Below are 200,025 nucleotides of genomic sequence, written 5' to 3'. Positions count from 1 at the left end.
GCTGCGTGGTCGCGCTGGTGCCGGAAGCGCTGGTGCCTGCGGTGAAAGAGGCCGTTGCGGCACAGTACGAAGCTAAAACCGGCATTAAAGAAACCTTTTACGTGTGCAAACCTTCACAGGGAGCGGGACAGTGCTAAATGAATCTTCCGGGGCAGCGCCAGATGGACTGCCCTTCCGTCTGATTACCCTGCGCAACAGCGCAGGGATGGTGGTCACCGTCATGGACTGGGGCGCAACGTTGCTGTCGGCACGGGTCCCGCTTTCCGATGGTTCAGTGCGTGAAGCGCTGCTCGGTTGTGCCACCCCCGAACACTATATCCACCAGAACGCCTTTCTGGGCGCCTCGGTGGGGCGCTACGCGAACCGTATCGCCAAAAGCCAGTTTATCCTCGACGGGGAAACTTATACGCTCGTGCCAAGCCAGGGTGAAAACCAGTTGCACGGCGGCCCGGAAGGGTTTGATAAGCGCCGCTGGCGGATTGAGCGACAAAATGACAGTGAAGCGCTGCTTTCATTAACCTCGCCTGATGGCGACCAGGGTTTTCCTGGCAAAGTCAACGCCAGCGTACTTTATCGCCTTGGCGAAGATAACCGCCTCGCTATCGAGTATCGCGCGACCACGGATAAGCCTTGCCCGGTGAATCTGACCAACCACGCCTACTTCAACCTTAACGGCGATCAGAGCGACGTGCGCAGCCACAGGCTGCAATTGCTGGCGGATGCTTATCTACCGGTCGACAGCATGGGCATCCCGGTGGGCGATCTGAAAAACGTGGCGCAGACCAGCTTTGATTTCCGCCAGCCGAAAACGCTGGCACAGGATTTCTTAAGCGATGACGATCAGCGCGTGGTAAAAGGTTACGATCATGCGTTTTTGCTGCAGGCCAAAGGCGATGCCAGCCTGCCTGCCGCACACGTCTGGTCGGCGGACAATAAGCTGCAAATGTCTGTTTATACCTCAGCCCCGGCGCTACAGTTTTACTCCGGGAATTTCCTTGAAGGGACACCCGCACGCGGCAATACGGCCTACAGTGCGTGGCAGGGTCTGGCGCTGGAAAGCGAGTTTTTACCCGACAGCCCGAACCGCCCGGACTACCCTCACGATAGCTGCATTCTGCAACCCGGTGATGAATATGTCAGCCTGACGGAATATCACTTTATTCCCGCCTGATAACCAACCCTCCACGCGGAGGGTTTTTTTTGCCCATTTCGCTGAAATATCGGCCAATCATCGACAAAATGGTAACCACTAATTCACAAGCACCTTACACTGGGCCACTATTTTCGCTATGGTTAAGGGTAATCGTTGCTGCTGGTCATTACAGGGCAATATAATGAGAATTGTTATCATTCAATCAGGCTTATGAAGGAGTAAGTGTATGGCTGTTACTAAACTGGTTCTGGTTCGTCACGGCGAAAGCCAGTGGAACAATGAAAACCGCTTCACCGGTTGGTACGACGTTGATCTGTCCGAGAAAGGCGTTAGCGAAGCCAAAGCAGCAGGTAAACTGCTAAAGGATGAAGGCTTCAGCTTCGACTTTGCGTATACCTCTGTGCTGAAACGTGCCATCCACACCCTGTGGAATGTGCTGGACGAACTGGATCAGGCCTGGCTGCCGGTAGAGAAATCCTGGAAACTGAATGAGCGTCACTACGGTGCGCTGCAGGGTCTGAACAAAGCAGAAACCGCTGAGAAATACGGTGACGAGCAGGTTAAACAGTGGCGTCGCGGCTTTGCTGTTACGCCACCGGAGCTGACGAAAGATGATGAGCGTTTCCCGGGCCACGATCCGCGTTATGCAAAACTGACCGAGAAAGAGCTGCCGACTACCGAGAGCCTGGCGCTGACTATCGAACGCGTTGTGCCGTACTGGAACGAAACCATTCTGCCGCGCCTGAAAAGCGGTGAGCGCGTCATCATCGCCGCACACGGCAACTCCCTGCGCGCGCTGGTGAAATACCTGGATAACATGGGTGAAGACGAAATCCTCGAACTGAATATCCCGACTGGTGTGCCGCTGGTGTACGAGTTCGACGAAAACTTCAAGCCTATCAAACACTACTACCTGGGGAACGCCGACGAGATCGCTGCAAAAGCGGCTGCCGTTGCCAACCAGGGTAAAGCGAAGTAATTTTCGCAAAGCATAAAAAAAGCGTGGAGCAATCCACGCTTTTTTTCTTTGTGGCACCAATACACAACATCATTTGAGGCTGTACCGGGGCGGCAAAGAAAGAAATCCCCGAGAGCATAGATAACTCTGTGACCGGGGGTTCTGAGTGCAGCCAACAATGCAGCCAACAAAGAGACAGGCCAAAAGATGAAATGTAGTTACTGGCGACGCGCTTTTACTGCTGCCGCTAGTTGACGGAGGACCGTGTCGGTATCTTCCCAGCCAATGCAGGCATCGGTCACGCTCTTGCCATAGACCAGCGGCTCGCCACTTTCGAGGCTCTGATTGCCTTCCACCAGGTGGCTTTCAATCATCACGCCGATAATTGCTTTCTCGCCGCCAGCAATCTGCTGACAGACATCTGCCCCCACTTCCATCTGCTTTTTGAACTGCTTACTGGAGTTCGCATGGCTGAAATCAATCATCACCTGTGCAGGCAGACCGGCTTTTTCCAGCCCCACTTTCACTTCTGCTACATGTTTTGCACTGTAGTTCGGCTCTTTACCACCGCGCAGAATGATATGGCAGTCGCCATTCCCGCTGGTGTTAACAATCGCGGAGTGACCCCATTTGGTCACGGAGAGGAAGCAGTGTGGCGCTCCCGCCGCATTGATCGCGTCAATGGCGACTTTGATGGTGCCGTCAGTGCCGTTTTTGAATCCGACCGGGCAAGAAAGGCCAGAGGCCAGCTCACGGTGAACCTGGGATTCAGTGGTACGCGCGCCAATAGCGCCCCAGCTCATCAGGTCGGCAACGTACTGCGGGGTGATCATGTCAAGGAATTCACCGGCAGCCGGTAATCCGCTGTCATTGATATCCAGCAATAACTTACGCGCAATACGCAGGCCATCGTTGATTTGGAAGCTGTTATCCATGTGCGGATCGTTGATGAGCCCTTTCCAGCCGACTGTGGTGCGCGGTTTTTCAAAGTAAACGCGCATCACGATCTCCAGCTCACCCTGGAGCTCTTCACGCAGCGTCAGCAGACGCGCTGCGTACTCCTTGGCCGCAGCCGGATCGTGAATAGAGCACGGGCCAATCACCACCAGCAGGCGATCGTCATTGCCTTTCAAAATTTTGTGAATCGCTTTGCGGGCATGAGAGACCGTTTTGGCCGCAGTTTCGGTAGCAGGAAACTTCTCAAGAAGCGCGACAGGAGGTAATAACTCGTTGATCTCTTTAATGCGTAAATCGTCGTTCTGATAATTCATGATCGTTCCAGCGTTGCCATACTTATTTTAATGAATGCAATCTCTCCAATCTAACTTGTCAGTCAGGTAGTGTAAACGCGAATTTACAGTTCGGGCAGAAAATTCCTGGAATTCCCCTAAAAACCGTCAGAAAGTAGCGAATAGCGATAACGACGCTACACTTTTTAAGTGTTAATACTTAGTTTGATTTATTTTTCAAGATTATATTCTGCCTTATTCGACAGTATATAACATGTTTCACTACTGAGCGTGATAGTTCGTTCGCGCATGTCAGGCCGATGATTCGTATCGGTAAACAATGACCAGAACAGGAGCATCATGATGAAAATGAATAAATTAGCGACACTTTTCTTGACGACAACTCTGACCCTGGCAAGCGGTGCGGCATTCGCTGCGGATTCTACCTCTCAAAACAATAATGGTCAGGCAAACGCCGCCGCCAGCGCGGGACAGACAGCGCCGGATGCGAAAGAGAACCTTGCGCCAAATACCTCAACAAATGGTTCTGATTCTTCAGGCATGAAACTGAACACGGAGAAACACACCAACTCTCATGTCGGTACTAAGCACATGACAAAAGATGAGATCCATAAAAACTCTCAGTGTAAAGACGGTAAGTGTCCGGATATCAATAAGAAAGTTCAGACCGGTAACGGTATTAACAATGACACAGATACCAAAACCGACGGCACAACGCAGTAAAAGTAGTCTGCGGCCAAAATGGGGAGAGCTTCGGCTCTCCTCAATTTTTTCTGCTGATTAGCAAAAGATCTGCAATGATGTAAGACGCTGCTAACGCCAATTACACGGGACGGCTCATTATGGCGCATTCACACTCTCACTCTCATATCCTTGCTGACGCCAATGCGCGGCGATTACTTCTGGCCTTTAGCGTCACAGCATTGTTCATGTTGGTCGAGGTGGTGGGGGGACTGGTTTCAGGCTCACTGGCGTTACTGGCCGATGCCGGGCATATGCTGACGGATGCTGCTGCACTCTTTTTTGCCCTGCTGGCAGTGCATTTTGCCCACCGCCCCTCAGGACCCCAACGCACTTTTGGCTGGCTTCGTCTGACCACGCTGGCTGCCTTTGTTAATGCCATTGCGCTTGTATTGATTACTTTTTTTATCGTCTGGGAAGCCATTCAGCGCTTTTACCATCCTCAACCCGTGGCAGGTATGACAATGATGGTGATTGCCGTCATGGGATTGCTGGCGAATATCCTGGCATTCTGGCTGCTGCATCGTGGTAATGAAGAACGGAATTTGAATGTCCGGGCGGCAGCCCTGCATGTTCTTGGCGATCTGCTGGGCTCCGTGGGCGCCATTGCCGCTGCGCTGATCATTATGTTTACCGGCTGGACACCCGCCGACCCGATACTTTCCATACTGGTCTCGGTGCTGGTATTACGCAGCGCGTGGGCACTCTTGCGTGAAAGCGTCAATGAATTGCTGGAGGGAGCGCCCACTTCACTGGATATCAACGCCCTGAAACGGCATCTGCGGCGGGCCATTAGCGAAGTGCGCGATGTACATCATGTGCATGTCTGGCTGGTGGGAGAAAAAGCGCTGATGACGTTACATGTCCAGGTTATTCCACCACACGATCACGACGGACTACTGCGGCAAATTGAACATTTTCTGGTGCATCACTATCAGATTGAGCATGTCACCATTCAGATGGAGTACCAGCCCTGTAGCGGGCCTGACTGCCATCTCAGCGAGACGCAGCCAGACCACAGCCATTCACACCATCATTAGTTCGAGAACGCGTGAGAGCCGCGCTCACGGGCGCTATTTATCCACATCCGGCTACCGTTGAGTGCGATAAAGGTCAGAATCATATATTCCAGCGACATGGCCCAGACGCCTTGCAGGGCAAAAATCACCACGCTGATGACATTGATAATGACCCACAACAGCCAGTTCTCAACATATTTCCGCGTCATCAAAACCATGGCGACGATGGAAAGTACCATCATGCAGGAATCCCAGAACGGGAAGGCGTCTGGCTGCAGTTCGGGCATCGCCACATTCAGCCCCACCGTCTGCATCATCGAGACCGCCACGCGCGTGAGCACCGCAAAGACCGGATCGATAAAGAAGGTCATAAAACCGATAGCAAGCGCGCAGACGACCAGCCAGGCTAAAGCCTTGGGTAAAGGCAACCAGCGGATTTGCAGAACTGCCTCGTTGGCGGTTGTTTGCCGCGACCAGGCGTACCAGCCGTAGATATTGGCGGCAAAGAAAAACAGTTGGAGCAACAGGCTGGCGTAGAGCTGGATCTGGAAGAAGATAATGGCAAACAGCGTTACGTTGATTAAGCCAAATGCGTAATTACTGATTTTTTCCAGGCTGGCGAGCCAGATGCATAACAGTCCCGCCACCGTCCCTACTGCTTCAATCCATGAAAGATCGTAGCCTCCGGCGCCGATCGGGATATGTACCAAGATATTCTGTGTGCTAAAAAAATCCATCTTTTCCCCAGAGCGTATTCCTACGCATTTTTCCTCATTAAGAACGTAGTGTAGCCGCAAAATCCAACATACGGTTCAGTGGCAACAAAGCGCCTTCACGCAGCGCGGCGTCGACATGGATCTCGTGCGCCGCGCCGCCGTTCTCCAACCCTTCGGCAATGGCCTTCAGACCATTCATTGCCATCCACGGGCAGTGAGCACAGCTACGGCAGGTTGCTCCCTCCCCGGCGGTCGGCGCCTCAAGTAACTCTTTCTCTGGCACCGCCTGCTGCATTTTATAAAAGATACCGCGGTCAGTGGCGACAATCAGTTGCTTATGTGGAAGTGTTTTTGCGGCATTGATCAACTGGCTGGTGGAACCGACCGCGTCGGCCAGTTTGACCACAGAGTCCGGAGATTCCGGGTGCACCAGGATGGCGGCATCCGGATAAAGCGCCTTCATGCGAATCAGCGCCTGTGTTTTAAATTCGTCATGTACGATGCAGGCCCCTTGCCAGCACAGTACATCCGCACCCGTTTGTTTCTGTACGTAGCTGCCGAGATGGCGGTCAGGCGCCCAGATGATTTTCTCACCGAGGCTATCCAGATGTTCAATCAACTCAACGGCAATACTGGATGTCACAACCCAGTCAGCACGCGCTTTCACTGCCGCTGAGGTGTTGGCGTACACCACAACGGTCCGGTCCGGATGCGCATCGCAAAAAGCGCTAAACTCCTCAATCGGACAGCCCAAATCCAGCGAACACTCGGCGTTGAGTGTCGGCATAAGGATGGTTTTTTCGGGACTGAGGATTTTGGCGGTTTCACCCATAAAGCGCACGCCCGCGACCAGCAGCGTTGAGGCCGGATGTTTGGCTCCAAAGCGCGCCATCTCAAGTGAGTCAGAAATACAGCCACCCGTCTCTTCCGCCAGTTGCTGAATTTCCGGGTCCGTGTAGTAGTGCGCAACCATCACGGCATCACGCTCTTTTAACAGGCGTTTGATTTTTTCCCGATAAAATTCTTTTTCATCACGGCTCAGCGGGAAAGGCTTAGGGGGAAAAGGATAGATTGCGGCTTGCGGATCGAACATTACGCTCATCATGCTTACTCGTTTTACTGGCTTAACAAAATGCCTTTCTTTTACGACAGCGCGGCAAAGGTAAGGCGAATGTGTTTTATATACTAAACAAGATAGCGGATTAAGGGGTAAAAGTCACAAGAAATGAACGGATGGGTGATGGAGTGCAAGGGAAAGCGATGAATGGGCGCATTGCAGATAGCAAAAAAGCGCCGCCAGCGCCATTTTTACATTGGTGGGTCGTGCAGGATGACTCGGCTTCGCCTCGCCCTCCGGGTCGTCGCCGCAGGCGGATCCGTTGTCTCACTGCGTGAGACCCGAACCTGCTGCAGGTTCGAATCTTTTATATCGCAGATAGCAAAAAAGCGCCTTTAAGGCGCTTTTTTACATTGGTGGGTCGTGCAGGATGACTCGCTTCGCTCGCCCTTCGGGCCGTCGTCGTAAACGACTCCGTTATCCTGCACATCCTGATAACAGGATGCCACATAAAATTTGGTGGGTCGTGCAGGATTCGAACCTGCGACCAATTGATTAAAAGTCAACTGCTCTACCAACTGAGCTAACGACCCCTTGCGGGATTTTACTGCTTTAATCATTCAGAGTGGTGGGTCGTACAGGATGACTCAGCTTCGTCTCGCCCTACGGGCCGTTGCTGACGCAACGTTATCCTTCACGTTCTCTACCAGTGACCACCTTGGAATTGGTGGGTCGTGCAGGATTCGAACCTGCGACCAATTGATTAAAAGTCAACTGCTCTACCAACTGAGCTAACGACCCATACGGGTGTCATCTGAAAGATTATTACTCGGAACCACATAAAGCTGTGGATCGTGCAGGATGACTCGGCTTTGCATCGCCATTCGGCCGTTGCTAACGCAACGAGATCCTTCACGTTTAACACTGGAGTAAAGCGTTAAATTGGTGGGTCGTGCAGGATTCGAACCTGCGACCAATTGATTAAAAGTCAACTGCTCTACCAACTGAGCTAACGACCCGAGTGGTGGGTGATGACGGGATCGAACCGCCGACCCCCTCCTTGTAAGGGAGGTGCTCTCCCAGCTGAGCTAATCACCCGATACTACGCTGGATACTGACTTAGTGGTGGGTCGTGCAGGATGACTCGGCTTTGCCTCGCCCTACTGGCCGTTGCTGACGCAACGTTATCCTTCACGTTTAACTACCGCTTTCCACCAGAAAGATTGGTGGGTCGTGCAGGATTCGAACCTGCGACCAATTGATTAAAAGTCAACTGCTCTACCAACTGAGCTAACGACCCACTTTTGCGTTGCTTTTGGTTTGTTTGATATCCCGTGGCAACGGCGGCATATATTACTGATTTAAGAACGCAGCGCAACAAGAATTTCGAGGAAGATCACCTGACTGCTTATGATTCACGCGACAAGACCAGAAAAAAAGCGATTTCTGGTCATGTGCTATTCATCACATAGAACCGAGACGTTTCTGTGCCTGTTTTGCACCTTCAGTACCCGGATACTTCGCGACCACCTGCTGGTAAACGGCTTTCGCCTTCGCCGTGTCACCTTTGTCTTGCATGATCACGCCGACTTTAAACATCGCATCTGGCGCTTTCGGTGATTTTGGGTAATTTTTCACCACGGAGGCAAAATAGAACGCCGCATCATCCTTTTTACCCTTGTTGTAATTCAACTGCCCAAGCCAATAGTTGGCATTCGGAACATAGGTTGAATCAGGGTATTTTTTAACAAAGTTCTGGAATGCGGCAATCGCGTCATCCTGGCGAGATTTATCCTGTACCAGGGCAATCGCTGCATTGTAATCGGTATTGGCATCACCGCTTTGTACCGGTGCGCCAGAGGTTGCCGCTTCGTCAGGCGCTGCCTGTGCCGCTGCCCCACCCTGATCGCCCGAAGCCTGCTGCGTTTGACCTGCCGCACCGCCGTTACTCAGACTACCGATCTGCTGCTGAATTTGCTGCTGACGTTCAACAACCTGATTAAGCTGGTACTGACTTTCCTGAATTTGGCCACGCAGGGTGTCAATATCCGCCTGGTTATCAGCGAGTTGTTGCTGGAGTTGAGTTAAAAGCTGGCTGTGAGCATTAGAAATACGCTCGAGTTGAGTGACACGGTCTTCGACCGAGCCTGAGCCGACACTACTGATTGGCGCTTGAGCATTAGCGGCCCAGGGGGCCGCTATGCCAACCAGTAACGACAGACTCAATAAATGATGTCTGAGGTTACTGCTCATGCAATTCTCTTAGTAAACCAGTACGGCACGACGGTTTTTAGCGTAAGCCGCTTCGTCATGACCCAGTACTGCAGGTTTTTCTTTACCGTAAGAAACGATGGAGATCTGGTCAGCGGTAACACCTTTACCCTGCAGGTACATTTTAACGGCGTTAGCACGACGTTCGCCCAGGGAGATGTTGTATTCCGGAGTACCACGTTCGTCCGCGTGACCTTCTACGGTGACTTTGTAAGACGGGTTGCTACGCAGGAAGTTAGCGTGCGCGTCCAGCATCGCAGCGAAATCAGAACGGATGTCATACTTGTCCAGATCGAAGTAGACGATGTTGTTCTGCTGCAGCTGCTGCATCTGCAGACGAGCTTGCTCTTCAGAAGACATGTTACCGTTGCCGTTCATACCAGTGCCCGCACCCAGCATACCTTCGCCATTCTGGTCGTTGGTTGCTTTTTTAGAAGAACAGGCCGCGATTGCCATGATCGGCAGAACCAGCATCAGGCCTTTCAGCACTTTGTTCAGTTGCATTTCGTTAATTCCTTTAATTACCAATTATTATTTAGACAGATACGGCGACCAGGCAGGGGATTTCACCTGTCCATCAGACGCCGGAATACGCGCTTTGAAACGCCCATCTGTAGAAACCAGATTCAGCACGGATCCCATCCCCTGAGAAGAGCTGTAGATTACCATCGTGCCGTTAGGTGCCAGACTCGGCGATTCATCCAGGAACGTTGACGATAAAACCTGCACGCCACCCGCTACCAGATCCTGCTTGGCAATGTGCTGCTGACCGCCATCGGAGCTCACCATTACCATAAACTTACCGTCAGAACTTACGTCAGCATCCTGGTTTTGTGAACCCTGCCAGGTGATACGCTGCGCAGCGCCGCCGTTAACGTTAATTTTATAAACCTGTGGACGACCTGCCTGGTCGGAAGTAAACGCCAGATTCTGGCTATCCGGGAACCAGGTGGGTTCAGTGTTGTTGCTGCGACCGTCGGTGACCTGACGGATTTGACCAGACCCCAGATCCATCACATAGATGTTCAGGCTACCGGTTTTTGACAGCGCAAAGGCAATTTTAGAACCATCCGGAGAGAACGCCGGCGCACCGTTGTGACGCGGGAAAGACGCAACCTGACGAATCGCGGTGCTGGACAGATCCTGAATCACCAGCGCAGAACGACCACTTTCGAAGGTCACATACGCCAGTTTAGAGGCATCTGGCGACCACGCCGGAGACATCAGCGGCTGCGAAGAGCGGTGAACAACGGCAGTGTTGAAACCATCGTAGTCAGAGACGCGCAGTTCGTACGGGAACTGGCCGCCACTGCTCTGCACGACATACGCGATACGGGTGCGGAATGCACCTTTAATGCCGGTCAGTTTCTGGAACACATCGTCACTGGCAGTGTGCGCGCCATAGCGCAGCCACTGTTTGCTGACGTTGAAGGAGTTCTGTGCCAGTACGGTACCCGGCGCACCGCCGGTGTCGACCAACTGGTAAGCCACTTTATAGGTGCCATCCGGGTTCGGGCTGACCTGGCCCACAACGACGGCATCAATACCCAGCGCAGACCATGCTGCGGGCTGAACTTCCTGGGCCGTCGCCGGCTGCTGAGGCAGACGAGAACGATCCAGAGGATTGAATTTACCGCTGTTACGCAGATCCGACGCCACGATATTGCCGATATCCTCAGGCGCGCCGCCAGGGCCTGCCCACTGGAAGGGCACAACACCGATTGGGCGTGCCGAGTCCACCCCCTGGGTGATCTCGATACGTACTTCTGCGTGCAGCACCGCTGCCCACAGCATCAGAAAACCAAACGCTACACGTAATGCCTGCTTCATCTCATCTCCCTTATCCGGGCGGAAAACCCGCGATAATTTAGCAGAATGTTAACAAACTCAAATAGACAAAACTACTTCACACACTGGTACAACTTAGCTCGTATTTTCTCTTTTACATGAGAAAAACGTTACTAAGGTTTAAAGTCCAGTGGCGCATTTTTAAACACTTCGTAAACCGCCTGGCTTGGTGGCTTAGGAATTTTTGCCTGGCGTGCCGCTGCCAGTGCAGCCTGACAAAGCGCAGGATCCCCACCTTCAGACTGAATGTCTTTCAGCGTACCATCAGGGCCAAGTTTTATACGTAACGTACAAACCTTGCCAGTAAAGGACGGATCCATATAAAACTTGCTCTCAATGGCCGATTTGATCATACCCGCATAGTTGCTGATATCAGCCCCGGACGCACCATTATTTTTCGTGTTACCACTCCCGGCGGCGGCGGCATTAGCCCCTTTTGCACCACCACCTGTTTTCGGCGCATTCTTACCGGAACTCAGGTCGCCCAGCAGATCGTCAACGCCTGACGCGGCAGCCGCTTTCTCTGCAGCCGCTTTCTTGGCTGCAGCAGCTTTCTCGGCAGCGGCTTTCTTGTCGGCAGCAGCCTTCTCAGCAGCGGCTTTCTTATCTGCAGCGGCCTTCTCAGCAGCAGCGGCTTTTTCAGCGGCGGCTTTCTCTGCCGCTGCCTTCTCGGCAGCCGCGGCTTTTTCAGCGGCGGCCTTCTCTGCTGCGGCTTTTTTCGCAGCGTCCGCAGCCGCTTTCTTCTCAGCATCCTGCTGAGCTTTCTTCGCGGCTTCGGCTTCGGCTTTCTTCTGAGCATCGGCTGCAGCTTTGGCCGCTTCAGCTTCGGCTTTTTTCTTCGCATCAGCCGCCGCTTTAGCTGCATCGGCTTCTGCTTTTTTCTGTGCATCTGCCGCCGCTTTCTTCGCGGCTTCCGCGGCTTCTTTTGCCTGTGCATCCGCTTTCGCTTTTGCATCAGCAGCGGCTTTTGCTGCAGCTTCTTCCGCCTGTTTTTGCGCTTCCTGCGCTTTCTTCGCGGCGTCTTCTGCTTTTTTCTGTTCTGCGGCCTGCTCACGGGCAGCTTCTTGCGCCTGCAAACGTTCCTGCTCAAGCTGTTTTAAGCGCTCCTGCTCGGCAGCCTGTTTTTCACGCAGTTCTTCTGCCTGCTGCTGGGCCTGCTTGTCACGTTGCTCTTGCGCACGCTTTGCGCTGGCCTGTTGCTGCTGCTGACGGTTGTAATTCTGGACAACGGCACCGGGATCGACCATTACCGCATCAATAGAAGAACCGCCGCCGCCACCCGCAGAAGCATCAATATTTTCATCAAACGAACTCCAGATCAGCAGTGCAACCAGAATCACATGCAACACCGCCGAAATGATTATCGCTCGTTTAAGTTTGTCGTTTTGTTCGGTTGCCTTTGACACTCTCGGTTCCCAAAAACTGCCGCCTGTTAAGCCGGTGATCAGATAGGCTGCGTCATCAAGCCAACCGATTTAACACCCGCGCTGTGTAACAGGTTTAGCGCTTTAATGATTTCATCGTAAGGCACTTCTTTTGCGCCACCGATCAAGAAAACGGTTTTCGGATTTGATTGCAGGCGACGCTGCGCTTCTGCAATCACTTGCTCTGGCGGTAGCTGATCCATGCGATCTTTTTCCACCACCACGCTGTATTGTCCGACACCGGAAACCTCAATAATGACCGGAGGATCGTCATTGGTGCTGACGGTTTTCGACTCTGTCGCATCCGGCAGGTCAACCTCCACGCTCTGGGTGATGATCGGTGCGGTTGCCATAAAGATCAGCAACAGCACCAGCAGCACGTCCAGCAGCGGAACAATATTGATTTCGGATTTGAGGCCACGACTGTTACGGCTGCCCCGTCCACGCGTTCTGGCCATGGTTTACCCCTTGTTGCTCTCGGTGCTGGTAAACGCCTGACGATGCAGAATAGCCGTGAACTCTTCCATAAAGTTGTCGTAGTTCAGCTCCAGTTTGTTCACGCGCTGGTTCAGGCGGTTGTAGGCCATTACCGCCGGAATCGCTGCGAACAGGCCGATTGCGGTGGCGATCAACGCTTCGGCGATACCCGGCGCAACCATCTGTAAGGTTGCCTGCTTCACCGCACCCAGTGCGATAAAGGCGTGCATGATCCCCCACACCGTACCAAACAGACCAATATACGGGCTGATGGAGCCGACGGTACCGAGGAAAGGAATATGCGTTTCCAGGTTTTCCAGCTCGCGGTTCATCGAAATGCGCATCGCCCTGGATGCCCCTTCGACAATCGCTTCCGGCGCATGGCTGTTGGCACGGTGTAAACGCGCAAACTCTTTGAACCCGCTGTAGAAGATTTGTTCCGAACCCGTCAGGTTATCACGACGCCCCTGGCTTTCCTGGTACAGACGCGACAGTTCAATGCCCGACCAGAACTTGTCTTCAAAGGCTTCCGCTTCACGACCGGCTGCGTTGAGAATGCGCGTTCGCTGGATGATGATGGCCCAGGATGCGATTGAAAAACCAATCAAAATCAACATGATAAGTTTGACCAGAAGGCTAGCCTTCAGGAACAAATCAAGGATGTTCATGTCAGTCACTGCTTAAACTCCGCGACAATAGACTTGGGAAGCGCACGAGGCTTCATTAAGAGTGGATCAACACAGACAATCAGTACCTCAGCTTCGTTCAGAACTGTATTCTCTGCGTTGACGATCCGCTGCGTGAAGACCAGAGAGGTCCCGCGCATTGATGTAATTTCCGTTTGGACTTCGAGCATATCGTCGAGTCTGGCGGGCGCAAAATACTCCAGCGTGAGCTTGCGTACCACGAATGCGACGCGCTCGGCCAGCAAGACTTGCTGGCTAAAGTGATGGTGGCGCAGCATCTCAGTGCGTGCTCGTTCATAAAAAGCCACGTAGCTGGCGTGGTAAACCACACCACCGGCGTCGGTATCTTCGTAATAGACACGAACCGGCCATCGAAACAGCGTTGTATTCACTTTACATCCCGGTAATGCAATTAAATTGTGTCCTGTCATGGTTCGCGGATGGTGCTGATGAACAATGGCAGGACTCAACCTCAAGTTAGAGCTTTTAAACTTCGCTACTATACGCGCGGGGAAGATGGTTTGGAATGGGTAGAAGTAAACGGAGAGTAAAAATATATGGGCTTTTGCAAGCCCATATCATAAGCGGAGATTTCTTATTCAAAAGAAGAAGAAAATCAAACCTGCCAGCATTACCAGGTCTGCGATCAGCGGGCAAAAAATGCCTTGCCAGTGTATCGCGCGGGGACGGAATCCTACCCCATGAATCACACCAGCGCAGACGGCCCACATCAGCAGAAAGCCATGCCAGATTTCCAGGTCGCTGGTCTTTGCCGCGAAGCGCGAGGGATCCCAAAAGATACAGCCTGCCAGCACTAATGCCATAATTAAGGAAAGCGCCCTTAACGGGCGCTTATCCATTACCGCATAAAGTTTCGCGATAATCTCGTTCATCAATGCTCTTCTTGCTTACCGGCTTTCAGCGCTTCCACGTGTTCAAATGCCAGCGCCGTAATCACTCCAAAAGCACAGGCAAGAAGCGTTCCTAAAATCCATGCGAAATACCACATTATCAGCTCCTTACTTAGTACAGAGAGTGGGTGTTGCTTTCGATGTCTTCTTTCGTAATACGACCGAACATTTTCCAGTAACACCAGGCGGTGTAAATCAGGATGATCGGTACGAAGACCAGCGCCACAAAGGTCATCAGGTTCAGGGTCATCTGACTGGAGGTAGCATCCCACATGGTCAGACTGGCGTTCATCATAATGCTTGACGGCATGATGAACGGGAACATCGCGATACCCGCAGTCAGGATAATGCAGGCCAGCGTCAGTGAAGAGAACACGAACGCCAGTGCGCCTTTTTCCGCACGCGAAGTCAGCACCGTCAGCAGCGGCAACACCACACCAAGTGCAGGAATCGCCCACAATGACGGGATGTTATAGAAGTTTGCCAGCCAGGCACCGGCCTGACGCGCCACTTCTTTATTCAGCGGGTTGGAAGCAGCATGGTGATCCATGGCGGAAGTCACAACATAACCATCAATACCGTAGACCACCCACACCCCGGCCAGCACGAAGCAGATCGTAGTAACCAGTGCAGCAACCTGCGAAGTAGTACGTGCACGCAGATGCAGTTCACCCACCGTACGCATTTGCAGATAGGTTGCGCCCTGGGTGATGATCATCGCCACGCTTACCACACCGGCCAGCAGACCAAACGGGTTAAGCAACTGGAAGAAGTTCCCGGTGTAGGTCAGACGCAGATATTCATCGACGCTGAACGGTACGCCCTGCAGCAGGTTACCAAAGGCAACACCAATGACCAGCGGCGGCACAAAGCTACCGATGAAAATGCCCCAGTCCCACATGTTGCGCCAGCGGCTCTCTTCGATCTTAGAGCGATAGTCAAAACCTACCGGACGGAAGAACAGAGAAGCCAGCACCAGGATCATCGCCACATAGAAACCGGAGAACGCGGCGGCATAGACCATTGGCCAGGCTGCGAACAATGCACCACCCGCGGTGATCAGCCATACCTGGTTACCGTCCCAGTGTGGTGCGATGGAGTTAATCATCACACGGCGTTCGGTATCGCTACGACCCAGGAAACGGGTGAGCATGCCCACCCCCATGTCGAAGCCGTCGGTGACGGCGAAACCGATCAGCAGAATGCCAACCAGCAGCCACCAGATAAAACGTAATACTTCATAATCGATCATTTGACGACTCCTGTCTTAGCGTGCCGGCTGAGAAGCCACAGTGGACTGCTCGTAATGATAGCGGCCAGTTTTCAGGCTGCTTGGGCCCAGGCGTGCGAACTTGAACATCAAGAACATTTCAGCCACCAGGAACAGGGTATACAGACCGCAAATCAGGATCATCGAGAACAGCAGGTCGCCTGCGGTCAGGGTCGAGTTCGCCACGGCGGTCGGCAGCATTTCACCGATAGCCCACGGTTGACGACCGTACTCCGCCACAAACCAGCCGGATTCGATAGCAATCCACGGCAGCGGGATGCCATACAGCGCAGCACGCAGCAGCCATTTTTTCTCGCCGATGCGGTTACGGCAAACGGTCCAGAACGACACGGCGATGATGAACAGCATCAGCACGCCACACGCCACCATAATACGGAAGGCGAAGTACAGCGGCGCCACACGTGGAATGGAGTCCTGCGTTGCCTGTTTAATCTGCGCTTCGGTCGCATCCGCCACATTCGGCGTATAGCGTTTGAGCAGCAAGCCGTAACCCAGGTCTTTCTTCACGTTGTTGAACTCATCGCGTACGGACGGGTCTTTCGAACCGGAACGCAGTTGTTCAAGCAGATGATACGCTTTCATACCGTTACGGATACGCTCTTCATGCTGCACCATCAGGTCTTTCAGGCCGATAACCGGCGTGTCGACAGAACGGGTAGCGATGATGCCCAGCGCGTAAGGGATCTGGATGGACATATGGTTTTTCTGCGCATCCTGGTCCGGAATACCAAACAGGGTAAACGCTGCCGGTGCAGGTTGGGTTTCCCACTCTGCTTCGATGGCCGCCAGTTTGGTTTTCTGCACGTCACCCATTTCGTAACCAGATTCATCACCCAGTACGATAACGGACAGTACAGCAGCCATACCGAAGCTCGCTGCGATAGCAAAGGAGCGTTTCGCGAACGCGATGTCACGACCGCGCAGCAGATAGTAAGAGCTGATACCGAGGATGAAGATAGCACCACAGGTATAGCCAGAGGCCACGGTATGGACAAATTTCACCTGAGCAACCGGGTTGAGTACCAGTTCGGCGAAGCTGACCATTTCCATACGCATGGTTTCGAAGTTGAAATCTGCAGCAACCGGGTTTTGCATCCAGCCGTTTGCCACAAGGATCCACAACGCGGACAAGTTGGAGCCCAGCGCGACCAGCCAGGTCACTGCCATATGCTGTACTTTGCCCAGACGATCCCAACCGAAGAAAAACAGACCTACAAAAGTGGACTCGAGGAAGAAGGCCATCAAACCTTCAATGGCCAGTGGCGCACCGAAGATGTCCCCAACGTAGTGAGAATAGTAAGACCAGTTAGTCCCGAACTGGAACTCCATGGTCAAACCAGTGGCCACGCCCAGTGCAAAGTTGATACCAAACAACTTGCCCCAGAACTTGGTCATATCTTTATAAATCTGTTTGCCGGAGAGGACGTAGACCGTTTCCATAATGGCCAGCAAGAACGCCATACCGAGCGTCAGTGGCACAAAAAGGAAGTGGTACATCGCGGTCAAGGCAAACTGCAAACGTGACAGTTCGACTATATCTAACATCATGACTCCTTGCTCATCGCATGAAGACTCCGAGAGTAAACCTCGTCAGCGAAGGTTTACGCGCATGCCCCAATACAAAAGTTGTTGCACTTTTAAATCATCATCAGCAATAACGTTGATGCTGATTCAAAAAAGTTACAACTACGTTAATAAAAAACCCAAATTGATCTCTCGAATATATTACTCCGCAAACCCCTTACAATAAAAAGGTTTTTATTGTGTTTGTTTTACGTTTTTCGACAGTGATCAATTTATACTGAATTTAGCAGTTTTAAGCCAATTTGATCGGCGACAATTTAACTATTTTTGATGCCTTTTCCAAGCTTTTAAATATTGATTTAAATCAATTTCATCACTTTCTGTTAATTTTGTAGACACGACATCCTTTTAGTAAAAAAGGTGTTAACAATATGTATATCTTAACGCAGACAACCGTTATCAAACGGTCGCGAAAGAGAAATAATTACCCGCTTATTTAACGTTTAATCCTGGGTGTGCATTGCGGCTTGCAAAAAAGGTCCGATCGCTCAGGTAAAAAGAGGTGATGTTATTCCCCTCATTTATTTCACAATAATTTCACTTTCAGAAAAAAATATTTAACACCACACAGTTACTATTCAATAAAAAAGGCCGCGCAGTGTTACGCAGCCTTAAGTAAAAATCTAACAGGAACGGCTTATTAACATTCCTCAAGGTTATGATTGTTGGCTTTCCGCATTAATTTGTCCCAACAATTCCAGAAGCGCATCCACATCCTGCCGCTGTGTGCGCCAGGATGAAACACTAATACGTAGCGCTGGCCTTCCCTGCCAGCGGGTAGTGCCAAACCAGGTTTTACCCGAGGCTTGTGCCGCAGCCAGTACGGCCTCCGTTTGCGCGTCACTTCCGCAACGAAACAGTACCTGATTAATCACCACACGGTTCATCACCTCAAACCCAAGCTGTTTCAGCCCCTCGCTGATGACGCGAGCCAGCATGCAGTGTCTGTCGACCATCTCGCGTACTCCTTCACGCCCCAGCACGCGCAGCGCGGCCCAGACCGGGATTCCTCGTGGGCGACGAGAAAACTCCAGCGTCAGATTCTTCTGCGCATCGGCACTGGCGCTCATGTAGACCGCATCGCTGTTCATCGCCCCGGCCAGAACCTGAGGATCGCGACAAATGACCATCGCGCAATCATAAAGCGTGTTGAGCCACTTATGAGCATCGGTGGTCCAACTGTCAGCCAGTTCAATGCCCTGTGTCAGCGCCGCCTGTGATGACGCGCGAGCCCAGAGACCAAAGGCGCCGTCAACATGGACCCATGCCCCTGCCGCGTGGGCCAGTGGGATAATCTGCGCGAAAGGATCAAACTCACCTGTATTCACCTCCCCTGCCTGCAGGCAAAGTATGGTGCGGGCATCAAGCGGCGGCAGTTGCTGCACGTCAACACGCCCGAACGCGTCTACTGGCGCAATAATCAGTCGCGACATGCCGAACCCCAGAATACGCAGCGCCTTTTTCACCGTGATGTGAACCAGTTCGGAGACCACCACTTTGATTTCCGGCGCGCCGGGCAATCCGTCGTTGTCGATATCCCAGCCTTCACGTGCCAGCAGCTCACGGCGCGCTGCCGCCAGAGCGGCTAAGGTACATGCCGTTGCGCTGGTGCCAAAACCAACGGCGCTTTCACGCGGCAAGTCCAGCGCTTCCAGCACCCAGCGGCCCGCAACACGTTCCACCGTGTCGGCAACCGGTGAGTTCAGAAACGACGACGCGCACTGATCCCAGGCGACCATTAACCGCTCAGCCGCTGAGGCGGAAGGCAATGTCGCCCCCACCACGAAACCCAAATAACCCGGCCCGTTCGATGCTGTAGTCGCAGGTGAACCGATATCATCCAGCAGGGCCAGCGTCTGCTCAGCCGATTCCCCTGCCTGCGGTAGCGGTTCATCAAACGCGCTTAGCGCGGCGATAGCATCAGCATCAGGAAAAACGCGTCGCGTGCTGTTCCCCTCCAGATAACGTAAGCCGCGCGCATCAGCCTCAGCCAGCAGTTCCCGTTCGTTCATCTCATTACCCCTGTTGTCTTAATTCTCATCTGGCATCAGATGCCGCGTTAACGCCCATATCATCAGCGCCAGTAGACTTACCGCCGCCCCTAATAAACAGACCCCCTGCCAGCCATAGTGAGCAAATACCGCAGTGGTCGCGATAGCCCCTACCCCACTTCCCGTGGCGTAGAACAGCATATAGAGGGCAATCAGCCGCCCGTGTGCCGCTGACGTGCGCAAAATCATGCTCTGATTGGTAACATGCAGCGCCTGCCCACCCAAATCCAGCAGCACAATCCCTACCAATAACAGTGCCAGGGAATGCTCAAGCTGTGACAGGGGCCACCATGCCAGTAAGAGCAGCACCAGCGCATAAAAACTGGTGCGCTGCCCATGACCGCGGTCGGCATCGCGCCCGGCTCGGGTCGCGGCAAGGGCTCCCGCCACACCGGCAAGCGCAAACAGCCCAATCACTGTATGTGAAAAACCATAGGGAGGCGCACTTAGCGGGAGCACCATCGCACTCCAGAAAATCGTAAAGGCGGCAAACATTAACAACGCCAGCACGCCGCGAATTTGCAATACGCGATCGGTACAGAGTAATGTCAGCATCGAGAACAGCAGTTGTCTCGCACTGACGGATTCGGGATGCACACCAAAGCGCGGTAGTTGTCGCCAGAGCAGCGGCAGCAGTACCAGCATCATTAACGCAGAAGCGCCATATACTGCGCGCCATCCCGCCAGATCGTTCACCACACCGGCAAAGACACGTGCCAGCAGCAAACCGATAAAAACACCGCTCTGGGCCGCGCCGACCACCCGCCCACGCTCCTGAACATCGGCAGCACTGGCCGCACAGGCGATAAGCCCCTGCGTCATCGCCGTGCCGAGCAACCCCGTCGCCAGCATGCTCACCAGCAAAACCCAGGCAGATTGCGCCATCACAACGATACCAAGCGCAGCAATCAGCGCCAGCAGTTGCAACAACATCAGGCGCCGTCGCTCCACAATATCCCCCAACGGCACCAGCAGCAGTAATGCCAGCGCACAGCCCACCTGCGTGGCGGTGACCACACCGCCCACCGCAGCCTGACTGATGGCGAAGTCCCGTGCCAGCATGTCGAGCAGCGGTTGCGCGTAATAAACATTCGCCACACTCAGCCCACTGGCGATGGCAAACAGCAACACCAGGCTACGCGGCATCGCTGTCGGTTTCATGGTTTCACTGCATAGGGTTGCAGCAGGCATACTGCATATCTCTTCTTTCATCGCCCCACCTGGTTGCAAAAGAAAACTAGTTGAAGCGTAAATAAACCAGTTTTAAAATGCAACTTGAAAGTTTTTCACAAGGCCCGGCTATGACATCTGAACGCTCCCCCGCTTACCAGCCCTGCCCGGTCGCCCGGTCAGTCGATATCATCGGCGATCGCTGGGCGCTGCTTATCGTGCGCGACGCGTTCGACGGCGTGCGGCGTTTTGGCGATTTTCAGCGTGGCCTGGGGATGGCGCGCAATATTCTCACCGACCGTCTGCGTAAGTTGGTCGAGGCGGGTATTTTCGCCACCCAGCCTGCGTCTGACGGCACGGCGTATCAGGAGTATGTGCTGACGCAAAAAGGGCAATCACTCTTTCCGGTTATCGTCGCACTACGTCAGTGGGGCGAAGGCCATCTGTTTGCCCCGGGCGAACCGCATTCGTTGCTGGTGGATACACGCACCGGTGAGGCCATCCCTCCGATGGCCCCGGTCGCGCCTGACGGCCAAAGATTGACCGGTGAAAACACCCGCGTGCGTAAAATCGGCGCATAAAAAAGGCCGCTCTTTTCGGAGCGGCCAACCATGTCGAACATATTACAGCCCCTTTCAACGAGGGGCATTGAGTCTTATTTGATAATCGCTTTCAGCGCTTCGCCGATATCGGCCAGGCTGCGAACTGTTTTCACGCCAGCGGCTTCCAGAGCGGCGAATTTCTCATCCGCTGTCCCTTTACCCCCTGCGATGATTGCACCCGCGTGACCCATACGTTTGCCTTTCGGCGCGGTCACACCAGCGATATAACCGACAACCGGTTTGGTCACGTGATCTTTGATATAAGCCGCCGCTTCTTCTTCCGCGCTACCGCCGATTTCACCGATCATGACGATCGCTTCGGTCTGCGGATCTTCCTGGAACAGTTTCAGGATATCGATGAAGTTAGAGCCCGGGATCGGGTCACCGCCGATACCCACACAGGTGGACTGGCCGAAGCCGTAGTCGGTGGTCTGCTTAACCGCTTCATAGGTCAGCGTACCAGAACGGGAGACGATGCCCACTTTGCCTGGCTGGTGAATGTGGCCCGGCATGATGCCGATTTTGCATTCGCCTGGGGTGATAACGCCAGGGCAGTTCGGCCCAATCATGCGCACGCCCGCTTCGTCGAGTTTCACTTTCACAGTCAGCATATCCAGCGTCGGGATACCTTCGGTGATGGTGATAATCAGCTTAATGCCTCCGTCAATCGCTTCCAGAATGGAGTCTTTGCAAAACGGCGCCGGAACATAGATAACAGACGCGGTTGCGCCCGTTGCTTCTACCGCTTCACGCACGGTGTTAAACACCGGCAGGCCCAGATGGGTGGTGCCGCCTTTGCCTGGCGTAACGCCGCCGACCATTTGCGTACCGTAAGCAATCGCTTGTTCGGAGTGGAAAGTACCCTGGCTTCCGGTGAAACCCTGGCAGATAACTTTGGTGTTTTTATCAATTAAAACGGACATTATTTCCCCTCCACTGCGGCAACGACCTGCTGCGCTGCATCCGTCAGACTTTTCGCTGCAATAATATTCAGGCCGCTGTCAGCCAGACGCTTCGCGCCCAGCTCCGCGTTGTTACCTTCCAGACGAACGACAACCGGTACGTTAACACCCACTTCTTCTACCGCGCCGATGATGCCGTCGGCAATCAGGTCACAGCGAACGATACCGCCGAAGATGTTAACCAGAACGGCTTTCACGTTTTCGTCAGACAGAATGATTTTGAACGCTTCGGTTACGCGCTCTTTGGTCGCGCCACCGCCCACGTCGAGGAAGTTTGCCGGTTCGCCGCCGTGCAGCTTAACGATGTCCATCGTCCCCATCGCCAGGCCTGCACCGTTAACCATGCAACCAATATTGCCTTCCAGCGCAACGTAGTTCAGTTCCCAGTGTGCTGCCTGCGCTTCGCGCGGGTCTTCCTGAGACTGGTCACGCATTTCGCGCAGTTCGGATTGACGGAACAGTGCGTTGCCGTCAGCGCCCAGTTTGCCATCGAGGCAGATCAGGTCGCCCTGTTTAGTGATGACCAGCGGGTTAATTTCGATAAGCGCCAGGTCGCGCTCCAGGAAAATGGTCGCCAGGCCCATAAAGATTTTGGTGAACTGCTGAACCTGCTTGCCTTCCAGGCCCAGTTTGAACGCCAGCTCGCGCCCCTGGTACGGCATGGGGCCGGCCAGCGGGTCAAGGGCGATTTTGTGGATAAGGTGCGGGGTTTCTTCCGCCACTTTCTCGATTTCTACGCCGCCTTCGGTAGACGCCATGAACACAACGCGACGGGAGCTACGATCAACAACAGCGCCCAGATACAGCTCTTTGCCGATGTCAGTCGCTGCTTCAACCAGGATCTGGTTGACCGGCTGACCATTGGCGTCTGTTTGATAGGTCACCAGACGTTTGCCAAGCCAGTTTTCCGCGAACGCGCGAATATCTTCTTTGCTGTTAACAACTTTTACACCGCCCGCTTTACCACGGCCACCTGCGTGTACCTGGCACTTCACTACCCACGGACCCGCGCCGATTTTAGACGCAGCCTCTTCCGCTTCACGCGGTGTCGTGCACGCATAGCCTACAGGAGCAGGCAAACCGTAACGGGCAAAAAGCTGTTTTGCCTGATATTCATGTAAGTTCATGTGTTCTATCCATCCTTCATTAGACTTGTTACGCCGGACGGCGCTGCGCGCATCCGGCTTACAATGCAGGTGTTCGTTTTTGTAACCCGGCAGCATTACGCCGCCGGGCAAAGGACACTACACGTCCAGCAGCAAACGTGTCGGATCTTCCAGCAGCTCTTTAATCGCCACCAGGAAGCCAACGGATTCGCGGCCGTCAATCAGGCGGTGATCATAAGAGAGCGCCAGATACATCATGGGCAGAATTTCAACTTTGCCATCTACAGCCATCGGGCGGTCTTTAATGGCATGCATACCCAGAATGGCGCTCTGCGGTGGGTTGATGATTGGCGTAGACATCAGCGAACCAAACACACCGCCATTGGTAATGGTGAAGTTACCACCGGTCAGGTCTTCAACGGTCAGTTTGCCGTCACGCCCTTTCACCGCCAGATCTTTAATGCGTTTTTCGATGTCGGCCATGCCCAGGGTATCCACATCGCGCAGAACCGGGGTCACCAGGCCACGCGGCGTAGAGACCGCCATGCTGACATCGAAATAGTTGTGGTACACCACATCGTCACCATCGATAGAGGCGTTCACTTCCGGATAGCGTTTCAGCGCTTCCACCACGGCTTTCACGTAGAAGGACATAAAGCCCAGGCGGATGCCATGACGTTTTTCAAAGGCATCGCCGTACTGCTTACGCAGATCCATAATCGGCTTCATGTTCACTTCGTTAAAAGTCGTGAGCATGGCGGTGGAGTTCTTCGCTTCCAGCAGACGCTCTGCCACACGTTTACGCAGACGGGTCATCGGCACGCGTTTTTCAGAGCGGCCCGCCAGTTGCGGTGCAGCAGGTGCTGCAGCCGGCGCGGCAGGTTTACTTTCTTCTTTTTTCGCCGGTGCTTTCGCCAGATGTTTTTCAATATCTTCGCGAGTCAGACGGCCACCGACGCCGGTGCCTTTAATGGCGCTGGCTTCAAGATTATGCTCGGCCAGCAGGCGACGGATAGCCGGGCTGAGCGCGTCGTTGTTTTGCTCTTCGAGAGACGCCTGCTGGCGCTGAGCCGGGGTAGACTCTTTGGCGTCAGATTTTGCGCTGCTCTCTTTACCTGCGCTGTTACCTTCGCGCAGGCGGCCCAGAATCTGGCGTGACGTTACGGTAGTGCCTTCATCTTCCAGCACTGCGTCCAGAATGCCGTCTGCCGATGCCGGTACTTCCAGTACCACTTTGTCAGTTTCGATTTCTACCAACACTTCATCGCGTTGGACGGTATCGCCCGGTTTTTTGTGCCAGGTCGCAACGGTCGCGTCAGCAACGGACTCAGGCAGGTCGGGTACAAGAATATCTACGCTACTCATTATTTATCCTTTAATTAATCGACGTTCAGCGCGTCATTGACCAGAGCTTGTTGCTGTTTCTGGTGAACGGACAGATATCCTACCGCTGGCGAAGCGGAGGCCGGGCGACCTGCATATTGCAGGGCTGCCCCAAACGGAATCACTTCTCGCAGATGATGCTGGCTGCAGTACCATGCGCCCTGGTTGAGCGGCTCTTCCTGGCACCAGACAAAATCCTGTACATGCGCATACGGTTTCAGCGCTTCCTGCACCGACTGGTGCGGGAACGGATACAACTGCTCAATCCTGACAATGGCGACGTCTTTCTGATCGTTCTTACGACGCTGTTCAAGCAGGTCATAATAAACCTTACCAGAACACAGAACGACGCGCTTAACCCCTTTCGGATCAAGGGCGTCTATCTCACCGATCGCGGGCATAAAGGTGCCATTCGCCAGTTCATCGAGACTGGAGACCGCCAGCGGGTGGCGCAGCAGCGATTTCGGCGACATGACAACCAGCGGACGGCGCATACCGCGCAGCGCCTGACGACGCAGCATGTGGTAAACCTGTGCCGGGGTTGACGGTACACAGACCTGCATGTTTTGTTCAGCGCACAACTGCAGATAACGCTCCAGACGCGCGGAGGAGTGCTCCGGCCCCTGGCCTTCGTAACCGTGCGGCAGCAGCATCACCAGACCACACATACGGCCCCATTTCTGCTCACCGGAACTGATGAACTGGTCGATAACCACCTGAGCGCCGTTGGCAAAGTCACCGAACTGCGCTTCCCAGATGGTCAGGGTACGCGGCTCTGCGGTGGCGTAACCGTACTCAAACGCCAGAACCGCTTCCTCAGACAGAACGGAGTCCCAGACTTTGAACGGCCCCTGGCTATTGTGGACGTGATGCAGCGGCGTATAGGTTGAACCGTTGGCCTGGTTATGGATAACCGCGTGACGATGGAAAAACGTGCCGCGACCAGAATCTTCACCGGACAGACGGACGGAGATACCTTCGTCAACCAGAGTCGCATAGGCAAGGTTTTCCGCGCCGCCCCAGTCGAACAGTTTCTCGCCCGACGCCATCGCCTGACGGTCGTTGTAAATTTTTGCAACGCGGGCCTGCATTTCGATGGATTCCGGCACCGTACTGATGCGTTTGGCCAGTTCCTGCAGGCGCTTCATTTCGACCTTGTTCGGGTAGCTCTCATCCCATTCATGGTTGAGGTACGGCGACCAGGTAAAAGAGTGCATGTTCATCGGACGCCACTCTTTCACGACACACTCGCCGGCATCCAGTGCGTCACGGTAGAGATTCACCAGTTCGGTCGCGTCTTCCAGCGTCGCAACACCGTCATGCTCCAGCTTGTCAGCATAGATTTTGCGCGGGGTCGGATGTTTTTTGATTTTCTGGTACATCAGCGGCTGAGTTGCGCTCGGCTCGTCGGCTTCGTTATGGCCATGACGGCGATAGCAGACCAGGTCGATGAACACATCGCGTTTGAAGGTATTACGGAAGTCCAGCGCCACACGAGTAACGAAAGCGACGGCTTCCGGGTCATCCGCGTTAACGTGGAAAATCGGCGCCTGCACCATTTTACCGATATCGGTACAGTATGGCGTGGAGCGCGCATCAAGCGGGTTAGAGGTGGTGAAGCCCACCTGGTTGTTGATGACGATACGCACGGTACCGCCCACTTCATAACCGCGCGCTTTGGACATGTTCAGGGTTTCCTGAACCACGCCCTGACCTGTAACGGCAGCGTCACCGTGAATCGTGATTGGCAGAACTTTGTTGCTGCTCGGCTCATCCAGGCGGTCAAGACGTGCACGCACGGACCCCATTACTACCGGGCTGACGATTTCAAGGTGCGACGGGTTAAACGCCAGCGCCAGGTGCACAAGCCCACCTTCGGTTTCGATATCGGACGAGAAACCCATATGGTATTTCACGTCACCCGTACCGAGGTGCTCTTTATGTTTACCCGCAAATTCGTCAAACAGATCCTGCGGTTTTTTACCCAGCACGTTAATGAGCACGTTCAGACGACCGCGGTGCGCCATACCCAGCACCACTTCGCGCGTGCCGCTTTTACCGGCATGGCGAATCATCTCTTTGAGCATCGGCACCAGTGCATCGCCGCCTTCCAGCGAGAAGCGTTTCGCACCGGGGAATTTCGCGCCCAGATAACGCTCCATCCCTTCTGCCGCCGTCAGTTCACTGAGGAAACGTTTTTTCTCATCAGCGGTAAAGGAGGCTTTGCCAGCAACGGATTCAATACGCTGTTGGATCCAGCGTTTTTCTTCGGTGCTGGTAATGTGCATATATTCAGCACCGATGGAGCCGCAGTAGGTTTGTTTCAGAGCTGCGATCAAATCGCCAAGCTGCATCGTGTCTTTGCCGATGGCAAAAGAACCTACGTTGAACGTCTCCTGGAAGTCTGCCTCGGTCAGGTCATGGAATGACGGGTCGAGGTCTGCAACGCGCTCTTGTTGCCACAGTCCCAGCGGATCGAGATTGGCCTGCTGGTGACCGCGGAAACGATAGGCGTTAATGAGCTGCAGGACTTTTACCTGCTTCGCATTGGTGTCAGGGTCAGAAATGGAGGAAGAGTAACGTGAGGCATCCTTCGCCAGACGACGGAAATAATCACGTGTTTTGGAATGGAATTGATCCGGTTTCACTCCGGTGCCCGGTAACTCTTCAAACATGGAACGCCATGTCGCATCTACCGAGTCAGGATCGGTTAAGAAGTCTTCATAGAGCTGTTCTATCCAGCTCTGGTTCGAACCAGAGAGGTAAGAAGAGTCCAGCCAGGCTTTCAAAGCGCTGTTCTGCATCGTGATCCCTTAAGCATTGTTATGCTTACTTCGCCGTGGATAACTACAACGCGCGCGGCAGGGCGCACACGTCCCGGGGTTCACTTGCGAGCTCTTCTCTTTGTTGGCCCGCGAAGGAACCTTTAAAAACTGTCTGAATATTTTCCCTCACCCCTGCCCTCTCCCGGAGGGAGAGGGGGAAGAACGTGCGGCAGTTTTTAAAGGTCTCCTGCAATCTATTCCCTCTCCCCTTGGGGGAGAGGGTTAGGGTGAGGGGAAAAGCGCCCCTCTGACTTACGCGCTACGTTGCAACAACATCGACTTGATATGGCCGATGGCGCGCGTCGGGTTCAGTCCCTTCGGACAGACACTGACGCAGTTCATAATGCTATGGCAGCGGAATACGCTGAAAGCATCACTCAGCCCTTCCAGGCGGTTATCGGTCTCGGTATCACGACTGTCAATCAGGAAGCGATACGCGGCCAGCAGACCGGCTGGACCGATAAACTTATCCGGATTCCACCAGAACGACGGACAGGACGTGGAGCAGCATGCACAAAGGATACATTCGTACAGCCCATCGAGTTTTTCACGCTGTTCGGGCATCTGCAGATGCTCACGCGCAGGTGGATTTTGCCCATTATTCAATAAGTAAGGCTTAATCTTCTCATATTGGGCATAGAATTGCCCCATGTCCACAACCAAATCACGGATTACCGGCAGCCCCGGCAGTGGGCGAATCACAATCTTCTGCTTACCGTTGCCCAGCGCCGACAGCGGCGTAATACACGCCAGACCGTTTTTCCCGTTCATGTTGAGGCCGTCTGAACCGCATACCCCTTCGCGACAGGAGCGACGGAAAGAGAGACTCGGGTCTTTTTCTTTTAGCTGCATCAACGCATCGAGCAGCATCATGTCACGACCTTCTTCCCCTTCCAGGGTGTAATCCTGCATGCGCGGAGCGTCGTCAACATCCGGGTTATAGCGATAAATTGAAAACTCGAATTTCATATTCCTGTCTCCGCATTAGTAAGTACGAATCTTCGGCGGGAAAGCCGGACGCAGTTTCGGTTCCATGTTGACGCTACGGCGCGTCATGGATTCCGTCTCTGGCAGATACAGGGAATGGCACAGCCAGTTTTCATCATCACGCTCCGGGAAGTCGAAGCGGCTATGCGCGCCACGGCTCTCGGTACGGAAGTTGGCAGATACCGCCGTCGCGTACGCGGTTTCCATCAGGTTATCCAGCTCCAGGCACTCAACACGCTGGGTGTTAAATTCACTGGAGGTGTCATCCAGACGGGCATTTTTCAGGCGTTCACGAATGACTTTCAGTTGCTCAAGACCTTTCGCCATCGCGTCGCCTTCACGGAAGACCGAGAAGTTATGCTGCATACATTCCTGCAACGCTTTACGAATGGTCACCGGATCTTCACCTGAACGGTTATTGTTCCAACGGTTGAGACGCTCCAGCGAACCTTCAATGTCAGATTCACTCGCATCGCGCAGTACGCCCTGCTCAGCGATAGACTCTTGCAGATGCAGACCCGCCGCACGACCAAAGACCACAAGGTCAAGCAGAGAGTTGCCGCCCAGACGGTTGGCACCGTGCACCGATACGCAGGCAATTTCGCCCACTGCGAACAGGCCTGGGATCACCACATCTTCACCCTGCGCGTTCACCGTCAGCGCCTGACCGGTCACTTTGGTCGGGATCCCGCCCATCATATAGTGGCAGGTCGGGATCACCGGGATCGGCTCTTTTACAGGATCGACGTGCGCAAAAGTACGGGACAGCTCCAGAATGCCAGGCAAACGCGACTCCAGCACCTCTTTACCGAGGTGGTCGAGTTTCAGTTTGGCGTGTGGACCCCACGGACCGTCACAGCCACGACCTTCACGGATTTCGATCATGATGGAACGTGCCACCACATCACGACCCGCCAGGTCTTTTGCGTTCGGCGCATAGCGCTCCATGAAACGCTCACCATGTTTGTTTAAGAGATAGCCGCCTTCACCGCGGCAACCTTCGGTGACCAGCACCCCCGCCCCGGCGATACCGGTCGGGTGGAACTGCCACATTTCCATATCCTGCACCGGCACACCGGCACGCAGCGCCATCCCGACACCGTCGCCGGTATTGATGTGCGCGTTGGTAGTGGACTGGTAAATACGACCCGCGCCGCCCGTTGCCAGTACGGTCGCACGGGCTTTGAAGTAAACCACTTCGCCGGTTTCAATGCACAGCGCGGTACAACCGACGACTGCACCATCCTGGTTTTTCACCAGATCCAGCGCGTACCACTCGGAAAAAATAGTAGTGTGGTTTTTAAGGTTTTGCTGATAAAGCGTATGTAATAACGCGTGCCCGGTACGGTCAGCCGCCGCTGCGGTACGTGCAGCCTGCTCGCCACCGAAATTTTTCGACTGGCCGCCGAACGGACGCTGGTAGATGCGGCCGTCATCGAGACGCGAAAACGGCAGGCCCATATGTTCCAGTTCCAGAATGGCTTCCGGACCGGTTTTACACATATATTCAATGGCATCCTGGTCGCCGATGTAATCGGAACCTTTTACCGTATCGTACATGTGCCATTCCCAGTTATCTTCGTGGGTATTGCCCAGCGCTACCGTAATGCCGCCCTGAGCGGATACAGTGTGAGAACGGGTTGGAAAAACTTTAGAAAGCAGCGCACAGGTCTGGCCGCTTTGGGAAATTTGTAACGCCGCGCGCATACCTGCGCCGCCTGCGCCAATAACGACAGCATCAAATTCTCTGACTGGCAGTTTCATCACACACCCCACACCACAACGAATCCATAAATAACGTAAGCCGCGAGTGCAACGACAATAGCCAGTTGCAGAATCAGGCGCACAGCCAGCGGTTTAACGTAGTCGGTCAACACCTGCCACATGCCAATCCAGGCATGAATCAAAATGGAGAACAGTGCCAGCAGGGTGAAGACTTTCGTGAAGGCGGATGAGAAGAAGCCTGTCCAGACTTGCCAGGTAATATCGCCAGTGATAGCGAAAAAACCGACCATATAGATGATATAGAGCGTCAGGACGATTGCGGTAGCACGGACCAGAATGAAGTCATGTACGCCGTTGCGTCCTAATGCGGAGGCGTTGCTTACCATACGAGGACTCCTGCGAGAAGTGAAAGCACGACAGTAATTGCAAATGACACGTTGGCGGAACGTTTTCCTGCCTCAAAAGTTTCTTCCAGCCAGCCAAAATCCATCAGCATGTGGCGAATACCGCCAACCGCATGGTAAGCCAGTGCAGTCAGAATGCCCCACAAAATGAATTTAACAAAAAAACCACTCATAATAGCGGAGGCAGACTGGAAGCCTTCTTCGGATGACAGCGACAGGCCCAGTAACCACAGCAGGATACCGACCGCCACAAAGGTGATGACGCCGGAAACGCGGTGAAGAATGGACGCTATTGCCGTAACAGGAAACCGGATCGTTGCGAGATCCAGATTAACAGGTCTTTGTTTTTTCACATTTTTTATCATGAATAACGCCCACATGCTGTTCTTATAGTTTCCTTCCTCCGGTCTGCTTGCGGGTCAGACAGCGTCCTTTTCTATAACTGCGCGTAATGCAAAATTTCAGCTTCCAGATGCGAAACGACAGGTTACAACGCTGGGTGGCTCGGGATTGCAGGGTATTCCGGAGACCTGGCGGCAGTATAGGTCGTTCACAAAATCATTACAATTATCCTACATATAGTTTGTCGGGTTTTATGCTGAACAGTGATCATGGTCACGATAACAACATTATTTTAAAATTTAATCATCTGATTTGACAAAAGTTAAACATTCTTGTTACAAACTTCATCAGAAGAGAGATATAATTCGCAAAAGTTATGGGGTCTATCTTTCACCTGCAAATAAGTTATGCAACAGTGTGATGAAGTTGACCGAATTAATCAGGACAGTTATTAGTGATAGCAGGTTTGACAAAATCCGACTGCTAAGAACCTGATTTGTTGCTGTTTTGACTGTACTTTCAATGTGTACCTGCTAGCGCCCATCGCTCTGTACCCTGGTTTTTCCTCTCATCAGAGCAGCGAGCCAAATAATAATCTGGTAGCGTTAAAAGGCAGTTTGAATGCAAATCCGGTAACAGGTAGTCTTAAGCAATAAGGCGCTAAGGAGACCGTAAATGGCTGATAAAAAAGCAAACATCACCTATAATGGTGACGCTGCTATTGAACTGGATGTGCTAAAGGGCACGCTCGGTCAGGATGTTATTGATATCCGTAGTCTCGGTTCAAAAGGTGTATTCACTTTTGACCCAGGTTTCACCTCTACCGCATCATGCGAATCCAAAATCACCTTCATTGATGGCGACGAAGGTATCCTGTTGCATCGTGGTTTCCCGATAGACCAACTGGCCACCGATTCCAACTATCTCGAAGTCTGCTATATCCTGCTGTACGGCGAAAAACCGACGCAGGAGCAATACGATGAGTTCAAACTCACCGTCACTCGCCACACAATGATTCACGAGCAGATTACCCGTCTGTTCCATGGCTTCCGTCGTGACTCTCATCCGATGGCGGTTCTGTGCGGCGTGACTGGCGCGCTGGCGGCGTTCTACCATGACTCTCTGGATGTGAACAATCCGCGTCACCGTGAGATTGCAGCCTTCCGCCTGCTGTCCAAAATGCCGACTGTGGCAGCGATGTGTTACAAATATTCTATCGGTCAGCCTTTCGTTTATCCGCGTAACGACCTCTCCTACGCTGGTAACTTCCTGCATATGATGTTCGCCACTCCGTGCGAAAGCTATGAAGTGAACCCGGTGCTGGAACGTGCAATGGACCGCATCCTGATCCTGCACGCTGACCATGAGCAGAACGCCTCGACTTCCACCGTCCGTACCGCAGGCTCCTCGGGTGCGAACCCGTTTGCCTGTATCGCCGCGGGTATTGCTTCCCTGTGGGGGCCGGCGCACGGCGGCGCGAACGAAGCCGCGCTGAAAATGCTCGAAGAGATCAGCACCGTTAAACACATTCCGGAATTCCTGCGTCGCGCCAAAGATAAGAACGATTCGTTCCGTCTGATGGGCTTCGGTCACCGTGTCTACAAGAACTATGACCCGCGCGCGACCGTTATGCGTGAAACCTGCCATGAAGTATTGCGTGAGCTGGGTACCAAAGACGATCTGCTGGAAGTGGCAATGGAACTTGAGCATATCGCGCTCAACGACCCGTACTTCATCGAGCGTAAGCTGTACCCGAACGTGGACTTCTACTCCGGTATCATCCTTAAAGCGATGGGCATTCCGTCTTCCATGTTTACCGTTATCTTCGCGATGGCGCGTACCGTGGGCTGGATTGCACACTGGAACGAAATGCACGACGACGGCATTAAAATTGCCCGTCCGCGTCAGTTGTACACCGGTTATGAAAAACGCGATTTCAAAACCGATCTCGAAAAGCACTAAGCTGCTGATAGTAAAAAACCCGCTGCGGCGGGTTTTTTATTGGCTGCCGTCTGGCGGCAAAGAATTAACGCCAAAACCAGTGGCCCGGCTAAGCAGAATTACTTCTGACACCCCGGACACCCATAAAACGGACGCGAAGAGAGGGTCGATTTTTCGATTATCCCCCCGCAGCGCTCGCAGACCTGCCCGGCCCGGTGAAAAACGTTAAAGCGAAATAGCGCCCCGTGATGGTGGTTTTCATCCACCCTGCCGCGCGTCTGGTAGGAAAGGCGCGGAATGTCGAGAAGCGCCTGGGCCAGCGTGTCGAGCTGGGCCTCATTGAGATCAATCGCTTTATGCTGCGGCGCAAGGGCGGCATGCCACAGGATTTCCACGCGCAAGTAGTTCCCCAGTCCGGCGAGAAACGCCTGATCAAGCAGCAAACCGGAAAACTGGCGACGACAAAACCGGGGAGATAATAACCGCGATTTGACCTGTTCGACGGTCAGTGACATATCCAGCACATCCGGTCCTACGCGCTGTAAAAAAGGATGAACAGCCAGTTCGTCGGCGGTCAGTATCTCGATGTCAGAGGCGCTATAGAGCAAAATGGCTTTGTCTTTCGCCGCCAGCCGTACACGCAGCACGCGGTTGGTTTCTGTCACCTCTCCCACTTCAACCACCCGCCAGACGCCGTACAACTGGTTGTGGCTGTACATCGTCATGCCATTGGAAAAGTGGGTCAGCAACGCTTTACCCCGGGTTTCAATGCGTTCAACGCACTCGCCAACCAGTGTCGGCGCGAAAGAGTGAAGATGGGGAAAGGCAAACCAGACATCCGTGAGCGGTTTACCTTTGATGGCCGCTTCAAGACTGTCTGCTGCACGGCGAATTTCAGGACCTTCTGGCATTACAACATCCTTTTAATTTTCTGCGCTCACGACAATACCAGACCGATCGAATGCTTCACGCAGGCGACGGGCAAATGCCAGCGCATGTTCACCGTCGCCATGCAGGCAGACGGTTTGCGCACGCAGCGCAACATCACGCCCGTTGATGCTTTTAACATTACCGGATAAGACCATCCGCAGCGTTTGCGTCAGCGCGGCCTCGTCATCGGTAATCAGTGCCCCCGGCTGTGAACGTGGCACCAGCGTGCCATCGTCCTGATAACCGCGATCGGCAAACACTTCCTCGCGCGTGGTAAGTTGAAGGTGTTTTGCGGCGCGAATAAGCTCACTGCCCGCAAGACCGACCAGAATCAACGCCGGGTCACAGTCGCGCACCGCGCGGGCGATAGCTTCCGCCAGCATGGGATCGACGGCGGCCTGGTTATACAGCATGCCGTGCGGTTTGACATGAACCATGCGTCCCCCTTCGGCACGCACAATCGCCGCCAGCGCGCCGCACTGGTAAAGCGTCTGCGCGTAGACGGTCTGTGGGGGTAATTGCATCGCCGTGCGGCCAAAATTCTCCCGGTCAGGAAAGCTCGGGTGTGCCCCCACCGCCACGCCATTTTTCAACGCCTCCTGCACACATTCGCGCATGGTTTGCGCATCGCCCGCATGAAAGCCACAGGCGATATTGGCTGAGGAGACCAGTTTCAGGAGCGCGGCATCATTGGCGCACCCTTCCCCCAGATCGGCGTTTAAATCAATTTTCATTACGCAGCCGCCACGACAGTTGTTCCAGGTAACGTTGCTGATCCTGGCGCGCCGCCAGCGCCTCTTCCAGCGTACAGGGAACAAAATGGATAGGATGCCCAAGAGGGATCTGCGCCAGATGGTACATGTCGGCCTCGATAATGCAGGCGATCCGCGGGTAACCGCCCGTTGTCTGAGCATCATTCATTAACACGATGGGTTGCCCATTCGGCGGCACCTGTACCACGCCGGGTAAAAGCCCGTGCGACACCAGCTCGCGATCGGTGGCACGTATTAACTTATGGCCCTGCAAACGGTATCCCATACGGTTACTTTGCGGGTCGAGATGCCATGGCACGCGCCAGAAGGCCTCCTGCGAGTGCTGATCAAACTCCCGATACTCCGGCCCTGGCAGTGCGCGAATGCGGTTGCCCCAAAGCAACTGCTTCACCCCTTGTGGCCCCTTAAAGTTCTGCGTAACAGCCCGCAACGGGATTTCGTCGCCATCACGCAGTAAGCGGCCTTCCAGCCCACCTAGCCCGGTTTTTAAATCCGTACTGCAGGAGCCCAGGACTTCCGGCACGTTCAGTCCACCGGCAACGGCCAGATAACTGCGCATGCCGTGCTGCGGTCGTTTCAGTACCAGCTTTTGCCCAGCCTGGACCGGGTAGCGCCAGCCCGTCCAGACAGCTTTGCCGTCGAGTTTGGCTTCACAACCCGCGCCCGTCAGCGCAAACCACGTCGCTTCGTTAAACTGCACTTCACACTGACCGAGCGTTATCTCAAGGCCTGGGGCATCGCCCTCGTTACCGACCAGCGCGTTGGCGATGTGCAGCGCCGGGCCATCCAGCGCGCCACAATAGCTGACGCCGGATTGCCGCAGCCCCACACGTTTACCTGCCTGGATTGTGGTGTAGATACCCGCACGAAGAATTTTCAGCATATGCCCTCCTTACGCGGGATAAACCGCAGTGTGTCACCGGGGCGAAGCAATACAGGTTCTGAAAGCGACGGGTTAAACAGCGGCAGTTCGGTGCGGCCAATCAGGTTCCAGCCGCCCGGTGTTTCGAGCGGATAGATCCCCGTTTGCGCCCCGCCAATGGCAACAGATCCGACAGGCACGCGCACGCGAGGTTCGGCGCGACGCGGCGTGGCGAGGTTTTCGGGCAGACCGCCCAGATATGGGAAGCCCGGCTGGAATCCTAAAAACCACACCACATAATCAATGGAAGAGTGCAACTCAACGACCTGTTTCTGCGTCAGCCCGGTATGGCGCGCCACATCAGGCAGATCCGGCCCGGCTTCGCCGCCATAAATGACCGGGATATCGATTATGCGCGATTCAGGTTCCAGCGCTTCGCTCTCTTCCCACCAGCGCTGTAAACGCTCAATGGCATCCAGCGCCAGGGTTTGCGGATCGCGCAATACCACGGTGATGTTATTCATTCCAGGAATAGCTTCAACCACATCGGGCACATCCGCCAGACGCTGCGTTAAGCGCCAGATACGTTTTTGCGTCGCCAATGTGACGGGAGGCTCCAGCTCCAGCACCACCGCCGTTTCACCTAACAGATAACAACGTGCTCTCTGCACTGTCCCGCTCCTTATGCCGGATTCGGAATATCAATAAATGTCACGTCCAGATCGGTATTCTCCGTCAGCCATTCGCTCAGTGCACGAATACCGCCGCGCTCGGTGGCATGATGACCTGCTGCGTAAAAATGCAGGTTCTGCTCACGCGCCGAGTGAATGGTTTGCTCAGAGACTTCTCCGGTAATAAACGCGTCAACGCCAAAACGGGCAGCGTTATCGATAAAGCCTTGACCACCGCCGGTGCACCAGGCGACGCGCTTAATCAGCTCGGGCCCGGTATCACCGCTCCACAGTGGCCTGCGCCCAAGGCGCGCTTCAATCCAGGATGCCAGTTCCAGCCCCGGTACCGGCATTGCCAGTTCGCCCCACGGCAGCAGCGCATCACCGTCAACGGTGCCCATCACCGTGATCCCCAGCAGCGAGGCCAACTGGACGTTATTGCCCAGCTCCGGGTGCGCATCCAACGGCAGATGCCAGCCGTAGAGGTTGATATCATTCGCCAGCAGCGTTTTCAGGCGATTGCGCTTCATGCCACGAATGATCGCCGGTTCGTTTTTCCAGAAATAACCATGGTGCACAATCACCGCGTCGGCTTCCTGGCGTACCGCTTCATCAAGCAATGCCTGGCTTGCCGTTACACCGGTGATGATTTTTTTGACGGTTTCGCGTCCCTCAACCTGTAGGCCATTCGGACCGTAATCGCTGAACGCCGCACTGTTGAGTTTTTCGTTGATCAGTTTTTCCAGTTCGGTATTTTTCATCGTCACTCTCTTTACGGTTTACGGGCGGCTTCATAGGCCGCAAGCGTCGCAGCCCGTGCCTGTTTGTGTTCCACTATCGGGCGCGGATAATTCAGAGAAATGCCTCTTTTATCCGCCCATGTCCAGGGGTCGTGAATAGCCTTACCCGGCACAGCAGCAAGTTCAGGGATCCACCGCCGAATAAATTCGCCATCGCTATCAAACCGTTCCCCCTGAGTCGTAGGGTTAAAAATACGGAAATAGGGTGCGGCATCTGTCCCTGTCGACGCCGCCCACTGCCAGCCGCCGTTATTCGCAGCCAGGTCACCATCGACAAGTTGCGTCATAAAATAACGCTCGCCCAAACGCCAGTCGAGCAAGAGATCTTTGACCAGAAAGCTGGCAACGATCATCCGCAAGCGGTTATGCATCCAGCCAGTGCTCTTCAACTGGCGCATGGCCGCATCCACAATCGGATAACCCGTTCTCCCCTCCTCCCAGGCGCGAAGCTGCTCAGGATGGTCTTTCCATTGCACCTTTTCCGTCCAAGAAATGAAAGGACGATGCTTACATAAATCAGGATGATAAGTCATCAAATGGCGATAAAACTCCCGCCAGATCAGCTCGTTTAACCATACGGATCCAGCGCCGCCGTTCAAGGCATCGGGCTGCTCGGCCAGCAGACGATGCAAACATTGTCGCGGCGAAAGAACCCCTAACGCCAGGCAGGCAGAAAGGCGGCTGGTGCCTTCAATTGCAGGAAAATCCCGCTGTTGCTCGTAAGCGGCGGCGTGCTGCTGGCAAAAAGCGCGCAGGCGTTGAATTGCCGTTTTTTCATCCACCGCAAACAGGGTTGAATCAAATTCTTCTTGCGGATAATCGAACGTCAATGTCGCAAGCGGCCCGTCTAATGCGCCCCCCGTCCGTACATCTGGTGCGCCAACGCATGCGGGTAGCTCATCTTTCAGCCGCCGCAAAAAGGCGTTTTTATAGGGTGTAAAGACTTTGTACATTTCATGATTGCCGGTCACAACGCTGCCTGGCGCCAGCATTACGCTGTCATCAAATCCCTGGCAGGCGACATCGACAAGCGCCTTTTCCACCGCCGCGTCACGCTGGCGTTCGTTCACTTCGTACTGGTAGTTATAGAAAAGATGGCTGACCTTTTCTTCAGCGCACACCGCCGCCACAGTATCAACACTGGCGGCAAAATCGTCTACTTCCCGGTAAATTAACGGAATGCCTCTCTCCGCCAGTGCCTGCTGGAGCGCGTTGAGGTGAGTGGCGAGAAATGCAGCCTGCCGTGGGGCCATCGCATGTTTTTTCCACTGTCCCGGCGTGGCAATAAACAGGGCTTTGACACTGGCGTCGCGATGACTGCAGGCGGCAGCGAGGGCATAATTATCATGTACGCGCAAATCCGCGCGAAACCAGACCAGATGGGTGGTCATAACTCTCCAGGTAACAGATATCCGTCAGAAAATGTCGATAGTGTGTTAAAGGAAGGTTGCGAGTGCAAGCAGAGCTTACGCCTCAAAATAACAGCGAGGGTTAAGTGTAGCGGGTGAATGTAACGCGCCAGCAGGATGACGCACATAATCTGAAGAATGAACATGCATCGCCCTGCACAGGATTCACGACTTTTACCGATGGGTTGCGGCTCCTGTAAAGGTAAAAAAAAACCGCTACGTCAAAAACGTAGCGGTTTTTTTATTGCTGAGTGTAATCAATTGATCAATAAAAATCGCAGGTCACTTTTTCGGCCTGAGCCATCCAAACCGGTTTATCGCTGGTTTTAGCCCAGACGCGATGCAGATAGCTGTAAAAACGTGCGCGATCTTTCCAGAACATCATTACCGGCAATGCCAGTACACCAGCCAGCACGGCGAAAATGCGACGCATCAGGACGATATGAACTGGAAATGTTTTATATACGGTCATAATTCTCTCCCCTTTGTTGGCCGGTAACATTCACCGGAAAAATGTTCCCCCATGACAGAGATCCTTGACGGATCCTGTGGGGCGCATCTGAATCTGGTTAAAATAGTACCGTTTTGTTTGTAATTTTACTACTCATCCGACCACTTTTTTTTGCCATTTCTGGCGTTATTTACATTCACGCCGTAATTAAGTTACATAAAAGTTAAATTAATACTAACCATTAGTTAAAATATGGTTTTATTCATTTTTATATTTTTTTTACACCCGCCCGGCTGATTTTTGCGAAATCTTTGCACGCAAAATCCTACCCTCACTGCAATCCCTAAAACACCTGGAGGTGGATTGTGAGTGCAGGCGTCGTAACCGGCATCGTGCTGGTTTTCCTGTTGTTGGGCTATCTGGTCTATGCCCTGATTAACGCGGAGGCTTTCTGATGGCAGCCCAGGCGTTTTTACTGATTGCCAGCTTTTTACTGGTCCTGTTTATTCTTGCTCGCCCGCTCGGGACGTTACTGGCGAAGATGATCGTCGGCGCTTCCCTTCCTGGCGTATCCACTCTGGAAACCGGGCTATGGCGGATGATGGGGATTGATTCCCGCGAAATGGGCTGGTTCCAGTATCTGATGGCGATATTGTGGCTCAACATTTTCGGGCTGGTACTGTTGTTCGTCATGCTGATGTTGCAGGGCATCCTGCCTTTTAACCCGCAACAGTTCCCTGGCTTGTCATGGCATCTGGCGCTGAACACCGCCGTGAGCTTCGTGACCAACACCAACTGGCAATCCTATTCGGGTGAAACCACTCTGAGTTATTTCAGCCAGATGGTGGGGCTCACGGTACAAAACTTCCTCTCCGCCGCTACCGGTATTGCGGTCATTTTCGCCCTGATCCGCGCATTTTCTCGCCATAGCGTGACGACGCTCGGAAATGCCTGGGTCGATTTAACCCGCATTACCCTGTGGGTGCTGCTGCCACTGTCGTTGGTCCTTGCGCTGATCTTTATTCAACAAGGCGCTCTGCAAAACGTCCTGCCCTATCAGCCATTTACCTCCATTGAAGGGGCAAAACAGCTATTACCGATGGGGCCTGTTGCCTCGCAGGAAGCCATTAAAATGCTGGGAACCAACGGCGGCGGCTTCTTTAATGCCAACTCCTCGCACCCGTTTGAAAACCCTACGGCGTTAACCAACTTCCTGCAGATGCTGGCAATCTTTTTAATCCCGGCGGCGCTGTGCTTCGCCTTTGGTGATGCTGTCAGCGATCGCCGCCAGGGACACGCCATTTTGTGGGCGATGTCGATAATCTTCGTCATTTGCGTTGCCGTGGTCATGTGGGCCGAATGGCAGGGTAATCCGCACTTCCTGACATTAGGCGGTGACAGCGCCATCAATATGGAAGGGAAAGAGAGCCGCTTCGGCATTCTTGCCAGTAGCCTTTTTGCGGTCATCACCACATCCGCCTCCTGCGGTGCCGTTAACGCCATGCATGACTCCTTTACCGCGCTGGGCGGGATGGTTCCCATGTGGCTGATGCAAATCGGCGAGGTGGTATTTGGCGGCGTGGGCTCCGGCTTGTACGGCATGTTGTTGTTTGTATTGCTGGCGGTGTTTATTGCCGGGCTGATGATTGGCCGTACCCCGGAATACCTCGGCAAAAAGATCGATGTGCGCGAAATGAAAATGACCGCGCTGGCGATCCTCGTCACCCCTGCCCTTGTGTTGATTGGCACCGCGCTGGCAATGATGACCGAGGCGGGACGCAGCGGCATGCTCAACCCGGGTATCCACGGTTTTAGCGAAGTGCTGTATGCCGTCTCCTCTGCTGCGAATAACAACGGCAGTGCCTTTGCTGGCCTGAGCGCGAATACGCCGTTCTGGAACTGCCTGCTGGCGTTCTGCATGTTCATTGGTCGCTTCGGCATCATTGTGCCGGTCATGGCAATTGCCGGGTCACTGGTCAACAAGAAAATCCAGCCCGCCAGTACCGGGACGCTTCCGACGCACGGCGCGCTGTTTATCGGCCTGCTGATCGGTACCGTACTGCTGGTTGGTGCCCTGACCTTTATTCCTGCACTGGCCCTGGGTCCGGTGGCGGAATACCTCTCTTTACGCTGATTTGCGGAGTATTTGTCATGAGTCGCAAACAAATGGCCCTGCTCGAACCGACGCTGGTGCGTCAGGCGCTGATTGATTCCATTACCAAACTGAGCCCGCATATCCAGTGGCGCAATCCGGTTATGTTTATCGTCTGGATTGGCAGCGTGCTGACTACGCTGCTGGCGATTGCGATGGCGAGCGGGTATCTCGACGGCAGCGCCTGGTTTACCGGCGCGGTCAGTCTGTGGCTGTGGTTTACCGTACTGTTCGCCAACTTCGCAGAAGCGCTGGCGGAAGGTCGCAGTAAAGCGCAGGCCAACAGCCTGAAAGGAGTGAAGAAAACGGCCTTCGCCCGCAAATTACGCGCACCGCAGCATGATGCGCAAATCGACCACATTCCCGCCGCTGATTTGCGTAAAGGTGACGTGGTGCTGGTGGAAGCGGGCGATATTATTCCCTGCGACGGGGAAGTCATTGAGGGCGGCGCGTCGGTGGATGAAAGCGCCATTACCGGGGAGTCCGCGCCGGTTATCCGCGAGTCCGGCGGCGATTTCGCCTCGGTGACGGGCGGTACGCGCATTCTCTCCGACTGGCTGGTGATTCAGTGTAGCGTAAACCCCGGCGAAACCTTCCTTGACCGGATGATTGCCATGGTGGAAGGCGCCCAGCGCCGTAAGACGCCCAATGAGATCGCGCTGACCATTCTGCTGGTGGCACTGACCATTGTCTTCCTGCTGGCAACCGCCACCCTGTGGCCATTCTCGGTCTACGGCGGCACGCCGGTCAGCGTCACCGTTCTTGTGGCCCTGCTGGTCTGCCTGATCCCGACCACCATCGGCGGTTTGCTGTCGGCCATCGGCGTCGCCGGGATGAGCCGTATGCTCGGCGCCAATGTGATTGCCACCAGCGGGCGCGCCGTAGAAGCCGCAGGTGATGTCGACGTACTGCTGCTGGATAAAACCGGCACCATCACACTCGGTAACCGCCAGGCCTCCGAGTTCCTGCCTGCAAACGGTGTGGATGAAAAAACCCTGGCCGATGCTGCACAACTCTCTTCGCTGGCGGATGAAACGCCGGAAGGCCGCAGCATTGTGATACTGGCAAAGCAGCGCTTTAACCTGCGTGAACGAGATGTACAAAGTCTGCAGGCGACGTTTGTCCCCTTTACCGCGCAGACCCGTATGAGTGGCATTAACGTGCAAGGGCGCATGATCCGCAAAGGTTCAGTGGATGCCATTCGTCGTCACATTGAGGCTAACAACGGTCAGTTCCCGGCCGATGTCGAGCAGCGTGTGGAACAGGTGGCGCGTCTCGGTGCCACACCGCTGGTGGTGGCGGAAGGGGCTCGTGTCCTGGGGGTGATTTCACTCAAGGATATCGTCAAAGGCGGCATCAAAGAGCGTTTCGCCCAACTGCGGAAAATGGGCATCAAGACGGTCATGATCACCGGGGATAACCGTCTTACTGCCGCCGCTATCGCCGCCGAAGCCGGGGTGGATGATTTCCTGGCCGAAGCAACCCCGGAAGCAAAACTGGCGCTGATTCGCCAGTATCAGTCAGAAGGCCGTCTGGTGGCGATGACCGGGGATGGCACTAACGACGCCCCGGCACTGGCGCAGGCGGATGTTGCGGTTGCTATGAACTCCGGGACCCAGGCCGCGAAAGAGGCCGGCAACATGGTGGATCTGGACTCTAACCCCACCAAGCTGATTGAGGTGGTGCATATCGGCAAGCAGATGCTGATGACCCGTGGTTCGTTGACCACATTCAGCATCGCCAACGACGTGGCGAAATATTTTGCCATCATCCCCGCAGCCTTTGCCGCCACCTACCCGCAGCTCAATGCGCTGAATGTGATGCACCTTCACTCCCCGGCATCGGCCATTCTGAGTGCGGTTATTTTCAATGCCCTGATCATTGTCTTTTTGATCCCGCTGGCGTTGAAGGGGGTGAGCTACAAGCCGTTGACCGCCTCCGCCATGCTGCGCCGCAATCTGTGGGTTTATGGGTTGGGCGGACTGGTGGTGCCGTTTATCGGCATCAAGATTATTGACCTGTTGCTGACCCTGTTCAGCCTGGTGTAAGAGGGATAAAAAAATGGCTTTGATTCGTCCGGCATTTGTACTCTTAATTGTACTGACGTTGATTACCGGCGGGCTTTACCCGCTGGTTACTACGGCGCTGGGGCAGTGGTTATTTCAGACACAGGCCAACGGTTCGCTTATTCGTGAGGGAGACAATGGGGTTCGCGGCTCGCGCCTGATTGGGCAGAATTTCACCGCAGCGGGATATTTTCATGGCCGCCCTTCCGCCACCGCCGATGCGCCTTATAATCCGATGGCGTCCGGTGGGAGTAATCTGGCGGCCAGTAACCCGGAGCTGGATAAAGAAGTGGCTGCGCGCGTTGCCCAGTTGCGTCAGGAAAACCCACAGGCTGACGTCCGTGTGCCGGTGGAACTGATAACAACATCGGCCAGCGGTCTGGACAACAATCTGACGCCGCAGGCTGTGGAATGGCAAATCCCGCGTGTTGCCCAGGCACGCAATCTGCCCGCACAGACCGTTGCCCGGTTAGTAGAACAAAACACCACTCACCCGCTTTTCGATTTTATTGGCCAGCCGGTGGTGAATATCGTTGAACTGAATCTGGCGCTGGATGCGCTCAAGGATAAATAAGTCATGACAGACGAGCCTTTGCGCCCGGACCCCGACAGACTGCTGGAACATGCGGCGACGGATCATCGTGGCAAACTGAAAATCTTCTTCGGTGCCTGTGCTGGCGTAGGGAAGACGTTTGCCATGTTGCAGGAAGCACAGCGGCTACGGGCACAGGGGCTGGATATTCTGGTGGGCGTGGTGGAAACCCACGGGCGCAAGGAGACCGCCGCCCTGCTCAATGGGCTGGCGGTGCTGCCGCCAAGGCGTATTGCCCATCGCGCTCGCCTGATTCAGGAGTTTGACCTTGACGCCGCCCTTGCGCGGCGTCCGGCATTGATACTGATGGACGAGCTGGCGCACAGCAACGCGCCTGGCTCCCGTCACCCGAAACGCTGGCAGGATGTGGAAGAACTGCTGGAAGCGGGCATCGATGTGCTGACCACCGTGAATGTGCAACATCTGGAAAGTCTGAATGATGTGGTCAGTGGCGTCACCGGCGTACAGGTGCGCGAAACAGTACCCGACCCCTTCTTTGACGCTGCGGACGAAATTGTGCTGGTCGACCTTCCGCCAGACGATTTACGCCAGCGCCTGCACGAAGGCAAAGTCTATATTGGTGGTCAGGCCGAACGCGCTATCGAGCATTTCTTTCGCAAAGGCAACCTCATCGCCTTGCGTGAACTGGCCCTGCGCCGTACAGCCGACCGCGTTGACGACCAGATGCGCGCCTGGCGCGACCGTCTTGGGGATGAAAAAGTCTGGCATACGCGCGACGCGATCCTGCTTTGCGTCGGCCACGGTTCTGGTAACGAAAAACTTATCCGCACCGCTGCCCGTCTGGCAGCAAAACTGGGCAGTGTCTGGCACGCGGTGTATGTGGAAACCCCTGCCCTGCACCGTCTACCCGAGCAACAGCGTCGGGCGATCCTCGCCTCATTGCACCTCGCGCAGGAACTGGGCGCTGAAACCGCAACCCTCTCCGACCCGGCAGAAGATAAAGCCATTTTGCGCTACGCGCGTGAGCATAACCTCGGCAAAATCCTTATCGGCAGACGCAATAAACGACGCTGGTTTGGCGCTGAATCCTTTGCGGACCGGCTGGCGCGCCGCGCGCCGGATCTCGATCTGGTGATCATTGCGCCGGATGACGCCCCCGTCACGCTGCCATCCCGTCCCGGCGACAGCCGTCCATTTATGGAAAAATGGCGCGTCCAGTTAAAAGGCTGTCTGGTGGCCGTGGCTCTGTGCGCTGCCATTACACTGATTGCGATGCAGTGGCTGATAGCCTTTGATGCCGCTAACCTCGTGATGGTCTATCTGCTTGGCGTGGTGGTGGTCGCGCTGCTGTATGGCCGCTGGCCGTCAGCATTTGCCACAGTGATCAATGTCGTCAGCTTTGATCTCTTTTTTATTGCACCGCGCGGTACGCTGGCCGTTTCCGATGTGCAATATCTGCTGACGTTTGGCGTGATGCTGACGGTTGGCCTGGTGATCGGCAACCTCACCGCCGGTGTGCGCTATCAGGCGCGCGTCGCCCGCTACCGTGAACAGCGTACGCGCCATCTGTATGAGATGTCGAAGGCGCTGGCTACCGGGCGCAGTGAAGCCGATATCGCCACAACCAGCGAGGCGTTTATTCGCTCAACATTTGATGCCCGCAGCCAGGTCTTGCTGCCCGATCATTCGGGAAAACTGGTCGCCGTTACCCAGACACAGGGCATCAGCCCGTGGGATGATGCTATCGCTCGCTGGAGTTTTGATAAGGGGCAGCCAGCGGGTGCCGGTACCGACACCCTCCCCGGCGTGCCCTATCAGATTTTGCCATTAAAAAGCGCACAGAAAACACACGGTTTACTGATTGTGGAACCGGCAAACTTGCGCTTGCTGATGATCCCCGAACAGCAGCGCCTGCTGGAAACCTTTACCTTGCTGGTCGCCAGCGCGCTGGAGCGCCAGGCGCTCGCCACCAGCGAAGAGCAGGCACGCCTTGCCAGTGAACGGGAAAGCATACGCAACTCCTTGCTGGCGGCACTCTCTCACGATCTGCGCACGCCGCTTACCGTGCTGTTTGGCCAGGCTGAAATCCTGACCCTGGACCTTGCCAGCGAAGGGTCAAAACACGCGCCTCAGGCCAGCGAAATTCGTCAGCATGTGCTCAATACCACCCGGCTTGTGAATAATCTGCTGGATATGGCGCGCATTCAGTCCGGCGGTTTTAATCTTAAAAAAGAGTGGCTGACGCTGGAAGAAGTGGTGGGAAGCGCGCTGAAAACCCTCGAACCCGGTCTCGGCGAGCGCCATATTGCGCTGAACCTCCCCGACCCGCTGATGCTGGTACACGTCGATGGGCCGTTGTTTGAACGCGTACTGATTAATTTGCTGGAAAATGCCGTTAAATACGCCGGGCATAATGCGAATATCGGTATCGATGCCCGACATGATGATTCGCGGCTGACACTTGAAGTGTGGGATAACGGGCCGGGTATTCCCGCCGGGCAGGAAGAGGCGATTTTTGCTAAATTTGCACGCGGCAGCAAAGAGTCGGCAATTCCCGGCGTGGGCTTAGGGCTGGCCATCTGCGAGGCGATTGTCGAGGTGCATGGCGGGACGATTTCTGCCGCCAACCGCCCGGAAGGCGGCGCCAGTTTTTATGTTACACTGCCGCTGGAACCGCCACCGCAACTGGATGAATTAGCCGAGGATTTGTGATTAACGTTCTCATCGTTGAAGATGAACAGGCCATACGTCGTTTTCTGCGTGCTGCGCTGGAAGCCGAGGGGTTGCGCGCCTGGGAAGCCGAAACACTGCAACGCGGCCTTATCGAAGCCGCAACGCGCAAACCGGACCTTGTGATCCTCGATTTAGGCCTGCCGGACGGTGATGGCATTGATTTCATCCGCGATCTGCGTCAGTGGAGCCAGATTCCGGTTATCGTGCTATCCGCGCGAACCGAAGAGAGCGACAAGATTGCCGCGCTGGATGCCGGGGCTGACGATTATCTGAGTAAACCCTTTGGTATCGGGGAATTGCAGGCGCGCCTGCGCGTAGCGCTGCGCCGCAATGCGGGTATGCAACAAAACGATCCCCTGGTGAGCTTTTCAGATATTCAGGTTGATCTCGCCAACCGCCGTATTATGCGGGCGGGTGAAGAGCTGCATCTTACTCCTATCGAGTTTCGTCTGCTGGCCGTGTTACTCAATAACCACGGTAAGGTGTTGACCCAACGCCAGTTGTTAAGCCAGGTCTGGGGACCAAACGCCGTTGAGCATAGTCACTATTTACGCATCTATATGGGCCATCTTCGTCAGAAGCTGGAAGCCGATCCTGCACGTCCCCGCCATTTATTGACAGAAACCGGCATTGGCTATCGATTTATGCTGTAGAAAAGAATCAGGCCCTGAACAGGGCCTGATGAGGATTACGCGTTTTTCAGCACTTCACTGACAATTTCTACCGCTTCTTTCTCAATCAGCTTACGGTGTTCTTCACCGAGGAAGCTTTCGCAGTAAATTTTGTAGGCGTCTTCTGTACCTGACGGACGGGCAGCAAACCAGCCGTTGTCAGTCATCACTTTCAGACCACCGATAGACGCGCCGTTACCCGGTGCTGCCGTCAGACGTGCGGTGATGGGATCCCCCGCCAGCGTGCTGGCACTGACCATTTCCGGAGAGAGTTTGGACAATGCCGCTTTCTGTGCGGAGGTTGCGCTGGCACCCAGACGGTTGTAGCTCGGCGCGCCGAAACGTGCGGCCAGCTCATCGTAATGTTGCTGCGGGTTTTTACCCGTAACCGCGGTGATTTCCGCCGCCAGCAGGCACATGATGATACCGTCTTTATCGGTAGACCACGGCGTGCCGTCGAAACGCAGGAAGGAGGCCCCTGCGCTCTCTTCGCCGCCGAAGCCGAAACTGCCGTCAAACAGACCGTCAACAAACCATTTAAAGCCGACCGGCACTTCCACCAGCTTACGACCCAGGTCATTCACCACGCGGTCAATCATGGCAGAAGAGACCAGGGTTTTACCCACGGCGACATCTTTGCCCCACTGCGGACGATGCTGGAACAGGTAATTAATCGCGACCGCCAGGTAGTGGTTCGGATTCATCAGCCCGGCTGGCGTCACGATACCGTGACGGTCATAGTCAGGGTCGTTGGCAAAGGCCAGGTCGAACTTGTCACGCAGCGCCAGCAAACCGGCCATAGCACACTCAGAGGAGCAGTCCATGCGGATCACGCCGTCTTTATCGAGGTGCATAAAGCGGAAGGTTTGATCAACCTGATCGTTAACGATAGTCAGGTCAAGCTTGTAGAACGCCGCAATACGTTTCCAGTATTCGATACCGGAACCGCCCAGAGGATCAACGCCCAGTTTCAGGCCCGCTTTTTGGATAGCCGCCATATCGACGATATCGGCCAGCCCTTCGATAAACGGCTGCACCAGATCCTGCTCTTTCACGTGACCGGATGCCAGTGCGGCATCCAGCGTAATGCGTTTCACACCTTTCAGGCCATCAGCCAGCAGCGCGTTCGCGCGATCTTCAACCACTTTGGTCACGTTGGTATCAGCCGGGCCACCGTTTGGCGGATTGTATTTGATACCGCCATCTTCCGGTGGGTTATGTGACGGGGTAATGACGATACCGTCAGCCTGCGCGCCACCTTTTTTATTGTGCACCAGAATAGCGTTGGACACCGCAGGGGTCGGCGTGAAGCCATTGTTTTCCTGCACAATCACATCAACGCCGTTCGCCGCCAGCACTTCCAGTACAGAGATAAAGGCAGGTTCAGACAGAGCGTGCGTGTCTTTACCGACATAGCATGGACCGGTAATACCGTTTTTGGCGCGCTCTTCGGCGATAGCCTGAGCAATTGCCAGAATGTGTTGTTCGTTAAAACTGTGACGCCCCGCGCTGCCGCGGTGACCTGACGTACCAAATTTTACCGCGTGCTCAGCATTGCCGATTTCTGGTTTCAGCACATAGTACTGCGCAGTAAGCTGGGCGACGTTAATCAAATCGCTCTGTTGCGCAGGTTGCCCCGCACGTTCGTGGTTAGCCATTGCCTGGTCCTTTTTATGCAAGGATTAAATTGTGCCGCAAACCTTTTCAATCAATTCCGCCGGGAATTGCATTGATTGCATGATGTGCTCCACCATGCTGCATTTACGACCCGTATTCGTGTTAGTGATAACCCAGTACGGGGTATCAGGCACCTGTTTTGGCTTCGTCTGATTGCCGTTTTGCAACAGGGTATGTTCATCCGCCGCGAAGTATACGCGGGTGCGCCCATGCAGAGACTCAGTGGATTCTGCAAAAGCTTTTTTATCTAATGAGTAAAGTGTAGACAGCACCAGCATAAAGCGATTAACGGCCTTTTTCTGCTCTGCATACTCGTCAGAGAGCAGCAGTTCACGCACCGCGCGGACTTTATCTTTTGCCGTATTAGCCGGTTTCACTTCTTCAACCGTAACAGGTGCAGGGGTTTCTTTCGCGAGTTGAACAGCGGCAGCTGGCTGCGAAGCGGCGGAAAACTTCAACATGCGCCGTAAAATGTCGGATGCGCTCTCGCCAATGTGCTTTGTATGGCTGGCAATATAACTGTAGAGCTCATCATCAACTTCGATCGTTTTCATCTTAATCCAGTGCAGTGTCTATTCTGAATACAAGTTATTGAGATTATAAAGTCAAATCCCAACTGCGGATAGCGTCAAACCAGGATGGCGGCAAAGTCAGAGTGTGTCAAAACCTTGCAGCCGGACGGCAGAATGTTCAACATAATACCTTAATCCGAAAGAGCGAAAAAAAGAACTTTGCCATGAAATTGAATACCCGAGCGCAATCTGCACAACAATCGCACAACAATTCCCCCATCGTGCTGGTTCACGGTTTATTTGGTAGCCTGGACAACCTTGGCGTGCTTGCCCGCGACCTCGTCAATGACCATGATATTATTCAGGTTGATATGCGTAATCATGGCCTTTCCGAACGCTCACCGGAGATGAATTATCCGGCGATGGCACAGGACTTACTGGATACCCTTGATGCCCACGGTATTGAGCGCGCGACTTTCGTTGGTCACTCCATGGGGGGGAAAGCGGTGATGGCCTTTACCGCACTGGCGCCTGAACGCATCGACAAGCTCGTCGCTATCGATATTGCCCCGGTCAATTACCATGTACGCCGTCACGATGAGATCTTTGCCGCCATCAATGCGGTGACCGACGCCGGCGTCACGACGCGCCAGCAGGCCGCCGCCGTTATGCGTGAGCATATAAATGAAGAAGGGGTGATACAGTTTCTGCTTAAGTCGTTTGTCGATGGCAAGTGGCGCTTCAATGTGCCCGCGTTGTGGGATCAGTACCCCCATATAGTGGGCTGGGAAACTGTGCCAGCCTGGAACCACCCTGCTCTCTTTATCCCTGGCGGCAACTCGCCCTATGTTACCGAACAGTATCGTGACGAACTGCTGCAACAGTTCCCGCAGGCAGGCGCGCATGTCATTGCCGGTGCCGGGCACTGGGTACATGCAGAAAAGCCAGAAGCGGTTCTGCGCGCCATCCGCCGTTATCTCGCTGAAAAGACAAACTGATTAAAAACCCGGCGACCGGTTGCCTGAAAGCGCCCGGTCGTTGGCGTGTCCGCATCGCTGATGTATGATGGCGCGCTAATCAGCCCGGGCTATGACCCGATTGCTTGTACTTCCCGTAGTATTCTTAAATCATGGCTAAAGAACAAACGGACCGCACGACATTAGATCTGTTCGCGAATGAACGTCGCCCGGGACGTCCTAAAACCAATCCGCTCTCTCGCGACGAGCAATTGCGCATCAATAAGCGCAATCAGCTTAAACGCGACAAGGTTCGTGGGCTTAAACGCGTCGAATTAAAACTCAACGCCGAGGCTGTCGACGCGCTAAACGCGCTGGCGGATGCGCGGGAAATGAGCCGGAGCGAACTGATTGAAGAGATGTTACTGGCTCAGCTTAACGCGCTGAACGACCAGGAAATCCTCTGAATTATCGCAAAAATTCACTTTCATGTTGCACAGAGTGCAGTCTTGCGTGATTGCAGTTTCCGCGTGCTTCTCTGATCTGCTATGATTGCCCTTATCCGTGGGCCAATCGCCACCACCATATCATTAAGTTTCAAGAGGTTATTTTACTCATGGCAATCACAGGCATTTTTTTCGGCAGCGATACCGGTAATACCGAAAACATCGCAAAGATGATCCAGGCTCAACTTGGTAAAGATGTTGCCGATGTGCATGACATTGCTAAAAGCAGCAAAGAGGATCTGGAAGGTTACGACATCCTGCTGCTTGGCATTCCAACCTGGTATTATGGTGAAGCACAGTGTGACTGGGATGACTTTTTCCCGACGCTGGAAGATATCGATTTTAACGGCAAACTGGTCGCTCTGTTTGGCTGTGGCGATCAGGAAGACTATGCAGAGTACTTCTGTGACGCGCTGGGCACCATTCGCGACATCATTGAACCGCGTGGCGCCACTATTGTAGGCCACTGGCCGACCGAAGGTTACCATTTTGAAGCGTCAAAAGGTCTGGTAGACGACAACCATTTCGTTGGCCTTGCCATTGACGAAGACCGTCAGCCTGAACTGACCGCTGGCCGCGTCGACAAATGGGTAAAACAGATTTCCGAAGAACTTCATCTGAACGACATCCTCAATGCCTGATGATGTTTGGCGCAACCTGCTGGTTGCGCCGGATTAATAGATAAAAGCGATGGAAATAATTGCTACAATTTTTTAACTTTTTTCTCCAGCGCTGTACAATGGCCCCTGATTAAAACGGGTAGCCCAAAGGACTTTGTAGACGCTACCACGTTTTATAAGCTTACTTTACTTGAGGACTTGCAGTTTTCATTCAGGCATGGCAGTTCTATAATGAGACGCATTATCCCAGGTGCATTCCTTGTAGCTTCCCAACGGGAAGTGAATCGTTTAGCAACAGGACAGATTCCGCATGACTGACAACAATACCGCATTAAAGAAGGCCGGCCTGAAAGTCACGCTTCCTCGGTTAAAAATCCTGGAAGTGCTTCAGGAGCCGGAGAACCATCATGTCAGTGCGGAAGATCTATATAAGCGCCTGATCGACATGGGCGAAGAGATTGGGCTGGCCACGGTGTACCGTGTACTTAACCAGTTCGACGATGCCGGGATTGTGACCCGCCATAATTTTGAAGGCGGTAAATCCGTCTTTGAACTGACGCAGCAGCATCACCACGACCACTTAATTTGCCTGGATTGCGGCAAAGTGATCGAGTTCAGCGATGACTCTATTGAAGCGCGTCAGCGTGAAATCGCATCTAAGCATGGTATTCGTCTGACGAACCACAGTCTCTACCTGTATGGCCACTGCGCTGAAGGTGACTGCCGTACTGACGAAAACGCGCACGAAGCGGCTGATAAATAATTACCCGCATCGTTATAAAGCCAACCTCCGGGTTGGCTTTTTTATTTTCTGCTTTCACCACACGACAAAGCCCGCCGAAGCGGGCCTTTTCAGACGGTTAATTCACTGTGTTATGGTGGCGTATCTCCTGCCAGATCTGGTCACAGCGAGATTGTACCGCCTGCCCGTTTCCGGTATGCGTCGCTTCAAGGCACTGCTGATAATCCAGGGTGCGCACGCTCTCCTCCTGCGCAAATTGCTGGTGCGCTTTCTCTTTGCGCAGGACATCCAGCACACTTCTGCACGCCGCCGTTTTCTCCGGAGAACCTTCTGCCGTAGTAATACAGGCGCTATAAGCCTCTTTTAATCGCGCATCTTCCTTTGGTGCCTGCGGCTGTTGCACACAGGCGGCAAGCCCCAGCGTCATCAGGGCAAGCAATATAGGTTTCGTCATCATGGCATTCCCTCGCATTAGAAAATATTCAGGGGCGCAATGACGATAAACTTCACGTCACGTTCGTCCTGGAAGATGTTGTTATATCCACCGCCCCAACTCGGGATATTGGAATGGTTATCATATTGGGTGAAATGCAGCTTGAATAAGGTGCCTTTTGCCATCCCTTCCTGCACCGTATAAAGCAGGTCAAGGCTGTACGCCGACTCTTTAATGGAATTTCCCGCATCGTAATATTTATCGCCAGAGGAGACATTGGACGGTTTGGCATCCCAGCCATATACATACGATGCACCGACCGCCCAACCCGGCAGATTCCAGCCTTTCAGGTCATACATAGCGCCAGCAAAGACGGATTTCTCATTATGGGCGTTAAAGTCGGAGCGGTTATCCCACCAGATATCCAGGCGACCGTTGGAAGATCCATACCGCGGCGTCATACGTGAGTTGAAATAGCCCTGGCGGCCATCCGCTTTGACCCAGGTCCCTTCCAGGCGTAAATCCACCGGACCGACCGTATAGCCAAAAGTGAGCGCCTGTAGCCACGCGGTACCGTCATAAATATCATTAATGGTGTTGTTATCGGCCTTGTCGCGCGAGCCATAGAACTGATAACTGGTGGAAAGCGGGTTACCCGCGACGTCAAACTTATAGCTGGCTTTGGCAAAATATTGATCAACATAGCCCTGTGCCTGGCCAAACGCGGCTTCGAGGATCAGATCGTTTTTAAAGTCGTACGATGCGCCCAGAGAGTGGACATAATCAATTTTGCTCACGCCATCGTTCTGGTAGAAATTATCCGTTTCGTTATACCACGGCGCTTTGTATTCATTGGCCCACATGTATGAGAAGCTCAGCGCGCCGCGATCATCGAAATCCAGTTTTGCACCGGCTTCCGCCCCCTGATAGGTGCCCGGCATAAAGCTCCAGTTTGAGGCCAGCAGCGTTTGCCCCGTCGGCTGGATGTACCCTGCCCTCGCCCACACCGGGCCATATTTAAATTTCGCGGCGGCTTTATAGAGGCTTGCCCCGCTGCGATCGCCGGACCAGTCTTCGTCATACACCTTGTGGCTATTGGAAAATGCGATTTCATTCGGGTGCGCGCTTTCAGAGGATTCAGCCATCTCAATCGCCGCAAAGACCGCAACATCAATACCGAACATATCGGCAGCATAACCTGACTGGAAATCGAGATTGGTATTCCAGGTGGAGTGCGACAAGTTAGTTTTGTATTTATCGCCATCGGTGACATCTTTACGGTCGCGCTGGCGCTGCCAGTAGTAAATCCCGCCGGTGAGCGTGGCATCATCAACAAAACCAGTGGCGCTGGCGGAAGGGGTGAAAGTTAAACCAGGTAATGCGGTGGCGCAGGCAATAGCCAACGCTAACGCCTTACGTTTAGCGTTAAACGCGTTCATGAGTGTTCCTCTTTGACGAAAAAATAAAAAGTGCTGCGCAAAGGCAAACAGCAATAAATTAAAAAAATGAAATATTACTGACAGTTATAGAAAATGTTTCTATCTCTGTCGTTTGTAAGCATATTTTTCGCGACGCGAATTATCAAGCATTTGCAGGAAGGGAATACGGGGATTATGACGCACCACACAGATTTGTTCCTTATCGGCTGACAGCTTGCACAGCAAGGCTTTCAGAGCGACAGAGTCTGCGTTATCGATAAATAACTGAAAAGAGGATTGGATAAAATTAAAACAATATTTTAGAAAAAAAGAAGGTGTGCAGTAACTTATTTTCAGTCGAGAAATAAAAAACGCTGCACGAGGCAGCGTTTTTAGCATCCTGGCAAGACGGGATTACTCGCCGATTTTCGCCCAGGTATCGCGAAGACCCACAGTGCGATTGAAGACCAGTTTGTCCGCCGTAGCATGGCGGCTGTCGAGGCAGAAGTAACCTTCACGCTCAAACTGATACGCTTTCGCTACCTCAGCGGTCTTAAGGCTCGGCTCAGCAAAGCCCTGCTTAATGACCAGCGATTCCGGGTTCATGACTGTCAGGAAGTCTTCCGCTGCACCCGGATTTGGCACGCTGAACAGGCGGTCATACAGACGAATTTCAACCGGCAGTGCGTGTGCCGCGCTAACCCAGTGAATAACGCCCTTCACTTTACGGCCATCTGCCGGGTCTTTGCTCAGCGTATCGGCATCAAAGGTACAGAAAATCGTGGTGATATTACCTTCCGCGTCTTTCTCAACACGTTCCGCTTTAATCACATACGCGTTACGCAGGCGGACTTCTTTGCCCAGCACCAGTCGTTTGTACTGCTTGTTGGCTTCCTCACGGAAATCGGCACGATCGATCCAGATTTCACCGCTGAATGGGACATCACGGCTGCCCATTTCCGGTTTGTTTGGATGGTTAGGCATCGAAACCATTTCACTGGCGCCCTGCGGATAGTTCTCGATAACCAGCTTAACCGGATCGATAACAGCCATCGCGCGCGGTGCGTTTTCATTGAGATCTTCACGGATGCAGGACTCCAGTGACGCCATCTCAATGGTGTTATCCTGTTTGGTGATACCAATACGTTTACAGAACTCACGGATGGAGGCGGATGTGTAACCACGACGACGCAGACCAGAGATGGTCGGCATACGCGGGTCGTCCCAGCCTTCAACATGCTTGTCAGTCACCAGCAGGTTCAGCTTACGCTTGGACATGACGGTGTATTCCAGGTTCAGTCGGGAGAACTCGTACTGACGCGGGTGAACCGGAATGGTGATGTTGTCCAGCACCCAGTCATACAGACGACGGTTATCCTGGAACTCCAGCGTACACAGAGAGTGAGTGATCCCCTCCAGCGCATCACTGATGCAGTGGGTAAAGTCATACATCGGGTAGATGCACCACTTGTTGCCCGTCTGATGGTGTTCAGCAAATTTAATACGGTACAGCACCGGATCGCGCATCACGATGAACGGCGACGCCATATCAATCTTCGCACGCAGGCACGCCTTGCCTTCTTCGAAACCACCCGCGCGCATTTTTTCAAACAGAGCGAGGTTCTCTTCAACCGTACGATCGCGATACGGGCTATTTTTACCTGGCGCTGTCAGCGTGCCGCGATATTCACGGATTTCATCAGCGGACAGTTCATCAACATAGGCCAGACCTTTGCTGATTAACTCTACGGCATAGTTGTGCAGTTGATCGAAATAATCAGAGGAATAGCGCACATCGCCTGACCAGTGGAAACCTAACCACTGCACGTCATTCTTGATGGACTCAACGTACTCGATATCTTCTTTTACCGGGTTGGTGTCATCAAAACGCAGATTGCATTGCCCTTGATAATCTTGCGCGATACCAAAGTTCAGGCAGATGGATTTCGCATGACCGATATGCAGATAGCCATTCGGCTCAGGCGGAAAACGGGTGCAAATAGTAGAGTGCTTTCCAGTAGCCAGATCTTCATCAATGATCTGACGAATAAAGTTAGTCGGGCGGGCTTCAGCCTCACTCATCGTAGATTCCTCAAGGCGTAAACAACATATAACGGCACATGATCTTATAAGCCGCCCTCAGAGACAACCTTTAGTTACGGAAAATAGATACAAAACGGAATACTTTAATTCATGCAAAAAAAAGCGGCAGAGGAAGATCCCCTGCCGCTTATGGCTATTTCTGGTTCAGATTACATCATTAGCCCTTGATGTCGTACAGCGGCGTTTGCCCTGCCACAACGGAACCTTGTGCTTTGATAACCAGACCAGAGAAATCATCAATATTGCTACATACCACCGGGCTAATCATAGAACGGGCATTGGCGTTCAGATATTCCAGATCCATTTCCAGGATTGGCTGACCTGCCGTAACGGTTGCCCCCTCTTCGACCAGACGCGTGAAGCCCTGGCCACCCAGCGCAACGGTGTCGATGCCCATATGAACAACGATTTCCGCGCCTTTTTCAGTTTCCAGGCAGAACGCGTGGTTGGTATTGAAGATTTTCACGATGGTACCCGCTGCAGGTGCAACAACCGTTTTCTCTGTCGGTTTTACCGCTACGCCATCGCCAACGGCTTTGCTGGCAAACGCTTCATCCGGCACTTCATCCAGAGAAACGACCTGCCCGGTCACCGGAGAGACCAGTTCCGCAATCACCGCCGCGCTAACGTTCGGCACTGCCTGCGGTTTAGGCGCGCTGGCGGCTGCCGGAGCCGCTGCGCCTGCCGCCGGAACGTCGCCCGCCGTTTTCATCGCATTAGCAATTTTTTCGGCCGCAAAACCCACAATCACCTGTACGCCGGTTTTATTCAAACGAATAACCCCGCTCGCACCCAGACGTTTAGCCAGCGCTTCGTTGACCAGGGAAGAGTCTTTCACGCTCAGACGCAGACGTGTGATGCAGGCATCGATACCGGTCAGGTTCGCGGAACCCCCGACAGCGGCAATATACTGACGCGCCAGACCGGTCACATCCTGCTCGGAAGCCGTGCTGACATTCACATCCTGGCCATCTGCTTCGTCACCAGCAACCGCCAGTTCACGACCCGGGGTCAACAGGTTGAATTTGAGGATAGTGAAACGGAACACCACGTAGTAGATAACAAAGAACACCAGGCCTTGCAGAATCAGCATGTACCAGTGTACGGCCAGCGGGTTACGGGACGAGAGCACCATATCCACCAGACCGGCGCTAAAGCCGAAGCCGGCAATCCACTGCATAGTCGCGGCGATAAAGACAGAAACCCCGGTCAGCACAGCGTGAATGAAGTACAGCACCGGTGCCACGAACATGAAGGAGAATTCCAGCGGTTCAGTGATACCAGTAAAGAAGGCAGCAAAGGCGCCTGCCATCATAATACCAAGGACTTTGGCTTTATTTTCCGGACGCGCGCAGTGGTAAATCGCCAGCGCGGCACCTGGCAGACCAAACATCATGATCGGGAAGAAGCCCGCCTGGTAACGCCCCGTAACCCCAACAACCGCTTTGCCCGCTTCAATAGACTGCGCGGCGCCCAGGAAGTTAGGAATATCGTTAATACCGGCAACATCAAACCAGAATACGGAGTTCAGCGCATGGTGCAGCCCCACCGGAATCAACAGACGGTTGAAGAAGGCGTAGATGCCCGCACCGACAGAGCCCAGTTTCTGGATATGCTCACCGAAGCCAACCAGACCACTGAAGACTACCGGCCAGATAAACATCATGATGAACGCGACAGCGATCATGACAAAAGAAGTCAGGATCGGCACCAGACGACGGCCGCTAAAGAAGGAGAGCGCTTTCGGCAGCTCGACGCTGCTAAAGCGGTTATACAGTTCCGCGGCAATGATACCGACCATGATCCCAACGAACTGGTTTTTGATCTTGCCAAACGCGGCAGGAACTTGATCGGCTGGGATTTTCTGGATCATAGCGACAGCGGCTGGCGAGCACAGCGTCGTCAATACAAGGAAACCCACAAAGCCGGCCAGTGCAGCAGCACCGTCTTTGTCTTTGGACATACCATAAGCAACACCCACGGCGAATAGCACGCCCATGTTATCGATAATGGCAGAACCAGATTGAATGAAGAACGCCGCCAGCGCGTTAGATCCACCCCAGCCTACCGGGTCGATCCAGTAACCGACCCCCATCAGAATCGCTGCGGCAGGCAGCGTGGCGACCGGCACCATGAGCGCGCGGCCAACCTTTTGCAAGTAACCTAAAAGATTCACGTTATTCCCCCTTTGAACCCCACCGGAGCCCTTAGAAACAGTCTTTTTATTGTCTGACTAACCCTGAAAACACGGCCATTTTTCATTACATTGAGAGTGTGTTGAAAATTAATTCGTCTCGCAAATTAAAAGCACCTTTTTTGTGATTTTAATCACCAAATATCGTTATTTGACCTCCTCTTTGCTGGCTAACCAGCAAAACTTATTTTATCATTCAAAAAATCAAGACGGATTGCCCCCATAGGGAGCGAAACTGAGTTACGCTTTACACTGCACTGGAACGCAATCCGCTAACTTTAATCAACTTAGAGGTGAATAATGAGACTGATTCCTCTGGCAACAGCTGAACAAGTCGGTAAATGGGCGGCCCGCCATATCGTCAATCGCATCAATGCATTTAAACCTACAGCGGATCGTCCGTTCCTGCTTGGCCTGCCAACCGGTGGCACGCCTCTTACCGCCTACAAAGCATTAGTTGAAATGCACAAAGCGGGCCAGGTTAGTTTTAAACATGTTGTCACGTTCAATATGGACGAATATGTCGGCCTGCCGAAGGAGCACCCGGAAAGCTATCACAGCTTTATGCACCGTAACTTTTTCGATCACGTTGATATTCCGGCGGAAAATATTAACCTCCTGGATGGCAATGCGCCGGATATTGACGCAGAATGCCGCCAATACGAAGAAAAAATCCGTTCCTATGGCAAAATTCACCTGTTTATGGGCGGCGTTGGCAACGATGGTCACATCGCCTTCAACGAGCCCGCATCTTCGCTGGCTTCTCGTACCCGTATTAAAACGCTGACCCATGACACCCGCGTGGCCAATTCCCGTTTCTTCGACGGCGACGTTAATCAGGTGCCGAAATACGCACTGACCGTGGGCGTAGGTACGCTGCTGGATGCAGAAGAAGTGATGATTCTGGTGCTGGGAAGCCAGAAAGCGCAGGCTCTACAGGCGGCCGTAGAAGGTAACGTGAACCATATGTGGACCATTAGCTGCCTGCAACTGCACCCGAAAGCAGTGATGGTGTGTGACGAGCCGTCTACGATGGAACTGAAAGTTAAAACATTGAAATATTTCAATGAATTAGAAGCGGAAAATATTAAAGGTCTGTAATTGTGTCTCGTTCCGCAAACCCAGCGGGACGACACCCATTTGTTAACCGGGGGTCGTTATGTATGCTTTAACCCATTGCCGGATTTTCACCGGCCATGAAATTTTGGATGACCACGCGCTGATTGTCGCCGATGGCCTGATTGATCGTCTCTGCCCTTTGGCTGAGCTGCCGCCCACTATCGAGCAGCGTGATCTCAATGGCGCAACGCTGGCCCCCGGTTTTATTGATGTACAACTGAATGGTTGCGGTGGTGTGCAGTTCAACGACACCCCCGAAGCCGTCAGCATTGAAACGCTGGAAATCATGCAGCGCGCCAATGAAAAATCAGGCTGCACAAGTTTTCTGCCGACGCTTATCACCACCAGCGATGACCTGATGAAACAAGGCATTCAGGTGATGCGTGATTATCTGGCGAAACATGCACATCAGGCGCTTGGCTTGCACCTCGAAGGGCCGTGGCTCAATATCGTAAAAAAAGGCACCCATAACCCGAAATTTGTCCGCAAACCGGATGCCGAACTGGTGGATTATCTCTGCGCCAATGCTGACGTCATCACCAAAGTGACGCTGGCGCCGGAAATGGCCGGTACTGAGGTTATCAGCAAGCTGGCTGCGGCCGGTATTGTAGTGTCAGCAGGCCACTCGAACGCGACATTAAAAGAAGCAAAAGCGGGTTTCCGCGCAGGCATCACGTTTGCGACGCATCTATACAATGCGATGCCGTACATCACCGGACGTGAACCGGGTCTTGCGGGCGCGGTACTGGATGATGCCGATGTTTATTGCGGGATCATTGCAGATGGGCTGCATGTCGATTACGTTAATGTCCGTAATGCGAAACGCCTGAAAGGCGACAAACTCTGTTTAGTTACAGATGCAACGGCGCCTGCAGGGGCAGATATTGACCAGTTCATTTTTGCTGGTAAAACAATATACTACCGTAATGGACTGTGTGTGGATGAAAGCGGTACGCTGAGCGGCTCCTCCCTGACAATGATTGAAGGGGTTCGGAACCTGGTCGAGCATGTGGGTGTTGCGCTGGATGAAGTACTGCGCATGGCAACCTTGTACCCGGCTCGCGCGATAGGCGTCGACGGGCAGCTCGGCAGCATTGCCCCGGGTAAGGTTGCGAACCTGACCGCCTTCACGCACGATTATAAAATAATCAAGACTATCGTTAATGGTAACGAGGTCGTCATCGAGTAAATAAAAGGTATGACAGCAGGCGGACAAGCTCAGATTGGTAACGTTGATCTCGTTAAACAACTTAACAGTGCGGCGGTTTACCGCCTGATTGATCAACTTGGCCCTATTTCGCGTATTCAAATTGCCGAGCAGAGCCAGCTTGCGCCCGCCAGCGTGACAAAAATCACGCGTCAGCTTATTGAACGCGGCCTGATCAAAGAGGTTGATCAGCAGGCCTCCACCGGGGGCCGCCGCGCTATCTCTATCATTACCGAAACCCGTAATTTTCAGGCTATTGGTGTGCGTCTTGGACGGTCCGATACTACCCTCACCCTTTATGATCTGAGCAGCAAAGTGCTGGCGGAAGAGCATTATCCTCTGCCGGAGCGGACGCAGGAAACGCTGGAACACGCGTTGCTGAACACCATCAGCGCCTTTATCGAAAGCAATCAGCGTAAGATCCGCGAACTGATCGCCATCTCGGTCATTTTACCAGGCCTTGTCGACCCGGAAAGCGGCGTCATTCGCTATATGCCGCATATTCAGGTTGAGAACTGGGGGCTGGTGGACGCCCTGGAAAAACGTTTCAAATTAACCTGTTTCGTCGGTCACGATATCCGCAGTCTGGCCCTTGCAGAGCACTATTTTGGGGCAAGTCAGGACTGTGAGGATTCCATTCTGGTGCGTGTTCATCGCGGAACCGGGGCAGGAATCATCTCTAACGGGCGCATTTTTATCGGTCGCAACGGTAATGTAGGTGAAATTGGTCACATCCAGGTAGAACCCCTCGGCGAGCGATGTCATTGCGGTAACTTTGGCTGTCTGGAAACCATCGCCGCCAATGCCGCCATTGAACAACGCGTAAGGCATCTGCTGGAACAGGGCTACCAAAGCCGCGTAACGCTGGATGACTGCACGATAAAAAATATCTGTAAGGCCGCAAATAAAGGCGACGCGCTGGCGTGTGAAGTGATTGAGTACGTCGGTCGCCATCTGGGTAAAACCATCGCCATTGCCATTAACCTCTTCAATCCGCAAAAAGTGGTCATCGCCGGGGAGATTGTTGAAGCGGAGAAAGTGTTGCTGCCTGCTATTGAAGGTTGCATTAACACCCAGTCGCTCAAAGCATTCCGTAAAAATCTTCCGGTGGTGCGATCCACCCTTGACCATCGCTCGGCGATAGGCGCTTTTGCCCTGGTGAAACGCGCCATGCTCAACGGCATGCTGCTGCAACGCTTGCTGGAAAGCTGACAGGGTTTAGATATCCTCAATAACTCGAATTGCATAAAGGCGGCAAGCGCATAAGTGCTCAGGAACTTACTGAGATAAGTGACCGGGCCGCGCAAACGTCACCAACGCATAGGCAAGTTGAAGTATGACGGTTATAGTTATTGCTTCTCTTTTTTTACCGGGTAGTCCATGACCATTCAGAACGTAATCTGTGATATTGACGGCGTGTTGATGCACGATAATGTCGCCGTGCCGGGCGCAGCGGAGTTTATTCATCGAATCCTGGAAAAAGGGATGCCGCTGGTGCTGCTCACCAACTATCCTTCCCAGACGGGGCAGGATTTGGCTAACCGCTTTGCCTCTGCCGGTATAGATGCACCAGCCAGTGTCTTTTATACCTCTGCGATGGCGACGGCTGACTTCCTTAAACGTCAGGAAGGGAAAAAAGCTTACGTAGTCGGTGAAGGCGCATTGATTCACGAACTCTATAAAGCCGGGTTTACCATTACGGATATCAACCCGGATTTCGTTATCGTGGGCGAAACGCGTTCCTACAACTGGGAAATGATGCATAAGGCGGCCTTTTTCGTCGCCAACGGTGCGCGCTTTATTGCCACCAACCCGGACACCCACGGACGCGGTTACTACCCTGGCTGCGGCGCGCTGTGCGCCGGTATTGAAAAAATCTCCGGCCGCGAGCCTTTCTACGTCGGCAAGCCGAGTCCGTGGATTATCCGCGCCGCGCTCAATACTATGCAGGCGCATTCAGAGCAGACGGTGATTGTCGGCGACAATTTGCGTACCGACATTCTTGCGGGCTTCCAGGCGGGTCTGGAGACTATCCTGGTACTCTCTGGCGTATCAACGCTGGATGATATCGACAGCATGCCGTTCCGTCCTTCATGGATTTACCCTTCGGTTGCTGAAATCGACATTTTTTAAACGAAACCACGTCCCCGGACGTGGTTTTTCATTTTCCGCACCAATAAAAAACAGACCGTTTAATAAAATGCGCTGAAAATTGAGAATTCATCAATAGCTCAGCTCAATTCATGTTCTTTTTTCAGCATTCGGCAATCGCCATTGCGCTTTTTACTTTCCAGGCTGTAAAACGCTTGCGCGCGTCACACCTTTGCGGCATTTTCTTAAACAAGCAATAAGACAACGCGATGACGCGGCGTCTGCACTCACACAACACTGCATTGCCTTAAAGTAACGGAGAAGTCTATGTGTTCTATTTTTGGCGTACTGGATATTAAAACCGACGCGGTTGAGCTGCGTAAAAAAGCGCTCGAATTATCCCGCCTGATGCGCCACCGCGGCCCGGACTGGTCTGGCGTTTATGCCAGCGATAAAGCGATTCTTGCCCATGAGCGTCTGTCAATTGTTGACGTCAATGCAGGTGCCCAGCCGCTGTACAACGAGAAAAAAACACATGCGCTGGCCGTTAACGGCGAAATCTACAACCACCAGGCTCTGCGTGCGGAATATGGCGATCGCTACCAGTTCCAGACCGGTTCTGACTGTGAAGTTATCCTCGCGCTGTATCAGGAAAAAGGCCCAGAATTCCTCGACGATCTGCAAGGTATGTTCGCTTTCGCCCTGTATGACAGCGAAAAAGACGCTTATCTGATTGGTCGTGACCACATCGGCATTATCCCGCTGTATATGGGCCATGATGAGCACGGTAACTTTTATGTTGCTTCCGAAATGAAAGCGCTGGTCCCTGTGTGCCGTACCATCAAAGAGTTCCCGGCGGGTAGCTACCTGTGGAGCAAAGACGGTGAAATCCGTTCTTACTATCAGCGTGACTGGTTCGACTATGACGCAGTGAAAGATAACGTCACTGACAAAAACGAACTGCGTCAGGCGCTTGAAGAATCTGTGAAAAGTCACCTGATGTCAGATGTACCGTATGGCGTTCTGCTCTCGGGCGGTCTGGACTCTTCTGTCATTTCCGCTATTACCAAAAAATTCGCCGCACGCCGTGTGGAAGATCAGGAACGCTCTGAGGCCTGGTGGCCGCAGTTGCACTCCTTTGCTGTGGGCCTGAAAGGGGCTCCGGACCTGAAAGCTGCGCAGGAAGTGGCAAACCATCTGGGTACGGTTCACCACGAAATCCACTTTACCGTGCAGGAAGGTCTGGACGCGATTCGCGACGTGATTTATCACATCGAAACCTACGATGTGACCACCATTCGCGCCTCTACGCCGATGTATCTGATGTCCCGTAAAATCAAAGCGATGGGCATCAAGATGGTACTGTCTGGCGAAGGTTCTGACGAAGTGTTCGGCGGCTACCTCTATTTCCATAAAGCGCCGAATGCCAAAGAGTTGCATGAAGAGACCGTACGTAAGCTGCAGGCGCTGCATATGTTCGACTGCGCGCGTGCTAACAAAGCGATGTCCGCCTGGGGCGTAGAAGCGCGTGTGCCGTTCCTGGATAAGAAATTCCTCGATGTAGCGATGCGCATCAACCCGCAGGATAAAATGTGCGGCAACGGCAAAATGGAAAAACACGTCCTGCGCGAATGTTTCGAATCCTATCTGCCGGCGAGCGTTGCATGGCGTCAGAAAGAGCAGTTCTCTGACGGCGTAGGTTACAGTTGGATCGATACACTCAAAGAAGTAGCGGCACAGCAGGTTAGCGATCAGCAACTGGCGACAGCCAGCTACCGTTTCCCGTACAACACGCCGAGCTCGAAAGAAGCGTATCTGTACCGTGAAATCTTTGAAGAGCTGTTCCCGGTACCCAGCGCCGCTGAATGTGTTCCTGGCGGCCCGTCTGTGGCTTGCTCCTCTGCAAAAGCAATCGAGTGGGATGAATCATTCAAATCCATGAACGATCCATCAGGTCGTGCGGTTGGCGTACACCAGTCCGCTTACAAATAAGCGATTGTTATCGTCAAAGGCCCTGCGGGGCCTTTTTTTTATTTCTGCATATGTTTTGCTATACAAAAACGATAAATAACCAATAATTGCCGAATTATGCGTCACGCTGTTCGCAACCTAACCAAACAGTCACATTCCGGCAATTTTCGATGAAAAAGGTATTGACGCTGTCAGGCCCAATACGCATAATGCGCCCCGCAACGCCGATAAGGTAACGCGAAAAAAAGATGGCTACTTAGCTCAGCTGGTTAGAGCACAGCACTCATAATGCTGGGGTCACAGGTTCGATTCCCGTAGTAGCCACCATCTTTTTTTGCGGGAGTGGCGAAATTGGTAGACGCACCAGATTTAGGTTCTGGCGCCGCAAGGTGTGCGAGTTCAAGTCTCGCCTCCCGCACCATTCACCAATAAGCGTTGCACGGATGGGGTATCGCCAAGCGGTAAGGCACCGGTTTTTGATACCGGCATTCCCTGGTTCGAATCCAGGTACCCCAGCCATATTTTTGATGTTTGCGGTTCACCGCGACGGTATTGGGGTATCGCCAAGCGGTAAGGCACCGGTTTTTGATACCGGCATTCCCTGGTTCGAATCCAGGTACCCCAGCCAGTCGGTGACTGGTTTGCAGTAAAATTTGGCTACTTAGCTCAGCTGGTTAGAGCACAGCACTCATAATGCTGGGGTCACAGGTTCGATTCCCGTAGTAGCCACCATATTCAAAGGCTGATGTTCATAAAAACATTAACCTGAGTAAAAAATTGTTGGGGTATCGCCAAGCGGTAAGGCAGTGGATTCTGATTCCACCATTCCGAGGTTCGAATCCTCGTACCCCAGCCAATTTCAAAAAGTCGTTTGCTTTCGGGTAGACGCAAAGGTTGAAGTTTTATCGTTAACGCGTAAAATTTCACGCCTATTGGGGTATCGCCAAGCGGTAAGGCAGCGGATTCTGATTCCGCCATCCGAGGTTCGAATCCTTGTACCCCAGCCACATAAAAAAGCAAAAAGCTCGCTTCGGCGGGCTTTTTGCTTTTCTCCCCCACGGCTTTTATCAATTCTGAAAAATTGCCTGCGGCCTTCATTCATAGTCCAAAACAGATAAGCTATTGTCAAATAAAGACTTATCAAGGCGCAGTTCTATGAACTACCAACTTTGCTGGTATGCATTCCTCAAACCTCTGACATTTTTTACGGCACTGCTTATCTCCTCATCCGTCTTTGTGGGTGTGAGTGCCGGGGCAGTCTATCTTCTCCTTTTTGGCATAGGCTACCCGGTTGCGCTATGTATGAGGATACACATCCTGAGCGGCAACAACAGGCTTAGGCTAAGAGCGCGCGTTTCTGAGTGGATTGTTTATCTTCCTGGCATTCCGGTACAGGAGACACGCCACAACCTGGAAGAAATCGCCTTTAAGAGCCCTGAGGCTTTGCACCGATTCTATTTACGCTCACTGATCTGTAAGCTCATTCTGCATGCGCTGATTTTTTACGTTCTGTATCTCGACAGTGCCTACAACGATTACACCGGGGGGACATTGCTGGTCATCTTCCTGATATTCGCCATCCTGGTTAAAACCGCTTATTCCACGATAGCCTCTTTGGTTACCGTTTTTACCCGCCGGTATGAGGTGCGATTACAATCAGCAGACTCACCCTGGTATGAAGCCGCTTTTAAGGGCAAACCAGGGCTTAGTATTCTGATAACGGTCAAATGATAGCTTTACAGTCCTAACGCATATTTCAACGCCTGGCGTTTGAGTACCCCAGCCCGTTCCGCCGCCATCAAACCGATATTACGCAGCACGCGTACCGGGCCCAGATCGTTACTGAACCCGGCATGGAACAAGTCCATGCCACTTTGCATAATAAAATTATCCGCCATACGGCGTGTCTGATAGCGTTTGAGCACCGAAAGGCTTGCCCAGTCTTCACCGTGGCTGCGCGCCCTTGTCAGCACGTCTAAAAGGCAGTCTACATCGCGATAGCCGAGGTTTACCCCCTGCCCCGCCAGCGGATGGATGGTATGCGCTGCATCCCCCACCAGCGCGAGCCCTGGGCGTACATATTGCAGTGCGTGGCGGCGCGCGAGCGGGAACGCTCCAGCAGCGACGGGCATAACATGCCCCAGGCGGGATGGAAAATGTGCCGCGATCTCTTTCTGTAACTGCACCATATTTAACGATTGCAACTGCCGAATACGGGCAGGTGTGTCGTACCAGACCAGCGATGCCCAGTAGTCAAATAACGGCAGGAAAGCATGCGGACCGTTGGGGGTAAAGTGCTGCCAGGTACTCTCACCGGGCGCGCGCTCACACTCTACGGTGATCAGCATGCAGGATTGCTGATATTGCCAGGCGTGAATGCCAATACCGGCACACTGGCGCACCCGGGAGTTCCCCCCATCAGCACCAATCACCAGCTTCGCCGAAAGCGTTTCGCCATCTTCAAATGTCAGCTCGTGATACTCATCGTTCTGTCGCATCGTACTGAGCGCCGCAGGTACGCGCAGCGTTACCAGTGGATGGCGTTCCAGCGCTTCCCACAGCGCGCGCTGCAAGACATTGTTTTCGACCATATAGCCAAGCAACGGCAGTTTTAACTCACGCGCGTCGAAGACGACATGCGCGTTTTCCCACTCCCAGGTCTCCAGCCGCTCCCATGGGTGACAACGCATCGCCTGAACCGCATCCCAGACGCCCAGCGTCTGGAGCAGCGTTACGGAGGAGGCGCTAATCGCCGAAATACGCACATCCGGTTGTGCCGTCGCGTCAAAGGCAGGCGGCGCATGTTGTTCAATGACCGTGACACTAAAACCCTGCTGCGCTAAACCCAACGCCAGCGCCCCGCCGACCATTCCGCCGCCGACAACCGCGACCTCAGTAGATTGATTTATCATGGCCCATTATCCTTAAACGAGAATCTCCTAAGTTTACCGGATTTTTTACATCTTGAGTCTGACAAGCGTCATACTGGTCAGCACGCGACCAAAGCATTACAATACGCGCCCTGCATTGGGCCATTAAACAAAGCATGAGCAAGTCGATGACAAAAAAACTCCACATCAAAACCTGGGGCTGTCAGATGAACGAGTACGATTCATCGAAGATGGCCGATCTGCTGGATGCCACTCACGGGTATCAACTCACCGAAGTGGCCGAAGAAGCAGATGTGCTGCTGCTTAATACCTGCTCAATCCGCGAGAAGGCGCAAGAGAAAGTCTTCCACCAGTTGGGGCGCTGGAAATTATTAAAGGAAAAAAATCCAGACCTGATCATTGGTGTCGGCGGTTGCGTCGCATCTCAGGAAGGCGACCATATTCGCCAGCGTGCCCACTATGTTGACATTATTTTTGGACCGCAAACGCTGCACCGTCTGCCGGAAATGATCAACTCCGTGCGCGGCAATCGCAGCCCGGTGGTAGATATCAGCTTCCCGGAAATCGAAAAATTCGACCGCCTGCCGGAACCGAAAGCCGAAGGTCCGACCGCCTTTGTCTCCATCATGGAAGGCTGCAATAAGTACTGCACTTACTGTGTCGTGCCCTACACCCGTGGCGAAGAGGTGAGCCGTCCGTGTGACGATATCCTGTTTGAAATCGCGCAACTGGCGGCACAAGGCGTACGTGAAGTTAACCTGCTGGGCCAAAACGTCAACGCCTGGCGCGGTGAGAATTACGACGGAAGCACCGGTTCCTTCGCCGATCTGCTGCGTCTGGTGGCGGCGATTGACGGTATTGACCGTATTCGTTTTACCACCAGCCACCCGATCGAATTCACCGACGATATTATTGATGTCTACCGCGATACGCCGGAGCTGGTGAGTTTCCTGCATCTGCCGGTACAAAGTGGTTCTGACCGCGTACTGAACCTGATGGGCCGTACCCATACCGCGCTGGAATACAAAGCGATCATCCGCAAACTGCGTGCCGCACGTCCGGACATTCAGATCAGCTCTGACTTTATTGTTGGCTTCCCTGGCGAAACGACCCAGGACTTCGAGCAGACCATGAAGCTGATTGCCGATGTGAATTTCGATATGAGTTACAGCTTTATTTTCTCCGCCCGTCCGGGAACGCCTGCGGCCGATATGGTAGATGACGTACCGGAAGAGGATAAAAAGCAGCGCCTGTATATTCTGCAGGAACGTATCAACCAGCAGGCAATGGCCTGGAGCCGCCGGATGATCGGCACGACTCAGCGCATCCTGGTGGAAGGAACGTCCCGTAAGAGCATCATGGAGCTGTCAGGCCGTACCGAAAATAACCGCGTGGTGAACTTCGAAGGCAGACCGGAGATGATTGGGAAATTCGTTGACGTGGAAATCACCGACGTCTGGACAAATTCCCTGCGCGGTAAAGTGGTGCGTACCGAAGACGAAATGGGCCTGCGCATAGCGCAGTCGCCAGAATCGGTCATCGCCCGTACCCGTAAAGAGAATGATATCGGCGTTGGTCTCTACCAACCTTAATCTTCACGGTTCTGGCTGCTCAACGTTGCAGAAAGACAGCAGGCAAGTGCCCGGTCGCAGAGATGATGATGCGACCGGAGCGCGTGCAAAACCACGAATCTGCGGCTGAGTATGACTGAGCAGCCCTTGCATTTCCCCTTCCCGCCCTTATATCCATCGCAATGCTTGCGCCTTTATTCCATGGCGTGAATAATTCTCTATAAGGCTGACGGCCTCAGGCTGTGTTAGCCAGGCTCCATTCGGCACTATCTGAATAAGAGGAACAGTTTGAACATAGATACCCGTGAAATTACCCTGACACCCGCTGACAATGCTCGCCTGCTGAGCCTGTGCGGACCGTTTGATGACAATATCAAACAGTTGGAACGGCGACTGGGCATCGAGATTAACCGTCGCGATAATCACTTCAAACTCACCGGACGTACCCTTTGCGTGAACGCTGCTGCAGATATTTTGCTCAGCCTCTATGTCGATACGGCCCCCATGCGTGGGCAAACTCAGGATATCGAACCGGAACAGATCCATCTGGCTATCAAAGAAGCCCGCGTGCTTGAACAGAGCGCGGAGAGCGTGCCGGAGTATGGAAAAGCGGTCAATATCAAAACTAAACGCGGCGTGATTAAACCCCGTACGCCAAATCAGGCGCAGTACATCGCCAATATTCTTGATCATGACATCACTTTTGGCGTGGGGCCGGCGGGTACAGGTAAAACGTATCTGGCGGTTGCCGCGGCGGTGGATGCGCTGGAACGTCAGGACGTTCGCCGTATTCTGCTGACCCGTCCAGCCGTGGAAGCCGGGGAAAAACTGGGCTTCCTGCCGGGTGATTTAAGCCAGAAAGTGGACCCCTATCTGCGACCGCTCTACGACGCGCTGTTCGAGATGCTCGGCTTTGAGAAAGTTGAGAAGCTGATTGAGCGTAATGTCATTGAAGTTGCGCCGCTGGCCTATATGCGTGGTCGCACGCTGAATGACGCTTTTATCATTCTTGATGAAAGCCAGAACACCACCATCGAACAGATGAAGATGTTCCTGACCCGTATTGGCTTTAACTCCAAAGCGGTCATCACCGGTGACGTGACGCAGATTGACCTGCCACGCAATGTTAAATCCGGCTTGCGCCACGCCATTGAAGTACTGGCGGAAGTCGAAGAAATCAGTTTTAACTTTTTCCATAGCGAAGACGTTGTCCGTCATCCTGTTGTCGCACGCATCGTGAATGCTTACGAAGCCTGGGAAGAGGCGGATCAAAAACGCCGGGCGGAACAGGCAGCCGAGCGCAAACGCGAAGCCCAGGAGCAGGAGCAAAAATGAGTCAGGTGATCCTCGATTTACAGCTGGCATGTGAAGAGACCGGCGGTTTGCCGGAAGAAGCACAGTTTCAGCGCTGGCTGGACGCGGTCATTCCGCAATTCCAGGAAGAAGCGGAAGTCACCATCCGTCTGGTGGATGAGGCGGAAAGTCATGAGTTAAACCTGACTTACCGTGGGAAAGACAAGCCGACAAATGTGCTCTCTTTCCCGTTTGAAGCGCCGCCGGGCATCGAAATGCCGCTGCTGGGCGATCTGATCATTTGCCGCCAGGTGGTTGAGCAGGAAGCCAAAGAACAGGATAAACCACTTGATGCGCACTGGGCGCATATGGTGATTCACGGTAGCCTGCATCTGCTGGGCTACGACCATATTGAAGATGACGAAGCCGAAGAGATGGAAGGACTCGAAACAGAGATAATGCTTGCTCTGGGGTATGAGGATCCGTACATTTCCGAGAAGGAGTAGTCTGTGCGGCAACCCATTGCCGTGCTGACAGAAAATGCTGCCAGGCGCTGAGTTTGCGCGTCCTGGCGACAGAACCACTAACATGAGAACCCAAACGACGCCATGAGCGACGACAATTCACACAGTAGCGACATTAACAACAAGAAGGGATTCTTCTCCCTTTTACTCAGCCAACTTTTTCACGGCGAACCCAAAAACCGTGATGAGTTACTGGAGCTGATCCGTGATTCCGGGCAGAACGAGCTTATCGATCAGGATACGCGCGAAATGCTCGAAGGGGTAATGGACATCGCCGACCAGCGCGTTCGCGACATCATGATCCCCCGCTCGCAAATGATTACCCTGAAACGCAACCAAAGCCTTGATGAATGTCTCGACGTTATCATTGAGTCTGCACACTCGCGTTTTCCGGTGATCAGCGAAGATAAGGATCACATTGAAGGGATTTTGATGGCCAAAGACTTGCTGCCGTTTATGCGCAGCGATGCCGAAGCCTTCAGCATGGAAAAAGTGTTACGTCAGGCCGTGGTGGTGCCGGAAAGCAAACGGGTTGACCGGATGCTTAAAGAGTTTCGCTCCCAGCGTTACCACATGGCTATTGTGATTGACGAGTTCGGCGGCGTCTCGGGCCTTGTCACTATCGAAGATATTCTCGAACTTATCGTCGGCGAAATCGAAGACGAATATGACGACGAAGAAGATATCGATTTCCGCCAGCTCAGCCGCCATACCTGGACCGTGCGCGCCCTTGCGTCTATCGAAGATTTCAACGAAACCTTCGGCACCCACTTTAGCGATGACGAAGTCGATACTATTGGTGGTCTGGTTATGCAGGCCTTCGGGCATCTGCCTGCGCGTGGGGAATCCATTGATATTGATGGTTACCAATTTAAAGTCGCCATGGCGGACAGTCGACGTATTATTCAGGTTCATGTAAGAATGCCGGACGATTCCCCCGTTCCGAAATTGGATGAGTAATGTAAATGGCATTTGCCCCACTGTTTGAACGCCAGCGCGTACGTTTGCTGCTGGCGCTACTCTTCGGAGCCAGCGGAACGCTGGCTTTTTCTCCTTATGATATCTGGCCTGCCGCAATTGTTTCCCTGATGGGTTTGCAAGCGCTCACGCTTAACCGACGTCCGGCGCAAGCCGCCTGGGTAGGTTATTTCTGGGGACTCGGTCTGTTTGGCTCCGGTATTCACTGGGTTTATGTCAGCATCGCACAATTCGGTGGGATGCCCGGGCCGGTAAACGTATTTCTGGTCGTTCTGCTTGCCGCCTACCTTTCGCTCTATACCGGGCTGTTCGCAGGCGTGCTTTCCCGGTTGTGGCCCAAAACAACCTGGCTGCGCGTCGCGGTAGCAGCGCCGGTCATCTGGCAACTGAGTGAGTTTTTGCGCGGCTGGGTGCTGACGGGCTTTCCCTGGCTACAGTTTGGCTACAGCCAGATTGACGGGCCACTGAAAGGGCTGGCGCCGATATTAGGCGTTGATGCCATTACCTTCCTGTTGATGTCAGTAAGCGGTTTACTGGTCCTCGCGGCGGCGACACGCTGCTGGCGTCCTTTCATCGTGGCGCTGGTGCTCTTTGCTCTGCCCTTCCCGCTGCGCTATATCCAGTGGTATCAGTTGCTGCCGGAAAGAACGACGCAGGTATCGCTGGTACAAGGCAATATCCCGCAGGCGCTCAAGTGGGATGAAGGTCAGTTGCTGGATACGCTGAAAATCTACCTCAATGCCAGCCAGCCGGAATTGGGCAAATCACAGCTCATCATCTGGCCGGAATCTGCCATTTCTGATCTCGAAATCAACCAACAGCGCTTCCTGGGCATGATGGATGATTTGATGCGCAAGAATGACAGTTCGCTTATCACCGGAATTGTGGACGCGCGTCTTAATCAGCAGAACCGTTACGACACCTACAACACCGTCATCACTCTTGGAAAAGACAGCGCCTATAGCTACAGCTCTACCGACCGCTATAACAAAAATCACCTGGTACCTTTTGGTGAGTTTGTCCCGCTGGAATCTATCCTGCGCCCGTTGGCTCCGTTTTTTGATCTACCCATGTCATCATTCAGTCGCGGGCCATACATTCAGCCTCCGCTGTCTGCCCACGGTTATAAGCTGACGCCGGCCATCTGCTACGAAATTATCCTCGGTGAGCAGGTGCGAGATAATTTCCGCCCGGATACTGATTTCCTGCTGACCATCTCGAATGATGCCTGGTTTGGTAAATCGATCGGCCCGTGGCAACACTTCCAGATGGCGCGGATGCGCTCGCTGGAACTGGCGCGTCCGTTGCTGCGCAGCACGAATAACGGCATTACGGCAGTGATTGGGCCAACCGGTGAGATCCAGGCGATGCTCCCGCAGTTCACCCGGCAGGTCCTGACCACCAAAGTCGCTCCGACCTCCGGCCTGACCCCTTATGCCCGCATGGGTAACTGGCCTCTGTGGGTTCTGACCGCGCTCCTCGGTTTTGGCGCGCTGATCATGAGCCTGCGGCAACGCCGCAAGTAATTACCCCTTCCGCGCCCTCTTTCTGACCAGAGAGGGCGCTTTCACCCTCTTTTCCTCAAATGCCATTTCTGGCACATCAATTGCAAAATAAATCCATGTAACGGCGATTTTCCCCGATGTGCGGATAGCACGCACTATGACGGATCGCATACAGCACTAAAGTGGTGCAATGGGAGATTTTTGCCTTCAAACGGTGCGGTACACTTCGCAAAAACAAACAATACCGCAGCAAAATCTTTACATTAAGCCAAACTAAATGCTAACAAACGCATACAACACTGCACGCATTTGCAGCAGGATATAACAAACACAACACTCACAATGGGTATCAATGCGTCTCTGGCGCGACGATAAAGGAGTTGGATATGCAATTACGTAAACTGGCCACAGCAATGCTGGTTATGGGAATGTCTGCGGGTCTGGCGCATGCCGCCGATGAGGCGAAACCTGCCGACGCGGCAGCCGCCCCGGCTGAGGCGCAACAGCCTACGCTGGAAAAAATTGCCAAAAACGGCGTTATCGTGGTCGGACACCGTGAATCTTCCGTACCGTTCTCCTATTACGACAACGAGCAAAAAGTTGTGGGTTACTCTCAGGACTACTCCAACGCTATCGTTGAAGCTGTGAAGAAAAAGCTCAACAAGCCTGACCTGCAAGTTAAATTGATTCCAATCACCTCACAAAACCGTATTCCGCTGCTGCAAAACGGCACTTTTGATTTCGAATGCGGTTCGACCACCAACAATCTGGAACGTCAGAAGCAGGCCGCATTCTCTGACACTATTTTTGTGGTCGGTACTCGTCTTCTGGTCAAAAAAGGCGGCGACATTAAAGACTTCCCGGATCTGAAAGGCAAAGCGGTGGTTGTGACCTCCGGTACAACGTCTGAGATCCTGCTGCACAAGCTGAATGACGAACAGAAAATGGACATGCGCATTATCAGCGCCAAAGACCATGGCGACTCTTTCCGTACTCTGGAAAGCGGTCGTGCAGTGGCCTTTATGATGGATGACGCCCTGCTGGCGGGTGAACGTGCGAAAGCGAAGAAAGCGGATAACTGGGATATCGTGGGCAAACCGCAATCACAGGAAGCTTACGGCTGCATGCTGCGTAAAGGCGATACTGAGTTCAAAAAGCTGATGGATGACACCATCGCTAAGGCGCAGACCTCCGGTGAAGCGGAAAAATGGTTTGATAAATGGTTCAAAAACCCTATTCCGCCAAAAAACCTGAACCTCAATTTCGCACTCTCTGACGAGATGAAAGCACTGTTCAAAGAACCGAATGATAAGGCTCTGAACTAATTAACAAAAAGAATACACACATTTACTGATGCTGTATCCGGGCTGCGATTGAACGGATCCCCAAAGGCCCCCCAATATTATGGTCGGGGTAGGTCAAAGCAGCCCGTACAAAGCGGCATCGTGGATGAAGTGTAGTCAGGGGCGGGATAACCAGCCCTCTCGATTGTTGAAGTAGCACGGACAGACTATACGTTGAATGGTCGTTCCCCATTCGACGCGAACACAAGCTCTTCGCACAATCTTCGAGGGTAGCGCTGCTACCCTTTTTTTTCCGGAGTAGATTTATGTCCATAGACTGGAACTGGGGAATTTTCCTGCAACAAGCCCCGTTCGGCAACACAACCTATCTCGGCTGGCTGTGGAGCGGTTTTCAGGTCACGATCGCGCTGTCGATCACTGCCTGGATCATCGCGTTCCTGGTAGGCTCTCTGTTTGGTATTCTGCGAACCGTTCCCAATCGTATCCTGTCCGGTATCGGTACTTGCTACGTGGAGCTGTTCCGTAACGTCCCGCTGATCGTGCAATTCTTTACCTGGTATCTGGTGGTACCGGAACTGCTGCCGGAAAACATTGGCATGTGGTTCAAATCCGAACTGGATCCCAACATTCAGTTCTTTGTCTCTTCGATGGTCTGCCTTGGCTTGTTCACCGCGGCACGCGTCTGCGAGCAGGTCCGTGCGGCGATTCAGTCGTTACCACGCGGGCAGAAAAACGCGGGTCTCGCCATGGGGCTGACGCTGCCGCAAACGTACCGCTATGTCCTGCTGCCGAATGCCTATCGCGTCATCGTCCCACCGATGACCTCGGAGATGATGAACCTCGTAAAAAACTCGGCCATCGCATCCACTATCGGGCTGGTGGATATGGCAGCACAGGCCGGTAAACTGCTGGATTATTCCGCACACGCCTGGGAGTCTTTCACCGCGATTACCGTCGCGTATGTATTAATTAACGCCTTCATTATGTTGGTGATGAATCTGGTAGAACGCAAAATTCGCCTGCCGGGCAATATGGGGGGCAAATAATGTACGAATTTGACTGGAGTTCAATCATCCCGTCCATCCCTTATCTGCTGGCGGGACTGGTGATTACCTTAAAAATTACCGTGACGGCCATTATCGTTGGGATTGTCTGGGGGACGTTGCTGGCGGTAATGCGCCTGTCCAGCTTTGCCCCCATCGCCTGGTTTGCGAAGGCCTATGTGAATGTCTTCCGCTCCATTCCACTGGTTATGGTGCTGCTGTGGTTCTATCTGATTGTGCCGGGACTGCTGCAAAACGTGCTGGGCCTGTCGCCAAAATCGGATATCCGCCTGATATCAGCAATGGTGGCATTCTCAATGTTCGAGGCCGCCTACTATTCTGAGATCATCCGTGCCGGTATACAGAGTATCTCTCGCGGGCAGTCAAGTGCAGCGCTGGCGCTGGGCATGACCCACTGGCAGTCGATGAAATTGATCATTCTGCCGCAGGCATTCCGGGCGATGGTCCCACTGCTTCTGACCCAAGGGATTGTCCTGTTCCAGGATACCTCGCTGGTCTACGTATTAAGCCTCGCGGACTTCTTCCGTACCGCCTCCACCATTGGCGAACGCGACGGGACGCAAGTTGAAATGATCCTGTTCGCCGGTGCCGTCTATTTTGCTATTAGCTTGAGTGCATCGTTGTTGGTCAGCTATTTGAAGAAAAGGACAGTTTAATGATTACCCTGAAAAATGTTTCTAAATGGTATGGTCACTTTCAGGTGCTGACCGACTGCTCCACGGAAGTGAAAAAAGGCGAAGTGGTGGTCGTTTGCGGTCCATCCGGTTCAGGCAAATCGACCCTGATCAAAACGGTGAACGGCCTTGAGCCCGTGCAGAAAGGGGAAATTATCGTCAACGGCACCACCGTGAACGATAAAAAAACCAACCTGGCCAAACTACGTTCTCATGTCGGGATGGTGTTCCAGCATTTCGAACTGTTCCCGCATCTATCGATCATTGAGAACCTGACGCTGGCACAGGTCAAAGTGCTTAAACGCGATAAAACCGCTGCGCGCGAGAAAGGACTGAAACTGTTAGAGCGCGTTGGCTTGTCTGCCCATGCCAACAAATTTCCGGCGCAGCTTTCCGGTGGTCAGCAGCAGCGCGTGGCGATTGCCCGCGCGCTGTGTATGGATCCGGTCGCGATGCTGTTTGATGAACCGACATCAGCCCTTGACCCGGAAATGATCAACGAGGTGCTGGACGTTATGGTTGAACTGGCCAATGAGGGGATGACCATGATGGTGGTCACTCATGAAATGGGTTTTGCCCGCAAGGTGGCGCACCGGGTTATCTTTATGGATGAAGGGAAAATCGTTGAAGATTCAGCGAAAGAAGAGTTCTTCGCCAATCCGAAATCTGAACGCGCGAAAGACTTCCTCGCCAAAATCCTGCATTAATCGTTCCGACGCGCATTCACCAGAATGCGCGTCTCATCACGCTTTACTGTTTCACTTCTCGTCTGATTTACAGCAACGTTTTAACCTTGTCGCACAGTAATGCTAACAAGGAGTTGCTATGGTTCAGCCCATCATTCTTGATTGCGATCCTGGTCATGATGACGCAATCGCAATTGTTCTTGCTCTCGCCTCACCCGAACTCGACGTAAAAGCCATCACCTCCTCTGCGGGAAACCAGACACCGGAGAAGACTCTGCGTAATGTGCTGCGCATGCTCACCCTGCTCAATCGTAGCGATATCCCGGTGGCGGGTGGCGCCATTAAGCCCCTGATGCGTGAGCTTATTATCGCGGACAATGTGCATGGCGAAAGCGGTCTGGACGGCCCGGCCCTGCCGGAGCCCTCTTTTGCACCCCAGTCGTGTACCGCCGTAGAACTGATGGCGACCGTGCTACGTGACAGCCCTGTTCCGGTCACTATTGTCTCCACCGGCCCCCAAACCAACGTAGCCTTGCTGCTAAACAGTCATCCGGAGCTGTACAGCAAAATTAATCGTATTGTGATCATGGGTGGCGCGATGTCGCTTGGGAACTGGACCCCTGCGGCGGAATTTAATATCTATGTCGACCCGGAAGCCGCCGAAATTGTCTTCCAGTCGGGCATTCCAGTGGTGATGGCAGGTCTGGATGTGACACATCGGGCGCAAATCCATGCGGATGACATTGCGCGTTTTCGTGCCATCGGCAACCCTATTTCTACCATTGTGGCCGAACTGCTCGACTTTTTTATGGAGTACCACAAACAGGAAAAATGGGGATTTGTTGGCGCGCCATTGCATGACCCCTGTACTATCGCCTGGCTGCTGAAACCGGACCTCTTCACCACCGTAGAACGCTGGGTGGGGGTAGAAACGCAGGGCAAATATACCCAGGGGATGACGGTGGTGGATTACTACTTCCTGACAGGAAATAAACCGAATGCCACCGTGATGGTCGATGTCGACCGTGAAGGGTTTGTGGATTTACTGGCAGAACGTCTGACATTCTACAGTGCGGCCTGATGCGCTCCCCCCAACCCTCTCCGACCTGGAGAGGGTGCAAACATTAAAACGTTGTGCATTTACTTAGGGCTCAAAGGGCCTTCTCTGGAACTGGTCATGTCCGCATTTCGGACACAGCGGCAGCACATCCGGCGTATAAATAGCTAGATGGAAGTGACATTTCTCGCACACCAGGTTGCCAAGCCCCACGACTTCGCCGCTGTGGTAAACCCCGTGATGATTAAGGTCCTGAAAAACTTCGCGCCACTCCAGTTGCGTTTTATCGGTGATATCCGCCAGTTCCTGCCATAAGCTCTCTTTGATAACCCGCATAAACACGCTATCGGTGACATCGTCCTGGCTTTCCTCATAACTGCGAGCGAACTCTTCCAGATCGCGGCGCACCGCGCGCGTTAACTCTTCGATTTCAGTACGCGTTAGCTCCCCGGTCTGGCTTACTCGTTGACGCGCCTGGGCTACCAGCGCATCAACATCCCTTTCGCCATTGCGTAGCCGCTCGGTCAATGATGCAACCAGTTCGCGGTAATATTGAGCAACCTTGTTCATTGTTTTCCTCTCCCGGGCAGTTAACCTGTTCTAATAATAGACGTTATTTACCGTTGGCTTTGTCAATTACCCCACAGAGTGCGTAAATTCTCGTCGGGGGCTTTTCGCAGGCTAAATGTGCGAAAGGCTGTTGTGACGAAGTCGTTTGGGCTATGCTATGCGGATCTGAAAAACCACGTAAAACGCTACATTTGTAGCTGTATCGCAAATACAGGACCACTGGCTGCCATGCAAGAGCAATACCGCCCGGAAGAGATAGAATCCAAAGTCCAGCTTCACTGGGAAGAGAAGCGTACCTTCGAAGTAACAGAAGACGAGAGCAAAGAAAAATATTACTGCCTGTCGATGCTTCCCTATCCTTCTGGCCGACTACACATGGGCCACGTGCGTAACTACACCATCGGTGATGTGATTTCCCGTTACCAGCGCATGCTGGGCAAGAACGTGCTGCAGCCGATTGGCTGGGATGCGTTCGGTCTGCCAGCCGAAGGTGCGGCGGTGAAAAACAACACGGCCCCGGCACCGTGGACGTACGACAATATCGCGTACATGAAAAACCAGCTCAAAATGCTGGGCTTCGGCTATGACTGGAGCCGCGAGCTGGCCACCTGTACCCCGGAATACTATCGCTGGGAACAGAAGTTCTTCACTGAACTGTATAAAAAAGGCCTGGTGTATAAGAAAACGTCCGCAGTGAACTGGTGCCCGAATGACCAGACCGTGCTGGCGAACGAACAGGTTATCGACGGCTGCTGCTGGCGCTGCGACACCAAAGTTGAGCGTAAAGAGATCCCGCAGTGGTTTATCAAAATCACCGCCTATGCCGAAGAACTGCTCAACGACCTGGATCATATGGATCAGTGGCCTGACACGGTGAAAACCATGCAGCGCAACTGGATTGGTCGTTCCGAAGGCGTGGAAATCACCTTCAACGTTAACGGCTATGACAAAACGCTGACCGTTTACACAACCCGCCCGGACACCTTTATGGGTGCCACTTATCTGGCGGTGGCGGCTGGTCACCCGTTGGCGCAGAAAGCGGCGGCAACCAATGCTGAGCTGGCAGCCTTTATCGACGAATGCCGTACTACCAAAGTGGCCGAAGCAGATATGGCGACCATGGAGAAAAAAGGCGTCGATACCGGCTTTAAAGCCGTTCATCCATTAACCGGCGAAGAGATTCCGGTTTGGGCGGCAAACTTCGTGCTGATGGAGTACGGTACCGGTGCCGTGATGGCCGTTCCGGGTCATGACCAGCGCGACTATGAATTTGCCAGCAAATACAATCTGCCGATCAAAGCGGTCATTCTGGCAGCAGACGGTTCTGAACCCGATCTGTCAGAACAAGCGCTGACCGAAAAAGGCCCCCTCTTCAACTCCGGCGAATTTAGCGGCCTGAGCTTTGAAGAAGGTTTCAATGCTATTGCCGACAAACTGGCGGCCAAAGGCGTTGGCGAGCGCAAAATCAACTATCGTCTGCGCGACTGGGGCGTTTCCCGTCAGCGTTACTGGGGCGCACCGATTCCGATGGTGACGCTGGAAGACGGTACGGTGATCCCAACGCCAGAAGATCAGATCCCGGTGATTCTGCCGGAAGATGTGGTCATGGACGGCATCACCAGCCCGATCAAAGCCGATCCTGAGTGGGCGAAAACCACCGTCAACGGCCAGCCCGCGCTGCGTGAAACCGATACTTTCGACACCTTTATGGAGTCCTCCTGGTACTACGCGCGTTACACCTGCCCGCAGTACAAAGAAGGTATGCTGGATCCGAAAGCGGCTAACTACTGGCTGCCGGTTGATATCTACATTGGTGGTATCGAACACGCCATCATGCACCTGCTCTACTTCCGCTTCTTCCATAAGCTGATGCGCGACGCAGGCATGGTGAACTCTGACGAACCGGCAAAACAGTTGCTGTGTCAGGGCATGGTGCTGGCAGACGCGTTCTACTACGTTGGCGAAAACGGCGAGCGTAACTGGGTTTCGCCGAAAGAAGCCATCGTTGAGCGCGACGAGAAAGGCCGTATCGTGAAGGCGAAAGACGCCGCAGGCCATGAGCTGGTGTACACCGGCATGAGCAAAATGTCCAAGTCGAAAAACAACGGTATCGACCCGCAGGAAATGGTTGAGCGCTATGGCGCGGACACCGTGCGTCTGTTTATGATGTTCGCTTCGCCGGCTGACATGACGCTGGAATGGCAGGAGTCCGGCGTGGAAGGGGCAAACCGCTTCCTGAAACGCGTCTGGAAACTGGCTTATGAACATAAAGCGCTCGGCCCGGTTGTAGCACTGGATATCAGCGCACTGAACGAAGACCAGCAGGCGCTGCGCCGCGACGTTCACAAAACTATCGCTAAAGTCACGGATGATATTGGTCGTCGTCAGACCTTCAACACCGCGATTGCGGCGATTATGGAACTGATGAACAAACTGGCGAAAGCACCGACCGAAGGCGAGCAAGATCGTGCTCTGCTGCAGGAAGCGCTGCTGGCGGTTGTCCGTATGCTTAACCCGTTCACGCCACATGCGAGTTTTACCCTGTGGAAAGAACTGGGCGGCGAAGGCGATATCGACAACGCGCCGTGGCCGGTTGCAGACGACGCGGCGATGGTTGAAAACACCACGCTGGTTGTCGTGCAGGTTAACGGTAAAGTGCGCGGTAAAATCACCGTTGCCGTTGACGCGACCGAAGAACAGGTCCGTGAACGTGCAGGTCAGGAACCGCTGGTCGCAAAATATCTTGATGGCGTTACCTTGCGTAAAGTGATTTACGTACCGGGTAAACTGCTTAATCTGGTCGTTGGCTAAGCGCGGGAGGAAGCGTGCGATATCTGGCAACATGGTTGTTATCTCTGGCGGTGCTTCTCACCGCCGGATGCGGCTGGCACTTGCGTAATACGACGCAGGTGCCGGGCAATATGAACACAATAATCTTTGATTCAGCAGATCCGAACGGTCCTCTTAGCCGTGCTGTACGTAATCAGTTGCGGCTGAATGGCGTGGAACTGGTAGAGAAAGGCTCATTGCGTAAGGATGTGCCTTCCCTTCGCCTTGGGGCTGTCACTTTCACACGTGATACCGCGTCTATTTTCCAGGACGGAAGTACTGCTGAGTATCAGTTAGTGCTGACAGTTCAAGCCAGCGTGCTGATCCCGGGCCATGACATCTACCCGATACACACCAGGGTGTATCGTTCGTTCTTTGATAACCCGCAGACGGCGCTGGCGAAAGATGCCGAACAGGACATAATCATACAGGAAATGTACGACAAGGCGGCAGAACAGCTAATTCGCAAACTGTCTAGCGTACAAGCGGCAGATAACGAAAAAAACCCGCCGTCCGCGCGTCCTGCGGCAAAATCGGGTAGCTAATGCTTAAGTTGTATCCGGAACAACTCCGCGCGCAGCTCAATGAAGGGCTGCGCGCGGCGTATTTACTGCTCGGTAATGACCCTCTTTTATTGCAGGAAAGCCATGACGCCGTACGTCAGGCGGCCTTCGCACAAGACTTCACCGAACATCACGCTTTCACCATTGATGCCAGCACGGACTGGGATGCTATCTATGCGATCTGCCAGGCACTCAGCCTGTTTGCCAGCCGCCAGATACTGTCATTACAGTTGCCGGAAAATGGCCCTAACGCCGTGCTTAATGAACGCCTCGCCATGCTGGTGGGCCTGCTTCATGATGATCTGATATTGATTGTGCGTGGCAATAAGCTGACGAAGGCCCAGGAAAATGCCGCCTGGTATACTGCTCTGGCCAATCGCAGCGTTTCGGTCAGTTGTCAGACCCCGGAGCAGGCCAATCTACCCCGTTGGATTGCCGCACGTGCGAAGCAGAACAACCTGCAACTGGACGACGCCGCCAATCAGTTGCTTTGCTATTGCTACGAAGGGAATCTATTGGCCGCCGCGCAGGCGCTGGAAAGGCTGGCGCTGCTCTTCCCGGACGGTAAGCTGACGCTACCGCGCGTGGAACAGGCCGTTAACGATGCCGCTCACTTTACGCCATTTCACTGGGTAGACGCCCTGCTGGCAGGGAAAAGTAAACGTGCGCTTCATATACTGCATCAGCTTAAACTCGAAGCCAGCGAACCGGTTATCCTGCTGCGTACTATCCAGCGTGAGCTGACGTTACTGGTGACGCTAAAACGGCAGTCTGCCCATACGCCGCTGCGTTCGCTGTTTGATAAACACCGGGTCTGGCAAAATCGGCGCGGCCTCATCGGTGAAGCGCTACAACGTCTGAGCAATGAGCAACTGCGCCAGGCTGTTCATCTGCTTACGCGTATTGAATTGATTGTGAAACAGGATTTTGGTCAGTCGGTATGGGCAGAGCTGGAAGGGCTTTCTCTGCTACTCTGTCATAAGGCACTGGCAGACGTTTTTATTGATGGTTGATATGAATCAGTTGCAGGCACTTTTTGGCGGTACATTTGATCCTATTCACTACGGGCACCTGAAACCGGTCGAAGCACTGGCAAACCAGATTGGGCTGTCACGCGTCATTATCATGCCCAATAATGTCCCCCCCCATCGCCCACAGCCTGAGGCGACAAGCGTACAGCGTAAAGCAATGGTGGAACTGGCTATCAGCGACAAACCGCTTTTTGCCCTTGATGAGCGCGAACTGCGGCGAGAGAGCCCCTCGTACACGGCGCAAACCTTGCAGACGTGGCGAGAAGAACAAGGGCCGAAGCGCTCACTGGCCTTCATTATTGGTCAGGACTCGCTGTTAACGTTTCCGACATGGCATCACTATGAAACTATTCTGGACAACAGCCATTTGATTGTCTGCCGCCGCCCCGGTTACCCGTTAGCCATGGAGAATGAGGCCGATCAGCAGTGGCTGGAAGACCATCTGACACATAACGCGGATGATTTGCATACCCTGCCTGCCGGGAAAATCTATTTAGCGGAAACGCCATGGTTCAACATTTCCGCCACACTCATCCGCGAAAGGCTGGAAAGAGGCGAGAATTGCGATGACCTGCTTCCCGCCACGGTACTCAATTATATCAATCAGCACGGCCTCTATCGCTGAGGACGCTATCCAGCGCCTCAATCAGCCGATCGTTTTCTGACGGGCTGCGTACCGCAACACGGTAGTAACGCGCGTCGAGCCCCGGATAGTTGGCACAACTGCGAATCAAAATGTGCTGGCGGAGCAACGCCTGCTGTAGGTCAATGCCTGCATCACAGCGCAAGAAGAGATAATTCGCCACGCCCGGCCAGACGAATAACCCAGGCAAATTTTCCAGCGCCTGACGCAAGCGCGGTCGTTCCGTGTTGAGCCATTGCCACGTTTCTTTTTGATACTCGCTATCGTTTAAAACCACTTCTCCCGCCAGCGCCGCAAACGCGTTAATAGACCAGGGCATCTGCTGCTGGCGCATACGGGTGACAAGAAGTGTGTTACTGCTGAGCAAATACCCCAGACGTAGCCCCGGAATAGCGTAAAACTTGGTCAGGGAACGCAGCACCCAAATATGCGGATTGTCCGCCAGATGGGGGATAAATCCGTCGCGATCGCTAAGGAAATCCATAAAGGCTTCATCCAACACCAGTGTGATGCCGAGCTGCTTACAGCGTGCGGCAATATCATGCATCAGTGAAGCATCTGGCAACAGGCCGGTGGGATTGTTGGGAGTACAGAGGAACAGGCAGTCAACGCCACCGGTGAGTGCGTCAAGAATCGCCCCGGTAATTTGCCAGCCATCCTCTTCACGCAGCGCATAATCGACGATATCACACCCGGAAAGCTGCAAGGCGCGGCGATATTCGGCAAACCCCGGCGTGACGAGCATCACCCGGCGCGGCAGAAGGCCTTTCACCAACGTAAATATTGATTCAGTTTCACCGTTGCCCGCGAGGATCCAGTCGGCGGGAACCTGATGATATGCGGCAAGCGCCTGATGTAATTGCTGATACTCGGGATCCGGGTAGCGCTCAGCCACGGCAAAATTATTCAGTAAAGCGTGTTTCAATGACGCGGGCATACCTGCCGGGTTGATATTCGCACTGAAATCCAATAAATCCTCGGCTGAAACACCCACCATAGCAGCGGCCTCACGGATATTTCCGCCGTGTGCGCTGTGAAATAAAGCCATCTTCTGCTCCGGGCAAAAGCGTTATTTTAAACGAAAAGCCACCAGGAATAAGGGTGTAATGATAAACTTCGTGCAGAAAACCGCACGGGAGAAAACAATGCGACTCTGGTTGATTCGACATGGCGAAACCGAAGCAAATGTTGCAGGACTCTACAGTGGGCACTCACCTACCCCGCTAACCGCAAAGGGGATTTCACAGGCGCAAACGCTACATCACCTGCTTCGTGAAGTACCTTTTGACCGGGTGATCTGCAGCGAACTCGAACGTGCGCAACACACGGCACGGCTGGTCCTGAACGATCGCAATATCGTTCAACACTCAACGCCGTTGCTCAATGAGATGTTTTTTGGCGACTGGGAGATGCGCCACCACCGGGACCTTACCCGAGAAGATCCGCAGAGCTATGCCGCGTGGTGCGCCGACTGGCAGAACGCCATTCCTACCAACGGAGAGGGTTTTCAGGCGTTCTCCGCACGTGTACAAGATTTTATCAGCCAGCTCCCCAACTGGGGCCCGGCGGAAAATCTGCTGATCGTCAGCCATCAGGGCGTATTGAGTCTGCTCATCGCCAGTTTACTTAAGATGCCAGCGGCGTCGTTATGGCATTTTCGCGTAGACCAGGGCACCTGGAGCGCAATGGATATCCATGATGATTTTTCCATGTTACGCGTTCTCAACAGCCGCGCGGTGTGGCAAGCGGAGGATTAACGGCCGTTTTTTCACCCGGCACGCCTCTCCCGCGGGTCAGGTCATTGACACACACGGACAGGCTGCTATCCTCCGCACCGCTATCTGCGGCCTTATAGAAATTGTTTTACAAAAATGGCGATGCAATCTCACTCATGGGGTGGGATGATAGCCCACTTTTTAAAAGCCAGGGTCGGACATTTGTCCCGACAATGGTCGCAGTTCAGGTATAATGTCAGGCCATTTATTTACACCGTTTTCATGTACACCCCAGGGGGAACACTTGCAGGGTAAAGCACTCCAGGATTTTGTAATCGACAAAATTGATGACCTGAAAGGTCAGGACATCGTCGCACTCGACGTTCACGGCAAATCCAGTATCACCGACTGTATGATTATCTGCACCGGCACATCCACACGCCACGTCATGTCCATCGCGGATCATGTGGTTCAGGAATCTCGTGCTGCAGGTATGCTTCCTCTGGGAGTGGAAGGTGAAAATGTCGCTGACTGGATCGTCGTAGACCTGGGTGATGTCATCGTCCATGTGATGCAGGAAGAGAGTCGTCGCCTGTATGAGCTGGAAAAACTCTGGGGTTAATGCGTGAAGCTGCAACTGGTAGCCGTCGGCACAAAAATGCCGGACTGGGTACAAACCGGGTTTACTGAATATCTGCGTCGTTTCCCGAAAGATATGCCTTTTGAGCTGGTGGAAATCCCGGCGGGCAAGCGCGGCAAAAACGCAGATATCAAGCGTATTCTCGACAAAGAGGGTGAACTGATGCTTGCTGCGGCAGGTAAAAATCGGATCGTCACCCTCGATATCCCCGGTAAACCCTGGGATACGCCGCAACTGGCAAATGAACTGGAACGCTGGAAACAGGATGGACGTGACGTCAGCCTGCTTATCGGCGGGCCGGAAGGGTTATCCCCCGCCTGTAAAGCTGCGGCAGAACAAAGCTGGTCACTCTCTGCGCTGACGCTTCCTCACCCGCTGGTGCGTGTGCTGGTGGCGGAAAGCTTGTATCGCGCATGGAGCATCACGACCAACCATCCTTATCATCGTGAGTAATGACCACCAGGTAAACTAAGCAGCGGATGAAATTACAGAATTCTTTTCGCGACTATTCGGCTGAGTCTGCGCTGTTTGTGCGCCGGGCCCTTGTCGCTTTTGCAGGGATTTTGCTGCTCACCGGCGTGCTTATCGCCAACCTTTATAATCTGCAAATTGTCCGTCATGCTGACTACCAGACGCGTTCTAACGAGAACCGCATCAAACTGGTACCTATTCCGCCAAGCCGCGGCATTATCTACGATCGCAACGGCACGCCGCTGGCGCTGAACCGCACGATCTATCAGATTGAGATGATGCCGGAAAAGGTCGACAACGTTGAGCAAACACTCAATGCGTTGCGTGACGTGGTGGACCTGACCGATGAGGACATTGCTAACTTCAAAAAGGAGCGCTCCCGCTCCCATCGCTTTACCTCGATTCCGGTCAAAGCCAACCTCAACGAAGTTCAGGTGGCGCGCTTCGCGGTCAACCAATATCGCTTCCCTGGCGTGGAAGTAAAAGGCTATAAACGCCGTTACTATCCGTTCGGCTCAGCGCTGACGCACGTGATTGGCTACGTATCCAAAATAAACGATAAAGACGTCGAACGGCTGGATAAAGAAGGCAAGCTGGCGAACTACGCCGCCACGCATGACATAGGCAAGCTCGGCATCGAACGCTATTACGAAGATGTGCTGCACGGACAGACCGGTTACGAAGAGGTCGAAGTTAACAACCGCGGGCGCGTGATTCGCCAGTTAAAAGAAGTGCCACCGCAAGCCGGGCATGACATCTACCTGACGCTGGATTTAAAGCTGCAGCAATATATCGAAACCCTGTTGCAGGGTAGCCGTGCGGCGGTCGTGGTGACCGACCCGCGCAATGGTGCCATTCTCGCGCTGGTCTCTACACCGAGCTATGATCCGAACCTGTTTGTCGACGGCATCTCCAGCAAGGATTACACCGCACTGCTCAACGATCCGAACACACCGTTGGTGAACCGCGCCACGCAAGGGGTTTACCCGCCTGCATCGACGGTGAAACCCTATGTTGCCGTCTCTGCCCTGAGCGCCGGGGTGATTACTCGCAACACCACCCTTTTCGATCCGGGCTGGTGGCAACTGCCAGGCTCTGAAAAGCGCTATCGTGACTGGAAAAAGTGGGGGCATGGCCGCCTGAATGTCACCAAATCACTGGAAGAGTCAGCGGACACCTTTTTCTATCAGGTCGCCTACGACATGGGCATCGACCGCCTTGCCGAGTGGCTGACCAAGTTTGGTTACGGTCAGTATACCGGTATCGATCTGGCCGAAGAGCGCTCGGGTAATATGCCAACGCGCGAATGGAAGCTTAAACGCTTTAAGAAACCCTGGTACCAGGGGGACACGATCCCCGTCGGGATTGGCCAGGGTTACTGGACCGCAACGCCAGTACAAATGAACAAAGCAATGATGACGCTGATTAACGACGGTATTGTCAAAGTGCCGCACTTGTTAATGAGTACGACGGAAGACGGTAAACAGGTTCCATGGCAACAGCCGCCGCAAAAACAGGTTGGCGATGTGCACTCCGGCTTCTGGGAAATCGCCAAAGATGGGATGTACGGCGTGGCGAACCGCCCGAACGGTACCGGGCATAAATATTTTGCCGGTTCACCGTACAAAGTCGCGGCGAAATCCGGTACAGCCCAGGTCTTCGGGCTGAAAGCTAACGAAACCTATAACGCACATCGCATCGCCGAACGTCTGCGTGACCATAAGCTGATGACGGCGTTCGCGCCCTATGATAATCCCCAGGTTGCGGTTGCAATGATCCTGGAAAACGGCGGCGCCGGCCCTGCGGTCGGTACGATTATGCGCCAAATCCTTGACCATATAATGCTTGGCGACAACAACACTGAATTGCCGTCGGAAAACCCGGCATCAACAGCGGCAGAGGACCAATAATCATGACGGATAATCCGAACAAAAAATCGTTCTGGGATAAAATCCATATCGATCCCGCCTTCTTGCTGATTGTGCTGGCTCTGCTGTTCTATAGCGCGATGGTTATCTGGAGCGCCAGCGGGCAGGATATCGGCATGACGGAGCGTAAAGTCGGCCAGATAGCCATGGGCCTTATCGCGATGGTTGTACTGGCGCAGGTCCCACCACGCGTTTATGAAGGCTGGGCGCCCTATCTGTATGTTTTTTGCGTCATCCTGCTGGTCGCCGTTGATGCTTTCGGGGCGATCTCCAAAGGTGCTCAGCGCTGGCTTGATTTAGGCATTGTGCGTTTCCAGCCCTCGGAAATTGCGAAAATTGCCGTACCGCTCATGGTGGCGCGTTTTATTAACCGCGATGTCTGTCCGCCATCGTTGAAAAACACCGCGATTGCGCTGGTGCTGATATTTATGCCAACGCTGCTGGTGGCCGCCCAGCCCGACCTCGGTACCGCCATTCTTATCGCTATGTCCGGTCTTTTCGTGCTGTTTTTATCCGGCCTGAGCTGGCGCCTCATCTTAGTGGCCGTTCTGCTGATAGCGGCATTTATACCCATATTGTGGTTCTTCCTTATGCACGATTATCAACGCCAGCGCGTGATGATGTTGCTCGATCCGGAAACCGATCCGCTCGGCGCAGGCTATCATATTATTCAGTCGAAAATCGCCATCGGCTCCGGTGGGTTGCAGGGGAAAGGCTGGCTGCATGGTACGCAGTCACAGCTGGAGTTTTTACCTGAACGCCACACCGACTTTATCTTTGCCGTCCTTGCCGAAGAGTTGGGGCTGATTGGTATTTTGATCCTGCTCGGGCTTTATGTACTGCTGATCATGCGTGGCTTATGGATTGCCGCGCGCGCGCAAACCACCTTTGGCCGGGTCATGGCGGGCGGTTTGATGTTGATTTTATTCGTTTATGTATTCGTAAATATTGGTATGGTGAGTGGTATCTTGCCGGTGGTGGGCGTACCGTTGCCGCTGGTGAGTTACGGGGGCTCGGCCCTGATTGTACTGATGGCGGGGTTTGGTATCGTGATGTCGATTCATACCCACAGGAAGATGTTATCAAAAAGCGTATAAGGGGTGCGCAATGCGTAAGCAATGGCCAGGTGTCTGTATAGCAGCAGTATTGCTAGCGTCATGTTCAAGTGATGATGGTCAGCAAAAGACGATGGTCGCGCCGCCTACTCCGGTGTGCAGCGGTCCGGTCGTTGAAATCAGCGGCGCGGAGCCTCGTTTTGAGACGCCGAATCCTTCGGCAAACCAGGATTACGAGCGCGACGGCAAAAGCTACAAAATTGTGCAGAACCCTTCGCAGTTCAGCCAGGCTGGGTTCGCCGCTATCTACGATGCGGAGCCAGGCAGCAATTTAACCGCGACGGGAGAAGCGTTCGATCCGTTACAACTTACCGCCGCGCATCCGACGCTGCCCGTTCCGAGCTATGCCCGTATCACTAACCTGGCCAATGGCCGCATGGTGGTGGTACGCATCAACGATCGCGGCCCTTATGGTAATGATCGCGTGATCTCATTGTCACGTGCGGCAGCGGATCGCCTGAATACGTCGAACAATACCAAAGTGCGCATCGACCCGATCATTGTGGCGCAGGACGGTTCCATGTCCGGTCCGGGTACGGTTTGTACCACTATCGCGAAGCAGACCTATGCCCTGCCGGCACTACCGGATTTAAGCGGTAATGGCGCGTCACAACCGCAGCCTGCTCCTGATAATGTGCGTATGATCAGCAATTCAACGCTGAAAGGGGATGAAAACACAAAGCCAGTAAGTAGCGGCGGTTTCCTGGGTGCGCCGACGCCGCTGCATGCTGGCGTACTTGAGGGCAGCGAACCCGCAGCGCCCGCGGTGACGACGCAGACCACGCCCCCCGTTGCCGCTGCGCCAGTGGTAGCGGCACCGGTAACACGCACCGCCCCCGTGACGGCGCCGATCACCGCGCCAGGTTCAGTACAGGGCCACGTTGCGACATCAGCCGCGCCGGTCGCGGCCAGCGGAAGTTATATGGTGCAGGTTGGCGCAGTCAGCGATCAAACTCGCGCGCAGCAGTACCAGCAGCGCCTGGCCCAGCAATTTTCTGTGCCGGGGCGGGTGGTACAAAACGGTGCTGTGTGGCGTATTCAGCTTGGTCCATTTACCAATAAGTCGGACGCCAGTGCATTACAACAGCGTCTGCAAAATGAAGCGCAGTTACAGTCTTTCGTGACCAACGCGCAATAACAGATTTGGCATCTGACTTTGTCAACCAGTGTAAACAGCATTAACAAAGTCATGCGGAAAGTCGGATGCCTGTCAGAATAGCTTTTGCTATAGTAGGGCACTTTTTTTAACTCCATCACGGATGTCGTTGTTCAGACCATGAAGACCACTCTCTCCGTTCGTTTCGTACAGCGCCTGGCGCTCACCACGGCACTCACTGCCGCAACCCTCGGCGCAGCCCATGCCGATGATCTCAACATCAAGACCATGATTCCTGGCGCCCCACAGATTGATGCCGAATCCTGGATCCTCATCGATTACAACTCCGGCAAGGTGTTGACCGAACAGAACGCCGATTCACGCCGCGATCCGGCCAGCCTGACGAAAATGATGACCAGCTACGTCATCGGCCAGGCAATGAAAGCGGGTAAATTCAAAGACAGCGATCTGGTCACTATCGGCAATGACGCATGGGCGACCGGCAACCCGGTGTTCCGTGGCTCTTCTCTGATGTTCCTGAAACCGGGTATGCAAGTTCCGGTTTCCCAGCTCATCCGTGGTATCAACCTGCAGTCTGGTAACGACGCCTGTGTGGCGATGGCCGACTATGTTGCCGGTAGCCAGGACGCCTTTGTCGGTCTGATGAATAACTACGTTAAAGCGCTTGGCCTGCAGAACTCCCACTTCCAGACGGTTCATGGTCTGGATGCAGAGGGTCAATACAGCTCAGCGCGTGACATGGCTCTGATTGGCCAGGCATTGATTCGTGATGTGCCAAACGAATACTCCATCTACAAAGAGAAAGAGTTCACCTTTAACGGTATTCGCCAGACCAACCGTAACGGCCTGCTGTGGGATAACAGCCTGAATGTCGACGGTATTAAAACGGGTCACACAGACAAAGCGGGTTACAACCTGGTGGCTTCTGCAACCGAAGGCCAGATGCGTCTGATCTCCGCAGTCATGGGTGGCAGAACATTCAAAGGGCGTGAAGCCGAAAGTAAAAAACTGCTGACGTGGGGTTTCCGTTTCTTCGAAACCGTAAGCCCGCTGAAAGCAGGCAAAGAGTTCGCCTCTGAGCCAGCCTGGTTCGGTGATAACGATCGCGCTTCGTTGGGTGTTGATAAAGACGTATACCTGACAATCCCACGTGGTCGCATGAAAGACCTGAAAGCAAGTTATGTTTTAAGCACCAGCGAACTGCACGCACCGTTGCAGAAAAATCAGGTGGTTGGCACGATTAACTTCCAGTTGGACGGCAAAACCATCGAACAACGCCCTCTGGTCGTGCTGCAGGAAATTCAGGAAGGGAATTTCTTCGGCAAAATCATCGACTATATCAAGCTGATGTTCCACCACTGGTTCGGCTAAAAAACGAACACTTGAAAGTGTGATTTCCGTCCCCATATACTAAGCATCTCAATAAACTCCTGCCCTTTCGGCAGGAGTTATTATTTTTACGCCGGAGCTGACATGAAAACCAATCTCAAAGAACTGCTTGAATTCCCGACTCCCTTTACATACAAAGTGATGGGACTGGCGAAACCAGAGCTGGTTGATCTGGTGGTTGAAGTGGTACAGCGCCATGCGCCCGGTGATTACTCTCCGCAGGTAAAACCGAGCAGCAAAGGCAATTACCACTCGGTATCCATCACCATCACCGCCACGCATATTGAGCAAGTTGAGACACTGTACGAAGAACTGGGCAATATCGAAATTGTTCGTATGGTGCTGTAATGAAGCCAGGTGTTACCGGGCCGCTGGTCGGGTAACACCCTCTCTGTGATATACTCCCCTCACCTTTTCTTCTCCCGGAGATGCTGTTTTGTCTCAGGATACAATCCTAATCCGTAACCTTGGCCTGCAACCCTACGACCCTGTGTCGGAGGCAATGCATGAATTCACGGAAACCCGCACCGAGAGCACGCCTGACGAAATCTGGCTGGTTGAACACAACCCGGTATTCACCCAGGGCCAGGCAGGTAAAGCTGAGCATGTACTCTCGCCGGGTGATATTCCGGTAATACAAAGCGATCGCGGAGGTCAGGTCACTTATCATGGTCCCGGTCAGCAGGTCATGTACATATTAATAAACCTCAAGCGTCGCAAACTTGGCGTCCGCGAACTCGTCACCGTGATGGAACAAACTGTCATCGATACGCTGGCGGAATTGGGTATTGAGGCGCGTGCACGCGCCGATGCTCCGGGCGTTTATGTGCAGGATAAAAAGATCTGTTCGCTGGGGTTGCGCATCCGTAAAGGTTGCTCATTTCATGGCCTGGCGTTAAATATAGCGATGGATCTAACCCCTTTTTTACGCATCAATCCTTGTGGGTATGCGGGGATGGAAATGACACAGGTAAAACATTTCACGCCTGATGCCAATATGGACAAAATAAGACCTATGCTTATTAGCCATCTTTTAGCACAGCTAAACAATCCGCCGCATATATATACCGCTACTTAATATATGATGTATAGCGGCTTGCTTTTTAAGCAAGTCGTTATATATTTCCCCCAGTTATACTTTACAACCGCAGCGCTCTTCTCTATTTTCAAAATACCTGCCTGATCAGGTTAATTCGCAACGCGTGGCACATTTGCTGCTACGTCGAATTGCGCATAGCCGGATTAAATTTAAGCTTAATGTCCTGCATCATGCTGAAAACCATCCATAATGATGATATGTGAAGAAAAAATCGGCTTAAATTACACATCACCATAAATAATAAATTCAACTATCATTCATATTGTGAATGATTACGGAGCACAAGCGTGGATTATAATAACTTGCCGGAACAGAGAATAGCCGAGCGACCCGAAGATGATAAACCGCAAATCTTCCGAACGTTACGCAATATAGACCTCAATTTATTGACCATCTTTGAGGCAGTATATGTACACAAAGGGATTGTGAATGCCGCGCGAGTGCTTAACCTGACGCCGTCCGCAATTAGTCAATCCATTCAAAAATTACGAACAATATTTCCCGATCCGCTTTTTATTCGTAAAGGCCAGGGCGTGACGCCAACAGCCTATGCGTCGCATTTACATGAGTATATCAGCCAGGGTCTGGAGTCGATTCTCGGTGCGCTGGATCTCACCGGAAGTTATGATAAACAGCGAACCATTACCATAGGCACACCGCCTTCGCTGGGCGCGATTGTGATTCCCGTCATCTGGCAGGCGATTAAAGAGAGCGCACCACATCTGGTGATGCGTAACATCCCTATCCATGATGCCGAAAATCAGCTTAGTCAGTTCCAGACCGATCTCATCATCGATACCAATATCCCGTCGGCACGCACTCTCAGCCATCATGCGCTCTATACAGACAGGCTGATGCTGGTGTGTCGCGAAGGGCACCCCTGCCTGCGCTCGACGATCAACGAAGATGTCCTGCAACACTATGAACACACCTTATTGATGCTAGAGGGACAAAACCTGAGTGCGTTGCGTCAGCGTGTTCAGGATCTGTTCCCTGAACGTCACGTCAGCTTTAGCAGTTACAATATGTTCACTATCGCAGCACTGATTGGCAACAGTGATATGTTGGGGCTGATGCCGACTCGTCTGTTCAAGCTTTTTAGCGCGTGCTGGCCTCTGGTGGAAATTGATTTTCCGCCAGTCAGTAACGAAAGACTGGATGTTTCTCTGTATTACAACAAGTTAAGCCTTCGCGACCCCGTGCTGGAAAACGTTATCAACGTTATTCGCCGCGCATTCTGAAGTTCATATCAGCCTGGCAAAACGGCTAATTACCATTGGGCAAAGGGTACAAAACAACAACTATTTTACATTTTGCCCAGTTGCCAGGCTGCTTTCTGCCCTCTATCAGTGCTATACTGCACGTCATTAATTCAAAAATAGTTGATAAATACAACATTCCCTTGAATTGAAACACTTACTTCGTTATCCGCAACTGGAACACGCACGCTATGAGTAAACCCATTGTGATGGAACGCGGTGTTAAGTACCGCGATGCCGATAAAATGGCCCTTATCCCGGTTAAAAACGTGGCAACAGAGCGCGAAGCCCTGTTAAGAAAACCGGAATGGATGAAAATCAAACTTCCGGCTGACTCCTCCCGTATTCAGGGTATCAAGGCGGCCATGCGTAAGAACGGGCTGCACTCGGTTTGCGAAGAAGCGTCCTGCCCGAACCTGGCAGAGTGTTTCAATCACGGCACGGCAACCTTTATGATCCTCGGCGCTATCTGTACGCGTCGTTGTCCGTTCTGCGATGTGGCGCACGGCCGCCCTGTCGCGCCGGATGCCAATGAGCCGAAAAAACTGGCACAAACTATCTCTGATATGGCGTTGCGTTACGTCGTGATTACCTCCGTAGACCGTGACGATCTGCGCGATGGTGGTGCTCAGCATTTCGCTGACTGTATCAGTGCGATTCGCGACAAAAATCCCGCAATCAAGATTGAGACGCTGGTACCAGACTTCCGTGGTCGTATGGACCGCGCGCTGGATATTTTGACGGCTACCCCGCCGGATGTGTTTAACCACAACCTGGAGAACGTACCGCGCGTTTACCGCCAGGTCCGTCCGGGTGCAGACTATAACTGGTCGCTGAAACTGCTGGAACGCTTTAAAGAAGCGCATCCGGAGATCCCAACCAAGTCTGGTCTGATGGTGGGACTTGGCGAAACCAATGCGGAAATCGTCGAGGTTATGCGTGATCTGCGCCGTCACGGCGTCACCATGCTGACGCTGGGCCAGTATTTGCAGCCAAGCCGTCACCACCTGCCTGTACAGCGTTATGTCAGCCCGGAAGAGTTTGACGAAATGAAAGCGGAAGCGCTGGCGATGGGCTTCACCCATGCCGCATGCGGTCCATTCGTGCGTTCGTCCTACCACGCTGACCTGCAAGCTAAAGGTATTGAAGTCAAATAATGCGGTAATATCTGATTACACTTGCCATAAAAAAACCGGCCATTGCGCCGGTTTTTTTATGCTGCACGAACAGGCTTACTCTTTATGAGAAAGCTTTTCGGCTGGAACGTCGTCTTCCGCAGTTTTCTTCGCCGTGGTGTCATCGTCGTTCATGGCTTTTTTAAAGCCCTTGATCGCTGTGCCCAGATCACCGCCCAGCGTACGAAGTTTTTTGGTACCAAACAGCAGAATGACCAGTGCGGCCACGACCAGCAATTTGGTAATACTAATCTCACCCATAGATACCTTCTTTCATAAATCGGACTGCGTAAAGCACCATTATAACCTGATGTCATTAACGGTCATTCGACGCGCGCACACAATAGCAATCTGTAACGAGATGAATCAAGCGTTGTTTAAAAAAACATCACATCAGTTGCGGTGGAGCGAAACGGCGGTTGCGCAGTACCGGTAGTTTTTCCCGCGTCTGCGATAAGCGCTGCTGCGTAATCTCCGCCATGATGAGCTGCGGGGCTTCTCCCGCTGCGGCAATAACCACCCCCTGAGGGTCGACCACCTGACTCAGGCCAATATTCTTATTGCCACATTCCCCTGACGCAACGATATAACAGGTCGTGTCCAGTGCTCGTGCAGCCAGCAACGTCGCCCAGTGCCGCTCTTTGAGCGGGCCCCGAACCCAGGCAGCAGGAAGCGCCAGAATGTCTGCCCCCTGTAGCGCCAACGACAATGCCAGCTCGGGGAAGCGCAGATCATAGCAGGTCATTAACCCAACCTTCATCCCGTCTACGTCAATTAATGGTGCGATTTCATGCCCCGCATCCACGCGAGCCGACTCTTGCATGTTAAATGCATCGTACAGATGAAGTTTTCCGTAATGGGCAATGATGTGCCCTTCGCGCAACGCCACCAGCGTATTGACCGCCCTGCCTGGCGCAGAAGGCACATGGAGGGTCAGTATGGTTGTCAGCTTGTTGTGGCGGCTCTCTTCCAGCAACAGGCTTAAAAAGCCGCCATCCAGCGTCTGAGCCGATTTCACAGACATATGAGGGTCGTTGTCATCTCGCGCCAGTAACGCCTCAGGAAGTACCAATAGCGACGCCTGCTGGCGTGCCGCTTGCGACATCAATGTTACACACGTCCGGGCATTCGTTTGCCAGTCCGGGGTAACCACAAATTGCCCTGCTGCAACAATCATCGTTTTCTCCTGATTCTGTCGCCATAGCCAGCCTTGCGCTTCGGCGCTACACTCACCACTCTAACAAATCAAATAGCAGGATTTCCCCGTGTTACAACTTCTTTTAGCTGTATTTATTGGTGGTGGTACTGGCAGCGTGGCGCGTTGGGCGCTCAGCATGAAATTTAACCCCGCCCATCACGCTATTCCCCTTGGGACTCTGACCGCGAACTTAGCCGGCGCGTTTATTATTGGCATGGGGCTGGCCTGGTTTAACCGCATGACCCATATCGACCCGATGTGGAAGGTGTTACTGACCACCGGTTTTTGCGGCGGTCTGACGACCTTTTCAACATTTTCGGCCGAAGTGGTGTTTTTACTGCAGGAAGGACGCTTTAGCTGGGCTTTGCTCAACGTGGCCGTTAATCTGCTCGGATCATTTGCGATGACGGCGCTCGCGTTCTGGTTGTTTTCCAGCGTGAATGCAAATTAAGGGCAAAAAAAACCCGCCTTAGAGGCGGGTTTTGAAATTCTGTCTTATTGCTAACTTAGATAGCCATTACGTTAGCAGCAGAAGGACCTTTGGCACCGTTAGTGATTTCGAACTCTACACGCTGACCTTCAGCCAGAGTTTTGAAACCATTGCTCTGGATTGCAGAGAAGTGTACGAACACGTCTTTGCTGCCATCTTCCGGAGTAATGAAACCGAATCCTTTGGATTCATTAAACCACTTAACGTTACCTTTAATCTTAGACATCAATATTACCTTTACATGAAAAACGACACAAATGCTGTGTCGAGTTACAGTACAACAATTGTGAAGACTTTTGTCCAGTCGTTATTCATCAAAAAGTGATAAATGTCGCTAAGTTTTTTCAAAGCTACCGTTTATTTGGGATCCGCATCAATGGTTAAGAATTAACCGCCCCAAAAATGCTACGTCCCGGAAACGAGACGCGGCATTTTAACGCTGGATTAGCGACGACGATGAAGCAATTCATACACCGCCGGGATCACAAACATCGACAATAACGGCGCGGTGACCATGCCGCCGATCATGGGCGCGGCAATACGACTCATCACCTCTGAACCGCTTCCCCCGCCCCACATTATCGGCAACAGGCCTGCCATAATGGTGGCAACAGTCATGACTTTGGGCCGCACGCGCAGCACCGCCCCTTCATGAATGGCCAGCCTTAACATCACCTGGCCGCCATCCGGATCGCGTTGGCGATACTTCTCCAGCGCATGATTGAGGTACAGCACCATTATCACGCCGAACTCTGCCGCCACTCCCGCCAGCGCAATAAAGCCGACGGCGCCCGCCACGGACAAATTGTATCCCAATAGCCACAACAACCAGACGCCGCCAATCAGCGAGAACGGCAACGTTCCCATGATCAATAACGCGTCGGAAATGCGCTTAAAGGTGATAAACAGCAGGACAAAAATAATCATCAGCGTGACGGGTAAAACGACTTTCAATTTCGCCGTCGCCCGCTCCAGATACTCAAACTGACCGGACCAGGAGAGCGTAACCCCCTGCGGCAATTTCACCTGTTCAGCAACCCGTTGCTGCATATCGTCCACGGCTGATTTAAGGTCGCGACCACGCAAATCGACATAGATCCAGTTCGACAGGCGCGCATTCTCACTTTTCAGCATCGGTGGGCCCTCTTTCACCACAATATCCGCCAGTTCGCCCAGCGCGATCTGACTGCCGTTTTCAGTGATCACCGGCAGCGCACGAAGATCGTCGACGTTATCGCGGATTTCACGCGGATAGCGAATATTGATCGGGAAACGCTCACGCCCCTGCAAAACCTCGCCGACGTTTTCCCCGCCCACCAGAGTTGAGACCAGCGATTGCAACTCTTTGACCGAAACGCCGTAGCGTGCGGCCTGTTGGCGGTTGATATTGATATCCACATAGCGCCCGCCCGCCAGTCGTTCTGCCAGCGCCGACGTCACGCCAGGCACGGTTTTCACGACCTGCTCAATGTGCTGGGCCACTCGCTCGATATCGGCAATGTTATTACCGTTCACCTTTATTCCCACGGGGCTTTTGATCCCGGTCGCCAGCATATCCAGTCGGTTACGAATCGGCGGCACCCAGACATTGGCAATCCCCGGCAGGCTAACCGTTTTATCGAGCTCCTCGACCAGTTTTTCCGGCGTCATGCCTGGACGCCACTGTTCGCGAGGTTTAAAGCGAATGGTGCTCTCAATCATGGTTAAGGGTGCGGGGTCTGTTGCGCTCTCTGCCCTGCCCGCTTTACCGAAGACGCTTTCCACTTCCGGAACAGTTTTGATCAGTCGGTCCGTCTGCTGTAACAGTCTCGCCGCTTCCCGGGCCGAAATCCCCGGTAGTGTCGACGGCATATAGAGCAGGTCCCCCTCATTCAACGGTGGCATAAATTCGCTGCCCAGGCGACTGAGCGGCCAGAGCGTGGCAAGCAGTAACAACAAAGCAACACCAATGGTCGCTTTCGGCCAGTTCAGTACCCGGTCCAGCAGCGGCTCATAGAGACGAATAAGAAAACGGTTAATGGGGTTGGTTTTTTCATCCGGGATCTTTCCACGAATAAATAGTGCCATCAGCACCGGCACCAGAGTGATACCCAGGCCAGCCGCCACGGCCATTGACCAGGTTTTTGTAAACGCCAGCGGCGAGAACATTCGCCCTTCCTGCGCCTCCAGCGAAAACACCGGAATAAACGACAGGGTGATGATAAGCAGGCTGCAAAATAGCGCGGGACCAACTTCCACAGCAGACTGTTCCGACAAACGCCAGTAATCCGCCGCCACCAGTTTGCGTCCGGGGTTATCGTGCCGCCACTGCTCCATCACTTTGTGCATGTTTTCAATCATGACTATCGCGGCATCCACCATCGCGCCAATGGCGATGGCAATCCCGCCCAGTGACATGATATTGGCGTTAATGCCTTGATAATGCATAACAATAAACGCACCAAGAATGCCAAGCGGCAAGGATACAATCGCCACCAGCGCCGAGCGGAAATGAAACAGGAAGAGCGTACAAACCAGCGCCACCACAATAAACTCTTCAATAAGTTTATGGGTCAGGGTCTCTACCGCATGCTCAATCAGGGTAGAGCGATCATATACAGGAACGATTTCCACCCCTGCAGGCAGGGTCTTCTGCACCGCCTGTAGCTTTGCTTTTACCGCATGAATGGTTTCAAGCGCATTTTTGCCATAGCGCATCACAATGATGCCGCCCGCCACCTCCCCTTCACCGTTATACTCCGCAACCCCACGGCGCAGCTCCGGTCCAAGCCGCACGCTGGCCACATCTGAGAGCATAACCGGCACGCCCTCGCGGCTGGTAATGACGATATGGCGGAAGTCCTCCAGCGTCTGCAGATAACCGGTGGTGCGCACCATAAATTCGGCCTCGCCCATCTCCAGCAGCGCACCGCTACTCTCCTGGTTCGCCGACTGAACGGCGGTGATTAACTGCGCATGGGTGATATTCAACGCCCGCATACGAGCCGGATCCGGTACGATTTGGTACTGGCGAACCATCCCGCCGACGCTGGCCACCTCCGCCACGTTGGGTACGGTTTTCAGCTCAAATTTCAGCGTCCAGTCCTGCAATGCGCGCAGATCGGCAAGGTTATGTTTCCCTGTGCGATCAACCAGCGCGTACTCGTAGATCCACCCCACCCCGGTGGCATCCGGTCCCAGCGCCACGTTAACCCCGGCAGGCAGTGACGTCTGGATCTGGCTTAAATTCTCCAGCACCCGCGAACGCGCCCAGTACAGATCGGTATCATCATCAAACAGTACGTAAACGTAGGCGTCGCCAAACATCGAGTAACCGCGTACCGTTTTGGCACCCGGCACGGATAGCATTGCCGTTGTGAGCGGCCAGGTAACCTGGTTTTCGATGATCTGTGGTGCTTTGCCCGGATAGCTGGCACGAATAATCACCTGCACATCCGATAGATCCGGTAAGGCATCAAGCGGCGCACGCTGCACCGACCATATGCCCCACCCCGTCAATACCAGCGCGGCAAGCAGGATCAGCAGTCGGTTACGCAAAGAGGCGCGAATAATGGCGGCTATCATTTCATCGCCTCCGTCGCTGGCATCAGGTGGGTGATCACCGCGCCGTTTTCATCATCAAGGGTAAAACTGAACATCACGCGGTCGCCGGGTTTGAGGGTGGCAACCGGCGTTTTGAGTGTGAAATCCATCGTCATCGCCCCCCAATTCAGCGCTGGAATGGGTTGATGCGCCAGCGTGATGCTGCCCGCATCAATGGCTTTGATCACCCCGGTGGTTTCGTACTCTTGCGTCTGTTTCTGGTCGGGAACCGCACTCTGCGCCGTGTCTCCCGGTAAGGCGCTGCGTAAGCTGGCTTCGGAGTCAATCAGGAACTGCCCGGAAGTGACCACGCTGTCCCCCTCTTTAAGACCGGAGAGTACCTCCGTCCAGCCTTGCGATGTTCTGCCTGTCGTCACCTTCACCGCCTGGAAGTGCCCCTCGCCAGAGGCGAGCAAGACCCTGGTTGCCACCCCGGTTTCAATCAACGCCTCTTCCGGGATCGCCAGTACCGCAGGCTGCTGCGACGTTTCCGGCTGCGTCACCGTCAGGAACATGCCGGGTTTCAGTTTTTGCTGTGGGTTATCCAGCACGATGCGCGCTTTTAATGTGCGCGTGGTGGTTTCCAGTTGTGGCAGTAGCTCGCTCACCCGGCCATGAAATTGCTCGCCCGGCCAGCTTGAGGAGCGCGCGATGATCTCGCTGCCTGCACTCAGGGTTTGTGCCTGACTTTGCGGGTAATCCACCACCAGCCAGACGGGATCAAGGCTGGCAAGTTCAAATAGCGTTTGTGCCTGAGCAACCTGCGCCCCTTCCCGTGAATCCAGTTTCACGACATAACCCGCGCGATCGGCGCGCAGCGTCAGGCGAGTTTGCGGTTTGCCGCTGCGCTCTACCGCCAGAATTGTCGCTTCTGGCATAAACTGCAACGCCAGTCGGTCACGCGCCGCACGTGTCAACGCACCGTCACCTAGCTGACGTACTGCCAGATACTCCTGCTGCGCCGTCGTCCATTGCGGGATCCATAATTGCGCCAGCGGCTCGCCTTTTTTCACCCACTGCTGAGGCGCACGAACAAACAGTTTTTCTACTACGCCATTGGCGGGAGCAGAGATTGTCTGGATGCTGCGCTCATCGGTTGTCACCGTCGCAAAAGCAGAAAAAGCGGGAGCCAGTACGCGCTTCTCAACACTCGCCGTGGTCATCCCCAGGTTTTGCTGCTGACGCGCACTTACGCTGACACCATTGTCGGTTGGCCCTTCATCCGCATAACGCGGCACCAGCGGCATATCCATAAAAGGCGATTTCCCCGGTTTATCGAAGCGCTGCCCCGGCACCATGGGGTCGTACCAGTAGAGGACTTTTCGTTCCGCGTTAGCACTGGCGTGGTCGTGGGTGTCTGCTGTCGGCGCGACCTGTTGTCGGCCTGCGACATAGCCCGCCGCCGCCGCCACGCAGGCGGCAATCAGAATCGCTAAGACTGTTTTTTTCATTGCGCCAGCTCCTGAGGAATCAACCAATGGATGGCGGCCCATGTCCGTGCCATCTCTTTTTCTGCCTGATAAACCGCCAGTTCGCTGTCAAGAACCGTGCGGCGCGCATCCAGCAATTCCGGCAACTGTGTCTGCCCGGCGCGATACTGCGCCGCCATCAGCGAGGCGCGTTTGCGTACCAGCGGTAAGACGTCGTCGCGCTGGCGCATCCACAGCGCCTGGGCGGCGTTGTACTCAGCAATCAAGGTGCGAACCTGCGCCACATGTTCGCGTTCGGTCTGTGCCAGTTGATCGTTGGCCTGCATTGAGCGGGAGATATCCGCCGCATGGTCTTTGTCCTGACGCTGTGATTTGAAAAGGGGAAGGTCGACGGTAAACATCACCCCGGCCATGTCTTCATATCCTTCGGCGCGACGGCCATACCAGACTTCCACTTCCACATCCGGGATGGCGGCAACAGCGGACTCGGCAGAGCGGGCCTTCGCACTGTTAGCTTCGCTGGCGGCGGCAATCATTTCCGGATGCAGTGCGACGCCGTGTTCCAGTGTTTGCTCGTCGGCAGGCAGGCGTTCATAGCGAGGTAAGTCACCAGCGATAGTGGTAACGGGCTGTCCGGTTAGTTGGGTCAGGCGAGTCCGGGCCACCTGCACGTCACGTTCCGCAAGGGTGACTTTGTCGCGCATCGCACTCAGGCCAATCTGGAAAGCAAGCACGCTATCAGGTGCCGCGTTACCCGCACTGACGCTGGCTTTTTGCGCCCCCTGCTGTGCGGTCGTTTCCGCCAGCAATTTGCGCGCGGTTTGCAGGGCGCGTGTGGAGAGCGCGAGATCCAGCCACGCCTGCGCCGCATCGCGTTGCAAATTCGCACGCGCCACCGAGGATTTCGCGTTCACGCTTTGCGCCTGTGCCAGCAGCGTGTCCGCTTTGCGATCGCGTTTTTCGGCACTGACGTATTGCTGCATCACGCCGATGCGCTGCATGGTCATGCCTTCACGGGTAAAACGGCGTGCGTTACTGCCCTGTACAGGCAGGTTATCAATACCGAATTTCAGCTTCGGGTCGGGAAGTTGACGGGCCGAATCTGCCATTGCATCCAGCGCCCGCGCTTCATTGCGGTTAGCGGATAATTCGGCAGAGTAGCGTTCTGCAGCGGCGAGGGTCTGCGTGAGCGTCAGTGGCTCCGCCGAAGCGGCGGAGCACACCAGGCCCAGCAACACCCCGCCGAGCGCCAGGCTCAGGGAGTATCGTTTCATCCTGCCCCCGTTATTCTTGCGGCGTCAGAGAAACGATCTGGTAACCGTTCGCGTTCTGCACAAACGCGAAGTCAACCTTTTCGCCCACAGCCAACTGCGATGGCGCAGCTTCCGACAGATCAAACTGCATGGTCATCGGCGGCCAGTTGAGATCAGGGATGGCTTTATGAGCGATAGAAACGGACTGCGGCGTGATTTTTTTGATAACGCCCTGGGCGTGGTAAACATGCGCCTGCATGGCGGTGTGCTGCGCCATGTCGTGATTCATGTCGTGGTTCATGGCGTGCGCTTGCACGGCGGAAAAAGAGAGTACAGCCAGCACGCCTGTCAGCGCGCGAAAAATAGAAGAACGCATAGTAAAACTCCTGTTAATCGAAAATTAATTAAAATTCAACGAATTAACAGTTTTCTACTCGCGAAACCGGCAAAAACGGATGGTTGCCGGCGGCCCTGCTGCGGGAGGTGTGAGCGACCAGCCCTCACGGACGGTATCAACACAAAGGGGTTTGGCGATGACCAGTGTCATGCTGACAGGTAGCGCGACTGGCGTCTGATGACCGCTGTCTTTTTGCGCCACATCTGGTACGCAATGCTTGTCGCACAGAGGCGATTTCATTTGATGGGCAGGCGGCTGCATCGCATTATCGGTCATCATATGATCGTAATGCTGTGTCATTACCGTTTCGCCCTGCACATCCAGGTCGCAATCATGCGAGGCTATGGCCACCTGACTCTGGATCAATAGCCAGCCGAACGCGATCAACAGCATCGTCAGATGCCGCCTCATTACGCGTAAACGACTAATCCAGCCAGTGTGCATAATAACCTGTCAATCAATACGGGAACCGGGAGCGAGTATAGGCGCCGATATTTTTCTTTTTAAAGCTTTTTTTGATTAATTTACGTGGCTTATTCATTCGCAACCAAAGAAACTAATTTTATTAACTTTTTATTTTCTTTTTAGATCCCATTACGCCCATTGTTTTTTGACGACCTTCCGCAACGGTATTTTTGTCATTTTGCGGAAAATAAGCAAAAATGCGCGATAATATACGCAAAACGAATCTTCCTTGATTTTAATCATCTACTCATTAGCGGTTATTCGGCACATTGCGTTTCTTCCTTTTCCGGTAGTCATTTTTCATGTTCTTTACGCTGGGATCCAGAACATTATGTTAACGTTTATTGAACTTCTGATTGGCGTCGTGGTAATCGTGGGTGTCGCACGCTATATCATCAAAGGTTACTCTGCCACCGGCGTGCTGTTTGTCGGCGGGCTGGCGTTATTAATCGTCAGTGCGCTGATGGGGCATAAAGTCCTGCCGGGCAGTGCTACCAGCACGGGTTACACCGCAACAGACATCGTTGAATACATCAAAATCTTGCTGATGAGCCGCGGTGGCGACCTGGGCATGATGATTATGATGCTGTGTGGGTTTGCCGCCTATATGACCCATATCGGTGCCAACGATATGGTCGTGAAGCTCGCCTCCCGCCCACTGCGTTTTATTAACTCGCCCTATTTATTAATGATTGCCGCCTATTTCGTTGCTTGCCTGATGTCCCTGGCGGTCTCCTCGGCCACTGGCCTTGGCGTGTTATTAATGGCAACGCTTTTCCCCGTGATGGTGAACGTGGGGATAAGCCGCGGGGCTGCCGCTGCTATTTGTGCCTCTCCGGCCGCGATTATTTTATCTCCTACCTCCGGGGATGTCGTTTTAGCCGCGAAAGCCGCTGAAATGCCGCTCATCGACTTCGCGTTTAAAACGACGCTGCCGATCTCCATCGCTGCCATTATCTTTATGGCCATCGCCCACTATTTCTGGCAGCGCTATCTGGATAAAAAAGAGAACATCACCGCAGAGATGCTGGATGTGAAAGACATCACCACTACCGCCCCATCTTTTTATGCCATTCTGCCGTTTACGCCGATCATCGGCGTGCTGATTTTCGACGGTAAATGGGGTCCGGAACTGCATATCATCACAATTCTGGTGATCTGCATGCTGCTCGCCGCAGTGCTGGAGTTTTTCCGCGGTTTCAATACACAGAACGTCTTTTCCGGCCTGGAAGTAGCCTATCGCGGCATGGCAGATGCGTTTGCTGGCGTGGTAATGCTGTTAGTTGCCGCCGGTGTCTTCGCGCAGGGTCTCAGCACGATTGGCTTTATCCAGAGTCTTATCTCCATTGCCACCTCGTTTGGTTCCGCAAGTATCATTCTGATGCTGGTACTGGTCATTCTCACCATGCTGGCGGCGATGACGACGGGCTCTGGTAACGCGCCGTTCTACGCGTTTGTCGAGATGATCCCGAAACTGGCACATGAGTCAGGCATCAACCCGGCGTACCTTTCTATTCCGATGCTGCAGGCCTCTAACCTTGGCCGTACCATTTCACCGGTATCCGGCGTGGTGGTTGCTGTAGCAGGTATGGCCAATATCTCTCCGTTTGAAGTGGTTAAACGGACATCCGTACCGGTCATTGTGGGTCTGATTGTGGTGATCGTGGCAACAGAGATCCTGGTTCCCGGCGCTGCCGTGCACTAACGGTTTGTCCTGCCATAACGCAAAAAGCGCCCCTCCGGCGCTTTTTGTGCTTTAATAACCTACGGAAATTATTTAAACACAATCATCAGGATCAGAAATGTTCAGAAAGGGACTCGTCGCCAGTCTGGGTGTCGCCATGGCGATGCTGTCGCTCACCCCCGTCCACGCTGCCCCACTCGAGCCCAAACAGTACGGTGACTTTGACCGCTACGTGCTGGCACTTTCGTGGCAAACCGGCTTTTGCCAGAGTCAGCATGACCGCGGAGGGCGCGAGCCGGAGGAATGCCGACTGCAAAAAGAGCTACCGCAAAAAATCGATTTTCTGACCGTTCACGGCCTGTGGCCAGGCCTGCCGAAATCTATTGCCGCCCGCGGCGTGGATGAAAAGCGCTGGATGCGATATGGCTGCGCCACGCGACCTGTTCCCAATATGCCGGAGGCGAAAATCAGCCAGAAATGTTCTGCTGCCGAAACCGGGATGTCACTGGAGGTGGCGAATAAGCTCAACACGGTTATGCCCGGCGCAGGTGGCACATCTTGTCTCGAACGTTACGAATACGCCAAACACGGCGTTTGCTTCGGCTTCGACCCGGATGCTTTATTCGGGACGATGGTGCGTCTGAATCAGGAAGTGAAACGCAGTGCTTTGGGGCTTTTTCTGGCGAACAATTACGGTAAACACGTCAGCCGTAGCGATTTTGACGCCGCCGTTGCTAAGGCCTGGGGCGATAACAGTGTTAAAGCGGTAAAACTGACCTGTAACGGTAATCCGGCGTATCTTACCGAAATGCAAATCGCCATTGATGCGCGGGCGATCAACGAGCCACTTTCCGCGAAATCCCTGCTGGCGCAACCGCATCCGGGTAACTGCGGGAACGACTTTATTATCGACAGCGTCGGTTATTAATCTTCCCCTCTTTCCGCTTAAACACATAAACCCGGCAAATGTGAGCTAAGTCACTTCAAAGTTGCGTGCAGTCTCAGTATCATCCGAAGAGTTAAACCCTCGCTGCCAGACGGCGAGGGTTTTTCTTTGGATCAATCTGGCGGGATTTCGCCTCATGACATGGAGTAATAGATGTCCAGACCTGCAATTATCATCAATGAACTTGACGCTGAGCGCATTGACCGTCTGCTGGAGCAACCCGCTCATGCCAGTCTGCCGGTCGCGAAGGTGCTGAATGACGAACTGGATCGCGCGCAGATGTGCGCCCCCGAAGCGATGCCAGCCAACGTGGTTACCATGAACAGCACGGTAAAATTCCGTGAGCTTAAAAGTGGCGATATCCGCACACGTACCCTTGTATACCCGGCGCAAATGACCGATAGCGCGACGCAACTGTCCGTGATGGCTCCGGTCGGTGCGGCATTACTGGGCTTGCGCGTCGGCGATAGCATCCACTGGGAACTACCCGGCGGTGCGACGACCGATCTCGAAGTGCTGGAGTTAATCTACCAGCCGGAAGCCGCTGGCGAATATCTGCGCTAAGCACGCCATACGCTGTTAAGAGGATGCAGACCGCATCCTCTTTCCCTTCCCCCGCTCACCCGAATGTCGCATTTCGTTGTCCCGCTCAGGCTTCTATTGTGGTAAGAGGTTTTTGCCCTGGGTTCGCATATGAGCGAAACATGGATTATCGCCCTTATCTTTTTGATCGTGGCGGCGATTATCGTCGCGGCCGTGCTTTATCTCGAACGACACTGGTAACGCCCGGTTTACCGGAAAATCCTCATTTCTACGAAAACTCCAGCTCAAATAAATAATTGCCAGCGACGTAGCAGAATCATTCTGTGATTCCTGCTCAAATACCAGTGACATAATCTACAGGGAGACACGTTTATGTATCAGACAATCATTATGCCGGTAGATGTTTTCGAAATGGAGTTAAGCGACAAAGCCGTGCGCCACGCCGAGTTCCTTGCTCAGGACACGGGCGTCATTCATTTACTGCACGTTCTGCCTGCTTCTTCCAGCCTCAGCCTGCACCGATTCGCTGCCGATATTCGTCGTTTTGAAGAACACTTGCAGCATGAAGCGCAAACCCGGCTGACCACGATGACAAGCCACTTTTCAATCAGCCCCGAACGTATCCACACCCATGTCCGTCTGGGAAGCGTACGCGATGTGGTCAATGAAATGGCCGAAGAGTTACATGCGGACATGGTGGTGATTGGTTCACGCAACCCTTCTATCACTACGCATTTGCTGGGGTCGAACGCTTCGAGCGTAGTTCGCCATGCACATATTCCGGTGCTGGTAGTACGGTAAAAAAAAGAGGCTGCCTCAGGCAGCCTCTTGATTATTGCAGGTATTGTCCCTTCGTTCTTCGGGTTGCCTGCGCGTTAGCGTTATGCAACTCGAATGCGTTGGGATGTCTTACTTTCTTCTTATGCACGCTTAGTGCGGATCAGGTAGTCGAATGCGCTCAGAGAGGCTTTCGCACCTTCGCCAGTGGCGATAATAATTTGCTTGTACGGCACCGTGGTGCAGTCACCCGCCGCGAACACACCTTTGACGCTGGTTTCACATTTCGCATCAATGATAATTTCGCCCATACGGTTGCGCTCAATGGCACCTTCCAGCCAGGTAGTATTCGGCAGTAAACCAATCTGCACGAAGATACCGGCCAGCGCGATATGATGCACATCGCCGCTCACGCGATCGCGGTACTCCAGCCCCGTCAGTTTGCTGCCATCGCCTTTCACTTCGGTAGTTTGCGCATTCAAGATGATGTCGACATTACCGAGGCTACGCACTTTATCCTGCAGCACCTGGTCAGCTTTCATTTCGGGCGCAAACTCCAGCAGGGTGACATGTTCTACAATGCCCGCAAGATCGATAGCGGCTTCCACACCTGAGTTACCGCCGCCGATGACCGCAACACGTTTACCTTTAAACAGCGGGCCATCGCAGTGCGGGCAGTAGGTCACACCTTTAGTACGATACTGTTCTTCGCCCGGCACGTTCATGTTGCGCCATTTTGCCCCGGTCGCAATGATGATACTGCGTGCTTTCAGTACGGCACCGGATGCGGTTTCAATCTGATGCAAACCACCTTCCACGGCAGCCGGGGTCAGTTTGGTCGCACTTTGCGAATCAATCACATCAACGTCGTATTCCGACACGTGGGCTTTCAGTGCGCCCGCCAGTTTTTGACCTTCGGTCTTCGGCACGGAGATGTAGTTTTCGATGTCCACGGTGTCCAGCACCTGACCACCAAAACGCTCACCCATCAGCCCGGTACGGATACCCTTACGTGCGGAGTAAACTGCTGCCGCCGCACCAGACGGGCCGGAACCGACAATCAGCACATCATACGCGTCACGCTTGTTCAGCTCTTCTGCGGCACGTTTTTCCGCGCCGGTATCAATTTTGGCCACGATTTCAGCAAGCGTCATACGCCCCTGACCAAACTCTTTACCATTGACGAAGACAGCCGGAACGCCCATCACATTACGGTCAGTGATTTCATTCTGGTAGGTGCCGCCATCAATCGCCGTATGTTTAATGCGCGGGTTCAACACTGCCATCAGGTTAAGCGCCTGTACGACATCCGGGCAGTTATGGCAGGTCAGTGAGTAATAGGTTTCAAATTCAAAATCACCGTCGATATCGCGAATTTGTTCGAGTAGAGACTGCGCTTCTTTCGACGGGTGACCACCGGTCCACAACAGTGCCAGAACCAGTGAGGTAAATTCGTGACCCAGCGGCGAGCCTGCAAAGCGCGGCCCCTGGTTTGAACCTGGGTTGGTAATAAGGAACGACGGTTTGCGCACTGCCAGCGTGTTGTCTTCTTTGAAAGAAACTTTATCTGACAGTTCAGCAATTTCAGCCAACAGTTCCTTGATCTCTGCCGATCTGGCGCTGTCATCCAGCGTGGCAATCAGCTCAACAGGTTTAGTCAGTTTCTCAAGGTAAGCCTTGAGCTGCGTTTTCATGTTTGTGTCGAGCATTTTTAATCTCCTGGGCTTAAAACATCATCATGCAAGCTGCCTTATTACGACGGCTCCAATGCAACTTGAATCATGGTGCGCGGGATAAAAATCGGGTGCAGAACTGCACCCGATTTCAGACGTAATTTCCGAGTATTTCACGTCAGAGCAAGGCGGCTAGCCTGAGAGTTCCCGGGAGCTTACAGCAGTAAATGACCGGGGCGAGCAGGTGAAGCCAACGCCGCTATGGCGCGAAAGACGACGGAAATTTCAATTCACAAGGCTTTCGTGTTACAGAAAGGCGGCAAGCTTATGAATCCCCGGGAGCTTACAAAAGTAAGTGACCGGGGTGATTAAGCGCAGCCAACGCATCTGTAGCGCGAAAGACGCCGTGAATTTTAGATTTTACCAACCAGATCCAGGGACGGAGCCAGCGTCGCGTCGCCTTCTTTCCACTTAGCCGGGCATACTTCGCCTGGGTGGGAAGCAACATACTGTGCTGCTTTGATTTTACGCAGCAGGTCAGATGCGTCGCGGCCGATACCTTCAGCGGTAACTTCGATAGCCTGGATGATACCCTGCGGGTCAACGATGAAGGTACCACGGTCAGCCAGACCTTCGTCTTCACGCATGATTTCAAAGTTACGGGTCAGGGCGCCAGTCGGGTCGCCGATCATCGCATATTTGATTTTAGCGATGGTGTCAGAGCTGCTGTGCCATGCTTTGTGCGTGAAGTGGGTGTCGGTAGAAACAGAGTAAACGTCTACGCCCAGTTTCTGCAGTTCTTCATAATGGTCAGCAACGTCACCCAGTTCCGTCGGGCATACGAAAGTGAAGTCAGCCGGGTAGAAGAAGAAGACGCTCCAGCGGCCTTCGGTATCTTTCTCAGTAACTTCTACGAACTCACCGTTTTTGAACGCCTGGTTTTTAAAAGGTTTGATTTTGGTGTTAATTAAAGACATCTATACTTCCTCCGTGTTTTCGTTGAGGTGTAAGTTAACGATTTTTTTCCGATTCGGCTAATGCGTTTGCATTATCAAATCAATAAGCGTTAGCTAACAACCCGCACAAAACTGCTTAATGTACCGAACATGAACGTGCATAAGGTCGACGGGGATCCCATCGGTAAAAACAAAAAAGCCACCTCACGGGTGGCTTTAGACCTGAAATACCCGTGGGTGCTTCAGCGCCAGTCATACTGGCATCGTGTTGCGCGACAAGATAAAAGTTATCGCACAGACAGTGGGGATTACAACACTCTCGCTGTCACATAACAATGCACGGGCTCCAGATACTGCCTATGGTTGTAATAGGTTTTACCGTCGTTAAATTCATCTCATTGTTACTTAAGGTTTTTTATGCTTAAACGTCTACTCGCCCTTTCTCTTTTGCCTTTCTATGTTCAGGCAGAAGAGCTGCCTGCGCCCGTACAAGCCATTGAAAAACAAGGTATCACTATTATTAAATCCTTCGATGCGCCGGGTGGTATGAAAGGCTATCTGGGGAAATATCAGGATATGGGCGTCACCATTTATGTTACGCCAGACGGCAAACAGGCGATTTCTGGCTATATGTATGACGCCGCTGGCACCAATCTGAGTGAGAAAATGATTCAGGATGAGATCTACTCACCGGCAGGTCGGGCGCTTTGGCAGCAGATGGAAAAATCAACCTGGATCCTTGATGGCAAAAAGGACGCACCGCGTGTGATCTACGTTTTTGCCGATCCTTTCTGCCCGTACTGCAGCCGGTTCTGGCAACAGTCACGTCCCTGGGTTGAGGCCGGTAAAGTACAAATCCGCACATTATTGGTTGGGGTCATCAAACCCGAAAGTCCGGCGGCGGCGGCAGCCATTTTGGGCGATAGCGACCCGGCCAAAAAATGGCATGACTATGAGCAATCTCTCGGGAAAATGACGCTGGATTTACCCAAAACCATTCCCCCGACAATCATGAATGTACTAAAAAGTAATCAAACATTAATGGACGAATTGGGGGCAAATGCCACTCCGGCCATTTACTACATGAATAAAGACAATGTGCTGCAGCAGGAAGTTGGACTCCCTGATGAAGAAAAATTGAAGCTGATTTTTGGCGAGTAAGAGCAAAAAAACAAAATAATGGCAAAATGTGAGCCGGAGAAAAACATCAGCGAAAGTTATGATTATTTCTCCGGAACTCTTTTTTTGTTACCAATAATAAACACCTGTAGCAAAACAGCGAACAAATAAACAAAATCACAAACGTAATGAATATAAATACCCCAAAACATTTAAAATAATTATATCATTGAAATCTATAGAAAATTAAAGATTAACTCTTTGTTTAATTTCATTATCATTCCCAGCCTAAGTAGGTAATCGCCTGGGATTAATTGACGGTGAAAATTGACAAAAAAATTCTGGAACAGGATGTTCTGGACGCCAGCATGGAAAGAATTAAATGGACACTGGAAAACTTTCAGAGAGTATGCGTCTCTTTTTCGGGTGGAAAAGATTCCAGCATCATGCTCAATCTGACGGCGCAACTGGCACGTCAGCTAAAAAAGAAAATCAACATCTTATTTATCGACTGGGAGGCTCAGTTTAGCTATACCATCGAGTATGTTGAACGTATGCGCGCTGAATACAGCGATATTACAGAGCGCTTCTTCTGGATTGCCTTGCCACTGACTACACAAAATGGTTTATCGCAATTTTCCCCCACCTGGCAATGCTGGCAACCCGGCGTTGAATGGGTACGGCAACCTCCTGAACATGCGATAACGGATCCTGCCGAGCTGCCTTTTTATCAACACGGCATGACCTTTGAATCGTTTGTCAGTGAGTTTGCCGACTGGTTTGCCAATCATCGCCCGGCAGCCATGATGATTGGTATTCGCGCTGACGAATCTTACAACCGCTTTATGGCTATCGCGTCGGCACGCAAAATGCGTTTCGCCGATGATAAACCCTGGACTACCGCTGCCCCACGCGGGCATGCCTGGTACATTTACCCAATTTATGACTGGAAAATAGCCGATATCTGGACCTGGTTTGGTAAGACCCAAACGCCTTATAACCCATTATATGATTTGATGTATCAGGCAGGCGTGCCCACGCGCTATATGCGTATTTGTGAACCTTTCGGCCCTGAGCAACGCCAGGGACTGTGGCTCTATCACGTTATTGAACCTGAGCGCTGGGCACTCATGTGCGAGCGGGTCAGCGGCGTCAGCAGCGGCGGGATTTATGCCGGTCAGGACAACCTTTTCTATGGTCACCGAAAACTCACTAAACCTGCGCATTTGAGCTGGCGGGAATATGTCCTTTTCTTGCTCGACAGCATGCCGGAGCAATCTGCGGAGCATTATCGCAACAAAATTGCCGTCTATTTGCGTTGGTTTGAAAAACAGGGCCTGCCACTCATCCCCGATAGTCAGCCCGGGGATGTTGGCGCAAAAGATATACCTTCCTGGCGCCGCATCTGCAAAGTGCTGCTCAATAACGATTACTGGTGCAGGGCACTCTCTTTTAGCCCCACCAAAACAAGCAACTACAAGCGGTATCACGAACGAATCAAAAACAAACGTAAGGAGTGGGGAATTCTATGCAACAGCGATTAATCAGCGAAATTGAAGTATTTCTCGGCGCATTACCTGAGGAAGAACGGATTGAAGCTATCAATGATTTTCGTCGTACTCTCCACGCATTAAGCCCGTTTCGCGATCAGCCTGTCGATTGCGTTTTATGGGTGAAGAACGACCACATTTCCCCAAATGACTACAACCCTAACAATGTTGCACCGCCGGAGAAACGGTTGTTACTGAAATCGCTGGAGGCCGACGGTTTCACCCAACCCATCGTGGTGCAGGAAGACAAACCTCATCACTTCGAAATTGTCGATGGTTTTCACCGCCACGAACTGGGCAAAAGTCGGGCGGCGCTAAAAAGTAAACTTAAAGGCTATCTCCCGATTACTTGCCTGAACAGCGACAGAGCCAGCAAGTCCGATCGTATGGCGGCCACCATCCGGCATAACCGGGCACGTGGTCGCCATCAAATCAATGAGATGTCGGAAATTGTTCGTGAGCTCTCACGGATAGGCTGGACAGAAGAGCAGATTGGCCAGGAGCTGGGAATGGACAGCGATGAAGTGCTGCGCCTGAAACAGATTAACGGCCTGACAGAACTCTTTGCAGGCCGTCGATTCTCGCGCGCGTGGACGGTTAAATAGCGTCGGTTATAGCTTGCATAACCGTTCAGCGGCTGCCAGCAGCGTCGATTCCTGCTTTGCAAAACACAGGCGAATCAGCTTATGCGGGAAGGGGTCGGCGCAGAAAACCGACAGCGGAATAGCCGCCACCCCAACTTCTTTTGTCAGCCACTGGCAAAAATTCACATCATCAAGATCGGAAATGGCGCTGTAATCGGCAAGCAAAAAGTAAGTGCCTTCGCACGGCAGGATCTCCAGCCGACTGCTGCTGAGCGCATTGACCAGCACATCGCGACGAGCCTGATAAAACGCAGGCAACTGGCGATAATGTTCCGGCTCGCTTCGCAGCATATCCGCCAGTGCCAGTTGCGCAGGCGTATTGACCGAGAAGGTCAGGTATTGATGCACCTTACGCAGCTCGGCGCTAATGGCAGCCGGTGCCACACAGTACCCCACCTTCCAGCCGGTCATATGGAAGGTTTTACCAAACGAAGAAACGGCAATCGCCCGCTGACGCAGTTGCGGGTGCGCCAGCACGCTGGCATGGCCCGCTTCGGCAAAGCAAATATGTTCGTAGACTTCATCGCTCAGCACATAGATTTCTTTCTCGCCAATCGCCTGCCATAACGCCGCGAAATCCTCTTTACGCCACACCGTAGCGGACGGGTTATGCGGCGTATTAAGGATAACCAAACGGGTTTTATCGCTCAGCAGTGCAGCGAATGCCTGCCAGTCCACGCGAAAATGCGGCGGTTGCAGGGCAATACGTTTTAGCACACCACCAGACAACTCCACCGCCGGGGCGTAGCTGTCATAACTGGGATCAAAGCAGATGACTTCATCGCCTTTACGCACCAGCGCGGTGATCGCTGCATACAGGGCCTCGGTCGCCCCTGCCGTCACTGTGATATCGCTGCTCGCGTCCGGTTTGTAGCCATACAGTTCTTCGGTTTTATCTGCAATGGCCTCGCGCAACGCCTGCACCCCGGTCATTGGCGCGTACTGATTCGCCCCTTGTGCCACGTGGTAAGCCAGCCGCTCTTGCAAGTAGCGTGGACCATCAAAATCCGGGAATCCCTGGGACAGGTTGATGGCCTTATACTGCTGCGCCAGCGTACTCATTTGCGTGAAAATAGTGGTGCCTAAAGCGGGAAGTTTACTTTGGGGAATCAGTGCGTTATCGCTCATGGTTGCGTGCCTGCTTGTAATACTGATGTTGCTGCCACTATAACACGATGTTAGTATTTGGCAATCAAGACGCTTAGACGTCTAAACCATAAGATTATTCCTGCCGACGCGCAACCAGGAAGACTATGACAAACAACCTGCAACTCCATGAGCTCGTTAACGCCTGTCACTGGATAGGCCAGAAAGGCTGGTCCCCTGCCACCGGCGGCAATATGTCGGTGCGTGAAGATGCACAATGGTGCTGGCTGAGCGAATCCGGTAAAGACAAAGGCAGCCTGACGACAGCGGACTTCCTGCAAGTGTCGATCGCCGATAACCATGCGCCGTCGGGGCGTAAGCCGTCAGCGGAAACGGGCCTGCACACGCTGATTTACCGCCTGTTCCCGAATGCGAATGCGGTGCTACATGTCCATACGGTGAATGCCACCGTACTGTCACGCGTTGAGCGTGCCCCTGAATTGCTCATCAGCGGCTTCGAAATGCAAAAATCCCTGCGCGGGCAAACCACCCATCTTGATACCGTGCCGATTGCAATTTTCGATAACGCCCAGGATATTGATGCCCTCGCCCGCCATATTGAACATTACGCGCAAGAACGCCCCTTGAACTATGGCTTTTTGCTGCGTGGTCACGGTCTGACCTGCTGGGGGCGCGATGTGGCTGAAGCGCGTCGCCATCTGGAAGGGCTGGAATTTTTATTTGAATGCGAAATGCAGCGCCGTCTGCTGGAGAAATAATGATCCGCGCGATAGTTACCGACATAGAAGGTACCACCAGCGATATTCGCTTTGTGCACAACGTATTATTTCCCTATGCCCGCGAACGTCTGCCGGCTTTTCTGAACGCGCAGCAGTATATCGAGCCGGTAAAAACCATTCTCGATAACCTGCGTGAAGAGATAGCCCAGCCGGAGGCAACCACCGCCGATCTGCTTGATACGCTTGTGCAGTTTATGGATGAGGACCGTAAATCCACGCCACTGAAAGCGCTACAGGGCATTATCTGGCGTGATGGCTACGTCAATGGCGACTTCACCGGTCATCTTTACCCGGACGTGTTGCCCGCGCTGGAAAAATGGAAAGCCAAAGGTATTGATCTTTATGTTTATTCCTCTGGCTCAGTGGCAGCGCAAAAACTGTTATTTGGCTACAGCGACGAAGGTGATATTACTCATCTGTTCAGCGGCTACTTCGACACCCTGGTAGGGGCAAAGCGCGAGGTTCAGTCCTATCGCAATATCGCTGAACAACTTGGCGTGCCGCCGGGGCAGATCCTGTTCCTCTCTGATATCCATCAGGAGCTGGACGCCGCAGCGCAGGCCGGTTTACGAACCATACAACTGATTCGCGGCGACCATGACGCGGCGAGCCATCATCACCAGGTTCCCTCTTTCGACCATATTAAGCCGGAGCAGATCCCCTCATGAGCGCACTGACGATTTATTCTGACAAAGACGCCAGCAAGCCTGTCTGGCAAAGCACCGACGCCGCCGGGATTCAGCAAAAGCTGAACGCCAAAGGCGTCCGTTTTGAACGTTGGGAAGCCGACCGTGACCTGGGCGCAGATCCATCACCGGAGACGGTGATCGTCGCCTACCAGCACGCGATCGACAAACTCGTTGCTGAGAAGGGCTACCAGAGCTGGGATGTGATCAGCCTGCGTGCCGATAATCCGCAAAAAGAGGCGCTACGCGCAAAATTCCTCAACGAACACACCCACGGCGAAGACGAAGTACGTTTCTTCGTGGAAGGCGCCGGGCTGTTCTGCCTGCATATTGGTGACGAGGTGTACCAGGTATTGTGCGAGAAGAACGACCTGATCTCCGTGCCCGCCGGTACCCCGCACTGGTTTGATATGGGTTCCGAGCCGAACTTTACCGCCATTCGCATTTTCGACAACCCGGAAGGCTGGATCGCACAGTTCACCGGCGATGCGATTGCGGAAAACTATCCGCGGCTGGCGTGAGTTCCCGCCCCCTTGTTGTGGCCCTGCATTCACGCGGGGCTTTTTTTGGCCCCTACCCATTCCTGTAGCCTGTCTTTTCTCCTGCTAAACCCGGCCTATACTTGCTCTTTTTGCGAATGCGATTCACAGGGAAGGAAGAATGAAGAAAATCATATTGATGCTCCTGGCGATGGTGCTGAGCGGTTGCGCCACCACGGTGCCAATGCCGAAAGAGGACACTCTCGACTACCTGCGGGTGACGGAAAATAATATTACGGTCATGTCAGACAAGTACGGCTATGTCTTTAAACGTGATAAGACCCGTGATGTTTATAACGACTACAAAGCCTTTTATGACGAGTTCGGGGATAAAAGCCCCGGTGTGGCGGTCTACTTTGTGGTGAAAGATAAAGATGTCACGGCGGAATATCGCGCGATTGTCGATGCGACACAGTTAACATCCGCCCAGAAGGACAGGCTCAAATATCATTATAACGCGCATGTGATGGAGTCCGGGAAAACGATGGTCGCCGTGTTTAAAGCCAAAGGCACTTATGATGGAAGCCTGCATTACTCTACCGCTGACGCGACCAGACTGGATCCTCCTGTGACGGTGACGATCACCGACAAAACCGAACAGAATGTGAGTTATATGGCGCCGTTGATGATCCCCATTTTCCCGCTGGTGATGATGTACGGTTGCGCGAAGGGACCCTGTGTTTAAGGGATTGCCCGCAGCGATACCGGCCCCCGGATGGCGGCGTAACCGCCCTATCCGGGCCACCGCTCGCTGAATCGGGCTTGCTCGTAGCCCGGCTAAGCGCAGCGCCAGCCGGGAAACGCCAGGCGCATCATTTCCGCGCCAGGATCCTCGCTCTCGCCTGGGTAAAGAACACAGGCAACAGCACTTCAAGCATAAACAATACCAGGCTTATCTTTTGGTTATCCTCACCCGGACGCCAATTCCCGAGGATGGCCGAGAGCACAAAAAATACCACGCCCGCTGTCAGCATCGCCATGCCATACAGACGATTGGCCCGATACCACAGCTCGTCATCATTGCGCGTTCGCGCGGTTCTTATCCCATACCAGCGGTTCGGTTTCACCTTCTGCAAAAGCAGCGGAATGGCAATAGCCATTAATATCAGACTGGTGATACTCAGCCAGATAAAATTCATATCCATCAGCGACTCTCCCTTTAAACGCCTATATCCCCGAAAAAGGGATATTCACTGTCATGATGGATGGTAGAGGAAAATTAACGGACGAATAAGAGTAACGTCATATTTTGATTAACTTTAGAGGGAGATGTAACAGCTTGCTGCTGGTCATGCCACGGCCCAACACCGTAGGATTCCTCCCCTGACCTTACGGCCTCGAGAATGGATGCGTGAAATATCCCCTGTATTTATTATTACTGACCTTACCGGCACTGGCGGCACGTGCGGACGACGCCGTCAAACTTAACTGCCCGCCCCGTGGGGCCATCACCGTCTCCTTTTTTGATTACTATCTCATCACCATGAAATGGGGCGATCACTTCCAGGTCGCCTCGGGCAAATTGCAAAGCCACACCAAAGCCGGAGTGCCATTCTGGACCACCACCTTTGGCAATGGCGACGATCTGGCCTATTTTCCCAACTCCCATCAGTACTATCTGTTTTATGCGGGTTCGCGCGATCCTGTGCAATGTTCGGAACAGGAAAGCTACGTCTATCCGGTCATTACTCCGCCGCGTTATGAAAACAATATCGTCAGCAGCAAAAAAAGTGCGCCGCAGACGCCAAACAGTGAAATTGATAATTCTCAGGTGATTTTGCCGGGTTCCGGCGCACAGGGATAACCCCTCTCCGGACAGAGAGGGGCAGCTTGCTGATTAACGAAGTTGTTTTTGCGTATGCCACAGCGCGGCAACGCTCAGGAACACGGTAACCATCAGGTAGAAGCCCGGTGCGAAGTGGCTGCCGGTTGCGCTGATAAGCAGCGTACAGATAAATGGCGCAAACCCGCCGAATACCGTGACGGCGATGTTGTAACTGATGGACATCCCACTGGCCCGGGTCGATACCGGGAAAATATCCGCCATCACCGACGGAATGGTCGAGAAGTAGATGGATTTCAACAGCGCCATCCATCCCACCAGCAGTGAAAGCGACAGGGGCGTGACATTCAGGCTGGTCAGCCAGAATGCGGGCAGCAGCGTAAACGCCAGCAGGCCCAACGCGGTCCATAGCAGACGCTCACGCCCGACACGCTCCGCCAGCAGGCCACCTATCGGCGTCACCACGGTAAGAATCACCCCGGCCAGCAAGGTCGCGCTGTAGGCGGATGACGCGGGCAGGCCAAGACTTTTGGTCGCCCAGGTCGGCACATAATTGAGCATGTAGTTAATTGCCGTGGAGACCACCATCAGACCAATCGCCAGCGCCAACAGGCGTTTTTGCGAACCCAGCAGTTGCTTCACCGGATGACGCGGCTTCTCGATCTCAACATACGCTTCAGGCTCGTGCACATGGCGACGGATCCACAGTCCAACCGGGCCAATCAGCAGACCAAAGGCGAACGGCACGCGCCATCCCCAGTCCAGCAACTGCTCCGGCGTCAGCCAGTGAGCCAGCCCCAGACCAAATGCGGATGCCATCAGCGTACTGGCCCCCTGAGTGGCGAACTGCCAACTGGCGATAAAGGTCTTACGCTCCGGGAAGTGCTCCACCAGAAACGCCGTCGAACTACCAAACTCACCGCCTGCGGAGAAGCCCTGAATCAGGCGCGCCAGCAAAATCAGCAGCGGCGCGGCCACACCGAGGGTGGCATAACCGGGCATAAAGGTGATCATCGCCCCGCCCAGCATCATCAGGTTGATAGAGAGCAGCAGCGAGGCCTTACGACCGTGTTTATCGGCATAAGCGCCCAGCACCACCGCCCCCAGCGGGCGAATCAAAAAGGCGATACCAAAGCTACCGAAAGCGAGCAGCAGAGAGACCGTTGGATTAGTCGTCGGGAAAAAGACCTGAGCGATATAGCTGGCAAAGAAGCCGTACACTGCAATATCAAACCACTCCAGGGCATTACCAATACAGGTGGCAAAAAGCGTTTTCGCCAGGTTCGGGCGCACGCTGCCCTGCTCTGTCTCACGGGCGAGAGTTGTCATTTTGCACCTCCATTCTGATGCGCCTGATGGCTGGCAAGCAGTGCCGCTCCCCGCTCGCCCAAATCCCAGAACAGGCGGGTCATGATCGCCAGCCCCTCGCGGGCAATGGCAATCGGCAGGTGCTCGTCCGGCGCATGCTGGCCGCAGGCCGGGTACGAATGCGGCACCCACAGCGTTGGCAGGCCCAAAATACCAGCAAACACATCATTAGGCAGCGAGCCGCCGAGGTTCGGCAAAAGGGCCGGTTTCTTGCCGGTCGTCTCCGCCATCGCCCCAAGCGTCCAGTTCACCAGCGGATCGGTCGGATCAAAGCGCGTTGCAGGGGTGCCGCGCACTTCGCTGATGGCCACCATAGAAAAGCCGTGCGCGTCCAGATGCGCACGAACCGCCTGCTCCAGATGTTCCCAGTCGGTCCCCACCACAAAGCGCAACTGGCAGACTGCTGTCGCCTGCCCCGGGATCGCGTTCATGGGCTGTGCCGGATTCCCTGTCAGGAAAGAGAGCACTTCCAGGGTATTCCAGCCAAACAGTTTTTCTGCCGCCGACAATCCGGGCTCGCCCCAGTTCGGGTCGGTGATGGGATCGTTTTCGCCACGTGCCGGGGTGATATCCGCCAGAATGGCTTTCAGTTCCGGCGTTAAGGCGGGCGGTTTCAGCGCCGCAATCTGGATTTCGCCTTTACCATCCACCAGGCTCGCGATGGCGTTTGCCAGTTGCGTACCGGGGTTGCTCAGCAGCCCGCCCCAGTTGCCAGAGTGATAATCTTTGGCGCGCGCATTAATGGTCAGACGGAAGTTGGCGCAGCCACGTGAACCGAGGAATAGCGTCGGGCGCTCTGCACTCAGGCGCGGTCCATCAGAGGCGATAAACAGGTCTGCATTGATGCGTGCTTTAAGTTGTTCGCAGATGGCGGCCAGCCCTGGCGAACTCACCTCTTCACCCATTTCACACAGCCAGACGCAGTTAAACCCCAGCCGACCATTACGCGCGTGATAAACCTGCTCCAGTGCGGCGAGGTTAACCGAATGTTGACCTTTGTTGTCAGCCGTACCGCGTCCGTACCAGTTGCCATCACGCTCGACCAGCGTCCACGGCGAAAGCCCTTCGGCCCAGCGTGCATCGTCACCGAAGACCACATCGCCATGTCCGTAGCACATCACGGTGGGCAGCGTCGGGTCTTCTTCGCGGCTGGCGAGTAAAAATGGTCGGGCGGCATTGACCGGGTTAGCAATCACCTCGGTCGTAAAGCCCAATTCCTGAAAAGCGGGAATGAATACGTCGTTGTAATAGCGTGTGAGCGCGTCATCCCTGTCATTACGCTGGCTTTCGCTGGGGATTGCCACCCGGCTGGCAAGGATGCTTTTAAAATGGCCGCTGTCGAACCACGCCAGCGCCTGGTCGATGATCTGTTGTGTTGTCATGTTGTTTGCCCTGTCTGTCCCCGTCAAATGTCGAGCCGCAGTTGCGTGGCTGCAACGCGAATTTTTCAGGGTTCATTTGCTGCCGATGGCGCAATGAGATGTTGTTGTCTTTTTGTTCTAAACCAGAACAGAGCCTTGCCACAATAATAATAATTGTAATTTGGCGTTGCTTTTTTGATAAGGGTACACTGCACAATCTCAGGGCATCGCAGAGGATTCATCTATGTTGAGCAATGAACTACGCTACTTTTTTGCGGTGGCCACCACCGGCTCTCTCAGCACCGCCAGCGAGCAGCTTTACGTGGCGGGTTCCGCCATCAGCCGACAAATCCACAAGCTGGAGACCCGGCTGGGCGTCACGCTCTTTGAACGGCATTCGCGCGGTATGGTTTTAACCGATGCCGGGCAGATTCTGGCTAACCATGTGCGCAAAAACATGCGCGATATGGAATTTGCGATGGCCGAAATTCAGGGGCTGAAAGCGGTGCGCAAAGCCCTGGTACGTATTGCCTGTACCGAGGGCATGGCGTTTGACCTGTTGCCAGGAGTACTGGCGCGTTTTCGTCAGCAACACCCTGCGGTGAGTTTTGATTTGCAGGTCGGCACGGCGATGCAGGTGGCAGAGTGGGTCCGGCGCAATGATTGTGATGTCGCATTTCAGTTCAGCCTCGCGCCTGAACGGGACGTGGAAATTATTGCCGCCTGGCCCGCGCCGGTACTGTTGCTGTTGGCGGATGAGCATCCATTGGTGTCGCAGCCGGGTGTGGCGATGGAAGATTTGCACCACTATCCGCTGGTTCTCCCGGAGGCGGGCACCACGCTGCGCCAGCTTTTTGATCTCTCCTGTCGCATGGCGGGCACCTTTCTGGAACCGGCGTTCAGCAGCAATAATTTTGCCGCCCTGTACGGTTTTACCCGTCATACACCCGATGCCCTGACCGTGTGTAGCCATTTCAGCGTATTGTGGCGCGCAAAGCAGGATGGCATGACGCTTAAAACGATCAATAACTCGTCGCTAAGCCAGCGCACTTTGCAGATTCAGGTGCCGGGAAGCAAACACCGACCGACTGCGGTCAATGCTTTCCTCGAACTTACCGTCCTGGAGCTGGACAGAGAACATAAGCAGTGGATGGCGGAACTGACCCCGGCTTAAGCGGCGAGATGCTGCTTAATCGCATCGAGAAACAGGCCGAGCGCCGCATGCTGATGATCGCGGGATTGATATAACCCATAAATGCCCAGCGGCTGCGGCTCCAGTTGCGGCAGTACGCTGACCAGTTGTCCGCTCTGAAGCCCCATGCGCGCCTCAATTTCCGGCACCAGCGCCAGCCCTACATCCGCCATCGCCATATCGCACAGCAAAGACGATATCCCGGCGCTGAAATTACCATTAACCGCAACGGCAACAGTGCCCTTTTCCGGATCGCGAAACGTCCATGATTGTCCTGAAAAGCGGCTGTAATGCAGACAATTGTGCTGAGCGAGATCGTCAAGGGTTTCAGGCTGCCCGGCTCTCGCAAGGTAGCCCGGTGAGGCACACAATACCGAACGGCATTCCCCCAGCGCGCGGGCAATCACCCCAGGTTCCGGGGAATTGGTTATCCGTATCGCAAGGTCGATGCGCTCACCCACCAGGCTGACCGGCTGATTATTAATATCCACTTCAATGCGCAGCGCCGGGTAGCGCGCCAGAAACGCTGGGATCACCGGCCCCAGCAGGTGGGTCGCCGTAAAGTGGGCGCAGGCAATACGCAGCGTGCCCGAAGGCGTCAGGCGCGTGGCGTCACCTTCAATGTCTTGCGACAGAGAAGCCAGTTGCCGCGTTTTCTCAAGGATTTTCTCACCGGCGGGGGTTAACGTTAGCCGCCGCGTCGAGCGATGAATCAAGCGCGCCCCGGCCCATTTTTCCATTTCATCCAGATAGCGGCTGACCATCGGGCGTGAAATACCCAGCGAACGTGCCGCCGCGCTCAGGCTGCCCAGTTCGCAAATCCGGTTGTAGGTCATTGCCGCCATGATCCTGTCCATTGCCACTCCATTTGATCGTTTTACGAAACACAGCATGAATTGTTTCAGGAATAGTAGCAGAAGCTGCAATCCGTAGAATGGTGATCACTGACTCTCTGGAGAACTGCATGATGGGATTTCAACCCGGCCTTTACTGGATAATCGATCCGCTTTGCGGCTGGAGCTATGGCGCATTGCCCTTGCTCAACCGTGTGGCTCAGGATTTTACGCAACAGCATATTTTACCGGGGGGATTATTCATCGGCACCCGGCGCAGAAAGCTCGACGCCGGGTGGCTCTCGCATGTTCATGAACATGATGCGCGTATCGCTGCTTTAACCGGCATGACTTTCGGCAGCGATTACCGCACGCAGTTGCTGGCGAACAGCGAGATTGTGCTGGATTCCCTCCCCGCCAGCCGTGGGCTTCTGGCTGCACAACGCTTTGCGACTCCCGGTAGCGATATCCAGTTTCTGAATACTGTACAGCGCGCCTGGTACGAACAGGGGCAGGACATTACCCACGCCGATGTGGTCAATGAAGTACTGAGTCGATCCGTTGGGCCAGACATCATGCTGGGGCAAATTCCAGAAAATGAAGCGCTGGATGCCATTCAATATGGACGAATGCTGATGGCACAAACGGGAGGCCAGGGCTTCCCCACCGCAGTATTCATCAATAAAGACGGGCAGTACACGCTCTTACCTGTCTCGCGTTATTACGGGCAACCAGAGGCATTTTTCACACTGGTTAGTCCCCTTCTCTCTTCACTTAGCCATTAAGGAATGCCATGAACGCAAAATCCGCCACCCTGTTACTGTCGCTGGCCGCCGCACCGGTATTTGCCGCACCACTGCAACTGGATGTGTATAACCCGCAGGAAAAAGGCATTTTCCCGGTCTCTTCAACGCTGGTCTCCGGGCCGAAAGAAGCCGTGCTGTTTGATGCGCAGTTCAGCGTTAAAGATGGCGAGGAACTGGTGAAGCTCATCAAAGCGCGTGGCAAAACGCTAAAAGAGATTGTGATCACCTCTGGCGACCCGGATTTTTATTTTGGTCTCGAACCGCTGGTAAAAGCCTTCCCACAGGCAAAAGTGGTGGCGTCCAAAGCGGTGGTTGACCATATCAAGGCAACGAAAGAGGCCAAACTGGCCTTCTGGGGGCCGCAGATGAAAGATGGCGCGCCAACGACACTTATCGTTCCGCAGGCAACCACCACCACACGTTTTACCGTCGACGGGGAAACGCTGGAGCTGAAACACGCAGGTGATTATGCCGCCTATATCTGGATCCCGGCGAACAAGGCCATTTTAGGCGGCACCGGTATTGCGTCAGGAATTCATGTCTGGACGGCAGATACCCAGACCCCGGTCATTCGCCAGGGATGGATGAACGTATTACGCGAAATGCAGGCACTGAAACCCCGACAGGTTATTCCGGGTCACTACCTGGGTGAACGCCCGGCAGGCGATGGGGCGATTACTTTCACCCATGATTATTTGAAAACATTCGAACAGACACTGAACCATCAGAAGGGCTCAGCGGCCGTGATCGAGGCGATGAAAGCCGCGTATCCTGGGCTTGCGGATGAGAGCTCGCTGGAGTTGAGCGCAAAGGTGAACACCGGCGAGATGAAGTGGTAACGGCAAACATCCCGGCTGGCGCTGTGCTTAGCCGGGCTACGTTTTCAGACGGTAGCCCGAATCACGCGTTTACGCCGCCATTCGGGAGAAAACGGATGAGGGCCAAAGACCGCCTCAGCGGGCAAAAAACCCGCCACTCACCTGCTCAGGTGTGACCACGCCGCTGTCGAGCACCCAGCCGCTGATAAGTGCGGCGGGCGTGACGTCAAAAGCCGGGTTATAGACCTGCGCATTTTCCGGCGCCCACTGCACGGCGCCAAAGCTCCCGGCAACACCCGTCACTTCACTCGCAGCGCGCTGCTCGATAGGAATCGCCTCGCCGTTCGGGCAGTTCGGATCCAGCGTGGTTTGCGGTGCGGCAACATAAAACGGAATGCCGTGGAATTTCGCTAATACCGCCAGGGAGTAGGTGCCGATTTTGTTGGCGACATCGCCGTTAGCGGCAATCCTGTCTGCCCCCACCCAAATCGCGTCCACCTGCCCTTTGCCCATCAGGCTGGCGGCCATCGAGTCGGTAATTAACTGATAGGGCACCCCAAGTTCGCCTAACTCCCAGGCCGTCAAACGCCCGCCCTGCAACAACGGACGCGTCTCATCCACCCAGACATTCGCCACCTTGCCCTGCTGATGGGCCAGCGCAATAACACCCAGCGCCGTACCGACGCCAGCGGTCGCCAGCCCCCCGGTGTTGCAATGCGTTAACAAGCGGCTGCCCGGTTTCACAAGCTCGCTGCCCGCCTGCGCGATGCTGTCGCACAAGGCTTTATCTTCTGCAATCAAGCGCAGCGCCTCTGCCACCAGCGCCGGAACGAAATCTTCGTGTGCCAGCGCCTGTTTCATTCGGTCGAGATTGTTCATCAGGTTGACCGCCGTCGGGCGCGAGGCACGCAGGGTCTCCAGCGACTGGGCCAGCACGTCACGGTTCGCCCCCTTTTCCGCCAATAGCGCCAACAGCAGACTGGCGGAGAGGCCAATCAACGGCGCGCCGCGCACGCGTAACGCATGAATATGTTCCACCAGCAAAGCCACCGAATCCGCTGGCAGCCAGCGTTTTTCCTGCGGCAGCGCCTGCTGGTCAAGAATAAAGAGTTGGTTATCAACAACCCGCAGGCTGGTGGTCTGTAATGTCTGCATAGCGTTAAATCCCTGTTGCGTTGTTGTATCGTATTGTGTCAGGATGAAATCCAGATGTATAGACGTCTGAATGGCTTTATTAGCATAAGAACATGAGGAACTGGCAATGTCGCAATACCGTACCTTCAACGCCCAGGATGCTGTGGCGTATGCACAACAATTTGGTGGTCTGGACACGCCGTCCGAACTGGTTGAAGCGCAGGAGGTCGGCGACGGTAACCTGAACCTGGTATTTAAGATTTTTGATAGTCAGGGCGTAAGCCGCATTATCGTTAAACAGGCGCTGCCCTATGTGCGCTGCGTTGGGGAGTCCTGGCCGCTAACCCTTGATCGCGCACGTCTGGAAGCGCAAACGCTGGTCGAGCACTATAAACACGCCCCGCAGCACACGGTCAATATTCTGCATTACGACCCGGAGCTGGCGGTGATGGTTATGGAAGATCTCTCTGACCATCGCATCTGGCGCAGCGAGCTGATTAAAAACGTTTACTACCCGCAGGCCGCACGCCAGTTAGGTGAATATCTGGCGCAAACGCTGTTCCATACCAGCGATTTTTACCTGCATCCGCATGTGAAAAAAGCCCAGGTCGCGCAGTTTATTAACCCGGAAATGTGCGAGATCACCGAAGACCTGTTCTTTAACGATCCCTATCAGGTCCATGAACGTAATAACTACCCGGCAGCCCTGGAGGCCGACGTTGACGCCCTGCGTCAGGATACGCAGCTCAAGCTGGCGGTCGCCTCCCTCAAGCACAGCTTCTTCTCGCATGCCGAAGCGCTGTTGCACGGCGATATTCACAGCGGCTCCATTTTCGTTGCCGAAGGCAGCCTGAAAGCCATTGACGCCGAGTTCGGCTATTTTGGTCCAATCGGCTTTGATATCGGTACGGCAATCGGGAATTTGCTGCTTAACTACTGCGGCCTGCCGGGCCACCTGGGCATTCGGGATGCGGCAGCGGCGCGTGAGCAGCGTCTGAAAGATATTCAGGAACTCTGGTCAACATTCGCCGAGCGTTTCCAGGCGCTGGCACGCGAGAAAACGCAAGATGCCGCCCTGAGCGTACCGGGCTATGCGTCTGAGTTTCTCAAAAAAGTGTGGACGGATGCGGTCGGCTTCTGCGGTACCGAGCTGATTCGCCGCAGCGTGGGCCTCTCGCATGTTGCGGATATCGACACCATCGCCGATGAAGAGATGCGCCACGAATGCCTGCGCCATGCTATTGCGCTTGGTAAGGTGCTGATTGTGATCGCCCCGCGCATTGACAGCGTGGATGAACTGATTGCCCGGGTGCGTCAGTATAGTTGAGTGCGTGCTGGTGCCCTCACCCCGGCCCTCTCCCACGGGGAGAGGGATAAAAGCGGGTGCAGCTCGATCCCCTCTCCCACGGGGAGAGGGAGAAAAGCAGGTGCAGATCGATCCCCTCTCCCACAGGGAGAGGGAGAAAAGCAGGTGCAGATCGATCCCCTCTTCCACGGGGAGAGGGATAAAAGCGGGTGCAGATCGATCCCCTCTCCCTCAGGGAGAGGGTTAGGGTGAGGGTTGTGTCACCCCAGGTACTCAATCACCGACAAACCGCCGTTGTAATCCGTGCTGTAAATCACCCCCTGCGCATCCACAAACACATCACAGGACTGGATCACCTGCGGGCGGCCTGGACGCGTATCCATCATTTTCGCCGGTGCGGCAGGCACCAGCGCCCCGGTTTCCACCGGACGATAGGGATTGGAAATATCATAGGCACGCACACCGGCGTTCTGATAAGTGGCAAAAATCAGCGTCGAACTGATAAAGCTCCCCGGACGGTTTTCGTGCAGGTTATGCGGTCCGAAGTGCGCCCCTTTCGCCACATAGTCAATCTCATCCGGCTGCGGGAAAGTGGAGATACTGACCGGGTTTGACGGTTCGCGAATATCAAACAGCCAAATCAGCTTCTCACCGTCCTCCTGGTTATCCAGCACCGCTTCATCAAGCACCACAAGCAGATCACGATCCGGCAACGGCAGCGCGGTATGGGTGCCACCGCCAAACGGCGGACTCCAGTTGCGGTGACTAATGAGCGTCGGTTGAGTGCGGTCTTTCACATCCAGCAGCGTCAACCCACCGTCGCGCCAGCTCCCGTAGGCGGTATCGCCCGCGATAATCGCATGGTGCAGCGCATAGCGTTTCCCCGCCTCCCAGTCCGGCGTTTCGCCAGCCGCCTGGTTCATCCCCGGCAGCCACCAGCGCCCCGCCACTTCCGGCTTACGCGGATCGGCCAGATCGATAGTCAGGAAAATATAATCGGTAAAGCCATCAATCAGCGCAGAGACATAGGCCCAGCGTCCGCCTACATACCAAATGCGGTGAATACCGATGCCGCTGAGTGACAGAAAGCTGATTTCACGCGGTTTGTCCGGCGTGGAGATATCAAAAATGCGCAGCCCGGCGCTCCAGCCTTTGTCCTGTACGTCACTGACCGTCTCACCCACCGAGCGGGTGTAATAGACTTTTTCATCGGCAAAGCGGGCGTCAGCAAAGAGGTCGCGGGCGTTGATCACCAGCAGAAGATCGTCATGCGCCTGCAAGTGCACGTTCCAGGTACCGGGAGGGGCCGGAACATAACCTGCAGGTTTGGGATTTTTGGGGTCGCGCACATCGACAATAGAAAAGCCCTGCGAAACCATGTGGCCGATGTAGGCATAGCCGCGATGCACCATCAGTTGTACGCCGTCCGGGCGTCCACCCTGGTCGCTATGACCAATCAGCCGCATATTACGGCTGTATTCCGGGCGTGGGAGTTCAGTTGCCATTGTTGTTCCTTTTAAGCCGGGGCGCGGCCTGATGCCCTCACCCCAACCCTCTCCCACGGGAGAGGGAGAAAAGCAAACTGCCTTCCCCCTGAGGACAGGGAGAAGAGCAGGCCGCCCTCCCGGTGAGGGAGGGGGAAAGCATCCGTTACTTCGCTTTTGCTTCCAGGGTAGCGAACCACGGCGCGATAAAGTCTTCGGTCTGGCCCCAGCCTGGGATGATTTTCGCCAGTGATGCTACGTTCACCGCACCCGGCTGCGCCGCCAGCAGCGCCTGTGGAATGGCGGCGGCTTTAAAGTCGTAGGTCGCAGGGGTCTGTTCGCCGGCAATCTTGTTGGCAACCAGACGCACGTTGGTCGCGCCAATCAGCTTCGGATCCACCGCCACGCTCACTTTCCACGGGCTGTTGGACTCGCGCATCAGTTGCAGATCCTGGTTCGACACGTCGATACTGTAGAGCTTGATCTCGGTACGGCCGTTCTCTTTCAGCGCTTTATAGGCCCCCTGGCTAAAGGCATCCCAGGTACCCCAGATAGCATCAATCTGCCCTTTCGGGTATTTCGCCAGCACCGCGCCCACTTTGTTGGCGGTATCGCCCTGCACGTCGGAAGAGACCGCGCCAATAGATTCCAGCTCTTTAATACCCGGATACTCTTTCAGCAATTCAGCATAGGCGGCCTGACGGCGCTCCATTGGCGGGAAACCGGCGACCCACAGCTTGATGATGTTGGCTTTGCCGTTGAAGTCTTTAGCCAGCGCGCCAAAGGAGAGTTTGGTCAGAGAGGCATCGTCCTGCTGGGTGACGGTCACGCCAGGGATTTCACCGTTCACAGCGGTATCGAACACCGAGACTTTGATCCCGGCATCGACCGCTTTTTTAATCAGCGCAGTGGAGTACGGATCACGGCCCTGCGAGAGGATGATGCCATCATATTTCTGGGTGATGGCCTGGTTCACGAAGTCCTGGAACTTAGCGTCATCGCCGTTGCTCAGGAAGGTGCTGATTTTAAACCCGAGTTTTTTGCCTTCCTGCAACGCGCCGGACACAAACTGGGTGGTGTTGTCATCGGAACCGAGGTTACGGATCAGCGCAATGCGAATCGGGCCGCTATGGTTAGCAATGGCGTCCGGAACCGGGGCAGGCGTCGCCGCATAACCCGGCAGCGCGCTCAGTAATCCCAGCGTCAGTAAAGAGAGTGCTATCTTTTTCATCTGTTATCCCCTGAATAATTAACGACGCTGGAAGTAAGTCAACGCAAGGGCACCGGCCAGCACCAGCCCCTTAATAATGTCCATGGCGTAATACGGAACGGAGAGCATCACCAGTCCGTTAGAGAGCACGCCGAGAATCACTGCCCCCACCAGCGTGCCGAGCGCATTCGGCTTGCCGGAACCGGCCAGCGAAAAGCCAATCCACGCCGCCGCAACCGCATCCATCAGGTAGCCGCCACCGGCGTTCACCTGCGAAGAACCAATGCGCGAAGCCAGCAGAATACCGCCTAAGCCCGCCAGCAGTGAGGCAATCACATAGGCCGCCACTTTGTAACGGGTGGTGCGAATACCGGATAAACGCGCCGCTTCCGGGTTGCCGCCAATGGCATACATACGGCGCCCGTGGGTGGTCAGCGACAGGCCAAGCTGCGCCACAATGGTCACCGCCAGCATGATGATGACAATGGTCGGCACCTGGCCGAGCAAACCAAACGCCGCCGGGATCGCCCCTTCTGCCATGTCGCCACTCGGTAGCACCATGTTTTCGGTGATCGAACCGCCATAGCTGTAGGTCATCGCCACGCCCTGAATCACAAACAGGCTGCCGAGCGTCGCCAGCATGTCGGGAATACGCAGCACCACAATTAAAAACGCGTTAAACAGCCCCACCAGCGTACAGAGCGCCAGCGTCACCAGAATGGCTTCGGTGGTACCAAAGCCATGCCAGACGAAGAGTGAAATCACCAGCGCGTTTGCCAGTGAAGCGGTTGAACCGACGGACAGATCGAAACCACCGATAGTCAGCGAAATGGAGACCCCCACCCCAATTACCGTGACGATGGCGATGGAGCGTAAGATGTTGATGATGTTGAACGGGTCGAGGAAGTTATCCGATGCCAGACCGAAGATGACGACCAGCGCGACCACCGTCAGCAGCATGCCCCATTTATAAAGAAAATCGAAAAACTGCTGACGGGATGACACCGCAGCCTTAACTGAAAGGGCTTTGCTCACGCTGCCGTTCCTCCGGTGGAAAAATAAAGTAAAGTCTCTTCGCGGGCCTCCTCGCCCTTCACTTCTGCGACAATGCGCCCATCCCAGAGCACACAAATGCGGTCGCACAGGCCCACCAGTTCGGAAAACTCCCCGGAGGCATAAATCACGCCTTTTCCTTCCCGCGCCAGCCCGTCAATCAACTGGAACAGGTCGGTTTTGGCTTTCACATCGACCCCTTTGGTCGGCTCGTCAAAAATCACCACGTTGGCGTTGCCGCGCAGCCATTTGCCAATCGCCACTTTTTGCTGGTTACCGCCGGACAGGCGACGCAAGGTCTGCCCCGGCCCGGTAGTGCGCACGCCGACGCGGGCTATCACTTCTTGCGCCCAACGCCAGGACTTACGATGGCCGAACAGGCTCCAGCGGGAAAAAGAGTTGTCCGCGCTCACCGAAAGGTTCATGGCAATAGGCTCTTCAATGAAGATGCCCTCTTTGCGCCGCTCTTCCGGCACCAGCGCCATACCGCGTAATACGGAATCCGCCGGGTCGCGTGGTCGCCACGGCTGACTATTAAGCTCGCCACGCGTGACTTTACTTTTGCTCGCACCAAACAGCGCCTTGCACAGCTCGGTTTTACCCGCGCCAGCCAGCCCGGCAATGCCCAGAATCTCCCCTTTGCGCAGGCGCAAAGAGATGTCTTTTAGCAGTTTCTCGTCATGCAGGCCGTCAATACTCAAGAGCACTTCATCGCTGTGCGGCGGGCGCTTGGGCGGGTAGATATCACTCAGTTCATGACCGAGCATCTTCTCAACGATTTGCTCGCCGCTCAGTTCCGCCATCGGGCCAGACTCAATGAGCTTGCCGTCACGCAGCACGGTCAGGGTGTCGCAAATCGCTTTCAGTTCATGGATGCGGTGGGAGATAAACACCACGCCGATGCCCTGCTGTTGCAGACGTCGCACCACGGTGAACAGGCGCTCGCTCTCGTGTTGATCGAGAGGCGCGGTAGGTTCATCCAGAATCAAAAAGCGGCAATGATGAGACAACGCGCGCGCCAGCAGGATTTGCTGCTTCTCCGCCAGGGTGCAGGTATCGATAGAGCGACGCACATCCAGCGACACATCCAGTTGTGCCAGGGCATCCTGTGCGAATTTACGCACTTCGCCCCAGTGCCAGGCGTGCCCCGGTTCCGCCAGTCTGTCGAGCATGATGTTTTCAGCAATCGACAGGCCGGGGATGAGCGCCACGTCCACTTCCTGCTGCACCAGATGAATACCAAGCTGTTTCGCGTCACGCGGGGTTCGAATGGAGACCGGCTGGTTATTAATGGCGATCTCGCCCTCGTAGTGGTCATGCGTGCCACACAGCACCGCCATCAGGGTCGATTTTCCTGCACCGTTCGCGCCCGTGAGTGCATGAACGGAACCGCCGCGCAGGGTGAAATCAACATGCGACAATGCGCTGAACCCGCCAAACGCGAGGCTGATAGTGCGCATTTCGAGGTGGTTAGTGCTCATCCGACGCGAGTTCCTGATAAATAAGTTTATTTGACGAATTTTTCATAGGCCGCCTTGACTGGCAACGACAGAAAAGGCATAAGATAAAGCAAAATAATATTAGCCATCCGGATGTCCAGACATAACATCAGGTTAGCGATAGTACACAAGGACACAACAAATGAGCAACACCAATATTCGCGTCGTCACCGGCCCGGCTAACTATTTCTCACACGCGGGAAGTCTCGCGCATCTCCATGATTTTTATACGGCTGAGCAACTTTCCCGTGCGGTGTGGATTTACGGCGAGCGCGCCATTGAAGGGGCGCGTCCGTTCCTGCCGGAGGGCTTTAACGCACCGGGCGCGAAGCATCTGTTGTTCAAAGGCCATTGCAGCGAGCATGACGTGGCGGAGCTGGCGCAGTTGTCCGGTGACGATCGCGCGGTCGTGATAGGCGTAGGCGGCGGCGCCCTGCTGGATACAGCCAAAGCGGTGGCGCGTCGTTTAGGTTTGCCCGTGGTGGCAATTCCGACCATTGCGGCAACCTGTGCTGCCTGGACGCCGCTCTCCGTCTGGTACAACGACGCCGGTCAGGCGCTACAGTTCGAGATTTTCGATGACGCCAATTTCCTGGTGCTGGTCGAACCGCAGATCATCCTTAATGCCCCTGCGGAATATCTGCTGGCGGGGATCGGCGATACGCTCGCGAAATGGTATGAAGCGGTGGTGCTGGCGCCTGTGCCGGAAAAGCTGCCGCTGACGGTACGTCTGGGGATTAATAACGCGCTGGCGATTCGCGATGTGTTACTCGCCAGTAGCGAAGAAGCGCTGGCGGATCAGGCGCGTGGCGACGTGACGCAGGCGTTTCGTGACGTGGTGGATGCGATTATCGCCGGTGGCGGTATGGTGGGCGGACTCGGCGAGCGCTATACCCGTGTTGCCGCGGCGCACGCCGTTCACAACGGTCTGACAGTATTGCCGCAAACAGAGAAATTCCTGCACGGCACCAAAGTAGCCTACGGTATTCTGGTGCAAAGCGCCCTGCTCGGTCAGGATGATGTGCTGGCGCAGCTCGTGAACGCCTATAAGCGTTTTAACCTGCCCACCACGCTGGCGGCCCTGGAGGTGGACATCAACAATAATGACGAGCTGGAGCGGGTGATTGCCCATACCCTGCGCCCGGTCGAATCCATTCACTATCTGCCGGGCGAGCTCACTCCCGCCACGCTGCGCGCAGCGTTTGAAAAAGTCGAACATTTTACCCGCTGATTCAGGCGGGCCATAAGGCCATGGCGGAGCGGGCAATGCTCAGCAAGATTTCACGGCTCGCGCCATCGCGGGCCTGAATCGACATCCCCTGCTGAATACTGACATAGAGGCGCGTCAGCGCCTCGACATCCACCGAACCGGGCAAATCACCCTGTTTTTGCGCCTGCTCCAGCCGCGTTTTTAACAGGGAAAAACCCGCAGCACGCATGCGACGCACCAGGTCGCCCAGCCTGTCATTACCTTCGCTGCCTACCGCCGAGAGCGTGACCATACAACCGTGCGGCATATCGGTCTGCGTCAGCATGTCGGCAGAACGCTCCAGCCACAGCCACACCGCCTGACGCGGCGACGGTTCGCTGGTCATATGCCCCCAGATAGCCGGCGCAACGGACTGCTCGTAGTGCAGCAATACCTCTTCGTATAAATCCTCTTTACTGCCAAACGCCGCATACAGACTGGGAGATTTAATGCCCATCGCCTCATATAAATCGTTCATGGACGTGGCGGTATAGCCCTTCTGCCAGAAGATTTTCATCGCCTGGTTCAGCGCTTCTGTACGGTCAAACTCGCGTGGTCTTCCACGGCTCATGGTGGCCTCCAACATTTTGTGCTGATCGATATATTAATACCATTGACGGCCACAGGGAAGTGCGTTTACTGTAATTATGTATCGATCAACACATAATTAATTCAGGAGTCACCATGTCATCTTCACTTTCCGGTAAACGCGCGCTGGTTACAGGCGCAAGTCGTGGTTTAGGTAAAGCCATCGCCCTGTCATTAGCCCGCGCAGGGGCAGATGTGGCGATAACGTTTGAAAAGTCAGTCGAAAAAGCACAGGCCGTGGCCGATGACATTCGCGCGCTCGGGCGCAATGGGGTCGCCATTCAGGCCGACAGCGCAAGTCCGCAGGCCATTCGTGCAGCGGTCGCTCAGTCGGTTGAGAAACTGGGCGGGCTGGATATTCTGGTGAATAACGCGGGGATAGCGCGCGGTGGGCCGCTGGAAGCGATGTCCGATGAAGATATCGATGCGTTAATCAATGTGAATATTCGCGGCGTGGTCATTGCTACCCAGGCGGCGATTGCTCATCTGCCGGACGGCGGGCGCATTATCAACATCGGCAGTTGTCTCGCCAACCATGTCCCGCTGCAAGGAATTGCCGTTTACTCGATGACCAAATCCGCTCTCAACTCGTTAACCCGTGGGCTGGCGCGCGATCTTGGTCCGCGTGGCATTACCGTCAATCTGGTGCACCCTGGCCCCACTGACAGTGACATGAACCCGGCGGATGGCGAAGGCGCTGAAACCCAGCGTCAATTGATTGCGCTTGGACATTACGGTAAAGCAGAAGATATCGCCGATGCGGTGACTTTCCTGGCAAGCCCGGCGGCAAAACACATCACCGGAACCGGGATTGATGTGGATGGCGGCCTCAACGCCTGAGGATCAGGCCGACCTCTGCCACCCGGCAGAGGTAACGCAATATCAAAAGCGGCCCGTGAAGAACGGGCCGGCGTTTATGACAGTAAACAGGAACAGGGGGAGGGTTAACAGCACTTCGCCCCGCCTTTGCCCCCGTAACGAGCCTCTTGCCGCTCGCGGAAAAACTCTTCATAGGTCATCGGCGTCTGATCAGGATGAGTGATACGCATATGCTCAACGTAGTTGTCATAGTCCGGCACGCCGATCATCATTTTGGCGGCCTGGCCTAAGTATTTGCCTGCTTTAGAAAGGGTGTCGAACATATTTCATCTCTCGTTACCCCTCTCCCACAGGGAGAGGGAACGTTGACACCCTCTCCCTGTGGGAGAGGGCCGGGGTGAGGGCAAAGGTTAATGTGCGCTTTTTGCCTGAGTCACTATCTCATCAAGATTTTCCGGCATGGGCTCATACGGACGCTCTTGTGACGTCGGCTTGTCGATTTTCAGCGACGCCAGCGCCGTTTTCACCGAGTAGAACGCCAGCACCACAACCACCACCATAAAGAAAATGGTCAGCCCGGCATCCAGACGGTTGTTAAACACCAACTGGGAAAGCTGTGACTGGGTGTACTGTGCCGGAATAGTACCACTGTCGATCATCGCCTGGAACTTATTAGCAATCGCCAGGAAGCCGACTTTATTGTCCGGGCTGAACGCTTTCTGCCAGCCGGCGGTGAGGGTACAAATCAGCAGCCAGGCCGTGGGCAACAGGGCCACCCATGCGTAACGCTGACGTTTCATCTTGAACAGTACAACCGCGCAGAGCATCAACGCCATGCCCGCCAGCATCTGGTTAGCAATACCGAACAGCGGCCAAAGTGTGTTGATGCCGCCCAACGGATCGACCACCCCCTGATGGAGGAAGTAACCCCAGGCCAGTACGCAGAGCGCGGTTGCAATCAGGTTTGCCGGTAACGAGTCGGTGCGTTTCAGGTTCGGTGAAATCACCCCCAGCAAGTCCTGTAGCATAAAGCGTGCGGCACGGGTACCGGCATCCACCGCCGTCAGAATAAACAGCGCTTCAAACAGAATCGCGAAGTGATACCAGAACGACACATCCATCATGCCGCCCAGCGCGCCGTGCAGGATATAGGCCATCCCCACCGCCAGCGTTGGCGCACCGCCCGCACGGGAGATAATCGACTGCTCGCCCACCTCCGTGGCAATCTGTTTCAGCGTGTCCGGGGTAATGCTAAAGCCCCAGCCGCTGACCACCTGCGCGGCAGAGGCCACCACATCGGTCGTCCCGGCAGGTGCCAGTACCGCCATCGGGCTGTTCATCGCAAAGTAGACGCCCGGGTCGATGATACAGGCCGACACCAGCGCCATAATGGCCACGAACGACTCCATCAGCATACCGCCGTAACCGATAAAGCAGGCCTGCCCTTCGTTCGCCAACATTTTCGGCGTGGTGCCAGAGGAGATCAGCGCATGGAAGCCCGACACCGCACCGCACGCGATGGTGATAAACAGGAACGGGAACAGGTTGCCGGTCCAGACCGGGCCGGTGCCATCAACGAATTTCGTCAGTGCAGGCATGGTCAGGGTCGGGCGCATGATCAGAATGCCGATCGCCAGGCCGATGATAGTGCCAATTTTCAGGAAGGTAGAAAGGTAATCACGCGGTGCCAGCAGCAGCCAGACCGGCAGTACGGCGGCCACAAAGCCGTAGCCCACCAGCATCCAGGTCAACTGTACCCCGGTGAAATCAAAGAACGGGGCCCAGGTCGGGCTTTCCGCCACCCATCCGCCGGAGATAATCGCGAAAATCAGGAAAAACAGGCCAATGACGGAGACTTCACCAATGCGCCCAGGACGCAGGTAGCGGATGTAGATCCCCATGAAAATCGCCAGTGGAATGGTAAAGGCAACGGTGTAGGTCCCCCACGGACTGTGGGTCAGTGCTTTCACCACGATCATCGCCAGCACCGCCAGGATGATCACCATGATCATAAAGGTCGCCACCAGTGCGATAACCCCAGCCGTTGGCCCCATCTCCTCTTTGACCAACTCACCCAATGAACGTCCATCACGGCGGGTCGAGACGAACAGCACCATAAAGTCCTGTACCGCCCCGGCAAGCACCACCCCGGCGAGGATCCAGATCATCCCCGGCAGATAGCCCATCTGGGCTGCCAGCACCGGACCCACCAGCGGCCCTGCCCCGGCGATTGCCGCAAAGTGGTGACCAAACAACACTTTTTTATCCGTCGGGACATAATCGAGCCCGTCGTTGTATTTCACGGCGGGCGTTATGCGACCCGGATCGACGGCCAGCACGTTTTTGGCGATATATAAACCATAAAAACGGTAGGCAATCAGATAGATACAAACTGCGGCAACGACTATCCACAAGGCGTTGATCTGCTCACCGCGGTTAAGCGCGATGTAGCCAAGAGCAAACGCCCCGACAACGGAGAGCAATGCCCAAATAAGGTATTTCCCTGAGTTATTCATAGCGATTATCCGTTTGCGAAAGAGGAGAATGTTACATTTTGTTTCTAGAACACTTTGCGTGTTTTAACAACATTGAAACATTGGAATTTCGCTATCAATCCGGGCATTTATTTCAGTGTGCTACGGGGATCACTTATAGGACGTATTTGAATGAGTATGGGGGGAGAAGAATGAGAGGAGGAAGCGGGTTTGGATTTGGGAGAAGGGTGCGGCCTGTTCCCCTCACCCCGGCCCTCTCCCCAAAGGGGCGAGGGAGAAAACCTGCTCCAGTCCACTTCAGGTCATGATTAGGACAAGGGGCAATCTCGCTACCCGATCACCGCAGTGCTTAAACGGCAGGTACAGCAGCGCCGTCCCTGCTCGTCAAACACCACAATCTCCCAGCTTTGATTTTGACGGCCCAGATGCAACGGCTGGCAGACGGCACGTACTTTACCCTGCGACACCGCACGGTGATGGGTGGCATTAAGCTCCGTCCCCACCACACACTGACCATCGACAGTCATCATATAGCCGGCCATCGACCCCAGCGTTTCCGCCAGCGCGGCGGAAGCCCCACCGTGCAGCAAACCAAAAGGTTGATATGTGCGGGCATCCACCGGCATTTCGGCTTCCAGCACATCATCACCCACACGGGTATAGACAATCCCTAAATGGCCGACCAGCGTGCGGACACTTGTGGCATTGAGTTCATCAAGCGTTAAACGGCGCTTCCAGATCATTTATGCCCCCAGCGTCGAGCCGCCATCCACCACGATATCCTGTAGCGTGATGTGGCTGGCATAGTCAGACGCCAGAAACAGAATGGTACTGGCGACTTCTTCCGGGCGGGCAATCTTCCCCAGCGGGATACCCAGCTTGAACTGTTCGCCAAAGCCGGCGATACGCTTCTGTTCCGCATCGCTGCTGGTCCACAAAGTACGCTGCATATCGGTATCGGTAGAGCCAGGTGAGACCAGATTCGCCCGCACGCCGCTGGCGGCCAGCTCCAGCCCCACCGTCAGCGCCAGACTTTTCAGCGCCGCTTTCGACGCGCCGTAAGCGCTCATGCCGATTCGCGGTGTGTGCGCGGCATCGGAGGCCACGGTGACAATCGCACCGCCCCGCTGCTGGCGAAACTGCGCCATGGTCGCCTGAAACAGGTTAAACGCCCCGCCAACGTTGACGGCAAAAGTCTGCTGCCACGCATCCTGCGAAAGCGCATCCGTTGCCCCCATACGCAAAATGCCCGCCGCGTTGACCAGCACATCCAGCCGCGCATTCCGCGCCAACACACGAGAGCAGACCCGCGAGACCTGTTCTGCATCGGCAATGTCCAGTATCTCGGTGGTAAAAGGGTAGTGTTCACCGTCAAAAGCCTGGTCAAACCCCGTTACCTGCGCGCCCGCGTCAGTAAACGCCAGCGCCGTGGCGTAACCGATGCCTTTTCCGGCTCCGGTCACCCAGACGGTCTTCCCTGAAAAATCCATCAGTTGACCTCGCGAGAGAGCAGCGCCCACCAGGCATCGATGGTCGGGTTTTTCGCCAGCATCACAAAATCGATATCGCCATGCACTTTGCGCCAGCGCGCCGCCAGCGCCATCATGCGTACGGAATCCAGCCCGTAATCAATCAGATTTTCATCATCGTAAGGCTCGTCAGATTCATCCAGCAGCGGCAGGATCAATGCGCGCAGCGCCGCTTTGCTGGCGGGCACCGGAAGTAACGCCTCGGTCATCACCACACGCCCGGAGCGGCCCGCCACGTATTTCAGCGACATCATATGCTCTTCGCGGCTGAAATCCGCCAACGCATCGGCCACCATAAAGGGCTTGATATCGCGCATAAAGGCATCAGTGGCAGTCGTCATACAACCGATATGGGCGTATACGCCCGTTATGATGAGCTGATTACGCCCGGTCTCTTTCAGCATCTGCTCCAGCGGCGAACGGTGAAAGGCGCTGTAACGCCACTTCACCAGCACCGTATCGGCTTCGTCCGGGGCAAGCGCCGCCACAATCCGTTGCTGCTCTGGCGAGCGGGTCAACCCCGGCCCCCACATATCGTTGAGTAGCGCGCGATCGTCATCACTCTGCTCTTTTGGCTGAGCGGTGTAATAAACCGGGATATTGTGCTGCTTACAGAACTGGCGCAGCGCGGCGATATTAGCAACCACCTTTTCCATCATCGGGCAATTATCGCCCCAGAAATTGAGGAAATACTCCTGCATATCATGAATCAGCAAGGCGGCGCGGTCAGGTTCAAAGGCCCACTGCACTTTGTTATCCGGGATATCATTCGCGGTTGGCAGTGCGTAGCCGGTCAGTTTGGGAATGGCCATCTTTTCTCCTCGTTACGCCTGGGCGCGTTCTGCCAGCGTCTGGCGTAATTGTTTCTTATCCACTTTGCCTACCGGGGTCAGCGGCAGTGCCGCCAGGCATTCAACGCGGTCCGGTAGTTTGAAATCCGCCACACCCTGTTCACGCAGGAAACGACGGATCTCCACCGCCCGTACCGGATGTTTGACCACCAGATACGCGCAGCTTTTTTCCCCCAGCAGGCTGTCTTCCATGCTGACCAGCGCGGCGTGGATCACCGCCTCGTGGCGCAGCAGTAAATTTTCAATCTCTTCGGCGGCAATCTTCTCGCCCCCCCGGTTGATCTGATCTTTCTCGCGCCCCTGCACGGTGATGTAACCCGCGTCATCAATAGAAATCAGGTCGCCGGAGCAGTAGAAGCCATTGGCATCAAAGGCGCTGGCATTATGTTCCGGGCTATTGAAGTAGCCCCGAAAGGTATACGGCCCGCGCGTCATCAGGCGCCCCACTTCACCACGCGGCAGCGGATGACCGTTTTCATCGGCCACCCAGACTTCATCGTCCGGGCACATCGGGCGGCCCTGGGTGTTGAAAATGCGCTCCGGGGTGTCGTCCAGCGCGGTGTAATTCACCAACCCTTCCGCCATGCCGAAGACCTGCTGTAACTGGCAGCCCATCTCCTCGGGAATGCGTGCCGCCAGCGTGGCAGACAGACGCGCGCCCCCCACCTGTAGCAGCCTGAGCGAAGCCAGTTGCCCCTTGTCGGCCCCTTCGGCAATCGCCTGTAACCACAGGCTGACCGCAGGCGGTACCAGCGACGTAACGTTGACGCGGTGTTTTTCGATGAGCGGGAAGCAGAGCGTGGCGCTGGGATCATTCGCCAGCACTACGCAGCCGCCCGCCAACAGCACCCCCAGCGAGCCTGGGGAGCTCAGCGCATAGTTGTGGGCGGCGGGTAGTGCGTTGAGGTAACGGGTATCTGCTGTAATCCCGCAGATTTCGTTGCTACGGCGGATGCTGTAGTAATAGTCATTATGGGTACGAGGGATCAGCTTCGGCGTGCCGGTACTGCCGCCAGAAAGCTGGAAGAAGGCCACTTCATCGGCCGGCGTCGGCGTGGCGATAAAGGTATCTGCCGGGCACTCAATCGCCGCCGTCAGCGACTTCTCACCGCGGTCATTAAGAAATAGCGACACGCGCACCGACGCATGTTCGGCGGTGAAATCCTGCCAGAACTGATCGGTCGCAAAGAGCGCATGCGCACGGTCGGCAATCAGCAATGCCGGTTTGATCTGCACGGCATAGGCGTTAAGCTCCGTGCGTTGGTGGCTGAACAACGCATTCACCGGGGCAACGCCGATTTTGAGCAGCGCAAAGAAGGTAATGTAAAACTCAGCCACATTGCCAAGCTGTACCAACGCCGTTTCGCCGCGCTGAATACCCTGCGCCTGTAACGCGCTTGCCAGATTGTCAGAAGCCTGATGAAGCTGCCGGTAGCTAAAACTGCGCTCACCCTCGATTACGGCCACCGCGTCACTTTGCGCATGGCGGGTCAGTATGTCGGTCATCGGCACATCCAGCCAGTAACCTTTTTCACGGTAGCGCGTGGCGAATTCATCCGGCCAGGGGGTAAAAGGAATGGTCATCATCGCTCCTTAATGCAGGCCAAAAACGTTCAGCATGGTGGACAACTTGACGCCGGTTTCGCGCCACTCCGCCGCCGGTGAAGACGCAGGGACAATGCCCGCACCGGCAAATAACCGAACGCGGTTTTCGTGAATGCGCGCACAGCGGATAGTCACGACCCACTCGCCGTTACCTTCGGCGTCGCACCAGCCGACAATGCCGCCAAACAGTTCACGCTCAAAGGGTTCTAACCCGGCAATCAGCGTTTTCGCCACCTGATGCGGAAAACCGCTCAGTGCAGGCGTGGGATGTAACAAACAGGCGAGCGTCAGGGCGTTTTCACCCGGTAGCGCGGTTCCCTCAATCGGCGTCGCCAGATGCCATAGCGTCGGGGTGGTAACCAGTTGCGGGGAATCCGGCAGACTCAAGGCGCGGCTGCGCGGCGCCAGTAAGGCTTTCATCGCCTGAGTGACCAGTTCATGTTCATGACGGTCTTTTTCCGAGGCCAGCAGTCTGTTGCCCGCTTCGCGATCCAGCATGTCATCCGGCTGACGTCGCGCCGAGCCGGCCAGCGGCAGAGAGCTAAATTGATCACCCTCTTTACGCAGCAACAGTTCCGGGCTTGCGCCCAGTAACACATCTCCTTGCGCCAGCGGAACATGAAAGTTAAAGCTCGCCGGGTTTTGGGCTATCAGGCGCTCCAGCAGGATGCCGCTGTCGAGGTGCGCATCGGTGGCAATATCAATCAGCCGCGAGAGGACTATTTTGTCCACCTCCGGTGTGGCGGTCAGCGCGGCCCCACGGGCAACCATATCCATAAAGACATCCTGCGGCGGAATTTCCGTACGTCTGGTGACGTCAGGCATGTCGTGCCCGGAGAAATAGCGGGAGGAGCGCTGCTTAGACGGGCGCGAAAAGGTCTGCCAGGAAGCGGGAATAAACAGTTCAGACGGCTGGGTAGTATCGAAAGGGATGGCCCCCACAACCACCGGATTGGCAATGCCCCGCGTTTTAGCATCGGCAAAAGCCTGCGCCAGTTTCCGTTGAAACGCGCTGTCCGGGCTATCCCCTTCCACCGCCGGTTCACTGATACGGGCAAAACAACCCGATGTCATAAAACTGCGAAACGGCGACATAAAGAAGAACTGGTCCGACGCCAGGGTTTTCGCAGCCTGTTGTACATCCTCAGCCAATGACGTATCCATATCATCCTCCAAAAATGATAAATATATTACGAATGATTATCATTTGAATTTTGGTTCGGTAAGCTAAAGGTAATGACCCGACATGTCAACTGGTGCGCCCAACTCCCTTGCGACTAACGCTTGCATCCATCACGCGCAATGATGAAAATGAGAAGCATTAACTTCAACAAAAACAGGATGTGACTTCGTGAGACTCCCTTTCTTTTGCCGCAAGGCCCTTATCATGTTGGGTATTTTTGTTTTCGGACTTTCCGCAGCGACCGCCGCCGACTGGCCACGTCAGGTGACGGATAGCAAAGGCAGCCATACACTCGACCACAAACCTCTGCGTATTGTCTCCACCAGCGTGACGCTAACGGGTTCTCTGCTGGCTATCGATGCCCCGGTTGTCGCCAGCGGCGCTACAACACCGAACAACCGATTCGCCGACGATCAGGGCTTTTTACGCCAGTGGGGCGAAGTGGCGAAATCGCGTAACGTCGCGCGTATTTATATTGGCGAGCCGAATGCCGAAGCCGTTGCCGCCCAGATGCCGGATCTGATTCTGATCAGCGCCACCGGCGGTGACTCTGCGTTATCGCTTTACGATCAGCTCTCGACCATTGCGCCGACCCTGGTCATCAATTACGACGATAAAAGCTGGCAGGCCCTGCTTAGCCAACTGGGTGAAATCACCGGCCAGGAAAAACAGGCCGCTGCCCGTATTGCTGAGTTCGATAAGCAAATGGCCGATGTTAAAGCGCGCATAAAATTGCCGCCGCAGCCGGTTAATGCGCTGGTTTATACGCCGGCGGCGCACAGTGCGAATCTGTGGACCACGGAGTCCGCCCAGGGCAAGCTTCTGCAACAACTGGGTTTTGCGCTCGCACCGCTGCCGGAAGGATTGCAGACGTTGCAAAGCCAGGGTAAACGCCATGACATCGTGCAACTGGGCGGTGAAAATCTGGCGGCCGGTCTGAACGGCGAAGCGCTGTTCCTGTTCGCCAGCGATCAAAAAGATGCTGACGCGCTGAATGCCAACCCGCTGCTTGCCCATCTGAACGCGGTTCAGAACAAGCGTGTTTATGCGCTGGGGGCCGAAACGTTCCGTCTCGATTACTACAGTGCAACGCGGGTATTAGCGCGGCTGTCCGCGCTTTTTGGCTAATACACCCTCCCGGCTGGCGCTTCGCTTAGCCGGGCTACGTTCACGACAGAATCGTTTTCCAGCCGCGTAGCCCGGATCAGGCACCTGCGCCGCCATCCGGGGAAGCCAGCGGAATCTGGCGAAACCGACGCAATTCGCGCAACGTCAGCACCAGCATCACACCCACCATCGCCAGCACAAAACCACTGCTACTCGCCGAGGCCGCTGGCGTCATCACAACCCCAAGCCCGCCCAGGACTGCCGCGCCAATCGCATCGCCCGTGACGTTTTGCGCCGTCCACAGACCGTTGATACGCCCCAGCATCGCTTCCGGCGTTTGCGTTTGAATCAACGTGTACTGCAACAGTGAACTGATCGCACTCAGCCAGCCAAACAGGGCCAGAAACGCCGCGCCCAGCACCCAGTAAGGCATCAGGCTGAATAACCCAATAGCAACAAACGCCCCCACGCTACTGCCCAACATCAACAGGCCCGGACGCGGATGTTGCGCCAGCCGCCCACTGGTTAACGCGCCTGTCGCCGCGCCAAGCGGGATTGCCGCATACAGCACGCCAATTTGCGCCGCCGGGATGCGCCACTCAACGGCCAGTGCGGGATACAGCACGCGCACGGCGCTGGCCATGGTCAACAAGCCCCCCAGCAGCGCGATACCGCCAATCAGCGGGCTATTGAACAAAAAACGCACACCCGCCACCAGCGAAGACAGCGGGTGTTCACGCGGCTGTGGCGGAGGCGGCAACACAGGCAAATTCAGTAATGGCAACAGGGTGATAAAGGTCCCTGCCGCCGCCAGCCCGTAATTCCAGGCCACCCCGCCCGTTGCCAGCAACAGACCGCCGCACATCGGGGAAATCACCGAGCCCAGGCGCACCGTCAGCATGGTGATCGCCCCGGCCTGCATTAAATTCTCACGCCCGACCAGCGCCGGGGTTGCCGCCAGCAGCGCGGTCACGCCGAGGGATGCGAAAAAACCGTCCCATAAACCGAGCAAATAAATCGCCAGCAGGGACGGTTCCGGCAACTGCGTGTTAAGCCACAGGCCGATAAAACCCATGCCGCAGGTGCCTCGCGCCAGCAGAATCAATTTTTTGCGTTCATAACGGTCGGCCAGAACGCCGCCCGTCATCAATCCAACGAACATCGCGCCGCCGGTCAGGGTAACGGACAGGCCCACCTGCCAGCTTGAACCGGTCATCGCCTGAATCTGTACCGGGACGGCAACGCCCAGCAAACCCAGCGATAATATTGAGATGAAACGGGCAAGAAACACGGCACGAAAGGCCGGATGCGTCTTCAGAAGGCTTACATTCAGCAGCCGGGATTGTTGGTTCATTACAACGCCTTAAGGCAATCTTTTTTTATCCATTCCAGGGCGTGCATGGTAACATAAGCAAACAAGATCGATAACGATAATTACTATCATTATCAAGTCAGGAATGTTTTATGTCGCTTCCTCGTTCCTCGAGGCGTGCTCTCACGCTTTTCGGGCTATTGATACTGCTTATTGTGGCAATGGCGCTCAGTATGCTGGTCGGTGCTAAAACGGTACCCGCCAGCGTGATTGTTGATGCGCTGACAGGCACCTGCCAGAGCGCAGACTGCACCATTATTCGCGACGCACGCTTGCCTCGCACCCTGGCCGGATTACTCGCGGGCGGCGCACTGGGCCTGGCGGGCGCGCTGATGCAAACCCTCACCCGCAACCCGCTGGCCGACCCGGGCCTGCTGGGCGTAAATGCCGGGGCCAGTTTCGCAATTGTCCTGGGTGCGGCCTTGTTTGGCGCCGCCTCCCCCGTTGAACAACTGGCGCTGGCCTTTGGTGGCGCACTGGTAGCTTCGCTGATCGTGGCCTTTACTGGCAGCCAGGGCGGAGGGCAACTGAGCCCGGTACGTCTGACGCTGGCGGGTGTGGCGCTGGCCGCCGTGCTCGAAGGGCTTTCCAGCGGCATTTCGCTACTCAACGCAGATGTCTACGATCAATTGCGCTTCTGGCAGGCCGGATCACTGGATATTCGCACCCTGCAAACAGTGAAAATTGTGCTTCTGCCGGTGCTATTGGCTGCAAGTATTGCGCTCCTCTCCAGCCGGGCGCTGAACAGTCTCAATCTGGGCAGCGATACCGCGACTGCGCTCGGCAGCAAAGTGGCGCGCACGCAGCTTTCTGGTCTGCTGGCCATCACCGTACTTTGCGGTAGCGCGACCGCAGTAGTCGGCCCCATCGCCTTTATCGGGCTGATGATGCCGCACCTTTCGCGCTGGCTGGTGGGGGCCGATCACCGCTGGTCGCTGCCGGTGACCCTCATCGCCACCCCTGCCCTGTTGCTGTTTGCCGATATTATTGGCCGTCTGCTGGTGCCGGGTGAGCTGCGCGTGTCAATTGTTAGCGCTTTTATTGGCGCACCGGTTCTGATTATCCTGGTTCGCCGCACGCGCGGAGGTGGCCTGTGACCGCCCCGTCCCGTCGTCTGATCATCAGTTGTCTGCTGATGCTGCTGGCAAGCCTGGCCTTTGCCCTCTGGGGTCTGCGCAGCGGTGCGGTGATGCTCGATAGCAGCCAGGTCATTAATGCGCTCACCGGGAGTGCGCCGCGCGCCATGCAGCTTGTGGTCATCGAATGGCGGCTACCCCGCGTTCTGATGGCGCTGCTGATCGGTGCCGCGCTGGGCGTCAGCGGCGCTATCTTCCAGTCGCTGATGCGAAACCCGTTAGGCAGCCCGGATGTAATGGGCTTTAACACCGGGGCATGGAGTGGCGTGCTGGTGGCAATGGTGTTTTTTGGCCAGCATCTGACGGCGATTACGCTCGCCGCTATGGCGGGCGGCATTCTGACCTCGTTCATCGTCTGGTCGCTGGCGTGGCGCAACGGCATTGAAACCTTCCGCCTGATTATTGTCGGCATCGGCGTACGGGCGATGTTGATGGCTTTTAACACCTGGCTGATTTTACAGGCCTCGCTGGAAACCTCGCTTACTGCCGGGCTGTGGAATGCGGGGTCGCTTAATGGTTTGACCTGGGCCAAAACCTTCCCCTCTGCGCCGTTTATTCTGCTGATGTTTATCGGCGCAGCATTGCTTTCCCGCCGTATGCGGCTGCTGGAGATGGGGGATGACAGCGCCTGCGCCCTTGGCGTGAGCGTGGAGCGTTCGCGGCTGCTGCTGATGCTGGTGGCCGTTGTGCTGACCGCCTCGGCCACGGCACTTGCCGGGCCTATCTCATTTATCGCGCTCGTCGCGCCGCATATTGCCCGGCGCATCAGCGCCACCACACGCTGGGGCCTTGCACAGTCGGCCCTCTGCGGTGCCCTTCTGCTGCTTGCCGCGGACATTTGCGCACAACGGCTGTTTATCCCTTATCAGTTGCCGGTGGGCGTCGTCACCGTCAGCATTGGCGGTATCTACCTTATCGCCTTGTTAATTCAGGAGTCCCGCAAGAAATGATCGATACTCAGGCCCGTTTGCATGGCGAACAGTTAACCCTGGGCTACGGTAAGAAAGTTGTCGCCAGAGACCTGAGCGTTTCGATTCCCGATGGCCACTTCACGGCGATTATTGGGCCGAACGGCTGCGGGAAATCGACGCTGCTGCGCACCCTGAGCCGCCTGATGACGCCAGAGAAAGGCCATGTTTATCTGGACGGCGAGCAGATCCAGCGTTTTGCCAGCAAAGAGGTGGCGCGACGTGTCGGGCTGCTGGCGCAAAATGCCACTACGCCTGGTGACATCACCGTTCAGGAGCTGGTCGCCCGTGGCCGCTATCCGCACCAGCCGCTGTTTACCCGCTGGCGTCAGGAGGATGAGCAGGCAGTCGTCCGCGCCATGCGCGCCACCGGGGTGGACACGCTGGCGTTGCAGAGTGTGGACACGCTCTCCGGCGGACAGCGGCAGCGCGCGTGGATAGCAATGGTGCTGGCGCAAGAGACCTCGATCATGCTGCTTGATGAGCCGACCACCTGGCTTGATATCAGCTATCAGATTGATCTGCTGGAGTTGCTCAGTGAGTTAAACCGCGAGCAGGGATATACGCTGGCGGCGGTGCTGCATGATTTGAATCAGGCCTGTCGCTACGCTACCCATTTGATTGCCCTGCGAGACGGCAAGATTGTGGCGCAAGGCGCGCCGAAAGAGATTGTGACCGCAGAACTTATCGAAGCGGTGTACGGTTTGCGCTGTATGATTATTGACGATCCGATCGCCGGTACGCCGCTGGTGGTGCCGCTGGGACGACGTTCGCTCTGATGCTGTCCCGGATGCGGTACAACCGCCTTATCCGGGCGACCACCGGTTTTCTCCCTCTCCCCTGGAGCTGAGGAATCCCCACAAAAATGCGAGCACGAACAGTCCCCTCTCCTCTTTGGGGAGAGGGTTAGGGTGAGGGGGAAATGCGGCTCAGGAGGCGGGTTCCGTTCACCTTATGTTCATGGCGAAATGTCACCTTCGGACACGTGAACGGGTAAAGGGGAACACCGCGTTCCCCTTTACAATCCCCGCGGCCCCGCAAAGAAATCGGTGCTTCGCACTGCGTTCGCCTCCCGCCCCGCTGCCTGCGGTCGGTTTGACTCGAGTTACTCGCTGCACGCTCTGCGCCAGGGGGGCACAAAGATGTCGCTGTGGTTGTCATGCGGGAAGACGAGTCAGCCATGGCTAAAAAGGTTGAAGGCGTTCACAGTATCTACACCCGTACCCCGGTAAGCGACTGCGCCACCGGGGGCATTTTCCCCCTACCCCAACAGCTCCCGCACAACCGGGCCAATTGCTTCAAACGCCTGCGGGGAAATGATATCCACATGGGCGCAATCCTGACGATAAACCTCCAGTTCACTCACCCACGGCGACCAGGCCTTTTGCGGATCCATCCCCGGCGTCAGCGTGCGTTCGGCGACAAAGAGCGTCGCTTTACCGTCAAATTTCGCGCTGTGGGCCGTGGTCAACAGACGTACCGCATCGCCATAGTTACCTTCAATCGCGGCAAACAGTTCCGTCGAGGCCTGTCCTTTTTGCGCCGCCAGAAACGCCTGTCGCTCGCGCTCGATTTCCGCCAGCACGGCAGGATCCAGCCCGTTGGCCTCTTTCTCCGCCCAGTTCTGCGTCTCCGGCGGCCAGGTATCCAGCAGCCCTAAAAATGCGACCGTTTCCCCGCGCGCCCGCAGCCGGGCGGCAATCCCCTGCGCCAGGGTACCGCCCAGCGAATAACCAAACAGGTGATAAGGCCCATGTGGCTGCTGTGCAAGCAGTGTCGCAAGATGGTGTTCGCACACCTCATCCAGTGTGGCGGCCTGCTGCATCGGCCCATCAGGACGCGGAGACTGGATACCCATAATCGCCCAGCGCGGCGAGAGATAGCGCGCCAGCACGCTGAACTGCCAGGCAAAACCAGAAGCCGGATGGAAACAGAACAGCACCGGCCCGTCGCCATCACGCAAGGGCAGAAGGGTTTGCAGACCAAGCTGGCTATCGGCCTGTGTTTGCGTCAGCAAGACCGCCAGTTTCTCGACCGTTGAGGCTACCATAACCTGCCCCGGCGTCACCGGGCGCGCAAACGTCTGGCTCAGTTGTGCAGCCAGGCGCATCGCCAGCAAAGAGTGACCGCCGAGGGCAAAGAAATCGGCCTGCGCGTGCTGAACCTCGCAGCCGAGCAGCGCGGAAAAAGCCTGTGCAATCTGCACTTCCACGCCCGGATTCAGCGCCCGACCGACCTGCTCACGCGCGGGCTCAGGCAGAGGCAGCGCTTTTCTGTCGAGCTTGCCATTGGCGCTCAGCGGAAGCTCGCTGAGTTGCAGCAGCACCACCGGCACCATATGCGGCGGTAGCTGCGTACTCAGTTGCTCGCGCAGCGCGGTGAGATCCAGCGGCAGACCGCTCTCTGAGACCACATAGCCCACCAACTGGCGCGCATCACCATTGCCTGCCGCCGCCTGATTGAGCACGCAGGCATGGGCGACGCCCTGCGCGACATCTGTCAGTGTCTGTAACGCCTTGTCTATTTCACCAGGCTCAATACGCTGGCCGCGAATTTTTAGCTGATCGTCGCTGCGGCCCAGATATTCCACCGCGCCATTCTCCAGCCATTGCGCCACATCACCAGTGCGATACATACGCTCGCCGGGCACAAAGGGGTCAGCGATAAAGCGGCTGGCGGTAAGATCCGGTCGCCCCAGATAGCCTTGCGCCAGTTGAATACCGGTCAGGTACAAATCCCCCGCCACACCCGGCGGTACCGGCTGCATCATGCTATCCAGAATACGCAGACCCGTATTCCACACCGGGTAGCCAATCGGTACGCTGTTGCCCTTCACCGCCGCCAGCGCATCGCCAAACGCCGGATACCAGCTCACATCAACGGCGGCCTCTGTAGGCCCATAAAGATTATGCAAAGGCACGCCGGTCAGTTGTTGCCACTCGCGGCACAGGGCCGCCGGAAGCGCTTCGCCGCTGCAAAAGACCTTGTTCAATGTGCGGCAATTTGCGTGCGCCGTTTCTGGCGTCAGCGATGTAACAAACGCAGCCAGCATGGACGGCACGAAGTGCGTGGTGGTCACGCCAAAACGGGCGAAGAAGCGTTGCAACGCCTGCGGGTCGCGGTGTGCCTCCGGTTCCGCCATCACCAGTTGCGCGCCGGCAATAAACGGCCACCAGAACTCCCACACGGAGACATCAAAGCTGCACGGCGTCTTTTGCGCCACGACGTCCTGCGCGTTCAGCGGATAGTGGTTTTGCATCCACAACAGACGGTTGACGATAGCGGTCTGCCCAACCATCACCCCTTTCGGTCGCCCGGTAGACCCCGAGGTAAAGATGATATAGGCGGTGTGTTCCGGGCGGGACAGCGCCAGGGGTTCGCCGCCCGTCACCGCCAGCGGTGCGCTGTAGCAAAGGTGATTCAGGCCAGGCAGACCACTAAAACGTGAAAGCTGGTCATCAGAGGTGATAAGCAGACGCGGCCTGGCATCTTCCAGCATCATGTGCAGCCGCTCATCCGGGTAACCCGTATCGAGCGGCAGCCAGGCAGCCCCGGCTTCAACAATGCCGTGCAGCGCCAGCGTCAAAAACACAGAGCGCGGTAACGCGACGGCAACGCTGTCGCCAGGTTTAACGCCGCGCTCACGCAGAAGTTGCGCCAGCGCCACCACCTGCTCACGCATCTCCCGGTAGGTTAATTGCCAGCACGCATCGGCCAGCGCCGGAGCATCCGGCGTTCTTGCCGCCTGTTCGGCCACCAGTTGGCTCAGCGTTGTGGCTGGCAACATCATGCCGGTATCGTTAATTTTTTCGATGCTCTGCCACTCATCAATGGAGATCAACTGCGCCTCACCGCAGCGCAGCGTCGGGTCCGCGGCAAACTGGCTCAACAGGCTGTGCAAGCGGGCGACATGGTTATTGAGCACGCGTTCATCGTAGCGGCTGCGGTTAGCCAGCACGTCCAGCGTCAGGCCGCCCTCTTCGTCCGGAAAGAGCGCAATCTCCAGATCGTTGACCGGGCCTGTCGCCAATGTATGGGTTTGCCCGGCAATCCCGTCAATATCCAGCAGGTAATCGAACATTTTGACGTTAAACACCGGGCCAAAGAGCGGCTCATCCCCGGCAGCGCGTCCGGCATCACGCTGGATTTGCTCGGCATCGTAACGTTGATGGCGGCGCATCTTTTTCAGTTGCCCGGCAAGGGCACTGGCCAGTTCCGCCAGGGTTTGCGTCTCGTCTATATGCACACCCAGCGGCAGCACATTGAGCACCGGCCCGGTTGCGGTCAGCGCCGCTGAGCCCATCCGGCGCATAAAAATAAACCCGGCGGCATAATCCAGCCGCCCACAGAGTCGGCCTAACCACAACGCCACCAGCGCTAACGCCAGATCGGCTGACTGGCACTGGTTCGCCGCCTGGGTCAGGCGACGGAATGCGGCGGTATCCAGGCGACATGACAAACGCAGAATATCGGTCGTCGCCGCACGGCCCGGCAGTGGCGCAGGTGACAGGGAAGCCGGTGCGGGTAATATGCGTTTTTGTTCCGCCCAGAAGACTTTGTCACGCTGCCAGGCGTCGCTTTCCCGGTAGCGTTGATATTCGTCCACCACCCCGGCAAAGGGGGTAAAGGGTGTTGGGGGAATGACGTTACCCGCACGCAAGGCACGGTAAATGGCGGCAATCTGGCGGGTAATGGCGGGAAAACTAAAGCCATCTACCAGCAAATGGTGATAACGCTGATACCAGAACCAGCGATGGTTATCGACCTGAATAAGCACATGGCAGAACAGCGGTTTGCCGCTGTCCACGCGAAGCTCCTGCGCGAGATCGGTCTGCATTAATGCCAGCGCGGCCGCATGCGGGTCGGCATGATGGCGAACATCAATAATCTGCGGCAAGGCAAACACGCTATCATCGTCCAGTTGCTGCCAGACCTCGCCATTGTCTTCTGTAAAGCGCATACGCAAAGTATCAGCCTGGGCCAGGCCTTCTTTGATGGCCTTCGCCAGTAGCGGTGCGTCCAGTTCGCCGTCCAGCTCGACATAGTGGGCCACGCTCCAGGCATTGGGCTGCGTGGAGAGTTTTTCTGCCATCCAGATCCCAGGCTGCGCGGCCACGAGGGGTAAACGTGTGGTCATTCGCGTCTCCTTAGCAGGCGTGATGCGCCGGGGTTAAACTCTGCCAGTTGGCGTGGAGCCAGGCGTTACACACCTCCTGCGAGGCGGGCTGACATACCACGCGCCATCCTTGCGGAAGCGCGCACTGCTGTGGCCACAGGCTAAACTGCTGCTGCGCGTTTTGCAGAATAAAAAATTGCCCCTGTTGATTATCGAAGGGGTTGCTGCATTCCATACCAGGCTCCTGTCGTAATTGCGCTTATTGCGTCGCGCGTGTCAAAGGTTGCCAGAGGGTCATCAGCCCTGCGGTCAGCCCGCCGCGCCAGCAAAGCGCATCATGTCCGCCGTCAACCTGACGCCAGAAAACCGTCTGCTGTGTGTGTTGTAATTGGGCATAAAGGGCCTGATTGGCCCGGAAAATAATCGGCTCGCGCACCCCGGCTTCCAGCACAATACGCAGCCCCTGCGCGGATACCTCGCCGCGTTTGAGTTGTTCGATAAGCAGGCCATCCTGCTGGCCGTCGCGCGTTGGCCACCAACAGGAACCCGACTGACTCAGCACGCAGCCAAAACGCTGCGGCCAGTGCAAGGCGGCATAGAGCGCTGACAAACCGCCAAAACTCTGCCCGGCCACCACCGTGCGGCCAGCATCATCGCTAAAGGGAGTTACCGCCTGCACTTGCGGTAATAATTCCTGCTGAATCGCCAGCCAGAAATCGGGATTACAGGGCAATTCCTGACTGCGGTGGGTGGTATCAATTACATCGATGAGCAGATAGACGGCAGGCGGCAATAAACCCTGTTCGGTAAGGGCTGCCAGCGCGGGCCAGACAGGCATGCTTTCGGCCCAGAACTGACCGTCGAGCAGTATCGCCAGCGGGCGCTCAGCGCTCGGGTCATCGCCGGTGGCGTAGACCCACACGCGTCGATGGTTATTCAGGCGTTGGCTATGCCAGCTCATCACCGTCGCCGGGGTGTATACGGCATCGGGCCGATCCCAGCCTGGCTGATGCGGGGCACCGGGCATCGCCAACGGCGATACGGGATGGCCTCGCCCGCCACGCCAGCTATGCGGGTTAAGCGGATCGGCAATCGCGCGTGGCAGCAGTTTGCGCCAGCCTTCGCGCAGTGCCATACGATCCGGCGGCAATTGGGCAAACACCTGCGGCGAGAAGTCGTCAGCGCCATCGGAGGGGATCAGGCAATAGCTTCCACGCCACCCTGCTTCCAGTTGCGTTTGCCAGCACCAGACATCCGTTCCGGGAATGCGCGCCAGCGACTGCGGCGTCGCCTGCTGATGGTGGTCAGTGACGCCAGTGATATAGATCCAGACATGGGTAGTGCTGGAGGTGTTTTCGGTACCCGCCGGGTCACGCCACCAGAAGGTAACCTGATAATTTCCATCACTTTCCAGACACCATTCTGGCCCCGTTTTTGCCTTCCACCAGGCCTCGCTTCCCGCTATCAATGCCAACGCCATAACCTCACATTCACTGTGGAAATTTTTGCTTGCAGATTAACAATTATTGATAATATTATTGATAACTATTTTCATTTGCAATAGCGTATTGTCGCGCTTTGGCGAGCGCGTCTTTCATAATCACAATGCCGTCTTTTGCGGATTTTCTCAGGATGAGCCCCCTTCGCATTTGAATGGCAATGGCGTGCCGTGTTTCTTACCCGTCTGGGGATGGATCGCGCGGGAATACGGCAAGAAAAGCAGGAAAAACAATGAAAAACAAAATGCGTTCCCTGACCTTGTTGGTCAATCTGGGAATTTACGGCGTGGCTTTACCCGCATTCGCGGCAGAGACGACGACCAGCGAGACAGCCAGTAATGATGACACCATTGTGGTTACCGCCGCGCAGCAAAATCTGCAGGCGCCAGGGGTATCAACCATCACCGCTGATGAGATCCGCAAAAACCCACCCGCACGTGACGTTTCCGAAATCATCCGCACCATGCCCGGCGTTAACCTGACGGGCAACTCTACCAGCGGTCAACGTGGTAACAACCGCCAGATTGATATCCGTGGGATGGGGCCGGAAAACACCCTTATCCTGGTCGACGGAAAACCGGTCACCAGCCGTAACTCTGTTCGTCAGGGTTGGCGCGGTGAGCGCGATACCCGTGGCGATACCAGTTGGGTACCGGCCGACATGATTGAACGTATTGAGGTTATTCGTGGCCCGGCCGCGGCGCGTTATGGTAACGGTGCTGCGGGAGGGGTGGTGAATATCATCACCAAAAAATCGACCGATCAGGCATGGCACGGTTCGTGGAACAGTTATTTCAATGCGCCTGAGCACAAAGATGAAGGCGCGACTAAACGTACCGACTTTAGCCTGAGCGGCCCGCTGGGCGGCGATTTCAGCTTCCGTCTGTACGGTAACCTGAATAAAACGCAGGCCGATGCCTGGGACATTAACCAGGATCACCAGTCTGAACGTACCGGTATCTACTCCAACACTATGGCCGCAGGGCGTGAAGGGGTGGAGAACAAAGATATTAACGGCGTCGTGCGTTGGGATTTCGCGCCGCGACAAGCGCTGGAGTTCCAGGCCGGTTACAGCCGCCAGGGGAACCTCTACGCGGGCGACACCCAGAACACCAACAACGACAGCAGCACCAACAACTACGTGAAGGAAAACTACGGCAAGGAGACCAACCGCCTCTATCGCCAGAACTATTCCATCAACTGGACGGGCGGCTGGGATAACGGTGTGACCACCAATAACTGGGCACAGTATGAGCACACCCGCAACTCACGTCTCGGCGAAGGGTTGGCGGGCGGGCTGGAAGGCCTGTTCAACAGCAACCATTTCTCAGATATCGATCTGGCAGACGTGATGCTGCACAGCGAAGTGAGCGTGCCGTTTGACCTGCTGATCAACCAGAACCTGACCGTCGGTACCGAATGGAACCAGCAGCGGATGAAGGATATGGCGTCCAACACCCAGGCGCTGCAGGGCGGCCCGATTTCCGGTTTCGCCAGCACGGGCCGCAGCCCTTACTCCAGCGCGGAAATCTTCTCTGTCTTCGCCGAAGATAATATGGAAGTGACCGACACCACCATGCTGACGCCAGGCCTGCGTTTCGATCACCATACAGTGGTCGGCAACAACTGGAGCCCGTCGCTGAACCTGTCTCAAGGTCTGGGTGATGACTTTACCCTGAAAATGGGGATCGCCCGCGCGTATAAAGCGCCGAGCCTGTACCAGACCAACCCGAACTACATTCTATACAGTAAGGGTCAGGGCTGTTACGCCAGCGGCACCGGCGTGGGCTGCTACATGATGGGTAACGACGACCTGAAAGCGGAAACCAGTATCAACAAAGAGATTGGTCTGGAGTTCAAACATGAAGGCTGGCTGGCGGGCGTGACCTGGTTCCGCAACGACTACCGCAACAAGATTGAAGCGGGCTATTCACCGTTAAGCCAGACCAAAGTCGGCAGCACCAAAACCGATATCTATCAGTGGGAAAACGTACCTAAGGCGGTCGTTGAAGGCCTGGAAGGGACGCTGAACATTCCGGTCACCGACGCGGTAACCCTGAGCAACAACGTCACTTACATGCTGCAAAGTAAGAACAAAACCACCGGTGAACGTCTGTCGATCATCCCTGAATATACCCTCAACTCAACGCTGAGCTGGCAGGTTGTGCAGGATGTTTCCGTGCAGTCCACCTTCACCTGGTACGGCAAACAACAGCCGAAGAAATATGACTACCAGGGTAACCCGGTGACCGGTTCTGCTAAGGACGAAGTCAGCCCGTACAGCATCGTTGGTCTGAGCGGTACCTGGGATGTGAACAAATACGTGAGCCTGACCGCTGGTGTCGACAACGTCTTTGATAAACGTCACTGGCGTATGGGTAACGCGCAGAGCACCGGCGGCACTACCGGCTGGATGTACGGCGCAGGTGCCAATACCTACAACGAGTCCGGTCGTACCTGGTACATGGGTATCAATACCCACTTTTAAGCACTAACCTTCCCTCTCCCTGCGGGGAGAGGGCGGGCGTAAGGCGAAATATGGATATCCTTCACTCCACGCTTACCCTTCATTCTCACCCGGTCCATTTCATCACCTTCGACCCCGCAACCTTTGCAGAGCGCGATCTTTTGTGGCTGCCCCACTATGACCGCCTGGCAAACGCCGGACGCAAGCGTAAAAGCGAACATCTGGCCGGGCGGATTGCCGCCGTGCATGCCCTGCGAAATTATGGTCATCAGGCCGTGCCGGGTATCGGTGCTGACGGCGAACCGCTCTGGCCCGCCGGACTTTACGGTAGCATCAGCCATGCCGGGCAGACCGCTGTCGCCGTTGTCTCATCTGCCTGTGTCGGCGTGGATATTGAGAGCGTACTCTCTCCTCAACTGAGTAATGAGATCGCCGAAAGCATCGTGAATGCCGAAGAAAACGCGTTATTACAGCGTGCCTCGCTTCCCTTTGAACAGGGGTTATCGCTTGCTTTTTCCGCAAAAGAGAGTCTTTTCAAAGCCTTTTCCACCCTTGCCTTTCCCTTTCCCGGCTTCCATAGCGCGCAGCTCATTGCACTGAATGACGGGTCACTCACCCTGCGCACCAATGCGCAATTCAGCCGCCATCACGCAGGGATGTGCGTCGATATTGCATGGATTTCTCATGCAGAACAGATCCTGACTCTGGTGAGCGGTATTCCTACAGGATCGTGATCGTTTTCTCCTTTTAAGAAATTTGCTGCACAAACCATAGACAGTTCAGCATTGCCGTTTTATCGTTAATTTGAATAATAAATCATTATTGAATAAATATTCAATGTGGAGAAAAAGATGAAAACGACCCTACTGAAATCTGCTGTACTGGCTTCCCTGATCGCCGCTTCCGGCTCGCTGTTTGCCGCGGATAACGGACTGATCGCCATTATCACCCCCTCACACGACAACCCATTCTTTAAAGCGGAAGCAGACGGCGCGGCGGCAAAAGCCAAAGAACTGGGCTACACCACCCTCGTGGCTTCCCATGATGATGACGTGAACAAACAAAACCAACTGATCGAAACGGCGATTGCCCGTAAAGCGAAAGCGATCATCCTTGATAACGCCGGCGCAGACGCCACCGTCGGCCCGCTGGAAAAAGCCAAAGCTGCTGGCGTACCGGCCTTCCTGATTGACCGTGAAATCAACAAAACCGGCGTTGCTGTCGCGCAAATCGTCTCTAACAACTATCAGGGCGCACAGTTGGGCGCACAAAAATTCGCCAAATTGCTGGACGGTAAAGGCAAATATGTCGAACTGTTAGGGCGTCAGTCTGATACCAACGCCAGCGTCCGTTCGCAGGGCTACCACGATGTGCTGGATGATTTTCCGGATATGAAAATGGTGGCGCAACAGACCGCGAACTGGAGCCAGACCGAAGCCTTCACCCGTATGGAAGCTATCTTGCAAACCAACCCGGACATCGTGGGTGTTATCTCCGGTAACGACACCATGGCGCTCGGCGCAGAAGCCGCGCTGAAAGCCGCCGGGAAAACCAACGTCATTGTGGTTGGCTTTGACGGCAGCGATTACGTGCGTGACTCCATCATCAACAAAGGCAACATCAAAGCCACCGTTCTGCAACCAGGCTGGCAACAGGCGCAAATGGCAGTCGAACAGGCCGATCACTTCCTGAAAAACGGCAAAGCCCAGAAAGAAGAGAAACAGCTTATGGACTGCATGCTGATCGACGAAAGCAACGCCAGCAAACTGAAAATGTTCAACCTGAGCAAGTAAGAGCGGAGATGTTATGTCGTTAAAACAATGGGGTGCTGCATTCGTAGGGTGCACCACCCTGTTGCTGACGGCCTGCACAGTGGTGGATCTGGATGCAAACGGCAAGCCGATAATGCCTGCCGATCCGAATGCGAAAGCCAGCTTCGATAACATGACCCCACAGCAGATCGCGCAACAAACATGGCAAGAACGCGTCATCGACGCCGCCCACAAGCATGCGTTGGACGCCACCGCACTCACCACACAACTGAAGGCGACAAGCGACAAACCACAAAGCGTGTTTGTTCACCTGACAAGCAAGGTCGAACGCGTCGATGTCAGTAATGAACGTGAACAAAAGCTGATCATTACGTTCAATGGCCAGCCGCTGGAAGTGCAGACCGGGCCGGTTATCCAGGGCAATGCCATTCGCGATGCCACAGGCTTTAAATTTGAAGACTTTACCAACCAGGTTCAATTTGCGCAGTTATCACGGGCTTACAACCGCGAAACCATCAAGCACTTACCCAAAGTGGATGAGAGTTGGGTGGGTAAACAGGCGACTGTGCTGATGGCCATCACGATTAAGAGCGGTAAGGCAACAGATGCCGCGGCACTGGAGTTGAAACAGGAGACACAGTAATGAGCGATGTACCTGTGGATGACATTATTCTGCGCACGCGCGGCATCTCGATGCTCTTTCCAGGCACCATCGCGCTGGACAACGTGGACTACAACGTCTGGCGCGGCAAGGTGAATGTGATCATCGGCGAGAATGGCGCAGGGAAATCCACCCTGATGAAAATCCTCGCGGGTGTACAGCAACCGAGCCTGGGTGAAATCGAACTCAACGGCAAACCGGTGCAGATTTCCAGTACCCGTGCCGCTGCCGCACTGGGTATCGGCATGGTGCACCAAGAGCTGAACCTGTTTGAAAACCTCAACGTCGCCGAGAACATTTTCCTGGGACGCGAGTTGCAAAAAGGGATTGCGCCTATCAACGAAGCGGAACAGGAAAAACGGACCGCCGAGCTGTTAAAACGTCTCGACCAGCCTATTTCACCGAAAGAGCTGGTGGGCAACCTGAAAGTAGGCCAGCAGCAGTTAGTGGAAATCGCCAAGGCGCTGGCGGAAGACGCGGACATCCTGATCCTCGACGAACCCACGTCGGCGCTGAGTAAAACGGAAGTGGAGATCCTCTTTCGCGTGATCCGTGAGCTGACCCGCCAGGGGGTGTCGATTATCTATATTTCGCACCGTCTGGAAGAGTTAATGGCCATTGGCGATGTCATCACCATTCTGCGCGACGGCAAGTTTCAGGCCGAAGCGAAAGTGTGCGACATCGACGTCCCGTGGATCGTTCGCGAAATGCTGGGCAGCGATCCGGTGAGCAACTTCCTGGCACCGGGGCGTACCTTTGGCGCGCCGGTGCTGGAAGCGGAGCACATCACCTGCGTTAACAGCGCGGGCAATGCGGTGGTGGACGATGTGACCTTTAAGGTTCACAGCGGGGAAATTGTCGGTATTTACGGCCTGATGGGCGCGGGGCGCACAGAGCTGTTTGAATGCATGCTCGGTACCGAACGCAACTACCTGGGCAAACTGTGGCTCGACAGCAAACCTGTGCCGCAGCGGCTGGCAACGGCGGATCGTATCCGCATGGGGATGAGCCTGGTACCGGAAGACCGCAAACGTACCGGTATCTTCCCGATATCGTCGGTGGCAACCAATTTGACCATCGCCAGCCTGTGGCGGCGGTTGCAGCGCGGGATCACCATTTCGCAAAAAGATGAGCAGGCGGTGGTGGCCAGCACGATTGGCAATCTGTCGATTAAGGTCTCAACGCCGGATGTGGAAATCCAGGCGCTGAGCGGCGGTAATCAGCAAAAAGTGGTCATTGGTCGCTCGCTGTTAACCAACCCGAAAGTCCTGTTTCTGGATGAACCGACACGCGGGATTGACGTGGGAGCGAAAGCCGACGTCTTCCGCATGATGGTGCAGCTCTCCGAACAGGGGATCGCAGTGGTCTTTTCCACCTCCGATCTGAAAGAAATCATGGCGGTATCTGACCGCATTCTGGTGATGTCCGGCGGCAAACTTACTGCCGATATCGTGCGCGATCGGGCCGAAGAATCGGCGCTGGTAACGGCAAGTGCTCAGGGGTTCTGATATGAAAACAACACAATCTGTGGCGGTGGCCCCGCGCGCAAGCGCATCGCTGTCACGCGAAAGCATTCTGCTTCTACTGTTAAAGCTGCGAACCTTTATCGCACTGTTCCTGATTGTTGGCTTCTTTACCGCCACGGTACCCGGCTTCCTCTCGACGGGCAGCCTGGTGATCATGATTAAACATATCGCCATCAACGCCTTCCTGGCGCTGGGCATTACGTTTGTCATCATCACGGCCGGGATCGATTTGTCCATCGGCGCAACGCTGGGCCTGTGCGGGATGATAGCCGGCTGGATGATCACCAAAGGGATTGTGCTGCCGATGTTTGGTATCGCCATTTTCCCCAGCGTCTGGGTGATTGTGCCGCTGGTGTTGCTGATCGGCGGCTTAATTGGCGCGGTGAATGGCTGGATAATTACCCGCTATAACGTCGCGCCGTTTATCTGTACGCTCGGTACGATGTATGTCCTGCGTGGCGCCGCGATGCTCACCTCAGATGGGCAAACCTTTCCGGGGCTTTCCGGCAATCCGTTGCTGGGCAATACCGGCTTTGATGAGATTGGCGCCGGTACGCTGTTTGGCATCCCGTGGGCTATCTGGCTGATGATCGTGCTGGCGGTGGTGATTGCCTATGTCGCGCGTCGCCTGCCCTTTGGCCGCCACGTTTATGCCATCGGCGATAACGAGCGTGCGGCAGAGCTTTCCGGCGTGAAGGTCAGGCAGGTCAAAATCTGGGTCTACACCATTTCCGGGTTCTGTGCGGCGCTGGCTGGGATCGTGGTGTCGGCACAGTTGCTGGCAAGCCACCCGGCGAACGGTACAGCCTTTGAAATGAACGCCATCGCTGCGGTGGTGCTTGGCGGAACCTCGCTGGCAGGCGGGCGCGGCACCGTGCTCGGGACACTGATCGGCGCCTTCGTTATCGGCTTCCTCGCCGACGGGCTGGTGATGATGGGCGTGAGTGAATTCTGGCAGATGGTGATTAAAGGTATCGTGATTATCGTTGCGGTCATCATCGATCAGATGCAGAACCGTATGCAGCAAAAAGCGGCGGTGGTTGCGCAAAAAGCAGTGATAGAAAGTAAGTAGTTTTTTATCGGCTTGGCCTGGGTTTCTCAGGCCTCAGATATCGACAAAAGGTCGCCAGGGTGGTGGCGGTGAGCCACCCTGGCACGTTCACGGGTTCTGTCGCGACAGAAAAACAAGGAACATAAGGTGAACGCAATGACCATCAGAGCCGCATTTCCCCCTCACCCTAACCCTCTCCCCAAAGAGGAGAGGGGACCGTTCGTACTCGCATTTTTGTGGGGATTCCTCCGCCCCGGGGGAGAGGAAGAAAACCGGTCGTAGCCCGGGTAAGCGCAGCGCACCCGGGACTCCCGGAGGCGGCGTAACCCAGGTCAGCCGTGGCTTACCAGACTACGCGCGGTGGCGTAATCCGTGATCAGGACATCAATATAATTCCCCTGCAACGCGCCGCGAATGGCATTGTGCTTTTCCGGCCCGCCCGCAAGCGCGATAACCTGCTGGCAGGCGCGAATTTGCTCCAGCTCCATGCCAATGACCGGATCCTCCTCCTGGGTAAGAACGGGTTTCCCCGACGCATCGTAGTAATGCAGGCAGATATCCCCTACCGCGCCACGTTCGGAGAGCAAATGCAGCATATCTTCGTTGTAGTAGTTGCCGGAATTTTTCAACAATTGTGACGGCTCCAGCTCGCCAATCCCGACAATCGCCACATCGACCTCGGCAAATTTCGCCACCACCGCCGCCACATCCGGGCTATTTACCAGCCGTGCGCGCTCTTCAACCGAGTGCTCAATACTTTGCGAAGGCAGCAGCCAGGCCGGGCAGCCTAAATGTTCCGCCAGTTGTTGAGTCAGAATGGTCGCCTGCACGTTGCCGTTCGGCCCCACCCCGCCAAGAAGCTGAATAACACCCTGGGCGCGGATATTTTGCGGGTGCATTTCATCGACCATGCAGCGAATGGTACTACTCCAGGCAGAGATCCCCACCAGGTCTTCCGGGCGGACGCGGGTTTCCACATAGTGCGCCGCCGCACTGCCAATGGCATGTTTTATCTGCGCATTGCTGGCGTTTTCCCCCACATCCACCACAATTGCCTGACGGATGCCATACTGTTGCTCAATGGCCTTTTCCAGCGACACAAAAATATTGGTGGGCTGAACCACGGTAATTTTCACCAGCCCTTCTTTTTGACAGCGCGTCAGTGCGCGTGAGACAAATGACTGCGACAAGTTCAACAGCGAGGCAATCTCTGACTGCTTTTTGTTCTCGTTGTAATAAAGCGTGGCGATCTTCACCAGCAAACGCTGCTCATCCTGCTTTGACATTGGTTTCCCCTTCAATTCTCTCCTGTCATTTTTATTCATACCCGAATAGATAACAAGCTGCGCAATACCGGGCGGGAGGATCCAAATGTGATCCTATTCTCCTTTCTTCCAAATTTGCTTTCACAAGGCGTAGACAAACCTCCGGACAAGGCATATCTTTACTCATGAATAATAAATCAGTAGTGAATATATATTCAAAGCAATTACAACCTGACGTTTAACCTTGTGGGATCGACCGCAAAAGGGCGCGCAGGTGTGCTTTTTCACCCTGATTGAATATTTATTCAAGTTAGATTATAAATTCAAGAGGTGGACTATGAATCCGTTTTCGCTCTCTGTTGAGGAGCTTGAAAAAAAAGCACGCGCCGTACGCCGTCGCATCATCGTGCTGAATGCCGAAAGCCCGGCAGGTGGGCATACGGGCGCAGACCTATCCCAGGTTGAGCTGCTGACTGCGCTCTACTTCCGCATTCTGAACTGTTCGCCAGAACTGAAAGAGAGCGATGAACGCGACATTTACATCCAGTCAAAAGGCCACGCGGTGGGGGGATATTACTGCATTCTGGCGGAAGCCGGATTTATCCCTGTCGACTGGCTGGCAACCTATCAGCATCCCGATTCGCATCTGCCGGGCCATCCGGTAAAACATAAAACTCCGGGTATCGAACTCAATACCGGCGCACTGGGCCATGGCCTGCCCGTTGCGGTCGGTATCGCGCTGGCGGCCAAACGCAGCAACAGCAAACGCCGGGTGTTTGTCGTCACCGGTGATGGTGAACTGGCGGAGGGCAGTAACTGGGAAGCCGCGCTGGTCGCCGCCCATTACCAGCTCGATAACCTGATCATTATTAACGATAAAAACAGCCTTCAACTGGCCGGCCCAACCAAAGAGATCATGAACACCGATCCGCTGGATGAAAAATGGCGCGCCTTTGGCATGCAGGTTACCGAGTGTAAAGGTAACGATATGGCCGACGTGGTGGCGACGCTGGAAGGATTGCAGCCTGCGGGGAAACCGCACGTCGTGATTGCTTACACCACCAAAGGCGCTGGCATCTCCTTTATTCAGGGACGCCCGGAATGGCACCACCGGGTGCCGAAAGGTGAAGAAGTTGAACTGGCGCTGGAGGAACTGAAAGATGAGTAATAGCGAACATCTCGCAACGGTGATGGTGAATGCGTTTATCGACGCGGTTGACCGCGGGATAGACCTGGTGCCGGTGGTGGCAGACTCCACCTCCACGGCCAAGATCTCACCATTTATGAAGAAATTCCCAGGCCGCCTGGTGAATGTCGGTATCGCCGAGCAAACACTGGTGGGAGCCGCCGCAGGGCTTGCCATTGGCGGCAAAGTTGCGGTGACCTGTAATGCCGCGCCATTTTTGATCTCGCGTGCTAACGAACAGATCAAAGTAGATATTTGCTACAACAACACCAACGTGAAGCTGTTCGGCCTGAATGCCGGTGCCAGCTATGGCCCGCTGGCCAGTACGCACCATAGCATCGACGATATTTCCGTGTTGCGTGGTTTTGGCAACATCGAAATTTACGCCCCTTCCTGCCCTGTTGAATGCCGTCAAATAATTGACTATGCGCTGGACCACGTCGGCCCGGTCTATATCCGCCTCGACGGTAAAGCGTTGCCGGAACTGCACGATGAAGGTTATCAGTTCAAACCGGGTGACATTGATGTGCTGCGCAAAGGGAAAGACATTGCGCTGGTGGCGATGGGATCGACAGTCCATGAAATTGTCGCCGCCGCCACACAACTGGCAGAAGCCGGTATTGAGGCCTGTGTTATCAGTGTACCGTCTATTCGTCCGTGTAATACCTCGCAATTACTGGCCGCCCTGAACACCTGTAAAGCGGTCGTCAGCGTTGAAGAGCACAACGTCAACGGCGGCGTGGGCAGCCTGGTCGCCGAAGTACTGGCAGAAGCCGGACACGGCATCCCGCTGCGCCGCCTCGGTATCCCTGATGGTCAATATGCGATCGCCGCCGATCGGGCCTCCACCCGCGCGCGCCATGAGATTGATGCCGCAGGTGTGGTGAAAAACGCCCGTGAACTGCTGACACGGCAATAAGAATAATAAAGAACAACTTACTGGAGAGAGCAATGTCCCGAATTCCTCAACAACTGACCATGGCGGTGATTATCGGTAACCGCGGATTTTTCCCAAGCTACCTGGTGGCAGAAGCCCGTGAACAGGCGGTCGCCCTGTTTGGCCGTCTTGGCATTAAAACCATTATGCTTGATGAGACCCAGACCGAGCTCGGCGGTGTTGAAACCCGCCAGGATGCCAAAATCTGTGCCGAACTGTTCCGCGCCCACCGTGATGAAATTCACGGCGTGGTTGTGCTGCTGCCAAACTTCGGCGATGAAAAAGCGGTGGCGGAAACCCTGCGCCTGTCGGGCTTGAACGTCCCGGTGCTGGTCCAGGCGGAAGAGGACAACCTGGATAAGATGGGGCTGGCGACGCGCCGCGATAGCTTCTGCGGCAAGATCTCCCTGTGCAACAACCTGCGCCAGTACGGCATCCCGTTCACCCTGACAACACAACACGTTTGCGCCCTGAGCGGCGAGGTTTTCGAGCAGGATCTGAAACGTTTTGAACAAATTTGCCGCGTGGTGAGCAGTATGCGTGGCGTTCGCGTGGGGGCCATCGGCGCACGCCCGGCCGGTTTCAACACCGTACGTTACAGCGAAAAACTGCTCGAACGCCTGGGCATTGCAGTGGAAACTCTGGATCTGTCCGAAGTCTTCACCCGTATCAAATTGTTGCGTGACGATGATATCCGCGTAGATGAGAAGCGCCGTCTGCTGATGGATAACGCCGATGCCAGCGGTATCGCCGCCGACAAACTGGTCACCATGGCGAAGCTGTTTGTGGTCATCAGCGAATGGGTTATCGCCAACGATATCGACACCACGGCCATTCAGTGCTGGACCTCGTTGCAGGAAAACCTGGGCATTAACGTCTGCTCCATCATGAGCGTGATGTCCGGTCAACTGATGCCGTCAGCCTGTGAAGTCGACGTGATGGGCGCGCTTTCTATGTACGCACTGGCAAGCGCCAATATGAGCCCGGCCTCGATTGCCGACTGGAACAACAACTTTGGCGACGATCGCGACAAATGCGTGCTGTTTCACTGCGGTAACTTCGCTGCCGCCAGCCTGGAAACCCCGCATATGGGCACCGCGGACATCATCGGTACTACCGTGGGTAAAGAGAACACCTGTGGCGCGGTGCATGGCCGCCTGAAATCCGGCCCCCTCACCTATTTCCGTCTGAGTACTGACGATTTAACCGGTGAAATCAAAGCCTACGTGGGCGAAGGCAAATCCGTCGACGATCCGCTGGATACTGTCGGTTGTCGCGCAGTCATTCAGGTTCCGCATCTGGAAGCGTTGCTCACCTATATTTGCCGTAACGGTTTTGAGCACCACGTGGCGATGAACCGCGCGGCCAGTGGCGCTATCCTGCATGAAGCCTTCACGCGCTATCTCGGCGTTGATACTTACCTGCACCAGTAATGCAGTGCGCATGGGCCTGATGGAGAAATACCATGTCGAAAGATATTGTCATCGCGCTTGATGAAGGGACAACGAACGCCAAAGCCGTCGCGCTGGATGCTCAGGGCAATGTGGTGGCGAAAAGCGCGCGCCCGTTGACCATCCAGACACCCCGCGAGGGCTGGGTAGAGCAGTCTGGCGAAGCGCTATTGCAGGCGTCACTGGCGGTAATAAGCGAGGTGATTGCGCAGGTTGGCCCCGAGCGAGTAGCGGCGCTGGCGATCAGCAATCAGCGGGAAACGGCCATTGGCTGGTATCGCGCAAGCGGGTTGCCGTTAGGTCCGGCCATAACCTGGCAATGTTCACGTACGGCAGATTTTTGCCATGCTCTGCGCGAGCAAGGTCAGGACGCTAAAATTAAAGCGGTGACGGGGCTGCCCGTTGCCCCACTGTTTTCCGCATCCAAAATGCGCTGGCTATTAAATTCGCTGCCCAATGGTCGGGGGCTGGCGGAACAAGGTGAAATTTGTCTTGGCACAATAGATAGCTGGCTGCTCTGGCACCTGACGGCGGGCGAGTCATTTTGCTGCGACTACTCGAATGCCTCGCGCACACAGTTACTGAATCTTAATACCGCCGACTGGGACGCGGAGATGCTCACACTCTTCCAGATCCCCCGTCAGGCGCTACCGGAAATTCGCCCCTCCAGTGGATTGTTTGGCTACACCAAAGGGTTGGACGCCATCCCGGAGGGTATCCCGGTGCTGGCGATGATCGGAGATTCGCACGCCGCGTTGTTCGCCCACGGCCTTGGCGCCGCCGGGTGTGTGAAAGCGACCTACGGCACGGGGTCATCGGTAATGGCTCCGGTGGTCTCCGCTCAGTGTGACGTGAAATCACTGGCGACCACCGTAGCGTGGCATGATGGTGAACGGCTGGTGTACGGGCTGGAAGGCAACATTCCTCATACCGGCGATGCAGTGGCATGGATGGCGGAAAGTACAGGCTTAAGCGAGCTGCCGGAAGCGGAACTGGCGCAAGCGCTGAATACGCTACCGGCCTCAGTAGAATCAACACTCGGCGTCTATTTTGTTCCGGCATTGACGGGCCTCGGCGCCCCCTGGTGGGACGAAGATGCGCGTGGTCTGATTCATGGCCTGAGCCGTGGCGTCAAGCGCGCGCATCTGGTTCGCGCAGCGCTGGAGTCGATCACCTACCAGATTGCCGACGTGGTGGTTGCCATGCGCCAGCACGGCGATTTCGCCTTAAAAGCGCTGATGGTCGATGGTGGCCCTACCAGGAACGACTGGCTGATGCAATATCAGGCCGACCTGCTGGGTTGCCCGGTGATGCGCAGCGACGTCCCGGAGCTATCAGCTATGGGAGCGGCACTGCTGGCACGAAAGGCACTGTTGCAGATCGATACAGAACAGCTTCGCCAGTATCTTCCCGAACATGCAACGTTCACACCGGATGAACAGCGTCACGACAGATTGCAAAAACGCTGGCATGACTGGCAAAGCGCAGTACAGCTTGCCCGCACACAAAAAACGCAGGCAGGCTAAAGAGTTTGGGTGCGTGAGGTTCAAACCTGACAAGATGATTTGCGGGGATTGCTCCCCGCAATTCAGGTTAGCTACTTCTTCTTCGATTCGTAAGCGAGAACAGCTTTAAACTCCGTATCCCGTTGTTTGAACGTCATCTCGCAAAGCGAGTCGCGTACTAACAGCGTGAAACCCAGTGCAGTCATACACAGCACCATGATCGCCACCAGGGCGTACTTCGTTAGCATGTCGTTGCCTCCGTGCAAAAAAGAGACTAACATCCAACTTGTCGAGGGTTGGATGATAAGCCTCAGGTTGATAACATTATCTCCTGGGGCTTTCACCTTTCTGAACCCTGCAAATGCCTGACTCAGAAAGCCTCAGGCACCCGCGAGAATGCTACCCGCTTACTTCCCTCTGTACGAATAAAACTGTATTTATATCCAGTTAAAATCAATTTTTCAGAAAACATAAAAACGCTAAAAATCCCTCCGCTTTTTCATCTTTGTTTGGCTCCATTTTCATAGCCAAATAATCTGGCTTATGCCTTAAGCGCATAAATAAAGACGAATTTAAACTTTAAGAAAAATCGGAAGCAGCCTACTTTAGCGATACAAAATAATGACACTAAATTAACTTTACAGGGATCTCATATGACCAAAAAACTGCTGCCTCTCGTCATCATGACGCTGCTCTCTGCCACCAGCTATGCGGCAACGCCGCCAGATACCCTGGTTGTTGCACAAGGTCTGGACGATATTGTCAGCCTGGATCCGGCAGAAGCCAATGAGCTTTCCAGTATCCAGACCGTTCCAAGCCTGTACGAGCGCCTGGTCCAGCCGGATCGTGAGAACCCTGAAAAGATTAACCCGGTGTTGGCAGAAAGCTGGCAGCCCGATGCGGCCGCTAAAACCCTGACCATCAAACTGAAAAGTGACGCGAAGTTTGCTTCCGGTAACCCGCTGCGCCCTGAGGATGTGATTTTCTCCTATACCCGCGCGGTCACCATGAACAAATCCCCGGCCTTTATTCTTAACGTCCTGGGCTGGGAACCGGACAATATCGCCAGCCAGTTAAAGAAAATCGACGATCATACGATCCAGTTGCACTGGACGGCGGATGTAAGCCCGGCAGTGGCACTGAATATTCTCTCCACGCCTATCGCCTCAATCGTAGATGAGAAACTGGTCAGCGCGAACGTCAAAGACAATGATTTTGGTAACGCCTGGCTAAAACTGCACTCTGCGGGCAGCGGCGCGTACAAAATGCGCGTCTATCAACCGCATCAGGCTATCGTACTGGACGCCAATCCCACTTCACCTGGCGGCGCGCCCAAACTGAAAAATATCATTATTAAAAACGTACCGGATCCGGCTTCCCGTCGTCTGTTAATTCAACAGGGCGATGCCGATGTGGCGCGCGATCTCGGTGCCGATCAGATTAGCGCGCTGACAGATAAGAAAGGCATTAAGGTGCTGAGTATTCCGTCTGCTGAGCAGAACTATCTGGTCTTTAACGCCGGTAACAGCGCGAACCCGTTGCTGAACAATCCCGCATTCTGGGAGGCGGCACGCTGGCTGGTCGATTACGACGGCATCACCAAAGATCTGCTGAAAGGGCAATATTTTGTCCACCAGAGTTTCCTGCCAGTCGGCCTGCCAGGCGCGCTGGAAGATAACCCGTTTAAATTCGACCCGGCAAAAGCAAAAGAGATCCTCGCCAAAGCGGGCATTAAGGATGCGCACTTCACCCTGGACGTCGAAAACAAACCGCCGTTCATTACCATCGCCCAGTCTATGCAAGCCAGTTTTGCTCAGGGCGGCGTGAAGGTAGATCTGTTACCCGCTGCGGGTAGCCAGGTCTATGCCCGCGTGCGTGCCAAACAGCATCAGGCGGCGATTCGTCTGTGGATCCCCGATTATTTTGACGCCCACTCCAACGCCAGCGCCTTCGCCTATAATGACGGGAAATCCAGTACGGTTGCCGGATTGAATGGCTGGCAGATCCCTGAATTAAGCAAAGCCACGCTCGCGGCCGTTGCCGAGCCGGATGTCGCCAAACGTCTGGAGCTCTACAAAAAAATGCAGCAAGAATTGCAGCATAAATCCCCTTATATCTTTGTTGATCAAGGGAAAACGCAAATCGTGGTACGTGATAATGTGAAAGGCTACCAGCAAGGGTTAAATGCCGATATGGTGTGGTATGACCGCGTAACCAAGTAAGTTAGCGATTGCGCCGTTGACCCTTTCTCATTACGAGAGAGGGTCATCATTAAAGAACGATGCCATTAAGAGTTAGTCATGTCCCACATCTCACCCAGGCTGTTACGGGTTATCCAGACCCTGATAACCCTCGCCCTGACGTTATTTGGTCTGTTACTGGTTACCTTTTCACTCTCGGCACTCTCGCCCGTTGACCGTGTGCTGCAAATCGTCGGTGACCATGCCAGCCAGTCGACCTATGACCAGGTCCGCCACCAACTCGGGCTGGATCAACCGCTGCCCGTGCAGTTCTGGCACTATTTACTCGACCTGTCTCACGGTGATTTAGGCACCGCCAGCGCCACCGGACAGCCCGTCTTGCAGGATCTGCTCTCCGCCTTTCCTGCCACGCTGGAACTGGCTACCCTGGCATTGGTTATCGGTACCGCGTTGGGTATTCTCGCGGGCGTATTATGTGCCCGTTTTGCCGGTTCCCCGCTGGATCTGGCCGTGCGCACTTTTACCCTGCTCGGTAACTCTGTCCCTATCTTCTGGCTCGGTCTGTTAATGCTGGCGCTGTTCTACGCGAACCTGCAATGGAGCGCAGGCCCCGGCAGGCTGGATGATATTTATCAGTACACTGTCACCCCGCAGACCGGCTTTGTGCTTATCGATACCTGGCTTTCCGGTGACAGTCAGGCATTCAGAAATGCCCTTAGCCATATGGTACTTCCGGTCACCCTGCTTGCTTACTATTCTCTGGCCAGCATTACGCGACTAACCCGCTCGGCCTGCCTTGGCGAAATGAATAAAGAGTATATCTTGCTGGCACGCGCAAAGGGGGCTGGCGAGATGACAATCATGCTGCGCCATGTCCTGCCAAATATTCGCGGCACGCTCCTGACCGTGGTTGCGCTGTCCTATACCAGCATGCTGGAAGGCGCGGTGCTGACAGAGACCGTCTTTTCCTGGCCGGGTATTGGCCGCTATCTCACGACCGCGCTGTTTGCCGGTGACACCACGGCGATTATGGGCGGCACACTGGTTATCGGTGTCTGCTTTGTCCTGATAAATAACCTCGCCGATATGCTGGTACGGCTCACTGACCCGAGGATTCGCTAATGCCGACGACTCTCTTTTTACGCCGTCTGCGCCATTCGCCTGCGGGTTTTAGCGGATTGATTATTGTGGTGTTACTCCTGCTGGTTGCCATTCTGGCGCCGTGGCTGGCACCGCAAGACCCCAACTGGCAGGATGCCGCATCGCGCTTACAGCCGCCCTCGGCTGCACACTGGCTGGGAACCGACAGCTATGGCCGTGATTTGCTGTCACGGCTCATTTATGGCACGCGTCCGGCGCTGGGGCTGGTGGCCCTGGTCACCCTCATTACGCTGCCTGCCGGTCTGCTGGTCGGTATTTTGTCTGGCTATTACGGTGGCTGGCTGGAACGCGTTCTGATGCGTTTTACCGATGTGGTCATGTCCATGCCACGTCTCATCCTCGCGTTCGCGTTTGTCGCCATGCTTGGCCCGGGCCTCGTCAATGGCGCACTCGCCCTCGCGCTGACCACCTGGCCTGCCTATGCGCGTCAGGCACGTAGCGAGATCCAGCGACTTCGTCACAGCGATTACCTGGCAGCGGCTGAGATGATGGGAATTCGCGGCTGGCGGCTGTTACTGGGGCATATTCTGCCACTCTGCCTGCCATCCGCGATTGTGCGTCTGGCTCTGGACCTGGCGGGCATTATCCTTGCCGCCGCCGGGCTGGGTTTTCTGGGTCTCGGGGCTCGCCCACCGATGGCGGAATGGGGCGCCATGATCGCCGATGGTATGCAAGTTATCTTCGATCAATGGTGGATTGCCGCAGCCCCTGGCGCGGTCATTTTACTGGCGAGTCTTGCGTTTAACCTGCTGGGCGATGGCCTGCGCGATGTACTGGAGCCACAACATGACTGAAAAACGAATTATCGTATCGGGTCTTAATGTTGATTATCCCGGCGCCCGCGTGGTCAATAACCTGAGTTTCACGTTGGGCAATGAACGCCTCGCGCTGGTGGGCGAATCTGGCTCCGGTAAATCAATGACCGCCCGTGCCCTGATGGGGCTGGTACGTAAACCCGGCAAGGTTAGCGCCAGTGAGCTGAGCGTATCCGGGCATGATTTACTGACCATGGAGAATAAAGCGTGGCGCGCCCTGCGTGGCAATGGCATTGCGATGGTACTACAAGACCCGCGCTATGCGCTTAATCCAGTCCAAACTGTGCAGGCACAACTGGACGAAGCCCTGACGCTTCATCAGCGCCTGAACCGCAAACAGCGGCTGGAAAAAATAAACGAGGCATTGCGCGCCGTGGAGCTGGAACCGGCGGTGTTGCAACGCTACCCTGGAGAGCTTTCCGGTGGTATGGGCCAGCGTGTGATGATCGCCATCGCGCTGGTTAACGACCCACAGGTGCTGATAGCGGATGAACCGACCTCAGCGCTCGACGCGCGCCTGCGCAATCAAATCCTTGAACTGCTGGTGGCGCAGTGTGAGCAGCGGCAAATGGCCATGCTGCTTATCAGTCACGATTTACCGCTGGTCGCGCAGCACTGTCATCGCGTGCTGGTGATGTACCAGGGGCAAAAGGTGGATGAAATGACCGCCAGCGAACTTCCCAATGCCACGCATCCTTACACGCGCACGCTGTGGACCTGTCGACCACAGGCGCAGACCTATGGACAAATGCTCCCGACACTTGATCGCAGCCAAATCTTTACGGAGTCAGACCATGGTCATCGCTGAAATTCGCCATCTGGAAGTAAGCTTCGGGGAAAAAACCGTCGTCCGTGATGCCAGTTTTAGCCTCGAACAGGGCGAGACGTTTAGTCTGATTGGCGCATCAGGCTGCGGTAAATCCACCCTGATGCGCGTACTGGCAGGGCTGCAGCGTGACTGGCGTGGTGAAATGTCACTCTTCGGTTCAGAGATAAAAGCGGGCACGCGTTACCAGGGGGCATTGCGACGCAACGTACAAATGGTTTTTCAGGATCCGTACGCTTCACTGCATCCCAACCATACGCTGTATCGTACTCTCGCAGAACCGCTACAGATTCACCGTGAGAAAGCGGTAGACCAGCGCGTCAGCACGGCACTGGAAGAGGTGGGGCTGCCTGCTGATGCTGCCAGACGCTACCCACATCAACTCTCAGGTGGTCAGCGTCAGCGTGTGGCGATCGCCCGGGCATTGCTGTTGCGACCACAGATTCTTCTGCTTGATGAGCCAACCTCAGCGCTGGATATGTCGATCCAGGCAGAAATCCTCAACTTACTGAACCGTCTGAAAGACCAGCACAATATGAGTTATCTGTTGGTTAGTCACGATGCCGATGTCATTGCGCATATGTCAGACCGGGCCGCCTTTATGGCGAACGGTAAAATCGAGCGCTTTTTTGACCGGGATGCGCTGGCACGTGGCGAACACCGTATGGGGTAAGTGAAAAGGGTTTGGGTGCGTGAGGATCCCACCTGACAAGATGATTTGCGGGGATGGCTCCCCGCAAGTCAGCTACTTCTTCGTTTCGTAAGCGAGAACAGCCTTAAACTCCGTATCCCGTTGTTTGAACGTCATCTCGCAAAGCGAGTCGCGTACTAACAGCGTGAAACCCAGTGCTGTCATACACCGCACCACGATCGCCACCAGGGCGTACTTCGTTAGCATGTCGTTGCCTCCGTGCAGAAAAGAGACTAACATCCAACTTGTTCAGGGTTGGGATGTAAGCCTCAGGTTGATAACACTATCTCCTGGGGCTTTCACCTTTCTGAACCCTGCAAATGCCCGGCTCAGAAAGCCTCAGGCACCCGCGAGCATCCTAACCTCTTCATTCCCTTCGCACGAAAGAAAAACTGTATTTATATCCAGTTAAATTCACTTTTCAGAATATGTTCAGGCGTGACGCTATCACTTCGCCAGGCTGCCAAACTGCTCAAGCACGGCATCAAAAATCGCTAACCCTTTTTGCACTTCGGCGGCACTCATAGTGCAAGGCGGCACCACGTGAATACGGTTTTCAGCGACAAAAGGCAAAATCCCGGCGTTGAGCAACGCGCCTTTGATCGCCGCCATATCGGCTGCGGCTACTGGCGTTTTCGCGACGCGGTCGGTGACCAGCTCCAGCGCCTGGAACATACCACGACCACGCACATCACCGATCAACGCATGTTTTTGCGCCAGTGACGTCAGGCCAGCGCGCAACACGCCGTCCCCCACCGTTGCCGCGTTTTCTACCACTTTTTCATCTTTCATCGCATCAAGCGTGGCGACAATGGCCGACATCGCCAGCGGATGGCCGGAATAGGTCAGGCCGCCTGCAAAGAAGTGGTCGTCAAAGTAATGTGAGATTCTCTCGGAAATAATGACGCCGCCCGCAGGTACGTAACCCGCATTAACACCTTTTGCGAAGGTGATGAGATCGGGAACAATGTTATCCTGCTCGAACGCAAACCAGCTACCTGTGCGACCGAAACCGGCCATCACTTCATCGACAATCAGCACAATGCCGAACTCATCTGCCAGTGCGCGCACCCCCTGCATGTAGCCTTTTGGCGGCACCAGAATCCCGGCTGTACCCGGTACGGACTCCAGCAGAATAGCGGCAACAGAATTCGGCCCTTCACACTCAATCATCCGGCGCAGATGCGCCAGCGCGCGCTGACACTCTTCGTCTTCGGTGGTGGCGTTAAACTCGCTGCGATACAGGTACGGGTTAAAGAAGTGAACGTGTCCACGGGCATATTCATTCGGAATACGACGGGGATCGCCCGTGGCCACAATGGCGCTACCGGTATTCCCGTGGTAAGAACGGTAGGCAGAAAAAATCTTGTCACGCCCGGTATACATACGCGCCATACGCATGGCGTTTTCGTTGGCGTCGGCCCCGGCGTTCGTAAAGAACACTTTGCTAAAGCCTTCGGGCGCCAGATCAACAATCCGTTTTGCCGCTTCGCCGCGTGCGAGGTTTGCCGTCGCCGGCGCGATAGTGGTCAATGATTCCAGTTGTGCCTTCATCGCCGCCAGAACACGCGGATGCTGATAACCGATATTGACGTTTACCAGTTGGCTACTGAAATCCAGATACGTATTGCCATCGTAATCCCACAATTCGCACCCTTGTGCACCGGCGATCACCAGCGGATTGAGGTTGCCTTGCATCGACCATGAATGGAACACATACGAACGGTCTAGCTGACGTACATCATCGTTGGTTATCGCCATCTCGCTCTGAAGTGCCAGTTTCATACCCTGCTCCTTTCATACCGTTGTTGTTGATTCCATCATGCGGCGCACCTGGCGCAGTCAGGTAGAGCCAGTCTTGTTAGCGGCATGTGACACACGTGTCACATATTTACTCACCAACTGGCTCTGTCTCTCCTGCGCGCGCGTTTTTTATAGTGGCGGAAGAAACCAGCACAGGAGAGAGAGATGACAACAGCAAAGAAAGTGGTCTTTATTACCGGCGCGACATCCGGGTTCGGCGAAGCCGCCGCGCGGGTCTTTGCCAAAGCAGGTTGGTCGCTGGTACTGAGTGGACGCCGTCTGGCACGCCTTGAGGCATTGCAGGATTCGCTGGCGGCAGAAGTACCCGTTCACATTATTGAGCTGGATGTACGCGATAAAGATGCAGTGAAGCAGGCCGTTGCCGCGCTCCCACCCGCGTTCGCCGATATCACCACGCTTATCAATAACGCCGGGCTGGCGCTTTCACCGCAGCCCGCACAAAACGTTGAGCTGGAAGACTGGCAGACCATGATTGATACCAACGTCACCGGGCTGGTCAATGTGACTCACGCGCTGCTGCCCACGTTGATTCAGCATGGCGCAGGGGCGAGTATCATCAATATTGGTTCGATTGCCGGACAATGGCCCTATCCGGGTAGCCACGTTTATGGCGCAACCAAAGCGTTTGTGAAACAGTTTAGCTATAACCTGCGCTGCGATTTGCTGGGTACAGGTGTGCGGGTGACCGATCTGGCGCCGGGTATTGCGGAAACCGAATTCACGCTGGTTCGCACCAAAGGCGATCAGGCGGCATCCGATAACTTATACCGTGGCACCACGCCGCTTAGCGCACAGGATATCGCCGAACAGATGTTCTACATCGCCACGTTGCCAGACCATATGAATATTAACCGTGTGGAAGTCATGCCGGTGCGTCAGGCCTGGCAGCCGTTTGCCATTGACCGGGATTAAGATATCTGTGGTAGCCTGGATAAGGCGCTTGTGCCGCATCCAGGATATTCCCCGGTGGCGCTGACGCTTACCGGGTCTATCCTTGAGAAGGGACATTAGCGGCTGGACTGCAAAAACTTACGTACCCGGTCCGAATCCGGATTGGTAAAGAACTTCTCTGGCGATGCCTTCTCGATCAGCAACCCTTTCTCCAAAAACACCACCTCGTCCGACACCTGACGGGCAAAATCCATCTCGTGCGTTACCACCACCATCGTGTATCCTTCGGCGGCGAGGTTTTTCATCACTCCCAGCACCTCATTGACCAGTTCAGGATCCAGCGCCGATGTCGGTTCATCGAACAAGATCACCTCTGGCGACATCGCCAACGAACGGGCAATCGCCACACGCTGTTTCTGTCCGCCGGAAAGGGTAATCGGATACACATCCGTTTTATGGCTCATCCCGACCTTATCTAACTGACGACGACCAATCTCGTCAGCCGCGTCCCGCTTCATGCCTTTCACGTGGATCAGCGCTTCGGTGACGTTTTGTAACACCGTCAGATGCGGCCACAAATTAAAGCTCTGGAATACCATTCCCACGCGTTCGCGGATTTTGGACAACTCTTTATGTGACATGGCCTTGCCTGAGGCGTCATCGACACCCAGCCGCTGACCACTAATGCGCACTTCGCCGCGATCCGGCTGCTCCAGCCAGTTCATACAGCGCAACAAGGTCGATTTCCCGGAACCGGAAGAACCGAGGATACTCACCACCGTGCCCTTCTCCACCGTCAGGTTGATATCACGCAATACTTCAACGTTATCAAACTGCTTGGACAGATTCTTAACGCTAACCGCACTTTGTTCAGGCATGGGTCATTCCTCGCTTGTTTCCATATTGGCTTAGTCGTTTAATCAGCAATTCAAGTAAAATGCTGATGCCCCAGTACAGCGCAATGGCGACGATAAAGGCGTTAAACGGAATAAAATACGTCGACTGCACGCTATTCGCGGCGGCGGTGATCTCCTGTACGGTAATAATGCAGAGGAAAGCCGTGTCTTTCAGACAGATAATTAACTGGTTACCCATCAGCGGCAGCGCAGAAGAAAAAATATTGGGCAGGACGATACGCTGAAAGATTTTATAGCGAGAAAACCCCTGCGACACAGCGGCTTCAATATAACCCGCGGAAAATATACGACGCTGGCTGCGTAATATCTCGAAGAAATAGGCACCATGATAAATCACCAGCGCCAACAGACCGGCAGTCCAGGCTTCCATACTAATACCCAACTGCGGCAGACCGTAATAAAGCAAATAGGCCAGAATCAAAAAGGGAACAGCACGCATCAGGCTGACGAAGGCAATAATTACTCTGTCAATAACGCGATTTTGGTATTCCATAATGTAGCACAGCAAAATGCCGATAAATAAACCGACAACGGCTGCAATAATAAACAGCTCAAGCGTTGAAAGCAGGCCATTAAAAAAACTCTCGCGTGCTGACCAGACAATACTCCACTGACTCATATACCCTCCTGCTTTTATCGCGCCAGGCGCTTCGCTTTACGTTCCGCCATGCCCTGCAATTTCAGCAACAAGCCGATAATGATGACGTAGAGCAATCCCGCCGCCAGAATGGGCGACAGAGGTTCATAGGTCACCGAAGAGATGCGATTGGTGACGCGGGTCAGGTCTACCACGCCGATTATCGCTATCGCCGGGCTGCCTTTAATCAGGAAAGACATCTCATTGACTAGCGCAGGCAGGCTTTCAATCCACATCTGCGGCAGCATGATGTAACGGAAATAGGTCCAGCGCCGCATACCGACAGATTCGGCAGCTTCCCGCTGTTCTCGAGGGAAGTTACGAAATGCGTTACGCCAGATTTCGGCATTAAAGGCGGAGGTATTCAACGTCAGCGCCACAATCGCCGCCGCCGTTTTATCCAGGTTTATCCCTAGCGTCGGCAGCGATAAGAACAGGAACAGAACCAGCGTCACCAGCGGTGTGGCGCGCGCCAGACTGATGTAGACCACCAGCACCTGGTCGACGACCGGGATTCTCATCATTCGAATAAAGGCGATCACCAGACCGATGACCACCCCGAACGCGATAGCCACGCCCGAAATCCAGAGGGTCGTCCATGCGCCTTCAATTAATAACTGCCATGCCATTGAATCCATGGTGCCCCCTTTTCTAACTGGCGGCGGTTACCCGCCGCATTGAACTTATAAACCCGCTAACTTATGAAACTGATCGGCGCTGGTGATCGGCTCTTTCGGCAGATCGTAGGTTTCGCCAAACCATTTTTTCTGCAACTCAGCCAACTTGCCGGTTTCGGTCATGTGATTCATAAATTTGGTCATGAACGCCAGTAATTCCGGGGAGCTTTTGGAGATTGGCCATGCCATGTAGCCTGGGCCAGAGACCGGCAGCCCTTTGGCAAACACTTTCGGCTTCGCTTTCACCAGGTCGTTGACGGAGATAACCACGTTAATCACGTAATCGACGCGTTTGTTGGCAAGATCGGCATAGGCTTCCGGGTAAGATTGATATTCCACAACCGGGCCCAGTTTACCGCCCACTTTCTCCAGCATCGCTTTCAGTTCCGGCAGACGCGCCAGTAATGCGCTGCCCGCCTGGACGCCCACTTTTTTACCGCTCAAATCGGCGATGGTATTTAATGTCTTATCATCTGCGCGTTTCACAAAATAATGCTGGGCAGACGCCCATGGCGGGGTGAAATTAAATACATTGAGACGTTCATCGGTAATCACCGCACCGGTTAACGCCATATCGTATTGTCCGGTAGAGACGGCGGCGAGCAGCCCCGTCCAGGGTAAAATACTTTGGTTGATATTGAATTTTGCGTATTTACGCAACTCGTCGAGCATATCCTTGTTAAACCCTTCTGATTTACCATCCTTCATAAAGTTAAAGGGCGCATAGTCATCTTCGGTCGCCACTTTCAACGTGCCAGACTTTTCGATTTCGGGTAAATCTGCTGCGACTGCGTGTAAAGAAAAAGCCAAAGTGAACATGGCTGCAAGACAATATTTGCCGAATACTTTTTTCATTTCTCTACCCTTAATTAAATATGCCAGAAAGGTTCATCCCAGACATGCTGGAACTATTGCAATAAATATGCCGACTGCGTTTCTTGACCGCGCTTTTGTGACTGCGTTTTTACAATAGGGAGCCTTTTTGCTTTCTGAATAGAGCCAGTTTCGGCAAATGAATGTGTCAGATAACGGGAAGCTGGTATGGAATTTGCTCAAATATATCCATGTCTTTTCCAGCGGAGTGCGTCATGATTCGTCACCTTTTGCATGTCAATTTTGATGGTCAGCGTGGGTTACAGGAACAGGTGCGTGAATCACTGATAAACGCCATCCTGAGTGGCATTTTTCCGGCCGATACGCCCCTTCCCTCATGTCGCCAACTGGCTGGTCAGCTTAATGTTTCTCGCAATACCACGGCGCTGGTGTTTGAAAGCCTGGTCAACGAAGGGTATCTGGTCAGCCGCCCACGCAGCGGGTATTACCTGCACCCGGATTACTACCACGCCGGCCAAAACGTGTCGCAAACTGCACCTGAATGCGAAAGCGCTGCACCACGATGGGGCAACCGCCTGCAAATCACGCCCAGCCAGCAGGAATCTATCCTTAAACCGGCTGGCTGGATGCACTATCGCTACCCGTTTATTTACGGCCAGCCGGACACACAACAGTTCCCCCTCGCCTTCTGGCGCGCTGCGGCAAACTGGCTGCACGGCGGCGTGCGAGACCCCTCCTGGGTTATCGATCATATCGATCAGGATGTGCCCATGCTGGTTGAGCAGATCCGCACCCGGGTGCTGCCGAAACGCGGTATCGTGGCCGCTCCGGACGAAATCCTCATCACGCTGGGGTCACAGAACGCCCTCTATTTGTTGACCCGCCTGTTGATGTCCCGGCAGACGCGTGTGGCGGTCGAAAATCCGGGATTTCGTGAAGCGATCAACACCTTTCTGCTTAACGATACCCATATCGTTCCGCATCCGGTTGATGAAGAAGGCATTGTGCTGGGCGAAACGCCCTGTGATTACTACTACGTGACGCCGGGACATCAGGTGCCGACGGGCGTCACCATGAGTAAAGCGCGCCGGGTCCAGTTGCTCGAATACGCTACCCGGCATGACGCGGTGATCATTGAAGATGACTACGACTCGGAAAGTAACTTTACGCAAAATCCGTTACCGGCGCTGAAAGCCAGTGACCGCAGCGGCCGCGTTATCTATGTCAGCAGTCTGTCAAAAGCCCTTTCGCCAGGTCTGCGACTCGGTTTTATGGTGGCTGCCCCGGAAATCATCGACGAAGCCCGTGCGTTGCGCCGCCTGGTGTATCGCCATCCACCAACCAACATTCAATATCAGATGGCCCATTTTCTGGCTCAGGGCCATTACGAGACGCACCTGCGCCGCTACCACGAAGATTCCGCGCGCCGTTGGGATACCTTACATAACGCGCTGCAAACCTTTTTGCCCGAATGCAAAACCTTCGGCGGCAGCGAACATGCCAACGCCTTCTGGCTGAGTACGCCAAAGCATATCAGTACCCAACAACTCACCTGGCGCGCAGCCCATGCGGGGGTATTAATTGAACCGGGGGCGCGGCATTTTCTTGACGACGCCCCCCCGGATAACTATTTCCGGATGGGGTTTCACGCCATCAATCCGGATGCCATCGTGCCCGGCGTGGAAGTGCTGCGTGGACAACTGGAGCAAATCGGATAGTTCGCATAAAGGCGGGTTTAGAGGGCATGCCTATACTTAATCCCAACCTCACAAGGAAAGGATAAGAAAATATGCCTCTACCCGACTTTCACGTTTCCACTCCTTTTACCCTGGGCATTGAACTTGAGTTGCAGGTCGTTAACCCACCGGGATACGACCTTAGTCAGGACTCCTCGCGGCTGATCGATGCGGTAAAAGCACAGGTCAAAGCCGGTGAGGTCAAGCACGACATCACGGAAAGTATGTTGGAAATTGCGACAGGGGTCTGTCGCGACATCAACCAGGCGGCACACCAGTTTTCTGCCATGCAGCAGATTATTTTGCAGGCGGCAAACGAGCATCACGTACAGATTTGCGGCGGCGGCACGCACCCTTTTCAAAAATGGCAGCGTCAGGAGATCAGCAACGATGAACGCTATCACCGGACGCTGGAAATGTTTGGCTACCTGATGCAGCAGGCGACCGTTTTCGGCCAACATGTGCATGTGGGTTGTCCGAGTGGCGATGACGCCATCTATCTTCTTCATGGCTTATCGCGTTTTGTGCCGCATTTTATCGCGCTTGGCGCCGCTTCCCCATACGTGCAGCGCACCGATACCCGTTTCGCCTCATCGCGACTGAATATTTTTTCCTCTTTTCCGGATAATGGCCCCATGCCCTGGGTCAGTAACTGGCAAGAGTTTGAAGGGCTATTTCGTCGCCTGAGCTACACCAGCATGATTGAAAGCATTAAAGATTTGCACTGGGATATTCGCCCGAGCCCCCATTTTGGCACCGTCGAAGTGCGGGTAATGGATACGCCATTGACCCTGTCGCATGCCATTAATGTCACTGGATTTATTCAGGCTATCGCCCACTGGCTGCTGGCAGAGCGCCCGTTCAAACATCAGGAGCGCGATTACCTGCTCTACAAATTCAACCGTTTTCAGGCCTGCCGTTTTGGTCTGGAGGGGATCATTACCGATGTCCACACCGGCGAGCAGCGTAAAATAGCCGACGATATCGAACGAATGCTGGAAAAAGTTGCGCCATGGGCAGATAAGCTCAACGCAGGCAGCGCTATCTCCGAGCTGATGAACTTCGTCAAACGAGGGAAGAGCGAATCGCAAATGATGCGCGATTTTGTCGCCGACGGCGGCTCGCTGATCGGCCTGGTGCAAAAACACACCGAGATTTGGGCGGCGGGCTAGAACGGCGCAGGGAGATTGCACCCTTACGCACTTTCCCGGACAATGTCGTTTTTAACAAGCGATTAACTGTCATGAAGCACCCACTGGAAACATTAACCACCGCGGCAGGTATTCTGCTGATGGCTTTCATCTCGGTATTGCTGCTACCCGCCCCTTCCCTGGGGCTGGTACTGGCGCAAAAACTGCTGGATACCTTCCATTTTCAGGACCTGAATCAGCTCTATACCGTGTTGTTTTGCCTGTGGTTTCTACTACTGGGTGCGATCGAGTTCTACGTGGTGCGCTTTATCTGGCGCCGCTGGTTTTCGCTGGCTTAAGGGTTCGTAGGGTCGTAGCCCGGATCAGGCGCTTGCGCCGCCATCCGGGATGTTTTTCCCCTTACCCTAAAGAGAGAAGCGGCACACCGGGCGGTGTCATCCAGGCCAAAAAAACCCGGTTGACCTTAGGCCACCGGGCTTATGCGTCAATGCGCGCGCGGATGATTCTCTTTGCGCCAGGCGCCCGGCGGCTGATTGAACGTGCGGGTAAAGATCCGCGTAAAGGTCTGCTGCGAATCAAAGCCATATTTCAGGCAAATATCGTAGACCTTATCATTGGTATTGAGTAAATCCCGCGCCGCCAGTGACAGTTTACGTTCGCGAATATAGCGCCCCAGACTCTCACCTTTGTAATGCAAAAACAGCCGTTGCAGATGCCACTTTGAATACCCGGCGTGGCGCGCAATATCATCAATACGCAATGGTTGGTGTAAATTGTCGTCGATCCACTCGACGATAGTGTCGATAACCTGAGCGGAAATAGTCATACAGCGCTCCCCCTCTCTGCTCTTCGAAATAAACCGTTATTCCCACCAGGCGCGGAATTGCTGGGCGTTATCCGCCGCATGCACCGCTTCGCCGAGGGTGGGCGTTAACAATCGATACCCTTTGCCGAGGCTTGCCGCCGCCAGACGTTTATAAGGATCGTCCCAGGTATGTTTTGCCAGCACGAATCGTCCGGCGTGGCCCGGCAGTACCGCCCGCGCATTTAACTCCTCCGCTGCTTGCGCCGTTTCCTCCGGCATCATGTGGATGTACTTCCAGTCCTGGTCGTACTGACCGTTTTCAAGAATCGCCAGATCCACCGAACCAAACTGTTCGCCGATGGCTTTAAAGTGCGGCCCGTAACCGGTATCGCCGCTGTAATAGAGCTTGCGATCCGGGGTGACGAACATAAAGCTCGCCCACAACGTCTGATTACGTTTCAGACCGCGCCCTGAAAAGTGCCGTGCAGGCAGCACATGCACCTCCAGATCATTGCTAAACGTGATTTTTTGTTGCCAGTCCGCTTCCTGGATGATGTCCGGATTCATGCCCCAGTAACGCAGGTGCGATCCCACACCCAGCGGGACTACCACCCGTTTGATTTTTGGCATCAGCGCCCTGATGGTGGCGTAATCCAGGTGGTCGTAATGGTCATGGGATATGATCAGCAGGTCGATCTCCGGCATGGCCTCTGCCGTCCACGGATAGTCACCGTCGAAGGCTTTATTCAGAAACGAGAACGGCGCGGCGTAATTGCTGAGCACCGGATCGATAAGAATGCGTTTCCCGGCCAGTTGCAGATACCAGGATGAATGGCCCAGCCATACGACCGTATCCTGCTCCAGCGGCAGGCTTGCCAGATCTGTCTTCACCATCGGCAACGGCTGCTGCGGGCGCGCATTTTCCCGACGGGTGGTTAAAAACTCCCACATTGCCGCCACCATGCTTTTTTGCCCCGTGTAGCTGGGCGTAGACAACTGGTTATGAAATTCACCGTCCCGGTAGTGCGGGGACTGCTCTACTCTGGTCAGTTGCTCACCCTGCGGGCGCTGACCAAATCCGGCGTTCAAAACAAAAGGCAAACTGGCGGCAGATACAACGAGCATAATAAGAACCACGCTAAGTAAGAGACGATGCATACCCTGATCCGAGAAAATGTCCCTTCCGTTGGCACATTGAAATAGACTGGACTTGATTATGAGTGAGTAAGCACTCATTATAGAAATGAATAGAAAGTCGTCAAGATGATTTTCAATCTTTGATGTTCAGCGTTGCAGCGTCACAGTGGGCATGGTTCAATCGTGGTTTTTCAAAATGTATGAGGAAAAGTGTAGTGGCTCGTCCGAAGAGTGAAGATAAGAAATTAGCATTACTGGATGCGGCGGCTGTCGCTATCGCGCAAACCGGTATTGCCGCCTCGACCGCGGTGATTGCCCGTAACGCGGGCGTGGCTGAAGGCACCCTGTTTCGTTATTTTGCCACCAAAGACGATCTGCTCAATGCGCTTTACCTGCATTTAAAATCTGACCTTTGCCAGACCATGATCGACAGCCTCGACAGGTCGCACAGCAATTCCAAAATACATACCCAATCCATCTGGAACAGCTATATCGACTGGGGCATCCGTCACCCGTCGGCACATAACGCGATTCGCCAGATTTCGGTGAGCGAAAAAATCACCCCGGAAACGCGCCAGCAGGTTATCGATATGTTCCCTGAGCTACATGAAATCTGCCACCGCTCGGTGAGGCCTGAATTTCTTTCCGAAGCGCTCTCACCCTTTGGCGACGCCATTTTTCTGACGCTGGCAGAAACCACAATGGATTTCGCCAATCGCGACCCGCAAAAAGCAAAAGAGACCAAACGGCTGGGCTTTGAAGCCATGTGGCGCGCGCTCACCGTGGATAACTGCGATGGACAGTAAAACCCTGCAAGAGACCGCACGTCGCATTGCGCTGGAACTACCGTTCACTGAACCGTGCTGGCCGTTTGGCCCGGAACACGACATTTTCAAAGTCGGCGGCAAGATTTTCATGATGATCACCACCGCTCATGGTCGGCCTATGGTGACCATGAAATCAGATCCGCAAAAATCCCTGCTCAATCAACAAATTTATCGCAGCATTGAGCCGGGATATCACATGAATAAAAAGCACTGGATCTCCATCTTTGCTGGCGAGGATATCAACGAAGATTTGCTCGTCGATCTGATCAACGACTCGCGGGATCTGGTGATCGACACGCTGGCGAAAAAAGATCAGCAACGTCTGCGTCCGCGCTGACTGTTCGGAAAAGCGAAAACGCGTTACCGTAGCGTTTTGTTTTCCGACAGGAGCACGCGCAGTGGAACTTGAGATTTACCAGGTTGATGCTTTCAGCACACGCCCTTTTTCCGGCAATCCGGCGGGCGTGTGTATCACGCCCCAGGCGCTTGAAACGGCCACCATGCAGCAGATTGCGGCAGAGATGGCCGTCTCTGAGACCGCGTTTCTGGCACGCGATGATTACCGTTTGCGCTGGTTCACTCCTCAGGCTGAGGTCGATTTATGCGGTCACGGCACGCTCGCCACGGCCCATATTTTGCGCCAGACCGGGCAGCTTGCTGTTGGAGAAAGCGTTGTCTTCACCACCCTTTCCGGCCCGCTTAAAGCCACCGCCCGCCCTGACACTATCGAACTGGATTTCCCGCTCTTAGTACCGGATATGCATTATGCGCCGGATAACGCTTTACTGAACGCCCTGGGTCTCAACGCCAGTGACGTCTCTGCCAGCGGGACATTTGGCCCGAAAGCGATGATTGTGGTGGAAGACGCGCAGGTCATTGAGCAGCTCAAACCCAACTTCCAGGCGCTTGGCGCACTGCCCGGACGCGGCGTGGCCATTACGGCACCCTGTAATGGCAAATATGATTTTATCTCTCGCTACTTCGCGCCGTGGGTGGGGGTAAATGAAGATCCGGTGACCGGTTCCGCGCACTGCGCGCTGGCGGCATACTGGGGTTCGCGTCTGGATAAGCGTACCCTCAGTGCCTGGCAGGCCTCACCGCGCGGCGGCGAATTGCAGATTGCGCTCACCGCAGAAGGCCGGGTAGCGCTGGCTGGCCAGTCGCATACGGTCCTGGCCGGAAAACTCTATCTTTGAGAAGCGGCTAAGCGTGATCTGCCAGCCATGCCAGCGCCTGCTCGCCCCGCTCATCTATCGGTAAATAGACCAGCAGCCGCGAGCCGTTACGCGGCGCTGAAAACCAGTACATTTGCTGCAAAGAAAATTCGCCTAATTCAGGGTGGGTAAAGGTTTTCAGTTGATTTTCAACGCCTCGCACGTCGTAGCGCTTATGCCACAGCGAGGCAAACTCTTCCGATACTGCGCAAAAGCGCGCCAGCTTCGCTTCCCACTGCGGGTCGCCCCGATGTTCCGCCATCGCCGCCCGGAAATAGGCAACAAAGGTCGGCAGCACACTCTCCTTACGCCCAATACGGCTACGCCAGGTCGGGTTGGTCAGATAGAGATAAATACAATTGCGCTCATCTTCCGGTATTTGGTGAAAATCAACGCCCATCATCCGCGAAAAAGCATCATTCCACGCCACAATATCAAAATTGGATTTTTGGATGCTGGCCGGTTGGGGTAACAGGCTATCGAGCATTTTACGCGTCCCGATGCTGATGCCTTCACACTGCGGCACCACAGGCGTTTCCGCAGGCGTCAGCCCCGCCAGTAAAAACAGGTGGCGGGTTTCAGTTGCCGAACACTCCAGCGCATTGGCGATTGCCTGCATCACGCTGGCCGACGGGTTCACATCCCTGCCTTGCTCAAGCCAGGTATACCAGGTCACGCCAACGTCTGCGAGCAAGGCCACCTCTTCACGCCTTAAGCCCGGCGTACGCCGCCGTCCACTGCGCGGCAGACCGAGACGCTGCGGGTCAAGGCTTTCCCGGCGGGAGCGTAAAAACGCGCCGAGCTGTTTGCGGTTCTCATCCTGGACGCTCAACAGAGGGGATCGTTCCGACATCAGGCTCATAAAACCTCCAGCATGGTATTGCCAGTACCAGTATAAGCAAGAACTGGTACCCGTTTTTCGTATCAGCGATGCTACGTCTATCCGATGAATGACGCAATGGAGTTACCATGAATACGTCTGCTGTTTCACCCGGTCGTGCGGGCTTGTTATTACTGTTGACCGGACAAATGCTGCCGCTGATCGATACTTCGATCACCAACGTCGCCCTTGATTCCATCACGCTGTCGCTGCACACCAATACCACGCAACTCTCTCTGATTGTTGCGCTGTACGGCGTCGCGTTTGCCGTCTGCCTGGCGATGGGGAGTAAACTGGGTGATAACTTTGGCCGCCGCAAAATGTTCTTATGGGGCGTGGCGCTGTTCGGAATCGCCTCGCTGCTGTGCGGTATCGCCAACTCCATCACCGCCCTGCTCGCGGCGCGTACTCTACAAGGGATGAGCGCGGCGCTGATCATGCCGCAAATTCTTGCAACGCTGCACGTGACCCTCAAAGGTACGGCCCATGCCCGCGCTATCAGCCTGTATGGGGGGATTGGCGGCGTGGCGTTTATCATCGGGCAGATGGGTGGCGGCTGGCTGGTATCGGCAGATATCGCCGGGCTCGGCTGGCGAAACGCCTTTTTTATTAACGTGCCGATAAGCCTGTTGGTGCTGGCATTGAGCCATCGCTATATCCCGGAAACCCGCAATGAAACCCCAACGCGCATTGACTGGCAGGGCACCTTCGCGCTGGCGCTGATCTTATGCTGCCTGCTCTTCCCGCTCTCCCTCAGCCCGGATTTAGGCTGGCCATGGCAAAGCCAGGCGGCATTACTGGCGATCATTCCGCTAACACTGTGGATGCGTGCCGGCGCGCTGCGTCAGGAACAGCAAGGGCTGCATCCGCTGATGCCGCCACGTTTACTCAAATTACCCAGCATCCGTTTCGGCCTGTTAATTGCGTTGCTGTTTTTCAGCGCCTGGTCCGGCTTTATGTTCTGTATGGCGCTGACATTACAGGCAGGCGTAGGCATGGCGCCGTGGCAGTCCGGTAACAGTTTTGTTGTGCTTGGGGTGACCTATTTCGCCTCGGCGTGGTATGCGCCGAAACTGATTGCCCGCCACAACGTACGTACCATTCTGCTGAGTGGCATCGCGATTCAAGTAAGCGGCCTGCTGGCGCTGTTCGCCACGCTCTGGTTGACCCATGGGCACCTCAACGCCCTAAACCTTGCGCCTTCTACCGCGCTGATTGGCTACGGCCAGGCGCTGATCGTGAACAGTTTTTACCGTATCGGGATGCGTGACATTGCCACTCAGGACGCAGGGTCGGGCAGCGCCATTCTCAGTACGCTGCAACAGGCCACGCTGGGCCTGGGCCCGGCAGTACTCGGCGGGTTGTTTTTGCATCTGCTTAACCTCACCCAGGGCAACTATAACGAAGCGCTGGGCGGGTTTTTAGTGGCAGAGATCGTGATGATGCTTATGCTTGCCGTCGCCGCGATTGGCGCGCGCCAGCAGCTCGCCCCCCGCTGCCCGGCAAACTGAGGGGATTAGATTTTAGACGGCAGGCGTGCCACCAGCCGCCAGCGAAACCAGATCTGAGCAACAAGAATCAGCACGCCGCCGATAATTTTTTGCAGCGGCAGACGTTCGCTGTACCAGAGGGCAGCAACGATCACCGTTAGCAACGGTTCGAGCACCATGATGATGGCAGCGCTGGCGACAGCGGCATATTTCTGCCCCTGTAATTGCAGGCCAAAACGCAGGCTGGTGGCAATCAGAATACTGGCGATCAGCCACAGCACAGTGGTACCCGTAAACGGCTGCGTCCAGTGTTCAAATAAAAGTGAGATCAACACGCCCGCAACCCCCGTCACCGCCAGTTGCACCGTGGTGAGCGGGAGTAGCGGGACATCACGGGCAATGCGGCTGGTGTAGCAAAACGAAATGGATTGCACAAAAGCGGTCAACAAAAACCAGCCCTGGCTGGGATGAAAGACAATCGGCGTATGCAGGCTTAACAGCGCCAGGCCAATAAAGGCGAGCGGCAGGCATTCCCAGTAGGCGCGGGCCGGACGCACGCCCATCATGGCCCAGGCCACCAGCGGCACAAACAGCATAGAGAGGCTCATGATAAATGCCCCCTCGCCCAGCGACGGCGTGGTCGACACCGACCAAATCCACAGGCACAACGTGAGTGCCATCCACAACGCGCTGATAAAGACCTGGCGCAATTTTGCCAGCGCAATACGCTGCCCGCGACAAAATGGCAGCAATACCAGCGCCGCGCCTAAAAAGCGCAGCCCCAGAAAGGCAAAAACGGGCATCCCGGAGATGGCCTCGCGGGAAAAGATCCAGCCGCAGGCGGCAATGATGGTGGTGATGACCAGAAACAGTTCTGCTTGTCGTTGCCGGTTCATGGGCAAAGCTCCCAGGGTATAAAAAAGCCAGCGAAAGGCTGGCAAAAAAATCACATCAATATTATCAGGCGCTGGCGCGGGAAATATACTGCCATTCCATCATGATCCTCTCCGCCGGGGCCTCGGGGTTATCGATTTTGTTGAGCAGCAGCCCCACGGCTTTGCGACCAATCTCTTTTGACGGTTGATAAACGGTCGTCAGCGGCGGTGTCACCATTTCCGCCAGTTCTGTGCCATCAAACCCAACCACCGCAATATCCTGCGGCATTTTCAGTCCGGCTTCGTGAATGGCCAGCACGGCCCCCGCCGCAAGGGTATCCGACACCGCAAAGACCGCATCGGGACGTTCAGTGTGGCGCAGCAGCGCCTGCATGGCCGCTTTCCCGGCGCTAAAACTCAGGTCGCAGGCATACTCAACAACCGCATACTCACACTGGTGCGCCTTAAGTCCGCTGTGGTAGCCCTCTTCCCGCGAGCGGGCATATTTATAGCTGAGATCGTGGTTAATCAGCGCGATACGCTGACAGCCGCGCGCCAGTAATCGATCAATCACGCATTGCGCGGCGCCAACATCATTGATGCCCACGCAGGAGACATCGCCGTCATCGGCATATTCCGCGCACTGCACCCAGGGGGCGTTACCGATAAGCGTCGCCAGTTCCGGCAAGCGCGAGGAGGCGTCCATGGTGATAATGCCGTCGACGATTTTCCCGGAAAGCAGGTTCAGCGCCGAGCGGGAGCGCGCCATGTCCGAACCGGTATTGCACAGCAGGATACGAAAGCCGTTTTTTTCCGCTTCCTCTTCAATCCCTTTTACCACCTCGGCGCAAAACGGGTTGGCGATATTGGAAACCAGCACCAGAATCATTGAGCTGCGGGCGGTGCGAAGCTGGCGCGCCAGCAGGTTCGGCTGATAATTGCTTTCGGCAATGGCTTTGAGCACGCGCTCGCGGTTTTTTTCTTTAACAGATTCACTGTTATTGAGCACGCGCGAAACGGTCGCGACGGAAACGCCAGCCAGCCTGGCGATTTTCTGAATGGACATAACGTCGATATTTCCTGCGGTTAGCGTCTGGCTAGCAGGCTACCACAACGTCGGATGGCATGCACGATGCACACCTGGTGCCGCATCCGGATAGCATGGCAGGCGTAAGCGCCGCCAGGGTTGTCCCGGATGCGGTTACGCCTTATCCGGGACAACCCGCCCAGGGCGACCTACCTCAACTGGCCACTGTCACCCACTTTTGCTGCTGGTGACTTTGCAGGATGGCATCGATAATAAACATCACGCTGGCCCCATCATAGAACGAGGCAAACCGCGCCTCATCGCGGGCTGGCATTTTCCCGTCCTGCACCGCGCGATAGAAATTCAGCATCATATTCTTAAACGCATCCGGCCAGCCTTCGATATGCCCGCCGGGGAAATGGGCGCTGGCGGCGACATCCGGCGACATCAGCCCTGGGTCATCGGTCAGTATCTGGTTAGGCTGCTGGCGGTGGCCAATCCAAAGCTGTTGTGGCACTTCCTGGTCCCAACCCAGTGAGCACTCACTACCGTTTACTTCAAAACTGAGGCGATTTTTCCGCCCCGCACTCACCTGCGACACGCTAAAACAGCCCTTACTGCCATCATCAAAACGGACCAGCACCGACCCGGCATCCTCGGTAGTCACGGTTTTGTCCTCCACCTCTGCGGCCTGCTGAGTAGAAGTGAAGGTTGCAGCCCCGCGACTGGCTTTGCGTGTCGGCCAGACAATAGAGAGATCCGCCATCACCTGGGTTATGCGCCGTCCGGTGACAAATTGCAATGTATCGCACCAGTGCGAACCGATATCGGCCACCGCCCGCGATGGCCCGCCGGTTGCCGCGTCGACGCGCCAGTTATAGTCCGTTTCCAGCAGCATCCAGTCTTGCAGATAACTGCCGTAGACGGAAAACAGCCTGCCGAGCCGCCCGGAGCGGCGCAAACTCGCCGCCTGCTGAACCATCGCAAACTGGCGATAGACAAAACTGACGCCATGCACCACCTTTGCCTGTTCGGCAAGCACCACCAGTTCACGCGCCTCTTCGGCGGTCATGCACAGCGGTTTTTCCGAAAACAGATGCTTTCCGGCCCGCAGGGCCTGGCGGTTAATTTCTGCATGCAGATGATTCGGCGTACAGTTATGAACCACCTGTAACCCCGGATGCGCCAGCAGTGCCTCCACGCTGGCATAGGCGTGCGGCACGCCAAGCTGCCGCGCCTTTTGCTGCGCGTCCGCCAGATCCGCATCGCACAGCGCCACCACCTCAACAAAGCCCAACCGCCGAATAGCTTCAATATGCGCCGGGCCAATAAACCCGGTGCCAATAATCCCGACCTGAATCATTCCATACTCCCCAGTCCTAACATGTTGCGCACACTACCCCGGTCTTCTTGCCCGGCGGCAAAATCATCAAACGCGTATGCCGACACGGGGATGATGTGACGGCGAATAAACTCGCTCCCTTCCCGCGCGCCGGTCTCTCCCGCTTTCAGGCAACATTCCCACTCCAGCACCGCCCAGCCGTCATAGCCGTACTGGGTGAGCTTGCTGAACACCGCGCCAAAATCGATTTGCCCGTCGCCCGGCGAACGAAAACGGCCGGGCCTGTCGACCCAGTTTTGATAGCCGCCATACACGCCACTGCGGCCCTCCTTCCGGTACTCCGCGTCCTTCACATGAAAAGCTTTGATGCGTTCATGATAGATATCGATAAACGCCAAATAATCAATCTGTTGCAGGTGAAGATGGCTCGGGTCGTACAGGATATTGCAGCGCGGGTGGTTGCCTACGCCGTCAAGAAAACGCTCAAAAGTGGCGCCGTCATGCAGGTCTTCACCGGGGTGAATTTCATAGCACAGGTCCACCCCCTGTTCATCAAAGCGGTCCAGCACCGGTCGCCAGCGGCGGGCTAATTCAGCAAACGCCTCTTTAAATAACAGGGCGTTATGGGGCGGCCACGGGTAGAGATAAGGCCAGGCCAGCGCGCCGGAGAAGGTCGCATGGGCGCGTAACCCAAGGTTGTTTGAGGCACGCGCCGCCTGAAACAGTTTTTCTATAGCCCAGGCCTGACGCGCCGCCGGGTTTCCCCGCAGCGCCGCGGGTGCAAAGCCGTCAAACGCCGCGTCATAAGCCGGGTGTACCGCAATCAGTTGCCCTTCAAGGTGGGTGGAAAGCTCGCTAATCACCAGACCGCGCTCCGCCAGCACGCCGCGCACATCATCACAATAACTCTGGCTTTGCGCCGCCTGTTCGACATCAAAAATCGCCGGATGGTTACAGGGGATTTGCAGCGCCTTGTACCCTAACCCTGCCGCCCAACCGGCCAGCCCTTCAAGCGTATTAAACGGCGGTTTCTCCCCAATGAATTGCGCCAGAAAAATCCCCGGCCCCTGAATGGTTTTCATAGCACCTCCCACAGCTTATGCGTGCTCTTGGTCGTTGTATTTAAAAGAAAGAAGGAAAATCAGCGCGATAACGGCCGCGGCAATTGCCGGGATCCACCAAAAGGTCACCCACGCCTGCGGCAGTGTCTGCCCGGCGACAATGCGGTTGTACAGCGCGCCGGAAATTTGTGAGCCCAGCAGCATGCCAATGCCATAGGTAAACATCACAATCATGCTTTGCGCCTGGCCTTTTACCTTTTCGCCCGCCACACGGTCGGTGTAGATAAAGCCGACAACGAAGAAAAAGTCGTAACAGACACCGTGCAGCAAAATGCCGAGATAGAGCAGGAAGCGCCCTTCCTCACTGACGCCGAGGGCAAAAAAGGCGTAACGCACAAACCAGGCGCACATGCCGATAAGCAGCATGTACTTCACGCCAAGACGGCGAAACAGCAGCGGGATCACCAGCATAAAGAAGATTTCAGACATCTGACCGAATGACATGGCGGTACTCACATCCGCCACACCGGCATCCGCCAGATACGAGGCGGTATAGGCGTAATAGGTGCCGAGTGGGACGGAAATCAGCGTCGCGCAGAGCGAGAAAACAAAGAAGTGACGGGTTTTGAGTAAGGCAAATGCATCGGCACAGAACAGATCGCGCATAGCGACAGGCAGCCCTTTAGCGGGTGCCGGCGTATGCGGCAACGTCAGGCTATAAAGCGCCAGCGCTACGGAGCAGATTGCCGCCACCTGGAAAATGGTCACGCTGGAGGAAATGCCCGTTACGCCGATAAAGATCCCCGCCACAATCCAGCCAATGGTGCCGAACACGCGTACCACCGGGAAAGTTTTATCGATATTGCTCAGGCTGTGGAAGGCAATATTGTTGGTCAGCGCAAGTGTAGGCATGTAGCACAGCGTATAGCCAAACAGCAGCGCAATCAGCATGGCGCCGTTTTCCGCCACCAGGGCCTGCGGCACAAACATCAAAATCGCGGCCCCTGCCAGGTGCATCACCGCCATCACTTTCTGCGAGGCGAAGAACCGGTCCACCAGCATGCCGAGCACGAACGGCGACAGAATAGACGCAATAGGCCCGGCGGAAAATGCGTCGCCAATCAGCAGCGACATGTTGTGCTGCGTCATCACCAGACCGAGCGTGACAGACCAGCTCCCCCAGATAAAAAACTGTAAAAACATCATCAGCGACAGCCGCGGTACCAGCAGTCGATGCTGGACCAGATTTCCACTACTTTCGGTTGTTGACACCATTTTTTTGCCTCACCTTTAAAAAGTAATCGATTACAAAATACATCAAGAAGAAAAGTAATCGATTACAATTTATTTATCCTGCACGCTGACGCAATTGTGGGAGATCAATCACGATAAATTTACCAGGGAGAAAATGCCCCGCCGGATCCGGCGAGGCAGCGATCATTACGCGCGTTTTGCAGAACGGCGTGACAGGCGGAAAGCAGCAAACAGGAAGAGGATCCACACCGGCAGCAGAATAGCAGACAGGCGCATGCCGTCCATGGTGCACATCAGGATGAGGATCATCAGCATAAAGGCGATGCACAGATAATTGCCGAAGGGATAGAGCAGCGCCTTAAACTGGGGATCGCGCCCTTTACGGCGCATCGCGGCGCGGAATTTCAGGTGCGCCAGCGAAATCATGATCCAGTTCAACAGCAGCGTCGCCACCACCAGCGCCATCAACAGCCCAAACGCCTCTTTTGGCAGGATGTAGTTAACCAGCACCACCAGCGACGTGATCGCCCCGGAGAGGAACAGTGAGTTCACCGGCACGCCGCGACGGCTGACGCGGGTCAGGAACGCCGGCGCATTTCCCTGTACCGACAAACCAAACAGCATACGGCTGTTAGAATACACACCGCTGTTATAGACCGACAGTGAGGCCACCAGGATGACAAAATTCAGCGCCGATGCCACGAGGTTGCTGTTCAGGTTATGGAAGATCATCACAAACGGGCTGCTATCCGCTTTGATATCAACCCACGGATAAAGCGCCAGCAGAACCACCAGGGAACCGATATAAAAGAGCAGAATGCGATAGACCACCTGGTTGACCGCTTTCGGGATAGTGGTGTGCGGCTCGCTGGCTTCTGCCGCCGTGATCCCAATCAGTTCCAGACCGCCAAAAGAGAACATAATTACCGCAAGGGAGAGGATCAGGCCGTTCCAGCCGGTGGCGAAGAAGCCGCCGTGAGACCAGAGGTTGTCAAAGCTGGCTTTTTCTCCGCCGTGGCCGCCGAACAGCATCCACAGGCCAAAGCCGATCATGCCAATGATCGCCAGCACTTTGATAAGAGCAAACCAGAACTCGGTTTCGCCATACAGACGCACGTTAACCAGGTTGACCGCATTAATAATGATGAAAAAGGCGGCAGCCCAGATCCAGGTGGGGACATCGGGAAACCAGTACTGCATATAGATGCCGGCGGCGGTCAGTTCCGCCATGCCCACCAGCACAAACATCGCCCAGTAGTTCCAGCCGGATAAGAAGCCTGCAAAAGGTCCCCAGTATTTAAAGGCAAAATGGGCAAATGAACCTGACACCGGCTCCTCAACCACCATCTCACCAAGCTGGCGCATAATTAAGAAAGCAATGATGCCCGCGACGCCATAGCCCAGCAGCACGGCGGGCCCCGCCATCTGAATTGCCGGACCGATGCCCAGGAACAGCCCGGTACCGATAGCGCCCCCCAGGGCGATTAATTGAATATGGCGGTTTTTCAGTCCTCGTTGCAGCGTCGGCCCCGATTCCGACGCGGTATCTGCTGAATGCTCAGACACCCTTGACGCGTTTTTCACGTCTTTCCCCTTTTCGTGTTTTCGTAAAGCCGCACCTTTTAACATTTACGGCACGGCGTAGCAAGAAAGTCAGGGCCGCCAAAAAGGCGTCGTGAGCAGGCACGCAATATCGCCTGCCATGGAGACGTACGGGATAATAACCCGGTCTGCGATCGGATTTCTCCCTCTCCCCCCGGGAGAGGGTTGGGGTGAGGGGAATATACGGCTCAGGTGGTGGGTTCCGTTCAACTTACGTTCATGGCGAAATGGACCTCCCGAACACGTGAACGGGTAAAGGGGAACACCGCGTTCCCCTTTACAATCCCCGCGGCCCCGCAAAAAATCGGTGCTTCGCACTGCGTTCGCCTCCCGCCCCGCTGCCTGCGGTCGGTTTGACTCGACGTCCTGTCTCGACAAACCTCAGTCCGCCATCCCTGGCGGCCTGCCCTTGTCATCGGGTCTTCGTCTCACCGATTTCAGCGGGGACTCAACCCCCTCGCTGCACGCTCTGCGCCAGGGGGGCACATAGATGTCGCTGTGGTTGTCATGCGGGAAAACGAGTCAGCTGTGACTTAAGTGGTTGAAGACGTTTATAGTATCTGCCTAAATGACTTGAGAAGCCCCCCGGCAAAAAACCGCGTATTTACGACAGAAGAAAACCAAAAAAAACGCATCACGCGTTATGCTTGAATATCGGGACATCAGATAGCAAAGTGGGTCGGCAAGCGCCGTGTCATGCCGCTGTCAGGTTACTGTCGGGTGTATGTCGTGTCGCTATTTTCCCTTTTGGGCGACGCTGTCATCCTGCTTACCACGGAGACATTCTGATGAGTACCAATCGAGTGAAAGAGTTTCGCCTTGCCCGTGCCTGGTCACAGGAACAACTGGCGGAAATGGCTGCATTAAGCGTGCGCACCATACAGCGCATTGAAAACCAGGAGCAACCAAGCCTGGAAACGCTCAGCGCCCTGGCTGCCGTTTTTGAAGTGAGCGTTAGCGAACTGTCCGGCAGCACACAAAGCGAAGGCGATGAAGCGCTGGATCAGCGCATTACGGAAGCCAGAAAGCAACTGGAAGAAGAGAGCCGCCTGTACCGCTCGATATTAACCGCGGTGGTGGTCTGCGTTTTACTTTATATCCTCAATCGCACCACCTCGCCAGAGAGCGTCTGGTCGCTCTGGGTGGCTGCCATCTGGGGCGCATTACTGGTGGTGCGTGGGCTGCGTGTTTTTGTCTTTGGCAATCTGATTAGCGGGTGGCAGAAAAAAAGGCTGCAAAAGCTACTGCGCAAGTAATGAGATAAGCGCGCTACTGCCAGTGCGTAGCGCCTTGCCCGGACCTTACAGGCGCTTGATAAAACAGACCGCCTCAGCCCTGCCAATATAGACACCGTAATTGTCGGTAACGGTGTAGCCATGCTTTTCATAAAACGCCACGGCCTTGTGGTTGACGCGCCGCGTTTCGAGGGTAACTTCGCGATAGCCAAGCGTCCTTGCCGCCTCTTCCAGAAAGCACAGTATTGCGCTGCCCACCCCCGCTTCGCTCCCCGTGGAATACATCCTTTTCAGTTCCGCCGTTTCCTGGGTTAACGGGCGAATAGCGCCACAGCCTATCGCAACACCCTGCGCGTTTCGGGCCAGCGCCCATACTGAACGCGCGGATTGCAGGTCATCCATGTTAAAAGATCGCTTGCCGCTGCTGCCGGTGATGCGCGCAAGCACGGCAGAGAGTTTTTCAATAAGCGCCTGCGAGTCTGCCGATAGCGGATCGGCTCTTTCTACCTGGATCATTCTTCCCTCTTACGGCTGATACAGAGCGCCCGATCGGCCCTTTGCCCTGTAAGGAAGAGGAGAAAACGCTAACGCTGCATTCCCCAGCGCTTAATCGTTACCTTCTCCAGAGTGGCAAACACCACCCCCTCCACCAGCAGGCCAATCGCAATCACCGTCACCAGCCCGGCGAATACCCTGTCAGTAAACAATTCATTGCGGTTCTGGAAGATATACCACCCCAGCCCGCCCTGGCCGCTTGAAGCGCCAAACACCAGCTCAGCGGCGATCAGTGTACGCCAGGCAAACGCCCAGCCGATCTTTAACCCGGCGAGGATCGACGGTAGCGACGCCGGGATCAAAATGGTTAAAACATAACGTGGCCCACTCAGCCCATAATTACGCCCGGCCATGCGCAGCGTTTCCGGCACGCCACTGAACCCTGACCAGGTATTAAGCGCAATCGGCCACATCACTGAATGTACCAGCACAAACACCAGGCTGACATTCCCCAGCCCGAACCACAACAGCGCCAGCGGCAGCAGCGCAATAGCGGGTAATGGGTTAAGCATCGCCGTTAGCGTGCTCAGCAGGTCACGGCCAAACTGCGTGGTCACTGCCAGCGCGCTCGCCAACAGGGCCAGCACGCTGCCAATCAAATAGCCCTTTAGTAACGTGCTAAACGAGTTGACGATCTTCTCCGGCAACTCGCCGTTACGCATATCCTCTGCCAGAGCATGCATTGTCTGCACCACGCCTGGCAACATCAAATCGTTTTGCGCCACCCGCGCGGCCAGTTCCCATAACGCCAGTACCAAAAGTAGAATCAACGATTTGCGCAGCCATGTCTGATTCCATAAGCGCTGGCCCAGCGGTAGCGGCGTCTCAACCGGGAGATCGCGCAGCGGCGCAAGCTCACGCTCAAACTCAGGACGAATGTAAGGTGGCTGCGACATAGGCACGCTCCTGTTTCTGTTCGGGCCGCGGGTCGTTCGCCGTGGTCGGGAATAACAAATCGTGAATATGACGGGCGGCATGTTGAAACGCTTCGCTACCGTAGTCATTCAGGGAATATTGATGGCAATTGAGTTCAGCACGTACCCGGCCAGGGTGCGGCGATAGCACCAGAATTCGGCTTCCCACCACCAGCGCTTCCTCAATAGAGTGCGTCACAAACAGCAGCGTAAAGCGTTCTTCCTCCCACAGGGCGAGCAACTCCTCTTGCATCGTGCGACGTGTCAGGGCATCCAGTGCGGCAAAGGGTTCATCCATCAGCAGAATACGCGGTTTCATCGCCAGCGCCCGGGCAATCGCCACCCGCTGCTTCATGCCCCCCGAGAGCATATGCGGCATCACATCGGCAAAGTCCGCCAGCCCCACCTTGCTCAGGAAATGCAGCGCCGTGTCACGGGCTTCCGGGCGAGTAGCCTTGCGACTTGCCAGCAACGGGAACATCACGTTCTCCAGCACCGTCTTCCAGGGCGGCAACTGGTCAAACTCCTGGAAAACCATCATCCGCTCCGGACCAGGGGCGCGAATACGTTGTCCTTCCAGCAACATTTCCCCGCCGCGCGGCGCAAGAAAACCACCAGCCGCTTTTAGCAGGCTGGATTTTCCGCACCCGGATGGTCCGAGCAAAATAAAGCGATCGCCTGGCCAGACATCAAAGCTGACATCATGGGTAGCCCGCACCTGGCGTTCACGGGTGCGGTATTCAATATCCACATTTCTGACCTGCAGCAGTGGTCCGTCGGACGTTGTCTGTGCCATCGTTGCCTCCGCCATGCGGCTTAACTGCCTGGGTTTTCCCACGCTTCGTTGA

188 protein-coding genes, 12 tRNA genes, 1 other RNA gene and 2 pseudogenes (1 of these 203 cut by a window edge) are annotated in these 200,025 nt (G+C 54.7%); 104 read left to right on the top strand and 99 right to left on the bottom strand.

The features are described from left to right. From ABIB59_RS11445 to gpmA, 3 genes and pseudogenes are all read left to right on the top strand, one after another. Nucleotides 1-137 (top strand): annotated as a pseudogene (locus ABIB59_RS11445) (galactokinase); the annotation flags it as partial. Further along, entirely contained in the window at nt 131-1,171 is a 1,041-nt protein-coding gene (gene galM / locus ABIB59_RS11440; protein ID WP_110295839.1) for a galactose-1-epimerase, read from the top strand. The pseudogene ABIB59_RS11445 and the gene galM, both read left to right, overlap by 7 nt. Before the next feature lie 208 nt (nt 1,172-1,379). Next, entirely contained in the window at nt 1,380-2,132 is a 753-nt protein-coding gene (gene gpmA / locus ABIB59_RS11435) for a 2,3-diphosphoglycerate-dependent phosphoglycerate mutase (protein WP_041852058.1), read from the top strand. 197 nt (nt 2,133-2,329) lie between these two features. Here the strand turns inward: gpmA and aroG are convergent, their stop codons facing one another. Then, the gene (gene aroG, locus ABIB59_RS11430) at nt 2,330-3,382 is read right to left on the bottom strand and encodes a 3-deoxy-7-phosphoheptulonate synthase AroG (protein ID WP_041852059.1); all 1,053 of its coding nucleotides are present in this window, start codon (nt 3,380-3,382) and stop codon (nt 2,330-2,332) included. Nucleotides 3,383-3,703: 321 nt separating this feature from the next. Here aroG and ABIB59_RS11425 point away from each other — a divergent pair, with 321 nt between their 5' ends. Beyond that, complete coding sequence (locus ABIB59_RS11425; RefSeq protein WP_107224781.1) at nt 3,704-4,084, top strand: protein YbgS; 381 nt, start codon at nt 3,704-3,706, stop codon at nt 4,082-4,084. A gap of 119 nt (nt 4,085-4,203) precedes the next feature. Continuing rightward, nucleotides 4,204-5,142, top strand: coding sequence for a CDF family zinc transporter ZitB (zitB, locus tag ABIB59_RS11420; RefSeq protein ID WP_354035452.1), 939 nt, complete (start codon nt 4,204-4,206; stop codon nt 5,140-5,142). Here the strand turns inward: zitB and pnuC are convergent. The 21 genes from pnuC to ABIB59_RS11315 form a co-directional block, all read right to left on the bottom strand. Next, nucleotides 5,139-5,858 carry a nicotinamide riboside transporter PnuC gene (pnuC, locus tag ABIB59_RS11415; RefSeq protein WP_041852062.1) on the bottom strand — a complete coding sequence of 240 codons (720 nt, stop codon included), beginning with the start codon at nt 5,856-5,858 and terminating at the stop codon, nt 5,139-5,141. The two genes, zitB and pnuC, sit on opposite strands and share 4 nt — an antisense overlap. 37 nt (nt 5,859-5,895) lie before the next feature. Beyond that, nucleotides 5,896-6,939: a quinolinate synthase NadA gene (gene nadA / locus ABIB59_RS11410; RefSeq protein ID WP_354035470.1), complete on the bottom strand. Its 1,044-nt coding sequence runs from the start codon at nt 6,937-6,939 to the stop codon at nt 5,896-5,898. 212 nt (nt 6,940-7,151) lie between these two features. Beyond that, nucleotides 7,152-7,279: non-coding RNA, RtT sRNA (locus ABIB59_RS11405), on the bottom strand. Nucleotides 7,280-7,411: 132 nt separating this feature from the next. Beyond that, nucleotides 7,412-7,487, bottom strand: a tRNA-Lys gene (locus tag ABIB59_RS11400). 132 nt (nt 7,488-7,619) lie between these two features. Next, nucleotides 7,620-7,695 (bottom strand) — tRNA-Lys (locus ABIB59_RS11395). A 142-nt stretch (nt 7,696-7,837) separates the two neighbouring features. Continuing rightward, nucleotides 7,838-7,913 (bottom strand) — tRNA-Lys (locus ABIB59_RS11390). Between the two features lie 3 nt (nt 7,914-7,916). After that, a tRNA-Val gene (locus tag ABIB59_RS11385) sits at nt 7,917-7,992 on the bottom strand. A 126-nt stretch (nt 7,993-8,118) separates the two neighbouring features. Further along, a tRNA-Lys gene (locus tag ABIB59_RS11380) sits at nt 8,119-8,194 on the bottom strand. Between the two features lie 164 nt (nt 8,195-8,358). Continuing rightward, the gene (gene cpoB, locus ABIB59_RS11375) at nt 8,359-9,147 is read right to left on the bottom strand and encodes a cell division protein CpoB (RefSeq protein ID WP_041852064.1); all 789 of its coding nucleotides are present in this window, start codon (nt 9,145-9,147) and stop codon (nt 8,359-8,361) included. A 9-nt stretch (nt 9,148-9,156) separates the two neighbouring features. Beyond that, nucleotides 9,157-9,669 carry a peptidoglycan-associated lipoprotein Pal gene (gene pal / locus ABIB59_RS11370; protein ID WP_041852065.1) on the bottom strand — a complete coding sequence of 171 codons (513 nt, stop codon included), beginning with the start codon at nt 9,667-9,669 and terminating at the stop codon, nt 9,157-9,159. A gap of 27 nt (nt 9,670-9,696) precedes the next feature. Further along, on the bottom strand, nt 9,697-10,995 hold the full coding sequence (tolB, locus tag ABIB59_RS11365; protein WP_041852066.1) for a Tol-Pal system beta propeller repeat protein TolB: 1,299 nt from the start codon (nt 10,993-10,995) through the stop codon (nt 9,697-9,699). 131 nt (nt 10,996-11,126) lie between these two features. Then, nucleotides 11,127-12,419 carry a cell envelope integrity protein TolA gene (gene tolA, locus ABIB59_RS11360; protein WP_125125093.1) on the bottom strand — a complete coding sequence of 431 codons (1,293 nt, stop codon included), beginning with the start codon at nt 12,417-12,419 and terminating at the stop codon, nt 11,127-11,129. A gap of 38 nt (nt 12,420-12,457) precedes the next feature. Then, a complete protein-coding gene (gene tolR, locus ABIB59_RS11355) occupies nt 12,458-12,895 on the bottom strand; it encodes a colicin uptake protein TolR (protein WP_041852068.1) in 438 nt (145 codons plus the stop codon). A 3-nt stretch (nt 12,896-12,898) separates the two neighbouring features. Then, the gene (gene tolQ, locus ABIB59_RS11350; RefSeq protein ID WP_090081892.1) at nt 12,899-13,591 is read right to left on the bottom strand and encodes a Tol-Pal system protein TolQ; all 693 of its coding nucleotides are present in this window, start codon (nt 13,589-13,591) and stop codon (nt 12,899-12,901) included. Further along, entirely contained in the window at nt 13,588-13,992 is a 405-nt protein-coding gene (gene ybgC / locus ABIB59_RS11345) for a tol-pal system-associated acyl-CoA thioesterase (protein WP_041852070.1), read from the bottom strand. Before ybgC ends, tolQ begins: the two co-directional genes overlap by 4 nt. A 207-nt stretch (nt 13,993-14,199) precedes the next feature. Continuing rightward, on the bottom strand, nt 14,200-14,493 hold the full coding sequence (gene ybgE / locus ABIB59_RS11340; RefSeq protein ID WP_041852071.1) for a cyd operon protein YbgE: 294 nt from the start codon (nt 14,491-14,493) through the stop codon (nt 14,200-14,202). Next, the gene (cydX, locus tag ABIB59_RS11335) at nt 14,493-14,609 is read right to left on the bottom strand and encodes a cytochrome bd-I oxidase subunit CydX (protein ID WP_064572420.1); all 117 of its coding nucleotides are present in this window, start codon (nt 14,607-14,609) and stop codon (nt 14,493-14,495) included. The genes ybgE and cydX overlap by 1 nt, the downstream gene beginning before the upstream one ends. Before the next feature lie 14 nt (nt 14,610-14,623). Further along, nucleotides 14,624-15,763, bottom strand: a complete 1,140-nt coding sequence (gene cydB / locus ABIB59_RS11330; protein ID WP_354035447.1) for a cytochrome d ubiquinol oxidase subunit II — start codon at nt 15,761-15,763, stop codon at nt 14,624-14,626. 15 nt (nt 15,764-15,778) lie between these two features. Continuing rightward, nucleotides 15,779-17,347: a cytochrome ubiquinol oxidase subunit I gene (cydA, locus tag ABIB59_RS11325; RefSeq protein ID WP_041852073.1), complete on the bottom strand. Its 1,569-nt coding sequence runs from the start codon at nt 17,345-17,347 to the stop codon at nt 15,779-15,781. A 695-nt stretch (nt 17,348-18,042) separates the two neighbouring features. Next, nucleotides 18,043-19,398 carry a pyridoxal phosphate-dependent decarboxylase family protein gene (locus ABIB59_RS11320; RefSeq protein ID WP_354035445.1) on the bottom strand — a complete coding sequence of 452 codons (1,356 nt, stop codon included), beginning with the start codon at nt 19,396-19,398 and terminating at the stop codon, nt 18,043-18,045. A gap of 18 nt (nt 19,399-19,416) precedes the next feature. Beyond that, a complete protein-coding gene (locus ABIB59_RS11315; protein WP_502910503.1) occupies nt 19,417-20,628 on the bottom strand; it encodes an MFS transporter in 1,212 nt (403 codons plus the stop codon). Between the two features lie 110 nt (nt 20,629-20,738). Here ABIB59_RS11315 and ABIB59_RS11310 point away from each other — a divergent pair, with 110 nt between their 5' ends. Continuing rightward, nucleotides 20,739-21,188 (top strand): winged helix-turn-helix transcriptional regulator, encoded by a 450-nt coding sequence (locus ABIB59_RS11310; protein WP_041852076.1) that lies wholly within the window; start codon nt 20,739-20,741, stop codon nt 21,186-21,188. A 74-nt stretch (nt 21,189-21,262) separates the two neighbouring features. Here ABIB59_RS11310 and sucD read toward each other — a convergent pair whose 3' ends face one another. The 8 genes from sucD to sdhC form a co-directional block, all read right to left on the bottom strand. Further along, on the bottom strand, nt 21,263-22,132 hold the full coding sequence (gene sucD / locus ABIB59_RS11305; protein WP_354035443.1) for a succinate--CoA ligase subunit alpha: 870 nt from the start codon (nt 22,130-22,132) through the stop codon (nt 21,263-21,265). Next, nucleotides 22,132-23,298, bottom strand: a complete 1,167-nt coding sequence (gene sucC, locus ABIB59_RS11300) for an ADP-forming succinate--CoA ligase subunit beta (protein WP_041852113.1) — start codon at nt 23,296-23,298, stop codon at nt 22,132-22,134. The genes sucD and sucC overlap by 1 nt, the downstream gene beginning before the upstream one ends. 117 nt (nt 23,299-23,415) lie before the next feature. Beyond that, a complete protein-coding gene (gene odhB, locus ABIB59_RS11295) occupies nt 23,416-24,642 on the bottom strand; it encodes a 2-oxoglutarate dehydrogenase complex dihydrolipoyllysine-residue succinyltransferase (RefSeq protein ID WP_041852078.1) in 1,227 nt (408 codons plus the stop codon). A 14-nt stretch (nt 24,643-24,656) separates the two neighbouring features. Further along, nucleotides 24,657-27,464, bottom strand: a complete 2,808-nt coding sequence (gene sucA / locus ABIB59_RS11290; protein WP_041852079.1) for a 2-oxoglutarate dehydrogenase E1 component — start codon at nt 27,462-27,464, stop codon at nt 24,657-24,659. A gap of 273 nt (nt 27,465-27,737) precedes the next feature. After that, nucleotides 27,738-28,454 carry a succinate dehydrogenase iron-sulfur subunit SdhB gene (gene sdhB / locus ABIB59_RS11285; protein ID WP_041852080.1) on the bottom strand — a complete coding sequence of 239 codons (717 nt, stop codon included), beginning with the start codon at nt 28,452-28,454 and terminating at the stop codon, nt 27,738-27,740. A 15-nt stretch (nt 28,455-28,469) separates the two neighbouring features. Continuing rightward, nucleotides 28,470-30,236 (bottom strand): succinate dehydrogenase flavoprotein subunit, encoded by a 1,767-nt coding sequence (gene sdhA / locus ABIB59_RS11280; protein WP_041852081.1) that lies wholly within the window; start codon nt 30,234-30,236, stop codon nt 28,470-28,472. Then, nucleotides 30,236-30,583, bottom strand: coding sequence for a succinate dehydrogenase membrane anchor subunit (gene sdhD / locus ABIB59_RS11275; protein ID WP_041852082.1), 348 nt, complete (start codon nt 30,581-30,583; stop codon nt 30,236-30,238). Before sdhD ends, sdhA begins: the two co-directional genes overlap by 1 nt. Beyond that, nucleotides 30,577-30,981, bottom strand: a complete 405-nt coding sequence (gene sdhC, locus ABIB59_RS11270; RefSeq protein WP_047371241.1) for a succinate dehydrogenase cytochrome b556 subunit — start codon at nt 30,979-30,981, stop codon at nt 30,577-30,579. The genes sdhD and sdhC overlap by 7 nt, the downstream gene beginning before the upstream one ends. A gap of 274 nt (nt 30,982-31,255) precedes the next feature. Between sdhC and ABIB59_RS26385 the strand changes: the two genes are divergently transcribed. Continuing rightward, nucleotides 31,256-31,438: a hypothetical protein gene (locus ABIB59_RS26385; RefSeq protein ID WP_075203577.1), complete on the top strand. Its 183-nt coding sequence runs from the start codon at nt 31,256-31,258 to the stop codon at nt 31,436-31,438. A gap of 180 nt (nt 31,439-31,618) precedes the next feature. Next, nucleotides 31,619-32,905 (top strand): citrate synthase, encoded by a 1,287-nt coding sequence (locus ABIB59_RS11265; protein ID WP_041852084.1) that lies wholly within the window; start codon nt 31,619-31,621, stop codon nt 32,903-32,905. A 98-nt stretch (nt 32,906-33,003) separates the two neighbouring features. Here ABIB59_RS11265 and nei read toward each other — a convergent pair whose 3' ends face one another. From nei to ABIB59_RS11230, 7 genes are all read right to left on the bottom strand, one after another. Next, nucleotides 33,004-33,795, bottom strand: a complete 792-nt coding sequence (nei, locus tag ABIB59_RS11260) for an endonuclease VIII (protein WP_354035439.1) — start codon at nt 33,793-33,795, stop codon at nt 33,004-33,006. 12 nt (nt 33,796-33,807) lie between these two features. Next, complete coding sequence (gene pxpA / locus ABIB59_RS11255) at nt 33,808-34,548, bottom strand: 5-oxoprolinase subunit PxpA (RefSeq protein ID WP_354035437.1); 741 nt, start codon at nt 34,546-34,548, stop codon at nt 33,808-33,810. Continuing rightward, on the bottom strand, nt 34,538-35,470 hold the full coding sequence (gene pxpC / locus ABIB59_RS11250) for a 5-oxoprolinase subunit PxpC (protein ID WP_354035435.1): 933 nt from the start codon (nt 35,468-35,470) through the stop codon (nt 34,538-34,540). Before pxpC ends, pxpA begins: the two co-directional genes overlap by 11 nt. Next, on the bottom strand, nt 35,464-36,120 hold the full coding sequence (pxpB, locus tag ABIB59_RS11245) for a 5-oxoprolinase subunit PxpB (protein WP_041852088.1): 657 nt from the start codon (nt 36,118-36,120) through the stop codon (nt 35,464-35,466). Before pxpB ends, pxpC begins: the two co-directional genes overlap by 7 nt. A gap of 11 nt (nt 36,121-36,131) precedes the next feature. Further along, complete coding sequence (locus ABIB59_RS11240) at nt 36,132-36,881, bottom strand: type 2 GTP cyclohydrolase I (protein ID WP_079498361.1); 750 nt, start codon at nt 36,879-36,881, stop codon at nt 36,132-36,134. A gap of 11 nt (nt 36,882-36,892) precedes the next feature. Beyond that, nucleotides 36,893-38,311 (bottom strand): deoxyribodipyrimidine photo-lyase, encoded by a 1,419-nt coding sequence (gene phrB / locus ABIB59_RS11235; RefSeq protein ID WP_354035432.1) that lies wholly within the window; start codon nt 38,309-38,311, stop codon nt 36,893-36,895. 283 nt (nt 38,312-38,594) lie between these two features. Then, on the bottom strand, nt 38,595-38,801 hold the full coding sequence (locus ABIB59_RS11230) for a YbfA family protein (protein WP_041852092.1): 207 nt from the start codon (nt 38,799-38,801) through the stop codon (nt 38,595-38,597). A gap of 344 nt (nt 38,802-39,145) precedes the next feature. Here ABIB59_RS11230 and kdpF point away from each other — a divergent pair, with 344 nt between their 5' ends. The 6 genes from kdpF to kdpE are packed head-to-tail and all read left to right on the top strand — an operon-like array spanning nt 39,146 to nt 46,937. After that, nucleotides 39,146-39,235 (top strand): K(+)-transporting ATPase subunit F, encoded by a 90-nt coding sequence (gene kdpF / locus ABIB59_RS11225; protein ID WP_041852093.1) that lies wholly within the window; start codon nt 39,146-39,148, stop codon nt 39,233-39,235. Next, entirely contained in the window at nt 39,235-40,914 is a 1,680-nt protein-coding gene (gene kdpA / locus ABIB59_RS11220) for a potassium-transporting ATPase subunit KdpA (protein ID WP_108701794.1), read from the top strand. Before kdpF ends, kdpA begins: the two co-directional genes overlap by 1 nt. A 17-nt stretch (nt 40,915-40,931) precedes the next feature. Beyond that, the gene (gene kdpB, locus ABIB59_RS11215; RefSeq protein ID WP_335256662.1) at nt 40,932-42,980 is read left to right on the top strand and encodes a potassium-transporting ATPase subunit KdpB; all 2,049 of its coding nucleotides are present in this window, start codon (nt 40,932-40,934) and stop codon (nt 42,978-42,980) included. Nucleotides 42,981-42,993: 13 nt separating this feature from the next. Continuing rightward, a complete protein-coding gene (gene kdpC, locus ABIB59_RS11210; RefSeq protein WP_354035429.1) occupies nt 42,994-43,572 on the top strand; it encodes a potassium-transporting ATPase subunit KdpC in 579 nt (192 codons plus the stop codon). Between the two features lie 3 nt (nt 43,573-43,575). After that, nucleotides 43,576-46,263 carry a two-component system sensor histidine kinase KdpD gene (gene kdpD, locus ABIB59_RS11205; RefSeq protein WP_107223646.1) on the top strand — a complete coding sequence of 896 codons (2,688 nt, stop codon included), beginning with the start codon at nt 43,576-43,578 and terminating at the stop codon, nt 46,261-46,263. Further along, the gene (kdpE, locus tag ABIB59_RS11200) at nt 46,260-46,937 is read left to right on the top strand and encodes a two-component system response regulator KdpE (protein ID WP_079498367.1); all 678 of its coding nucleotides are present in this window, start codon (nt 46,260-46,262) and stop codon (nt 46,935-46,937) included. Before kdpD ends, kdpE begins: the two co-directional genes overlap by 4 nt. 35 nt (nt 46,938-46,972) lie before the next feature. On the opposite strand, the gene pgm is transcribed toward kdpE, so the two are convergent. Then, complete coding sequence (gene pgm / locus ABIB59_RS11195; protein WP_041852099.1) at nt 46,973-48,613, bottom strand: phosphoglucomutase (alpha-D-glucose-1,6-bisphosphate-dependent); 1,641 nt, start codon at nt 48,611-48,613, stop codon at nt 46,973-46,975. A 24-nt stretch (nt 48,614-48,637) separates the two neighbouring features. Continuing rightward, nucleotides 48,638-49,186, bottom strand: a complete 549-nt coding sequence (seqA, locus tag ABIB59_RS11190; RefSeq protein ID WP_071193854.1) for a replication initiation negative regulator SeqA — start codon at nt 49,184-49,186, stop codon at nt 48,638-48,640. A gap of 182 nt (nt 49,187-49,368) precedes the next feature. On the opposite strand from seqA, the gene ybfF reads away from it, so the two are divergent. The 4 genes from ybfF (at nt 49,369) to fur (ending at nt 51,989) form a co-directional block, all read left to right on the top strand. Further along, a complete protein-coding gene (gene ybfF, locus ABIB59_RS11185) occupies nt 49,369-50,142 on the top strand; it encodes an esterase (RefSeq protein WP_354035426.1) in 774 nt (257 codons plus the stop codon). 131 nt (nt 50,143-50,273) lie between these two features. Beyond that, complete coding sequence (ybfE, locus tag ABIB59_RS11180; protein ID WP_041852102.1) at nt 50,274-50,567, top strand: LexA regulated protein; 294 nt, start codon at nt 50,274-50,276, stop codon at nt 50,565-50,567. Between the two features lie 149 nt (nt 50,568-50,716). Further along, a complete protein-coding gene (gene fldA / locus ABIB59_RS11175; RefSeq protein ID WP_071193856.1) occupies nt 50,717-51,247 on the top strand; it encodes a flavodoxin FldA in 531 nt (176 codons plus the stop codon). A gap of 289 nt (nt 51,248-51,536) precedes the next feature. Continuing rightward, entirely contained in the window at nt 51,537-51,989 is a 453-nt protein-coding gene (fur, locus tag ABIB59_RS11170; protein WP_041852104.1) for a ferric iron uptake transcriptional regulator, read from the top strand. 97 nt (nt 51,990-52,086) lie between these two features. On the opposite strand, the gene chiQ is transcribed toward fur, so the two are convergent. The 4 genes from chiQ to nagE all read right to left on the bottom strand — a co-directional run bounded on the left by chiQ (nt 52,087) and on the right by nagE (nt 58,098). Then, complete coding sequence (chiQ, locus tag ABIB59_RS11165; RefSeq protein ID WP_079498421.1) at nt 52,087-52,422, bottom strand: ChiQ/YbfN family lipoprotein; 336 nt, start codon at nt 52,420-52,422, stop codon at nt 52,087-52,089. Between the two features lie 17 nt (nt 52,423-52,439). After that, on the bottom strand, nt 52,440-53,840 hold the full coding sequence (chiP, locus tag ABIB59_RS11160; RefSeq protein WP_079498369.1) for a chitoporin ChiP: 1,401 nt from the start codon (nt 53,838-53,840) through the stop codon (nt 52,440-52,442). Nucleotides 53,841-54,233: 393 nt separating this feature from the next. Next, nucleotides 54,234-55,901, bottom strand: coding sequence for a glutamine--tRNA ligase (glnS, locus tag ABIB59_RS11155; protein WP_107223645.1), 1,668 nt, complete (start codon nt 55,899-55,901; stop codon nt 54,234-54,236). 178 nt (nt 55,902-56,079) lie between these two features. Beyond that, entirely contained in the window at nt 56,080-58,098 is a 2,019-nt protein-coding gene (gene nagE, locus ABIB59_RS11150) for an N-acetylglucosamine-specific PTS transporter subunit IIBC (protein WP_125125100.1), read from the bottom strand. A gap of 318 nt (nt 58,099-58,416) precedes the next feature. Here nagE and nagB point away from each other — a divergent pair, with 318 nt between their 5' ends. The 13 genes from nagB (at nt 58,417) to ABIB59_RS11085 (ending at nt 66,235) form a co-directional block, all read left to right on the top strand. Then, nucleotides 58,417-59,217: a glucosamine-6-phosphate deaminase gene (gene nagB, locus ABIB59_RS11145; RefSeq protein WP_041852108.1), complete on the top strand. Its 801-nt coding sequence runs from the start codon at nt 58,417-58,419 to the stop codon at nt 59,215-59,217. Nucleotides 59,218-59,275: 58 nt separating this feature from the next. Continuing rightward, entirely contained in the window at nt 59,276-60,424 is a 1,149-nt protein-coding gene (gene nagA / locus ABIB59_RS11140; RefSeq protein ID WP_354035422.1) for an N-acetylglucosamine-6-phosphate deacetylase, read from the top strand. A 9-nt stretch (nt 60,425-60,433) separates the two neighbouring features. Beyond that, entirely contained in the window at nt 60,434-61,654 is a 1,221-nt protein-coding gene (nagC, locus tag ABIB59_RS11135) for a DNA-binding transcriptional regulator NagC (protein WP_041852110.1), read from the top strand. 168 nt (nt 61,655-61,822) lie between these two features. Then, a complete protein-coding gene (locus tag ABIB59_RS11130) occupies nt 61,823-62,575 on the top strand; it encodes an HAD-IIA family hydrolase (RefSeq protein WP_071193860.1) in 753 nt (250 codons plus the stop codon). A gap of 285 nt (nt 62,576-62,860) precedes the next feature. Further along, nucleotides 62,861-64,525 carry an asparagine synthase B gene (gene asnB, locus ABIB59_RS11125; RefSeq protein ID WP_041852112.1) on the top strand — a complete coding sequence of 555 codons (1,665 nt, stop codon included), beginning with the start codon at nt 62,861-62,863 and terminating at the stop codon, nt 64,523-64,525. Nucleotides 64,526-64,754: 229 nt separating this feature from the next. Further along, nucleotides 64,755-64,831, top strand: a tRNA-Met gene (locus ABIB59_RS11120). A 9-nt stretch (nt 64,832-64,840) separates the two neighbouring features. Continuing rightward, nucleotides 64,841-64,925 (top strand) — tRNA-Leu (locus ABIB59_RS11115). Between the two features lie 23 nt (nt 64,926-64,948). Then, nucleotides 64,949-65,023, top strand: a tRNA-Gln gene (locus ABIB59_RS11110). Nucleotides 65,024-65,057: 34 nt separating this feature from the next. After that, nucleotides 65,058-65,132, top strand: a tRNA-Gln gene (locus ABIB59_RS11105). Between the two features lie 27 nt (nt 65,133-65,159). After that, nucleotides 65,160-65,236, top strand: a tRNA-Met gene (locus ABIB59_RS11100). A gap of 49 nt (nt 65,237-65,285) precedes the next feature. Next, nucleotides 65,286-65,360, top strand: a tRNA-Gln gene (locus tag ABIB59_RS11095). Between the two features lie 77 nt (nt 65,361-65,437). Continuing rightward, a tRNA-Gln gene (locus ABIB59_RS11090) sits at nt 65,438-65,511 on the top strand. 148 nt (nt 65,512-65,659) lie between these two features. Then, nucleotides 65,660-66,235: a hypothetical protein gene (locus ABIB59_RS11085; RefSeq protein ID WP_354035420.1), complete on the top strand. Its 576-nt coding sequence runs from the start codon at nt 65,660-65,662 to the stop codon at nt 66,233-66,235. Between the two features lie 5 nt (nt 66,236-66,240). Here the strand turns inward: ABIB59_RS11085 and ubiF are convergent, their stop codons facing one another. Beyond that, nucleotides 66,241-67,416 (bottom strand): 3-demethoxyubiquinol 3-hydroxylase, encoded by a 1,176-nt coding sequence (gene ubiF / locus ABIB59_RS11080; protein WP_041852117.1) that lies wholly within the window; start codon nt 67,414-67,416, stop codon nt 66,241-66,243. A gap of 146 nt (nt 67,417-67,562) precedes the next feature. Between ubiF and miaB the strand changes: the two genes are divergently transcribed. The 10 genes from miaB (at nt 67,563) to rihA (ending at nt 78,075) form a co-directional block, all read left to right on the top strand. Then, nucleotides 67,563-68,987: a tRNA (N6-isopentenyl adenosine(37)-C2)-methylthiotransferase MiaB gene (gene miaB / locus ABIB59_RS11075; RefSeq protein WP_041852118.1), complete on the top strand. Its 1,425-nt coding sequence runs from the start codon at nt 67,563-67,565 to the stop codon at nt 68,985-68,987. Nucleotides 68,988-69,254: 267 nt separating this feature from the next. Further along, nucleotides 69,255-70,301 (top strand): PhoH family protein, encoded by a 1,047-nt coding sequence (locus tag ABIB59_RS11070; RefSeq protein ID WP_041852119.1) that lies wholly within the window; start codon nt 69,255-69,257, stop codon nt 70,299-70,301. Then, nucleotides 70,298-70,765, top strand: a complete 468-nt coding sequence (gene ybeY / locus ABIB59_RS11065) for an rRNA maturation RNase YbeY (RefSeq protein ID WP_041852120.1) — start codon at nt 70,298-70,300, stop codon at nt 70,763-70,765. The genes ABIB59_RS11070 and ybeY overlap by 4 nt, the downstream gene beginning before the upstream one ends. Before the next feature lie 102 nt (nt 70,766-70,867). Then, complete coding sequence (gene corC / locus ABIB59_RS11060) at nt 70,868-71,743, top strand: CNNM family magnesium/cobalt transport protein CorC (protein WP_041852121.1); 876 nt, start codon at nt 70,868-70,870, stop codon at nt 71,741-71,743. A gap of 5 nt (nt 71,744-71,748) precedes the next feature. Beyond that, a complete protein-coding gene (gene lnt, locus ABIB59_RS11055; protein ID WP_079498376.1) occupies nt 71,749-73,287 on the top strand; it encodes an apolipoprotein N-acyltransferase in 1,539 nt (512 codons plus the stop codon). A 365-nt stretch (nt 73,288-73,652) separates the two neighbouring features. Beyond that, nucleotides 73,653-74,591: an amino acid ABC transporter substrate-binding protein gene (locus tag ABIB59_RS11050; RefSeq protein ID WP_071193864.1), complete on the top strand. Its 939-nt coding sequence runs from the start codon at nt 73,653-73,655 to the stop codon at nt 74,589-74,591. 284 nt (nt 74,592-74,875) lie between these two features. Beyond that, nucleotides 74,876-75,616 (top strand): amino acid ABC transporter permease, encoded by a 741-nt coding sequence (locus ABIB59_RS11045; RefSeq protein WP_041852124.1) that lies wholly within the window; start codon nt 74,876-74,878, stop codon nt 75,614-75,616. After that, nucleotides 75,616-76,290: a glutamate/aspartate ABC transporter permease GltK gene (gene gltK, locus ABIB59_RS11040; RefSeq protein WP_041852125.1), complete on the top strand. Its 675-nt coding sequence runs from the start codon at nt 75,616-75,618 to the stop codon at nt 76,288-76,290. The genes ABIB59_RS11045 and gltK overlap by 1 nt, the downstream gene beginning before the upstream one ends. After that, complete coding sequence (locus tag ABIB59_RS11035; protein WP_041852126.1) at nt 76,290-77,015, top strand: amino acid ABC transporter ATP-binding protein; 726 nt, start codon at nt 76,290-76,292, stop codon at nt 77,013-77,015. The genes gltK and ABIB59_RS11035 overlap by 1 nt, the downstream gene beginning before the upstream one ends. A gap of 118 nt (nt 77,016-77,133) precedes the next feature. Continuing rightward, nucleotides 77,134-78,075: a pyrimidine-specific ribonucleoside hydrolase RihA gene (gene rihA / locus ABIB59_RS11030; protein WP_169039706.1), complete on the top strand. Its 942-nt coding sequence runs from the start codon at nt 77,134-77,136 to the stop codon at nt 78,073-78,075. A 63-nt stretch (nt 78,076-78,138) separates the two neighbouring features. On the opposite strand, the gene ABIB59_RS11025 is transcribed toward rihA, so the two are convergent. Further along, complete coding sequence (locus tag ABIB59_RS11025; protein WP_041852128.1) at nt 78,139-78,621, bottom strand: zinc ribbon-containing protein; 483 nt, start codon at nt 78,619-78,621, stop codon at nt 78,139-78,141. 228 nt (nt 78,622-78,849) lie between these two features. Between ABIB59_RS11025 and leuS the strand changes: the two genes are divergently transcribed. From leuS to nadD, 4 genes are read left to right on the top strand one after another with little or no spacing between them, the layout of a single operon-like run. After that, entirely contained in the window at nt 78,850-81,432 is a 2,583-nt protein-coding gene (leuS, locus tag ABIB59_RS11020; RefSeq protein WP_354035414.1) for a leucine--tRNA ligase, read from the top strand. Between the two features lie 14 nt (nt 81,433-81,446). Continuing rightward, nucleotides 81,447-81,995, top strand: coding sequence for an LPS assembly lipoprotein LptE (lptE, locus tag ABIB59_RS11015; protein WP_071193866.1), 549 nt, complete (start codon nt 81,447-81,449; stop codon nt 81,993-81,995). After that, a complete protein-coding gene (gene holA / locus ABIB59_RS11010) occupies nt 81,995-83,026 on the top strand; it encodes a DNA polymerase III subunit delta (RefSeq protein ID WP_079498382.1) in 1,032 nt (343 codons plus the stop codon). Before lptE ends, holA begins: the two co-directional genes overlap by 1 nt. A gap of 1 nt (nt 83,027) precedes the next feature. After that, nucleotides 83,028-83,669, top strand: coding sequence for a nicotinate-nucleotide adenylyltransferase (gene nadD / locus ABIB59_RS11005; RefSeq protein WP_354035465.1), 642 nt, complete (start codon nt 83,028-83,030; stop codon nt 83,667-83,669). On the opposite strand, the gene cobD is transcribed toward nadD, so the two are convergent. After that, the gene (cobD, locus tag ABIB59_RS11000; RefSeq protein ID WP_354035412.1) at nt 83,644-84,735 is read right to left on the bottom strand and encodes a threonine-phosphate decarboxylase CobD; all 1,092 of its coding nucleotides are present in this window, start codon (nt 84,733-84,735) and stop codon (nt 83,644-83,646) included. The two genes, nadD and cobD, sit on opposite strands and share 26 nt — an antisense overlap. 97 nt (nt 84,736-84,832) lie before the next feature. Between cobD and ABIB59_RS10995 the strand changes: the two genes are divergently transcribed. The 11 genes from ABIB59_RS10995 to lipA all read left to right on the top strand — a co-directional run bounded on the left by ABIB59_RS10995 (nt 84,833) and on the right by lipA (nt 95,577). Further along, nucleotides 84,833-85,444, top strand: coding sequence for an adenosylcobalamin/alpha-ribazole phosphatase (locus ABIB59_RS10995; RefSeq protein WP_107223652.1), 612 nt, complete (start codon nt 84,833-84,835; stop codon nt 85,442-85,444). Nucleotides 85,445-85,706: 262 nt separating this feature from the next. Then, nucleotides 85,707-86,024, top strand: coding sequence for a ribosome silencing factor (gene rsfS / locus ABIB59_RS10990; RefSeq protein ID WP_041852134.1), 318 nt, complete (start codon nt 85,707-85,709; stop codon nt 86,022-86,024). A 3-nt stretch (nt 86,025-86,027) separates the two neighbouring features. Continuing rightward, complete coding sequence (gene rlmH, locus ABIB59_RS10985) at nt 86,028-86,495, top strand: 23S rRNA (pseudouridine(1915)-N(3))-methyltransferase RlmH (RefSeq protein WP_041852135.1); 468 nt, start codon at nt 86,028-86,030, stop codon at nt 86,493-86,495. Between the two features lie 26 nt (nt 86,496-86,521). Further along, complete coding sequence (gene mrdA / locus ABIB59_RS10980) at nt 86,522-88,423, top strand: peptidoglycan DD-transpeptidase MrdA (protein ID WP_041852136.1); 1,902 nt, start codon at nt 86,522-86,524, stop codon at nt 88,421-88,423. A 2-nt stretch (nt 88,424-88,425) separates the two neighbouring features. Continuing rightward, a complete protein-coding gene (gene mrdB / locus ABIB59_RS10975) occupies nt 88,426-89,538 on the top strand; it encodes a peptidoglycan glycosyltransferase MrdB (protein WP_041852137.1) in 1,113 nt (370 codons plus the stop codon). A gap of 10 nt (nt 89,539-89,548) precedes the next feature. Then, the gene (rlpA, locus tag ABIB59_RS10970) at nt 89,549-90,694 is read left to right on the top strand and encodes an endolytic peptidoglycan transglycosylase RlpA (RefSeq protein ID WP_071193870.1); all 1,146 of its coding nucleotides are present in this window, start codon (nt 89,549-89,551) and stop codon (nt 90,692-90,694) included. A 138-nt stretch (nt 90,695-90,832) separates the two neighbouring features. Then, nucleotides 90,833-92,044: a D-alanyl-D-alanine carboxypeptidase DacA gene (dacA, locus tag ABIB59_RS10965; protein WP_041852139.1), complete on the top strand. Its 1,212-nt coding sequence runs from the start codon at nt 90,833-90,835 to the stop codon at nt 92,042-92,044. A 102-nt stretch (nt 92,045-92,146) separates the two neighbouring features. After that, nucleotides 92,147-92,410, top strand: a complete 264-nt coding sequence (gene ybeD, locus ABIB59_RS10960; protein WP_007373847.1) for a DUF493 family protein YbeD — start codon at nt 92,147-92,149, stop codon at nt 92,408-92,410. 88 nt (nt 92,411-92,498) lie between these two features. After that, a complete protein-coding gene (gene lipB, locus ABIB59_RS10955; RefSeq protein ID WP_041852140.1) occupies nt 92,499-93,140 on the top strand; it encodes a lipoyl(octanoyl) transferase LipB in 642 nt (213 codons plus the stop codon). Nucleotides 93,141-93,448: 308 nt separating this feature from the next. Beyond that, nucleotides 93,449-94,402 carry a YbeF family transcriptional regulator gene (locus tag ABIB59_RS10950; protein ID WP_041852141.1) on the top strand — a complete coding sequence of 318 codons (954 nt, stop codon included), beginning with the start codon at nt 93,449-93,451 and terminating at the stop codon, nt 94,400-94,402. 209 nt (nt 94,403-94,611) lie between these two features. Next, nucleotides 94,612-95,577: a lipoyl synthase gene (gene lipA / locus ABIB59_RS10945; RefSeq protein WP_041852142.1), complete on the top strand. Its 966-nt coding sequence runs from the start codon at nt 94,612-94,614 to the stop codon at nt 95,575-95,577. A 75-nt stretch (nt 95,578-95,652) separates the two neighbouring features. Here the strand turns inward: lipA and tatE are convergent, their stop codons facing one another. Both tatE and ABIB59_RS10935 read right to left on the bottom strand, forming a co-directional pair. Then, the gene (gene tatE / locus ABIB59_RS10940) at nt 95,653-95,856 is read right to left on the bottom strand and encodes a twin-arginine translocase subunit TatE (RefSeq protein ID WP_041852143.1); all 204 of its coding nucleotides are present in this window, start codon (nt 95,854-95,856) and stop codon (nt 95,653-95,655) included. A 127-nt stretch (nt 95,857-95,983) separates the two neighbouring features. Beyond that, a complete protein-coding gene (locus ABIB59_RS10935) occupies nt 95,984-96,772 on the bottom strand; it encodes a deaminated glutathione amidase (protein ID WP_071193872.1) in 789 nt (262 codons plus the stop codon). Between the two features lie 88 nt (nt 96,773-96,860). Between ABIB59_RS10935 and crcB the strand changes: the two genes are divergently transcribed. Continuing rightward, nucleotides 96,861-97,244, top strand: a complete 384-nt coding sequence (gene crcB, locus ABIB59_RS10930) for a fluoride efflux transporter CrcB (RefSeq protein ID WP_041852145.1) — start codon at nt 96,861-96,863, stop codon at nt 97,242-97,244. 55 nt (nt 97,245-97,299) lie between these two features. On the opposite strand, the gene cspE is transcribed toward crcB, so the two are convergent. From cspE to ABIB59_RS10900, 6 genes are all read right to left on the bottom strand, one after another. Then, on the bottom strand, nt 97,300-97,509 hold the full coding sequence (cspE, locus tag ABIB59_RS10925; protein WP_012542460.1) for a transcription antiterminator/RNA stability regulator CspE: 210 nt from the start codon (nt 97,507-97,509) through the stop codon (nt 97,300-97,302). 218 nt (nt 97,510-97,727) lie between these two features. Continuing rightward, nucleotides 97,728-100,847 (bottom strand): efflux RND transporter permease subunit, encoded by a 3,120-nt coding sequence (locus tag ABIB59_RS10920; RefSeq protein ID WP_354035404.1) that lies wholly within the window; start codon nt 100,845-100,847, stop codon nt 97,728-97,730. Continuing rightward, nucleotides 100,844-102,316 carry an efflux RND transporter periplasmic adaptor subunit gene (locus ABIB59_RS10915; RefSeq protein ID WP_354035402.1) on the bottom strand — a complete coding sequence of 491 codons (1,473 nt, stop codon included), beginning with the start codon at nt 102,314-102,316 and terminating at the stop codon, nt 100,844-100,846. The genes ABIB59_RS10920 and ABIB59_RS10915 overlap by 4 nt, the downstream gene beginning before the upstream one ends. Beyond that, entirely contained in the window at nt 102,313-103,569 is a 1,257-nt protein-coding gene (locus tag ABIB59_RS10910; protein ID WP_169039715.1) for a TolC family protein, read from the bottom strand. The genes ABIB59_RS10915 and ABIB59_RS10910 overlap by 4 nt, the downstream gene beginning before the upstream one ends. A gap of 10 nt (nt 103,570-103,579) precedes the next feature. Continuing rightward, the gene (locus ABIB59_RS10905; protein WP_107223631.1) at nt 103,580-103,924 is read right to left on the bottom strand and encodes a copper-binding protein; all 345 of its coding nucleotides are present in this window, start codon (nt 103,922-103,924) and stop codon (nt 103,580-103,582) included. A gap of 54 nt (nt 103,925-103,978) precedes the next feature. Next, on the bottom strand, nt 103,979-104,389 hold the full coding sequence (locus tag ABIB59_RS10900; RefSeq protein ID WP_296418547.1) for a DUF2946 domain-containing protein: 411 nt from the start codon (nt 104,387-104,389) through the stop codon (nt 103,979-103,981). Between the two features lie 352 nt (nt 104,390-104,741). On the opposite strand from ABIB59_RS10900, the gene dcuC reads away from it, so the two are divergent. From dcuC to uspG, 5 genes are all read left to right on the top strand, one after another. Further along, complete coding sequence (dcuC, locus tag ABIB59_RS10895; protein ID WP_041852151.1) at nt 104,742-106,115, top strand: anaerobic C4-dicarboxylate transporter DcuC; 1,374 nt, start codon at nt 104,742-104,744, stop codon at nt 106,113-106,115. 97 nt (nt 106,116-106,212) lie between these two features. Then, complete coding sequence (gene rna, locus ABIB59_RS10890) at nt 106,213-107,022, top strand: ribonuclease I (protein WP_110295811.1); 810 nt, start codon at nt 106,213-106,215, stop codon at nt 107,020-107,022. A 171-nt stretch (nt 107,023-107,193) separates the two neighbouring features. After that, complete coding sequence (rnk, locus tag ABIB59_RS10885; protein ID WP_071193879.1) at nt 107,194-107,604, top strand: nucleoside diphosphate kinase regulator; 411 nt, start codon at nt 107,194-107,196, stop codon at nt 107,602-107,604. Between the two features lie 129 nt (nt 107,605-107,733). After that, on the top strand, nt 107,734-107,823 hold the full coding sequence (gene yldA / locus ABIB59_RS10880) for a small membrane protein YldA (RefSeq protein WP_271851235.1): 90 nt from the start codon (nt 107,734-107,736) through the stop codon (nt 107,821-107,823). A 132-nt stretch (nt 107,824-107,955) separates the two neighbouring features. Next, complete coding sequence (gene uspG, locus ABIB59_RS10875) at nt 107,956-108,384, top strand: universal stress protein UspG (RefSeq protein ID WP_354035398.1); 429 nt, start codon at nt 107,956-107,958, stop codon at nt 108,382-108,384. Nucleotides 108,385-108,503: 119 nt separating this feature from the next. On the opposite strand, the gene ahpF is transcribed toward uspG, so the two are convergent. Both ahpF and ahpC read right to left on the bottom strand, forming a co-directional pair. Then, nucleotides 108,504-110,069 carry an alkyl hydroperoxide reductase subunit F gene (gene ahpF, locus ABIB59_RS10870; RefSeq protein ID WP_041852155.1) on the bottom strand — a complete coding sequence of 522 codons (1,566 nt, stop codon included), beginning with the start codon at nt 110,067-110,069 and terminating at the stop codon, nt 108,504-108,506. Between the two features lie 377 nt (nt 110,070-110,446). Further along, nucleotides 110,447-111,010 (bottom strand): alkyl hydroperoxide reductase subunit C, encoded by a 564-nt coding sequence (gene ahpC / locus ABIB59_RS10865; RefSeq protein WP_041852156.1) that lies wholly within the window; start codon nt 111,008-111,010, stop codon nt 110,447-110,449. A gap of 396 nt (nt 111,011-111,406) precedes the next feature. Here ahpC and dsbG point away from each other — a divergent pair, with 396 nt between their 5' ends. The 3 genes from dsbG to ABIB59_RS10850 all read left to right on the top strand — a co-directional run bounded on the left by dsbG (nt 111,407) and on the right by ABIB59_RS10850 (nt 114,263). Further along, nucleotides 111,407-112,150: a thiol:disulfide interchange protein DsbG gene (gene dsbG / locus ABIB59_RS10860; RefSeq protein ID WP_041852158.1), complete on the top strand. Its 744-nt coding sequence runs from the start codon at nt 111,407-111,409 to the stop codon at nt 112,148-112,150. A gap of 326 nt (nt 112,151-112,476) precedes the next feature. Next, entirely contained in the window at nt 112,477-113,652 is a 1,176-nt protein-coding gene (locus ABIB59_RS10855) for a phosphoadenosine phosphosulfate reductase (protein WP_103245941.1), read from the top strand. Continuing rightward, a complete protein-coding gene (locus ABIB59_RS10850; RefSeq protein ID WP_041852160.1) occupies nt 113,637-114,263 on the top strand; it encodes an IbrB-like domain-containing protein in 627 nt (208 codons plus the stop codon). The genes ABIB59_RS10855 and ABIB59_RS10850 overlap by 16 nt, the downstream gene beginning before the upstream one ends. A 6-nt stretch (nt 114,264-114,269) precedes the next feature. Here the strand turns inward: ABIB59_RS10850 and ABIB59_RS10845 are convergent, their stop codons facing one another. Continuing rightward, entirely contained in the window at nt 114,270-115,430 is a 1,161-nt protein-coding gene (locus ABIB59_RS10845) for a pyridoxal phosphate-dependent aminotransferase (RefSeq protein ID WP_354035394.1), read from the bottom strand. Between the two features lie 125 nt (nt 115,431-115,555). Here ABIB59_RS10845 and ABIB59_RS10840 point away from each other — a divergent pair, with 125 nt between their 5' ends. From ABIB59_RS10840 to ABIB59_RS10825, 4 genes are all read left to right on the top strand, one after another. Further along, the gene (locus tag ABIB59_RS10840; protein WP_354035392.1) at nt 115,556-116,167 is read left to right on the top strand and encodes a methylthioribulose 1-phosphate dehydratase; all 612 of its coding nucleotides are present in this window, start codon (nt 115,556-115,558) and stop codon (nt 116,165-116,167) included. Further along, nucleotides 116,167-116,856, top strand: coding sequence for an acireductone synthase (gene mtnC, locus ABIB59_RS10835; protein WP_041852163.1), 690 nt, complete (start codon nt 116,167-116,169; stop codon nt 116,854-116,856). Before ABIB59_RS10840 ends, mtnC begins: the two co-directional genes overlap by 1 nt. Continuing rightward, nucleotides 116,853-117,395 (top strand): 1,2-dihydroxy-3-keto-5-methylthiopentene dioxygenase, encoded by a 543-nt coding sequence (locus ABIB59_RS10830; protein ID WP_071193883.1) that lies wholly within the window; start codon nt 116,853-116,855, stop codon nt 117,393-117,395. Before mtnC ends, ABIB59_RS10830 begins: the two co-directional genes overlap by 4 nt. Before the next feature lie 139 nt (nt 117,396-117,534). Beyond that, complete coding sequence (locus tag ABIB59_RS10825) at nt 117,535-118,098, top strand: hypothetical protein (protein WP_071193884.1); 564 nt, start codon at nt 117,535-117,537, stop codon at nt 118,096-118,098. A 127-nt stretch (nt 118,099-118,225) separates the two neighbouring features. Here ABIB59_RS10825 and ABIB59_RS10820 read toward each other — a convergent pair whose 3' ends face one another. Further along, entirely contained in the window at nt 118,226-118,558 is a 333-nt protein-coding gene (locus tag ABIB59_RS10820; protein ID WP_222555690.1) for an SdpI family protein, read from the bottom strand. A 206-nt stretch (nt 118,559-118,764) separates the two neighbouring features. On the opposite strand from ABIB59_RS10820, the gene ABIB59_RS10815 reads away from it, so the two are divergent. Continuing rightward, the gene (locus ABIB59_RS10815) at nt 118,765-119,217 is read left to right on the top strand and encodes a hypothetical protein (RefSeq protein ID WP_107223628.1); all 453 of its coding nucleotides are present in this window, start codon (nt 118,765-118,767) and stop codon (nt 119,215-119,217) included. Nucleotides 119,218-119,250: 33 nt separating this feature from the next. Here ABIB59_RS10815 and ABIB59_RS10810 read toward each other — a convergent pair whose 3' ends face one another. Further along, the gene (locus ABIB59_RS10810; protein WP_354035389.1) at nt 119,251-120,525 is read right to left on the bottom strand and encodes an MFS transporter; all 1,275 of its coding nucleotides are present in this window, start codon (nt 120,523-120,525) and stop codon (nt 119,251-119,253) included. Beyond that, nucleotides 120,522-121,946, bottom strand: a complete 1,425-nt coding sequence (locus ABIB59_RS10805) for a M20 family metallopeptidase (RefSeq protein WP_354035387.1) — start codon at nt 121,944-121,946, stop codon at nt 120,522-120,524. The genes ABIB59_RS10810 and ABIB59_RS10805 overlap by 4 nt, the downstream gene beginning before the upstream one ends. Before the next feature lie 223 nt (nt 121,947-122,169). On the opposite strand from ABIB59_RS10805, the gene ABIB59_RS10800 reads away from it, so the two are divergent. Next, a complete protein-coding gene (locus tag ABIB59_RS10800) occupies nt 122,170-123,099 on the top strand; it encodes a LysR family transcriptional regulator (RefSeq protein ID WP_354035385.1) in 930 nt (309 codons plus the stop codon). On the opposite strand, the gene ABIB59_RS10795 is transcribed toward ABIB59_RS10800, so the two are convergent. Beyond that, nucleotides 123,096-123,974: a LysR family transcriptional regulator gene (locus tag ABIB59_RS10795; RefSeq protein ID WP_125125113.1), complete on the bottom strand. Its 879-nt coding sequence runs from the start codon at nt 123,972-123,974 to the stop codon at nt 123,096-123,098. The two genes, ABIB59_RS10800 and ABIB59_RS10795, sit on opposite strands and share 4 nt — an antisense overlap. Before the next feature lie 107 nt (nt 123,975-124,081). Here ABIB59_RS10795 and ABIB59_RS10790 point away from each other — a divergent pair, with 107 nt between their 5' ends. Both ABIB59_RS10790 and ABIB59_RS10785 read left to right on the top strand, forming a co-directional pair. Next, on the top strand, nt 124,082-124,735 hold the full coding sequence (locus ABIB59_RS10790; protein ID WP_232034353.1) for a DsbA family protein: 654 nt from the start codon (nt 124,082-124,084) through the stop codon (nt 124,733-124,735). Nucleotides 124,736-124,743: 8 nt separating this feature from the next. Then, nucleotides 124,744-125,595, top strand: a complete 852-nt coding sequence (locus ABIB59_RS10785; RefSeq protein WP_354035382.1) for a Vmh family MBL fold metallo-hydrolase — start codon at nt 124,744-124,746, stop codon at nt 125,593-125,595. Between the two features lie 114 nt (nt 125,596-125,709). Here the strand turns inward: ABIB59_RS10785 and mtnA are convergent, their stop codons facing one another. Further along, nucleotides 125,710-126,729 (bottom strand): S-methyl-5-thioribose-1-phosphate isomerase, encoded by a 1,020-nt coding sequence (mtnA, locus tag ABIB59_RS10780; protein WP_071193891.1) that lies wholly within the window; start codon nt 126,727-126,729, stop codon nt 125,710-125,712. A gap of 106 nt (nt 126,730-126,835) precedes the next feature. Here mtnA and mtnK point away from each other — a divergent pair, with 106 nt between their 5' ends. Next, entirely contained in the window at nt 126,836-128,035 is a 1,200-nt protein-coding gene (mtnK, locus tag ABIB59_RS10775) for an S-methyl-5-thioribose kinase (RefSeq protein WP_041852173.1), read from the top strand. Nucleotides 128,036-128,274: 239 nt separating this feature from the next. On the opposite strand, the gene ABIB59_RS10770 is transcribed toward mtnK, so the two are convergent. The 4 genes from ABIB59_RS10770 to ABIB59_RS10755 all read right to left on the bottom strand — a co-directional run bounded on the left by ABIB59_RS10770 (nt 128,275) and on the right by ABIB59_RS10755 (nt 133,242). Continuing rightward, complete coding sequence (locus ABIB59_RS10770; RefSeq protein WP_071193893.1) at nt 128,275-129,519, bottom strand: LVIVD repeat-containing protein; 1,245 nt, start codon at nt 129,517-129,519, stop codon at nt 128,275-128,277. Nucleotides 129,520-129,664: 145 nt separating this feature from the next. Beyond that, nucleotides 129,665-130,729 carry a sugar ABC transporter substrate-binding protein gene (locus ABIB59_RS10765; protein ID WP_041852175.1) on the bottom strand — a complete coding sequence of 355 codons (1,065 nt, stop codon included), beginning with the start codon at nt 130,727-130,729 and terminating at the stop codon, nt 129,665-129,667. An 18-nt stretch (nt 130,730-130,747) separates the two neighbouring features. Then, nucleotides 130,748-131,743, bottom strand: a complete 996-nt coding sequence (locus ABIB59_RS10760; protein ID WP_041852176.1) for an ABC transporter permease — start codon at nt 131,741-131,743, stop codon at nt 130,748-130,750. Continuing rightward, entirely contained in the window at nt 131,740-133,242 is a 1,503-nt protein-coding gene (locus ABIB59_RS10755; RefSeq protein WP_354035379.1) for a sugar ABC transporter ATP-binding protein, read from the bottom strand. Before ABIB59_RS10755 ends, ABIB59_RS10760 begins: the two co-directional genes overlap by 4 nt. Nucleotides 133,243-133,402: 160 nt before the next feature. On the opposite strand from ABIB59_RS10755, the gene ABIB59_RS10750 reads away from it, so the two are divergent. Next, entirely contained in the window at nt 133,403-134,491 is a 1,089-nt protein-coding gene (locus ABIB59_RS10750) for an oxidoreductase (protein WP_354035377.1), read from the top strand. A 1-nt stretch (nt 134,492) separates the two neighbouring features. Here the strand turns inward: ABIB59_RS10750 and ABIB59_RS10745 are convergent, their stop codons facing one another. Next, nucleotides 134,493-135,080: a TetR/AcrR family transcriptional regulator gene (locus ABIB59_RS10745; protein ID WP_334750103.1), complete on the bottom strand. Its 588-nt coding sequence runs from the start codon at nt 135,078-135,080 to the stop codon at nt 134,493-134,495. A 113-nt stretch (nt 135,081-135,193) separates the two neighbouring features. Here ABIB59_RS10745 and ABIB59_RS10740 point away from each other — a divergent pair, with 113 nt between their 5' ends. Beyond that, nucleotides 135,194-135,937, top strand: coding sequence for an SDR family NAD(P)-dependent oxidoreductase (locus ABIB59_RS10740; RefSeq protein WP_041852180.1), 744 nt, complete (start codon nt 135,194-135,196; stop codon nt 135,935-135,937). Nucleotides 135,938-136,041: 104 nt separating this feature from the next. On the opposite strand, the gene ABIB59_RS10735 is transcribed toward ABIB59_RS10740, so the two are convergent. The 7 genes from ABIB59_RS10735 to entC all read right to left on the bottom strand — a co-directional run bounded on the left by ABIB59_RS10735 (nt 136,042) and on the right by entC (nt 143,560). After that, nucleotides 136,042-136,239, bottom strand: a complete 198-nt coding sequence (locus ABIB59_RS10735) for a YbdD/YjiX family protein (protein WP_041852181.1) — start codon at nt 136,237-136,239, stop codon at nt 136,042-136,044. Between the two features lie 87 nt (nt 136,240-136,326). Continuing rightward, nucleotides 136,327-138,432: a pyruvate/proton symporter CstA gene (cstA, locus tag ABIB59_RS10730; protein ID WP_079498414.1), complete on the bottom strand. Its 2,106-nt coding sequence runs from the start codon at nt 138,430-138,432 to the stop codon at nt 136,327-136,329. 308 nt (nt 138,433-138,740) lie between these two features. Further along, nucleotides 138,741-139,154: a proofreading thioesterase EntH gene (entH, locus tag ABIB59_RS10725; protein WP_354035374.1), complete on the bottom strand. Its 414-nt coding sequence runs from the start codon at nt 139,152-139,154 to the stop codon at nt 138,741-138,743. Further along, nucleotides 139,155-139,901, bottom strand: coding sequence for a 2,3-dihydro-2,3-dihydroxybenzoate dehydrogenase EntA (gene entA, locus ABIB59_RS10720; protein WP_354035372.1), 747 nt, complete (start codon nt 139,899-139,901; stop codon nt 139,155-139,157). Beyond that, nucleotides 139,901-140,752 carry an isochorismatase gene (locus ABIB59_RS10715; RefSeq protein WP_041852185.1) on the bottom strand — a complete coding sequence of 284 codons (852 nt, stop codon included), beginning with the start codon at nt 140,750-140,752 and terminating at the stop codon, nt 139,901-139,903. The genes entA and ABIB59_RS10715 overlap by 1 nt, the downstream gene beginning before the upstream one ends. A 12-nt stretch (nt 140,753-140,764) precedes the next feature. After that, entirely contained in the window at nt 140,765-142,375 is a 1,611-nt protein-coding gene (gene entE / locus ABIB59_RS10710) for a (2,3-dihydroxybenzoyl)adenylate synthase EntE (protein ID WP_165159745.1), read from the bottom strand. Nucleotides 142,376-142,384: 9 nt separating this feature from the next. Then, entirely contained in the window at nt 142,385-143,560 is a 1,176-nt protein-coding gene (gene entC, locus ABIB59_RS10705; RefSeq protein ID WP_107224720.1) for an isochorismate synthase EntC, read from the bottom strand. Between the two features lie 187 nt (nt 143,561-143,747). Between entC and fepB the strand changes: the two genes are divergently transcribed. Beyond that, nucleotides 143,748-144,707, top strand: a complete 960-nt coding sequence (gene fepB, locus ABIB59_RS10700; protein ID WP_125125122.1) for a Fe2+-enterobactin ABC transporter substrate-binding protein — start codon at nt 143,748-143,750, stop codon at nt 144,705-144,707. 76 nt (nt 144,708-144,783) lie between these two features. Here the strand turns inward: fepB and entS are convergent, their stop codons facing one another. Next, nucleotides 144,784-146,040 carry an enterobactin transporter EntS gene (gene entS / locus ABIB59_RS10695; protein ID WP_354035369.1) on the bottom strand — a complete coding sequence of 419 codons (1,257 nt, stop codon included), beginning with the start codon at nt 146,038-146,040 and terminating at the stop codon, nt 144,784-144,786. A gap of 110 nt (nt 146,041-146,150) precedes the next feature. Between entS and fepD the strand changes: the two genes are divergently transcribed. From fepD to fepC, 3 genes are read left to right on the top strand one after another with little or no spacing between them, the layout of a single operon-like run. Continuing rightward, nucleotides 146,151-147,155: a Fe(3+)-siderophore ABC transporter permease gene (gene fepD / locus ABIB59_RS10690; protein ID WP_169039731.1), complete on the top strand. Its 1,005-nt coding sequence runs from the start codon at nt 146,151-146,153 to the stop codon at nt 147,153-147,155. A gap of 38 nt (nt 147,156-147,193) precedes the next feature. Next, entirely contained in the window at nt 147,194-148,144 is a 951-nt protein-coding gene (fepG, locus tag ABIB59_RS10685; protein WP_232034437.1) for an iron-enterobactin ABC transporter permease, read from the top strand. Next, on the top strand, nt 148,141-148,941 hold the full coding sequence (fepC, locus tag ABIB59_RS10680; protein ID WP_354035367.1) for an iron-enterobactin ABC transporter ATP-binding protein: 801 nt from the start codon (nt 148,141-148,143) through the stop codon (nt 148,939-148,941). Before fepG ends, fepC begins: the two co-directional genes overlap by 4 nt. Before the next feature lie 482 nt (nt 148,942-149,423). On the opposite strand, the gene entF is transcribed toward fepC, so the two are convergent. The 3 genes and pseudogenes from entF to fes all read right to left on the bottom strand — a co-directional run. Beyond that, nucleotides 149,424-153,299: an enterobactin non-ribosomal peptide synthetase EntF gene (entF, locus tag ABIB59_RS10675; protein ID WP_354035365.1), complete on the bottom strand. Its 3,876-nt coding sequence runs from the start codon at nt 153,297-153,299 to the stop codon at nt 149,424-149,426. Between the two features lie 10 nt (nt 153,300-153,309). Then, nucleotides 153,310-153,513 (bottom strand): MbtH family protein, encoded by a 204-nt coding sequence (locus ABIB59_RS10670; protein WP_107222501.1) that lies wholly within the window; start codon nt 153,511-153,513, stop codon nt 153,310-153,312. A 24-nt stretch (nt 153,514-153,537) separates the two neighbouring features. Then, nucleotides 153,538-154,764 (bottom strand): annotated as a pseudogene (gene fes, locus ABIB59_RS10665) (enterochelin esterase); the annotation flags it as partial. A 245-nt stretch (nt 154,765-155,009) separates the two neighbouring features. On the opposite strand from fes, the gene ABIB59_RS10660 reads away from it, so the two are divergent. The 6 genes from ABIB59_RS10660 to ABIB59_RS10635 all read left to right on the top strand — a co-directional run bounded on the left by ABIB59_RS10660 (nt 155,010) and on the right by ABIB59_RS10635 (nt 162,275). Next, nucleotides 155,010-157,265 carry a TonB-dependent siderophore receptor gene (locus ABIB59_RS10660; protein WP_354035363.1) on the top strand — a complete coding sequence of 752 codons (2,256 nt, stop codon included), beginning with the start codon at nt 155,010-155,012 and terminating at the stop codon, nt 157,263-157,265. A gap of 50 nt (nt 157,266-157,315) precedes the next feature. After that, nucleotides 157,316-157,978, top strand: coding sequence for an enterobactin synthase subunit EntD (gene entD / locus ABIB59_RS10655; protein ID WP_354035361.1), 663 nt, complete (start codon nt 157,316-157,318; stop codon nt 157,976-157,978). Between the two features lie 117 nt (nt 157,979-158,095). Continuing rightward, nucleotides 158,096-159,037, top strand: coding sequence for a D-ribose ABC transporter substrate-binding protein (locus ABIB59_RS10650; protein WP_041852198.1), 942 nt, complete (start codon nt 158,096-158,098; stop codon nt 159,035-159,037). Between the two features lie 13 nt (nt 159,038-159,050). Next, a complete protein-coding gene (locus ABIB59_RS10645; protein WP_079497978.1) occupies nt 159,051-159,659 on the top strand; it encodes a DUF2291 family protein in 609 nt (202 codons plus the stop codon). Next, nucleotides 159,659-161,185, top strand: a complete 1,527-nt coding sequence (locus tag ABIB59_RS10640; RefSeq protein WP_172600676.1) for a sugar ABC transporter ATP-binding protein — start codon at nt 159,659-159,661, stop codon at nt 161,183-161,185. Before ABIB59_RS10645 ends, ABIB59_RS10640 begins: the two co-directional genes overlap by 1 nt. 1 nt (nt 161,186) lies before the next feature. Further along, complete coding sequence (locus ABIB59_RS10635) at nt 161,187-162,275, top strand: ABC transporter permease (protein WP_041852200.1); 1,089 nt, start codon at nt 161,187-161,189, stop codon at nt 162,273-162,275. Between the two features lie 311 nt (nt 162,276-162,586). Here the strand turns inward: ABIB59_RS10635 and ABIB59_RS10630 are convergent, their stop codons facing one another. Beyond that, nucleotides 162,587-163,540: a sugar-binding transcriptional regulator gene (locus tag ABIB59_RS10630; protein ID WP_041852201.1), complete on the bottom strand. Its 954-nt coding sequence runs from the start codon at nt 163,538-163,540 to the stop codon at nt 162,587-162,589. A gap of 316 nt (nt 163,541-163,856) precedes the next feature. On the opposite strand from ABIB59_RS10630, the gene ABIB59_RS10625 reads away from it, so the two are divergent. From ABIB59_RS10625 to ABIB59_RS10610, 4 genes are read left to right on the top strand one after another with little or no spacing between them, the layout of a single operon-like run. Continuing rightward, on the top strand, nt 163,857-164,687 hold the full coding sequence (locus tag ABIB59_RS10625) for a transketolase (RefSeq protein ID WP_041852202.1): 831 nt from the start codon (nt 163,857-163,859) through the stop codon (nt 164,685-164,687). Continuing rightward, a complete protein-coding gene (locus ABIB59_RS10620; RefSeq protein ID WP_110295784.1) occupies nt 164,680-165,624 on the top strand; it encodes a transketolase family protein in 945 nt (314 codons plus the stop codon). The genes ABIB59_RS10625 and ABIB59_RS10620 overlap by 8 nt, the downstream gene beginning before the upstream one ends. A gap of 32 nt (nt 165,625-165,656) precedes the next feature. Further along, nucleotides 165,657-167,075 (top strand): L-fucose/L-arabinose isomerase family protein, encoded by a 1,419-nt coding sequence (locus tag ABIB59_RS10615; RefSeq protein ID WP_354035357.1) that lies wholly within the window; start codon nt 165,657-165,659, stop codon nt 167,073-167,075. 32 nt (nt 167,076-167,107) lie between these two features. Next, entirely contained in the window at nt 167,108-168,619 is a 1,512-nt protein-coding gene (locus ABIB59_RS10610) for an FGGY family carbohydrate kinase (RefSeq protein WP_354035355.1), read from the top strand. Between the two features lie 71 nt (nt 168,620-168,690). On the opposite strand, the gene ABIB59_RS10605 is transcribed toward ABIB59_RS10610, so the two are convergent. Then, on the bottom strand, nt 168,691-168,846 hold the full coding sequence (locus ABIB59_RS10605) for a Hok/Gef family protein (RefSeq protein WP_041852206.1): 156 nt from the start codon (nt 168,844-168,846) through the stop codon (nt 168,691-168,693). Nucleotides 168,847-169,251: 405 nt separating this feature from the next. Here ABIB59_RS10605 and ABIB59_RS10600 point away from each other — a divergent pair, with 405 nt between their 5' ends. From ABIB59_RS10600 to ABIB59_RS10580, 5 genes are all read left to right on the top strand, one after another. Further along, entirely contained in the window at nt 169,252-170,820 is a 1,569-nt protein-coding gene (locus ABIB59_RS10600) for an ABC transporter substrate-binding protein (RefSeq protein ID WP_354035353.1), read from the top strand. A 78-nt stretch (nt 170,821-170,898) separates the two neighbouring features. Further along, nucleotides 170,899-171,921, top strand: a complete 1,023-nt coding sequence (locus ABIB59_RS10595) for an ABC transporter permease (RefSeq protein ID WP_041852208.1) — start codon at nt 170,899-170,901, stop codon at nt 171,919-171,921. Then, the gene (locus ABIB59_RS10590) at nt 171,921-172,754 is read left to right on the top strand and encodes an ABC transporter permease (protein WP_071193913.1); all 834 of its coding nucleotides are present in this window, start codon (nt 171,921-171,923) and stop codon (nt 172,752-172,754) included. Before ABIB59_RS10595 ends, ABIB59_RS10590 begins: the two co-directional genes overlap by 1 nt. Further along, nucleotides 172,747-173,583 carry an ABC transporter ATP-binding protein gene (locus ABIB59_RS10585; RefSeq protein ID WP_079497970.1) on the top strand — a complete coding sequence of 279 codons (837 nt, stop codon included), beginning with the start codon at nt 172,747-172,749 and terminating at the stop codon, nt 173,581-173,583. The genes ABIB59_RS10590 and ABIB59_RS10585 overlap by 8 nt, the downstream gene beginning before the upstream one ends. Then, nucleotides 173,570-174,274 carry an ABC transporter ATP-binding protein gene (locus ABIB59_RS10580; RefSeq protein ID WP_041852211.1) on the top strand — a complete coding sequence of 235 codons (705 nt, stop codon included), beginning with the start codon at nt 173,570-173,572 and terminating at the stop codon, nt 174,272-174,274. Before ABIB59_RS10585 ends, ABIB59_RS10580 begins: the two co-directional genes overlap by 14 nt. Nucleotides 174,275-174,346: 72 nt before the next feature. On the opposite strand, the gene ABIB59_RS10575 is transcribed toward ABIB59_RS10580, so the two are convergent. Beyond that, nucleotides 174,347-174,499 (bottom strand): Hok/Gef family protein, encoded by a 153-nt coding sequence (locus tag ABIB59_RS10575; protein ID WP_354035350.1) that lies wholly within the window; start codon nt 174,497-174,499, stop codon nt 174,347-174,349. Nucleotides 174,500-174,739: 240 nt separating this feature from the next. After that, nucleotides 174,740-176,077 carry an aspartate aminotransferase family protein gene (locus ABIB59_RS10570; RefSeq protein WP_071193917.1) on the bottom strand — a complete coding sequence of 446 codons (1,338 nt, stop codon included), beginning with the start codon at nt 176,075-176,077 and terminating at the stop codon, nt 174,740-174,742. A gap of 183 nt (nt 176,078-176,260) precedes the next feature. Between ABIB59_RS10570 and ABIB59_RS10565 the strand changes: the two genes are divergently transcribed. Further along, nucleotides 176,261-177,028: an SDR family NAD(P)-dependent oxidoreductase gene (locus tag ABIB59_RS10565; protein ID WP_041852213.1), complete on the top strand. Its 768-nt coding sequence runs from the start codon at nt 176,261-176,263 to the stop codon at nt 177,026-177,028. 95 nt (nt 177,029-177,123) lie between these two features. Here the strand turns inward: ABIB59_RS10565 and ABIB59_RS10560 are convergent, their stop codons facing one another. From ABIB59_RS10560 to ABIB59_RS10545, 4 genes are read right to left on the bottom strand one after another with little or no spacing between them, the layout of a single operon-like run. Continuing rightward, nucleotides 177,124-177,885 (bottom strand): amino acid ABC transporter ATP-binding protein, encoded by a 762-nt coding sequence (locus ABIB59_RS10560; RefSeq protein ID WP_041852214.1) that lies wholly within the window; start codon nt 177,883-177,885, stop codon nt 177,124-177,126. Further along, nucleotides 177,878-178,543 carry an amino acid ABC transporter permease gene (locus ABIB59_RS10555; protein WP_041852215.1) on the bottom strand — a complete coding sequence of 222 codons (666 nt, stop codon included), beginning with the start codon at nt 178,541-178,543 and terminating at the stop codon, nt 177,878-177,880. Before ABIB59_RS10555 ends, ABIB59_RS10560 begins: the two co-directional genes overlap by 8 nt. 14 nt (nt 178,544-178,557) lie before the next feature. Beyond that, nucleotides 178,558-179,199, bottom strand: coding sequence for an amino acid ABC transporter permease (locus ABIB59_RS10550; protein ID WP_354035347.1), 642 nt, complete (start codon nt 179,197-179,199; stop codon nt 178,558-178,560). A 45-nt stretch (nt 179,200-179,244) separates the two neighbouring features. Continuing rightward, entirely contained in the window at nt 179,245-180,093 is an 849-nt protein-coding gene (locus ABIB59_RS10545) for a transporter substrate-binding domain-containing protein (protein WP_041852217.1), read from the bottom strand. Nucleotides 180,094-180,326: 233 nt separating this feature from the next. On the opposite strand from ABIB59_RS10545, the gene pdxR reads away from it, so the two are divergent. The 3 genes from pdxR (at nt 180,327) to ABIB59_RS10530 (ending at nt 183,297) form a co-directional block, all read left to right on the top strand. After that, nucleotides 180,327-181,790, top strand: coding sequence for a MocR-like pyridoxine biosynthesis transcription factor PdxR (gene pdxR / locus ABIB59_RS10540; protein ID WP_125125137.1), 1,464 nt, complete (start codon nt 180,327-180,329; stop codon nt 181,788-181,790). A gap of 71 nt (nt 181,791-181,861) precedes the next feature. After that, nucleotides 181,862-182,980, top strand: a complete 1,119-nt coding sequence (locus tag ABIB59_RS10535) for a YbdK family carboxylate-amine ligase (RefSeq protein WP_071193920.1) — start codon at nt 181,862-181,864, stop codon at nt 182,978-182,980. Between the two features lie 71 nt (nt 182,981-183,051). Then, a complete protein-coding gene (locus tag ABIB59_RS10530) occupies nt 183,052-183,297 on the top strand; it encodes a DUF1158 domain-containing protein (RefSeq protein WP_041852220.1) in 246 nt (81 codons plus the stop codon). Between the two features lie 146 nt (nt 183,298-183,443). Here the strand turns inward: ABIB59_RS10530 and ABIB59_RS10525 are convergent, their stop codons facing one another. Both ABIB59_RS10525 and ABIB59_RS10520 read right to left on the bottom strand, forming a co-directional pair. Then, entirely contained in the window at nt 183,444-183,785 is a 342-nt protein-coding gene (locus ABIB59_RS10525) for a RamA family antibiotic efflux transcriptional regulator (RefSeq protein WP_041852221.1), read from the bottom strand. A gap of 36 nt (nt 183,786-183,821) precedes the next feature. After that, a complete protein-coding gene (locus ABIB59_RS10520; RefSeq protein WP_125125139.1) occupies nt 183,822-184,922 on the bottom strand; it encodes an MBL fold metallo-hydrolase in 1,101 nt (366 codons plus the stop codon). Between the two features lie 194 nt (nt 184,923-185,116). Here ABIB59_RS10520 and ABIB59_RS10515 point away from each other — a divergent pair, with 194 nt between their 5' ends. From ABIB59_RS10515 to ABIB59_RS10505, 3 genes are all read left to right on the top strand, one after another. After that, a complete protein-coding gene (locus ABIB59_RS10515; RefSeq protein ID WP_041852223.1) occupies nt 185,117-185,707 on the top strand; it encodes a TetR/AcrR family transcriptional regulator in 591 nt (196 codons plus the stop codon). Continuing rightward, a complete protein-coding gene (locus ABIB59_RS10510; RefSeq protein ID WP_110295903.1) occupies nt 185,697-186,065 on the top strand; it encodes an MmcQ/YjbR family DNA-binding protein in 369 nt (122 codons plus the stop codon). The genes ABIB59_RS10515 and ABIB59_RS10510 overlap by 11 nt, the downstream gene beginning before the upstream one ends. Nucleotides 186,066-186,126: 61 nt before the next feature. Then, the gene (locus ABIB59_RS10505; protein ID WP_354035343.1) at nt 186,127-186,924 is read left to right on the top strand and encodes a PhzF family phenazine biosynthesis protein; all 798 of its coding nucleotides are present in this window, start codon (nt 186,127-186,129) and stop codon (nt 186,922-186,924) included. A 7-nt stretch (nt 186,925-186,931) separates the two neighbouring features. On the opposite strand, the gene ABIB59_RS10500 is transcribed toward ABIB59_RS10505, so the two are convergent. Beyond that, nucleotides 186,932-187,804, bottom strand: coding sequence for a helix-turn-helix transcriptional regulator (locus ABIB59_RS10500; protein WP_071193925.1), 873 nt, complete (start codon nt 187,802-187,804; stop codon nt 186,932-186,934). A gap of 107 nt (nt 187,805-187,911) precedes the next feature. Between ABIB59_RS10500 and ABIB59_RS10495 the strand changes: the two genes are divergently transcribed. After that, a complete protein-coding gene (locus tag ABIB59_RS10495; protein ID WP_071193926.1) occupies nt 187,912-189,333 on the top strand; it encodes an MFS transporter in 1,422 nt (473 codons plus the stop codon). Nucleotides 189,334-189,338: 5 nt separating this feature from the next. Here ABIB59_RS10495 and ABIB59_RS10490 read toward each other — a convergent pair whose 3' ends face one another. The 6 genes from ABIB59_RS10490 to pheP form a co-directional block, all read right to left on the bottom strand. Next, a complete protein-coding gene (locus ABIB59_RS10490) occupies nt 189,339-190,208 on the bottom strand; it encodes a DMT family transporter (RefSeq protein WP_354035341.1) in 870 nt (289 codons plus the stop codon). Between the two features lie 64 nt (nt 190,209-190,272). Next, nucleotides 190,273-191,253 (bottom strand): LacI family DNA-binding transcriptional regulator, encoded by a 981-nt coding sequence (locus ABIB59_RS10485; RefSeq protein ID WP_354035339.1) that lies wholly within the window; start codon nt 191,251-191,253, stop codon nt 190,273-190,275. A gap of 175 nt (nt 191,254-191,428) precedes the next feature. Continuing rightward, the gene (locus ABIB59_RS10480) at nt 191,429-192,577 is read right to left on the bottom strand and encodes a Gfo/Idh/MocA family protein (RefSeq protein ID WP_108701848.1); all 1,149 of its coding nucleotides are present in this window, start codon (nt 192,575-192,577) and stop codon (nt 191,429-191,431) included. Beyond that, nucleotides 192,574-193,638 (bottom strand): sugar phosphate isomerase/epimerase family protein, encoded by a 1,065-nt coding sequence (locus tag ABIB59_RS10475; RefSeq protein WP_354035336.1) that lies wholly within the window; start codon nt 193,636-193,638, stop codon nt 192,574-192,576. The genes ABIB59_RS10480 and ABIB59_RS10475 overlap by 4 nt, the downstream gene beginning before the upstream one ends. A gap of 15 nt (nt 193,639-193,653) precedes the next feature. After that, the gene (locus tag ABIB59_RS10470; protein WP_317086273.1) at nt 193,654-194,892 is read right to left on the bottom strand and encodes an MFS transporter; all 1,239 of its coding nucleotides are present in this window, start codon (nt 194,890-194,892) and stop codon (nt 193,654-193,656) included. Between the two features lie 165 nt (nt 194,893-195,057). Further along, nucleotides 195,058-196,455 (bottom strand): phenylalanine transporter, encoded by a 1,398-nt coding sequence (pheP, locus tag ABIB59_RS10465; protein WP_041852233.1) that lies wholly within the window; start codon nt 196,453-196,455, stop codon nt 195,058-195,060. Nucleotides 196,456-197,261: 806 nt separating this feature from the next. On the opposite strand from pheP, the gene ABIB59_RS10460 reads away from it, so the two are divergent. Then, entirely contained in the window at nt 197,262-197,729 is a 468-nt protein-coding gene (locus ABIB59_RS10460) for a helix-turn-helix domain-containing protein (protein WP_041852234.1), read from the top strand. Between the two features lie 45 nt (nt 197,730-197,774). On the opposite strand, the gene ABIB59_RS10455 is transcribed toward ABIB59_RS10460, so the two are convergent. The 4 genes from ABIB59_RS10455 to ABIB59_RS10440 form a co-directional block, all read right to left on the bottom strand. Then, the gene (locus ABIB59_RS10455; RefSeq protein ID WP_354035334.1) at nt 197,775-198,224 is read right to left on the bottom strand and encodes a GNAT family N-acetyltransferase; all 450 of its coding nucleotides are present in this window, start codon (nt 198,222-198,224) and stop codon (nt 197,775-197,777) included. 68 nt (nt 198,225-198,292) lie between these two features. Further along, complete coding sequence (locus tag ABIB59_RS10450; protein ID WP_041852236.1) at nt 198,293-199,159, bottom strand: ABC transporter permease; 867 nt, start codon at nt 199,157-199,159, stop codon at nt 198,293-198,295. Next, nucleotides 199,131-199,973, bottom strand: coding sequence for an ABC transporter ATP-binding protein (locus ABIB59_RS10445; RefSeq protein ID WP_041852276.1), 843 nt, complete (start codon nt 199,971-199,973; stop codon nt 199,131-199,133). Before ABIB59_RS10445 ends, ABIB59_RS10450 begins: the two co-directional genes overlap by 29 nt. A 20-nt stretch (nt 199,974-199,993) precedes the next feature. Beyond that, on the bottom strand, nt 199,994-200,025 hold the 3' portion of the coding sequence (locus ABIB59_RS10440) for an ABC transporter substrate-binding protein (protein WP_172600714.1). Its footprint extends 958 nt past the window's final position; 32 of the gene's 990 nt are visible here — the last part of the coding sequence; its start codon lies beyond the right edge, outside the window — the gene reads right to left on this strand; it ends in the stop codon at nt 199,994-199,996.

Origin of the sequence: Citrobacter sp. UYEF32 (assembly GCF_040546205.1) — a bacterium.
GTDB classification, from domain to species: Bacteria; Pseudomonadota; Gammaproteobacteria; order Enterobacterales; family Enterobacteriaceae; genus Phytobacter; species Phytobacter diazotrophicus.
Note: the sequence above shows the minus strand (reverse complement) of the source record. Positions and strands in the feature narration are given on the sequence as shown.

Coding starts and splice junctions, on each gene's coding strand:
- gltK (WP_041852125.1), top strand. CDS start 75,616: ATGTACGAATTTGACTGGAGTTCAATCATCCCGTCCATCCCTTATCTG.
- mtnC (WP_041852163.1), top strand. CDS start 116,167: ATGATCCGCGCGATAGTTACCGACATAGAAGGTACCACCAGCGATATT.
- ABIB59_RS10740 (WP_041852180.1), top strand. CDS start 135,194: ATGTCATCTTCACTTTCCGGTAAACGCGCGCTGGTTACAGGCGCAAGT.
- rna (WP_110295811.1), top strand. CDS start 106,213: ATGTTCAGAAAGGGACTCGTCGCCAGTCTGGGTGTCGCCATGGCGATG.
- ABIB59_RS10670 (WP_107222501.1), bottom strand. CDS start 153,513: ATGGAATGCAGCAACCCCTTCGATAATCAACAGGGGCAATTTTTTATT.
- entS (WP_354035369.1), bottom strand. CDS start 146,040: ATGAACCAACAATCCCGGCTGCTGAATGTAAGCCTTCTGAAGACGCAT.
- cydA (WP_041852073.1), bottom strand. CDS start 17,347: ATGTTAGATATAGTCGAACTGTCACGTTTGCAGTTTGCCTTGACCGCG.
- ABIB59_RS11315 (WP_502910503.1), bottom strand. CDS start 20,628: ATGCCTGCTGCAACCCTATGCAGTGAAACCATGAAACCGACAGCGATG.
- ABIB59_RS10855 (WP_103245941.1), top strand. CDS start 112,477: ATGGAAAGAATTAAATGGACACTGGAAAACTTTCAGAGAGTATGCGTC.
- ABIB59_RS10630 (WP_041852201.1), bottom strand. CDS start 163,540: ATGTCAAAGCAGGATGAGCAGCGTTTGCTGGTGAAGATCGCCACGCTT.
- lnt (WP_079498376.1), top strand. CDS start 71,749: ATGGCATTTGCCCCACTGTTTGAACGCCAGCGCGTACGTTTGCTGCTG.
- sdhA (WP_041852081.1), bottom strand. CDS start 30,236: ATGAAACTGCCAGTCAGAGAATTTGATGCTGTCGTTATTGGCGCAGGC.
- ABIB59_RS10585 (WP_079497970.1), top strand. CDS start 172,747: ATGACTGAAAAACGAATTATCGTATCGGGTCTTAATGTTGATTATCCC.
- ubiF (WP_041852117.1), bottom strand. CDS start 67,416: ATGATAAATCAATCTACTGAGGTCGCGGTTGTCGGCGGCGGAATGGTC.
- ABIB59_RS10935 (WP_071193872.1), bottom strand. CDS start 96,772: ATGATTGTTGCAGCAGGGCAATTTGTGGTTACCCCGGACTGGCAAACG.
- rnk (WP_071193879.1), top strand. CDS start 107,194: ATGTCCAGACCTGCAATTATCATCAATGAACTTGACGCTGAGCGCATT.
- ABIB59_RS10475 (WP_354035336.1), bottom strand. CDS start 193,638: ATGAAAACCATTCAGGGGCCGGGGATTTTTCTGGCGCAATTCATTGGG.
- phrB (WP_354035432.1), bottom strand. CDS start 38,311: ATGACCACCCATCTGGTCTGGTTTCGCGCGGATTTGCGCGTACATGAT.
- ABIB59_RS10575 (WP_354035350.1), bottom strand. CDS start 174,499: ATGCTAACGAAGTACGCCCTGGTGGCGATCGTGGTGCGGTGTATGACA.
- uspG (WP_354035398.1), top strand. CDS start 107,956: ATGTATCAGACAATCATTATGCCGGTAGATGTTTTCGAAATGGAGTTA.
- pgm (WP_041852099.1), bottom strand. CDS start 48,613: ATGGCTAACCACGAACGTGCGGGGCAACCTGCGCAACAGAGCGATTTG.
- tolB (WP_041852066.1), bottom strand. CDS start 10,995: ATGAAGCAGGCATTACGTGTAGCGTTTGGTTTTCTGATGCTGTGGGCA.
- kdpB (WP_335256662.1), top strand. CDS start 40,932: ATGAGTCGCAAACAAATGGCCCTGCTCGAACCGACGCTGGTGCGTCAG.
- lipA (WP_041852142.1), top strand. CDS start 94,612: ATGAGTAAACCCATTGTGATGGAACGCGGTGTTAAGTACCGCGATGCC.
- ABIB59_RS10765 (WP_041852175.1), bottom strand. CDS start 130,729: ATGAAAAAGATAGCACTCTCTTTACTGACGCTGGGATTACTGAGCGCG.
- cstA (WP_079498414.1), bottom strand. CDS start 138,432: ATGAATAACTCAGGGAAATACCTTATTTGGGCATTGCTCTCCGTTGTC.
- seqA (WP_071193854.1), bottom strand. CDS start 49,186: ATGAAAACGATCGAAGTTGATGATGAGCTCTACAGTTATATTGCCAGC.
- ABIB59_RS10830 (WP_071193883.1), top strand. CDS start 116,853: ATGAGCGCACTGACGATTTATTCTGACAAAGACGCCAGCAAGCCTGTC.
- mrdA (WP_041852136.1), top strand. CDS start 86,522: ATGAAATTACAGAATTCTTTTCGCGACTATTCGGCTGAGTCTGCGCTG.
- ybeY (WP_041852120.1), top strand. CDS start 70,298: ATGAGTCAGGTGATCCTCGATTTACAGCTGGCATGTGAAGAGACCGGC.
- rlpA (WP_071193870.1), top strand. CDS start 89,549: ATGCGTAAGCAATGGCCAGGTGTCTGTATAGCAGCAGTATTGCTAGCG.
- ABIB59_RS11130 (WP_071193860.1), top strand. CDS start 61,823: ATGACCATTCAGAACGTAATCTGTGATATTGACGGCGTGTTGATGCAC.
- ABIB59_RS10560 (WP_041852214.1), bottom strand. CDS start 177,885: ATGCCTGAACAAAGTGCGGTTAGCGTTAAGAATCTGTCCAAGCAGTTT.
- mrdB (WP_041852137.1), top strand. CDS start 88,426: ATGACGGATAATCCGAACAAAAAATCGTTCTGGGATAAAATCCATATC.
- yldA (WP_271851235.1), top strand. CDS start 107,734: ATGAGCGAAACATGGATTATCGCCCTTATCTTTTTGATCGTGGCGGCG.
- ABIB59_RS10615 (WP_354035357.1), top strand. CDS start 165,657: ATGTCCCGAATTCCTCAACAACTGACCATGGCGGTGATTATCGGTAAC.
- ABIB59_RS10905 (WP_107223631.1), bottom strand. CDS start 103,924: ATGCGTTCTTCTATTTTTCGCGCGCTGACAGGCGTGCTGGCTGTACTC.
- ABIB59_RS11265 (WP_041852084.1), top strand. CDS start 31,619: ATGGCTGATAAAAAAGCAAACATCACCTATAATGGTGACGCTGCTATT.
- nadD (WP_354035465.1), top strand. CDS start 83,028: ATGAATCAGTTGCAGGCACTTTTTGGCGGTACATTTGATCCTATTCAC.
- ABIB59_RS10570 (WP_071193917.1), bottom strand. CDS start 176,077: ATGAAACTGGCACTTCAGAGCGAGATGGCGATAACCAACGATGATGTA.
- fldA (WP_071193856.1), top strand. CDS start 50,717: ATGGCAATCACAGGCATTTTTTTCGGCAGCGATACCGGTAATACCGAA.
- corC (WP_041852121.1), top strand. CDS start 70,868: ATGAGCGACGACAATTCACACAGTAGCGACATTAACAACAAGAAGGGA.
- ABIB59_RS10530 (WP_041852220.1), top strand. CDS start 183,052: ATGAAGCACCCACTGGAAACATTAACCACCGCGGCAGGTATTCTGCTG.
- ABIB59_RS10470 (WP_317086273.1), bottom strand. CDS start 194,892: ATGGTGTCAACAACCGAAAGTAGTGGAAATCTGGTCCAGCATCGACTG.
- ABIB59_RS11035 (WP_041852126.1), top strand. CDS start 76,290: ATGATTACCCTGAAAAATGTTTCTAAATGGTATGGTCACTTTCAGGTG.
- fepC (WP_354035367.1), top strand. CDS start 148,141: ATGATCGATACTCAGGCCCGTTTGCATGGCGAACAGTTAACCCTGGGC.
- miaB (WP_041852118.1), top strand. CDS start 67,563: ATGACAAAAAAACTCCACATCAAAACCTGGGGCTGTCAGATGAACGAG.
- nadA (WP_354035470.1), bottom strand. CDS start 6,939: ATGAGCGTAATGTTCGATCCGCAAGCCGCAATCTATCCTTTTCCCCCT.
- ABIB59_RS10455 (WP_354035334.1), bottom strand. CDS start 198,224: ATGATCCAGGTAGAAAGAGCCGATCCGCTATCGGCAGACTCGCAGGCG.
- dcuC (WP_041852151.1), top strand. CDS start 104,742: ATGTTAACGTTTATTGAACTTCTGATTGGCGTCGTGGTAATCGTGGGT.
- ABIB59_RS10820 (WP_222555690.1), bottom strand. CDS start 118,558: ATGGATATGAATTTTATCTGGCTGAGTATCACCAGTCTGATATTAATG.
- ABIB59_RS10910 (WP_169039715.1), bottom strand. CDS start 103,569: ATGAAACGATACTCCCTGAGCCTGGCGCTCGGCGGGGTGTTGCTGGGC.
- zitB (WP_354035452.1), top strand. CDS start 4,204: ATGGCGCATTCACACTCTCACTCTCATATCCTTGCTGACGCCAATGCG.
- leuS (WP_354035414.1), top strand. CDS start 78,850: ATGCAAGAGCAATACCGCCCGGAAGAGATAGAATCCAAAGTCCAGCTT.
- sdhB (WP_041852080.1), bottom strand. CDS start 28,454: ATGAAATTCGAGTTTTCAATTTATCGCTATAACCCGGATGTTGACGAC.
- ABIB59_RS10645 (WP_079497978.1), top strand. CDS start 159,051: ATGTCGTTAAAACAATGGGGTGCTGCATTCGTAGGGTGCACCACCCTG.
- ABIB59_RS10635 (WP_041852200.1), top strand. CDS start 161,187: ATGAAAACAACACAATCTGTGGCGGTGGCCCCGCGCGCAAGCGCATCG.
- ybeD (WP_007373847.1), top strand. CDS start 92,147: ATGAAAACCAATCTCAAAGAACTGCTTGAATTCCCGACTCCCTTTACA.
- holA (WP_079498382.1), top strand. CDS start 81,995: ATGCTTAAGTTGTATCCGGAACAACTCCGCGCGCAGCTCAATGAAGGG.
- ABIB59_RS10605 (WP_041852206.1), bottom strand. CDS start 168,846: ATGCTAACGAAGTACGCCCTGGTGGCGATCATGGTGCTGTGTATGACT.
- kdpD (WP_107223646.1), top strand. CDS start 43,576: ATGACAGACGAGCCTTTGCGCCCGGACCCCGACAGACTGCTGGAACAT.
- ahpF (WP_041852155.1), bottom strand. CDS start 110,069: ATGCTCGACACAAACATGAAAACGCAGCTCAAGGCTTACCTTGAGAAA.
- pnuC (WP_041852062.1), bottom strand. CDS start 5,858: ATGGATTTTTTTAGCACACAGAATATCTTGGTACATATCCCGATCGGC.
- ABIB59_RS10535 (WP_071193920.1), top strand. CDS start 181,862: ATGCCTCTACCCGACTTTCACGTTTCCACTCCTTTTACCCTGGGCATT.
- ybgE (WP_041852071.1), bottom strand. CDS start 14,493: ATGAACGAGATTATCGCGAAACTTTATGCGGTAATGGATAAGCGCCCG.
- ABIB59_RS10445 (WP_041852276.1), bottom strand. CDS start 199,973: ATGGCACAGACAACGTCCGACGGACCACTGCTGCAGGTCAGAAATGTG.
- ABIB59_RS10595 (WP_041852208.1), top strand. CDS start 170,899: ATGTCCCACATCTCACCCAGGCTGTTACGGGTTATCCAGACCCTGATA.
- tatE (WP_041852143.1), bottom strand. CDS start 95,856: ATGGGTGAGATTAGTATTACCAAATTGCTGGTCGTGGCCGCACTGGTC.
- ABIB59_RS10610 (WP_354035355.1), top strand. CDS start 167,108: ATGTCGAAAGATATTGTCATCGCGCTTGATGAAGGGACAACGAACGCC.
- ABIB59_RS10450 (WP_041852236.1), bottom strand. CDS start 199,159: ATGTCGCAGCCACCTTACATTCGTCCTGAGTTTGAGCGTGAGCTTGCG.
- ABIB59_RS10510 (WP_110295903.1), top strand. CDS start 185,697: ATGGACAGTAAAACCCTGCAAGAGACCGCACGTCGCATTGCGCTGGAA.
- ABIB59_RS10590 (WP_071193913.1), top strand. CDS start 171,921: ATGCCGACGACTCTCTTTTTACGCCGTCTGCGCCATTCGCCTGCGGGT.
- ABIB59_RS10520 (WP_125125139.1), bottom strand. CDS start 184,922: ATGCATCGTCTCTTACTTAGCGTGGTTCTTATTATGCTCGTTGTATCT.
- fepD (WP_169039731.1), top strand. CDS start 146,151: ATGTCGCTTCCTCGTTCCTCGAGGCGTGCTCTCACGCTTTTCGGGCTA.
- ABIB59_RS11230 (WP_041852092.1), bottom strand. CDS start 38,801: ATGACCGTATATAAAACATTTCCAGTTCATATCGTCCTGATGCGTCGC.
- ABIB59_RS10660 (WP_354035363.1), top strand. CDS start 155,010: ATGAAAAACAAAATGCGTTCCCTGACCTTGTTGGTCAATCTGGGAATT.
- mtnK (WP_041852173.1), top strand. CDS start 126,836: ATGTCGCAATACCGTACCTTCAACGCCCAGGATGCTGTGGCGTATGCA.
- ABIB59_RS11240 (WP_079498361.1), bottom strand. CDS start 36,881: ATGAAAAATACCGAACTGGAAAAACTGATCAACGAAAAACTCAACAGT.
- ABIB59_RS10600 (WP_354035353.1), top strand. CDS start 169,252: ATGACCAAAAAACTGCTGCCTCTCGTCATCATGACGCTGCTCTCTGCC.
- ABIB59_RS11045 (WP_041852124.1), top strand. CDS start 74,876: ATGTCCATAGACTGGAACTGGGGAATTTTCCTGCAACAAGCCCCGTTC.
- ABIB59_RS11320 (WP_354035445.1), bottom strand. CDS start 19,398: ATGAACGAACGGGAACTGCTGGCTGAGGCTGATGCGCGCGGCTTACGT.
- ABIB59_RS10620 (WP_110295784.1), top strand. CDS start 164,680: ATGAGTAATAGCGAACATCTCGCAACGGTGATGGTGAATGCGTTTATC.
- ABIB59_RS10845 (WP_354035394.1), bottom strand. CDS start 115,430: ATGAGCGATAACGCACTGATTCCCCAAAGTAAACTTCCCGCTTTAGGC.
- ABIB59_RS10580 (WP_041852211.1), top strand. CDS start 173,570: ATGGTCATCGCTGAAATTCGCCATCTGGAAGTAAGCTTCGGGGAAAAA.
- ABIB59_RS11085 (WP_354035420.1), top strand. CDS start 65,660: ATGAACTACCAACTTTGCTGGTATGCATTCCTCAAACCTCTGACATTT.
- ABIB59_RS10900 (WP_296418547.1), bottom strand. CDS start 104,389: ATGCACACTGGCTGGATTAGTCGTTTACGCGTAATGAGGCGGCATCTG.
- entA (WP_354035372.1), bottom strand. CDS start 139,901: ATGGATTTTTCAGGGAAGACCGTCTGGGTGACCGGAGCCGGAAAAGGC.
- cpoB (WP_041852064.1), bottom strand. CDS start 9,147: ATGAGCAGTAACCTCAGACATCATTTATTGAGTCTGTCGTTACTGGTT.
- ABIB59_RS10790 (WP_232034353.1), top strand. CDS start 124,082: ATGATGGGATTTCAACCCGGCCTTTACTGGATAATCGATCCGCTTTGC.
- ABIB59_RS10805 (WP_354035387.1), bottom strand. CDS start 121,946: ATGACAACACAACAGATCATCGACCAGGCGCTGGCGTGGTTCGACAGC.
- ABIB59_RS10715 (WP_041852185.1), bottom strand. CDS start 140,752: ATGGCCATTCCCAAACTGACCGGCTACGCACTGCCAACCGCGAATGAT.
- ABIB59_RS10810 (WP_354035389.1), bottom strand. CDS start 120,525: ATGACAACTCTCGCCCGTGAGACAGAGCAGGGCAGCGTGCGCCCGAAC.
- entF (WP_354035365.1), bottom strand. CDS start 153,299: ATGACCACACGTTTACCCCTCGTGGCCGCGCAGCCTGGGATCTGGATG.
- sucC (WP_041852113.1), bottom strand. CDS start 23,298: ATGAACTTACATGAATATCAGGCAAAACAGCTTTTTGCCCGTTACGGT.
- gpmA (WP_041852058.1), top strand. CDS start 1,380: ATGGCTGTTACTAAACTGGTTCTGGTTCGTCACGGCGAAAGCCAGTGG.
- sucD (WP_354035443.1), bottom strand. CDS start 22,132: ATGTCCGTTTTAATTGATAAAAACACCAAAGTTATCTGCCAGGGTTTC.
- ABIB59_RS10850 (WP_041852160.1), top strand. CDS start 113,637: ATGCAACAGCGATTAATCAGCGAAATTGAAGTATTTCTCGGCGCATTA.
- entE (WP_165159745.1), bottom strand. CDS start 142,375: ATGACCATTCCTTTTACCCCCTGGCCGGATGAATTCGCCACGCGCTAC.
- cobD (WP_354035412.1), bottom strand. CDS start 84,735: ATGGCTTTATTTCACAGCGCACACGGCGGAAATATCCGTGAGGCCGCT.
- ABIB59_RS10825 (WP_071193884.1), top strand. CDS start 117,535: ATGAAGAAAATCATATTGATGCTCCTGGCGATGGTGCTGAGCGGTTGC.
- kdpA (WP_108701794.1), top strand. CDS start 39,235: ATGGCAGCCCAGGCGTTTTTACTGATTGCCAGCTTTTTACTGGTCCTG.
- ABIB59_RS10795 (WP_125125113.1), bottom strand. CDS start 123,974: ATGGACAGGATCATGGCGGCAATGACCTACAACCGGATTTGCGAACTG.
- entD (WP_354035361.1), top strand. CDS start 157,316: ATGGATATCCTTCACTCCACGCTTACCCTTCATTCTCACCCGGTCCAT.
- ABIB59_RS10770 (WP_071193893.1), bottom strand. CDS start 129,519: ATGGCAACTGAACTCCCACGCCCGGAATACAGCCGTAATATGCGGCTG.
- ABIB59_RS11050 (WP_071193864.1), top strand. CDS start 73,653: ATGCAATTACGTAAACTGGCCACAGCAATGCTGGTTATGGGAATGTCT.
- nagC (WP_041852110.1), top strand. CDS start 60,434: ATGACAGCAGGCGGACAAGCTCAGATTGGTAACGTTGATCTCGTTAAA.
- ABIB59_RS10460 (WP_041852234.1), top strand. CDS start 197,262: ATGAGTACCAATCGAGTGAAAGAGTTTCGCCTTGCCCGTGCCTGGTCA.
- ABIB59_RS10525 (WP_041852221.1), bottom strand. CDS start 183,785: ATGACTATTTCCGCTCAGGTTATCGACACTATCGTCGAGTGGATCGAC.
- aroG (WP_041852059.1), bottom strand. CDS start 3,382: ATGAATTATCAGAACGACGATTTACGCATTAAAGAGATCAACGAGTTA.
- ABIB59_RS10500 (WP_071193925.1), bottom strand. CDS start 187,804: ATGAGCCTGATGTCGGAACGATCCCCTCTGTTGAGCGTCCAGGATGAG.
- nagA (WP_354035422.1), top strand. CDS start 59,276: ATGTATGCTTTAACCCATTGCCGGATTTTCACCGGCCATGAAATTTTG.
- ABIB59_RS10915 (WP_354035402.1), bottom strand. CDS start 102,316: ATGAAAAAAACAGTCTTAGCGATTCTGATTGCCGCCTGCGTGGCGGCG.
- ABIB59_RS10480 (WP_108701848.1), bottom strand. CDS start 192,577: ATGATTCAGGTCGGGATTATTGGCACCGGGTTTATTGGCCCGGCGCAT.
- sdhC (WP_047371241.1), bottom strand. CDS start 30,981: ATGTGGGCGTTATTCATGATAAAAAATGTGAAAAAACAAAGACCTGTT.
- ABIB59_RS10625 (WP_041852202.1), top strand. CDS start 163,857: ATGAATCCGTTTTCGCTCTCTGTTGAGGAGCTTGAAAAAAAAGCACGC.
- ABIB59_RS10840 (WP_354035392.1), top strand. CDS start 115,556: ATGACAAACAACCTGCAACTCCATGAGCTCGTTAACGCCTGTCACTGG.
- asnB (WP_041852112.1), top strand. CDS start 62,861: ATGTGTTCTATTTTTGGCGTACTGGATATTAAAACCGACGCGGTTGAG.
- ABIB59_RS10565 (WP_041852213.1), top strand. CDS start 176,261: ATGACAACAGCAAAGAAAGTGGTCTTTATTACCGGCGCGACATCCGGG.
- kdpC (WP_354035429.1), top strand. CDS start 42,994: ATGGCTTTGATTCGTCCGGCATTTGTACTCTTAATTGTACTGACGTTG.
- fur (WP_041852104.1), top strand. CDS start 51,537: ATGACTGACAACAATACCGCATTAAAGAAGGCCGGCCTGAAAGTCACG.
- ahpC (WP_041852156.1), bottom strand. CDS start 111,010: ATGTCTTTAATTAACACCAAAATCAAACCTTTTAAAAACCAGGCGTTC.
- sucA (WP_041852079.1), bottom strand. CDS start 27,464: ATGCAGAACAGCGCTTTGAAAGCCTGGCTGGACTCTTCTTACCTCTCT.
- pdxR (WP_125125137.1), top strand. CDS start 180,327: ATGATTCGTCACCTTTTGCATGTCAATTTTGATGGTCAGCGTGGGTTA.
- glnS (WP_107223645.1), bottom strand. CDS start 55,901: ATGAGTGAGGCTGAAGCCCGCCCGACTAACTTTATTCGTCAGATCATT.
- ABIB59_RS10785 (WP_354035382.1), top strand. CDS start 124,744: ATGAACGCAAAATCCGCCACCCTGTTACTGTCGCTGGCCGCCGCACCG.
- cspE (WP_012542460.1), bottom strand. CDS start 97,509: ATGTCTAAGATTAAAGGTAACGTTAAGTGGTTTAATGAATCCAAAGGA.
- tolR (WP_041852068.1), bottom strand. CDS start 12,895: ATGGCCAGAACGCGTGGACGGGGCAGCCGTAACAGTCGTGGCCTCAAA.
- ABIB59_RS10755 (WP_354035379.1), bottom strand. CDS start 133,242: ATGAGCACTAACCACCTCGAAATGCGCACTATCAGCCTCGCGTTTGGC.
- rihA (WP_169039706.1), top strand. CDS start 77,134: ATGGTTCAGCCCATCATTCTTGATTGCGATCCTGGTCATGATGACGCA.
- ABIB59_RS10495 (WP_071193926.1), top strand. CDS start 187,912: ATGAATACGTCTGCTGTTTCACCCGGTCGTGCGGGCTTGTTATTACTG.
- ABIB59_RS10800 (WP_354035385.1), top strand. CDS start 122,170: ATGTTGAGCAATGAACTACGCTACTTTTTTGCGGTGGCCACCACCGGC.
- ABIB59_RS11310 (WP_041852076.1), top strand. CDS start 20,739: ATGACATCTGAACGCTCCCCCGCTTACCAGCCCTGCCCGGTCGCCCGG.
- chiP (WP_079498369.1), bottom strand. CDS start 53,840: ATGAACGCGTTTAACGCTAAACGTAAGGCGTTAGCGTTGGCTATTGCC.
- ABIB59_RS10745 (WP_334750103.1), bottom strand. CDS start 135,080: ATGAGCCGTGGAAGACCACGCGAGTTTGACCGTACAGAAGCGCTGAAC.
- ABIB59_RS10650 (WP_041852198.1), top strand. CDS start 158,096: ATGAAAACGACCCTACTGAAATCTGCTGTACTGGCTTCCCTGATCGCC.
- ABIB59_RS10545 (WP_041852217.1), bottom strand. CDS start 180,093: ATGAAAAAAGTATTCGGCAAATATTGTCTTGCAGCCATGTTCACTTTG.
- dsbG (WP_041852158.1), top strand. CDS start 111,407: ATGCTTAAACGTCTACTCGCCCTTTCTCTTTTGCCTTTCTATGTTCAG.
- fepG (WP_232034437.1), top strand. CDS start 147,194: ATGCTGCTGGCAAGCCTGGCCTTTGCCCTCTGGGGTCTGCGCAGCGGT.
- ABIB59_RS10485 (WP_354035339.1), bottom strand. CDS start 191,253: ATGTCCATTCAGAAAATCGCCAGGCTGGCTGGCGTTTCCGTCGCGACC.
- ABIB59_RS11025 (WP_041852128.1), bottom strand. CDS start 78,621: ATGAACAAGGTTGCTCAATATTACCGCGAACTGGTTGCATCATTGACC.
- ABIB59_RS10490 (WP_354035341.1), bottom strand. CDS start 190,208: ATGAACCGGCAACGACAAGCAGAACTGTTTCTGGTCATCACCACCATC.
- entH (WP_354035374.1), bottom strand. CDS start 139,154: ATGATCTGGAAGCGCCGTTTAACGCTTGATGAACTCAATGCCACAAGT.
- nagB (WP_041852108.1), top strand. CDS start 58,417: ATGAGACTGATTCCTCTGGCAACAGCTGAACAAGTCGGTAAATGGGCG.
- nei (WP_354035439.1), bottom strand. CDS start 33,795: ATGCCAGAAGGTCCTGAAATTCGCCGTGCAGCAGACAGTCTTGAAGCG.
- ybfE (WP_041852102.1), top strand. CDS start 50,274: ATGGCTAAAGAACAAACGGACCGCACGACATTAGATCTGTTCGCGAAT.
- ABIB59_RS10750 (WP_354035377.1), top strand. CDS start 133,403: ATGAGCAACACCAATATTCGCGTCGTCACCGGCCCGGCTAACTATTTC.
- cydX (WP_064572420.1), bottom strand. CDS start 14,609: ATGTGGTATTTCGCATGGATTTTAGGAACGCTTCTTGCCTGTGCTTTT.
- pal (WP_041852065.1), bottom strand. CDS start 9,669: ATGCAACTGAACAAAGTGCTGAAAGGCCTGATGCTGGTTCTGCCGATC.
- chiQ (WP_079498421.1), bottom strand. CDS start 52,422: ATGACGAAACCTATATTGCTTGCCCTGATGACGCTGGGGCTTGCCGCC.
- dacA (WP_041852139.1), top strand. CDS start 90,833: ATGAAGACCACTCTCTCCGTTCGTTTCGTACAGCGCCTGGCGCTCACC.
- ABIB59_RS10555 (WP_041852215.1), bottom strand. CDS start 178,543: ATGAGTCAGTGGAGTATTGTCTGGTCAGCACGCGAGAGTTTTTTTAAT.
- odhB (WP_041852078.1), bottom strand. CDS start 24,642: ATGAGTAGCGTAGATATTCTTGTACCCGACCTGCCTGAGTCCGTTGCT.
- mtnA (WP_071193891.1), bottom strand. CDS start 126,729: ATGCAGACATTACAGACCACCAGCCTGCGGGTTGTTGATAACCAACTC.
- sdhD (WP_041852082.1), bottom strand. CDS start 30,583: ATGGTAAGCAACGCCTCCGCATTAGGACGCAACGGCGTACATGACTTC.
- ABIB59_RS10550 (WP_354035347.1), bottom strand. CDS start 179,199: ATGGATTCAATGGCATGGCAGTTATTAATTGAAGGCGCATGGACGACC.
- ABIB59_RS10920 (WP_354035404.1), bottom strand. CDS start 100,847: ATGATAGCCGCCATTATTCGCGCCTCTTTGCGTAACCGACTGCTGATC.
- pxpC (WP_354035435.1), bottom strand. CDS start 35,470: ATGCTGAAAATTCTTCGTGCGGGTATCTACACCACAATCCAGGCAGGT.
- ABIB59_RS10735 (WP_041852181.1), bottom strand. CDS start 136,239: ATGTTCGACACCCTTTCTAAAGCAGGCAAATACTTAGGCCAGGCCGCC.
- ABIB59_RS10995 (WP_107223652.1), top strand. CDS start 84,833: ATGCGACTCTGGTTGATTCGACATGGCGAAACCGAAGCAAATGTTGCA.
- ybfF (WP_354035426.1), top strand. CDS start 49,369: ATGAAATTGAATACCCGAGCGCAATCTGCACAACAATCGCACAACAAT.
- ABIB59_RS11425 (WP_107224781.1), top strand. CDS start 3,704: ATGAAAATGAATAAATTAGCGACACTTTTCTTGACGACAACTCTGACC.
- cydB (WP_354035447.1), bottom strand. CDS start 15,763: ATGATCGATTATGAAGTATTACGTTTTATCTGGTGGCTGCTGGTTGGC.
- entC (WP_107224720.1), bottom strand. CDS start 143,560: ATGGATACGTCATTGGCTGAGGATGTACAACAGGCTGCGAAAACCCTG.
- ABIB59_RS10640 (WP_172600676.1), top strand. CDS start 159,659: ATGAGCGATGTACCTGTGGATGACATTATTCTGCGCACGCGCGGCATC.
- pxpA (WP_354035437.1), bottom strand. CDS start 34,548: ATGAAAATTGATTTAAACGCCGATCTGGGGGAAGGGTGCGCCAATGAT.